Origin of the sequence: Streptomyces nitrosporeus (genome assembly GCF_008704555.1) — a bacterium.
GTDB classification, from domain to species: domain Bacteria; phylum Actinomycetota; class Actinomycetes; order Streptomycetales; family Streptomycetaceae; genus Streptomyces; species Streptomyces nitrosporeus.
Genome location: NZ_CP023702.1, coordinates 1829733 through 2059140 on the forward strand (window position 1 = coordinate 1829733; position 229408 = coordinate 2059140).

Annotated in this window: 213 protein-coding genes, 1 tRNA gene, 3 rRNA genes and 4 pseudogenes (2 of these 221 only partly in view); 106 read left to right on the forward strand and 115 right to left on the reverse strand. The window is 71.3% G+C overall.

Going from position 1 to position 229408, the window contains the following annotated elements; all coding sequences use genetic code 11:
• Positions 1 to 160 carry the start of an AI-2E family transporter gene (locus tag CP967_RS07750; RefSeq protein ID WP_150491751.1) on the reverse strand. 1010 nt of this gene lie to the left of the window's left edge, so only the first 160 of its 1170 coding nucleotides appear in the window; the start codon lies at positions 158 to 160; its stop codon lies off the left edge, out of view.
• Positions 161 to 323: 163 nt separating this feature from the next.
• Complete coding sequence (locus CP967_RS07755) at positions 324 to 518, reverse strand: DUF3046 domain-containing protein (RefSeq protein WP_150487249.1); 195 nt, start codon at positions 516 to 518, stop codon at positions 324 to 326.
• Between the two features lie 80 nt (positions 519 to 598).
• Here CP967_RS07755 and CP967_RS07760 point away from each other — a divergent pair, with 80 nt between their 5' ends.
• Positions 599 to 1513, forward strand: a complete 915-nt coding sequence (locus tag CP967_RS07760; RefSeq protein WP_150487250.1) for a hypothetical protein — start codon at positions 599 to 601, stop codon at positions 1511 to 1513.
• Positions 1514 to 1525: 12 nt separating this feature from the next.
• Here the strand turns inward: CP967_RS07760 and CP967_RS07765 are convergent, their stop codons facing one another.
• Genes CP967_RS07765 through CP967_RS07775 form a run of 3 tightly spaced genes read right to left on the reverse strand, consistent with a single transcriptional unit; the run spans position 1526 to position 3520 of the window.
• Positions 1526 to 1831 (reverse strand): AzlD domain-containing protein, encoded by a 306-nt coding sequence (locus CP967_RS07765; protein ID WP_150487251.1) that lies wholly within the window; start codon positions 1829 to 1831, stop codon positions 1526 to 1528.
• Entirely contained in the window at positions 1828 to 2646 is an 819-nt protein-coding gene (locus CP967_RS07770) for an AzlC family ABC transporter permease (RefSeq protein ID WP_150487252.1), read from the reverse strand. The genes CP967_RS07765 and CP967_RS07770 overlap by 4 nt, the downstream gene beginning before the upstream one ends.
• Before the next feature lie 10 nt (positions 2647 to 2656).
• Positions 2657 to 3520, reverse strand: coding sequence for an AraC family transcriptional regulator (locus CP967_RS07775; RefSeq protein WP_150491752.1), 864 nt, complete (start codon positions 3518 to 3520; stop codon positions 2657 to 2659).
• A gap of 91 nt (positions 3521 to 3611) precedes the next feature.
• On the opposite strand from CP967_RS07775, the gene CP967_RS07780 reads away from it, so the two are divergent.
• Both CP967_RS07780 and CP967_RS07785 read left to right on the forward strand, forming a co-directional pair.
• Positions 3612 to 8312 (forward strand): Lhr family ATP-dependent helicase, encoded by a 4701-nt coding sequence (locus CP967_RS07780; RefSeq protein WP_150487253.1) that lies wholly within the window; start codon positions 3612 to 3614, stop codon positions 8310 to 8312.
• A gap of 208 nt (positions 8313 to 8520) precedes the next feature.
• Positions 8521 to 9327, forward strand: a complete 807-nt coding sequence (locus CP967_RS07785; RefSeq protein ID WP_150487254.1) for an Fpg/Nei family DNA glycosylase — start codon at positions 8521 to 8523, stop codon at positions 9325 to 9327.
• Positions 9328 to 9488: 161 nt separating this feature from the next.
• On the opposite strand, the gene CP967_RS07790 is transcribed toward CP967_RS07785, so the two are convergent.
• The 11 genes from CP967_RS07790 to CP967_RS07840 all read right to left on the reverse strand — a co-directional run bounded on the left by CP967_RS07790 (position 9489) and on the right by CP967_RS07840 (position 24908).
• A complete protein-coding gene (locus CP967_RS07790) occupies positions 9489 to 9752 on the reverse strand; it encodes a hypothetical protein (RefSeq protein WP_150487255.1) in 264 nt (87 codons plus the stop codon).
• Positions 9753 to 10129: 377 nt separating this feature from the next.
• Complete coding sequence (locus CP967_RS07795) at positions 10130 to 10321, reverse strand: CsbD family protein (RefSeq protein WP_150487256.1); 192 nt, start codon at positions 10319 to 10321, stop codon at positions 10130 to 10132.
• A 39-nt stretch (positions 10322 to 10360) separates the two neighbouring features.
• Entirely contained in the window at positions 10361 to 10831 is a 471-nt protein-coding gene (locus tag CP967_RS07800; protein WP_150487257.1) for a Dps family protein, read from the reverse strand.
• A 227-nt stretch (positions 10832 to 11058) separates the two neighbouring features.
• Positions 11059 to 11436, reverse strand: a complete 378-nt coding sequence (locus CP967_RS07805; RefSeq protein ID WP_150487258.1) for a helix-turn-helix domain-containing protein — start codon at positions 11434 to 11436, stop codon at positions 11059 to 11061.
• Between the two features lie 109 nt (positions 11437 to 11545).
• Entirely contained in the window at positions 11546 to 12061 is a 516-nt protein-coding gene (locus tag CP967_RS07810; protein WP_150487259.1) for a CinA family protein, read from the reverse strand.
• The gene (gene pgsA / locus CP967_RS07815; protein WP_150487260.1) at positions 12058 to 12918 is read right to left on the reverse strand and encodes a CDP-diacylglycerol--glycerol-3-phosphate 3-phosphatidyltransferase; all 861 of its coding nucleotides are present in this window, start codon (positions 12916 to 12918) and stop codon (positions 12058 to 12060) included. The genes CP967_RS07810 and pgsA overlap by 4 nt, the downstream gene beginning before the upstream one ends.
• Entirely contained in the window at positions 12915 to 14393 is a 1479-nt protein-coding gene (rimO, locus tag CP967_RS07820) for a 30S ribosomal protein S12 methylthiotransferase RimO (RefSeq protein WP_150487261.1), read from the reverse strand. Before rimO ends, pgsA begins: the two co-directional genes overlap by 4 nt.
• Positions 14394 to 14538: 145 nt before the next feature.
• The gene (locus CP967_RS07825; protein WP_150487262.1) at positions 14539 to 15336 is read right to left on the reverse strand and encodes a helix-turn-helix domain-containing protein; all 798 of its coding nucleotides are present in this window, start codon (positions 15334 to 15336) and stop codon (positions 14539 to 14541) included.
• A 259-nt stretch (positions 15337 to 15595) separates the two neighbouring features.
• Positions 15596 to 18382, reverse strand: coding sequence for a DNA translocase FtsK (locus CP967_RS07830; RefSeq protein ID WP_150487263.1), 2787 nt, complete (start codon positions 18380 to 18382; stop codon positions 15596 to 15598).
• 174 nt (positions 18383 to 18556) lie between these two features.
• Positions 18557 to 19237: a response regulator gene (locus CP967_RS07835; RefSeq protein ID WP_150487264.1), complete on the reverse strand. Its 681-nt coding sequence runs from the start codon at positions 19235 to 19237 to the stop codon at positions 18557 to 18559.
• Between the two features lie 244 nt (positions 19238 to 19481).
• Positions 19482 to 24908 carry a HAMP domain-containing protein gene (locus CP967_RS07840; protein WP_150487265.1) on the reverse strand — a complete coding sequence of 1809 codons (5427 nt, stop codon included), beginning with the start codon at positions 24906 to 24908 and terminating at the stop codon, positions 19482 to 19484.
• 422 nt (positions 24909 to 25330) lie between these two features.
• Between CP967_RS07840 and CP967_RS07845 the strand changes: the two genes are divergently transcribed.
• Positions 25331 to 27958 (forward strand): SpoIIE family protein phosphatase, encoded by a 2628-nt coding sequence (locus CP967_RS07845; RefSeq protein ID WP_150487266.1) that lies wholly within the window; start codon positions 25331 to 25333, stop codon positions 27956 to 27958.
• A 93-nt stretch (positions 27959 to 28051) separates the two neighbouring features.
• Here CP967_RS07845 and CP967_RS07850 read toward each other — a convergent pair whose 3' ends face one another.
• The 8 genes from CP967_RS07850 to thyX form a co-directional block, all read right to left on the reverse strand.
• Entirely contained in the window at positions 28052 to 29443 is a 1392-nt protein-coding gene (locus CP967_RS07850) for an MFS transporter (RefSeq protein WP_150487267.1), read from the reverse strand.
• Positions 29444 to 29693: 250 nt separating this feature from the next.
• A tRNA-Thr gene (locus CP967_RS07855) sits at positions 29694 to 29766 on the reverse strand.
• Between the two features lie 298 nt (positions 29767 to 30064).
• Positions 30065 to 30181: ribosomal RNA gene (gene rrf / locus CP967_RS07860) — 5S ribosomal RNA — on the reverse strand.
• A 79-nt stretch (positions 30182 to 30260) separates the two neighbouring features.
• Positions 30261 to 33385: ribosomal RNA gene (locus tag CP967_RS07865) — 23S ribosomal RNA — on the reverse strand.
• Positions 33386 to 33694: 309 nt separating this feature from the next.
• Positions 33695 to 35220, reverse strand: a 16S ribosomal RNA gene (locus tag CP967_RS07870).
• Together the 16S, 23S and 5S rRNA genes with 1 tRNA gene alongside form the textbook arrangement of a ribosomal RNA operon.
• 634 nt (positions 35221 to 35854) lie before the next feature.
• Positions 35855 to 37540 carry a ribonuclease J gene (locus CP967_RS07880; RefSeq protein WP_150487268.1) on the reverse strand — a complete coding sequence of 562 codons (1686 nt, stop codon included), beginning with the start codon at positions 37538 to 37540 and terminating at the stop codon, positions 35855 to 35857.
• 130 nt (positions 37541 to 37670) lie between these two features.
• Positions 37671 to 38570, reverse strand: coding sequence for a 4-hydroxy-tetrahydrodipicolinate synthase (gene dapA / locus CP967_RS07885; RefSeq protein ID WP_150487269.1), 900 nt, complete (start codon positions 38568 to 38570; stop codon positions 37671 to 37673).
• A gap of 152 nt (positions 38571 to 38722) precedes the next feature.
• The gene (thyX, locus tag CP967_RS07890) at positions 38723 to 39460 is read right to left on the reverse strand and encodes an FAD-dependent thymidylate synthase (RefSeq protein ID WP_150487270.1); all 738 of its coding nucleotides are present in this window, start codon (positions 39458 to 39460) and stop codon (positions 38723 to 38725) included.
• Between the two features lie 203 nt (positions 39461 to 39663).
• Between thyX and CP967_RS07895 the strand changes: the two genes are divergently transcribed.
• Complete coding sequence (locus CP967_RS07895) at positions 39664 to 39903, forward strand: hypothetical protein (protein ID WP_150487271.1); 240 nt, start codon at positions 39664 to 39666, stop codon at positions 39901 to 39903.
• Positions 39904 to 39996: 93 nt separating this feature from the next.
• Entirely contained in the window at positions 39997 to 40548 is a 552-nt protein-coding gene (locus tag CP967_RS07900; protein WP_150487272.1) for a hypothetical protein, read from the forward strand.
• Between the two features lie 52 nt (positions 40549 to 40600).
• Here CP967_RS07900 and CP967_RS07905 read toward each other — a convergent pair whose 3' ends face one another.
• From CP967_RS07905 to eccD, 6 genes are all read right to left on the reverse strand, one after another.
• Entirely contained in the window at positions 40601 to 41053 is a 453-nt protein-coding gene (locus tag CP967_RS07905; protein ID WP_150487273.1) for a tetratricopeptide repeat protein, read from the reverse strand.
• 11 nt (positions 41054 to 41064) lie between these two features.
• A complete protein-coding gene (gene dapB, locus CP967_RS07910) occupies positions 41065 to 41817 on the reverse strand; it encodes a 4-hydroxy-tetrahydrodipicolinate reductase (RefSeq protein WP_150487274.1) in 753 nt (250 codons plus the stop codon).
• 40 nt (positions 41818 to 41857) lie between these two features.
• On the reverse strand, positions 41858 to 43237 hold the full coding sequence (locus tag CP967_RS07915) for a M16 family metallopeptidase (RefSeq protein WP_150487275.1): 1380 nt from the start codon (positions 43235 to 43237) through the stop codon (positions 41858 to 41860).
• Positions 43234 to 45447: a polyribonucleotide nucleotidyltransferase gene (locus tag CP967_RS07920; RefSeq protein ID WP_150491753.1), complete on the reverse strand. Its 2214-nt coding sequence runs from the start codon at positions 45445 to 45447 to the stop codon at positions 43234 to 43236. Before CP967_RS07920 ends, CP967_RS07915 begins: the two co-directional genes overlap by 4 nt.
• Positions 45448 to 45718: 271 nt before the next feature.
• Entirely contained in the window at positions 45719 to 46009 is a 291-nt protein-coding gene (gene rpsO / locus CP967_RS07925) for a 30S ribosomal protein S15 (RefSeq protein WP_014048684.1), read from the reverse strand.
• A 185-nt stretch (positions 46010 to 46194) separates the two neighbouring features.
• Entirely contained in the window at positions 46195 to 47703 is a 1509-nt protein-coding gene (eccD, locus tag CP967_RS07930) for a type VII secretion integral membrane protein EccD (RefSeq protein ID WP_150487276.1), read from the reverse strand.
• A 238-nt stretch (positions 47704 to 47941) separates the two neighbouring features.
• On the opposite strand from eccD, the gene eccCa reads away from it, so the two are divergent.
• Positions 47942 to 51910 (forward strand): type VII secretion protein EccCa, encoded by a 3969-nt coding sequence (eccCa, locus tag CP967_RS07940; RefSeq protein ID WP_150487277.1) that lies wholly within the window; start codon positions 47942 to 47944, stop codon positions 51908 to 51910.
• A 391-nt stretch (positions 51911 to 52301) separates the two neighbouring features.
• Here the strand turns inward: eccCa and CP967_RS07945 are convergent, their stop codons facing one another.
• The 7 genes from CP967_RS07945 to eccB all read right to left on the reverse strand — a co-directional run bounded on the left by CP967_RS07945 (position 52302) and on the right by eccB (position 59658).
• The gene (locus CP967_RS07945) at positions 52302 to 52580 is read right to left on the reverse strand and encodes a WXG100 family type VII secretion target (protein ID WP_373300321.1); all 279 of its coding nucleotides are present in this window, start codon (positions 52578 to 52580) and stop codon (positions 52302 to 52304) included.
• An 83-nt stretch (positions 52581 to 52663) separates the two neighbouring features.
• Positions 52664 to 53017, reverse strand: coding sequence for a WXG100 family type VII secretion target (locus tag CP967_RS07950; protein ID WP_150487279.1), 354 nt, complete (start codon positions 53015 to 53017; stop codon positions 52664 to 52666).
• An 86-nt stretch (positions 53018 to 53103) separates the two neighbouring features.
• Positions 53104 to 54354 (reverse strand): S8 family serine peptidase, encoded by a 1251-nt coding sequence (locus tag CP967_RS07955; protein WP_150487280.1) that lies wholly within the window; start codon positions 54352 to 54354, stop codon positions 53104 to 53106.
• Between the two features lie 27 nt (positions 54355 to 54381).
• On the reverse strand, positions 54382 to 56109 hold the full coding sequence (locus CP967_RS07960) for a hypothetical protein (protein WP_150487281.1): 1728 nt from the start codon (positions 56107 to 56109) through the stop codon (positions 54382 to 54384).
• On the reverse strand, positions 56109 to 56576 hold the full coding sequence (locus CP967_RS07965) for a hypothetical protein (RefSeq protein WP_190175001.1): 468 nt from the start codon (positions 56574 to 56576) through the stop codon (positions 56109 to 56111). The genes CP967_RS07960 and CP967_RS07965 overlap by 1 nt, the downstream gene beginning before the upstream one ends.
• A gap of 188 nt (positions 56577 to 56764) precedes the next feature.
• On the reverse strand, positions 56765 to 58039 hold the full coding sequence (mycP, locus tag CP967_RS07970; protein WP_150487282.1) for a type VII secretion-associated serine protease mycosin: 1275 nt from the start codon (positions 58037 to 58039) through the stop codon (positions 56765 to 56767).
• A gap of 86 nt (positions 58040 to 58125) precedes the next feature.
• Entirely contained in the window at positions 58126 to 59658 is a 1533-nt protein-coding gene (gene eccB, locus CP967_RS07975) for a type VII secretion protein EccB (protein ID WP_150487283.1), read from the reverse strand.
• 184 nt (positions 59659 to 59842) lie between these two features.
• Between eccB and eccE the strand changes: the two genes are divergently transcribed.
• From eccE to CP967_RS08020, 9 genes are all read left to right on the forward strand, one after another.
• Positions 59843 to 61183, forward strand: coding sequence for a type VII secretion protein EccE (gene eccE, locus CP967_RS07980; protein ID WP_150487284.1), 1341 nt, complete (start codon positions 59843 to 59845; stop codon positions 61181 to 61183).
• Positions 61180 to 61890 carry a hypothetical protein gene (locus tag CP967_RS07985; RefSeq protein ID WP_150487285.1) on the forward strand — a complete coding sequence of 237 codons (711 nt, stop codon included), beginning with the start codon at positions 61180 to 61182 and terminating at the stop codon, positions 61888 to 61890. The genes eccE and CP967_RS07985 overlap by 4 nt, the downstream gene beginning before the upstream one ends.
• An 82-nt stretch (positions 61891 to 61972) precedes the next feature.
• Positions 61973 to 62206: a DUF397 domain-containing protein gene (locus CP967_RS07990; RefSeq protein WP_028443550.1), complete on the forward strand. Its 234-nt coding sequence runs from the start codon at positions 61973 to 61975 to the stop codon at positions 62204 to 62206.
• Between the two features lie 336 nt (positions 62207 to 62542).
• Complete coding sequence (locus CP967_RS07995; protein WP_150487286.1) at positions 62543 to 65545, forward strand: SCO5717 family growth-regulating ATPase; 3003 nt, start codon at positions 62543 to 62545, stop codon at positions 65543 to 65545.
• A gap of 191 nt (positions 65546 to 65736) precedes the next feature.
• Positions 65737 to 67611: an ABC transporter substrate-binding protein gene (locus CP967_RS08000; RefSeq protein WP_150487287.1), complete on the forward strand. Its 1875-nt coding sequence runs from the start codon at positions 65737 to 65739 to the stop codon at positions 67609 to 67611.
• A gap of 3 nt (positions 67612 to 67614) precedes the next feature.
• Positions 67615 to 68706, forward strand: coding sequence for an ABC transporter permease (locus CP967_RS08005; protein ID WP_150487288.1), 1092 nt, complete (start codon positions 67615 to 67617; stop codon positions 68704 to 68706).
• Positions 68703 to 69623, forward strand: coding sequence for an ABC transporter permease (locus CP967_RS08010; protein ID WP_150487289.1), 921 nt, complete (start codon positions 68703 to 68705; stop codon positions 69621 to 69623). Before CP967_RS08005 ends, CP967_RS08010 begins: the two co-directional genes overlap by 4 nt.
• Positions 69620 to 70699: an ABC transporter ATP-binding protein gene (locus CP967_RS08015; RefSeq protein WP_150487290.1), complete on the forward strand. Its 1080-nt coding sequence runs from the start codon at positions 69620 to 69622 to the stop codon at positions 70697 to 70699. The genes CP967_RS08010 and CP967_RS08015 overlap by 4 nt, the downstream gene beginning before the upstream one ends.
• Complete coding sequence (locus CP967_RS08020; protein WP_150487291.1) at positions 70696 to 71745, forward strand: oligopeptide/dipeptide ABC transporter ATP-binding protein; 1050 nt, start codon at positions 70696 to 70698, stop codon at positions 71743 to 71745. Before CP967_RS08015 ends, CP967_RS08020 begins: the two co-directional genes overlap by 4 nt.
• Before the next feature lie 41 nt (positions 71746 to 71786).
• Here the strand turns inward: CP967_RS08020 and CP967_RS08025 are convergent, their stop codons facing one another.
• From CP967_RS08025 to rimP, 9 genes are all read right to left on the reverse strand, one after another.
• Complete coding sequence (locus CP967_RS08025) at positions 71787 to 72746, reverse strand: bifunctional riboflavin kinase/FAD synthetase (RefSeq protein ID WP_150487292.1); 960 nt, start codon at positions 72744 to 72746, stop codon at positions 71787 to 71789.
• A gap of 44 nt (positions 72747 to 72790) precedes the next feature.
• Positions 72791 to 76573 (reverse strand): trypsin-like peptidase domain-containing protein, encoded by a 3783-nt coding sequence (locus CP967_RS08030; RefSeq protein WP_150487293.1) that lies wholly within the window; start codon positions 76571 to 76573, stop codon positions 72791 to 72793.
• A gap of 206 nt (positions 76574 to 76779) precedes the next feature.
• Positions 76780 to 77679: a tRNA pseudouridine(55) synthase TruB gene (truB, locus tag CP967_RS08035; RefSeq protein WP_150487294.1), complete on the reverse strand. Its 900-nt coding sequence runs from the start codon at positions 77677 to 77679 to the stop codon at positions 76780 to 76782.
• A complete protein-coding gene (rbfA, locus tag CP967_RS08040; protein WP_150487295.1) occupies positions 77676 to 78137 on the reverse strand; it encodes a 30S ribosome-binding factor RbfA in 462 nt (153 codons plus the stop codon). The genes truB and rbfA overlap by 4 nt, the downstream gene beginning before the upstream one ends.
• Before the next feature lie 25 nt (positions 78138 to 78162).
• On the reverse strand, positions 78163 to 78459 hold the full coding sequence (locus CP967_RS08045; RefSeq protein WP_150487296.1) for a DUF503 domain-containing protein: 297 nt from the start codon (positions 78457 to 78459) through the stop codon (positions 78163 to 78165).
• Between the two features lie 205 nt (positions 78460 to 78664).
• The gene (gene infB, locus CP967_RS08050) at positions 78665 to 81736 is read right to left on the reverse strand and encodes a translation initiation factor IF-2 (protein ID WP_150487297.1); all 3072 of its coding nucleotides are present in this window, start codon (positions 81734 to 81736) and stop codon (positions 78665 to 78667) included.
• 140 nt (positions 81737 to 81876) lie between these two features.
• Positions 81877 to 82164, reverse strand: a complete 288-nt coding sequence (locus CP967_RS08055; protein WP_150487298.1) for a YlxR family protein — start codon at positions 82162 to 82164, stop codon at positions 81877 to 81879.
• A gap of 163 nt (positions 82165 to 82327) precedes the next feature.
• Positions 82328 to 83359: a transcription termination factor NusA gene (nusA, locus tag CP967_RS08060; protein WP_150487299.1), complete on the reverse strand. Its 1032-nt coding sequence runs from the start codon at positions 83357 to 83359 to the stop codon at positions 82328 to 82330.
• Positions 83360 to 83361: 2 nt separating this feature from the next.
• The gene (gene rimP / locus CP967_RS08065) at positions 83362 to 83859 is read right to left on the reverse strand and encodes a ribosome maturation factor RimP (RefSeq protein ID WP_150487300.1); all 498 of its coding nucleotides are present in this window, start codon (positions 83857 to 83859) and stop codon (positions 83362 to 83364) included.
• A gap of 171 nt (positions 83860 to 84030) precedes the next feature.
• On the opposite strand from rimP, the gene CP967_RS08070 reads away from it, so the two are divergent.
• Genes CP967_RS08070 through CP967_RS08080 form a run of 3 tightly spaced genes read left to right on the forward strand, consistent with a single transcriptional unit; the run spans position 84031 to position 86023 of the window.
• A complete protein-coding gene (locus tag CP967_RS08070) occupies positions 84031 to 84558 on the forward strand; it encodes a hypothetical protein (protein WP_150487301.1) in 528 nt (175 codons plus the stop codon).
• A complete protein-coding gene (locus CP967_RS08075; RefSeq protein ID WP_150487302.1) occupies positions 84555 to 85073 on the forward strand; it encodes a DUF4439 domain-containing protein in 519 nt (172 codons plus the stop codon). The genes CP967_RS08070 and CP967_RS08075 overlap by 4 nt, the downstream gene beginning before the upstream one ends.
• 29 nt (positions 85074 to 85102) lie before the next feature.
• Positions 85103 to 86023, forward strand: a complete 921-nt coding sequence (locus tag CP967_RS08080) for an aminoglycoside phosphotransferase family protein (RefSeq protein ID WP_150487303.1) — start codon at positions 85103 to 85105, stop codon at positions 86021 to 86023.
• A 201-nt stretch (positions 86024 to 86224) separates the two neighbouring features.
• Here the strand turns inward: CP967_RS08080 and CP967_RS08085 are convergent, their stop codons facing one another.
• The 12 genes from CP967_RS08085 to CP967_RS08140 all read right to left on the reverse strand — a co-directional run bounded on the left by CP967_RS08085 (position 86225) and on the right by CP967_RS08140 (position 104206).
• Positions 86225 to 87928 carry a proline--tRNA ligase gene (locus tag CP967_RS08085; RefSeq protein ID WP_150487304.1) on the reverse strand — a complete coding sequence of 568 codons (1704 nt, stop codon included), beginning with the start codon at positions 87926 to 87928 and terminating at the stop codon, positions 86225 to 86227.
• 72 nt (positions 87929 to 88000) lie between these two features.
• Positions 88001 to 88579 carry a GNAT family N-acetyltransferase gene (locus tag CP967_RS08090; RefSeq protein ID WP_150487305.1) on the reverse strand — a complete coding sequence of 193 codons (579 nt, stop codon included), beginning with the start codon at positions 88577 to 88579 and terminating at the stop codon, positions 88001 to 88003.
• Between the two features lie 29 nt (positions 88580 to 88608).
• Complete coding sequence (locus tag CP967_RS08095) at positions 88609 to 89454, reverse strand: GNAT family N-acetyltransferase (protein ID WP_150487306.1); 846 nt, start codon at positions 89452 to 89454, stop codon at positions 88609 to 88611.
• Positions 89455 to 89787: 333 nt separating this feature from the next.
• Positions 89788 to 90945, reverse strand: coding sequence for a flavodoxin-dependent (E)-4-hydroxy-3-methylbut-2-enyl-diphosphate synthase (ispG, locus tag CP967_RS08100; RefSeq protein WP_150487307.1), 1158 nt, complete (start codon positions 90943 to 90945; stop codon positions 89788 to 89790).
• Positions 90946 to 91124: 179 nt separating this feature from the next.
• The gene (locus CP967_RS08105; RefSeq protein ID WP_150487308.1) at positions 91125 to 92435 is read right to left on the reverse strand and encodes a M50 family metallopeptidase; all 1311 of its coding nucleotides are present in this window, start codon (positions 92433 to 92435) and stop codon (positions 91125 to 91127) included.
• Positions 92432 to 93685, reverse strand: a complete 1254-nt coding sequence (gene dxr / locus CP967_RS08110; RefSeq protein WP_150487309.1) for a 1-deoxy-D-xylulose-5-phosphate reductoisomerase — start codon at positions 93683 to 93685, stop codon at positions 92432 to 92434. The genes CP967_RS08105 and dxr overlap by 4 nt, the downstream gene beginning before the upstream one ends.
• Positions 93686 to 93746: 61 nt before the next feature.
• Positions 93747 to 94535: a hypothetical protein gene (locus CP967_RS08115; RefSeq protein ID WP_150487310.1), complete on the reverse strand. Its 789-nt coding sequence runs from the start codon at positions 94533 to 94535 to the stop codon at positions 93747 to 93749.
• A gap of 106 nt (positions 94536 to 94641) precedes the next feature.
• Positions 94642 to 95880 carry a 3-phosphoshikimate 1-carboxyvinyltransferase gene (aroA, locus tag CP967_RS08120; protein WP_150487311.1) on the reverse strand — a complete coding sequence of 413 codons (1239 nt, stop codon included), beginning with the start codon at positions 95878 to 95880 and terminating at the stop codon, positions 94642 to 94644.
• A gap of 247 nt (positions 95881 to 96127) precedes the next feature.
• The gene (locus CP967_RS08125; protein ID WP_150487312.1) at positions 96128 to 98074 is read right to left on the reverse strand and encodes an acyl-CoA dehydrogenase family protein; all 1947 of its coding nucleotides are present in this window, start codon (positions 98072 to 98074) and stop codon (positions 96128 to 96130) included.
• Between the two features lie 206 nt (positions 98075 to 98280).
• Positions 98281 to 99726: an aldehyde dehydrogenase family protein gene (locus tag CP967_RS08130; RefSeq protein WP_150487313.1), complete on the reverse strand. Its 1446-nt coding sequence runs from the start codon at positions 99724 to 99726 to the stop codon at positions 98281 to 98283.
• A 284-nt stretch (positions 99727 to 100010) separates the two neighbouring features.
• Complete coding sequence (locus CP967_RS08135) at positions 100011 to 101579, reverse strand: PucR family transcriptional regulator (RefSeq protein ID WP_150487314.1); 1569 nt, start codon at positions 101577 to 101579, stop codon at positions 100011 to 100013.
• A gap of 278 nt (positions 101580 to 101857) precedes the next feature.
• Positions 101858 to 104206 (reverse strand): ATP/GTP-binding protein, encoded by a 2349-nt coding sequence (locus CP967_RS08140; protein ID WP_150487315.1) that lies wholly within the window; start codon positions 104204 to 104206, stop codon positions 101858 to 101860.
• Between the two features lie 244 nt (positions 104207 to 104450).
• Between CP967_RS08140 and gabT the strand changes: the two genes are divergently transcribed.
• Together gabT and CP967_RS08150 are read left to right on the forward strand one after the other, a co-directional pair.
• A complete protein-coding gene (gabT, locus tag CP967_RS08145) occupies positions 104451 to 105791 on the forward strand; it encodes a 4-aminobutyrate--2-oxoglutarate transaminase (protein WP_150487316.1) in 1341 nt (446 codons plus the stop codon).
• A gap of 149 nt (positions 105792 to 105940) precedes the next feature.
• On the forward strand, positions 105941 to 106759 hold the full coding sequence (locus tag CP967_RS08150; protein WP_150487317.1) for a phosphatase PAP2 family protein: 819 nt from the start codon (positions 105941 to 105943) through the stop codon (positions 106757 to 106759).
• Here CP967_RS08150 and CP967_RS08155 read toward each other — a convergent pair.
• From CP967_RS08155 to CP967_RS08185, 7 genes are all read right to left on the reverse strand, one after another.
• Positions 106710 to 108536 carry a chitinase gene (locus CP967_RS08155; RefSeq protein ID WP_150487318.1) on the reverse strand — a complete coding sequence of 609 codons (1827 nt, stop codon included), beginning with the start codon at positions 108534 to 108536 and terminating at the stop codon, positions 106710 to 106712. The genes CP967_RS08150 and CP967_RS08155 overlap by 50 nt on opposite strands.
• A 115-nt stretch (positions 108537 to 108651) precedes the next feature.
• A complete protein-coding gene (locus tag CP967_RS08160) occupies positions 108652 to 110067 on the reverse strand; it encodes an NAD(P)/FAD-dependent oxidoreductase (RefSeq protein ID WP_150487319.1) in 1416 nt (471 codons plus the stop codon).
• A 47-nt stretch (positions 110068 to 110114) separates the two neighbouring features.
• Complete coding sequence (locus tag CP967_RS08165; protein WP_150487320.1) at positions 110115 to 110918, reverse strand: ABC transporter permease; 804 nt, start codon at positions 110916 to 110918, stop codon at positions 110115 to 110117.
• The gene (locus CP967_RS08170) at positions 110918 to 111856 is read right to left on the reverse strand and encodes an ABC transporter permease (protein WP_150487321.1); all 939 of its coding nucleotides are present in this window, start codon (positions 111854 to 111856) and stop codon (positions 110918 to 110920) included. The genes CP967_RS08165 and CP967_RS08170 overlap by 1 nt, the downstream gene beginning before the upstream one ends.
• Complete coding sequence (locus CP967_RS08175) at positions 111853 to 113004, reverse strand: ABC transporter ATP-binding protein (RefSeq protein ID WP_150487322.1); 1152 nt, start codon at positions 113002 to 113004, stop codon at positions 111853 to 111855. The genes CP967_RS08170 and CP967_RS08175 overlap by 4 nt, the downstream gene beginning before the upstream one ends.
• 155 nt (positions 113005 to 113159) lie before the next feature.
• The gene (locus tag CP967_RS08180; protein WP_150487323.1) at positions 113160 to 114410 is read right to left on the reverse strand and encodes a polyamine ABC transporter substrate-binding protein; all 1251 of its coding nucleotides are present in this window, start codon (positions 114408 to 114410) and stop codon (positions 113160 to 113162) included.
• 39 nt (positions 114411 to 114449) lie between these two features.
• Positions 114450 to 115964, reverse strand: coding sequence for a gamma-aminobutyraldehyde dehydrogenase (locus CP967_RS08185; protein ID WP_150487324.1), 1515 nt, complete (start codon positions 115962 to 115964; stop codon positions 114450 to 114452).
• A 210-nt stretch (positions 115965 to 116174) separates the two neighbouring features.
• On the opposite strand from CP967_RS08185, the gene CP967_RS08190 reads away from it, so the two are divergent.
• A complete protein-coding gene (locus tag CP967_RS08190) occupies positions 116175 to 116729 on the forward strand; it encodes an NADAR family protein (RefSeq protein ID WP_150487325.1) in 555 nt (184 codons plus the stop codon).
• A 73-nt stretch (positions 116730 to 116802) separates the two neighbouring features.
• On the opposite strand, the gene CP967_RS08195 is transcribed toward CP967_RS08190, so the two are convergent.
• Complete coding sequence (locus CP967_RS08195; protein WP_150487326.1) at positions 116803 to 117471, reverse strand: DUF4190 domain-containing protein; 669 nt, start codon at positions 117469 to 117471, stop codon at positions 116803 to 116805.
• A 221-nt stretch (positions 117472 to 117692) separates the two neighbouring features.
• Here CP967_RS08195 and CP967_RS08200 point away from each other — a divergent pair, with 221 nt between their 5' ends.
• From CP967_RS08200 to CP967_RS33895, 3 genes are read left to right on the forward strand one after another with little or no spacing between them, the layout of a single operon-like run.
• Positions 117693 to 118727: an adenosine deaminase gene (locus CP967_RS08200; protein WP_150487327.1), complete on the forward strand. Its 1035-nt coding sequence runs from the start codon at positions 117693 to 117695 to the stop codon at positions 118725 to 118727.
• Between the two features lie 23 nt (positions 118728 to 118750).
• On the forward strand, positions 118751 to 119566 hold the full coding sequence (locus CP967_RS08205) for a glycerophosphodiester phosphodiesterase (RefSeq protein WP_229888203.1): 816 nt from the start codon (positions 118751 to 118753) through the stop codon (positions 119564 to 119566).
• Positions 119566 to 119733 (forward strand): hypothetical protein, encoded by a 168-nt coding sequence (locus CP967_RS33895; protein WP_167535344.1) that lies wholly within the window; start codon positions 119566 to 119568, stop codon positions 119731 to 119733. Before CP967_RS08205 ends, CP967_RS33895 begins: the two co-directional genes overlap by 1 nt.
• 3 nt (positions 119734 to 119736) lie before the next feature.
• On the opposite strand, the gene CP967_RS08210 is transcribed toward CP967_RS33895, so the two are convergent.
• Both CP967_RS08210 and CP967_RS08215 read right to left on the reverse strand, forming a co-directional pair.
• A complete protein-coding gene (locus CP967_RS08210; RefSeq protein WP_190174986.1) occupies positions 119737 to 120288 on the reverse strand; it encodes a hypothetical protein in 552 nt (183 codons plus the stop codon).
• Between the two features lie 105 nt (positions 120289 to 120393).
• The gene (locus CP967_RS08215; RefSeq protein WP_150487328.1) at positions 120394 to 121833 is read right to left on the reverse strand and encodes a gamma-aminobutyraldehyde dehydrogenase; all 1440 of its coding nucleotides are present in this window, start codon (positions 121831 to 121833) and stop codon (positions 120394 to 120396) included.
• 177 nt (positions 121834 to 122010) lie between these two features.
• On the opposite strand from CP967_RS08215, the gene CP967_RS08220 reads away from it, so the two are divergent.
• The 6 genes from CP967_RS08220 to CP967_RS08245 all read left to right on the forward strand — a co-directional run bounded on the left by CP967_RS08220 (position 122011) and on the right by CP967_RS08245 (position 127590).
• Positions 122011 to 122496, forward strand: a complete 486-nt coding sequence (locus CP967_RS08220) for an Lrp/AsnC family transcriptional regulator (protein WP_190174985.1) — start codon at positions 122011 to 122013, stop codon at positions 122494 to 122496.
• Positions 122481 to 123860 carry an aspartate aminotransferase family protein gene (locus CP967_RS08225; protein ID WP_150487330.1) on the forward strand — a complete coding sequence of 460 codons (1380 nt, stop codon included), beginning with the start codon at positions 122481 to 122483 and terminating at the stop codon, positions 123858 to 123860. Before CP967_RS08220 ends, CP967_RS08225 begins: the two co-directional genes overlap by 16 nt.
• 211 nt (positions 123861 to 124071) lie before the next feature.
• Positions 124072 to 124809, forward strand: a complete 738-nt coding sequence (locus tag CP967_RS08230) for an ABC transporter ATP-binding protein (protein WP_150487331.1) — start codon at positions 124072 to 124074, stop codon at positions 124807 to 124809.
• The gene (locus CP967_RS08235) at positions 124791 to 125954 is read left to right on the forward strand and encodes a hypothetical protein (RefSeq protein ID WP_150487332.1); all 1164 of its coding nucleotides are present in this window, start codon (positions 124791 to 124793) and stop codon (positions 125952 to 125954) included. Before CP967_RS08230 ends, CP967_RS08235 begins: the two co-directional genes overlap by 19 nt.
• Positions 125955 to 126136: 182 nt before the next feature.
• On the forward strand, positions 126137 to 126994 hold the full coding sequence (locus CP967_RS08240; RefSeq protein ID WP_150487333.1) for a metalloregulator ArsR/SmtB family transcription factor: 858 nt from the start codon (positions 126137 to 126139) through the stop codon (positions 126992 to 126994).
• Positions 126991 to 127590, forward strand: a complete 600-nt coding sequence (locus CP967_RS08245; protein ID WP_150487334.1) for a dihydrofolate reductase family protein — start codon at positions 126991 to 126993, stop codon at positions 127588 to 127590. Before CP967_RS08240 ends, CP967_RS08245 begins: the two co-directional genes overlap by 4 nt.
• 23 nt (positions 127591 to 127613) lie before the next feature.
• Here the strand turns inward: CP967_RS08245 and CP967_RS08250 are convergent, their stop codons facing one another.
• From CP967_RS08250 to CP967_RS08270, 5 genes are all read right to left on the reverse strand, one after another.
• The gene (locus tag CP967_RS08250; RefSeq protein ID WP_150487335.1) at positions 127614 to 128645 is read right to left on the reverse strand and encodes an ABC transporter ATP-binding protein; all 1032 of its coding nucleotides are present in this window, start codon (positions 128643 to 128645) and stop codon (positions 127614 to 127616) included.
• Between the two features lie 3 nt (positions 128646 to 128648).
• Positions 128649 to 130262 (reverse strand): ABC transporter permease, encoded by a 1614-nt coding sequence (locus CP967_RS08255; RefSeq protein ID WP_150487336.1) that lies wholly within the window; start codon positions 130260 to 130262, stop codon positions 128649 to 128651.
• A 56-nt stretch (positions 130263 to 130318) separates the two neighbouring features.
• Positions 130319 to 131410, reverse strand: a complete 1092-nt coding sequence (locus tag CP967_RS08260; protein WP_150487337.1) for a thiamine ABC transporter substrate-binding protein — start codon at positions 131408 to 131410, stop codon at positions 130319 to 130321.
• Positions 131411 to 131674: 264 nt separating this feature from the next.
• Positions 131675 to 132781: a dual-specificity RNA methyltransferase RlmN gene (gene rlmN / locus CP967_RS08265; protein WP_150487338.1), complete on the reverse strand. Its 1107-nt coding sequence runs from the start codon at positions 132779 to 132781 to the stop codon at positions 131675 to 131677.
• Between the two features lie 171 nt (positions 132782 to 132952).
• On the reverse strand, positions 132953 to 133774 hold the full coding sequence (locus CP967_RS08270) for a class I SAM-dependent methyltransferase (RefSeq protein ID WP_150487339.1): 822 nt from the start codon (positions 133772 to 133774) through the stop codon (positions 132953 to 132955).
• Between the two features lie 56 nt (positions 133775 to 133830).
• Here CP967_RS08270 and CP967_RS08275 point away from each other — a divergent pair, with 56 nt between their 5' ends.
• The 16 genes from CP967_RS08275 (at position 133831) to CP967_RS08340 (ending at position 146863) form a co-directional block, all read left to right on the forward strand.
• On the forward strand, positions 133831 to 134547 hold the full coding sequence (locus CP967_RS08275) for a GntR family transcriptional regulator (RefSeq protein ID WP_150487340.1): 717 nt from the start codon (positions 133831 to 133833) through the stop codon (positions 134545 to 134547).
• A 656-nt stretch (positions 134548 to 135203) separates the two neighbouring features.
• The gene (locus CP967_RS08280; protein ID WP_244338958.1) at positions 135204 to 135512 is read left to right on the forward strand and encodes a hypothetical protein; all 309 of its coding nucleotides are present in this window, start codon (positions 135204 to 135206) and stop codon (positions 135510 to 135512) included.
• A gap of 17 nt (positions 135513 to 135529) precedes the next feature.
• Positions 135530 to 135796 carry a DUF6303 family protein gene (locus CP967_RS08285; protein ID WP_425281753.1) on the forward strand — a complete coding sequence of 89 codons (267 nt, stop codon included), beginning with the start codon at positions 135530 to 135532 and terminating at the stop codon, positions 135794 to 135796.
• The gene (locus CP967_RS08290) at positions 135793 to 136671 is read left to right on the forward strand and encodes a DUF2637 domain-containing protein (protein WP_150487342.1); all 879 of its coding nucleotides are present in this window, start codon (positions 135793 to 135795) and stop codon (positions 136669 to 136671) included. Before CP967_RS08285 ends, CP967_RS08290 begins: the two co-directional genes overlap by 4 nt.
• A gap of 29 nt (positions 136672 to 136700) precedes the next feature.
• The gene (locus tag CP967_RS08295) at positions 136701 to 136997 is read left to right on the forward strand and encodes an RRQRL motif-containing zinc-binding protein (protein ID WP_244339000.1); all 297 of its coding nucleotides are present in this window, start codon (positions 136701 to 136703) and stop codon (positions 136995 to 136997) included.
• A gap of 102 nt (positions 136998 to 137099) precedes the next feature.
• Positions 137100 to 137588 (forward strand): hypothetical protein, encoded by a 489-nt coding sequence (locus CP967_RS08300; protein ID WP_150487343.1) that lies wholly within the window; start codon positions 137100 to 137102, stop codon positions 137586 to 137588.
• A gap of 94 nt (positions 137589 to 137682) precedes the next feature.
• Positions 137683 to 138306, forward strand: coding sequence for a plasmid transfer protein TraA (gene traA / locus CP967_RS08305; RefSeq protein ID WP_150487344.1), 624 nt, complete (start codon positions 137683 to 137685; stop codon positions 138304 to 138306).
• A 14-nt stretch (positions 138307 to 138320) separates the two neighbouring features.
• On the forward strand, positions 138321 to 138488 hold the full coding sequence (locus tag CP967_RS33900) for a hypothetical protein (RefSeq protein WP_167535345.1): 168 nt from the start codon (positions 138321 to 138323) through the stop codon (positions 138486 to 138488).
• A gap of 93 nt (positions 138489 to 138581) precedes the next feature.
• Positions 138582 to 140612, forward strand: coding sequence for a plasmid transfer protein TraB (gene traB / locus CP967_RS08310; protein WP_150487345.1), 2031 nt, complete (start codon positions 138582 to 138584; stop codon positions 140610 to 140612).
• 136 nt (positions 140613 to 140748) lie between these two features.
• Positions 140749 to 140922, forward strand: coding sequence for a hypothetical protein (locus CP967_RS33905; protein ID WP_167535346.1), 174 nt, complete (start codon positions 140749 to 140751; stop codon positions 140920 to 140922).
• A gap of 210 nt (positions 140923 to 141132) precedes the next feature.
• Positions 141133 to 142233 carry an adenine nucleotide alpha hydrolase family protein gene (locus tag CP967_RS08315; protein WP_150487346.1) on the forward strand — a complete coding sequence of 367 codons (1101 nt, stop codon included), beginning with the start codon at positions 141133 to 141135 and terminating at the stop codon, positions 142231 to 142233.
• Positions 142230 to 143120 carry a bifunctional DNA primase/polymerase gene (locus CP967_RS08320; RefSeq protein WP_150487347.1) on the forward strand — a complete coding sequence of 297 codons (891 nt, stop codon included), beginning with the start codon at positions 142230 to 142232 and terminating at the stop codon, positions 143118 to 143120. Before CP967_RS08315 ends, CP967_RS08320 begins: the two co-directional genes overlap by 4 nt.
• Positions 143117 to 143467 carry a hypothetical protein gene (locus CP967_RS08325; RefSeq protein ID WP_150487348.1) on the forward strand — a complete coding sequence of 117 codons (351 nt, stop codon included), beginning with the start codon at positions 143117 to 143119 and terminating at the stop codon, positions 143465 to 143467. Before CP967_RS08320 ends, CP967_RS08325 begins: the two co-directional genes overlap by 4 nt.
• On the forward strand, positions 143464 to 145005 hold the full coding sequence (locus tag CP967_RS08330) for a YfjI family protein (protein WP_150487349.1): 1542 nt from the start codon (positions 143464 to 143466) through the stop codon (positions 145003 to 145005). The genes CP967_RS08325 and CP967_RS08330 overlap by 4 nt, the downstream gene beginning before the upstream one ends.
• A 310-nt stretch (positions 145006 to 145315) precedes the next feature.
• The gene (locus CP967_RS08335; protein WP_150487350.1) at positions 145316 to 145534 is read left to right on the forward strand and encodes a helix-turn-helix domain-containing protein; all 219 of its coding nucleotides are present in this window, start codon (positions 145316 to 145318) and stop codon (positions 145532 to 145534) included.
• A 69-nt stretch (positions 145535 to 145603) separates the two neighbouring features.
• Complete coding sequence (locus tag CP967_RS08340) at positions 145604 to 146863, forward strand: tyrosine-type recombinase/integrase (protein ID WP_150487351.1); 1260 nt, start codon at positions 145604 to 145606, stop codon at positions 146861 to 146863.
• 251 nt (positions 146864 to 147114) lie between these two features.
• Here CP967_RS08340 and CP967_RS08345 read toward each other — a convergent pair whose 3' ends face one another.
• From CP967_RS08345 to rpsB, 5 genes are all read right to left on the reverse strand, one after another.
• Entirely contained in the window at positions 147115 to 148194 is a 1080-nt protein-coding gene (locus CP967_RS08345; protein ID WP_150487352.1) for a phosphatidate cytidylyltransferase, read from the reverse strand.
• Complete coding sequence (gene frr / locus CP967_RS08350) at positions 148194 to 148751, reverse strand: ribosome recycling factor (RefSeq protein ID WP_150487353.1); 558 nt, start codon at positions 148749 to 148751, stop codon at positions 148194 to 148196. Before frr ends, CP967_RS08345 begins: the two co-directional genes overlap by 1 nt.
• 116 nt (positions 148752 to 148867) lie before the next feature.
• Positions 148868 to 149644: a UMP kinase gene (gene pyrH, locus CP967_RS08355; protein ID WP_150487354.1), complete on the reverse strand. Its 777-nt coding sequence runs from the start codon at positions 149642 to 149644 to the stop codon at positions 148868 to 148870.
• 158 nt (positions 149645 to 149802) lie between these two features.
• Positions 149803 to 150639 (reverse strand): translation elongation factor Ts, encoded by an 837-nt coding sequence (gene tsf / locus CP967_RS08360; protein WP_150487355.1) that lies wholly within the window; start codon positions 150637 to 150639, stop codon positions 149803 to 149805.
• A gap of 102 nt (positions 150640 to 150741) precedes the next feature.
• Positions 150742 to 151644, reverse strand: a complete 903-nt coding sequence (gene rpsB / locus CP967_RS08365; RefSeq protein WP_150487356.1) for a 30S ribosomal protein S2 — start codon at positions 151642 to 151644, stop codon at positions 150742 to 150744.
• Positions 151645 to 151921: 277 nt separating this feature from the next.
• Here rpsB and CP967_RS08370 point away from each other — a divergent pair.
• Positions 151922 to 152560 (forward strand): annotated as a pseudogene (locus tag CP967_RS08370) (murein hydrolase activator EnvC family protein); the annotation flags it as partial.
• A gap of 316 nt (positions 152561 to 152876) precedes the next feature.
• Here the strand turns inward: CP967_RS08370 and CP967_RS08375 are convergent.
• From CP967_RS08375 to CP967_RS08395, 5 genes and pseudogenes are all read right to left on the reverse strand, one after another.
• Positions 152877 to 153431 carry a TetR/AcrR family transcriptional regulator gene (locus CP967_RS08375; protein WP_150491757.1) on the reverse strand — a complete coding sequence of 185 codons (555 nt, stop codon included), beginning with the start codon at positions 153429 to 153431 and terminating at the stop codon, positions 152877 to 152879.
• A gap of 200 nt (positions 153432 to 153631) precedes the next feature.
• Positions 153632 to 154480: an RNA polymerase sigma factor WhiG gene (gene whiG / locus CP967_RS08380; protein WP_150487357.1), complete on the reverse strand. Its 849-nt coding sequence runs from the start codon at positions 154478 to 154480 to the stop codon at positions 153632 to 153634.
• 258 nt (positions 154481 to 154738) lie between these two features.
• Positions 154739 to 155911: a DNA-processing protein DprA gene (gene dprA / locus CP967_RS08385; RefSeq protein WP_150487358.1), complete on the reverse strand. Its 1173-nt coding sequence runs from the start codon at positions 155909 to 155911 to the stop codon at positions 154739 to 154741.
• Positions 155908 to 157353 (reverse strand): annotated as a pseudogene (locus tag CP967_RS08390) (YifB family Mg chelatase-like AAA ATPase); the annotation flags it as partial. The gene dprA and the pseudogene CP967_RS08390, both read right to left, overlap by 4 nt.
• 405 nt (positions 157354 to 157758) lie before the next feature.
• The gene (locus CP967_RS08395; protein WP_150487359.1) at positions 157759 to 158163 is read right to left on the reverse strand and encodes an XRE family transcriptional regulator; all 405 of its coding nucleotides are present in this window, start codon (positions 158161 to 158163) and stop codon (positions 157759 to 157761) included.
• Between the two features lie 325 nt (positions 158164 to 158488).
• Here CP967_RS08395 and CP967_RS08400 point away from each other — a divergent pair, with 325 nt between their 5' ends.
• From CP967_RS08400 to CP967_RS08480, 19 genes and pseudogenes are all read left to right on the forward strand, one after another.
• On the forward strand, positions 158489 to 158716 hold the full coding sequence (locus tag CP967_RS08400) for a helix-turn-helix domain-containing protein (RefSeq protein WP_150487360.1): 228 nt from the start codon (positions 158489 to 158491) through the stop codon (positions 158714 to 158716).
• 260 nt (positions 158717 to 158976) lie between these two features.
• A complete protein-coding gene (locus CP967_RS08405) occupies positions 158977 to 159330 on the forward strand; it encodes a hypothetical protein (RefSeq protein WP_150487361.1) in 354 nt (117 codons plus the stop codon).
• On the forward strand, positions 159327 to 159992 hold the full coding sequence (locus CP967_RS34280) for a hypothetical protein (protein WP_208838864.1): 666 nt from the start codon (positions 159327 to 159329) through the stop codon (positions 159990 to 159992). The genes CP967_RS08405 and CP967_RS34280 overlap by 4 nt, the downstream gene beginning before the upstream one ends.
• 69 nt (positions 159993 to 160061) lie before the next feature.
• The gene (locus CP967_RS08415) at positions 160062 to 160496 is read left to right on the forward strand and encodes a hypothetical protein (protein ID WP_150487362.1); all 435 of its coding nucleotides are present in this window, start codon (positions 160062 to 160064) and stop codon (positions 160494 to 160496) included.
• On the forward strand, positions 160493 to 161335 hold the full coding sequence (locus CP967_RS08420; protein ID WP_150487363.1) for a hypothetical protein: 843 nt from the start codon (positions 160493 to 160495) through the stop codon (positions 161333 to 161335). The genes CP967_RS08415 and CP967_RS08420 overlap by 4 nt, the downstream gene beginning before the upstream one ends.
• Positions 161335 to 162375, forward strand: a complete 1041-nt coding sequence (locus tag CP967_RS08425; RefSeq protein ID WP_150487364.1) for a recombination directionality factor — start codon at positions 161335 to 161337, stop codon at positions 162373 to 162375. Before CP967_RS08420 ends, CP967_RS08425 begins: the two co-directional genes overlap by 1 nt.
• Positions 162375 to 162575 carry a hypothetical protein gene (locus tag CP967_RS08430; protein WP_150487365.1) on the forward strand — a complete coding sequence of 67 codons (201 nt, stop codon included), beginning with the start codon at positions 162375 to 162377 and terminating at the stop codon, positions 162573 to 162575. The genes CP967_RS08425 and CP967_RS08430 overlap by 1 nt, the downstream gene beginning before the upstream one ends.
• The gene (locus tag CP967_RS08435) at positions 162572 to 163012 is read left to right on the forward strand and encodes a hypothetical protein (protein WP_150487366.1); all 441 of its coding nucleotides are present in this window, start codon (positions 162572 to 162574) and stop codon (positions 163010 to 163012) included. Before CP967_RS08430 ends, CP967_RS08435 begins: the two co-directional genes overlap by 4 nt.
• A gap of 71 nt (positions 163013 to 163083) precedes the next feature.
• Positions 163084 to 163305 (forward strand): annotated as a pseudogene (locus tag CP967_RS34540) (WhiB family transcriptional regulator); the annotation flags it as partial.
• A 447-nt stretch (positions 163306 to 163752) separates the two neighbouring features.
• Positions 163753 to 164625, forward strand: coding sequence for a hypothetical protein (locus tag CP967_RS08445; protein WP_150487367.1), 873 nt, complete (start codon positions 163753 to 163755; stop codon positions 164623 to 164625).
• Positions 164622 to 165272, forward strand: a complete 651-nt coding sequence (locus tag CP967_RS08450) for a zinc finger domain-containing protein (protein WP_150487368.1) — start codon at positions 164622 to 164624, stop codon at positions 165270 to 165272. The genes CP967_RS08445 and CP967_RS08450 overlap by 4 nt, the downstream gene beginning before the upstream one ends.
• The gene (locus tag CP967_RS08455) at positions 165269 to 165475 is read left to right on the forward strand and encodes a hypothetical protein (RefSeq protein ID WP_150487369.1); all 207 of its coding nucleotides are present in this window, start codon (positions 165269 to 165271) and stop codon (positions 165473 to 165475) included. The genes CP967_RS08450 and CP967_RS08455 overlap by 4 nt, the downstream gene beginning before the upstream one ends.
• Positions 165472 to 165654, forward strand: a complete 183-nt coding sequence (locus CP967_RS08460; protein ID WP_150487370.1) for a hypothetical protein — start codon at positions 165472 to 165474, stop codon at positions 165652 to 165654. Before CP967_RS08455 ends, CP967_RS08460 begins: the two co-directional genes overlap by 4 nt.
• The gene (locus tag CP967_RS35380) at positions 165606 to 165848 is read left to right on the forward strand and encodes a DUF6011 domain-containing protein (protein WP_373300320.1); all 243 of its coding nucleotides are present in this window, start codon (positions 165606 to 165608) and stop codon (positions 165846 to 165848) included. The genes CP967_RS08460 and CP967_RS35380 overlap by 49 nt, the downstream gene beginning before the upstream one ends.
• Positions 165848 to 166165: a MazG-like family protein gene (locus tag CP967_RS08465; RefSeq protein ID WP_150487371.1), complete on the forward strand. Its 318-nt coding sequence runs from the start codon at positions 165848 to 165850 to the stop codon at positions 166163 to 166165. The genes CP967_RS35380 and CP967_RS08465 overlap by 1 nt, the downstream gene beginning before the upstream one ends.
• Before the next feature lie 88 nt (positions 166166 to 166253).
• Positions 166254 to 167285 carry a hypothetical protein gene (locus CP967_RS08470; RefSeq protein WP_150487372.1) on the forward strand — a complete coding sequence of 344 codons (1032 nt, stop codon included), beginning with the start codon at positions 166254 to 166256 and terminating at the stop codon, positions 167283 to 167285.
• On the forward strand, positions 167282 to 167443 hold the full coding sequence (locus CP967_RS33915; protein ID WP_167535347.1) for a hypothetical protein: 162 nt from the start codon (positions 167282 to 167284) through the stop codon (positions 167441 to 167443). Before CP967_RS08470 ends, CP967_RS33915 begins: the two co-directional genes overlap by 4 nt.
• Before the next feature lie 79 nt (positions 167444 to 167522).
• Complete coding sequence (locus CP967_RS08475) at positions 167523 to 167705, forward strand: hypothetical protein (protein WP_150487373.1); 183 nt, start codon at positions 167523 to 167525, stop codon at positions 167703 to 167705.
• A gap of 70 nt (positions 167706 to 167775) precedes the next feature.
• The gene (locus tag CP967_RS08480; RefSeq protein WP_229888202.1) at positions 167776 to 168411 is read left to right on the forward strand and encodes a hypothetical protein; all 636 of its coding nucleotides are present in this window, start codon (positions 167776 to 167778) and stop codon (positions 168409 to 168411) included.
• A gap of 51 nt (positions 168412 to 168462) precedes the next feature.
• Here CP967_RS08480 and CP967_RS08485 read toward each other — a convergent pair whose 3' ends face one another.
• A complete protein-coding gene (locus tag CP967_RS08485; RefSeq protein ID WP_150487374.1) occupies positions 168463 to 168750 on the reverse strand; it encodes a sigma factor-like helix-turn-helix DNA-binding protein in 288 nt (95 codons plus the stop codon).
• 274 nt (positions 168751 to 169024) lie between these two features.
• On the opposite strand from CP967_RS08485, the gene CP967_RS08490 reads away from it, so the two are divergent.
• The 8 genes from CP967_RS08490 to CP967_RS08525 all read left to right on the forward strand — a co-directional run bounded on the left by CP967_RS08490 (position 169025) and on the right by CP967_RS08525 (position 172955).
• A complete protein-coding gene (locus CP967_RS08490; protein WP_150487375.1) occupies positions 169025 to 169324 on the forward strand; it encodes a hypothetical protein in 300 nt (99 codons plus the stop codon).
• The gene (locus CP967_RS08495) at positions 169324 to 170178 is read left to right on the forward strand and encodes a hypothetical protein (protein ID WP_150487376.1); all 855 of its coding nucleotides are present in this window, start codon (positions 169324 to 169326) and stop codon (positions 170176 to 170178) included. The genes CP967_RS08490 and CP967_RS08495 overlap by 1 nt, the downstream gene beginning before the upstream one ends.
• On the forward strand, positions 170175 to 170324 hold the full coding sequence (locus CP967_RS33920; RefSeq protein ID WP_167535348.1) for a hypothetical protein: 150 nt from the start codon (positions 170175 to 170177) through the stop codon (positions 170322 to 170324). The genes CP967_RS08495 and CP967_RS33920 overlap by 4 nt, the downstream gene beginning before the upstream one ends.
• A gap of 9 nt (positions 170325 to 170333) precedes the next feature.
• Complete coding sequence (locus CP967_RS08505; RefSeq protein WP_167535349.1) at positions 170334 to 170900, forward strand: hypothetical protein; 567 nt, start codon at positions 170334 to 170336, stop codon at positions 170898 to 170900.
• Positions 170897 to 171400 (forward strand): hypothetical protein, encoded by a 504-nt coding sequence (locus CP967_RS08510; protein ID WP_150487379.1) that lies wholly within the window; start codon positions 170897 to 170899, stop codon positions 171398 to 171400. Before CP967_RS08505 ends, CP967_RS08510 begins: the two co-directional genes overlap by 4 nt.
• Positions 171397 to 172254, forward strand: coding sequence for a hypothetical protein (locus CP967_RS08515; protein WP_150487380.1), 858 nt, complete (start codon positions 171397 to 171399; stop codon positions 172252 to 172254). Before CP967_RS08510 ends, CP967_RS08515 begins: the two co-directional genes overlap by 4 nt.
• Positions 172255 to 172334: 80 nt before the next feature.
• The gene (locus CP967_RS08520; RefSeq protein WP_150487381.1) at positions 172335 to 172547 is read left to right on the forward strand and encodes a hypothetical protein; all 213 of its coding nucleotides are present in this window, start codon (positions 172335 to 172337) and stop codon (positions 172545 to 172547) included.
• A gap of 189 nt (positions 172548 to 172736) precedes the next feature.
• Positions 172737 to 172955 carry a hypothetical protein gene (locus CP967_RS08525; RefSeq protein WP_150487382.1) on the forward strand — a complete coding sequence of 73 codons (219 nt, stop codon included), beginning with the start codon at positions 172737 to 172739 and terminating at the stop codon, positions 172953 to 172955.
• Positions 172956 to 173057: 102 nt separating this feature from the next.
• On the opposite strand, the gene CP967_RS08530 is transcribed toward CP967_RS08525, so the two are convergent.
• A complete protein-coding gene (locus CP967_RS08530; RefSeq protein WP_150487383.1) occupies positions 173058 to 173306 on the reverse strand; it encodes a hypothetical protein in 249 nt (82 codons plus the stop codon).
• Positions 173307 to 173346: 40 nt separating this feature from the next.
• On the opposite strand from CP967_RS08530, the gene CP967_RS08535 reads away from it, so the two are divergent.
• From CP967_RS08535 to CP967_RS08650, 25 genes are all read left to right on the forward strand, one after another.
• The gene (locus CP967_RS08535; RefSeq protein ID WP_150487384.1) at positions 173347 to 173568 is read left to right on the forward strand and encodes a MerR family transcriptional regulator; all 222 of its coding nucleotides are present in this window, start codon (positions 173347 to 173349) and stop codon (positions 173566 to 173568) included.
• Between the two features lie 154 nt (positions 173569 to 173722).
• The gene (locus CP967_RS08540; protein ID WP_150487385.1) at positions 173723 to 173944 is read left to right on the forward strand and encodes a hypothetical protein; all 222 of its coding nucleotides are present in this window, start codon (positions 173723 to 173725) and stop codon (positions 173942 to 173944) included.
• A gap of 19 nt (positions 173945 to 173963) precedes the next feature.
• Positions 173964 to 174248, forward strand: a complete 285-nt coding sequence (locus CP967_RS08545) for an HNH endonuclease (RefSeq protein ID WP_150487386.1) — start codon at positions 173964 to 173966, stop codon at positions 174246 to 174248.
• A gap of 4 nt (positions 174249 to 174252) precedes the next feature.
• Positions 174253 to 174693 carry an ATP-binding protein gene (locus tag CP967_RS08550; protein WP_150487387.1) on the forward strand — a complete coding sequence of 147 codons (441 nt, stop codon included), beginning with the start codon at positions 174253 to 174255 and terminating at the stop codon, positions 174691 to 174693.
• A gap of 200 nt (positions 174694 to 174893) precedes the next feature.
• Positions 174894 to 175151, forward strand: coding sequence for a hypothetical protein (locus CP967_RS08555; protein WP_150487388.1), 258 nt, complete (start codon positions 174894 to 174896; stop codon positions 175149 to 175151).
• Entirely contained in the window at positions 175111 to 176649 is a 1539-nt protein-coding gene (locus CP967_RS08560; RefSeq protein ID WP_150487389.1) for a terminase, read from the forward strand. Before CP967_RS08555 ends, CP967_RS08560 begins: the two co-directional genes overlap by 41 nt.
• On the forward strand, positions 176646 to 176801 hold the full coding sequence (locus CP967_RS33925; protein ID WP_167535350.1) for a hypothetical protein: 156 nt from the start codon (positions 176646 to 176648) through the stop codon (positions 176799 to 176801). The genes CP967_RS08560 and CP967_RS33925 overlap by 4 nt, the downstream gene beginning before the upstream one ends.
• Entirely contained in the window at positions 176798 to 178045 is a 1248-nt protein-coding gene (locus tag CP967_RS08565) for a phage portal protein (protein ID WP_150487390.1), read from the forward strand. Before CP967_RS33925 ends, CP967_RS08565 begins: the two co-directional genes overlap by 4 nt.
• The gene (locus tag CP967_RS08570) at positions 178026 to 178775 is read left to right on the forward strand and encodes an HK97 family phage prohead protease (RefSeq protein ID WP_150487391.1); all 750 of its coding nucleotides are present in this window, start codon (positions 178026 to 178028) and stop codon (positions 178773 to 178775) included. The genes CP967_RS08565 and CP967_RS08570 overlap by 20 nt, the downstream gene beginning before the upstream one ends.
• Positions 178776 to 178841: 66 nt before the next feature.
• Positions 178842 to 180104, forward strand: a complete 1263-nt coding sequence (locus CP967_RS08575) for a phage major capsid protein (RefSeq protein WP_150487392.1) — start codon at positions 178842 to 178844, stop codon at positions 180102 to 180104.
• A 20-nt stretch (positions 180105 to 180124) separates the two neighbouring features.
• The gene (locus CP967_RS08580) at positions 180125 to 180508 is read left to right on the forward strand and encodes a hypothetical protein (protein ID WP_150487393.1); all 384 of its coding nucleotides are present in this window, start codon (positions 180125 to 180127) and stop codon (positions 180506 to 180508) included.
• Complete coding sequence (locus CP967_RS08585) at positions 180508 to 180726, forward strand: hypothetical protein (RefSeq protein WP_150487394.1); 219 nt, start codon at positions 180508 to 180510, stop codon at positions 180724 to 180726. Before CP967_RS08580 ends, CP967_RS08585 begins: the two co-directional genes overlap by 1 nt.
• A 12-nt stretch (positions 180727 to 180738) precedes the next feature.
• Entirely contained in the window at positions 180739 to 181287 is a 549-nt protein-coding gene (locus tag CP967_RS08590; protein WP_150487395.1) for a head-tail connector protein, read from the forward strand.
• A complete protein-coding gene (locus CP967_RS08595) occupies positions 181287 to 181757 on the forward strand; it encodes a hypothetical protein (RefSeq protein ID WP_150487396.1) in 471 nt (156 codons plus the stop codon). The genes CP967_RS08590 and CP967_RS08595 overlap by 1 nt, the downstream gene beginning before the upstream one ends.
• 25 nt (positions 181758 to 181782) lie before the next feature.
• Positions 181783 to 182001 carry a hypothetical protein gene (locus tag CP967_RS08600; RefSeq protein WP_150487397.1) on the forward strand — a complete coding sequence of 73 codons (219 nt, stop codon included), beginning with the start codon at positions 181783 to 181785 and terminating at the stop codon, positions 181999 to 182001.
• Between the two features lies 1 nt (position 182002).
• Entirely contained in the window at positions 182003 to 182989 is a 987-nt protein-coding gene (locus CP967_RS08605; RefSeq protein WP_150487398.1) for a phage tail tube protein, read from the forward strand.
• A 9-nt stretch (positions 182990 to 182998) separates the two neighbouring features.
• On the forward strand, positions 182999 to 183511 hold the full coding sequence (locus CP967_RS08610) for a hypothetical protein (protein WP_150487399.1): 513 nt from the start codon (positions 182999 to 183001) through the stop codon (positions 183509 to 183511).
• A 13-nt stretch (positions 183512 to 183524) separates the two neighbouring features.
• Complete coding sequence (locus tag CP967_RS08615; protein WP_150487400.1) at positions 183525 to 184064, forward strand: hypothetical protein; 540 nt, start codon at positions 183525 to 183527, stop codon at positions 184062 to 184064.
• Between the two features lie 103 nt (positions 184065 to 184167).
• Entirely contained in the window at positions 184168 to 187956 is a 3789-nt protein-coding gene (locus CP967_RS08620) for a hypothetical protein (RefSeq protein ID WP_150487401.1), read from the forward strand.
• 3 nt (positions 187957 to 187959) lie between these two features.
• Positions 187960 to 190395 carry a LamG domain-containing protein gene (locus tag CP967_RS08625; protein WP_150487402.1) on the forward strand — a complete coding sequence of 812 codons (2436 nt, stop codon included), beginning with the start codon at positions 187960 to 187962 and terminating at the stop codon, positions 190393 to 190395.
• A gap of 11 nt (positions 190396 to 190406) precedes the next feature.
• Positions 190407 to 190889 (forward strand): hypothetical protein, encoded by a 483-nt coding sequence (locus CP967_RS08630; protein ID WP_150487403.1) that lies wholly within the window; start codon positions 190407 to 190409, stop codon positions 190887 to 190889.
• Complete coding sequence (locus CP967_RS08635; protein ID WP_150487404.1) at positions 190886 to 191380, forward strand: hypothetical protein; 495 nt, start codon at positions 190886 to 190888, stop codon at positions 191378 to 191380. The genes CP967_RS08630 and CP967_RS08635 overlap by 4 nt, the downstream gene beginning before the upstream one ends.
• Positions 191381 to 191443: 63 nt before the next feature.
• Positions 191444 to 192304 (forward strand): peptidoglycan recognition protein family protein, encoded by an 861-nt coding sequence (locus tag CP967_RS08640; protein WP_150487405.1) that lies wholly within the window; start codon positions 191444 to 191446, stop codon positions 192302 to 192304.
• A gap of 2 nt (positions 192305 to 192306) precedes the next feature.
• Positions 192307 to 192564, forward strand: a complete 258-nt coding sequence (locus CP967_RS08645; protein WP_150487406.1) for a hypothetical protein — start codon at positions 192307 to 192309, stop codon at positions 192562 to 192564.
• A gap of 26 nt (positions 192565 to 192590) precedes the next feature.
• Positions 192591 to 192932: a hypothetical protein gene (locus CP967_RS08650; protein WP_150487407.1), complete on the forward strand. Its 342-nt coding sequence runs from the start codon at positions 192591 to 192593 to the stop codon at positions 192930 to 192932.
• A 730-nt stretch (positions 192933 to 193662) separates the two neighbouring features.
• On the opposite strand, the gene CP967_RS08660 is transcribed toward CP967_RS08650, so the two are convergent.
• Positions 193663 to 194064 carry a hypothetical protein gene (locus CP967_RS08660; protein ID WP_150487409.1) on the reverse strand — a complete coding sequence of 134 codons (402 nt, stop codon included), beginning with the start codon at positions 194062 to 194064 and terminating at the stop codon, positions 193663 to 193665.
• A gap of 186 nt (positions 194065 to 194250) precedes the next feature.
• Positions 194251 to 194445, reverse strand: a complete 195-nt coding sequence (locus CP967_RS08665) for a hypothetical protein (protein ID WP_150487410.1) — start codon at positions 194443 to 194445, stop codon at positions 194251 to 194253.
• Positions 194446 to 194547: 102 nt separating this feature from the next.
• On the opposite strand from CP967_RS08665, the gene CP967_RS08670 reads away from it, so the two are divergent.
• The 3 genes from CP967_RS08670 to CP967_RS33930 all read left to right on the forward strand — a co-directional run bounded on the left by CP967_RS08670 (position 194548) and on the right by CP967_RS33930 (position 196597).
• Complete coding sequence (locus CP967_RS08670; RefSeq protein WP_150487411.1) at positions 194548 to 195777, forward strand: helix-turn-helix domain-containing protein; 1230 nt, start codon at positions 194548 to 194550, stop codon at positions 195775 to 195777.
• 108 nt (positions 195778 to 195885) lie between these two features.
• Positions 195886 to 196302, forward strand: a complete 417-nt coding sequence (locus CP967_RS08675; protein WP_150487412.1) for a hypothetical protein — start codon at positions 195886 to 195888, stop codon at positions 196300 to 196302.
• A 136-nt stretch (positions 196303 to 196438) separates the two neighbouring features.
• Positions 196439 to 196597: a hypothetical protein gene (locus tag CP967_RS33930; protein ID WP_167535351.1), complete on the forward strand. Its 159-nt coding sequence runs from the start codon at positions 196439 to 196441 to the stop codon at positions 196595 to 196597.
• A gap of 181 nt (positions 196598 to 196778) precedes the next feature.
• Here CP967_RS33930 and CP967_RS08680 read toward each other — a convergent pair whose 3' ends face one another.
• From CP967_RS08680 to CP967_RS08755, 16 genes and pseudogenes are all read right to left on the reverse strand, one after another.
• Complete coding sequence (locus tag CP967_RS08680) at positions 196779 to 197003, reverse strand: helix-turn-helix domain-containing protein (RefSeq protein WP_150487413.1); 225 nt, start codon at positions 197001 to 197003, stop codon at positions 196779 to 196781.
• A gap of 187 nt (positions 197004 to 197190) precedes the next feature.
• Entirely contained in the window at positions 197191 to 198642 is a 1452-nt protein-coding gene (locus tag CP967_RS08685; RefSeq protein ID WP_150487414.1) for a recombinase family protein, read from the reverse strand.
• Positions 198643 to 198683: 41 nt separating this feature from the next.
• Positions 198684 to 198935: pseudogene (locus CP967_RS08690) on the reverse strand (magnesium chelatase domain-containing protein); the annotation flags it as partial.
• Positions 198935 to 199294, reverse strand: coding sequence for a YraN family protein (locus CP967_RS08695; protein ID WP_150487415.1), 360 nt, complete (start codon positions 199292 to 199294; stop codon positions 198935 to 198937). The gene CP967_RS08695 and the pseudogene CP967_RS08690, both read right to left, overlap by 1 nt.
• A 372-nt stretch (positions 199295 to 199666) precedes the next feature.
• The gene (locus tag CP967_RS08700; protein WP_003965949.1) at positions 199667 to 199975 is read right to left on the reverse strand and encodes a DUF2469 domain-containing protein; all 309 of its coding nucleotides are present in this window, start codon (positions 199973 to 199975) and stop codon (positions 199667 to 199669) included.
• Positions 199976 to 200038: 63 nt separating this feature from the next.
• Positions 200039 to 200527, reverse strand: coding sequence for an NUDIX hydrolase (locus CP967_RS08705; RefSeq protein ID WP_150487416.1), 489 nt, complete (start codon positions 200525 to 200527; stop codon positions 200039 to 200041).
• Positions 200517 to 201281 (reverse strand): signal peptidase I, encoded by a 765-nt coding sequence (lepB, locus tag CP967_RS08710; protein ID WP_150487417.1) that lies wholly within the window; start codon positions 201279 to 201281, stop codon positions 200517 to 200519. Before lepB (CP967_RS08710) ends, CP967_RS08705 begins: the two co-directional genes overlap by 11 nt.
• A gap of 61 nt (positions 201282 to 201342) precedes the next feature.
• Positions 201343 to 202305: a signal peptidase I gene (gene lepB, locus CP967_RS08715; RefSeq protein WP_150491761.1), complete on the reverse strand. Its 963-nt coding sequence runs from the start codon at positions 202303 to 202305 to the stop codon at positions 201343 to 201345.
• Complete coding sequence (lepB, locus tag CP967_RS08720) at positions 202211 to 203263, reverse strand: signal peptidase I (RefSeq protein WP_150487418.1); 1053 nt, start codon at positions 203261 to 203263, stop codon at positions 202211 to 202213. Before lepB (CP967_RS08720) ends, lepB (CP967_RS08715) begins: the two co-directional genes overlap by 95 nt.
• On the reverse strand, positions 203256 to 204026 hold the full coding sequence (gene lepB, locus CP967_RS08725; protein ID WP_150487419.1) for a signal peptidase I: 771 nt from the start codon (positions 204024 to 204026) through the stop codon (positions 203256 to 203258). Before lepB (CP967_RS08725) ends, lepB (CP967_RS08720) begins: the two co-directional genes overlap by 8 nt.
• Positions 204027 to 204071: 45 nt before the next feature.
• Positions 204072 to 204422, reverse strand: a complete 351-nt coding sequence (gene rplS / locus CP967_RS08730; protein ID WP_150487420.1) for a 50S ribosomal protein L19 — start codon at positions 204420 to 204422, stop codon at positions 204072 to 204074.
• 120 nt (positions 204423 to 204542) lie between these two features.
• Positions 204543 to 205364: a tRNA (guanosine(37)-N1)-methyltransferase TrmD gene (gene trmD, locus CP967_RS08735; protein ID WP_150487421.1), complete on the reverse strand. Its 822-nt coding sequence runs from the start codon at positions 205362 to 205364 to the stop codon at positions 204543 to 204545.
• Positions 205364 to 205954 carry a ribosome maturation factor RimM gene (gene rimM, locus CP967_RS08740; protein WP_150487422.1) on the reverse strand — a complete coding sequence of 197 codons (591 nt, stop codon included), beginning with the start codon at positions 205952 to 205954 and terminating at the stop codon, positions 205364 to 205366. The genes trmD and rimM overlap by 1 nt, the downstream gene beginning before the upstream one ends.
• A 177-nt stretch (positions 205955 to 206131) precedes the next feature.
• Positions 206132 to 206371, reverse strand: coding sequence for an RNA-binding protein (locus tag CP967_RS08745; RefSeq protein WP_014153811.1), 240 nt, complete (start codon positions 206369 to 206371; stop codon positions 206132 to 206134).
• Positions 206372 to 206373: 2 nt separating this feature from the next.
• Positions 206374 to 206811, reverse strand: coding sequence for a 30S ribosomal protein S16 (gene rpsP, locus CP967_RS08750; protein ID WP_150487423.1), 438 nt, complete (start codon positions 206809 to 206811; stop codon positions 206374 to 206376).
• Positions 206812 to 206970: 159 nt separating this feature from the next.
• Complete coding sequence (locus CP967_RS08755) at positions 206971 to 207564, reverse strand: hypothetical protein (RefSeq protein ID WP_150487424.1); 594 nt, start codon at positions 207562 to 207564, stop codon at positions 206971 to 206973.
• A 521-nt stretch (positions 207565 to 208085) separates the two neighbouring features.
• On the opposite strand from CP967_RS08755, the gene CP967_RS08760 reads away from it, so the two are divergent.
• Entirely contained in the window at positions 208086 to 208946 is an 861-nt protein-coding gene (locus CP967_RS08760; protein WP_150487425.1) for a class I SAM-dependent methyltransferase, read from the forward strand.
• Between the two features lie 103 nt (positions 208947 to 209049).
• On the opposite strand, the gene ffh is transcribed toward CP967_RS08760, so the two are convergent.
• The 5 genes from ffh to nsdA all read right to left on the reverse strand — a co-directional run bounded on the left by ffh (position 209050) and on the right by nsdA (position 216919).
• Positions 209050 to 210597, reverse strand: coding sequence for a signal recognition particle protein (gene ffh / locus CP967_RS08765; protein WP_150487426.1), 1548 nt, complete (start codon positions 210595 to 210597; stop codon positions 209050 to 209052).
• Positions 210598 to 210762: 165 nt separating this feature from the next.
• Complete coding sequence (locus tag CP967_RS08770; protein WP_150487427.1) at positions 210763 to 213216, reverse strand: [protein-PII] uridylyltransferase; 2454 nt, start codon at positions 213214 to 213216, stop codon at positions 210763 to 210765.
• A 117-nt stretch (positions 213217 to 213333) separates the two neighbouring features.
• Positions 213334 to 213672 (reverse strand): P-II family nitrogen regulator, encoded by a 339-nt coding sequence (locus tag CP967_RS08775; RefSeq protein ID WP_150487428.1) that lies wholly within the window; start codon positions 213670 to 213672, stop codon positions 213334 to 213336.
• Positions 213669 to 215021: an ammonium transporter gene (locus CP967_RS08780; RefSeq protein ID WP_150487429.1), complete on the reverse strand. Its 1353-nt coding sequence runs from the start codon at positions 215019 to 215021 to the stop codon at positions 213669 to 213671. The genes CP967_RS08775 and CP967_RS08780 overlap by 4 nt, the downstream gene beginning before the upstream one ends.
• Before the next feature lie 422 nt (positions 215022 to 215443).
• Positions 215444 to 216919, reverse strand: a complete 1476-nt coding sequence (nsdA, locus tag CP967_RS08785; protein ID WP_150487430.1) for a transcriptional repressor NsdA — start codon at positions 216917 to 216919, stop codon at positions 215444 to 215446.
• 424 nt (positions 216920 to 217343) lie between these two features.
• On the opposite strand from nsdA, the gene CP967_RS08790 reads away from it, so the two are divergent.
• Positions 217344 to 217991: a bifunctional DNA primase/polymerase gene (locus CP967_RS08790; protein ID WP_150487431.1), complete on the forward strand. Its 648-nt coding sequence runs from the start codon at positions 217344 to 217346 to the stop codon at positions 217989 to 217991.
• Between the two features lie 71 nt (positions 217992 to 218062).
• Here the strand turns inward: CP967_RS08790 and ftsY are convergent, their stop codons facing one another.
• The 5 genes from ftsY to CP967_RS08820 all read right to left on the reverse strand — a co-directional run bounded on the left by ftsY (position 218063) and on the right by CP967_RS08820 (position 226878).
• Positions 218063 to 219268 carry a signal recognition particle-docking protein FtsY gene (ftsY, locus tag CP967_RS08795; RefSeq protein WP_150487432.1) on the reverse strand — a complete coding sequence of 402 codons (1206 nt, stop codon included), beginning with the start codon at positions 219266 to 219268 and terminating at the stop codon, positions 218063 to 218065.
• A gap of 1109 nt (positions 219269 to 220377) precedes the next feature.
• Entirely contained in the window at positions 220378 to 221796 is a 1419-nt protein-coding gene (locus CP967_RS08800; RefSeq protein WP_150487433.1) for a sugar porter family MFS transporter, read from the reverse strand.
• Positions 221797 to 222048: 252 nt separating this feature from the next.
• Positions 222049 to 225642 carry a chromosome segregation protein SMC gene (smc, locus tag CP967_RS08805; RefSeq protein ID WP_150487434.1) on the reverse strand — a complete coding sequence of 1198 codons (3594 nt, stop codon included), beginning with the start codon at positions 225640 to 225642 and terminating at the stop codon, positions 222049 to 222051.
• A gap of 310 nt (positions 225643 to 225952) precedes the next feature.
• Positions 225953 to 226159 (reverse strand): hypothetical protein, encoded by a 207-nt coding sequence (locus tag CP967_RS08810; protein ID WP_150487435.1) that lies wholly within the window; start codon positions 226157 to 226159, stop codon positions 225953 to 225955.
• 437 nt (positions 226160 to 226596) lie between these two features.
• Positions 226597 to 226878 carry an acylphosphatase gene (locus CP967_RS08820; protein ID WP_150487436.1) on the reverse strand — a complete coding sequence of 94 codons (282 nt, stop codon included), beginning with the start codon at positions 226876 to 226878 and terminating at the stop codon, positions 226597 to 226599.
• A 156-nt stretch (positions 226879 to 227034) separates the two neighbouring features.
• Between CP967_RS08820 and CP967_RS08825 the strand changes: the two genes are divergently transcribed.
• Entirely contained in the window at positions 227035 to 228009 is a 975-nt protein-coding gene (locus CP967_RS08825) for a CAP domain-containing protein (RefSeq protein ID WP_150487437.1), read from the forward strand.
• Positions 228010 to 228030: 21 nt separating this feature from the next.
• On the opposite strand, the gene mutM is transcribed toward CP967_RS08825, so the two are convergent.
• Positions 228031 to 228888: a bifunctional DNA-formamidopyrimidine glycosylase/DNA-(apurinic or apyrimidinic site) lyase gene (mutM, locus tag CP967_RS08830; protein WP_150487438.1), complete on the reverse strand. Its 858-nt coding sequence runs from the start codon at positions 228886 to 228888 to the stop codon at positions 228031 to 228033.
• 105 nt (positions 228889 to 228993) lie between these two features.
• A protein-coding gene (gene rnc, locus CP967_RS08835) for a ribonuclease III (protein ID WP_150487439.1) crosses the window boundary here: on the reverse strand, positions 228994 to 229408 show its 3' portion. Its footprint extends 407 nt past the window's final position; 415 of the gene's 822 nt are visible here — the last part of the coding sequence; its start codon lies off the right edge, out of view; it ends in the stop codon at positions 228994 to 228996.

Sequence of the window (229408 nt, forward strand, 5' to 3'; positions counted from 1 at the left end):
CCATCCTGCTGACCGCGGGTTCGATCGCGAGCGCCAGGAAGAAGGCGATGACGACGTTCGTCAGCAGCCCGATGAGCTGGTGGAAGGCCCAGTCCCCGAGCCGGAAGCACCCGTAGAGCGCCAGCGCCAGCACGAGCGCACGCGGCAGCCAGCCCGGCATGCGCGCGGGACCGGGCCCGGACGGGTCCGGTGGCGCGGCCGGCGGGACGGGCGGTGCGGCGGGCGGCTGGCTCTGGGCGGTCTCGTCTGTCGGTGCCACGGAACAAGTCTCGCCTACCGCCGCCCGGTCCGGCCGCCCGGTCCGCGGGGGACCCGCCCGGACGTCAGCGCATGTCCGCGGGGATGCCGACCGCCGAGCAGACGCCGCGCCAGACGTCCTTCGTCTCCCAGCCGGCGGCCAGTGCCTCGTGCACCGTGCGGCCGCCGAGTTCCGCCATCACATGGTCCCGTGCGAAGGAGTCGGCGTACGCCTCGCCGAAGTGGTCCGCCATCCGCTCCCAGAAAATCGTCAACCGCATGCCTCCAGTATCCCGCTCCTGAGAGTGCAGCCGTGCCGGTAGTCCGTACCGCCCGTGTCTTCCCCCTCTACGGTCGGTCCATGGCTGGAACCGGAGCATCCCCCCTCGCCCGCGCCGAACAGTTCATCTGGCTCACCGCACGCGTCCTGGAACAACGGCGGTTCGCCCACCTCTTCCTGGACGGGAGCGCGGACGCCGTCGAAACGGCCCTCGCCGCCTACCTGAACGAGGACGGAGGCTACGGGCACGCGCTCGAACCCGATCTCCGCGGCCCCGTGAGCCAGCCGCTGCACACCGCGCACGCGCTCAGCGTCCTCGACTCGATCGGCCGGTGCTCGGGACCGCGGGTGGAGCGGATCTGCCGGTATCTGACGGAGACGTCCACCAAGGAGGGCGCCCTGCCGGCCCTCCACCCCTCGCAGCGCGGCTACCCCGCCGCCCCCTTCATCCCCGTCGTGGACGACCCCCCGGCCGAACTGCTGGCCACCGGGCCGGTGGTCGGGCTGCTCCACCGCAACCAGGTGTGGCACGCCTGGCTGTTCCGTGCCACCGACTTCTGCTGGGCGGCCGTGGACGCGCTGAAGCAGTCCCATCCGTACGAGATCGAGGCGGCCGTGGCCTTCCTGGACGGCGTCCCGGACCGGTCCCGCGCCGAGGAGGCCGCCGAACGGCTCGGGCAACTGGTGCGTGATCAGCGCCTGGTGGTGCTCGACACGCGCCGGCGCGCGGACTACCCGGTGGCGCCCGGTTACGCGCCGGGGGAGCACCACTTCCCGTACGACTACGCCCGTACCCCCGGTTCCCTCGCGCGGCGCTGGTTCAGCGAGTCCGAGCTGGAGGCGTCCCTGGACCGGCTCGCGGCCGGGCAGCAGCAGGACGGCGGCTGGCCGGTCACCTGGCGGCAGTGGGCGCCGGGTACGGAGCTCGAGGGCAGGCCCCTCGTGACGCTCAGGGCCCTGCAGACGCTGCGGGCCCACGGCCGCGCCCTGCGCTGAGGGCCCGCGGCCCTACACCAGGGCGCGGACACCCGCGGTGACGGCCACGGCGGCGCCCACGACGACGAGGAACGGCGCCCGCAGCACCAGCGCGACGGCGGCTGCGGCGAGCCCCGCGGCCCTGGCGTCCACCATCAGCCGCTGTCCGTCGGCGAAGGTCTGCTGCGCGGTGAGGGCGGCGAGCAGCGCGACCGGCAGAAGGGCGGCCAGCCGCTGCACCAGCGGGCGTTCGAGCGCCCCGGCGGGGACCAGCAGTCCGGCGAGTTTGGCCAGGTAGCAGCCGGCCGCGGTGAGTCCGATGGCGATCCAGACGTTCATCGGTCCTCCCGGGTGTGCGGGGCGGGCGTCGTGTGCGGGGCGGGCTTCGTGTCCGTGGTCCCGCCGGTCCGGTCCGCGTCCCTCCTGGTGCCGCGTCCCCCGAGGAACAGTACGGCGGGTGCGGCCAGCGCGGACAGCAGGACGGGCGCGCCCGCCGGCAGAACCGGCAGCAGGCCCAGCACGAGGAGGACCGCGAGCCCCGCCGCCACACGTTCCGTGGTGCTTCTCAGCATCGGTGCCAGCAGCGCCAGGAAGACGGCCGGGCTCGCCGCGTCCAGCCCCCAGGCGCCCGTGTCGCCCAGCGCTTTCGCTCCGAGCGCGCCCGCCAGGGTGGTGAGGTTCCACAGGACGTACAGCGTGAGCCCGGTGACGGTGAAGCCGATGCGCGCCGACCTGCGGGTGGGCCGGGACAGCGTGACCGCCGTCGTCTCGTCGATGACCCAGTGGGCGGCCAGGGGCCGGAGCGGACGCGGCAGGGCGAGCAGCTGGGAGAGCCTCAGTCCGTAGAAGGCGTTGCGTACGCCGAGGAAGAAGGCGCCGGCCGCGGCGGTGAAGGGGTTGCCGCCCGCGGCGAGCGCGCCCACCAGGGCGAACTGCGAGGCGCCGGTGAAGACGAGGAGGCTCAGCGCACAGGTCTGGAGCAGGGTGAGCCCGGCTCCGGCCGAGGTGACGCCGAAGGCGAACCCGGAGAGGCCCACGGCCGTGCCCACGCCGAGCGCGTCCCGGACGGCCGCGGCGTCCGGTCCACCGTCCGGCGGGGTGCCGGGGGCTCCGGTGTCCTGAAGGTCCTGAAGCGGTGTTCTCTGTTCTGCCACGCCCGGAACGCTACGGCGCGTGGCCCCGGCCGGTCTTGTACGTTCCTGCGCGTTCGCGCCGGTAGGCGCCCGGGGGGACCCCCACGATCCGGGTGAAGTGGCGGTTGAGATGGGGCTGGTCGGTGAAGCCGACGGCGGTGGCGGCTTCGGCGGGTGCCGTCCCTTTGTCGAGGAGCCGCCGTGCGCGGCGGACCCGGGCGTCGGTGAGCCAGGTGTGCGGGGGCATCCCGTACTGCTTCTTGAAGGCCCGCAGCAGCGCGAAGGGGCTGGTGCCCAGTTCGGCGGCGAGCGCCTCCAGGGTGGGTGGCCGGTCCATCCGGTCCTCCAGCACCGCGCGGGCGCGGGCGGCGTCCCGGGATCCCGCCGCGAGCGGGGCCCTGGCGGGCAGGACGGTGCCGTGGGCCCGCAGCAGCCGGCCGAGCAGGACGCGCAGCACGCTGTCGGCGGCCAGCGCGTTGCCCTCCTCCGCGGCCCGGTGGACCTCGGTGATCAGCCGGGCGCCCCGGGGGTCCACGGCGCTGGTACGGGCGAAGCCGGGCGTTCCGCGCAGCCTCGTCAGATCGGCCGCCACGGTGCCGACCAGCCGGGCGGAGGGGTAGAGGGTGTCGTACACCCAGCCGTCGGGTATCCCCGCGCGGGCGGTGTGCGGGACCTCCGGGTTGATCATGATGACGCTGCCGGGCCCCGCGCACACGGTGCCCTCCGGCAGTCCGACGGCCTCGACCCCGCGGGTGACGGAGGCCAGGACGTACCCCTCGTGACTGTGCCGGGGGAAGGTGTGGCGGACGTAGCGGGCGCGCAGCAGGTCGAGGCCGGGCAGTCCGGCGTACTTCCAGTGCCGCGCCCACTCCTGCGCCTGTCCCGCTCCCGCCATGGCCGCATCCTCGCAGGTCCGGGCGGGTGGAGCCGGGGCTGTCCGCCATCCGGCACGGCCGTTGTCGGTGCCCGGGTGCACGATGGTGGGCATGGCAGGTTCCGCACTCGATTCGTTCTCGCCCGCGACACGCGGCTGGTTCACGGGCGCCTTCGACGCGCCGACCGCGGCACAGGAGGGAGCCTGGCGTGCGATCGGTGAGGGTTCGGACGTGCTCGTCGTCGCGCCGACCGGATCGGGCAAGACGCTGGCCGCCTTCCTCGCCTCACTGGACCGGCTGGCGGCCGCCCCGCCGCCCGCCGAGGCCGGGAAACGCTGCCGGGTGCTCTACATCTCGCCGCTGAAGGCGCTCGCGGTCGACGTGGAGCGCAACCTGCGGTCACCGCTGACCGGGATCCGTCAGGAGTCGGTCCGTCTGGGCCTGCCCGAACCCGAGGTGCGGGTGGGTATCCGTTCCGGCGACACACCGCCGGCCGAGCGGCGCTCGATGACGACGAAGCCGCCGGACATCCTGATCACCACCCCGGAGTCGCTGTTCCTGATGCTCACCTCGTCGGCCCGGGAGGCGCTCGCGGGTGTCGAGACGGTGATCCTGGACGAGGTGCACGCCGTCGCGGGCACGAAGCGCGGCGCCCACCTGGCGCTGTCGCTGGAGCGCCTGGACGAGCTGTTGCCCCGGCCGGCCCGCCGTATCGGGCTGTCGGCGACGGTACGGCCGGTCGGCGAAGTGGCCCGGTTCCTGTCCCCGCAGCGCAAGGTGGAGATCGTCCAGCCCCCGTCGGCCAAGGAGTTCGACCTCTCGGTCGTGGTGCCGGTGGAAGACCTCGGGGAGCTGGGCGGCTCGCCCGCGGCGGACACCGGGCAGGGGCAGGCGGAGAAGCCGTCGATCTGGCCGCACGTCGAGGAACGGATCGTCGATCTCGTCCAGGCGCACCGCTCCACCATCGTCTTCGCCAACTCCCGGCGGCTGGCGGAGCGGCTGTGCAACCGGCTCAACGAGATCGCCTACGAGCGGGCGACCGGCACGGCGTTCGACCCCGGCTCGCCTTCGGCGGCTCTGCCGGAGGTCCACTCCCCCGCCGAGGTCATGGCGCAGTCCGGGGCGGCCAGGGGCGCGCCCGCGCTGCTGGCCCGCGCTCACCACGGTTCGGTGTCCAAGGAGCAGCGTGCCCAGGTGGAGGAGGACCTCAAGGCGGGCCGGCTGCCCGCGGTGGTGGCCACGTCGAGCCTGGAGCTCGGTATCGACATGGGCGCGGTCGATCTGGTGATCCAGGTCGAGTCACCGCCTTCCGTGGCCTCCGGGCTCCAGCGGGTGGGGCGAGCGGGCCACCAGGTCGGTGCGGTCTCCACCGGGGTGGTGTTCCCGAAGTACCGCGGTGATCTGGTGCAGGCGGCCGTGGTCACCGAGCGGATGCGCGAGGGCGCCATCGAGTCCCTGCGTGTCCCGTCCAACCCGCTGGACGTGCTGGCCCAGCAGCTCGTGGCGATGACGGCCCTCGACAGCCGGCAGGCCGACGACCTGCTGGCCCTGGTGCGTCGGGCGGCGCCGTTCGCCTCGCTGCCCGAGTCGGCGTTCACGGCCGTGCTCGACATGCTCGCCGGGCGCTACCCCTCCGACGCCTTCGCCGAACTGCGCCCGCGGGTGGTCTGGGACCGTGTCGCCGGCACGGTCACCGGCCGGCCGGGCGCGCAGCGGCTCGCCGTCACCTCCGGCGGCACCATCCCCGACCGGGGGCTCTTCGGGGTGTTCCTGGCGGGCGCCGACCCGAAGAAGGGCGGCGGCCGGGTCGGGGAGCTGGACGAGGAGATGGTGTACGAGTCCCGGGTCGGTGACGTCTTCACGCTGGGCACCACGTCCTGGCGGATCGAGGACATCACCCGGGACCGGGTCCTGGTGTCACCGGCCCCGGGGGTCCCCGGCCGGCTGCCGTTCTGGAAGGGCGACCAGCTGGGCCGTCCGCTGGAGCTGGGCCGTGCGCTGGGCGCGTTCCTGCGGGAGATCGGCGGTCTGCCGCCCGAGGACGCCAGGCTCCGCCTGCTCTCCGCGGGGCTGGACGCCTGGGCCGCCGGCAACGTCCTGTCGTACCTGGACGAGCAGCGGCAGGCCTGCGGTCACATCCCCGACGACCGGACGGTGCTGGTCGAGCGTTTCCGGGACGAGCTGGGCGACTGGCGGGTGGTGGTGCATTCGCCGTTCGGCGCCCAGGTGCACGCCCCGTGGGCGCTCGCCCTGTCGGCGCGGCTCGGCGAGCGCTACGGCATGGACGCGCAGGTCATGCACGCGGACGACGGCATCGTGCTGCGGCTGCCGGACGCCGATCTGATGGGGCTCGACCTGCTGGACTTCGACGAGCCGTCCGCCGGCGGGCCGGCCGGCCCGGATCTCCCGGCGCCGGCACCCGTGTCCCCGGGAGCGGGACAGGGCGGGGAGCAGCCGCCCGTCGGCGCCGCTGACGTGCTCTTCGACAGGGGCGAGATCGGCCAGGTGGTCACCGAACAGGTAGGCGGTTCCGCCCTGTTCGCCTCCCGGTTCCGGGAGTGCGCGGCGCGTGCCCTGCTCCTGCCACGCCGGAGCCCGGGGAAGCGCACCCCGCTCTGGCAGCAGCGTCAGCGCGCGTCCCAGCTGCTCCAGGTGGCCTCCGAGTTCGGTTCGTTCCCGATCGTCCTGGAGGCGGTCCGGGAGTGCCTCCAGGACGTGTTCGACGTGCCGGGCCTCACGGAGCTGATGGGCGATCTGGAGGCGCGCCGCGTCCGGCTGGTCGAGGTGACCACTCCGGAGCCCTCGCCTTTCGCCCGTTCACTCCTCTTCGGCTATGTCGCGCAGTTCCTCTACGAGGGCGACTCGCCGCTCGCCGAACGGCGGGCCGCCGCGCTCTCGCTGGACTCCCGTCTCCTGGCCGAGCTGCTCGGCCAGGCGGAGCTGCGCGAACTGCTGGACGCCGATGTACTCGGCGAGCTGGAGCGGGAGCTCCAGTGGCTGACCGACGACAGGAAGGTCAAGGACGTCGAAGGCGTCGCCGATCTGCTGCGTGTTCTCGGGCCGCTCACCGACGCGGAGCTGGCCGGGCGCGGCGCGGATCCGCGGTGGGCACCGGAACTGGCGTCGGCCCGCCGTGCCATCGGGGTCCGTATCGGCGGAACGGCCCACTGGGCGGCGGTCGAGGACGCGGGCAGGCTGCGCGACGCCCTGGGCACCGCGTTGCCCGTCGGGGTGCCGGAGGCGTTCACGGAGCCGGTGAAGGACCCGCTCGGTGACCTCCTCGCCCGGTACGCCCGCACGCACGGCCCTTTCACGACCGGTCGCGCCGCGGCCCGTTTCGGGCTCGGTACCGCGGTCACGGAGGGGGCGCTCCAGCGGCTCACCGCCTCGGGCCGCGTGGTGCAGGGCGAGTTCCATCCGGCGGGCGCCGGGCAGGAGTGGTGCGACGCCACGGTGCTGCGGCGGTTGCGGCGGCGTTCGCTGGCCGCTCTGCGTCAGGAGCTCGAACCGGTCCCGCCCGCGGCACTGGCGGGCTTCCTCCCGCAGTGGCAGCACGTCGGCGACAGCGCACTGCGCGGGATCGACGGACTGGCCAGGGCCGTCGAGCAGTTGCAGGGCGCTCCCGTGCCCGCCTCCGCTCTGGAGAAACTGATCCTGCCGAGCCGTGTCAGGGACTACACCCCCGCACTGCTCGACGAACTCACGACGACCGGCGAAGTCGTGTGGGCGGGGGCGGGCGCCCTCCCGGGCAAGGACGGCTGGCTCTCCCTCCATCTCGCGGACAGCGCTCCCCTGCTGCTCCCGCCGCCCCGCCCGCTGGAGGAGACCGCGCTCCACGCGTCCGTCCTCGGGGTACTGTCCGGCGGGTACGGCCTGTTCTTCCGGCAGATCGCGGACCAGGTGCGTGCCACCACCCATCCGGACTGCACCGATCCGCAGCTCGCCGACGCGCTCTGGGACCTGGTCTGGTCGGGCCGCCTCACCAACGACACCCTGGCCCCGCTGCGTTCGCTGCTCGGCTCGGGCCGTACCGCCGGTTCCACCGCGCACCGGGCGAAGCGCGGTGTGCCGCGCGGCCGTTACGGATCGCTGACGGGAGCCGCCCGCCCGGCGTCCCGCACGGGACCGCCGACCGTATCGGGCCGGTGGTCCCTGCTGCCTGCCGCCGAACCCGAACCGACCCACCGTGCGCACGCCCTGGCACAGACGCTCCTGGACCGTCACGGGGTGGTGACCCGGGGCGCCGTGCAGGCCGAGGGTGTGGAGGGCGGGTTCTCCGCGGCGTACCGGGTCCTCTCCGCGTTCGAGGACAGCGGCCGGGCCCGCCGGGGTTATGTCGTCGAGGGGCTGGGGGCCGCCCAGTTCGCCATGGACGGTGCCGTGGACCGGCTCAGGGCGGTCTCCACGGCTCGTGAGCGGCAGGACCCCGGCGCGGAGCCCCGCGCCGTGGTCCTCGCGGCGGCGGACCCCGCCAACGCGTACGGCGCGGCCCTGCCCTGGCCGGAGTCCCCGGACGGGGCAGGCCACAAACCGGGGCGCAAGGCCGGTGCGCTGGTGGTGCTCGTCGAGGGCGAACTGACGCTGTACATGGAGCGCGGCGGCAAGTCTCTGCTGGCCTGGCCGTCCGATCCCGGCGATCCACGGCTCGTCGCGGCGGCGGAAGCCCTGGCCCGAGCGGCCCGCGCCGGGGCTCTGGGCACCGTCACCGTGGAGCGGACCAACGGCGTCCCGTCGCTCACCTCGCCGCTGGGCCGCGCCCTGGAAGCCGCCGGCTTCCTCGCCACCCCGAGAGGACTGCGCCTGCGCGCCTGAGCCCCAGGACGGCCGCCACCCGTGCCGCCCGGGCCCGCGCCACCACCCGCGCGGTGTCCGCCGACCGCGCGGTGTCCGCCGACCATGCGGTGCCCGCCGGCCGTCCGGTGTCCTCCGCCTGCCGCACCGCCCGGCCGTGCGTACCCGCCCCCCGGCGCACCGCTCTCCGGGGCGCCCGCGCACGGCCGGGTACGCGCATCATGGAGGCATGCCCGAAGGCGACACCGTCCTACGGACCGCGAAACGTCTCGACACCGCGCTGGCCGGACAGGTCCTGACCCGTTTCGACCTGCGTGTCCCCCGGTTCGCCACGGTGGACCTGACCGGCCGTACCGTCCTCGGCGTCGCCTCGCGCGGCAAACACCTCCTGACCCGTGTCGAGGGCGGCCTCACCCTGCACAGCCACCTGCGGATGGACGGTGCCTGGCACCTGTACGCCCCGGGCGAGCGCTGGCGCGGGGGCCCCTCCCACCAGATCCGTGCCGTCCTCGGGACGGCGGAGCGCACCGCCGTCGGCTACCGCCTTCCGGTACTGGAGGTGCTCCGCACCGAGGACGAAGAGCGGGTGACAGGCCGTCTGGGGCCCGATCTGCTGGGACCGGACTGGGATCCCGAAGTCGCCGAGCGCCACCTGCTGGCCGCCCCCGGGCGCCCGCTCGGCGCGGCGTTGCTGGACCAGCGCAATCTGGCGGGTATCGGCAACGTCTTCATGTGTGAGCTCTGCTTCCTGGCCCGTGTGACGCCCTGGCTTCCCGTGGGAGAACTGCCCCGCCCCGCACTGACCCGCCTTGTCGGCGCCGCCGCACAGCTCCTGGAAGCCAACCGCGACCGTCCGACGCGGATCACCACGGGGCCCACCGCCGCCTTCCCCCGAGGCCGGACCCGGGAGAAGCTGTACGTCTACGGCCGGGGCGGCCGCCCCTGCCTCCGGTGCGGCACGCCGGTCCGCAGGACCGAGCAGAACAACCGTCCCGTCTACTGGTGCCCCGGCTGCCAGACCGGTCCGGCCCCCTGAAGGGACTTCCCCACCGCCCTCGCCCGCTCTCTGCTGCCTCGTCCCGCCCCACCACGGCCCGTCCTGCCCCGCCCCGCCCCTGCCTCCGCCCCACTCCACCGCCGTGGCACGGCGCCCCCGCTCTCGCCGCGCCCTTGCGGCACGGTGCTCCCGCGGCACACTCACGGCCCTCCCGAGCTCTCCGCCGACGGGCCCCGGTCCCCGGGCGCCTTCCCCGCCCCGGGGCGCTCCCCGGCGGCACACTCCGCGCCCCCGGCCGGCCCCTCGGGGGGCGCGACATGGACCGGCAGCAGACTCAGTCCCCAGCCGCCCGCCGCCACCGCGCCCTCGACCAGGCCCGCATGCTCCGGTTCCAGGAGGAGCCGCAGTACCGCCCAGCACCACACACCGCCGAGGACGGACGCCGGCACCCATCGCCGCACCAAGGCTGCCTCCTCCGGCCGACGCGTGGACGGCCCGGTCTCGTGGCGGGGCGCATCGGCGCACAACCGGCGTGCACCCCGGCGTGCGAACGCACCGTCCCGGACGCCTCGAACCGGCTGGCCGATTCCGCACCCGTTCCGGTGCCCATCAAAACCGCGCCCGTACCGGGCGGTGGCGCCCCTGCGCAGAGTCTCCCCCGGCCCCGCCCCGCACGCACCCGTGCCGCTGCGGCAGCGTACGGCGCCCGAGCGCGGGAGCACTCCTCTTGGCACGCGTGTGCCCCCTGCCGAGCGGCAGGGGGCACAACAGCGTCGCGGGGGCCGACAGGCCCGGAACCACACCGGGCGGCGGAGTCCGCCGGAGCCGGAGCCGTCCGGGGTCAGTTGCCCTCGTCGCTCAGGGAGTCCTTCACGCCCTTGGCGCGGTCGCCGGTCTTGCCCAGCGCACCCTCCGCCTTGGCCTTGGCCTGGTCGGCCTTCCCTTCGCCTTCCTTGCGGCGGTCACCGGTCATCTTGCCGGTCATCTCCTTGGCCTTGCCCTTGAGCTTGTCCTTGGCCTTGTCGTCCGTCATGACTGCTCCCTTCTCCGAGGTCGGACACTTTGTGGACGTTCAGGCGCTCTCCGCCTGGAACATCCACGCGTGCTTCTCCAGGTCCGCCGTCAGCGTGATCAGGATGTCCTGGCTGACGGGGTCGGGCCGGTCGGTCTCCTCGATGCGCTGCCGCATCCGGTCGATCACGACCTTCAGAGCGTCGACCAGCACACGTACCGCGTCCACGTCCTTGATCCAGCCGTCCGGCACGAGATCGATGGCCGTGGTCTTCGCGAGGGTCTTGGACCGTCCGTCCGGGTTGACACCGACCGCGGAAGCCCGCTCCGCGACCGTGTCGGAGTGCTGCCGCGCCGTGTCCACCACGTCATCGAGCTGAAGGTGCACGGAGCGGAAACGCGGACCGACCACGTTCCAGTGAACCTGCTTGGCCACGAGGGAGAGGTCGATCAGGTCGACGAGCGCGCCCTGCAGCGCGTCACCCACGACCTTGCGGTCACTCTCGGACAGAGGGCTCTTCACGACAGACATCCACTTCTCCGTTCAGATAGCTGTGCGGCGTACCACCCGTCCACGATGGCATAAATGACTTAAAAGGGTCATTCGGGAGGTCTCTCCCGGGAGGTCACCCGGGGAACGCCAACCGGCCTCGATCCGCACCTGCCCCGCGAAACCCGTCGCACACACGGAAAACCGAAAGCCCCGGCCAACCCTCCAGAGGGTTGGCCGGGGCTTCTGGTTTCCGGAAACCGCGCAGGTCAGGCGGCGACGACCGCTTCCGCGGGTGCCTTGATGGTGACCCGTCCCGTCGGTACGCCTGCGACCGAGGAGACCGATACGGAATTGAGCATCGGACGTACCGGCACAGGCACCGGATCACTGGCGGCTGCCGACTCGGCCAGCTCAGCCAGGGAGAGTTCATCGCTCACTTCTCGCATGAGCTCGGACATCCGTACGTCAAGCGCGTCGCAAATGGCGGAGAGCAGCTCGGAGGATGCCTCCTTCTGCCCCCGCTCCACCTCGGAGAGATAGCCGAGCGAGACTCGGGCGGACGAGGAGACTTCGCGCAGAGTACGGCCTTGGCGCTGGCGCTGCCGACGCAGCACGTCACCCAGCAGGCGACGGAGCAGAATCATCGGTGGCTCCCTCCTCGGACCGCGTAGCCGCATCCTTCACGCCCCACCGTACCGCCTTGCGCCGCGGCCGTGCGGGGAGCGATGTCGTGTTCACTCAGGGCTGCAAACATCAATTCCCCCCGTTCTGTTCCGTATCCTGTGCCCTCGCATTTTCGGCGAGTTCGCCGGAGAGCAGCTCGAGCAGGCTCCGTACACTCTCTCTACGAATGTCCGCCCGGTCGCCGTTCAACCTCAGTTCGGCGACTTTCTGTCCGCCGTCGGGTCCGGCGACCGCCACGAAGACCGTTCCGACCGGCTTGCCGTCCTGGGAGGCCGGTCCGGCGACCCCGGTGGTGGACGCTCCCCAGTCCGCCCCCAGCACCCGCCGTACACCGGCCGCCATCCCCGCGGCGACATCGGCGTCCACGGCGCCGCGCTCGTCCAGCAACGCCCCGTCGACACCCAGCACGTCCCGCTTGAGGTCCGTGGCGTACGCCGTGACGGATCCCCGGAAGGAGTCCGAGGCGCCGGGCACCGCGGTGAGGCCGACTGCCACCAGGCCGCCGGTCAGGGACTCCGCGACCGCCAGCGTCTCACCGCGCTCCCGCAGCCGATCCAGCACCCGGGCCGCCGCCCCGGTGGTCACCGCTCGGCCTCGGTGGCACCGCGCGCCCCGGCGACGGGCTCGGCGACGTCCGCGAGCGGAGCGGAGTCCGCGGGGGCGCCGGCCGCCCTCCCGCCGGTGGCCCCCGCGGCCGCGGCCACCACGTCCGTGGCCTCCATGTCCGTGACCCCCGTGTCTGCGGTGCCCGGACCGGTGTCGGCCGCTGCGGCGACGGCCTCCAGTGCCGCCGCCCGCTCGGCCGCCAGTCCTCTGCGCCGCAGCACGACGGCCTGCCGGACGTAGTCCGCTCCCGTGACGACCGTCAGGACGACGGCGGCCATCATCACCCAGAAGCGGAAAGTCGCCAGCGGGCCCGTCAGTGCCAGGACGTACATGCCCGCGGCGGTGCCCTGGGCGAGGGTCTTCAGCTTCCCGCCGCGGCTGGCCGGGATCACCGCGTGCCGGATGACCCAGAACCGCATCAGCGTGATGCCGAGTTCCCGGGCGAGGATGACGCCGGTGATCCACCAGGGCAGGTCCCCGAGCGCCGAGAGGCAGATCAGCGCGGCACCCATGATCGCCTTGTCCGCGATGGGGTCGGCGATCTTCCCGAAGTCGGTGACCAGGTTGTACGTGCGCGCGAGGTGGCCGTCGAACACGTCGGTGATCATGGCGACGGCGAAGGCCGCCCAGGCGAAGGAGCGCCAGGCCGGATCCGCGCCGCCGTCGTGCAGGAGCAGCAGCACGAAGACCGGGACCAGCAGCAGCCGCACCATGGTGAGGATGTTGGCGATGTTCCACAGGCCGGCCTGGTTGACGGCCGCCGCGCCCAGCCTGCCGCCACGGGGTACCGGCGTCGCGCCGGAACCGCCTGCCGCGGACGCCGGGGCTCCCGTCATCTGGCTGCCTCCACGAGCTGGTGGTGTTCGGCCACGAGGTCCACTCCCTCGGAGCCCACTGCCTTCGCTTCGACCATACGGCCGGGCACCAGACCCTCGCGTGCGGTGAAGACGACCTGGCCGTCCGTTTCCGGCGCCTGGTGGGCGGCGCGGCCCACCGCGACCGGGCCGTCGTCCTCGGACTCCACGGACTCGACGAGGACCTGGAGGGTCTCCCCGACGCGCTCCTCCGCGCGCTGCGAGGTGAGTTCCTCGGCCAGCCGCGAGATGTGCGCGAGCCGCTCGGCGATCACGTCGGCGTCCAGCTTGTTCTCGTAGCCGACGGCTTCGGTGCCTTCCTCGTCGGAGTAGCCGAACACCCCGATGGCGTCCAGCCGGGCACCTGTGAGGAAGCGCTCCAGTTCGGCGAGGTCCTCCTCGGTCTCGCCCGGGAAGCCCACGATGAAGTTCGAGCGGGCGCCCGCCTGCGGGGCCTTGCCCCGGATGGTGTCCAGCAGCTCCAGGAAGCGGTCCGTGTCACCGAACCGCCGCATCGCCCGCAGCACGCCGGGGGCGGAGTGCTGGAAGGAGAGGTCGAAGTACGGCGCGACCTTCGGCGTGGAGGTGAGCACGTCGATGAGCCCGGGGCGCATCTCGGCGGGCTGGAGGTAGCTGACGCGGATCCGCTCGATCCCGTCGACCTCGGCGAGCTCGGGGAGCAGGGTCTCCAGCAGCCTGATGTCGCCGAGGTCCTTGCCGTAGGACGTGTTGTTCTCGGAGACCAGCATGACCTCCTTGACGCCCTGCTCGGCGAGCCAGCGCGTCTCCCCCAGGACGTCCGAGGGGCGCCGGGAGATGAAGGAGCCGCGGAAGGAGGGGATCGCGCAGAACGAGCAGCGGCGGTCGCAGCCGGAGGCGAGCTTCACCGAGGCGACCGGGCTGGTGCCCAGCCGGCGGCGCAGCGGTGCCCGCGGACCGGAGACCGGGGCGATGCCCTCGGGGAGGTCGGCCGGGGCGGGCGTGATCTCCTGCGCGTGTCCGGGCAGCGCGACGGCGGCGTCCTGCCGCTCGGCCGGGCTGATCGGCAGCAGCTTGCGGCGGTCCCGCGGGGTGTGGGAGGCGTGGATACCGCCGCCGAGGATCGTCTGCAGGCGGTCGGAGATGTCGGCGTAGTCGTCGAAGCCGAGGACCCCGTCCGCTTCGGGCAGCGCCTCGGCGAGGTCCTTGCCGTAGCGTTCGGCCATGCAGCCGACGGCGACCACGGCCTGGGTTCTGCCGTGCTCCTTGAGATCGTTGGCTTCGAGCAGGGCGTCGACCGAGTCCTTCTTGGCGGCTTCGACGAACCCACAGGTGTTGACGACGGCGACATCCGCGTCCGAGGCGTCCTCGACGAGATCCCAGCCGTCCGCTGCCAAGCGGCCTGCGAGCTCCTCCGAGTCCACCTCGTTACGGGCGCAGCCAAGAGTGACAAGGGCGACGGTACGGCGTTCGGGCATGGGCTCAAGACTACTTTGTCCCCGACCCCCTCCTGCCGTGCAGGGTTGGCTGCTACGCACAGTGACCGGCGAGGCGCGGTGGAAGCGGTGGAAACGCGTGAGCGCCCGGCACGGATGCCGGGCGCTCACGGGCGGGAGGGAAGGGTCAGCCGACCTCCGGGTCGCCCTTCGTGTACGAGAGCCGTTCGACCTGTCCCGGCTCGAACCGGTCCTCGATCTCCTTGCCGTTCACGAAGAGGTCGATCGACCCGGCGTCACCGAGGACGAGGTCGATCCGCTCCTTGTCCTGGAAGGTCTTGGAATCGCCCTGGGACAGCAGGCCGTCGAAGAGCAGCCGCCCGCTGTGGTCCTTGGCGGAGATCCAGCTCTTGCCGGTGGCGCTGATCTTCACCGTCACCTTGTCGCGGGGGGCCGCGGCGATGGCGCTCTCCGAGGGGGCCGGCTTGGGGTCGGCGGGCTTGCTGGGGGCCGGTTCGGCGGTGGGTTCGTCGGGGGTGGACCCCTCGGCGACCTGGGCCTTTCCGGTGCCGTCGTCGTCGCCGGAGAACGCGGTGAATCCGACGAAACCGGTCACGGCGACGATGGCGGCGACCATGGCCGCCGTCCAGTTGGGCCGTCGGGGTTCCGAGCGGATCCGCTCGGCCTCGAACAGCGGTGCCGCCGGGGTGGGGGCGGGACGGCCGCCGTGCTCGTCGTCGTACCGGTCGATCAGGGGGCCGGGGTCGAGCCGGACGGCGTGGGCGAGCATGCGGATGTGGCCGCGTGCGTACACGTCACCGCCGCAGCGCGAGAAGTCGTCGGCCTCGATCGCGTGCACGATGGGGATGCGCACCCGGGTGGAGCTGCTGACTTCCTCGACCGTCAGACCTGCGGCGATACGAGCCTGCTGGAGCACGCGACCGATCGAAGGCCGGTCGTCTTCGGGGGAGTTGCCGATGGACACGGGGGCGCCTTTCGAGCGTGAGCCACCTGCTGGAGGTTCAGTCTAGGGGGGGTACGAAAGGGTGGGGCAACCGGGAGGGACGACTTTGTACGCCATCGGACTCGCCGGCCGGCCCCTCGGACAGGGCACGGAGCACCACGGCGGGCACACGGTCCCGCCGGCTCTCCTTCCCTCCTTCTCCAACGTGACGTACGACCGGACGAAACGGTTGCCCGCGAGTTTTCCGCGGGGGGTCCCCCGCCGGGACGAGGGGCGGCGCTCAGGAAGGGGCCTCCCCCCGGATCACGGCCAGCACCCCGTCGAGCTCGTCGGCCTTGACCAGGACGTCACGCGCCTTGGAACCCTCGCTCGGGCCCACGATGTTGCGTGACTCCATCAGGTCCATCAGCCGCCCGGCCTTCGCGAAGCCCACCCGCAGTTTGCGCTGGAGCATCGAGGTGGACCCGAACTGGGTGGAGACGACGAGTTCGGCGGCCTGGCAGAGCAGGTCCAGGTCGTCCCCGATGTCCTCGTCGATCTCCTTCTTCTGCTTGGTCCCGACGACCACGTCGTCACGGAAGACCGGCGCCATCTGGTCCTTGCAGTGCTGGACGACGGCGGCGACCTCCTCCTCGGTGACGAAGGCTCCCTGCATACGGGTCGGCTTGTTCGCGCCCATCGGCAGGAAGAGCCCGTCGCCCTTCCCGATCAGCTTCTCGGCGCCGGGCTGGTCGAGGATGACACGGCTGTCGGCGAGCGAGGAGGTGGCGAAGGCCAGCCGTGAGGGCACATTGGCCTTGATCAGGCCGGTGACCACGTCCACGGAGGGGCGCTGGGTGGCGAGCACCAGGTGGATGCCGGCGGCACGGGCGAGCTGGGTGATGCGGACGATGGAGTCCTCGACGTCGCGCGGCGCGACCATCATCAGGTCCGCCAGCTCGTCGACGATGACCAGCAGATAGGGGTAGGGCGAGAGTTCCCGTTCGCTGCCCTCGGGCGCCTTGGCCTTGCCGCTGCGCACCGCGTGGTTGAAGTCGTCGATGTGCCGGTAGCCGTAGGCCGCGAGGTCGTCGTAGCGCAGGTCCATCTCCCGCACGACCCACTGGAGCGCCTCGGCGGCCTTCTTCGGGTTGGTGATGATCGGGGTGATCAGGTGCGGGATGCCCTCGTAGGCGGTGAGCTCGACCCGCTTGGGGTCGACGAGCACCATCCGCACGTCCTCGGGGGTGGCCCGCACCATGATGGAGGTGATCAGGCAGTTGATGCAGGAGGACTTGCCGGACCCGGTCGCGCCGGCGACCAGTACGTGCGGCATCTTCGCGAGGTTGGCCATCTCGTAGCCCCCCTCGACGTTCTTGCCGAGCGCGACCAGCATCGGGTGGTCGTCCTCGGCCGCGTCCGCCAGGCGCAGGACGTCACCGAGGTTGACCATCTCCCGGTCGGAGTTGGGGATCTCGATCCCCACCGCGGACTTCCCCGGGATCGGGGAGATGATCCGCACGTCCGGACTGGCGACGGCGTACGCGATGTTCTTGGTGAGGGCGGTGATCCGCTCGACCTTGACGGCGGGGCCGAGTTCCACCTCGTAACGGGTGACCGTCGGGCCGCGGGTGAAGCCGGTGACGGCCGCGTCGACCTTGAACTCCGTGAAGACGGTGGTGAGCGAGGCCACGACGGCGTCGTTGGCGGCGCTGCGCGACTTGCCGGGGCCGCCCCGCTCCAGGAGGTCGAGCGAGGGCAGCGCGTAGGTGATGTCTCCGGAGAGCTGGAGCTGTTCGGCGCGCGGCGGGAGCGAGCCGGACGGTTCGGGGGCCGGCTTGGTCAGGTCCGGTACGCCCCCGGTGCCGGACGGGCCGCCGTCGTGCCCAGCCCCCCGGCTCGCCGGGACGGGTCCCCCGGCCGCCCGCGCCCCGGGCACCGGGGTGCCGGTACGTTCGCGGTCCGGCGAAACCCCCTGGGTGAGGTCGGCGACGACCGGCGAGGGCGGCATCCCGTTGAGCACGGCACCGTCGAGGGCGGCCGCGGCCGCGGCCGCGACGTCCACCGCGTCCATGCCCCGCTGCGACGCGGGCTGCGCGGACGCGCCACGGGGGCGGCGGCGCTTGCCCGGCGCCTCGTCCTCGGCCCGGTCCGCGTCGAGGACCTCGGCCCGGGAACGCCGCGCCGGGGCACGCCGGGTGCTCTCCGGGAGCGCGTCGCGCCACTGTTCCTCGTACCGTTCGTCGTCGGTGTCCTGCCCGGGGCCCTCCGGCGTGGAGACGATCCCCAGCCGGACCCCGAGTTGCCGCAGGCGCTGCGGGATCGCGTTGACCGGGGTGGCGGTGACCACCAGCAGGCCGAAGACGGTCAGCAGCAGCAGGAGCGGGACGGCGAGGACCTCGCCCATCACGTGGATCAGGGGCTTGGAGGCGGCCCAGCCGATCAGGCCGCCCGCGTCCTGCATGGCGTCGGTGCCCTCGCCACGGCCCGGGGAGCCACAGGCGATGTGGACCTGTCCGAGCACGCCGACGACGAGCGCCGAAAGGCCGATGACGATACGGCCGTTGGCCTCCGGCTTCTCCGGATAGAGGATCAGCCGCACCGCGACGGCGCCCAGCAGTATCGGGACGAGGAGATCCAGCCGCCCGAACGCCCCGGTGACGAGCATCTCCACGAGGTCGCCGACGGGGCCCTGCAGGTGCGACCAGGTTCCCGCGGCCACGATCAGCGCGAGCCCCAGGAGCAGCAGGGCGATCCCGTCCTTGCGGTGTGCGGGGTCGAGCCCTTTCGCGCCGCGCCCTATGGAGCGGAACACCGCGCCCACACCGTGCGCGGTACCGAGCCAGACGGCACGGACGAGCCGGTAGACGCCCCCGGTCGGAGACGGGGCGGGTTTGGGCGCGGGCCTTTTGGCCGCCGCCTTCCTGGCAGGGGCCTTCCTGACGGGCGCGGTCCTGGGCGGCGCGCCCTTCTTCGCTGCGGACTTCTTCGCGGGCGCGGCTTTCTTCGCCGGACCCTGGCTACGGCCGGCTGCTTTCGCGGTGCCCGCCGCGCCCTGGGAACCCTTGCCGGACGTACGTGAGGCCATGTGACCGAGGTTACCGGTGTCGACCACTGTGGACGCGCGTGACTACGGCTTCACCCGTTCGTGTCGCCTTGTAAAGGCACGAAATTGACGCCCGTTCAGTGTGGCGTCCCCGGAACCACGGCCCGTGTCCGGCTTCCCGCCGGACCGGCGCCTTCCGCGCCGGCCCCGGCGGGTTCAGCCCTGCGGGGACAGTGCGTTCGCGGAGCCGCCGGTACCCGGTTCGAGCGCGTCAAGAGCGCGGCGCAGCCCGGTGAGTTTGCGTTCGAGGTGGGCGGCCGTCGCCACGGCCGCGGCGTCCGCCGCATCGTCGTCGAGCTGCTTGGAGAGCGCCTCCGCCTGCTCCTCGACCGCGGCGAGCCGCGCGGAGAGTTCGGCCAGCAGGCCGGTGGGCTCCTTGTCGTTCGCGCCCGCGCCCGCACCGCCTTCGAGCTGGAGCCGCAGCAGGGCCGCCTGTTCGCGCAGTTTGCAGTTCTTCATGTACAGCTCGACGAAGACCGAGACCTTGGCGCGCAGCACCCACGGGTCGAAGGGCTTCGAGATGTAGTCCACGGCCCCCGCGGCGTAACCGCGGAAGGTGTGGTGCGGACCGTGGTTGATCGCGGTCAGGAAGATGATCGGGATGTCCCGGGTCCGCTCCCGCCGCTTGATGTGCGCAGCCGTCTCGAACCCGTCCATACCAGGCATCTGGACGTCCAGCAGAATGACCGCGAAATCGTCCGTGAGCAGCGCTTTGAGCGCCTCCTCCCCTGACGATGCCCGCACCAGTGTCTGATCGAGCGCAGAGAGGATGGCCTCCAGCGCCAGCAGATTCTCCGGCCGGTCATCGACCAGGAGGATCTTGGCCTTCTGCATCATGGCCCGCCCTCCTCGCCCCGGAATCGCACCGGGTGCCGCCCCAGGGGACGACTCCCTTTCGCCGTCCGTCCTTGTGCCGGTCATGGTAGCCGCACGCCGCCCGTCACCACACCCTGTCACCACGATGTCACTGCGCACGTAACGAAAACGCGGGGCGAGACCTGAAGGTTCCCCGGATCCTCCGCACTCACACCCGTTCGCGCATATCCGTACGGCGGTTCCCGGTGGAAAACCGTCCGTTCGGTCACTCTCCGCGCATCCACCTCTGCATCACCGACAGCAGATGGTCGGAGTCGACGGGCTTGGAGACGTAGTCGGAGGCTCCGCAGTCGATCGCCTTCTCCCGGTCCCCCTTCATCGCCTTGGCCGTCAGGGCGACGATCGGCAGACCGGCGAACTGGGGCATCCTGCGGATGGCCGTGGTCGTGGCGTAACCGTCCATCTCCGGCATCATGATGTCCATCAGAACGATGGTCACATCGTCATGCTGTTCCAGGACTTCGATGCCCTCACGGCCGTTCTCCGCGTACAGCACCATCAGTCCGTGCTGTTCCAGGACGCTGGTCAGCGCGAAGACGTTGCGGATGTCGTCGTCGACGATCAGCACCTTCTCGCCGTGGAAGCGGAAGTCCGGGCGGGTCTCCTGATCGTCCCGCACCCACTCGTCCACAGCGGCGGAGTCCGCCGTCGCCGAGGCGCCGTTCGGCAGGGCGGGCCGCCGGGCCGCGGTGCCCAGCGCCTTGCGGCGGCGCCGGAACACCCCGGGGGATCCCGGCTGTTCGGCGGCCGCCGGCACGTCGGCGCCGGCCGGGGGCGCCGTCGGCCGGTGCGGTTCCTCGTGGGCCGCGCCCGGGACCGCCTCGACGGCCCCGGGCTCCAGCTGCCCGAAGCCCTGCGCCGCCGGCCCGCTCGCGTGCAGCGGCAGGTAGAGCGTGAAGGTCGATCCGCGGCCGGGCTCGCTCGCGGCATGGATCTCGCCGCCCAGCAGCCGGGCGATCTCCCGGCTGATGGAGAGGCCGAGTCCGGTGCCCCCGTACTTGCGGCTGGTCGTGCCGTCCGCCTGCTTGAACGCCTCGAAGATCACCAGCATCTTGCTCGACGCGATGCCGATCCCGGTGTCGGTGACGGAGAAGGCGACCAGGCCGGCGTCGGCGTCACGCAGCGATCCCGCCTCCAGCAGGTGCTCCCGGATGGCGTTCGGCACGTCCGCCCCGGCGGGCCGGATCACCAGCTCCACCGCACCGCTGTCGGTGAACTTCACCGCGTTCGACAGCAGGTTGCGCAGCACCTGGAGCAGCCGCTGCTCGTCCGTGTGCAGTGTGGCCGGCAGCTCCGGGGAGACGCGTACGGAGAAGTCGAGCCCCTTCTCCGCGGTGAGCGGCCGGAAGGTCGCCTCCACGTAGTCGACGAGCTGGACCAGGGCGATCCGCGTCGGGCTGACGTCCATCTTGCCCGCCTCGACCTTGGACAGGTCCAGGATGTCGTTGATCAGCTGGAGCAGGTCGGAACCGGCTCCGTGGATCGTCTCGGCGAACTCCACCTGCTTCGGCGAGAGGTTCCCCTCGGCGTTGTCGGCGAGCAGTTTGGCCAGGATGAGCAGCGAGTTGAGCGGTGTGCGCAGCTCGTGCGACATGTTGGCCAGGAACTCCGACTTGTAGCGCATCGAGACCGCCAGCTGCTCGGCGCGCTCCTCCAGGACCTGCCGGGCCTCCTCGATCTCGGTGTTCTTCACCTCGATGTCGCGGTTCTGCTGCGCCAGGAGCTCGGCCTTCTCCTCCAGTTCGGCGTTGGATGCCTGGAGCGCCTTCTGCCGGTTCTCCAGCTCCTGGGAGCGGTCCCGGAGCTGCTCGGTGAGCTCCTGGGACTGTTCGAGCAGTTTCTCGGTCTTCTGGTTGACGCTGATGGTGTTGACGCTGGTCGCGATCATCTCGGCGAGCTGGTTGAGGAAGTCCCGCTGGATGTGGGTGAACGGCTGGAAGGAGGCCAGCTCGATCACACCGAGGACCTTGCCCTCGAAGAGCACCGGCAGCACGATCACATGGGCGGGCGGCGCCTCCCCGAGCCCCGAGGAGATCTTCAGGTAACCGGGCGGCACATGGTCCACCTGGATGGTCCGCTTCTCCTCGGCGGCGGTCCCGATGAGCGTCTCTCCGGGCCGGAACGACGTCGGCATGGAGCCCGCCGAGTAGCCGTAACTGCCGCGCATCCGCAGCTCGTACGCGCTGTCGCCGTCGGCCGCGCCCACCTCGTCGCTGTCCCCGGTGGGCATGGCGAGGAAGAACGCCCCGTGCTGCGCGGAGACCACCGGGGTCAGCTCGCTCATGATCAGCGAGGCGACGTCGTCCAGGTCCCGGCGGCCCTGCATCAGGCCCGAGATCCTGGCGAGGTTGCCCTTGAGCCAGTCCTGTTCCTTGTTGGCCAGGGTGGTGTCCCGCAGGTTGGCGATCATCGTGTTGATGTTGTCCTGGAGGACCTGGATCTCACCGGCCGCGTCCACGTCGATCTTCAGGTTGAGATCGCCGCGGGTCACCGCGGTGGCGACGGCCGCGATGGCGCGTACCTGACGGGTGAGGTTCCCGGCCATCTCGTTCACCGACTCGGTGAGGTCGCGCCAGGTGCCGTCGACGTCCCGGACCCGGGCCTGCCCGCCCAGCTGGCCCTCGGTTCCCACCTCACGGGCGACCCGGGTGACCTGCTCGGCGAAGGCGGAGAGCTGGTCCACCATCGTGTTGATGGTGTTCTTCAGCTCCTGGATCTCCCCGCGCGCATCGATGTCGATCTTCCTGGTGAGGTCGCCCTTGGCGATGGCGGTGGTGACCGTGGCGATCTGGCGCACCTGACCGGTCAGGTTGGAGGCCATCGAGTTCACCGACTCGGTGAGGTCCTTCCACGTACCGGAGACCCCCGGCACCTGCGCCTGCCCGCCGAGCCGTCCGTCGGTGCCCACCTCACGGGCCACCCGGGTCACCTCGTCGGCGAACGAGGACAGCGTCGTCACCATCGTGTTGACGGTGTCGGCGAGTTCGGCGACCTCGCCGCGCGCCTCGACGGTGACCTTCTTCGTCAGGTCGCCGTTGGCGACCGCGGCGGAGACCCGCGAGATGTTCCGCACCTGGCTGGTCAGGTTGTTGGCCATCAGGTTGACGTTGTCGCTCAGGTCCTTCCAGATGCCGGTGACCCCGCGCACCCTGGCCTGTCCGCCGAGGATGCCCTCGGTACCCACCTCGCGGGCGACCCGGGTCACCTCGTCGGCGAAGTTGAGCAGCTGGTCCACCATCGTGTTGACGGTCGTCACCAGTTCGAGGATCTCGCCCTTGGCGTCGACGGTGATCTTCTTGGAGAGATCGCCCTTGGCGACCGCCGTGGTCACCTCCGCGATGTTCCGCACCTGGAGGGTGAGGTTGTTCGCCATGCCGTTGACGGACTGGGTGAGGTCCTTCCACGTACCGGAGACGCCCTGGACCTCGGCCTGCCCGCCGAGGCGGCCCTCCGTGCCCACCTCGCGGGCGACCCTGGTGACCTGGTCCGCGAAGGCGGAGAGCTGGTCGACCATGGTGTTGAGGGTGTTCTTCAGTTCGAGGATCTCACCGCGGGCGTCCACGTCGATCTTCTGCGACAGGTCTCCCCGGGCCACCGCCGTGGCGACCTGGGCGATGTTGCGGACCTGGTCGGTCAGGTTGCCCGCCATGCCGTTGACCGAGTCCGTCAGGTCACGCCACACACCGGCCACGCCGGGCACCTGGGCCTGGCCGCCGAGACGCCCGTAGGTCCCCACCTCGCGGGCCACCCGGGTCACCTGGTCCGCGAACGCGGACAGCTGGTCCACCATCGTGTTGATGGTGTTCTTCAGTTCGAGGATCTCGCCGCGGGCGTCCACGTCGATCTTCTGCGACAGGTCACCGCGGGCCACCGCCGTCGTCACCTGGGCGATCTGGCGCACCTGGGAGGTGAGGTTGGACGCCATCGAGTTGACGGAGTCGGTGAGTTCCTTCCACGTACCGGACACCCCGTCGACGCGCGCCTGGCCGCCGAGACGGCCCTCCGTGCCCACGTCACGCGCCATCCGCGTCACCTGGTCGGCGAAGTTGGACAGCTGCGCCACCATGGTGTTGACGGTGTTCTTCAGCTCCAGCATCTCGCCGGCCACATCGACCGTGACCTTCTGCGAGAGGTCGCCGTTGGCGACCGCGGTGGTCACCTGGGCGATGTCGCGGACCTGGCCGGTCAGGTTGCGGAAAGCGGTGTTCACCGAGTCGGTGAGGTCCTTCCAGGTGCCCGCGGCCCCCGGCACCTCGGCCTGGCCCCCGAGGCGGCCCTCGACACCGACCTCGCGGGCGACGCGCGTCACCTCGGACCCGAAGGACTGAAGCTGGTCCACCATCGTGTTGACGGTGTTCTTCAGCTCCAGCATCTCGCCGGCCACATCGACCGTGACCTTCTGCGTCATGTCACCGCTGGCCACGGCGGTGGTGACCTGGGCGATGTCCCGCACCTGTGTCGTGAGATTGCGGAAGACCGTGTTCACCGAGTCGGTGAGGTCCTTCCACGTGCCCGCGGCCCCCGGCACCTGGGCCTGGCCGCCCAGCAGCCCCTCGCCGCCGACCTCGCTGGCCACACGCGTCACCTCGTCGGCGAAGGTGCGGAGCGTCTCGGTCATCTGGTTGATCGTCTCGGCGAGCTGGGCGACCTCGCCCCGGGCGCTCACCGTGACCTTCTGCGTCAGGTCCCCGTTGGCGACGGCGGTCGTCACCTCGGCGATACCGCGCACCTGCGAGGTCAGGTTCCCCGCCATCGTGTTGACGGAGTCGGTGAGGTCCTTCCAGACCCCGGCCACCCCCGGCACGGTCGCCTGGCCGCCCAGTTCGCCCTCGGTGCCGACCTCGCGGGCCACCCGGGTCACCTCGGAGGAGAACGACGACAGCTGGTCGACCATCGTGTTGACGGTGTTCTTCAGCTGGAGCATCTCACCGGCCACATGGACGGTGACCTTCCGCGACAGGTCCCCCTTGGCGACGGCGGTCGTCACCAGCGCGATGTCACGCACCTGCGCGGTCAGCCGGTACGCCATGGTGTTCACGGAGTCCGTGAGGTCCTTCCAGGACCCGGACATGCCGCGTACCTGGGCCTGCCCGCCCAGCTTGCCCTCGGTGCCCACCTCGACGGCGACGCGCGTCACCTGCTCGGTGAACGCGGACAGCTGGTCGACCAGGTTGTTGACCGTACGGGCGACCTTGAGGAACTCCCCGCGCAGCGGCCGTACGGTCTCGTCGGCCGTGTGGGTCCGCAGTTCCATCCGCTGTTCGAGATCGCCGTCGGCGACCGCCGAGAGCACCCGCCCCACCTCGGACACCGGCCGGGCGAGGTCGTCGACGAGCTCGTTGGCCGCGTCGACCGCGGCGGCCCATGAGCCCTCGCAGGCACCGGTCTCCAGCCGCTCGGTGAGCTTGCCCTCACGGCCGACCACACGGCGCACCCGGGCCAGTTCACCCGTGAGGTGGAGATTGCGGTCGGCGACCTCGTTGAAGACCGCCGCGATCTCCGGCAGTACGCCGTCGCCGGAGACGGTCAGCCGCCTGCGGAAGTTGCCGTCGCGCATCGCGACGAGACCCGCCAGCAGTCTGTTCAGAGCCGCCGCGTCCACCTCGACGGTTCCATGGCGCTGTTTCTTCACGGGCTGTCCGCCTCTGGTACGCGTTCCTGAACCCCGCGCCGCCACGCCAGAATCCACCGTGTCCCTCCCGCAGGGTCGACCGTTCGCTCAAACCGTTGTCCTGGTCGGGCCGATGCCTCGGGCCCGAGTCGAGGGCCTCCGCGGGAATGCTGCCCACTTCCGCTTCGGCTCACCGTCACAGCACACCGTCGACGGGTGACTATGCGGACGTCAAATCGTTGAAACGTACCAGGCCGGAAGCAGACGGGGGGCGGCATCCCGCGGTTGCCCCTGTTCCCTCACCGGGAGTGCACGGTCGTACGCCCGGCGCACCGGGCCGGTACGCCCTCGCGTACCGGCCCGGCGGGCGAGCGTCTAGCCTGGCAGGCGTATCGAAGCGGCGAGAAACGGGCACAGGACTCGGGGAAGCGACGAGACACCAAATGGGGAGTGCTGTGATCACCGCGCGTGCGGCTGCCACCTTCGATCCGGTCGGACGCTCGGTGGCGACCGCCCGCGCCTTCGTCCGCGACACCTTGCAGGGCTGGGGGTACGACGAGGTCGTCGACGATGCCGTCGTGCTGACCAGTGAACTGGTCACCAACGCCGTCGTGCACGCCGGCACGGCGGCCGACGTGCTGTGCCTGCGCACCGAGGACGGGGTGCGCGTCGAGGTGTCCGACCACTATCCGGAGCGGGAGATCCCGCTCCAGTCCTCCGGCCTGGACTTCGGCAGCCCCGACCGGGAGGGCGGCAGGGGGCTCCTGCTCTGCGCCGCCCTCGCCTCCCGCTGGGGCGTCGAGTACACCCCGGAGCACAAGCACGTCTGGTTCCAGCTGGACCTCCCCGAACGCCCGGTGGGGATCCGCTCGGCCGGGCCGGTGCTGCCCACGGCGCTTCTCCCCGTGGCCGACGAGCGCGTACGCGTGGCGGTCGTCCAGACCGACAGCGCGGGGGCCGTCGCCGCCTGGAACGACGACGCCGTGTTCCTCTTCGGCCACACCGCGGAGCAGGTCACCGGTAAGCAGCTCACCGACCTCGTCGCCTGGCCGCACACCCCCGGCACCGACACCGGTATCGCCGACGCCCTGCGGCTCTCCCGCTGGGAGGGGAGTTACGGCATCCGCGGGGCCGACGGCCGGGTCATCCCGGTGTACGCCTCACACCTCAGGGTCCGGGACACCCAGGGCGAACCGTCGACCGTGTGCCTGCTGGTCCGCGACTACGAACGCGCGGTGCTGCAGAGCCCGGTGCGGGCCCCGGTCTCCGACGCGTCGGCCGACCGCCGGGCCGTGGACCCCTTCGAGGTCTTCATCGGTTCCCCCGCTCCCGACGATCTCGACGGCCTGCTCCAGCGCACGGTCGAGCGGGCGCGGGACATGCTGGACGGTGACGCGGCGTTCCTGCTGCTGGCCACCGACGACGAGACGGAGCTGGAGGTCCGGGCGACGACCGGTCTTCCCTCGGCCCGGCAGCGCTTCGCCCGGGTCCCGGTGGAGGCGGGCGCCGGCCGTTACCAGTCGGCGCGGATGCCCGCGGTCCACGAGGACCTGACGGTCGTCCCCGGGTCGGTACCGCTGCTCGTGGACACCGGTATGCGTTCGGTCGTGACGGTGCCGCTCAAGGTCGAGGGCCGGCTGACCGGTTCGCTGGGGGTCGCCGCGGAGTCCGCGGGCCGCTACACCAACGAGGAGGCGCTGCGCCTCCAGTTCGCCGCCGACCGCATCGCGCTGGCCGTGGAGTCGGCGAGGCTGGGTGAGCTGGAGCGGCTGCGCCGGGGGTCGCTGTCCTTCCTCGTGGAGGCGTCCGATCTGCTGGCCGGCACGCTGGACCGGGACCAGACGCTGGCGCTGATGGCCCAGATGACGGTGCCGACGCTGGCCACCTGGTGCGCCGTGTACACGATCGCGGATCCGTACGCGGAGCCGTTTCTCTCCTTTGTGCTGCACGAGGACGAGGAGCGCATCGACGGCTTGAAGGACCTGCTGTCCTCCATCGCTCCTCCGGACCCTGTCCCGACCCCGGGGGCCCGGGTGTGGCCCGCGCCGGCCAGGGCGGCCCAGGAGGCCGCTCTGCGGGTCTCCACCCGCACGCTGGCCCGGGACGCGCCGCTGAGCATGGGGGCGGCGGCACGGACGACGCTGGCGACGGCGTCGGCGGTGGGCGGCGAGACGGTGGTCCTGCCGCTGGTGGCGAGGAACCGGGTGATCGGCATGCTCACCCTGGGCAAGCCGGCCGACGACCATTTCCGCCAGGAGATCCTGGAACTGGCCGAGGACCTGTCGCGCCGTGCGGCGCTGGCACTGGACAACGCCCGGCTGTATTCGGAGCGCATGGCCATCAGCCAGTCCCTGCAGCGCAGTCTGCTGCCGCCCGGCACTCCTGATGTGCCCAACGTCGAGATCGACGTGATCTACCGTGCGGCCGGCGAGGGCAACGAGGTGGGCGGCGACTTCTACGACGTCTTCCCCATCAGCGACGGTTCCTACGGTTTCGCCATCGGCGACGTCTGCGGTACGGGCCCGGAGGCCGCCGCCGTCACGGGCCTGGCCCGGCATGCCCTGCGTCTGCTGGCCCGCGAGGGTCTCGGCGGTCCCGCGGTCCTGGAGCGGCTGAACGCGGCCATCCTCGACGAGGGGGCCCGGAGCCGCTTCCTCACCTTGCTGTACGGCGAGTTGTGGCCGCAGGAGGACGGCAGCGCACTGCTGAAGGTGGTGTGCGCGGGCCATCCTCTGCCGCTGCGGCTGCGTCAGGACGGCTCCGTGGAGGCGGCGGCCGAACCGCAGCCGCTGCTGGGGGTGATGGACGACCTGGAGCTGTACGAGCAGGAGGTCGTCCTGGAGCCCGGCGACGTGCTCCTGTGTGTGACCGACGGGGTGACCGAACGCCGGGAGGGCACCCGCATGCTGGGTGACGACGGTCTGGCGGAGGTGCTTTCCACGTGCACGGGCCTGACGGCCGGTGCGGTGGCGGGCCGCATCCTTCGGGCGGTGGAGCGCTTCGCCGCGGAGCCCGCCTCCGACGACATGGCGATCCTCGCGATGCGGGTGCCGGAGCCGCAGGACTTCTGAGTGTTCCCCGGATGTCTCCGCTACGGACGGAGGCACCCGGGTGGTGCGGGTGAGGGGCCGTACCGCCTGTTCCGGGCGGTGCGGCCCCTCCGGTCACCCCCGGTCCCCCGGGTCCGCCCGGTCGTCAGCCGCCCCGCCGTCCCGTGCGGCGAGGAGCAGGAGCACGGCCGCGGCCGCCACTGCGGCCGTCGCGTGGAGGAAGGCGGTACGGAACCCCCCGGCGTCTCCCGGGCCCATGGAGAGCCCTACCAGCACGGCGAGGCCGAGGGAGCCGCCCAGCTGGTCGACGGAGCGCTGGATGCCCGCAGCGGTCCCCGCGTCGTGGTCGGTGACCCCGGACAGTGCCGCGTTCTGGAGGGCGACCAGTCCGATGCCCATGCCTGCGGCGATTCCGGTCATGCCCGGCAGGACGTCGAGGGCGTAGGCGCCCTGGCCGGGCAGCCGGGCCAGCCAGGCGAGGCCTGCGGCGGTGCACGCCAGTCCGGTCAGTGCCGTGTACTTCGTACCGAACGCTTCGACGAGGCGGGCGACCCGGGAGACGGCGAGGAGGAGCACCGCGCAGAACGGCAGGAAGGCGAGCCCCGTCCGAAGCGGCCCCAGGCCCATCACGTCCTGCATGTACAGCGTGAGGAGGAAGAAGGCGGTGGACAGTGCCGCGCTCAGCAGGGCGGTCACGCCGTTGGCGACGGCCCTGACGCGGTGGGTGAGGAGGGAGAGCGGCATGAGGGGGTGCCGGGTGCGTGCTTCCACGACGACGAAGGCGGCGAGCAGCAGCACTCCTGCCGTGATCGTGTGGGGCGCCGCTTCCATCACTCCGTGGACGAGGCAGAGCGGGCCTGCGGTCAGCAGGGCCGCGCCGGGCAGGTCGAGACGCCCCGCGTGAGCGCGCGGGCCGTCGGCCGGCAGCAGCTTCGGTGCGAGCAGCAGCACCCCGGCGGCGAGCGGCACGTTGATGCCGAAGATCCAGCGCCAGTGCAGCAGTTCGGTGATGAATCCGGAGAGCAGCACACCGGCGACGAGCCCACCGGAGGAGATGACACCCCAGACGCCGAGCGCCTTGGCACGTTCGGCGGGCGCGGGGAAGAGCAACGCGATCAGTGACATGGCGGCGGGGGACGCGAGGGCCTCACCGGCCCCTTGGGCGAACCGGGCGAGGACCAGGACGGGGAGGGTGGGCGCCGCTCCTGCGGTGAGGGAGGCGAGTGCGAAGAGGCCGGCACCGAGCAGGAACATCCTGCGCCTGCCCAGGAGATCGGTGATCCTGCCGCCGAGCAGCAGAAGTCCGCCTCCGACCAGTGTGTAGCCGGTGACGACCCAGGAGAGGGAGGCGGCGGAGGCATGGAACCGCTCGCCGATGGACGGCAGCGCCACGTTCACGACGGTGACGTCGAGGGCGATGAGGAACTGGAGGAGGGAGAGCAGTGCGAGAGCCGGCGTACGGCGGTCGGCACGGGAAAAGGCTCGCGCCCCGGGAAGGGTGTTCACGAAGTGGGTACTCCAGAGAGCGGGACATCACGACCAGGAGGTCGTAAAGACGCTTCTGTGCCGACGGGCACGGCTAACAAGCCCCCGCGGGGTCTGGCCGGGCGGGGCGGGCCGTGGGACGGCACTCCGGAGCTACTTGGTGACTGCGACTGCCATGTGCTGATCGTAGCGGTGGCAGTCGGCCACCAGACGGGCTTTTCCTCATACGAAGAAAGGCCCACGCCATAGGCGTGGGCCTTTCTTTTGTACGAGCCCCAATGCGGAATCGAACCGCAGACCTTCTCCTTACCATGGAGACGCTCTACCGACTGAGCTATTGGGGCCTTGCTGCCTCTTGCGGCAACGAGGTAAAGCATACCCTGTCCGGAGGGCTGTGCATAACCATCTGCCGGAAGTCTTCCGCGGGAGTCCCTCCTGGGGAGCGACCCGGTGCCGACTGCTTCCTGGAGGCGTCTTCACGAGCTCCGCCCGCCGGTTGCGGCATGTTGTTTTGCCTGCTCCGGTCCGGCCGGCTCCGGGCGGGCCGCCATGGGGCAGGGCGGAGCGCGCTCGGCCGCGGTTTCCGGTGGTGAACGCAGAAAAGCCCCGCACCAAAAGGTGCGGGGCTTCCCCGGAATAATTGTTCGGCGGCGTCCTACTCTCCCACAGGGTCCCCCCTGCAGTACCATCGGCGCTGAAAGGCTTAGCTTCCGGGTTCGGAATGTAACCGGGCGTTTCCCTAACGCAATGACCACCGAAACACTATGAAATTAACCAACACCGGACAACAACACGGCCGTTCGTTATTTCAGAACCAACACAGTGGACGCGAGCAACTGAGGACAAGCCCTCGGCCTATTAGTACCAGTCAGCTCCACCCGTTACCGGGCTTCCACATCTGGCCTATCAACCCAGTCGTCTACTGGGAGCCTTAACCACTCAAGGTGGTGGGAACACTCATCTCGAAGCAGGCTTCCCGCTTAGATGCTTTCAGCGGTTATCCTTTCCGAACGTAGCCAACCAGCCATGCCCTTGGCAGGACAACTGGCACACCAGAGGTTCGTCCGTCCCGGTCCTCTCGTACTAGGGACAGCCCTTCTCAATATTCCTACGCGCACAGCGGATAGGGACCGAACTGTCTCACGACGTTCTAAACCCAGCTCGCGTACCGCTTTAATGGGCGAACAGCCCAACCCTTGGGACCGACTCCAGCCCCAGGATGCGACGAGCCGACATCGAGGTGCCAAACCATCCCGTCGATATGGACTCTTGGGGAAGATCAGCCTGTTATCCCCGGGGTACCTTTTATCCGTTGAGCGACAGCGCTTCCACAAGCCACTGCCGGATCACTAGTCCCGACTTTCGTCCCTGCTCGACCCGTCGGTCTCACAGTCAAGCTCCCTTGTGCACTTACACTCAACACCTGATTGCCAACCAGGCTGAGGGAACCTTTGGGCGCCTCCGTTACTCTTTAGGAGGCAACCGCCCCAGTTAAACTACCCATCAGACACTGTCCCTGATCCGGATCACGGACCCAGGTTAGACATCCAGCACGACCAGAGTGGTATTTCAACGACGACTCCACAACCACTGGCGTGGCCGCTTCAAAGTCTCCCACCTATCCTACACAAGCCGAACCGAACACCAATATCAAACTATAGTAAAGGTCCCGGGGTCTTTCCGTCCTGCTGCGCGAAACGAGCATCTTTACTCGTAGTGCAATTTCACCGGGCCTATGGTTGAGACAGTCGAGAAGTCGTTACGCCATTCGTGCAGGTCGGAACTTACCCGACAAGGAATTTCGCTACCTTAGGATGGTTATAGTTACCACCGCCGTTTACTGGCGCTTAAGTTCTCAGCTTCGCACACCCGAAAGTGCACTAACCGGTCCCCTTAACGTTCCAGCACCGGGCAGGCGTCAGTCCGTATACATCGCCTTACGGCTTCGCACGGACCTGTGTTTTTAGTAAACAGTCGCTTCTCGCTGGTCTCTGCGGCCACCCCCAGCTCAGGAAGCAAGTTCCCTCACCAGTGATGGCCCCCCTTCTCCCGAAGTTACGGGGGCATTTTGCCGAGTTCCTTAACCATAGTTCACCCGAACGCCTCGGTATTCTCTACCTGACTACCTGAGTCGGTTTAGGGTACGGGCCGCCATGAAACTCGCTAGAGGCTTTTCTCGACAGCATAGGATCATCCACTTCACCACAATCGGCTCGGCATCAGGTCTCAGCCTTAACGTGTGACGGATTTGCCTACCACACGGCCTACACCCTTACCCCGGGACAACCACCGCCCGGGCTGGACTACCTTCCTGCGTCACCCCATCGCTTACCTACTACAAGTCTGGTTCATCGGCTCCACCACTACCCTCAACTCCGAAGAGATCGGGCCGGCTTCACGGACTTAGCATCGCCTGATTCAGTACTGGGCGTTTCAAAGCGGGTACCGGAATATCAACCGGTTGTCCATCGACTACGCCTGTCGGCCTCGCCTTAGGTCCCGACTTACCCTGGGCAGATCAGCTTGACCCAGGAACCCTTAGTCAATCGGCGCACACGTTTCTCACGTGTGTATCGCTACTCATGCCTGCATTCTCACTCGTGAACCGTCCACAACTCGCTTCCGCGGCTGCTTCACCCGGCACACGACGCTCCCCTACCCATCCATACAGGCGTTGGCCCTATGTGTATGAATGACACGACTTCGGCGGTACGCTTGAGCCCCGCTACATTGTCGGCGCGGAATCACTTGACCAGTGAGCTATTACGCACTCTTTCAAGGGTGGCTGCTTCTAAGCCAACCTCCTGGTTGTCTCTGCGACTCCACATCCTTTCCCACTTAGCGTACGCTTAGGGGCCTTAGTCGATGCTCTGGGCTGTTTCCCTCTCGACCATGGAGCTTATCCCCCACAGTCTCACTGCCGCGCTCTCACTTACCGGCATTCGGAGTTTGGCTAAGGTCAGTAACCCGGTAGGGCCCATCGCCTATCCAGTGCTCTACCTCCGGCAAGAAACACACGACGCTGCACCTAAATGCATTTCGGGGAGAACCAGCTATCACGGAGTTTGATTGGCCTTTCACCCCTAACCACAGGTCATCCCCCAGGTTTTCAACCCTGGTGGGTTCGGTCCTCCACGAAGTCTTACCTCCGCTTCAACCTGCCCATGGCTAGATCACTCCGCTTCGGGTCTAGAGCGTGCAACTCAAACGCCCTGTTCGGACTCGCTTTCGCTACGGCTTCCCCACACGGGTTAACCTCGCTACACACCGCTAACTCGCAGGCTCATTCTTCAAAAGGCACGCAGTCACGACGCACCGAGCAAGCTCGATGCGCGACGCTCCCACGGCTTGTAGGCACACGGTTTCAGGTACTATTTCACTCCGCTCCCGCGGTACTTTTCACCATTCCCTCACGGTACTATCCGCTATCGGTCACCAGGGAATATTTAGGCTTAGCGGGTGGTCCCGCCAGATTCACACGGGATTTCTCGGGCCCCGTGCTACTTGGGTGGTTCTCAAACGAGCCGTCAATGTTTCAGCTACGGGGGTCTTACCCTCTACGCCGGACCTTTCGCATGTCCTTCGCCTACATCAACGGTTTCTGACTCGTCTCACAGCCGGCAGACTGTGAAAGAGAACTCCCACAACCCCGCATGCGCAACCCCTGCCGGGTATCACACGCATACGGTTTGGCCTCATCCGGTTTCGCTCGCCACTACTCCCGGAATCACGGTTGTTTTCTCTTCCTGAGGGTACTGAGATGTTTCACTTCCCCTCGTTCCCTCCACACTGCCTATGTGTTCAGCAGCGGGTGACAGCCCATGACGACTGCCGGGTTTCCCCATTCGGAAACCCCCGGATCAAAGCTCGGTTGACAGCTCCCCGGGGACTATCGTGGCCTCCCACGTCCTTCATCGGTTCCTGGTGCCAAGGCATCCACCGTGCGCCCTTAAAAACTTGGCCACAGATGCTCGCGTCCACTGTGCAGTTCTCAAACAACGACCAGCCACCCATCACCCCGTCCTCACGGACGAGTGCACTGGGGCCGGCAACCGAAGGCGACCATCACGGCCGTACCTTCAGACACCCAACAGCGCGCCCGACCCGACCAGCCCATTCCCCGTGTTCCACGCCGAAGCAGTACTAACAGAAACCAGACCAGCCGTGCCGAATAGTCAACGTTCCACCCATGAGCAACCACCGTCGAACATCTGCCGACGAAATGGCCCCTGACCAAACCGGAAAACCGGCCTGGTAAGAAGTGCTCCTTAGAAAGGAGGTGATCCAGCCGCACCTTCCGGTACGGCTACCTTGTTACGACTTCGTCCCAATCGCCAGTCCCACCTTCGACAGCTCCCTCCCACAAGGGGTTGGGCCACCGGCTTCGGGTGTTACCGACTTTCGTGACGTGACGGGCGGTGTGTACAAGGCCCGGGAACGTATTCACCGCAGCAATGCTGATCTGCGATTACTAGCAACTCCGACTTCATGGGGTCGAGTTGCAGACCCCAATCCGAACTGAGACCGGCTTTTTGAGATTCGCTCCGCCTCACGACTTCGCAGCTCATTGTACCGGCCATTGTAGCACGTGTGCAGCCCAAGACATAAGGGGCATGATGACTTGACGTCGTCCCCACCTTCCTCCGAGTTGACCCCGGCAGTCTCCTGTGAGTCCCCATCACCCCGAAGGGCATGCTGGCAACACAGAACAAGGGTTGCGCTCGTTGCGGGACTTAACCCAACATCTCACGACACGAGCTGACGACAGCCATGCACCACCTGTATACCGACCACAAGGGGGGCACCATCTCTGGCGCTTTCCGGTATATGTCAAGCCTTGGTAAGGTTCTTCGCGTTGCGTCGAATTAAGCCACATGCTCCGCTGCTTGTGCGGGCCCCCGTCAATTCCTTTGAGTTTTAGCCTTGCGGCCGTACTCCCCAGGCGGGGAACTTAATGCGTTAGCTGCGGCACCGACGACGTGGAATGTCGCCAACACCTAGTTCCCAACGTTTACGGCGTGGACTACCAGGGTATCTAATCCTGTTCGCTCCCCACGCTTTCGCTCCTCAGCGTCAGTAATGGCCCAGAGATCCGCCTTCGCCACCGGTGTTCCTCCTGATATCTGCGCATTTCACCGCTACACCAGGAATTCCGATCTCCCCTACCACACTCTAGCTAGCCCGTATCGAATGCAGACCCGGGGTTAAGCCCCGGGCTTTCACATCCGACGTGACAAGCCGCCTACGAGCTCTTTACGCCCAATAATTCCGGACAACGCTTGCGCCCTACGTATTACCGCGGCTGCTGGCACGTAGTTAGCCGGCGCTTCTTCTGCAGGTACCGTCACTTTCGCTTCTTCCCTGCTGAAAGAGGTTTACAACCCGAAGGCCGTCATCCCTCACGCGGCGTCGCTGCATCAGGCTTTCGCCCATTGTGCAATATTCCCCACTGCTGCCTCCCGTAGGAGTCTGGGCCGTGTCTCAGTCCCAGTGTGGCCGGTCGCCCTCTCAGGCCGGCTACCCGTCGTCGCCTTGGTAGGCCATCACCCCACCAACAAGCTGATAGGCCGCGGGCTCATCCTTCACCGCCGGAGCTTTCAACCCCGTCCCATGCGGGACAGAGTATTATCCGGTATTAGACCCCGTTTCCAGGGCTTGTCCCAGAGTGAAGGGCAGATTGCCCACGTGTTACTCACCCGTTCGCCACTAATCCACCCCGAAGGGCTTCATCGTTCGACTTGCATGTGTTAAGCACGCCGCCAGCGTTCGTCCTGAGCCAGGATCAAACTCTCCGTGAATGTTTTCCCGTGATCGGGATGAACACCACGAGAGCGGAACGACCAGGTCGGAATATGACCGGTCGTTCACAGCGTCCTCGCTGTGTGTGCCTGACCGCATCCGGAAAAGTTCCGGACCGGGCAGGTCTTTTCAAAGGAACCACCAACCTGCCGAAGCAGGCCGGGGTATCAACATATCTGGCGTTGACTTTTGGCACGCTGTTGAGTTCTCAAGGAACGGACGCTTCCTTCGGTCCCGTCTCACCGGGCCCTCCGGGCGCTTCCCTTCGTTCTTGCGTTTCCGACTCTATCAGACTCTTCCGTGTCCGATTCCCGGCCGAAGCGGGATTCCTGCACTCGCCTTCCCGGTCCCACGCTTTCGCGCTTTCCCTTTCCGGCGATTCCAACCTTACCAGATCCGTTTTCCGTTCCGTTTCCGGTCCGGAATTTGAATCCGATGGCCTGTGGATCGGCCTTTGCCTTTCGGCTGACCCGACTTTATCAGAGTTTCTGAGTCGGAATTCCCGTCCCGCTCGGGGTGTGTGCGCGCACGACAGCGTGCGGCGCTTCCCGTTCAGGCGGAGCCGCAAACGTACTGGAGCGGGGCGCCCCGATGCAAATCGAGGTGCCCCGCTCCAGGTCACGGGCTGACGGGTCAGACCTCGACGACCACCGGAAGGATCATCGGGCGCCGGCGGTAGGTGTCGGAGACCCACTTGCCCACCGTGCGGCGGACCAGCTGCTGGAGCTGGTGCGGCTCCATCACCCCGTCCTGCGCCGACTTGTTGAGAGCCTCCTCGACCTTGGGCACGACAGCGGTGAACGCGCCGTCGTCGATGCCCGAGCCGCGGGCCTGGATGTGCGGGCCGCCCACGATCTTGCCGGAGGAGCTGTCGACCACGATGAAGACCGAGATGATCCCCTCGTCGCCGAGGATGCGGCGGTCCTTGAGGGAGGTCTCCGTGACGTCGCCGACCGAGAGGCCGTCGACGTACACATAACCGGCCTGGACCTTGCCGACGATCTTCGCCTTGCCGTCGACGAGGTCGACGACCACGCCGTCCTCCGCGATGACGATGTGGTCCTTCGGCACTCCGGTCAGCGCGCCGAGCTCGGCGTTGGCCCGCAGGTGGCGCCATTCGCCGTGTACCGGCATCAGGTTCTTCGGCTTGCAGATGTTGTAGAAGTACAGCAGCTCGCCGGCCGAGGCGTGGCCCGAGACGTGGACCTTCGCGTTGCCCTTGTGGACGACGTTGGCGCCCCAGCGCGTCAGGCCGTTGATCACGCGGTAGACCGCGTTCTCGTTGCCCGGGATCAGGGACGACGCCAGGATCACCGTGTCACCCGGCACGATCCGGATCTGGTGGTCCCGGTTGGCCATCCGGGAGAGGGCCGCCATCGGCTCGCCCTGGGAACCCGTGCAGACCAGCACCACTTCGTCGTCCGGCAGGTCGTCCAGCGTCCTGACGTCCACGACGAGACCGGCGGGGACCTTCAGATAGCCCAGGTCACGGGCGATGCCCATGTTCCGGACCATGGAGCGCCCCACGAAGGCGACCCTGCGCCCGTACTCGTGGGCGGCGTCCAGGATCTGCTGGATGCGGTGGACGTGGCTGGCGAAGCTGGCCACGATGATGCGCTTCTGGGCGGTCGCGAAGACCGTGCGCAGCACGTTGGAGATGTCCCGCTCCGGCGGGACGAAGCCCGGGACCTCGGCGTTGGTCGAATCGGAGAGCAGCAGGTCGATGCCCTCCTCGCTCAGCCGCGCGAAGGCGTGCAGGTCGGTGAGGCGGCCGTCCAGCGGGAGCTGGTCCATCTTGAAGTCGCCGGTGGCCACCGCCAGGCCGGCCGGGGTGCGGATGGCGACCGCCAGCGCGTCCGGGATGGAGTGGTTGACCGCGATGAACTCGCAGTCGAAGAGGCCGATGCGCTCCCGCTGCCCCTCCACCACCTCCAGGGTGTAGGGACGGATCCGGTGCTCCTGGAGCTTCGCCTCGATGAGCGCGAGGGTGAGCTTGGAGCCGATGAGCGGGATGTCCGGCTTCAGCCGGAGCAGATAGGGGACACCACCGATGTGGTCCTCGTGGCCGTGCGTGAGGACGATGCCCTCGACGTCGTCCAGGCGGTCCCGGATGGTGGTGAAGTCGGGCAGGATCAGGTCGATACCGGGCTGCTCCTCCTCGGGGAAGAGCACGCCGCAGTCGACGATGAGCAGGCGGCCGCCGTACTCGAAGACCGTCATGTTGCGGCCGATCTCCCCCAGGCCGCCGAGCGGGGTGACCCGCAGACCGCCCTTCGGGAGCTTCGGCGGGGTACCGAGTTCAGGGTGCGGATGACTCAAAAGACTCTCCTTACCACACACGCCACGTACCGCGGAGGGCACGTGGCGCGCATGTCATTCGTGCACTTGCTGTTGTCTGATCAGGTTTTTCCGTCGCGATCTCTCGCGTATTCAGTTGTGAAGTCCGTGGTTACAGCTGTACCCCGCCGGCAGCCAGATCGATCTTGAGCTGGGCCGTCTCCTGCGCGGTGAGTTCGACCAGGGGCAGCCTGAGCGGGCCGGCGGGCAGACCCTGGAGGGTGAGCGCGGCCTTGGCTGTGATCACACCCTGGGTACGGAACATCCCGGTGAAGACGGGAAGCAGCTTCTGGTGGATCTCGGTGGCCTTCTGCACGTCGCCGCCGAGGTGCGCCTCGATGAGCGCGCGCAGGTCGGGGGTGACGACATGGCCGACGACCGAGACGAAGCCGATGGCGCCGACCGACAGGAGGGGGAGGTTGAGCATGTCGTCGCCGGAGTACCAGGCGAGACCGGACTGGGCGATGGCCCAGCTGGCGCGCCCCAGGTCTCCCTTGGCGTCCTTGTTGGCGACGATCCGGGGGTGCTCGGCGAGCCGTACGAGCGTCTCCGTGTCGATCGGCACACCGCTGCGCCCGGGGATGTCGTACAGCATCACCGGGAGTCCGGTGGAGTCCGCGATGGCGCTGAAGTGGCGCAGGAGCCCTTCCTGCGGCGGCTTGTTGTAGTAGGGGGTGACCGCCAGAAGGCCGTGGGCGCCGGAGCGCTCCGCGGTACGGGCCAGTTCGATGCTGTGCCGGGTGTCGTTGGTGCCGATGCCGGCGACGACGTGGGCCCGGTCTCCGACGGCTTCGAGTACCGCTCGTACGAGCCGGTCTTTCTCCGCGTCGCTGGTGGTCGGGGACTCGCCGGTGGTGCCGTTGACGACCAGGCCGTCGTTGCCTGCGTCCACCAGATGGGTGGCGAGCCGCTGGGCGCCGTCGAGGTCGAGTGCACCGTCCGCCGTGAAGGGCGTGACCATAGCGGTGAGGACCCGCCCGAAGGGGGTCTGCGGAGTGGAGATCGGAGCCATGGGTAACACGCTACTCGTTGCTCGGAGCGCCGCGCCCCCTCGGGGGACCGGAGAAGAGGAGCCCGGCACTGCCTGCTCGGGGGTTCAAGCAGTGCCGGGTCCGTTTGATCAGCCTAGATGAACTTCTCGAAACGTCGCAATACGGACACCACTTACGGGGCCACCCGTCCATTTTTGTTGAAGGCCGCATAAGTCAGCGGCATGAGCCGCGCCCAGTGCTGCTCCATCTGTTCGCCGACCATCTCGATCTCGCGCTGCGGGAAGGAGGGGACCCTGGCCAGTTCGTGCTGGGTCCGCAGGCCGAGGAAATGCATGAGCGAGCGGGCGTTGCAGGTGGCGTACATCGTGGAGAACAGCCCGACGGGCAGGACCGAGCGGGCGACCTCGCGGGCGACGCCCGCGGCCAGCATCTCCTGGTACGCCTCGTACGCCTGGCGGTAGGAGTCCTCCATCACACGGGTGGTGAGCGCGTGCTGTTCCGGGGTGCCCTCGACGAACTCGTACTTTCCGGGACGGCCCCGCTGGATGAGCTTGCGGGACTCGCCGGGCGTGTAGAAGACCGGTTCGAGCTCCCGGTAACGGCCTGATTCCTCGTTGTAGGACCAGCCGACCCGGTGCCGCATGAACTCGCGGAAGACGAAGATCGGGGCGCTGATGAAGAAGGTCATCGAGTTGTGCTCGAACGGGCTGCCGTGCCGGTCCCGCATCAGGTAGTTGATGAGCCCCTTGGACCGCTCGGGGTCCTTGGTGATCTCTTCCAGGGACTGTTCGCCCGCCGTGGAGACGCGCGCGGCGAAAAGCACGTCGGAGTCGGCGGCAGCCGATTTCACCAGGTCAACGGTGACATCGTCGCGGAAGTGGGCCTTCGTGGGCTCGGGGGTGTCGGTCACCGGCGGGGTCCTTCCAATGGCATCGCACGGGCGCGTCCACTCTACGGGCGCGGCGCGGGCGCCCGTGACCGCCCCGGTACCCGGACGGCCCCTGTCCGTTCGCGGGATTTCTTCGCCCGCCCGGCGATTCGGGGCACCGATCGGGGCTTTCGTACGTCTGACTCATCAGCAGCACTTTTTACGAAGCCAAGGAGAGTCGCCTCATGTTCCGCCGGCGTGAAGCCGTCCCGTTCTCGTTCGTCGCCGAGTCCGAGCGGTTCCGCAGCAATGTCACCCCGCCGCCCCGCGAGCGCGCCAGCGTCTCCCAGCTGGCCGGCCGGTCCCTCGTGGGTCTCACCCTCGTCGCCGGTCTCGCCGCGTCCCTGCTCTTCGGTCTGCCGGCTCTCGACGCCGATCGGACGCCTTCGCACAGCCAGACCTCCGAGGCGTCGCAACACCGCTGACCCGTACGGGCCCCCTGGAGTGGTCGGCCGGGGGGCTCATCGGTAGCCTCACCGGGCACAGCAATCGAGCGTGCTTGTGAGTGAGGATCAGTCGTGCCCCTGCCCTTCCTGACGGCCGACCGCGCATTCGACGCGAGCGCGGAGGATGTCGCGCTGCCGTTCGACGACCATGACAGCTGGCGGCGTCCCTACCGCCTCGGCCCCTGGCGGGTCGCCGCCGCGGCCACCCTGCTGCTGCTGGCGTCGTTCGTCCTGCTGGCCGCGATGATCATCTCGTTCGCCGGTTCCCTGTCCGGCGCCACCCTGTGCTTCGTCGTGGCCGCCGTGGCGATCGCCGCCGCGCTGCGACTGCTGCGGGCCGGCGCCTGGGTGAGCCGGCACGGGGTGCGCCGGGTCGGTTTCTTCCGTACGACCACGGTGCGCTGGAACAGCGTGGCCTCGCTGAGCACGGTCCAGCAGCCGGTGAAGTGGCTGGGTCTGCCCCGTACGGTCCAGGGCCAGGCCCTGATCGTCCGGCGCACGGGCGGCGGCCAGCCCACGCCCCTGCTCACCGATCACAACGCGGACTTCCTGGCCCGCACCGAGGCCTTCGACCGTGCCGCCGACACGCTCGAGGCCTGGGGCGCCGAGTACCGCGCCGGCTGACGCGGTCCGCTCGGCGGGCCCGCCTGCACACGGCAAGCCGGTACGGCGCCGCTCAGGCGCGTACCGGCTTGTCCGCGTGCAGGGCGATGGCTCGCTGCATCGCCTTGCGGGCGCGCGGGGTGTCCCGGGCGTCCTGGTAGGCGACGGCCAGCCGGAACCAGCAGCGCCAGTCGTCCGGGTGGTCCTCGGTCTCCTCGCGCCGCCGCTCGAACACGGCGTCGGCGGATGCCCGGTCGATGCGCCCGGAGGGGGTGCGTTCCAGTTCGTCGACGGGCAGACCGCCCTCCGCGTCCAGTGCGGCGGCGAGGGCGTTGGCCCTGCGGACGAACTGGGTGTTCTTCCAGAGGAACCAGACCCCGATCAGCGGCAGGATCAGCACCGCCACGCCGAAAGTGACGGTGAGCAGGGTGCCGTGCCGGATGAGCAGGACGCCGCGGCTGCCGGCCAGGACGAAGTAGAAGACCAGGACGGCGGCGGTGACGGCGTAGGTGATCTTTGCGCGCATGGGTGGACCAGTCAGTTCAGGTCGAGGAAGTGTTCCAGGCCGAAGGTGAGGCCGGGAGTGGTGACCACACGGCGGGTGCCGAGCAGGATGCCCGGCATGAAGCTGCTGTGGTGCAGGGAGTCGTGGCGGATGGTGAGGGTCTCGCCCTCGCCTCCGAGCAGGACCTCCTGGTGGGCGAGGAGCCCGCGCAGCCGGACCGAGTGGACCGGGACCCCGTCGACGTCGGCGCCGCGGGCGCCGTCCAGGGCCGTGGCGGTGGCGTCCGGCTGCGGGGGGCGTCCGGCCTCGTCGCGGGCCTCGGCGATGAGCTGGGCGGTCCGGTGCGCGGTGCCGGAGGGGGCGTCCGCCTTGTTCGGGTGGTGGAGCTCGATGACCTCCACGGACTCGAAGTAGCGGGCGGCCTGCTCCGCGAACTTCATGGTGAGGACCGCGCCGATGGAGAAGTTCGGCGCGATGAGCACCCCGGTCCCGGGCGAGCCGGCGAGCCAGGTGTTCAGCCGCGCGAGCCGTTCGTCGTTCCAGCCGGTGGTTCCGACGACCGCGTGGATGCCGTGCCGGACACAGAAGTCGAGGTTCTCCATCACCGATGCGGGAGTGGTCAGCTCGACGACCGCCTGGGCACCGGTGTCCACCAGGGTGTCCAGTGTGTCGCCACGGCCGAGTGCGGCCACCAGCTCCATGTCACCGGCTGCCTCGACGGCCCGTACGGCCTCGGAACCGATGCGCCCCTTGGCGCCGAGAACGGCCACGCGCAGCTTGCTCATGTGCTCTTTCCTTTGGGAGGTGGGGGGACCGTCCGGGGATTCAGGAGACCGCGAGGTGGAGGCGGTCGGCCTGCTTGTCCTTGAGCGGTCCGATGACCGAGAGGGAGGGCCGCTGCCCGAGCAGGTCCGCGGCCACGGCACGGACCTCGTCCGGGGTGACTGCGGCGATACTGGCCAGCATGTCGTCGACCGACATCTGCTCGCCCCAGCACAGTTCGCTCTTGCCGATGCGGTTCATCAGCGCGCCGGTGTCCTCGAGCCCGAGCACGGTGGAACCGGAGAGCTGGCCGACGGCTCGGCTGATCTCCTCGTCGTCCAGGCCGTCGCTCGCCACCCGGTCGAGTTCGTCGCGGCAGATCTTCAGGACGTCGTGCACCTGGCTGGGCCTGCAGCCCGCGTAGACACCGAAGAGGCCGCAGTCCGCGAAGCCCGAGGTGTACGAGTAGACGCTGTAGGCGAGGCCGCGCTTCTCCCGGACCTCCTGGAAGAGGCGGGAGCTCATGCCGCCGCCGAGGGCGGTGTTCAGGACGCCCAGCGCCCAGCGGCGCTCGTCGGTCCTGGCGAGGCCCGGCATGCCGAGGACTACGTGGGCCTGCTCGGTCCTGCGGTTGAGCAGGTCGACCTTGCCGGCCGTGCGCAGGGTGCGGGACCCCGCGCGCGGGGCGGTGGGGACGGCGTCGGTGCGGGACAGGGCGCCCGCGCGCTCGAACGCCCTGCGGACCTGGCGTACGACCGTGGCGTGGTCGACGTTGCCGGCGGCGGCGACGACGAGGTGCGTGGGGTCGTAGTGCTTCTTGTAGAAGCGGGCGATCTGGCCGCGGTTCAGCGCGTTGACCGTGTCGACGGTGCCGAGGACGGGGCGGCCGAGCGGGGTGTCGCCGAGCATCGTGTGCGCGAACAGGTCGTGCACGCAGTCGCCCGGGTCGTCCTCCGTCATGGCGATCTCCTCGAGGATCACACCGCGTTCGGCGTCGACGTCCTCGGAGGCGATCAGCGAGCCGGTCAGCATGTCGCAGACGACGTCGACGGCCAGCGGCAGGTCGGTGTCCAGGACCCGCGCGTAGTAGCAGGTGTACTCCTTCGCCGTGAAAGCGTTCATCTCGCCGCCGACCGCGTCGATCGCGGAGGAGATGTCGAGGGCGCTGCGCTTGCCGGTGCCCTTGAAGAGGAGGTGTTCGAGGTAGTGCGTCGCGCCGTTCAGGGAGGGCGTCTCGTCGCGCGAGCCGACGTTGGCCCAGATCCCGAAGGTGGCGGACCGGACGGAGGGCAGGGTCTCGGTGACGACCCGGAGCCCGCCGGGCAGGACCGTGCGGCGGACGGTGCCGACGCCGTTCGTGCCCGGGAGGAGTGTTTGGGTACGGGCGACGGCCCGCCCCTTCGAGGAGGGGCGGGCCGTCGTCACGGAACTACGGGACGTCACTTGGCGGCGTCGTCCTTCTTCTCGTCTTCTTCGCCCTCGATGACGGGGACGAGGGAGAGCTTGCCGCGGGAGTCGATCTCCGCGATCTCGACCTGGACCTTGGCGCCGACGCCGAGGACGTCCTCGACGTTCTCGACGCGCTTGCCGCCGGCCAGCTTGCGGATCTGCGAGATGTGCAGCAGGCCGTCCTTGCCCGGCATCAGGGAGACGAAGGCACCGAAGGTGGTGGTCTTGACGACCGTACCCAGGTAGCGCTCGCCGACCTCCGGCATGGTCGGGTTGGCGATGGCGTTGATCGTGGCGCGGGCGGCCTCGGCCTGCGAACCCTGCTGGGCACCGATGTAGATGGTGCCGTCGTCCTCGATCGTGATGTCGGCGCCGGTGTCCTCCTGGATCTGGTTGATCATCTTGCCCTTGGGGCCGATGACCTCACCGATCTTGTCCACCGGGATCTTGACGGTGATGATCCGCGGGGCGTTCGGGGACATCTCGTCCGGGACGTCGATGGCCTCGTTCATGACGTCCAGGATGTGCAGACGCGCGTCACGGGCCTGCTTCAGCGCGGCGGCCAGGACGGAGGCGGGGATGCCGTCCAGCTTGGTGTCGAGCTGGAGCGCGGTCACGAACTGCTTGGTGCCGGCGACCTTGAAGTCCATGTCGCCGAAGGCGTCCTCCGCACCGAGGATGTCGGTGAGGGCGACGTAGTGGGTCTTGCCGTCGATCTCCTGCGAGATCAGGCCCATGGCGATACCGGCGACGGCGGCCTTGAGCGGCACACCGGCGTTCAGCAGCGACATGGTGGAGGCGCAGACCGAGCCCATGGACGTCGAGCCGTTGGAGCCCAGCGCCTCGGAGACCTGGCGGATCGCGTAGGGGAACTCCTCGCGCGAGGGCAGCACCGGCACGATGGCGCGCTCGGCGAGCGCGCCGTGGCCGATCTCGCGGCGCTTGGGCGAGCCCACGCGGCCGGTCTCACCGACGGAGTACGGCGGGAAGTTGTAGTTGTGCATGTAGCGCTTGCGGGTCACCGGGGAGAGGGTGTCCAGCTGCTGCTCCATGCGGAGCATGTTGAGGGTGGTGACGCCCAGGATCTGGGTCTCGCCACGCTCGAACAGCGCCGAGCCGTGCACGCGCGGGATCGCCTCGACCTCGGCGGCGAGCGTACGGATGTCCGTGACGCCGCGGCCGTCGATGCGGACCTTGTCCTTGATGACGCGCTCGCGGACCAGCTTCTTGGTCAGCGCGCGGTAGGCACCGGAGATCTCCTTCTCGCGGCCCTCGAAGGCCGGGAGCAGCTTCTCGGCCGCGATCTCCTTGATGCGGTCCAGCTCCGTCTCGCGCTCCTGCTTGCCGGCGATGGTGAGCGCCTTGGCGAGCTCGGTGCTGACGGCCTTGGTGAGCGCCTCCAGGACGTCGTCCTGGTAGTCGAGGAAGACCGGGAACTCGCCGGTGGGCTTGGCGGCCTTGGCGGCGAGGTCGGACTGGGCCTTGCAGAGGACCTTGATGAAGGGCTTCGCGGCCTCGAGACCGGCGGCGACGACCTCCTCGGTCGGGGCCTCGGCGCCTTCCTTGACGAGCTGGATGGTCTTCTCGGTGGCCTCGGCCTCGACCATCATGATCGCGACGTCGCCGTCCTCCAGGACGCGGCCCGCGACGACCATGTCGAAGACGGCGTCCTCGAGCTCGGTGTGCGTCGGGAAGGCGACCCACTGGCCCTTGATCAGCGCGACACGGGTGCCGCCGATCGGGCCGGAGAAGGGCAGGCCGGCCAGCTGCGTGGAGCAGGAGGCGGCGTTGATCGCGATCACGTCGTAGAGGTGGTCGGGGTTGAGCGCCATGACCGTCTCGACGATCTGGATCTCGTTGCGCAGGCCCTTCGCGAAGGAGGGGCGCAGCGGGCGGTCGATCAGGCGGCAGGTGAGGATCGCGTCCTCGGAGGGCCGGCCCTCACGACGGAAGAAGGAGCCGGGGATCTTGCCGGCGGCGTACTGGCGCTCCTCGACGTCCACCGTGAGGGGGAAGAAGTCGAGCTGGTCCTTGGGCCGCTTGGAAGCGGTGGTGGCCGACAGCACCATGGTGTCGTCGTCCAGGTACGCCACGGCGGAGCCGGCGGCCTGCTTGGCGAGGCGGCCCGTCTCGAAGCGGATGGTGCGGGTGCCGAAGGTGCCGTTGTCGATGACGGCCTCGGCGTAGTGGGTCTCGTTCTCCACTAGTGATTTCTCCATACTCGTCGTCTTTCGTCCTGCCGCCCGTGTGGCGGAGGACGGTACGGAGAAGCGCGCCGTGTGTGCGGGCCGGTCTTCGATCGAAGCTCCCGGGCGTTGTCCCGGGGGCCACTACCGAGGACCGGCGGCTGCCGTGGGGCGCCTCTCCTCATTCAGTTGTCGTACGTCCAGGTTACTGAGCCCAGCACCGATGGCGCACGTACGGCAAAGGGAGCGGCCCCCTGGAACCGGGGAACCGCTCCCTTCCACAGCGTCCTTACTTGGCGCCGCCGGCCGCACCACGGCGGATGCCGAGGCGGTCGACGAGCGCACGGAAGCGCTGGATGTCCTTCTTGGCGAGGTACTGCAGAAGGCGGCGGCGCTGGCCGACCAGGATCAGCAGACCGCGACGGGAGTGGTGGTCGTGCTTGTGCGTCTTGAGGTGCTCCGTCAGGTCCGAGATCCGGCGGGAGAGCATCGCCACCTGGACCTCGGGGGAGCCGGTGTCGCCCTCCTTCTGGGCGAACTCGGCCATGATCTGCTTCTTCGTAGCGGCGTCGAGCGGCACGCGTACTCCTTTGGGTCTTCGATGCGCCCACGAGTGCCCCTGGTATTGATCGCAGGGGAGCTTCCGTGACTCGGGGGCGGAGGTCCGATGAGCGCAGCCCCCAGATGAACCGGGAACGCGTACACAAACGGCCACCACACAGAGTACCAGCCGTGCGGGGCCGTCCGGCCGCGCGGGCGGACCGGTCAGCTGGTGAGGGCCCGGATCGAGTGGTAGACGTCGAAAACGGCCAGGCAGAGCGGCAGCAGGGTGAGCAGGACGCACGCCTCGGCGATCTCCAGGAAGCGGCCCCAGAAAGGGGTGACCCCCTTGCGCGGCACGATCAGGCCGATGGCGGTGATCAGCGCGGCGACGCCGGCGACGGCCGCGGCGAGCCAGATCGTACGGATGTCGAGCCCGGTGGTGTCCCCCTTGAAAGCATCGCTCAGAAGTTCGAGGGGTGGATTGAGGGACAGCCCGAGACCCAGCAGCACCAGGGCGCCGAGGCCCGCGGCGAGGGCGCAGCCGACCTGGGCCGTGTAGCGGAACAGGTGGGCGCGCATCAGCATCGCGACGCCGGTGGCGAGGGCCAGCAGCTGGCCCCAGACGCTGTCCGAGAAACCGAGCACGGCGGCGGCCCCGACGGCGACGAGCGCACATCCGCCGACCAGGCCGAGGAGCAGTTCGTGGCCGCGGCGCGCCTGGGCGGCGATGCGGTCGGCGTCGACCGGGCCCTGGGGCGCCGGGTCGGACGTGCCGTAGTCGCCGACGGTGGTGCGGGGCGGCTCGAAGCCGATGGGGAGGCGGGCGAAGCGGGTGGAGAGGCCGGGCAGGAAGGCGAGGAGTCCCACGGACAGGGGGGCGCAGACGGCGGCGGTCTCGGCGGGCTCCATGCCGGTCATGATCGCGGCGAAGGTGACCAGTACGCCGATGGCGGCGGCGAACACGAAGGCGACGAAGGTCCCGTCGCCCTTCGGGGCGGCGATCATCAGGATCACCGCGGCGACCAGCACGGCCGCGCAGGCGAGCAGGAACTGGAGCCTGCCGATGCCCTGGCCCGCACTGAGCGGCAGCAGCCCGGCGCCGCCGACCGCCGCGTGGACGAGCGCGCCGGCACCCAGCGCGACGGAGGAGCCGCGGTCGGCGTACACCCGTGCGCGTACACAGGCGAGCGCGAGGAGGAGCAGGGCGGTGACGCCGGCCAGGACGCCCGGCAGGCCGTGCATGTCGTGCCGGATGTCGGAGGTCCACAGGACGAAGCCGAGCAGGACCAGCAGCACCGACCCCCCGAAGAGGCCGGCCGAGCGCATGAGGGCGTCGCCCCACAGGGTCCGGTCCCGGGAGACGGCGGTGGCGACGGCGTCCGAGACGTCGTCGAAGACCGCGGGGGGCAGGGATTCGGAGAAGGGCCGCAGGGACAGCAGTTCGCCGTCGAGGACGCGGAGGCCCGCCAGGGTGCGCCCGCCGTCGAGGACGGTGCCGTCGCGGCGCACCAGGTGGTAGCCGACCGGGGCGCCCTGGACGGGGCTCTGGCCGGACAGCCGGAGGATTTCCGGGTACAGGTCGGCGACGGGGATGTCCTCGGGCAGTGCCACGTCGACGCGGCTGTCGGGCGCGACGACCGTGACGCGGCAGAAACCCGTTCCGTTGCCGGCCGGAACTCCGGGACCCGGTCGGCCTGTTCCGGATGGCGCCGTCTGGGCCGTCGTAGTCACGTACTGCTCCCCCTCATGGATGTTCTGTTTCTCCTGGAACGCACCCCGAGACCCGTGGGCTCCACCATCGTCCCGAATCACCCGCTTTTTTGCGGCAGTTAGCGGATGCGTACACGCGTCGCGACACCCTACCGCCCCGGGTATCCCTCTACGCCAGTAGGATCCTCCCGCGGACGGGACCCGTCGCCACGGGGGCGCCGATAGGAACAGTTCCGTCCGGCAAGGGAATTGGTGAGCTGTGAGCCAGATCGTCGTCAAGCGCCCACCGAGGGCCCTCCCCTCCGAAGTCCCGAACGAGCAGGTGCAGTTGCAACCTCCCCCCGAGCTGCCCCGCGGGCAGCAGGAGGGGGTGATGATGCAGCTGCTGCCGATGCTCGGTATGGGCGGTTCCGTCGTCTTCTTCTTCATGACGCCGAACCCGATCATGCGGATCATGGGCATGATCATGATCGCGTCGACGATCGCGATGGCCATCGCGATGATCATCCGCTTCCGGCGCGGCACCCAGGGGCAGCTCGCGGACATGCGGCGGGACTACCTGAAGTACCTGACGCAGACCCGGCGTGCCGTACTGAGGACGGCGGGCAAGCAGCGTGACGCGCAGTTCTACCTCCACCCGTCCCCGGAGCAGCTGTGGGCGCTCGTCGCCGAGGGCAGCCGGGTCTGGGAGCGCCGGGTCGGCGACGCGGACTTCGCGCATGTGCGCATCGGTCTGGGCAGCCAGGAACTCGCCACCCCGCTGATCGCGCCCGACACCGCGCCGGTCGACGAGCTGGAGCCGCTGACCGCGGGGGCGATGCAGCAGTTCCTGACGACGCACAGCACGCTCGACGGGCTGCCGATGGCGGTCTCGCTACGGGCCTTCTACCACCTGACCGTCAGCGGTGAGGCCGAGTCGGTGCGCTCGACCGCCCGCGCGATGGTCGGTTCCCTCGCCTCGCTGCACTCCCCCGAGGACCTGGTCATCGCGGTGGCGACCGGCACGGACACCGCCCCGCACTGGGAGTGGACGAAGTGGCTCCCGCACGTCCAGGTGCCCGGGTCCGTGGACGGCGCGGGCAGCCGGCGCCTGATCACGACGAGCGTGGCGGAGCTGGAGGAACTGCTCGCGGGCCGTCTCGACGGCCGGCCCCGTTTCCAGCCCGGTGGCCAGCCGCTCCTGGACCAGCCGCATGTGGTCGTCGTGCTCGACGGCCGGTCCGTGCCGCCGACGTCCGCGCTGGCCGCGGCCGAGGGGCTCCAGGGCGTGAGCGTCATCGAGATCGTGCCCGGCCAGGTCACCGGGGCCCGCGGTGGCCTGTCCATCGTGGTGGACCCCCACTCGCTCCAGCTGGAGTCCGGGCACGGGCTGGTCTACGACGGCACACCCGATCTGCTGAGCCCCCAGGCCGCCGAGGCGCTGGCCCGGCAGCTGGCCCCGCTCCATGTCGCCACCGGCGGGGACGACGACGAACCGCTGCTGGCCAACCTGGAGTTCACCGATCTGCTGAACCTCGGTGACGCGGCCACCATCGACGTCAGCCGGACCTGGCGCCCCCGCTCGCAGGCCGAGCGGCTGCGGGTGCCGATCGGTGTCGGCGAGGACGGCGGTCCGGTGATGCTGGACCTGAAGGAGGCGGCGCAGGAGGGCATGGGGCCGCACGGCCTGTGTGTCGGCGCCACCGGTTCCGGCAAGTCCGAGCTGCTGCGCACGCTCGTGCTGGGTCTGGCCGTCACCCATACCTCGGAGACGCTGAACTTCGTCCTCGCGGACTTCAAGGGCGGTGCCACCTTCGCCGGGATGGCGCAGATGCCGCACGTCGCGGCGGTGATCACCAACCTGGCGGACGACCTGACGCTGGTGGACCGCATGGGCGACTCCATCAGCGGTGAGCTCAACCGCCGTCAGGAGATGCTGCGGGACGCGGGCAACTACGCCAACATCCACGACTACGAGAAGGCGCGTGCCGCCGGTGCGCCGCTCCAGCCCATCCCGTCGCTCGTCCTGGTCATCGACGAGTTCAGCGAGCTGCTGACGGCCAAACCCGACTTCATCGAGATGTTCGTGCAGATCGGCCGTATCGGCCGGTCGCTGGGCGTCCATCTGCTGCTGGCCTCGCAGCGCCTGGAGGAGGGCCGGCTGCGCGGTCTGGAGACCTATCTGTCGTACCGGATCGGTCTGCGTACCTTCTCCGCGGGCGAGTCCCGGGCCGCGATCGGTGTGCCCGACGCCTACCACCTGCCCAATGTGCCCGGTTCCGGCTATCTGAAGTACGGCACGGACGAGATGGTGCGGTTCAAGGCCGCGTACGTCTCCGGGGTGTACCGCTCGGGTGCCCAGCCGGCCGCCTCCTCCGGTCCGCTGCCGGTGGACCGCAGGCCGGTGGTGTTCACCGCGGCACCGGTTCCGGTGCGCTACGTGCAGCCGAGCCCGCAGGCCGGGGCCGCGGTGCCCGAGCCGCGTACGGCGGAGGACGACGCGCTGGCGGACACGGTACTCGACGTGATCGTGCGCCGGCTGGAGGGCCGCGGGGCCTCCGCCCACCAGGTGTGGCTGCCGCCGCTGGACAACCCGCCGTCGTTCGACGAACTGCTGCCGGGCCTCTCGGCGGTCGAGGGCCGGGGGCTGACCCAGCCGGGGTTCGAGGGCGCGGGCCGTCTGGTCGTACCGCTGGGTGTGGTCGACAAGCCGTACGAGCAGCGGCGCGACACGCTGTACCGGGACTTCTCCGGTGCGGCGGGCCACATGCAGATCACGGGTGGCCCGCAGTCGGGCAAGTCGACCCTGCTGCGTACCCTTGTCGCGGGTTTCGCGCTCACCCACACCCCGCAGGAGGTCCAGTTCTACGGGCTGGACTTCGGTGGCGGCGGTATGGCCTCGGTCTCCGGTCTGCCGCATGTCGGCGGCATCGCCTCCCGGCTCGACCCGGAGAAGGTGCGGCGTACGGTGTCCGAGGTGTACGGGATCATGGCGCGCCGTGAGGAGTACTTCCGCAGCGCGGGCATCGACTCCATCGCCACGTTCCGCAGACTCCGGGCACGTGGCGACATCTCGGTGGCGGACCAGCCGTGGGGCGATGTGTTCCTGCTGGTCGACGGCTGGGGCAACTTCCGGACGGACTACGACGCCCTGGAGCCGGCGGTCGTGGACATCGCGGCCCGCGGTCTCGGATACGGCATCCACCTGGTCGTCACGGCCTCGCGTTCCATGGAGGTCAGGGCGAACCTCAAGGACCACCTGATGAACCGGCTGGAGCTGCGGCTCGGCGACGTCATGGACTCCGAACTGGACCGCAAGGCCGCGGTCAACGTGCCGACCGGTGTGCCCGGCCGTGGCCTGACCCCGGAGAAGCTGCACTTCATGGCGGCGGTACCGAGGATCGACGGCATCAACTCCGACAGCGACCTCTCCGAGGCGACGGCCGCCATGAACCAGGAGGTCGCCCGGCACTGGACCGCCGCGCCCGCCCCGGCGGTCCGGCTGCTGCCCCGTGAACTCCCGGCGCGGGAGCTGCCCTCGGGCTACGCGCGGCCCGAGCGGGGCATCGCGTTCGGCATCGACGAGAACAACCTGGAGCCGGTCTTCCTCGACTTCGAGCGGGACCCGTTCTTCCTGGTGTTCGGTGAGAGCGAGTCCGGCAAGTCCAACCTGCTGCGACTGCTGATCAAGCAGCTGACGGAGCGTTATGACGGCAGTGCCGCCAAGTTCTTCGTCATCGACAACCGGCGCGGACTGCTGGACGTCACTCCGGCGTCGCATCTGGCGGAGTACGTGCCCATGTCCAACAACATGGAGCACCACACGGACGCGCTGTACGACCTGATGAAGCGCCGTACACCGTCGCCGGACGTCACGGCGCAGGAGCTGCGCGACCGCAGCTGGTGGAGCGGGCCGTCCGTGTTCGTGGTCGTCGACGACTACGACCTGGTCTCGACGTCCAGCGGGAACCCGCTGGCCAAGCTCACGGAGATGCTGCCGTTCGCCCGGGACGTCGGCGTCCGCTTCATCATCGCCCGCAGCTCGGCCGGGGCCGGCCGCGCCCTGTACGAGCCGTTCATGCAGCGGGTCATGGAGCTGGGCGCGCAGGGCCTCGTGCTCTCGGGCGACCCGATCGAGGGCGACCTCCTCGGCAACGTACGGCCGCGGCCGATGCCGCCGGGGCGCGGGGTCTTCGTCACACGGCGCCGGGGCAACCCGCTGGTGCAGTCGGGGCTCATGGAGGGGTGAGGCCGCCGGCGGCGGCCGGGGTACGGAGGCCGCCGGGGCACGGAGAGGGGCGCAGGACCGCGTGTGCGGGTCCTGCGCCCCTCTCCGTGCGGCGGTACGGGACCTCCGGGCGGACAGGGCATCTGGGCGGTCAGGGCTCCCCGGTACTGGCAGGGTCCACTACCCGTACGGCTCCGTACGGACCTTGGCATCGGCTCCGTACGGGCTTCGGCGGCCTCGGCCGGTGGACCCGGTACCCGGTACTCCTCTTCCGTACCATCCGGCTCCGCAGCCGGCTGCCCCCGGGGAACACGTCAGGGTGGGCACCTCCCGTGCGTGCCCACCCTGATGCGTGTCTGCGTACCTGTGTGCCTGTGTGACTCGCGCGCCCGCCTGCTGTGCCGGGATGTCCCTACTCGAAGTTGGCCCGCGCCCGCTTGTCGCCCGCCTGGTACGAGGTACCGGCTTCGCGCACCTTGCGGGAGATGTCGCTCAGGGCCGTGTGGATGGCCGTGGCGTCACGGTCCCAGCCTGCCTGGGAGGCGTCGTAGGCCGACTTGGCCTCGCCCACCCACAGCTCGGACACGCTGGCGACCATCCGCTTGATCGACGCGAGGTCCTCTTGGAGCTGCTTGCTCTGCCGGTCGATGGAACTCGCGGCCATTTCCAGGCTCGAGTAAGTGACAACCATCGTGCCGTCGTTCTGCGGCATACGGTCCTCCAGTTCAGTCTAGTTCGGTATGACAGTCCGTACCTGGTACAGGTGGTGCGGGCTCAGAGGTTGTTGATGGCCGACGTCCTGGCCTCGGAACCACCCGAGTGACCGGCGACGACGTCCACGCCCCGCAGGGCTGCCGCGACCTCGTCCTCGGTGTTGCCCTTGATGGTGCGGGCCGCCTTGATCGCTTCCATGAAGTTCACCAGCCGCGTGCCGATGTCACTCATCTTCAGGTTGATCTCGGCCTGCTTCACGTTGAAGGCGTTGGCACCGATACCCTGCCAGGCGCCCTCCACGCTGTCGATCGTCGCCTGCAGCGTCTTCAGCTGACCCCGCACGGACTCGAAACGCTGGCCGAGTTCGTTCTCCAGCTTGAGGAGTGCTTCATCTGAAAGCTTCTGGTCTGCCATGCTTCCGGCTTCCTTCCTGCTGCTTTGTTCCGTCCGGCCTTGAGCGCCGGCAGGTTGGTGTGGGGGGAACTACGGTCGGTCGGTGCTCAAGCCGTACGGCGCTTACGCGCGATCACGAACGCCGCCCCTGCGAGCACGACCACGACCGCCACTCCCCCGAGGATCAGGCCCAGTTGGCTGTCGTCCTCGGCCTTCTCGGTGCTGGAGCCTGCCATAGCCGCGTCGTCGGCCTGCTTCTTCTCGTCAGGCTGTGACGAAGCTGGTGCAGAAGCGGCGGGCGAGGCGGTGGAACCGGCCGTCTTCTCCTGGGTGAGCGGGCTGACGTCCGGGTCCCCGGGGTCGCCCTTGCCCTTGAGGATGTTGACGGCAGGGCGGATGATGCCGTGGCCCAGGTAGTTGCTGAGGGTGCCCTTCTCCCAGTCACCTCGGCCGGCCGTGTCGAAGAGGACGTTGAGGACCTGGTTGGCGGTCCATTCTGGGTGGGCGGACCAGATCAGGGCGGCTGCTGCTGACGTAATGGCGGTGGCAGCGCTCGTTCCACCGTTGCCTTGGCAGTACCGTTCGAACTTCTGATCACACCAGAACGGCACATCGTCACCGGGGGCAGCGATGTCCACGAAATTGCCATGCTGGGAAGTGTCGGACACCGTGCCTTGGCTATCGGTGGCCCCCACGCCAACGACCTCAGGATAAGCGGCAGGATAGATCGGCTTGTTGCCCTTTTGTGCTTCATTACCTACAGCAGCAAAGAACAGCTTCCCCTTGCTCTGGGCATACTTAACCGCTTCGATCTCTTGCTCCAGCTTGAATTCGTTTCCGAATGACATGCTGATGATCTGTGCGTCACTGTCGGCAGCAGCCCGGATCGCATCCACCGTGTCGTAAGCGTTCACACGATCTTCGGGCTTCCAATCACCGTCAGCGACTCGCATCGGAATGATCTTGGCTCCTGGTGCAAGACCTTTCAGTCCCCCACCCTGACCGGTGCCGGCAATCAACTCAGCCATGGTGGTGCCATGGCCGTTGTAGTCGTCGGTCTCATCCCCCTCAGCGCCCGTAGCATCGAGCCCCTCAAGGACCTGCCCTTTCAGCGACGGTGTCGAAGGATTGACACCGGTATCAATGACAGCAACCTTGATGCCTTCACCCGTAGCTTTCTTCCACATCTCCTCGGCGTGCATTGGCTCCAGGTACCACTGCTGCGACTGCACATCCGCAGCAGCCGCAGAGGGAGCGACGCCGACGAAGCCCACCCCCCAAGCCATGGTCACCGCCACAGCACCAATCAGCCGCCGAGAGATGCGACGCCGTTGGGTCTGGCTCATTCCTGCTGTCATCCTGACTTCCGTACCTTCTCTGTACGTCTACTCGACAACCGGAGGGGCGGTTCCACGCCGCCCGGCATCCCAGGTCTCTCTGTCTTCCACCAGATAGTCAGGACGCTGCGAACCTTCCTCTTGGTCCTCCCGGTCCGAATCACGTCGGCCTGCCGGTCCACGGACCAAGCCCGCGCCCCCAGCAGTGAAGCCTCTCGCCCCCGCTGCACCGCCACGAGGCGTACCCACCACTCCATTTGTGCTGGGCGTGCCTCGTCCTGTCGGGCGAGGCGCGCCGCTCACTCCGGTGGAGCCGATCACACCCCGTCCGGCGCCACCAGCCGGACGACCTGCCTGCGGCGCGCTCCCGGCACCGATGACCGTGCCACGCGGAACACCACGAGTTCCCCCGGGCCCACCCGAAGCCGAACGCTGCGGCGTCCCACCCACGATGCCGGTCGCCCGGCCAGTCGAGAAGCCGGAGGCGCCGGGCCTGCCGACGGGGCTGCCTGCCGTCTGGCCACCGCCCACCATGGGAGGCCGACCTACGGGCGGCTGGGACCCACCACCTTGTCCAGAGGCACCCGAAGCCGGACCCCCTGTCATGAGAGGCGGACGGCCGACCGGATTTCCGGTACGGCCGTTCGCCGGAGGGTTGGTCGTATTGGTGGGCCCACCCGTTCTCGGGCCACTGGTCGTGGGCTGCACAGTCTTGGGGGCGCTGGCGATCGGTCCCTGTGACCAACGGGAAGTCGTGGTCACTGGATTCACGAAGGTATTCGGCATGGGCGGGCCCGATGGTCCGGGAGGTGCGACAGGATTCGTGACCTGCTGTGGAGGAGGCGCGCTGGCAGGAACGACAGGGGCCGGCGGTGTGCCCACAGTATTGATCTCGGTCGAGACACCCTTGTCCAGAGAAGGTACCGGGCCGATTGTCCCGATCGAAGCAGGATCTTCCACGCCGACGGGGGTTGTGATGGCCGAGATGCCGTTGGTTGCCTGCTTGAGAGCGCCGCTCGGGCTACTGACGTCACCGGAGCCACCCCAGGAGCTGTCACCACCCGGTTCCGCAGCCCTACGGCCATGCCCTTGAGGCCGCGGCACCGCCACATCGAGCTTCTTGTCGAAGCGCGGCGGTTCCTGGCCCGCCAGTGCCTCCTCCGAGACCGCGTAGTACGACGCCAGACGGTTCGCCTGGTTGATGGCTTCCTGCCGGTCCTTCTCGACCTTCAGCGCAGCCTGGTACTCCGGGTTGCCCTCGACCCTCTTCGGAGCCTCGACCTCCTCGGGCTTCCTGCGGTTGAGGCGGGTGTCGCGGGGCGGGAGGGAATTGCGCACCGAAGCGAGCCCCGTGCCGGCGACGGTGATCTGGGTACCTGCCGCCTGGGCGAACTTGCCCAGGTTCTCGGTGTGGGTCACCAGGCTGTTGCCCCAGTCCCGGAAAGCGGTTCCGGACTCGCCCTCCCAGTCCACTGCCTTGATGGAGTCGCTGAGCTCCTTCGCCGCGTCATTGAGAGCGTCCCTGGCGTCCAGGAGCGCCTTGCCGGCGTTCTCCAGATCCGCGGGGTTGGAGTTCTCGATCAAGTCGATCATCGCGTTGAGCTCGTGGCCTTCGAAGGACGTACGGCCGGAGGAGCCGCCTCCGAACCCGAATGCCCCGAAGACGGTCTCGAAGGTCCGCTTGACGTCCGTGACGAGCAACTGACCGTTCACACGCTGCTCGTCCTGCTGCTCCTGCTCCTGCGGAGTCAGTTCCGTCTGCTTCTCGTCGCTCATCAGCTGTCCCCCAGGTCGTCGTAGGCGGAACCGGTCTTGCCGTCGGACCGCGGCTGCTCGGGCTTGCCCTCGACCTGGGTCTTCTCGCGCTCCGCGTCCATGCGCGCCTCGATCTCGTGGAACCGGCGCCTGGTGTCGTCGTCCACATTGTCGAAACCGACCGCGGCCGCGTGCACCCCGAGGCTCAGGTACTCGATCTGGTCGCTCAGCGACCTCGAGAGTGTGACGAGGGACTGGTGGACGCGGTTGTACTGGGCGAAGAGCCCGTCCGCCTCTGCGAAGCCGGCGTTCTGGCCGCTCAGGGAGGTACGCGACACCCTCTGCGCCTCGACCTTGTCTTCGCCCCCCGGCGACGACACGAAGTCCGCCAGGATCGCGTTCACACGCTTCTGGAACACCTCCAGTGCGTCCACACCGCGCCGGAGGTTCTTCGCACCCGCTCCGCCGCTTCCTGCATCGGCCACGATGCCACCTTCCCCGTTTTCCCCGTTTGCCCAGGCCGTTCGCCATCGCTAACCCAGTGGCGTGAACAGGCCTGACTCCAGCGTAATAACTCTAGCCAATACCACTGACAGGACCAACTGCCTTGTCAGTCAAGTGACTTCCCGGGACGCCATCGTGACGCGATCCGGACAGCCCGACGGACACCGCTTGTTCACCTGTGTGCCCCGTGGGTCCGTGCCGGCCTGTTCCGTCGTCGCTGCGCGTCACGGTACGCGACCGACGTGCCCGCGATGGCGGCGACCAGGACGCCCCCGCCCACCAGGACGTAGGTGGCCAGCCGGGCGTTTCGTTCGTCCGCGGTCTCGCCGAGGTGGAGGGCGGCCGGGACGGGCGCTTCGCCCTTGCTCACTCCCTCGTGGGCCACCGGCTGTTCGATCGGCTTCTCGTCCTCCGTCAGGGCCCGCACCGGGTCGACGACACCCCAGCCGACCAGGTGGTCGTGGCCCGCGATCGAGCGTTCCGCCGTCTGCTGGATCTGGGCGACGATCTGCTTCCGCGTCCAGCCCGGGTGTTTCGCCTTGATGAGGGCGGCGACGCCCGCGACATAAGGAGCCGAGAAGCTGGTGCCGTTGTCGGCGCAGTGCCCGCCGCCGGGGACCGTGGAGATCATGTCCACCCCGGGGGCGGCGACGCCCACGAAATCCCCGGACTGGGAGAAGGCCGCGCGCTCGTTGTTGCGGTCCGAGGAGGCCACCGCCAGGACCCCGTCGAACGAGGCCGGATAGGTCTCCTTGACGTTGCCGCCGAGCCCGTCGTTGCCGGCCGAGGCGACGACCACTATCTCCTTGGCCAGTGCGGCGTCCACGGCGGCCTTGAGGGCGGGGGCGGGCTTCACCGCGTCGGCGGTGTCCTGGGAGATGTTGATGATGTCGGCATCCGCCTGGTCGGCTGCGTAGCGGATGGCGTCGGCCAGGGTCTCCGCCGTTCCGTTGCCGTCGGCGTCGTTCTGCTGGATCGGGATGATCGTGGCGTCCGGGGCGAGACCGGTGAACCCGGTGCCCTCCCCCTCGCGTGCGGCGATGATCCCGGCGACCTTGGTGCCGTGGCCGACCACGTCGGTGGTGCCGTTCTCCTTGCCCCGCTCGACCTTGGTGCCGTTCTCGTCCTTGAGGTCCTTCGGCAGGAAGTTGCGACCGCTCCGGGCGTCCACGGCTTTGGTGAGCTGCGGGTTCTTGATGTCGACACCGGTGTCGATGACCGCCACCCGTACGCCCTTGCCGGTGGACTGCGCCCACAGTTCGTCCATCAGGACGCGTTGCAGCGACCACGGACGTCCGGCGTACTTCTTGGAGGGGAAGGTGCACTGGGTCGAGTCCTCGGCGGCGGCCGGCAGGACCGGCAGCGAGACGAAGAGGACGGCGGTGGCGGCCACGGCCGTCAGCACGCGCCGTCCGGTGGAAGACACGCGCCGCCCGGTGGAAGACATGTACCGCCCGGTGGAAGACGTGTGCCGCCCGGTGGGATGGCGGCGGCAGGGGAGAGGGGACCGCGTCGTCGTCATGTCGCCCCTCCTCACGAGCCCTGCGGCTGCCGTGCGGCACCGGTCGACAGGCGCGGCCCCGTCGGCAGGAAGGTGGACCAGGCCGCCGGGACGGGTGCGGGGGCGACGTCCTTGTACCCCAGCCTGTTCTGGGCCTGCTGGGCCTCCTGCCGGCGCTCTTCCCGCTCCTTCTTCGTTCCCGACTCCCCGATGCCCGCGTCGTCCGTCACGCTGTCGCCGTTGGACTGCATGGCATAGCGCAGACCGGTGTCGGTCACCAGGAACAGCGGACCGGAATCGGCGCTGGATCCCTTGAACTGGCGGAAGAGCTGGCCGGATCCGGGGGTGACGTAGGTGCTGCTGGAGCCGGTGGCGAGGGTCGCGGGGAAGCCGGTGCCCGCCCAGGTGCTCAGCGTGGTGGCGCCGTCCTTGTCGGATACGCCCCGCAGGACGTTGCAGACGGTGTTGCGGCTGCCCGGCGCGGTGCTCGCGGAGTTCACGGCCGTCGGTTCGGCCGTGGGCCAGTCCTTCTCCTGCCCGAAGGGCTTGCCGGGCTGGAACGCCGCGGCGCTGACGGGCTTCGCCCTGCCGTCCTGGCGGAGGTCGACCAGGGCCCGGCTGTTGAGCAGCAGCTTGGCGGTGAAGTCGGTCACCGGGGCGACCCTGCCCGGGAGGACGACGTACTGCTGGGTCGTGGTGCCGGAGGTCGCGGAGAGGATCATGCCCACCTTGTCGGCTTCGGGCTCCAGGTCGCCGGGGACTCCCGCGGGGGCGCCGGGCGTCCCTTCTATGGAGGGGAAGGCGACGGGGTCCCCCTTGTGCAGTGTGGTGAGCCAGTCGTCGGTGACGCGCTGGGGGGCGCGGTCCTGCTCGACCAGGGTGCGCAGCAGCACCTCGTCCTTCTGCAGGGGGTACGCCGTGCCCGTGGCGTCCACCAGGTAGCGGGTCCGGTCGGGGCCCGGCCCTTCGACGTACAGCAGTTCGCCGCCTTCGAGCTTGTTCCCGCCCTCGGTCTTGCCCTGCTCGCGCTTCGCGAAGACGAACGCCGCCTTCTGGATGGCCCGGCCGCCCTCCCCGGGCCGCTCGCAGACCGCCCACCGCTTGGCGGAACCGGCTTCCTTCGTGTCGGGGAGCCGGTCGGGGGCGTACGGGATACCGAGGGTGGCGCCGTGCGGGATCTTGCCGTTGTCGAGGACCGATTCGTCGACGTTGATGACCTTGCCCTTGTCGGGGGCGAGGAGGAGTTTGGCGCTGGCCATGTTCAGCACCGGGTGGAGCTGCGTCTTGCCGTCGGTCTTCAGCACCACGTAGCGGGTGGTGGATTTGCTGGCGATGATGACGTTCTCGTAGGGGGTGTCCCACTTCTGGGGCGCGACGGGCTTGAACATGCCCCAGGCTCCGAAGATCCCGAGGACGACCGCGCCGACGATCGCTCCGGGCACCACCGCGCGCAGCGGGCGGGGCGCGCCTTCCTCCGAACCGGACGGGTGGGGCTGCAGGAACTGTGCGATCAACCTCCGCTTCGCGAAGGTGTAGGCATTGAGTTCGTCCCGCCGTGATGCCATGTGCGCGCTGCCCCTTCTCCCCAGTGGGCGACCAGGTTCCCACACCCGCGATCGGCCGCTCCCGCCGACCGGGCCCCCCTACTATGCCTGTTGGCGTTCTGCTGTCACCGCTCCGGTAGGGTGATCGCCCGGTCAACGGCCGTGAAGAAAACGGAAAATACGCATACGAGGGGGCAACGCGGCGATGGGTGCAGCGACGCGGGAGCGTACGAGGCGGTCCGGCCACCGGCCGTCCGGCCCTTCCCGACGGCAACGCAGCAACGAGCCGGCCGGCTCGGCATCTCCTTCCGCGCCGGACGCCCCTGCCGCGACGACCCTGCGTTCGATCTCGCGGACCGGCCGGGTCGGGCCCGTGCTGCGGCAGATGGTGCTGGTCGAGGCGGCCCTGGCGGTCGCCGCGGTCGGTGCGGCGATCGGCGGCGTGTGGATGATCCCGGCCGTCGTGGTGGCCTGCCTGCTGGTCCTCCTCGCCGCGGTACGCCGCCGGGGCCGGGCCGTACAGGACTGGCTGTCGACGCTGCTGGCCCTGCGCCGGCGCAGGCGGACCGCGGCGGCGGCCCCTGCGGACACGGAGCCCCAACTGGCCCCGGTCGCCGAGGGCGTGCCGGGCTTCGCCCCCTGTATATACGTGGACCGGAACCGTCGCACGGTGGGCATGCTGGGGGACGGCACGTTCCTGACGGCGGTGGTGCGGGTCGAGGCGAGCGGTGAGTCGCTGCGCCAGGCGATGGGCGCGCGGCCCCTTCCGCTGTCCCTGCTGGGTGACGCCCTCACGGTGGACGACATCGTGCTGGAGTCGGCGCAGCTGGTGCAGCAGGTACGGCCCGCGCCGGCGCCGCACCTGCCGCAGCGTTCGGTGGCCCGGCTCTCCTACGCCCCGCTCCAGGAGCGGACGGGCGCTCCCGCGCTGCGGATGACGTGGGTGGCGGTGAAGCTGGATCCGGAGCTGTGCCGGGAGGCCGTCGAGGCGCGCGGCGGTGGGATCGGCGGTGCCCAGCGCTGTCTGGTGCGGGTCGCGGACCATGTGGCGAGCCGGATCACCGGGGCCGGTTTCCGGGCCACGGTGCTGGACCAGGAGGAGCTGAACTCCGCCGTGGCGACGTCGGCGTGTGCCAACCCCATGCTGTCGGCGCGCGCCGGACGGCCGGACGCCGCGCCGCAGCGGCGGACGGCGGAGACCCCGCGGGTGTGGCGCTGCGACGACCGCTGGCACACCACCTACGCGGTGGACCGGTGGCCCGAACTGGGCCGGGGGGCGACACCGCTCCCCCGGCTGGTCGCGCTGCTGACCTCGGTCCCGGCGTACGCGACGACGTTCAGTCTGACGGTGCGCCGCGGTACGCACCAGGGACGCATGTCCGTGTGCGGGCACGTACGCATCACCGGCGGATCCGACACCGAGCTCGTAGGCGTACGGAGGACTCTGGAGCAGGCCGCACGGCATGCCGGGGTGGGCCTCGCGCGGCTGGACCGCGAGCAGTTGCCCGGTGCCCTGGCGACGCTCCCGCTGGGAGGCGCGCAGTGACGAGGCGAACCGCTCCGCGGCGGGGGCTGCCCGGCCCCCGTCACGCCGGCCACACCCTGGCGGCGGATCATCTGGGCGCGCTGTCCCTGCCGGTGGGTGACGACGGGGTGATCATCGGCACCGATGCCGAGGGGCACCCGCAGATGATCGGGTTCCACCGTCCGGCGCCGTACGACGTCCTGTTGATCGGCGGGCTGTGGACCGCGCAGGTGCTGGCGTTGCGCGCGGCCGCCACGGGGGCCCGGGTCGCGGTCGAGACGGGGCGCACCCAGGCGTGGACCACGCTGGCGCAGGCGGCCGGCGCCGGTCTGGAGTGCGTCTCCCTCCACGACGTGGGCCGGGTCCCGCCGACGGGTGCGACCGTGAACAGCCCGGTGGTGGTCGTGCGGGACTGCGGGATGCGTCCGCCGCGCGGCCGGGTGGTGTCCTCGCCGTGGCAGTCGGTGCTGACGCTGCTGCCGTATCTGAGCCCGGTGGCACCCCGGTTGCTGCGGGCGGCCACGCTCGTGGGCGTTCAGCGGGTGTCGCCGGCCGAGGCGGAGCAGATCGGCCGGATCCTCAAACTCTCGCGGGCCGAGAGCGAGGCCCTGCCGACCCTGGCGGACGGTGTCACACTCTGGGTGGCGGGTCGCGAGCGCCACTGGGTGATGACCGGCGCGACGGACGTCGAGACCGGTCTGCTGGGCACTGCTCGCAGAATGGACTGAATCCTGTCAAGTCCGCGCCCGGGGCCCGCCGTTTTTGTAGATCATGGCGGGAACGACACAGTTCGACGGAAGGGGCGCCGGGATGGGCACCCAGCAGGAGAAGGACGAGCTCTACGCTCTCGACATCTCGGATGTGGAGTGGCTGAGCGCACCCGGGACCGAGGACGCGGAGGAGCGGGTGGAGATCGCGCACCTGCCGGGCGGCGCGGTCGCGATGCGTTCCTCTCTGGATCCCGAAACGGTACTGCGCTACACGGAGGCCGAGTGGCGTGCCTTCGTACTGGGCGCGCGGGACGGTGAGTTCGACCTCACGTAACCGGCGTACCGGTGAAGAGGGCGGTCGTCCGGACGGACGGCCGCCCTCTCGCCGTGCCGGGCCCGCCCCGGTGTGCCGCGCCCTGTCCGCTTCGTCTCGGCGTACCGCGTGAGTGCCCGTGCCCGGGTTTCCTGTGCGGGGTACGGCCGTCCGGTGCGATGCGGTACGGCCTGCCGCAGGGGGCCCGAAGGCGATTAGGCTGGGCTCGGGCACGGCAGGAGAACCTGCGGGCAGGCCAAGCGCGTCCCACGGGGAAGAGCCGGGCGGATCGGACAACGGGAACGGTCGCCGCTACCCACCACGGCACAAGGGTGCTCGACCACACCAGGAGGCAAAGTGAACGGCGATCGGGACGAGATCCGTGAAGGATGGACCACGCCCATCGACGAGTCGTCCGACGCGGATCCCGCCGAGATGACGGGCGAGTTCACCATCGACTACACCCCGCCCGCCTGGTACACGCAGAGCGTCTCGGGGGATTCGTCGGGCGGGACGGGCTCGCACCTCGCGCCGCCCCCTCCGCCGCACGGGGCTCCGCTGCCCATGCCCGGACCGCCGGCCGGCGGGTTCGAGCCCGGCTGGCAGACCGCCGCACCCGTGGCGTCCGAACCGGCCCAGGCCACCACCGGGCCCGCCTCGTCCGGGGATTCGTCGGCACCGCCTCCGCCCGTGTGCCCCGCCGTGCCGGCGGGCGCGCAGCAGCCGGCCGGCACCGGGGGCCCGGACTCCGGTGCGGGCGCGGACGGTCCGTTCGGTGGCGGGGACGTGGAGAGCGGCGCGACGATGCGCTTCTCGCCCGCCGCGCTGAAGCGTGAGATCGCGGAACGCGAAGCGGAGGCGGAAGCCGCGGCAGCCGCCGCTCCGGCCGCCGGCTCCGGTGACGTCGCCGGCCCCGGCGGTCCCGCCGGCTCCGGTCCCGGCGGCTCCGGTCCCGCGGACACCCCGGGCGGCCCGGCGGATGCGGCCGCCGCATCCGGCACGCCCGATGCGGCGGATGCGCACGACGCTGCCGGCACATCCGGTACGCCCGACGCGGCTGGTGCTTTCGAGGGGGACGCCACGGCGGACGAGGGCGCCGACGGCTCCGGGGGCCGCGACGGCTTTGCCGACGGCGGCACGGGAGAGACCTCCTCCGGCCGGGGCGCCGCCCCGGCCCCCACGGCGGATCCCGCGCACGCACCGGGCCCGGCGGTCCCCACGGCGGTCGCGGACCCCGCGCCCGCCGGCCCCGCCCCGGCCCCCCAGGACACCTCGCCGCCGGACTCGCCGGCCCCCTGGTCCCCGGCACCGCCCGCGCAGGGCGGCCTCCCTCCCCTTCCGCCCGCTTTCCAGCCGGCCGCGTCCCAGCCCGGCGCGCCGCAGGCCGCACCCCAGTGGCCCGCCTCCGGCGCGGCACCGGCGCCCGGGGAAGGGGGCTTCGGCGGTTACGGATTCCCGCAGGCCGCTGCGGCCGACCCCGACCAGCCGGTCCGGCCCGGCCAGCCGGCGCACCCCGACTCCCCTGCTCCGCAAGGCGGTTACGGCTTCCCGCAGCCCCCGGCACAGGGTGGTTACGGCTTTCCCCAGCCCCAGCCCCAGCCCCCGGCACAGGGCGGTTACGGTTACGGCTTCCCGCCCGGACCTCCGCAGCAGCCTCTGCCGCCCCAGGGCCACCAGAGCCCTCCGGCTCCCCAGATGCCTCAGGGCACCCAGCCCCAGCAGGCCCCGCAGCAGCCCCACTTCCCCTCCCAGGGCGCCCCGCTCCCCGCCCAGGTCCCGCACCAGCAGCCGGCGGCCCCGAACCTGCCCGCCCCGGTCGCCCACCAGCCGCACCAGCCGCACCAGCCGGACGCGTACCGGCCTCCGCAGCCCGGTCCCGGCCCCGGCCCGCAGGCCCCGCCGGTAGACCCGCGCACCGGTGCGGCCTGGCCCACGCCGGTGACGCACGATCAGCGTGAGCGTTCGGTACCGGGCGCCCCGCTCGGGTACACCGCCGCGGTCGAGCTGTCCTCGGACCGGCTGGTCCGCGGCAAGCAGAAGGCGAAGAGCAGCCGCAACCCCTCCGGTGCGTCCCGCTTCAAGCTGGGCGGCAAGAAGGAGGAGCTGGAGCGGCAGCGCAAGCTGGACCTGATCCGCACGCCGGTGCTCTCCTGCTACCGCATCGCGGTCATCAGCCTGAAGGGCGGCGTCGGCAAGACGACCACCACCACGGCGCTCGGCTCGACCCTGGCCACGGAGCGGCAGGACAAGATTCTGGCCATCGACGCCAACCCGGACGCCGGTACGCTCGGCCGCCGGGTGCGCCGGGAGACCGGGGCGACCATCCGCGACCTGGTCCAGGCGATCCCGTACCTCAACTCCTACATGGACATCCGCCGGTTCACCTCGCAGGCGCCGTCGGGACTGGAGATCATCGCCAACGACGTGGACCCGGCCGTCTCCACGACGTTCAACGACGAGGACTACCGCCGGGCGATCGAGGTGCTCGGCAAGCAGTACCCGGTCATCCTGACCGACTCGGGTACCGGTCTGCTGTACAGCGCGATGCGCGGGGTGCTGGATCTGGCCGATCAGCTGATCATCATCTCGACGCCGTCCGTCGACGGTGCCTCCAGCGCGTCCACCACACTGGACTGGCTGTCGGCGCACGGGTACGCGGAGCTGGTGCAGCGCTCCCTCACGGTCATCTCCGGGGTCCGCGAGACCGGAAAGATGATCAAGGTCGAGGACATCGTGCAGCACTTCGAGACCCGCTGCCGCGGCGTGGTGGTCGTGCCGTTCGACGAGCACCTGGCGGCGGGGGCCGAGGTCGATCTCGACATGATGCGGCCGAAGACCCGGGAGGCGTACTTCAACCTCTCGGCGCTGGTCGCCGAGGACTTCCAGCGGGCCCAGCAGCAGCAGGGGCTGTGGACCTCGGACGGCAGCACCCCGCCGCCGCAGTACGCCCCGCCGATGCCCGGACAGCAGATGCCGGGCCAGCCGGCGCCCGGACAGCCGATGCCCGGTCAGCAGCCCTACGCCCCCCAGCAGCCCGGGCAGTCCCAGCCCTACCCGGGACAGCCCCAGCCCTACCCGGGGCAGCAGCCCTACCCGCCCCAGCAGCCGTACGGCGGCCAGCAGCCTCCGCAGCCGTATCCGCCGTACGCCGGGCCGGGTGCGCAGCAGAACGGCTGGCACCAGGCGCCGCCCGCTCCGCCCGTCCCGCCCCAGCCGGGTGGCGCGGCGGGGCAGCAGCCGGGCGCCGGGCAGGCCGAGGGGCAGGCGCAGCAGCCCCAGGGCCCCGGGCTCCAGGGGCCGGTGCCCCCGGCCGGCTGGCAGCAGTATCCGCCTCAGCAGCCACCCGCACCTCAGCAGTAGAGGTGTAGACCAATGAGGGCCCGCGTCGTGGGAACGACGCGGGCCCTTTGGGTGTTTTCGCAGCCCACACGCCGTTTCCGTGGACCGTTGACGTGGCTCGACCCCCGCTGGTAGACCTTCGCTTCACCAGCTGGCGAACCAGAGATCTGCCCGCCTTCACCGTGCGAGTCATGACGCGAGGTCTACGTCCTATGGTCACAAGATTCCCACCGCGCTCTCCCCGCCCCCGCGGCCGCCTGCGCCTCCTGCTGGCCTCCGGCGCCGCCGCACTCGCCCTGGCAGCCGGATCGGTCGTCCCCGGAAACCCCGTCGGCCACGCCACGCAGGAGGCACGGGCGGACGGCGGCACGACGCTGACGGTCGCGGTCGCGCAGAGCGTCGACTCCCTGAGCCCGTTCCTCGCGCAGCGGCTGCTCTCCACGAGTATCCACCGGCTGATGTACGACTACCTGACCAACTACGACGCCAAGGACAGCCACACCATCCCCGGGCTCGCCACCGCGTGGGAGTCCTCGGCGGACAAGCTGACGTGGACGTACACCATCCGGTCCGATTCGAAGTGGTCGGACGGGCAGCGGGCCACCGCCGAGGACGCGGCCTGGACGTTCAACAAGATGATGACCGACGAGGCCGCCGCCACCTCGAACGGCTCCTTCGTCGGCAACTTCAAGAAGGTCACGGCGCCCAGCCCGGACAAGCTGGTGATAGAGCTGAAGCAGCCGCAGGCCACCATGACGGCGCTGGACGTGCCCATCGTCCCCAAGCACGTCTGGGAGAAGGTCTCCGACTTCTCGAAGTTCAACAACGACACCGCGTTCCCGATCGTCGGGAACGGACCGTTCATCCTGACGGACTACAAGGTCGACAGCTATGTGAAGCTGAAGGCCAACAAGGACTTCTGGCGGGGTGCGCCCAAGTTCGACGAGCTCGTCTTCCGGTACTACAAGGACCAGGACGCCGCCGTCGCCGCGCTCCGCAAGGGCGAGGTCTCCTTCGTCGCGGGCAGCCCGAGCCTGACGCCCGCCCAGGCCACGGCGCTGGAGAGCGCCGAGAACATCAAGGTGAACAACGCGCCCGGCCGCCGTTTCTACGCCCTGGCCACCAACCCCGGCGCGCGGACCAAGGACGGCGAGAAGTTCGGCGACGGGCACCCGGCCCTGCTGGACCAGAAGGTCCGCCAGGCGCTGTTCATGGCGGTCGACCGCACGGCCGTCATCGACAAGGTCTTCCGGGGGTACGCCGTGGAGGGCGAGGGCTACATCCCGCCCCGCTACGGTTCGTACTTCTGGAAACCGTCGGAGGGCCAGAAGCTCGCCCACGACCCGGCGAAGGCCGCCGCTCTCCTCGACGAGGCCGGGTACAGGAAGAACAGCGCGGGCAAGCGGACCGGCGAGGACGGCAAGCCGCTGGACTTCCGCATCCTGTGCCACGCCACCGACCCGAACGACAAGGCGATCGGCAAGTACCTCCAGGAGTGGTGGGGCGACCTCGGGATCGGCCTGGAGGTCGAGTGCCTCGACAACGTCTCCGACCCCTGGTACTCGGGTGAGTACGACCTCGCCTTCGACGGATGGTCCGTCAACCCGGACCCCGACTTCGTGCTGTCGATCCACACCTGCGCCGCGCTGCCGTCCAAGGCGAAGGAGTCGGCGGCGACCGACAACTTCATCTGCGACAAGCGGTACGACGAGCTGTACGCGAAGCAGCTCGCGGAGTACGACCCCGCCAAACGGGCTGACCTGGTCAAGCAGATGGAGTCACGGCTGTACGACCTGGGATACATGAATGTCATGGCGTACCCGAACGCGGTCGAGGCCTACCGCACCGACCAGATCCAGTCCATCACCACGATGCCGTCCGACGCCGGGAACATCTACGGCCAGGACGGTTACTGGAGCTGGTGGTCCGCGGTTCCGGCCGCCGGCGCGCCGGGCGGTCCGTCCGGCGACGGCACGGGCGGTTCGGCCGGGGTGCTGATCGGGGCCGGGATCGCCGTAGTCGTCCTCGCCGGTGGCGGACTGCTGTTCGCCATGCGTCGTCGTTCCACCGCGGAAGACCGTGAATAGTCCATGAGCTCAGACAGCACTCCCGCGCTCCTGACAGGCGCGCCGGGTGTGGACACCGCGCAGACCGGCGGTCCGGCTCCGGCCGGGCCGTCGGCCCGCGGTTCCCGCGCCCGCGGCACGACCGCCTACCTCCGTTACGCGGCGGGCAAGCTGGCCGGTGCGGCCGTCTCGCTGTTCGCCGTGCTCGTCACCAGCTTCTTCCTCTTCCGGCTGATCCCCGGCGACCCGGTCAAGCAGATGACCGGCGGCCGGCAGGTGTCGTCCGGGCAGATCGCCGCGATGCGCCGCGAGTTCGGCCTGGACCTGCCGCTGTGGCAGCAGTTCACGCAGTACTGCGGCAAGGCCCTGACCGGGGATTTCGGCACGTCGTACCAGTTCCGCGCCCCGGTCATGGACAAGATCACCGAGGCGCTCCCGGCCACTCTGCTGCTCACCGGCACCGCCTTCGTGATCTATACCGTGATCGGTGTCTGGCTGGGCTCCCGGTCCGCGTGGCGTAACGGTTCTGCCGGTGACCGCTTCCACACCGCCTTCGCCCTGACGCTGTATTCGGTGCCGTCGTTCTGGCTCGGCCTCCTCCTGATCATCACCCTGTCGGTGGGCGTGGGCCCGATCCCCGGCCTCTTCCCGACCGGCGGCATGGAGTCCGGTGGCCAGACCGGATTCGCCCACGTCGTGGACGTGGCCCACCACCTGGTGCTGCCCGTGGTCACCCTCGTCGCCGTCGAGTACGCCCGCACCCTGCTGGTGATGCGTTCCTCGCTGCTCGACGAGATGGGCAGCGACTACCTGACGACGGCGCGTGCCAAGGGGCTCCGCGACGACCTGGTCCGCCGCCGCCACGCCGTCCCGAACGCGATGCTGCCGACCGTCACCCTGCTCTTCGTGAACCTGGGCAACACGGTGGCGGGCGCGATCCTGGTGGAGACGGTGTTCTCCTGGCCGGGCCTCGGCGGCCTGTTCTACCAGGCGCTGAGCGTGCCCGACCTGCCGCTGGTGCAGGCGCTGTTCTTCGTCTTCGCCGCCTCGGTGATCCTGATGAACACGCTCGCCGATGTGATCTATCCGCTCCTCGATCCCCGGGTGGGCCGATGACGACCTCGACCGACGCGGTTCCCGCCGCGAGCCCCCGCGCCCTCGCCCGGGCGCGCAGACGGCAGGCGGCGGCACGTTTCTGGCGGCAGTACCGCAGCCACCGGGCCGGGGTCGCCGGCCTGGTCGTCCTCGCCCTGATCGCCCTGGCGGCGCTCTTCGCGCCGTGGCTGGTGGGGGCCGACTCGCAGAGCGTCACCTCGGCGCCGGGCGGCCCGCTGGAGGCACCGAGCGCGGACTTCCCGCTCGGCACCGACCAGTTCGGCCGCAGTCTGCTGGCCCTGCTGGTGTGGGGCACCCGGGTCTCCCTGACCGTCGGGCTGCTCGCGGCGTTCCTCTCGGTGGCCATCGGCACCCTGGTGGGCGTCACCGCCGGCCACTTCAAGGGCTGGTACGGCAACGTCGTCATGCGGATCACCGACTGGTTCCTGGTGATGCCGACCCTGGTCCTGGCGATCGCGCTGGCCACCGTGCTGTCCCGGTCCCTCTGGACGACGGTCCTGGCGATCGGCGTCACGACCTGGCCGACGACCGCGCGCCTGGTGCGGGCGCAGACCCTGTCCGTGGAGGCACGGCCCTACATCGAGCGCTCCCGGGCGCTCGGCGGCGGGCACGGCCACATCATGTCCCGTCATGTACTGCCCAATGTGATGCCGCTGGTGCTCGCCCAGACGACCCTGGTGATCTCCACCGCCATCCTCACCGAGGCGACCCTCGCCTTCCTCGGGCTCGGCGATCCGACGATCGTCTCCTGGGGCGGGCTGCTCCAGGACGCCCGTGAGGCCGGGGCCGTCAGCTCCGGCAACTGGTGGTACCTCGCTCCGCCCGGTCTCGCCATCGCGGTCGTCGCCCTCGCGTTCACGCTGTGCGGCCGTACTGTCGAGACCGTGCTCAACCCCAAGCTGGGGGTGTCCCGTTGACCGCTGTGAAACAGGAGAGCGCGCCGAGGCCGGAGACCGGCAGGCCGCTGCTGGAGGTACGCGACCTCAGGGTCACCTACGGCTCGGGGGCCTTCGCGGTGCCCGCCGTACGCGGGGTGGACCTGCGGGTCGACGCGGGCCGCAAGCTGGGGATCGCCGGGGAGTCCGGCTGCGGGAAGTCGACGCTGGCGCTGGCGCTGCTGCGGCTGCTGCCCTCGTCCGCGACCCTGACCGGCGAGATCCTGCTGGACGGTGAGGACGTCCTCACCATGAGGTGGGGGCGGCTGCGCGCGGTGCGCTGGGCGGGGGCGTCGATCGTCTTCCAGGGCGCGATGCACTCGCTGAACGCGGTGCACCGGATCGGTGACCAGATCGCCGAACCGATCCTGCTGCACGGCGGGTCCACCCCGGGAGCGGCCGGAAGACGCGCCGGCGAACTGCTGGAGCAGGTGGGGCTGCCCGCGGCGCGCGCCGGCTCCTATCCGCACGAGCTGTCGGGCGGGCAGCGCCAGCGCGTGATGATCGCCATGGCGCTGGCCTGCGACCCGCGTCTGATCATCGCGGACGAACCGACGACCGCCCTGGACGTGATGATCCAGGCCCAGATCCTGCGCCTGATCGAGCAGCTCGTCGCCGACCAGGACCTCGGCCTGATCATGATCAGCCATGACCTGGCGGTGCTCTCCGACACCTGTGACCGCCTCGCGGTGATGTACGCGGGCCGGGTCGTCGAGGAGGGCCCCGCGAAGCAGGTGTACGAGAACGCCCGCCACCCCTACGGCCAGGCGCTGTCGGCCGCCTTCCCCAGGATCGGCGACCTCTCCTCCCGGCACGCTCCGCGCGGCCTCCCGGGCGACCCGCCGGACCCGGCGGCGCTCCCGTCCGGCTGCACGTTCCATCCGCGCTGCCCAGTGGCGCTGGACTCCTGCGCCGGCCAGGAGCAGGAGCTGCGGGACGCCGGACCGGACCGCAGGGCCGCCTGCGTACGGGTGGAGCCCGGGCCCTCCGCGGCCCCGGGCCTTCTCCGGGCCCCGGATCTCAGGGGCGGCGCCGACACAGCGAGGAGTACGTCATGACCATCGCTCCCCCGTCCCCGTCCGCTCCCGGGGCCCGGGACGCCCCGGCGGCCCCGCTGCTCAGCGCGCAGGGGCTGGAGGTCGCGTTCCCCGGCCGCCGCGGCGCGGCCACCGCGCGGGCCGTCGACGGGGTGGACCTGGACATCATGCCGGGTGAGATCGTCGCCCTGGTCGGCGAGTCCGGCTGCGGCAAGACCACGCTGGCCCGTTCACTGCTGGGGCTGGTGGCGCCCACCGGCGGCCGGGTGGCCTTCGGCGGGGAGCCGCTGGACTACTCGGGCCGGGCGCTGAAGGCGTACCGCAAGCGGGTCCAGCTGGTGCTCCAGGACCCCAGCGGCTCGCTCAACCCGCGCCACACCGTGTACGACGCGGTCGCCGAGGGGCTGCGCATCCACGGGTACACCGGTGACGAGGGGGAGGCGGTGTCGGGTGCGCTGGCACGGGCCGGGCTGCGCCCGCCGGAACGATTCCTCCTGCGGTACCCGCACGAGCTGTCCGGCGGGCAGCGCCAGCGGGTCGTGATCGCCGGTGCCCTGGTCCTGGAGCCGGAACTGATCGTCGCCGACGAGCCGGTGGCCTCGCTGGACGCGTCGGTGCGGGGCGAGATCCTGGCCCTGCTGCTGCGGCTGCGCGAGGAGCTGGGGCTGTCGGCCCTGGTCGTCACGCACGACCTGGGGCTGGCGTGGAACATCGCGGACCGGGTGGCGGTGATGTATCTGGGGCGGATCGTGGAGACGGGCGACGTGGAGCAGATCCTGACGGCGCCCCGGCACCCCTACACCCGGGCGCTGCTGTCGGTGCTGCCGGAGGCGGAGGGCGAACCCGTGGTCCTGACGGGCGAGCCGCCGGACCCGTCGAAGGTGCCGTCCGGCTGCCGCTTCCACGTCCGCTGCCAGATCCTGGCCTCGGGTGAGGCCGGGCGGGCGGGGGTCGCGGACGACTGCCGGACGAAGGAGCTGCCGGTCCTGGAGGGCGGGAACCGGACCCAGGTCGCCTGCCACTGGGCGGCGGCCCTACCCCAGGCCGAGGTGCCGGCCGCTCCGTGACGGGAGCGGCCCGGGCCGGTGCTCCCGGTTCCGGGCCGTTCTCAGGCCCGGTCGTTCCCGTGTGCCCCGGTCAGCTCACGGCACCGCTCCACATCGGCCGCCATCGCCACGAGCAGGTCGTCGACGGAGTCGAACTTCAGCATGCCGCGGACGTAGGCGAGGAAGTCCACCGCCACGTACATCCCGTAGAGGTCGAGGCCGACGCGGTCGATGGCGTAGGCCTCGACCGTCCGCTCGGTGCCGTCGAACTGCGGGTTGGTACCGACCGAGATCGCGGCGGGCATGACCTCGCCGCCGGCCGTCAGCCAGCCCGCGTAGACGCCGTCGGCAGGGATCGCGGTGTGCGGGAGGGTCGCCACGTTCGCCGTCGGGAAGCCGAGTTCACGTCCGCGCTGCGCCCCCCGCACCACGGTGCCCTCGACGCGGTGCGGGCGGCCGAGGATCTCGGCGGCGCCCTCCACGTCGCCCTCGGCGACCAGCCGGCGGGTGAGGGTGGAGGAGAACGGTTCGCCGTCCCCGGCCCTGCCGCTGACCTGGAGGTCGATGACCTCGACCTCGTAGTCGTAGGTGGTGCCGGTCTCCGCGAGCAGCGTGACGTTCCCGGCCGCGCGGTGCCCGAACCGGAAGTTGGGGCCCTCGATGACGAGCCGGGCGTGCAGCTTGTCGACGAGCACCTTGACGATGAAGTCGTCGGGGGCCAGCCGGGAGAACCCGGTGGTGAAGGGCAGGATGAGCACCGCGTCGACGCCGAGCTCCGCCATCAGTTCGACACGGCGCTGGTGCGGGGCGAGCAGCGGCGGGTGGGTGCCCGGGCGGACGACCTCGCTGGGGTGCGGGTCGAAGGTGACGACGACGGCCGGGATGCCGAGCTCGCGTGCCCGCTCCACCGCCCGGCCGATGATCAGCTGATGACCGCGGTGGACACCGTCGTAGGAGCCGATGGTGACGACGCTGCGTCCCCAGTCATCGGGGATGTCCTCCAAGCCGCGCCAGCACTGCACTGTAGACCGCTCCTCGCCCGAACCCGTGTACGTGTGTATGACCGTTACGCAGGTCTAAGACTGCCATGCTCACGTCCCGCGGCCTGCATCGGCACCGTCATCACGGCCGGTGAGCCCTGCGCCGCCTCCATCGTCCGCCGGGCCCCGGGGCCCACCACGGCCGCCCATTCCTGAGGGGCGTCGGCGAGCCAGCCGGTCACCAGCCGGTGGAAGCCGGGGACCTCCCGGGCGAGTTCGACGAGCACCCGGTCGAAGCGGGCGGCGCCCTCCGTCGTCCGTACGAGCAGCATCCCGGTGCGGTGCACCAGGGCCCGGGTCCGGGCCTCGGGGCGGCGTCCGGAGCCGGCCGCCGCCGCCCTCAGCAACGCCTCCAACGCCTCCGGGTCGCCGCCGGTGTCCTGCTCGAAGTCCAGCAGGACCTCCAGCAGCTCGGCCCGCACCGGTCTCGACGCGGCGCTGCCCGGGGCCGCGAGCACACCCGCCAGCGCGGCCCGCACGGCCGGCGGGACGGGCCGCCCCCGCAGCAGGCCGTTCACCAGCGGCAGCAGCAGGGCCCGGGCGGCGGGGCTGTGCTCCAGCCGGAGCTCCACGTACACGGCGGCCCGCGCGGCCTCCCCGGGATGGCTGTCGATGTACTGCCGCACGAGCGCGGGGGCATGCAGGGCCAGGGCCGGGGCGTCCAGCCGGGCCAGGTCCCGCAGCACACCGGCGGCCGGGTCGCCGGGCAGGGAGAGCCGGGCGCCCAGGGCCGCGAGCACCGCTCCGGGGTACTCGGGGAACACCTCGGCCAGCAGGGACACCGGCAGCCCCGGGTCCCCCGCGGCGAAGGCCCGCAGCGCCTGCGGCAGACAGCTGCGCCGGGTCTGCGGATCCCGTACGAGGACGGTGAGCGCGGAGGCGTGCAGCTCGGGCCGCCCGGGGCGGGCCAGCAGGACGGACGCGGCCTCACGCAGCAGGGCGCGGTCCCCGTCCGGACCGACGGGCGACAGGAGCGGGGCGTGGACGGCCGCGGCGGCCCACCGCCCGGGGTTCTTCTCGTCGTGTGCCCAGCGGGACACGGCCCGGCAGAGCGCGGACGGCTCGTCCTCGGCGAGGGCGGCCAGCAGTTCGGCGGCGCGCGGGTGGTCGGTGTCCACGAGCGCCTCGGTCAGGTCGTCGACGGCCAGGTCGCGGCGGGCGTACAGCAGTGCCTGGGCGGCGGCGGCCACGGTGGGCCGCAGGGGTGTGTCCTCCCCGGTGTCCGGCGGGGCCCCGCCGGCCGCCAGCGGGGTCTCGTCGGTGAACCAGCGGCAGAGCAGGATCTGCACCGTGCGCGGGTGGGCCGCGAGGCGGCGGTCCACGGCGTCCAGGTAGCGCTCGCCCCCGGCCTCCCGTGCCGTGGCCCCCCGGCCGTGTCCGGCGGCCCGTGGGCCGTACGCCGTCCCCGGCACGGCCGTGCCGCCGGGCGGGGGCGCCTCTCCGGGCGGGGGCGCCTCTCCGGGCGGGGCGCCGTCCGCGGGGACGAGCCGCCGCAGCAGGTCGATCCGGGTGCTCTCCGGCAGCCTCAGCCGCCGCCAGAACCACGGCCCGAAGTCCTCGTAGGGGGAGGAGGGGCCCGGCCCTCCGGCGCAAAGCCCGCTCCCGCCCGGCCCTCCGGCGCAAAGCCCGCTCCCGGTCCGGCGGACGATCCGCCCGGTGAGCACCCGCAGCACCCCGGAGTAGGGCCGTGCGTCCGCCACCCTCAGCAGGCTCTCGCGGAGCAGCCGGGCCGCCCACCACGCCGCGTCGGCCCGCCGGGCGGCCACGGGGTCCTCGCCGTCCCCGTCGGCCCGGCCGCCGTCGCCGCGCGGGAGGCGGTCCATCGCCTCGATCAGGTCGGCCATGCGGTGGGCCAGCGCCCCGCTCCCCCGGCGGCGCTCCAGCACGAGCATGGCCTGGACCACCGGGCCGATACGGTGACGGGGCACGGGCAGGCTGCGCGGCCGCGGCTCCCCGGCCGGGCCGTCCCCGTCACCGTCCGGCGGCTCCTGCTCCCCGGGGAGCGGGTCCGGTGTGTGCCAGCGGTGGACCAGGGAGTGCAGCGCGGCGTCCAGGTCGAGGTGGGCGCCCTGCACCCAGTCCCCCAGCTCCTCGTGGGCGAAGCGGTACCCCGCGCCGGCGGGTGCCAGCAGCCCCTCCGTGAGGACCGCCGGCGCCCATCCGGTGCGCCAGGGGAACAGCTCCTCGAAGGCGGCCCGGTCCAGCTCGCCCTGTCCGGGGCCCAGACAGCGCCGGGCCGCCTCGTGGACCCGGCCCGCGACCCGCGCGGCGAGCCTGCGCACGGCGGTGCCCCGCGGCCCGGGGTCGGACTCGGCCCCGATGCGTACGGCGATCCGGACGCAGGCGAGGTCCAGGCGGGCCGCGAAGACCTCCTCCCTCCCGGGCCGCCCCGGCGCGTCGGGGGGCAGCGCCTCCCGCACCTCGGCGAGCAGGCGCAGGGTGAGCGGGTGCCGGCCGTGGCCGGGGGCGATCGCGTCCGGCGGGACGGCGTACCGCTCCATGGCCTGCCGGGCCTGGTCCGCGGTGAAGTCGCCCAGCCGGACCGCCGCGGGCAGACCGCGGGCGGGGTTCCCCGGGCGGTGCAGCACGCTCCCGGGGTACAGCGCGCCGGCCGTCTCCCAGTGCTCCGGACGGCAGGCCACCACCATCCGCGCCCCGTGCCCGCGCAGCCACTCCACGGTCTCCCGGGTCCATCCGGGGAGCCGGTGGGCGAGCAGTGGCGGCATCTCCCCGGGGCCGTCCACGACGACGAGCAGCGCCTCACCGGCCGCGGCGGCCAGGCGCGCCACTCGCTCGGGGGTGGCCTCCGCCATGTCCCCCCGGCCCCCGGCGGCGGTGACGATCCGTCCGGACCGGCCGAGGGCGCGGGCCAGGGCGTCGGCGACCGAGGTGTCGTCGGCCAGCAGGTCGGCACCGCGCAGCCAGAGCGTCAGGGCGGGTACCGGGCCGCGGGCCCTTCGGGCGGCCCATGCGGCCAGCTCGGTGGTCCGGCCGGTACCGGGCGCGCCCACGAGTCCGAGCACGATCCCCTCGCCACGCTCGAAGGCGGCGAACTCCGCTGCGACGTCCGGGCGTTCGACGGCTTCCGGAGCCTGCGGCGGACTGCTGTGGCCGGTGTGGCCGAGGGTCGTCGCGGTCAGCTGGAGGGCTCCCGCGAGATTCAGGTCGCCGCCGTAGGCGGGGACGGTGCTCGCGTTGCGCCGCAGCAGTGCGGCCAGCGGCCCGTCCTCCCGGGGCCCGGTGTGCCCCGCACCCAGCAGCACGGCCAGCCCGGCCGCCTCGTGCCCGGCCGTCAGCCGGGTGCTCAGGACGCCGAGGACGGCTCCCGTGCGGGGGTCGGTCACGGGGCCGCCGACGGCCGCCCCGCCCGATCGCAGCGCGTCCCGCCCGTCGGTGCCGAGTGCCAGCTCCAGGGCCTCCCCGAGCGGATGGCGGCGCCCGCCCTCCTCGTAGACGGCCGGGGTGGTGCCCAGCACCCGCGCCTGGCGCCGGCCGTGGGCGGCGATGCTCACGTAGGCGCCCGCCTCGATCCGCTCGCGTACGGCGACGGGGAGAGGTTCCACGCCCAGCACCCCGGGCCCGCCGGTGCGCAGCAGGGCGAGGCCCAGGCCGGGCAGCGCGGTGACGTCGTCCGGGTCCAGGGCGTGGGTCCTGCCGTCCGGGCCGTGCAGCACCAGCGGCACGGCCGGATCGACGGCCTGATGGCTGGTGACGACCGTGCCGCGGTCGTCCGCGACGAATCCGGTCCCCCGCGGCCGGCCCGCCTGATCGCAGATTCTCACCAGTTCCGCCCGGTCCCCGCTGCCCATGGTCCCGACGGTAGATCCCGGTCGGCGGGCACGGGAAACGCCGGAGGCGAAAGCGCCCCCCACGCCCCCCTCCGTCACTCCGAGCGCCCACCCATTGGGGTGAATCCCATGGCCCGGCTGGACAGAGATGAGCGAGGGAGGGGAATCGTGGAGCGGGCACCGGGGGAACCGCCCGCTCCACGACAGGCCCGATGGGCCGGTCCCGGTCAGGCGAAGACGGCGAGGCTCCTGGCCTTGCCCTTCTGCTCCTCGACGAGCACCAGGAACGCCCCGTCCGGCCCGAAGACCCCCACCGGCCCCGGCGGGTAGGCCGGCATGTCCAGCCGTACGCCGTTGAGCAGCAGCCTGGCCCGCTTCTCGTCCACGTCCCAGCGGGGGAACGCGGACGCGGCCGCCTCGGCGACCGGCATGACGGTCAGCTCCTCCTGGTGCTGGTCCAGGGTCCGGGCCGCGTCGATCCCGTACGGCCCCACCCGGGTGCGCCGCAGCGCGGTCAGGTGGCCGCCGACGCCGAGCCCGGCACCGAGGTCGCGGGCCAGGGCGCGGATGTACGTGCCCGAGGAGCAGACGACCGAGACGACCAGGTCGAGGACGGGGGTGCCGTCCTCCGCGACCGCCTCGCGCACGTCGTAGACGCGGAAGGAGGAGACGGTCACCGGACGGGCCGGGATCTCGAACTCCTCACCGCCGCGCACCCGCGCGTACGACCGTTTGCCGTCGATCTTGATGGCGCTGACCTTGGAGGGCACCTGCATGATCGCCCCGGTCAGCGCCGCGACCCCGGCGTCGATGCCCTCACGGGTCACCGCCGAGGCGTCGGCGGACGAGGTGATCTCGCCCTCCGCGTCGTCGGTGACGGTGTTCTGGCCGAGCCGGATCGTACCGAGGTACTCCTTCTCGGTCAGGGCGAGATGGCCGAGCAGCTTGGTGGCCCGCTCGACACCGAGCACCAGCACACCGGTCGCCATGGGGTCCAGCGTGCCTGCGTGGCCGACCCGGCGGGTGCGGGCGATCCCCCGCATCTTGGCCACCACGTCGTGCGAGGTGAAGCCGGACGGCTTGTCGACGATGACCAAGCCGTCCGGCGTCCTGTTCTGCTGTGTCATGCGGAAGGTGAGCCCTCGTCGTTCTCGTCGGACTCGTCCTCGGGCTTGCGGTACGGGTCGGCGCCGCCGGCGTACGTGGCGCCCGAGGACGCCTCGCGGACCTTGGCGTCGGAGGCCCTGGCCCGGTCGAGCAGGTCCTCGATCGCACGCGCGTTGTCCGGCAGGGCGTCCGCCACGAAGGCCAGGGTCGGGGTGAACTTCGTCCCCGCCGCCGCGCCGACCGCCGAGCGCAGGATGCCCTTGGCGCTCTCCAGGCCGGCTGCCGCGCTCGCCCGGTCCTCGTCGTCGCCGTAGACCGTGTAGAAGACCGTGGCCTCCCGGAGGTCTCCGGTGACCCGGGTGTCCGTGATGGTCACATGCGTGCCCAGACGCGGGTCCTTGATACCGCGCTGCAGTTTCTCGGCGACCACCACCTGGATGAGGTCCGCCAGCTTTTTTGCCCGCGCGTTGTCGGCCACTGGTCCTTCTCCTATCTGAACGTGCTCAATCGTCTTCGTCACTGTGCAGCCGCCGCCGTACGGACAGCAGCTCCACCTCCGGCCGGCCCGCGATCATGCGTTCGCACCGGTCGAGTACGTCTGTGAGGTGTCCGGTGTCCCCGGAGACCACGGCAAGGCCGATCTCGGCTCTGCGGTAGAGGTCCTGGCCACCCGTCTCCGCGACGCTCACCGCGAACGTGCGGCGGATATCGGCCACGATCGGGCGGACGACGGAGCGCTTCTCCTTCAGCGACCGTACGTCGCCGAGCAGGAGGTCGAAGGACAGAGTCCCCACATACATGTGTGTCCGGATGTCCCGCCGGTTCGGGTTCGGGAGGCCCGGGAGGAGGCCCCCGGACCGGTACTGCCGTGCCCCGCCGCCCACGCGGCGGGATCAGCAGAACCGTACACGCAACGGCCGGGGCCGATCGACGGAAATACCACCCGTCGACCGGCCCCGGCCGCGCAGGAGTGTCCGGGGGTCTCCCCCCGGACATCCTCGCGGATCAGCCTCGCGGCTTCTCGCGCATCTCGTACGTCGCGATGACGTCGTCGATCTTGATGTCGTTGAAGTTCCCGAGGTTGATACCGCCCTCGAAGCCTTCGCGGATCTCGGTGACGTCGTCCTTGAAGCGGCGCAGACCGGAGATGGTGAGGTTCTCCGCGATGACCTTGCCATCGCGCAGCAGGCGCGCCTTGGTGTTGCGCTTGACCTCTCCGGAGCGGACCAGCACACCGGCGATGTTGCCCAGCTTGGAGGAGCGGAAGATCTCGCGGATCTCCGCCGTACCGAGCTCGACCTCTTCGTACTCCGGCTTGAGCATGCCCTTGAGGGCCGCCTCGATCTCCTCGATCGCCTGGTAGATGACCGAGTAGTACCGGACGTCCACACCCTCGCGCTCGGCCATCTGCTGCGCGCGCCCCGCGGCACGCACGTTGAAGCCGATCACGATGGCGTCGGAGCCGGTCGCCAGGTCGATGTCCGACTCGGTGACCGCACCCACACCGCGGTGCAGGACCCGGATGTCGACCTCTTCACCGACGTCGAGCTGGAGCAGCGAGGACTCGAGGGCCTCCACCGAACCGGACGCGTCGCCCTTGATGATGAGGTTGAGTTCCTGGACCAGACCGGCCTTGAGCGCCTCGTCCAGGTTCTCCAGGGAGAACCGGACACCCTTGCGGGCGAAGTTGGCGTTGCGCTCGCGGGCGGCCCGCTTCTCGGCGATCTGACGGGCCGTACGGTCCTCGTCGACGACCAGGAAGTTGTCGCCGGCACCCGGGACGTTGGTGAGACCCAGGACCAGGACGGGGGTCGAGGGACCCGCTTCCTCGACGTTGTTGCCGTTGTCGTCGAGCATCGCGCGGACACGTCCGTACGCGTCGCCGACCACCATCGTGTCACCGATGCGCAGCGTGCCCCGCTGGACGAGGACGGTCGAGACCGCACCGCGGCCGCGGTCGAGGTGGGACTCGATCGCGATGCCCTGCGCGTCCTGGTCCGGGTTGGCCCGCAGGTCGAGCGAGGCGTCGGCGGTGAGGACGACGGCCTCCAGCAGCTGGTCGATGTTGAGACCCTGCTTGGCGGAGATGTCGACGAACATCGTGTCGCCGCCGTACTCCTCGGCCACCAGACCGAACTCGGTGAGCTGGCCGCGCACCTTGGTCGGGTCCGCGCCCTCGACGTCGATCTTGTTGACCGCGACCACGATCGGCACCTCGGCCGCCTTGGCGTGGTTCAGCGCCTCGATCGTCTGGGGCATCACACCGTCGTTCGCCGCCACCACGAGGATCGCGATGTCGGTGGACTTCGCACCACGGGCACGCATGGCGGTGAACGCCTCGTGACCCGGGGTGTCGATGAAGGTGATCTTCCGGTCCTCGCCGTTGACCTCGGAGGAGACCTGGTAGGCACCGATGTGCTGGGTGATGCCGCCGGCCTCGCCCGCCACCACGTTCGTCTTGCGGATGGCGTCCAGCAGACGGGTCTTGCCGTGGTCGACGTGACCCATGACGGTCACGACCGGCGGGCGCGGGATGAGGGCCTCGTCGCCGCCCTCGTCCTCGCCGAACTCGATGTCGAAGGACTCGAGGAGCTCGCGGTCCTCCTCCTCCGGGCTGACGATCTCGAGGACGTAGTTCATCTCGTCCGCGAGCAGCTTCAGCGTGTCGTCGGAGACGGACTGCGTCGCCGTGACCATCTCGCCGAGGTTCATCATCACCGCGACGAGCGACGCCGGGTTGGCGTTGATCTTCTCGGCGAAGTCGGTCAGCGAGGCACCGCGGGACAGGCGGACGGCCTGTCCGTTGCCGCGGGGCAGCATGACGCCGCCCACCGACGGGGCCTGCATGGCCTCGTACTCCTGGCGCCTCTGCCGCTTCGACTTGCGTCCACGGCGCGCGGGGCCGCCGGGACGGCCGAACGCGCCCTGTGTGCCGCCACGGGCACCGGGGCCGCCGGGACGTCCGCCGAAGCCGGGACGGCCGCCGAAGCCGCCGCCACCGCCGGGACGGCCCGCGCCGCCACCGCCGCCGGGACCACCGGGACGGCCGGCGAAGCCGCCGCCACCGCCGCCACCGAGGCGGCCGCCGAAGCCGCCGCCGCCGGGACGACCGCCGCCGGCACCGCCGGGACGACCGCCGCCCGCACCGGGGCCACGGCCGCCGGGGCCCGGACGCGGACCCGCGGCGGGACGCTGCGGCATCATGCCCGGGTTCGGACGGTTACCCGCGGGGCCGCCGCCGGGGCGGGGAGCCTGCGGACGGGGCATGCCGCCCGGGGTCGGACGGGCGCCGCCCTGGCCCTGAGGCCGCGGGGCTCCGCCCGGACCGCCCTGCGGACGCGGGGCGCCGGGGCGCTCCTGACCGCCGCCGGGGCGCGGGGCACCGCCGGGACGGGGCGCCTGGGGGCGCGCCATGCCGGTGGAACCGCCGGAGGTGAAGGGGTTGTTGCCCGGACGGGGACCCGCCGGACGCGCGCCGGGGCGCGGAGCGCCCTGGCCCTGGGGACGTGCCGGACGGTCGCCGCCACGCTGGCCGCCGTCACGCTGGCCGCCGGCCGGCGCGGGACGGGCCGGGCGGGGGCCCGGGGTCGCGCCGGTGGGACGCGGGGCGGAGCCGGCGGGACGCGGGGCGGCGGGCCGCTCCTGCGCGGGGGCCGGAGCCGGAGCCGGAGCCGAGAACTCGGCGGCGGGCACCGGGTTGACCGGGCGGGGTGCGGGCCGGGGGCCCGGACGGGGACCCGCGGGCGGTGCCGCGGGGGTGCTGCTCGCCGGGGCCTGCGGGGCCGGCTTGGGAGCCGGCGCGCCGGGCTTCGGGGCAGCGGGACGTGCCGCCGCGGCCGGGGAGGGCGCGGCGGGCTTCGCGGGGGCGGCCTTGCGGGGCGCCCCGGGCTTCGCAGCGGACTTGCCGGCGTTGCCGCCGGGCCCCTGCAGTGCGTCAGTCAACTTGCGTACAACCGGCGCCTCGATCGTCGAGGACGCCGAACGGACGAATTCACCGAGTTCTTGGAGCTTGGCCATGACGACCTTGCTCTCGACGCCGAACTCCTTGGCGAGTTCGTATACCCGGACCTTAGCCACTTCGCTCCTTTTAGGTCCGGGTTACCGCCGGACCGTCGCTACTTCATGGGCGTACTCATCGCGTACTCATCGAGTGCTCATCGCAATCTCGACCTACTTCCAACTCGCGAGGTACCTGACCGCACGGGGACCCGTGCCGTTCACTTTTCTTGCGGTGTCACCCGCTCGACGAACCGCCGCAGTGCCGCGGGGTCGAACGGCCCCTTGGCCTTGAAGGCCCGGGGGAACGCCCGGCGGCGGACCGCCAGGTCGAGACAGACAGAGGCGGGGTGCACATATGCACCCCGGCCGGGCAGCGTACCGCGTGGATCGGGAACAACCTCTCCCCCGTCCACCACGGTGCGCAGCAGCTCGCTCTTGGCCGCTCGCTCCCGGCATCCCACACAGGTTCGCTCGGGGCAAGCGCGGGCGTGCGTCCGGCCAGACACGTTTAAGTCTACCTCCCCGTACCGACCTCACCCCTTTGGGGCAAGAATCGAACGGATGTTGTCGTGATCTCAGCGACAGAGCGCCTCGTTCTATTCCTTCGTACCCTCCCCGGCCCGCCGTGCCAACCCGGTTTTCCGGGCCGGCGCCGGGCCGGGCAAGGCCCTAGGACCGGTCGCGGGCGCGCTCGGCGCGCTCGCGGTCGGCGGTCTCCCGCTCCGCGTCGGTCTCGGTGTCCGGCCGGATGTCGATGCGCCAGCCGGTGAGGCGGGCCGCGAGGCGGGCGTTCTGCCCCTCCTTGCCGATCGCCAGGGACAGCTGGTAGTCCGGCACGGTCACCCGTGCGGAACGCGCGCCGAGGTCCACGACCTCCACCTTGCTCACCCGCGCGGGTGACAGCGCGTTGGCGACCATCTCCGCCGGGTCGTCGGACCAGTCCACGATGTCGATCTTCTCGCCGTGCAGCTCGGCCATGACGTTGCGCACCCGGCTGCCCATGGGGCCGATGCAGGCGCCCTTGGGGTTCAGCCCGGTCCGGGTGGAGCGGACCGCGATCTTGGTGCGGTGGCCGGCCTCGCGGGCGATGGCCTCGATGACGACCGAGCCGTCGGCGATCTCCGGGACCTCCAGGGCGAAGAGCTTCTTCACCAGGTTCGGGTGGGTGCGCGAGAGGGTCACGGACGGACCCCGCACGCCCTTGGCCACGCGGACGACGTACGTCCGCAGGCGCAGGCCGTGGGTGTACTCCTCGCCCGGCACCTGCTCCTGCACCGGCAGGATCGCTTCCAGCTTCCCGATGTCGACCAGGACGTTCTTGGGGTCCTTGCCCTGCTGGACGACACCGGTGACGACATCGCCCTCGTGGCCGGCGTACTCGCCGAACGTCCGGTCGTCCTCGGCGTCGCGCAGCCGCTGCAGGATGACCTGCTTGGCGGTGGTCGCGGCGATGCGGCCGAAGCCGGACGGGGTGTCGTCGAACTCCTTGGGCTCCTGGCCCTCCTCGAGGTCGGCCGGGTCCTCCTTCGCCCACACCGTGACGTGCCCGTTGGCGTCCAGCTCGACGCGTGCGCGGCGGTGGCTGCCCTCGGTGCGGTGGTACGCGATGAGGAGGGCCGACTCGATCGCCCCGACGAGCACCTCGAAGGGGATCTCCTTGTCCTGCGCCAAGCCCTTCAGAAGCTTCACATCGATGTCCACGGCTACGCCTCCTCTTCCTTCTTGTCCTTGCGGTTGAATTCGATCTCCACGCGCGCCTTCGCGATCTCGCCGAAGGCGATCCGGCGGGCGGTGGGCTTGCGGCCCTTGACCCCCGGCACCTCCAGGTCGAGGCCCTCGTCGTCCACGCCGAGGATGCGGGCCACCAGCTCGCCGCCGTCGGCCAGGCCCAGCCTGGCCAGCCGGCCGGTGGCGCGTACGTAGTGGCGGTGCTCGGTCAACGGGCGGTCGGCGCCCGGAGAGCTGACCTCCAGGACGTACTCGTCCTCGCCCATCGCGTCGGTGTCGTCGAGGGTCTGGGAGATCACGCGGCTCAGCTCGGCACAGGTGTCGAGTTCCACGCCGTCCTCGGAGTCGACGACGATCCGCAGCACCCGGCGGCGGCCCGCCCGGGACACCTCGATCTCCTCGAGATCCAGCTCCTTGGCGCTGACGAGCGGTTCGAGCAGCCCGCGCAGCCTCTCGCTCTGGGTGGTGCTCATCCGGGTGACTCCTCGGCCGCGTGTGCTGTTGTGGGGATCCTCGCGTGTCAGGTCAAAGGGTATCCGGTCCGCAGGGGTGTTGCCGTCCGCCTCCCGCCCTCGCGCGGGTACGCTCGCCTGCGGTGATCACTTCAGGACAGAAGTTGTCGCAAAGCGGGCCGAAGGAGACAAGTGCGGCGCACGGGGACGACGCGCAGGAGTGCGCTCACAGCATCGGGGGCACTGGCCCTGGGCGCGGTACTGACCGGCTGCGGCGGCGGGGACCCCGACGGCGGCCGGACGGCCCCCGCCGGGGCGCGGGCCGCTTCCGCGCGCGCCGCGCTGCGCGCGTCGGCCGCGCGGAGCAGCCGGGCCCTCGCCGCGCGCTACGCACAGGTCGCGGCGGACCACCCCGCGACCGCGGCCGGTCTCGCCCCGCTCCAGGAGGCCGTACGCGCGCACGCGGCGGCGTTCTCCGCGGACGCGCCGCCTCGGCCGGAGCCCACCGCCCCCTCCCCCGTCCCGTCCGCCGCCCCGGCCGGCGACGCCGGAGCGGCGCTGCGTGAACTGGCGGCCGAGGAACGGCGGGTGGCCGGCGAACGCGCCGAGGCCCTGCTGACGGCCGAGCCCGAACTGGCCAGGCTGCTGGCCTCGGTGGCGGCCGCCGGAGCGGTCCACGCCTATCTGCTGACCGGACTGGCCGAGGAGGCCACGGCATGAACGGGACGACCGGGACGAGAGGGGGCTCCTCGCGGAAGGAGGACTCCGCCGCGCTGGAGGCCGCGCAGGCCGCCCTCGCCGCCGAGCACGCCTCGGTGTACGGGTACGGGGCGCTGGGCGGCCGGCTGGAGGGCCGCCGCCGTGCCGACGCGACCGCGGCCCACGACGCGCACCGGGCCCGGCGGGACGCGCTGGTGCGCACCGTCCGCGACCTGGGCGGTACCCCGGTGGCGGCGCACGCCGCGTACGCTCTGCCGCTCACGGTGGCCGATCCGTCGTCCGCGACGCGGCTCGCCGCCGTGATCGAGGACCGGGTGGCGGGCGCGTACTCCGACCTCGTACGCGCTGCCGAGGGGCCGCTGCGGCGGGAGGCCGCGGCCGCGCTGCGGGAGGCGGCGGTGCGCGCGGCGCGCTGGCGCGGCGCGGGCGTAGCCTTTCCGGGGCTCGCCGAGAAGGCGGCCGCCGGCCCGGCGGACACGACGGCCGAAGCCGGTGCCACGGGCGCTCCGCACTGATACACGCTCTGAAAGGGAACAAGGCACGTATGGGTTTCGAACCGCCCGAGCGGCTGGTGCGGGCGCTCGGCGAGACATACGGGGAGGCGGCGGGCGGCTGGCTGGGCCGGCTCCCCGCCCTGGCCGACGAGGCGCTCTCCGTCCCGGGACACGAGGTGCTTCCCGAGCGGGTGGTCGCTCCCGGCGGGCGCAGCAGTCTGGTGCTCCTGGTGCACCGGCCCGACGGCACGCCCGCGGCGCTGAAGATCGCTCCGCCCGCCGCCGGTCCGGCCCTGGAGCGGGCCGCGCTCGCCCACTGGAACGGCTGGGGCGCGGTGGAGCTGCTGCTCCCCGGCGACCGGGCGGCCCTTCCCGGGGACGCCCTGCTGCTGGAGCGGCTGGGGCACGAGGTCTCCCTGCGCTCGCTGCCGGAGGCCAAGGCGCTGCTGGAGGCCGCGGGCACGGTGCGCCGGCTGTGGGTCGGGCCGCCGCCGGGGCACCCCTTCGAGACCGTGGTGGAACGCACCGGGCGGCAGGCGGAGCCGATGCGGGCGGCCGCCGCGCGGGACGAAGCCCTGGCACCGCTCGTCACCGCGGCGCTGGCGGCACGCGAGGAACTCGTCGCGCAGGAGACCGAGAGCTTTCTGCTGCACGGCAACTTCCGGCAGAGCAAGGTGCTTTCGGGCGGGCGGGCGCCCTGGCTCGCGGTCGGCCCGGAGCCGCTGACCGGTGAGCGCGCCTACGACCTGGCGCGGCTGGTGCGCGACCGGGTCGAGGACCTGATCGCCTCGCCGGGCGGTGCGGTGACCGCGCGTCGGCGCATCCGCAAGCTGGCGGACTCGCTGGAGGTGGACCAGGCCCGGCTGCACGGCTGGACGCTGTTCCGGGCCGTGGAGTCGGGGACCCGTGCGCTCACCGCGGGGCGCCGCAGGGAAGGCGAACTGACGCTGGAGTTCGCCGGCTGGCTGTGAGGGCCACGGCGGCGCGGCGGGGGCGCGTCGCCGGGCACCGCGGGCCGGACGCCACGGACGGAGAGGGGCGCCGCGGGCCGGGCGCCACGGACGGAGAGGGGCGCCGCGGGCCGGGCGCCCCTCTCCGTCCGTGGCGCTGAGCCGGGAGGGCACGGGAAGGAGGCCCCGCGTGGGCCCCCTTCCCGTGTCCGGTGCCGGTGGTCAGGCCAGGTCCGCCGTGAGGCGGGCGACCGCCTCGTCGACGGTGATCTCCTCGCGCTCGCCGGTGCGGCGGTCCTTCAGCTCCACGACGCCCTCGGCGGAGCGGCGGCCGGCGACGAGGATCTTCGGGACGCCGATGAGCTCCGCGTCGGTGAACTTCACGCCGGGCGAGACGCCCGCGCGGTCGTCGACCATGACCCGGACGCCCGCGTCGCCCAGCTTCGCGGCGACGTCCAGGGCGAGTTCGGTCTGGAGCGCCTTGCCCGCGGCGACGACGTGCACGTCGGCCGGGGCGATCTCGCGGGGCCAGCACAGGCCCTTGTCGTCGGCGGTCTGCTCGGCGAGCGCGGCGACGGCGCGGGAGACGCCGATGCCGTAGGAGCCCATGGTGACGCGGACGGGCTTGCCCTGCTGGCCGAGGACGTCGAGGGAGAAGATGTCGGCGTACTTGCGGCCGAGCTGGAAGATGTGGCCGATCTCGATGGCGCGGTCCACCCGGAGGCCGGTGCCGCACTTCGGGCAGGGGTCGTCCGCCTCGACGACGACCACGTCGAGGTACTGGTCGACCTCGAAGTCGCGGCCGGCCACGACGTTCCTGGCGTGGACGCCCTCCTTGTTGGCACCGGTGATCCAGGAGGTGCCGGCGGCGACGCGGGGGTCGGCGATGTAGCGGACCTTCTCCAGGCCCTGCGGGCCGACGTAGCCGCGCACCAGGTCGGGGCGGCCCACGAAGTCCTCGGCGGTGACGAGTTCGACCTCGGCGGGCGCCAGGTGCTCGCCCAGCTTCCCGAGGTCGACCTCGCGGTCGCCGGGCACGCCCACCGCGACGATCTCGCCGTCGACCTTGACCAGGAGGTTCTTCAGGGTCGCGGAGGCCGGGACGCCGAGGAAGTCCGCGAGGGTCTCGATGGTCGGGGTGTCGGGGGTGTCCAGTTCCTCGACGGCGGGGACCGCGGAGGCGTCGGCGGCGGTGGCCACGAAGGTCACCGCTTCGGTGTTGGCCGCGTAGTCGCAGTTCGGGCAGTCCACGAAGGTGTCCTCGCCGGCCGGCGCGGGGGCCAGGAACTCCTCGGACGCCGAGCCGCCCATGGCTCCGGAGACCGCCGAGACGACGCGGTGGTCGAGGCCGAGGCGCTCGAAGATCCTGATGTAGGCGGCGCGGTGCAGCTGGTATGCCTCGGCCAGGCCCTCGTCGGTGGTGTCGAAGGAGTAGGAGTCCTTCATCTGGAACTCGCGGCCGCGCAGCACACCGGCGCGGGGGCGGGCCTCGTCGCGGTACTTGGTCTGGATCTGGTAGAGGATCACGGGCAGGTCCTTGTAGGACGAGCACATGTCCTTGACGACCTGGGTGAAGATCTCCTCGTGGGTCGGGCCGAGGAGGTAGTCGGCGCCCTTGCGGTCCTGGAGGCGGAACAGCAGGTCGCCGTACTCGTCGTACCGGCCGCTCGCCTCGTACGGCTCCTTGGGGAGCAGTGCGGGCAGCAGGACCTCCTGGCCGCCGATGGCGTCCATCTCCTCGCGGACGACGCGGGTGACGTTCTCCAGGACCTTCTTGCCGAGCGGGAGCCAGGTCCAGATGCCGGCGGCGGTGCGGCGTACGTATCCGGCCCGGACGAGGAGCTTGTGGTTGAGCGTCTCGGCGTCGGCCGGGTCGTCACGCAGTGTCTTGATCATCAATCGGGACATGCGCTGGACCTGGGCCATGATGAACTCCTGCTAGGAAGGGTGGTGGCCCCGAGGTTAGCCCTGCGGGCGGCGCGGGCGGAAATCGATTCGTCAGCCCCGGCGCAGCGGGAGCGGCGCGCCCATCACCGCGTACGGCTTCGGGGCGCCCGGGAAGTGCACCGGCCGTGCCAGGTCCTGGTAGCCCAGGGCGCGGTAGAGGCCGCGGGCGGGGCTGTCCGTGTCGATCGCGGAGAGGATCGAACGGGGCAGGGCGACGGTGTCCGTGAGGGCGGTGATCAGCGCGCGGCCGATGCCCCGCTGCTGGAACGCCGGGTGGACGTGGAGCTCCGTGATCACGAAGGACCCGTCGAGCCAGGACTCGGAGCCGGTGGCGCGCAGGTACGGTTCGACGACGGTGGACCACCAGTGGGTACGGCTGTTGGGCAGCCCGTAGACGAAGCCGACGAGCCGTCCGTCGGGGGTGGTGGCGCCGAGCGCCCGTGCTCCGGGGTCCTCCAGGTGCCGCAGGACGATGTGGCGGCGTACGTCGATCTCTTCCCGGGTGAGGCCGAAGGCGAGGGCCTGCACGGCCAGCGCCTCGTCGACGCGGTCGGCGAGGTCGACCGGTCCGACGGCGGCGGAAGGGGCGCCGGGGCCCCACGGGGAGGAGTCGGGGGTAGCTGCTGCCATGCGGGAACCCTACTGTCCGGGCCGTCCGGTCAGAACAGCACGCTCATGAACGCGCCGGTCTCCCGGAAACCGACACGGCTGTAGGACCGGCGCGCCGCGGTGTTGAAGTCGTTCACGTAGAGGCTGACGACGGGCGCCACGTCGGCCAGGGCGTGGCGCAGCACGGCGGCCATGCCGGTCTCGGAGAGTCCGCGCCCCCGGTGTTCGGGTGCGACCCAGACGCCCTGGATCTGGCAGGCCAGCGGGGTCGCGGCGCCGATCTCGGCCTTGAAGACGACCTTGCCGTCCTCTATGCGGGCGAAGGAGCGGCCGGTGGTGATCAGTTCGGCGACCCGGGCCTGGTAGAGGAGGCCGCCGTCACCGGCCAGCGGGGAGATGCCGACCTCCTCGGTGAACATGGAGACGCAGGCCGGCAGGAGGATCTCCATCTCCTCCTTGCGGACCCGGCGTACGAGGGGGTCGGCCTCGACGCCGGCGGAGGGGGAGTCGGCGACCATGAGCGGCTGGTGGGGGCGGACCTCGCGGGCGGGGCCCCAGCTGGGCTCCAGCAGCCGCCACAGCTGGCCGGTGGGGCCGGCCGGTCCGACGATCGACGAGCACCGGCGGCCGGCCCGGCGGGCCCGGTCGGCGAAGGCCCGCACGGCCTCGGGGGTGGCGCAGATGGGGACGAGGTTGGCGCCGGAGTAGCACAGCGAGCGGAGTCTGCCGTCGGTGTACCAGCCCCACATCTCGCCGCCCAGGCGCCAGGGGTCGAGTCCGGCGACCTGGACCCGTGAGGTGACGAAGGCGTTCTCGACGGGCGCGCTCTCCAGGATGGCGAGCGCCGCGGGGAGCTCGCCGGGGTCGAGGACCCGGGTAGTGGTCTGCGTCAACACTGGGGGCCTCACCGTACGGTCTGCTGGTTTCCGCACTGTAACCGACGCGTCTGTGGGGCGCTCCCGCGCGGGGGGCCTCGGATCGCCGCTCCCGCACGGGACGGCCGGGAGCACGGTGGCCGGCCGCGGGGGCGCGGGGCGCGTCACGGCGCCCGGACACGGCTGTGCCCCGCGGGCGGGGGATGGATCCCAGGAGCCTGCGGGGCACAGCCGTGTCCGGATGCCGTCGGACGGAGCCCGGGTCGGATGCCGTCGGGCGGGGGCCCGGAGCCGGGCGGGGCCGGTGCCGGGCCGTCCCGCGGGGCCCGGGAGAGCCCGGCGGGCAAAGCCGGGTCAGCCGGCGACGGCGATCTCGGGTTCGCCGGAGGGGACGCCGTCCTTCTCCATCTGCTCGGCGATCTTCATGGCTTCCTCGATGAGGGTCTCCACGATCTTCGACTCGGGGACGGTCTTGATGACCTCGCCCTTCACGAAGATCTGGCCCTTGCCGTTGCCGGAGGCCACCCCGAGGTCCGCCTCGCGGGCCTCGCCGGGGCCGTTCACGACGCAGCCCATCACGGCGACCCGGAGCGGGACCTCCATGCCCTCCAGACCGGCGCTCACCTGGTCGGCCAGCTTGTAGACGTCGACCTGGGCGCGGCCGCAGGACGGGCAGGAGACGATCTCCAGGCGGCGCTGCTTGAGGTTCAGCGACTCCAGGATCTGGAGGCCGACCTTGACCTCCTCGGCCGGCGGGGCCGACAGCGAGACCCGGATGGTGTCCCCGATGCCCTCGGAGAGCAGGGCGCCGAAGGCCACGGCCGACTTGATCGTGCCCTGGAAGGCGGGGCCCGCCTCCGTGACGCCGAGGTGCAGCGGGTAGTCGCACTGCGCCGCGAGCTGCCGGTAGGCGTTGACCATGACGACCGGGTCGTTGTGCTTCACCGAGATCTTGATGTCCCGGAAGCCGTGCTCCTCGAAGAGGGACGCCTCCCAGAGCGCCGACTCCACGAGCGCCTCGGGCGTCGCCTTGCCGTATTTCCGGAGCAGGCGGGCGTCCAGCGATCCGGCGTTCACCCCGATGCGGATCGGGGTGCCGGCGTCCCCGGCCGCCTTGGCGATCTCCTTGACCTTGTCGTCGAACTGCTTGATGTTGCCCGGGTTCACCCGGACCGCGGCGCACCCGGCGTCGATCGCCGCGAAGACGTACTTCGGCTGGAAGTGGATGTCCGCGATCACCGGGATCTGCGACTTCCTGGCGATGGTCGCGAGCGCGTCGGCGTCGTCCTGCGTCGGGCAGGCCACCCGCACGATCTGGCAGCCCGAGGCGGTGAGCTCGGCGATCTGCTGCAGGGTCGCGCCGACGTCCGACGTACGGGTCGTGGTCATCGACTGCACCGACACCGGTGCGTCCCCGCCGACCGCCACGGAACCGACCTGGATCTGACGGCTGACCCGTCGGTCGGCGAGCTTGGTCGGAACGGCCGGCATTCCGAGAGAAATCGCAGTCATGCGCTGAGCATCCCCAAGGTGTGGATCAGTTGGATCGAGGTCCCGAGACGGACGGACTCCGGGCTTCGAGGTTACGTCACCCTACGAAAACCGGGCGCACCCCATGGGCCGCTCCGCCGGATGGCGGCGGCCCGGCCACCACGCGTGTGACCGGGCGCCACCTGTGTGGCGTACGGGGCTCAGGTGATCTTCACGGGGTTCACGATGTCGGCGACCAGCACCAGCAGGGTGAAGCAGATGAAGATACCGGCGACGACGTAGGCGACCGGCATCAGCTTGGCCACGTCGAAGGGGCCGGGGTCGGGCCGTCTGAAGACCCGGGCCACGTTGCGCCGCAGTGCCTCCCAGAGCGCTCCGGCGATGTGCCCGCCGTCCAGCGGGAGCAGCGGGAGCATGTTGAACAGGAAGAGCGAGAGGTTGAAGCCGGCCAGCAGGAACAGCATCATCGCGATCTGGTTCTGTGCCGGGACGTCGAGGTTCATCACCTCGCCGCCGATCCTGGCCGCGCCGACCACGCCGACCGGTGAGTCGTCGGCTCGCTCGCCGTCCCCGAAGGCGGCGCTCCACAGGTCGGGGATCTTGGACGGCAGGGCGATGATCGAGTCGACACCGTCCTCGATCATGTCTCCCATGCGGACGACCGAGTCGCCGAAGGAGAGTGGGATGATCTCGGTCTTCGCGGCGAAGCCGAGGTAGCCGGCGACGACGTACTCGTCGGGGATCACCTCGCCGTCGGCGTCCTTCTTGGCCACGGCGTTCTTCTTGAGCACCGCGTCCAGGGTGACTTCCCGGCCGTCGCGCAGGACGGTGAGCGTCGCGGGGCCGGTGGTCTGCCGGATCCGGTCGGAGAGCGTGGCCCAGTCGTCGATCCTCCGGCCGTCGAAGGCGACGATCTCGTCCCCCTCCCGGAGGCCGGCGGCCTTGGCGGGCGAGACGGGGTCGGAGGACTCGCAGCTGTCGCGGTTCTCGCTCTGGGCGATCACGCACTGCTGGACGCCGGCGACCTCGGTGGTCTGGGTCTGGAAGCCGAAGCTCATGGCCACACCGAGGAAGATCGCCACGGCGAGGACCAGGTTCATGAACGGCCCGGCGAACATCACGATGACGCGCTTCCAGGGCTTGCGCGTGTAGAACAGGCGGGTCTCGTCGCCCGGCCGGAGCTCTTCGAACGCGGCGGATCTGGCGTCCTCGATCATGCCCCGCCAGGGGGAGGTGGAGCGTGCCTCCAGGCGGCCGTCGGGTCCGGGCGGGAACATGCCGATCATCCGGATGTAGCCGCCGGCCGGGATGGCCTTGATGCCGTACTCCGTGTCGCCCTTACGGCGTGACCAGATCGTCGGCCCGAAGCCGACCATGTACTGCGGCACCCGGATGCCGAACAGCTTGGCGGTCGACAGGTGCCCCAGCTCGTGCCAGGCGATCGAGAACAGCAGCCCGAAGGCGAAGATGACGATCCCCAGGACCGTCATCAGGATGGACGTCGTACTCATGCATGCGCCTCCGCTGTCGCTGCCGCCGAGAGCTCCCGGGCCCGGGTGCGTGCCCAGGTCTCCGCTTCCAGGACGTCCGCGACCGTCAGCGGAGTTCCCGTGGCGGGGGTGCCGTGTTCGGCCACCACCGCGGTGACCGTGTCCATGATGCCGTTGAAGGGCAGCCGTCCCGCGAGGAAGGCGTCCACGCACTCCTCGTTGGCGGCGTTGAAGACCGCCGGGGCGGTGCCGCCCAGGGCGCCGACGTGCCGTGCCAGGCCGACGGACGGGAACGCCTCGGTGTCCAGGGGGAAGAACTCCCAGGTGGAGGCGGTCCTCCAGTCGAAGGCGGGGGCGGCGTCCGGGACCCGTTCGGGCCAGCCCAGGCCGATGGCGATCGGGCCCCGCATGTCGGGCGGGGTCGCCTGGGCCAGGGTGGAGCCGTCGGTGAACTCCACCATCGAGTGAACGTAGGACTGGGGGTGGACGACGACCTCGATCCGGTCGAACGGGATGTCGTAGAGGAGGTGCGCCTCGATGACCTCCAGGCCCTTGTTGACCAGGGTCGCCGAGTTGACCGTGATGACGGGGCCCATGGCCCAGGTCGGGTGGGCGAGTGCCTGCTCCCGGGTGACGCCGGCCAGTTCGCTCCGGGTGCGCCCGCGGAAGGGGCCGCCGGACGCCGTGACGACCAGCTTGCGTACGTCGGCCCGCTCGCCGGCGGCCAGTGCCTGGAAGAGCGCGGCGTGCTCGGAGTCGACCGGGATGATCTGGCCGGGCGCGGCGAGGGCCTTGACCAGCGGCCCTCCCACGATCAGCGACTCCTTGTTGGCGAGGGCGAGCGTGCGGCCCGCCTTCAGCGCCGCGAGGGTGGGGGCGAGCCCGATCGAGCCGGTGATGCCGTTCAGCACGGTGTGGCAGTCGCTCGCGGCCAGCTCGGTGGCCGCGTCGGGGCCGGCCAGGATCTCGGGCAGCGGCTCGCCCGCGCCGTAGTTCTCGCGCAGCGCCTCGCGCAGGGCCGGCGCCTTGTCCCGGTCGGCGACCGCTACGGCACGCACCCGCAGCCGCCGCGCCTGCTCGGCGAGGAGCGCGACCCGGCCGCCCGCGGCGGACAGCGCGGTGACGCGGAAGCGGTCGGGGTTGCGCAGCACCAGGTCGACGGCCTGGGTGCCGATGGAGCCGGTGGAACCGAGGATCACCAGATCCCGGCGGCCTTGTGCCGCGTCGAAGACGATGTGGGGATCGGCGAGGGGTGCGGGACTGTCGCTCATGGGCCCCATTGTCGCCGCTCGTGCTGTGTGTCCTGACAGGGCGTCCCGCCCGGCGCGCGGCTCAGCCGGCGGCGGCGCGGAATTTCTTCCACTGGGCGTCCATGACCTCCTGCGGGACGCCGCCGAAGTCCTCGGTGCCCAGGCTCTCGGCGCGGAAGGCGAGCGTGGTGGAGCCGGAGCGCAGGACCGTGAGGTATTCGTACAGCTTCAGCTCGTCCTTCACGTCCCTGATGGTGAAGCGGTACGCCTCCGCCTCGTCCGCCTCGTCCGCGAAGGGGGGCAGGGCGGCCGGTTCGGTCTTCTCGTATCCGGCCCGGACGAGGGCCCGTTCCTCGGTGAAGCCTCCGGCGCACTCCGTGCCCGCCTTGCCGAGGGCCCGCATGACCTCGGCGGCCCCGTCACCGGGGTAGGAGCGCAGGGTCACGTCGACGGTGACGCCGCGCATGTCATCGAGGATGTCCGTCTTGCGCTGGACCTGGGCGGTGGGCTCGTGCCCGCTGACGTCACCGGCAAGGCTGACGAGGGGCTGGCAGACGGCCGGATCCGCGGTGTACATGTCGCTGTGCGGGCCGTCCAGGACGTACTCGGACACCGTGTGGACACCGGCCCTCTCCCCCTCGGTGAGGGCCGCCTCGGTGAGCTGCGCCTCGGTGAGGCCGCCGGAGGGCGCGGCGCCCGCGGAAGGCGCGGTGGCCGCGGGTGCGGGGCTCTTCGCGGCCCTGCCGTCACCGCCGCCGCTCCCGTCCTCCCCGCATCCGCCGGCTCCGGCGAGTACCGCCACCGCGCAGGCGGCGGCGAGGGCGCCGCGCCTCCCGGTACCGCCGTCACCTCGTGCGAACAGCTCGAACATCCCTGCCCCTGTCTCCCGTTCGTCGGCCGCGTCCGTTCCCGTGCGCGTACCGGAGCACGATTGTGCGGCATGCGGCGCCCGGCCGGTGGCCCGGCGGGGGCCGGACTCAGCCGGCGCCCTGTGCCGCGAACCGGGCGAACTCCTCGTGGAAGGCGGGGAACGTCTTGCGGACGCACCCGGGGTCGTCGTAGCTCATGCCGGGGGCGCGGAGTCCCGCGACGGCGAACGACATCACGATGCGGTGGTCGCCGTACGTGGTGATCCCGGTGGCCTTCGGGGTGCCGGGGTGGATCTCGATCCAGTCCGGGCCGGTGTGCACGGTGACGCCCATCCGCCGCAGGTTGAGGGCGCATGCCTCCAGCCGGTCGCACTCCTTGACCCGGGTGTTGCCGACGTCCTCGATGCGTACGGGTGAGGAGGCGTAGGGGGCGATCGCAGCGAGGGTCGGCATGGTGTCGGAGATGTCCCGCATGTTGACGGTGAGTCCCCGCAGGGTTCCGCCGGAGCGCACCGTGGTGCCCTCGGCCGTGGTCGTCACCTCGGCGCCCATGCGGCGCAGCACCTCGGTGAAGCGCAGGTCGCCCTGGAGTGCGCCGGTGCCGAGCCCGGGGACGGTGACCTCCCGGCCGGTGAGGGCCGCGGCGGCGAAGAAGTAGCTCGCGGTGGACGCGTCGGGCTCCACGGCGTAGGTGGTGGCGCGGTAACCGCCGGGGGCCACGGTGAAGGTGTCGCCCTCCCGGACCGCCTCGGCCCCGAAGCCGCGCATCATGGCGAGGGTGATCTCGACGTACGGCGCGGAGACCAGCTCCGTGACGTGGATGGTGAGCCCTTCGGCGGTGAGCGGGGCTAGCATCAGCAGCGCGGTGAGGTACTGCGAGGACTGGCCCGCGTCCAGGGTGAGTTCGCCGCCCTTGACCCCGGACGCCCGGACGGTGAGCGGGTGGTGGCCCTCCGCGCCCTCGTGCCGCAGGTCCACACCGAGGGTGCGCAGCGCTTCGGTGAGCGGGGCGAGGGGGCGCCGGCGCATCTGGGCGGAGGCGTCGAAGCGGTAGGTGCCGGTGGCCGCGGCGGCGGCGAGGGTGGGCAGGAAGCGTGCGGTGGTGGCGCCGTCCCGGCAGTAGACGTCGGCCTCGGCGACGGAGGGGCCGAGGGGGCGTCCTTCGATGTGCCAGCGGTCCGGTTCGCGCCTCACCCCGTATCCGAGGCGGGTGAGTCCCTCGGTGAACCCTTCCGTGTCGTCGGAACACAGGGGGCGCAGGAGGGTGGTGGTGCCGTCCGCGGCGGCGGCCAGGAAGAGGGCGCGGGCGGTGACGGACTTGGAGCCTGGGACATGGATGACGGTCACGGGGCGCCATCTTGCCGCGTGCCGGGCACGGCTGCGGGGCGCGTCCAGGCAGTGGACGGGCCCCGGCGGGGTGTCGGCGGACAGGCGGGGGGATGGCGGCGGACAGGCCGCGGGCGTCGGCGGACAGGGGGATGCCGGCGGACAGGCGGGGGCGCGCCCGGGTCGGGCGGGGCCGCCGGCCGGGCACCCCGTCCCGGGGGCCGGATGCCCGGCCGGGGGTGGGCCGGGTGCCCGGCCGGGAGCGCTGTCAGCCGAAGGGCCGGCGGACGTTCTCCCCGGTGGCCGGGCCCGGGGTGGCGTCCGCGATCCAGGGTCCTTCGCCGCTGGGGTCCACGACCCCTTCCTCCAGCCAGGTGTACGCGCCGCCGAGGACGCCGTCGACCACCCGCCGGTCGATGTCGTCGGTGTTGGTCCACAGCCGGCCGAAGATCTCCTCCACCCGGATGCGGGACTGCCGGCAGAAGACGTCGGCGAGCTGGTAGGCCTCGCGCCCGTGGTCGCCGTCGGCGCGCAGGTGCTCGGCCCGCACGCACGCGGCGCTCATCGCGAAGAGTTCCGCCCCGATGTCGACGATGCGCCCCAGGAAGCCCTGCTTGGTCTCCATCCGGCCCTGCCAGCGGGACATGCCGTAGAAGACCGACCGGGCCAGGCGGCGCGCGGCGCGTTCGACGTACCGCAGGTGGGCGGAGAGGTCGGGGTACCCGGGGATGCGGAACTCTCGGTACGAGCTGGGGAGTTGCCCCGGGCCGCTGACCAGTCCGGGGAGCCAGCGGGCGTAGAAGCCGGCGGCGTTCGCCCCCGCCCTCGCCTTGTCGGCCAGCGGTTTGCCGGGGTCGATGATGTCCCCGGCGACCTTGAGGTGGGCGTCCACGGCCTCCCGGGCGATCAGCAGGTGCATGATCTCCGTGGAGCCCTCGAAGATCCGGTTGATGCGCATGTCGCGGAGCATCTGCTCGGCGGGCACGGGCCGTTCGCCGCGGGCGGCGAGCGAGTCGGCGGTCTCGAAGCCGCGTCCGCCGCGGATCTGGACGAGTTCGTCGGAGATCAGCCAGCCCATCTCGGAGCCGTACAGCTTGGCGAGGGCCGCCTCGATGCGGATGTCGTTGCGGCTCTCGTCGGCCATCTGGGAGGAGAGGTCCACGATCGCCTCCAGGGCGAAGGTGGTGGCGGCGATGAAGGAGATCTTCGCGCCGACGGCCTCGTGCCGGGCGACGGGCCTGCCCCACTGCTCGCGGACCGCCGACCACTCGCGGGCGATCTTCAGCGACCACTTGCCGACGCCGACGCACATGGCGGGCAGCGAGAGACGGCCGGTGTTGAGGGTGGTGAGGGCGATCCTGAGCCCGGCGCCCTCGGGGCCGATCCGGTTGGCCGCGGGGACCCGCACCCGGTGGAAGCGGGTGACGCCGTTCTCGATGCCGCGCAGCCCCATGAAGGCGTTGCGGTGTTCCACGGTGATGCCCGGGGAGTCCGCCTCGACGACGAACGCGGTGATCCCGCCCCGGTGCCCCTCCGACTCGGGGACCCGGGCCATGACGACGAGCAGGTCGGCGACGACACCGTTGGTGGTCCAGAGCTTCACCCCGTCCAGGACGTAGTCGTCCCCCTCGGGAACGGCCGTGGCCGCGAGCCGGGCGGGGTCGGAGCCGACGTCGGGCTCGGTGAGGAGGAACGCCGAGATGTCCGTGGTGGCCAGGCGCGGGAGGAAGGTGTCCTTCTGCTCCTGGGTGCCGAACATCTTCAGCGGCTGGGGCACCCCGATCGACTGGTGCGCGGAGAGCAGCGCGCCGATCGCGGGGCTGGCCGAACCGGCGAGCGCCAGGGCCCTGTTGTAGTAGACCTGGGTGAGCCCGAGGCCGCCGTACCTCGTCCCGATCTTCATGCCGAGGGCGCCGAGCTCCTTGAGCCCGGCCACCACCTCGTCGGGGATCCTGGCCTCGCGTTCGATGAGGGCTCCGTCGACCCGGGTCTCGCAGAACGTGCGCAGCCGGCCGAGGAACGCCTCGCCGCGGCGCACGTCGTCGGCGCCGGGCACCGGGTGGGGGTGGATCAGATCGAGCCGGAAGCGGCCGAGGAAGAGTTCCTTGGCGAAGGACGGCTTGTGCCAGTCCTGTTCACGGGCGGCCTCGGCCACCTGCCGCGCTTCGCGCTCGGTGACCCGGGGGGCCTGGGGGGTGTCGGATGGGGCGGACATGAGGAGCTCACCTCGCCGCGAGTCGGGACGGTGGTCGGGCCGTACGCGTACCGATCGGCAGCCGTACCTGTACCGATCGGCACCACTCGTCCGTATCTACCCGATGTGCGCCACCGCCACCACCCGTGTGGCGGTCCCCCGCCGGGGCCGCCCGCGGCCGGGGCCCGCTGTGCGGCGGGCTCCGGCCGTCCGGGCGCCGGCGCTCCTCAGAGGGCCAGGCCGGTGAGGACGAGGACCCGTTCGTAGGTGTAGTCGTCCATGGCGTACCGCACGCCTTCACGGCCCACCCCGGACCGTTTGGTGCCGCCGTAGGGCATCTGGTCGGCGCGGTAGGACGGGACGTCGCCGATGACCACACCGCCGACCTCCAGGGCGCGGTGGGCGCGGAAGGCGGTCTGCAGGTCGTGGGTGAAGACACCTGCCTGGAGGCCGTACTCGGAGGCGTTGACGGCGGCGAACGCCTCGGCCTCGCCGTCGGTCCGCTGGACGGAGAGCACCGGGCCGAAGACCTCTTCGCAGGCGAGCTTCGTGGTGGCGGGCAGGCCGGTGAGGACCGTGGGGGCGTAGGTGGCCCCGTCGCGCGTGCCTCCGGTGAGCAGCGTGGCGCCCGCCGCGACGGCCTCCTCGACCCAGGATCCGACCCGGCGGGCGGCGTCCTCGCTGACTAGCGGGCCGACGTCGGTGGCCGGGTCGGAGGGGTCACCGGTGACCAGGGCCTCGACGGCGGCGACGATCTTCGGGACGAGCCGGTCGTACACCGCGGTGTCCGCGATGACCCGCTGCACCGAGATGCAGGACTGGCCGCCCTGGTAGTTGGAGAAGGTCGCGATGCGGGTGGCGGCCCAGTCCAGGTCCTGTTCGGAGGCGTAGTCGCCGAGGACGACGGCGGCGGCGTTGCCGCCGAGTTCCAGGGTGCAGTGCTTGCGCGGCACCGAATCCATGATCGAGTAGCCGACCGGGCCGGAGCCGGTGAAGGAGATGACGGGCAGCCGCTCGTCCTGGACCAGGGCGGGCATGCGGTCGTTGGGCACGGTCAGGACCGACCAGGAACCGGCCGGGAGGCCGGTCTCGGCCAGCAGCTCGCCCAGGACCAGCGACGAGAGGGGTGTGGCCGGGGCCGGCTTGAGGATGATCGGCGTGCCGACGGCGATGGCCGGGGCGACCTTGTGGGCGCTGAGGTTGAGCGGGAAGTTGAAGGGCGCGATGCCGAGGACAGGGCCGCGCGGGAAGCGCCGGGTCAGCGCGAGGCGGCCGGTGCCGCCGGCGTCGGTGTCCAGCCGCTGGGCGTCCCCGCCGTTGAAGCGGCGGGCCTCCTCGGCGGCGAACCGGAAGACGGACACGGCCCGCCCGACCTCGCCCCGGGCCCACTTGACGGGCTTGCCGTTCTCGGCGGAGATCAGCTGGGCGATCTCCTCGGTGCGCTCGGTGAGACGGCGTACGACGTGGTCCAGCGCGGCGGCGCGGACGTGGGCCGGAGTGGCGGCGAACTCCTCGCGCACGGCGTGCGCGGCGGCGACCGCCTCCTCCACCTGGGCGTCGGACGGTACGGAGGCCGTGCCGACGAGGCGGCCGTCGTAGGGGTTGGTGACGTCGAAGGCGTCCTCGCCGGTGGCCCGGCGGCCGGCCAGCCAGAAGGCGTGGGTGGAGGTCATGACGGATTCCGGCCCTTCGGGGTGGTGAACTGCACGATGGTGGACTTCGGAGGACTGTCCGTGGACGGACCTCGGCGGGGCTTCGGTGACGGACAGGGTTCGCGGGCACCGCGGAGCGCCCTCCGGCCCCCACGGTAGGGGGAGGGGGCGCCGTTGAGGTTTGTCCGGGAAGGAGTGGAGGGCGCGGCCGGTACGCCGGTTTGTCAGGGGGCGGCCGCGATCCCGGGCGGGTGCGTGGTGGCCGCCGTGGCCTTCAGGGCGGGTGCGCGGCGGCCTCCCCGGCCTCAAGCCGGGTGCGTGGTGGCCGCCGTGGCCTTCAGGGCGAGCCAGAGTTCCATCCGCACGTCCGGGTCGTCCAGGGAGCGGCCCAGGATCTCCTCCACCCGGCGCATCCGGTAGCGCAGGGTGTGCCGGTGGACCCCCAGGTCCGCTGCGGCGGCGTCCCACTGGCCGTGCCGGGAGAGCCAGGCGCGCAGGGACGCCACCAGGTCCCCGCGGCCCTTCGCGTCGTGCTCCAGCAGCGGGCGGAGCATCCCGTCCGCGAACGCGCGCACGGCGTCGTCGGCGAGGAGCGGCAGCACGGAGCCGCTGGCCAGTTCCTCGTGTTCGACCAGGGCGCTGCCCCGGCGGCGGGCCACCGACAGCGCCTGGCCGGCCTGCTTGTACGCGGCGGAGGCCGCTATCGGACCGGCCGGGGCGGACAGGCCCGCCGCCATGGCCACGTCGTCGTCGCCCCGCTCGCCCGTCGGCCGCCCCTCACACGCGCGGGCGTACGCCGCGCAGGCGGCCACCGCGGCGCCGCCGTCCGCCGCCAGCACCACCACCCGGTCGCCGTCGCCCTCCGGCACCGTCAGCAGTGTCTCGCCGGAGCGGGCCGCGGCGGCCTCCATGGCGTCGGTGAGCGGCTCGGGGTCGGGCGACTCCACGATGATCAGCCGGAAGGGGGCGTCCAGCAGGGCCCCGTAGAGATCGCCCGCGACAGCCCGCGCGTGGTCGGACTGCCCCGCGAGCAGCAGTTGCAGCACCGCGGCCCCCAGCCTCTGCTCGGCCTCCTGGAGCGCGCGGGAGCGGGCGGTGGTGAGCGTCAGCAGGGCGACGGCGGAGTGCACGGCGTACCGCTCGGCCGTGCCGAGGGCGAAGGCCGTACCGACGGCGAGCGCTCCCCGGGTGAGCCTGCCGGTGCCCAGGGACTGGAGTTCCACCCGCTCCTCCGGGCCGCCGACCACCGCGCTGGCCGGGGCGGCGCGGTCCCCGAGGCGGCGTACGTCGGCGGTGAGCCCGGCCGCCCGCCGGGCCGCCCACTCGGGGGCCGCGGCGACGACGGCGCCCGCCGTGTCGTACAGGGCGGCCCAGCCGTCGACGTGCGCGGCGAGGCGGGTGACGACTCCGGCCGGCCCCTCCCCGACGAGGGCGGCCCGGGTGAGCTCGCGCTGCGCCTCGAAACCCGCGGTGACGGCCCGGTACTGATCGGCCGCGATCGCCGCGGACACCGCCTTGCTGATGGCGATGAAGGGGGTGCGCCGGGGCACCTCCAGGAGCGGGAGGCCGGCTTCCTCGGCGGCCTCGACCAAGGCGTGGGGGACCTCGTCGTAGGTGACGCCGACGGCGAAGCCCAGTCCGGCGACCTGGGCCCCGGTCAGCCTGCGGACGTAGCGCCGCATCGTCCCGGGGTCCTCGGCGTCCAGGCTGGTCGCGGTGATCAGCAGGAGTTCGCCGCCCTCCATGTACGGGACGGGGTCGGCCAGCTCGCTGGCGTGTGCCCAGCGCACCGGGGTGGCCAGCCGGTCCGCCCCCGCGCGGACCTTGAGCCTGAGCGCCGGGTGCTGGACGAGTGAGGCGAGAGTGGGGGGCATGGGAGGACGTGACCTCTGGGAGTCGATTACGCCGTCCTGTACAGACGGCCGGTCCCGATTCTGCCAGGGCGGCGTACATCCCGTCAGGGTGCCCGCGTCGGCGCGGGCCTGTGGGGCGGGGGCTGGCCGGGGGCGGCGCGGTCCTGCGGAGCGGACGGAGGGCCGCGTCGGCGCGGTCCTGCGGGACGGGCGGCAGGCCGGCGGCGGCGGGCACGCCGCCGGCCGTGCCCCGGCCGGCGCCTCGGAACCGGCCTCCGCGCGGGCCGCCCGGCAGCCGCTCAGCCGCCGAGGTCCACCAGGAGCGGCGGCGCGTGCTCCCCGTCCACGCGCGTGAGCGACAGGACCGCGTGCCCGGCCGGCAGATGGTAGGCCAGCTCCGAGGCCGACCAGCGTTCCCGCTCGACGCGCCGCACGGTCACCGCGTCCCGGGTCACGGCCTTGCCGGTGACCAGCTTGCGCAGCGCGTGCAGGGCGCGGGTGAACGGCTGGTCGGCGAAGACCGCGTGCTGGGCGACCTCCCGGGTCTCCACCCACTCCTTGCCCCAGACGTCGGCGAAGCGCTTGCCGTCCCAGGTGCTGATCCCGCAGAAGGCCATGCAGCAGCCGACCCCGCCGAGCAGCGCGGTGTGCAGGTGCTCGGGGACGTCGTCGACGGTGCGCAGGGTGAGGACGGCGCCCGCGTTGAGGGACCGCAGCCTCCTGACGCCCCGGACGGTCCCGGCGGTGACGGCCGAGGTGGCGTCGTCCAGGACGAGGCAGACGAAGAGCGAACGGTCGGTGCGGGCGGCGGCGATCGCGGTGAACTGGGCGAGGACGAGCCGGGTGAGCAGCCGGGACGCCTCCGCGTGGGCCCGCTCCGGCAGGTCGATCCTGACCCGCAGGGGGAGGTGTTCCAGAGAGCGCAGGGAGAAGGGCCGGGCCTCGGGTCCGGTGGCGAAGAACGAGGCGAAGGCGGGCCGGTCCAGGAGCGCGATCCGGTCGGCGAGCACCGGCCCGGGGTCGCCCGGACCGCCGCCCTGCCGGGTACGGGCGTCGAGTTCGCGCAGCATCGCGGTCCGGCCGCCGGCGCTCAGCGCCTCCCGCAGGGCGCCGACGGCGGCCCGGTCGCCGTCGAGGAGTTCACGGAGCGCCGGTACGCCCGGGAAGTGCCCGTGGACGGCGCGGTAGGGGCCGAGGAGCTGGGCGAGCACGGTGGCCGCGCGCCGGCTGTCCAGGCCCTCCACATCGCCCACCAGCCCCTCCGCGAGCACGCCCGCCGCCTCGTCGGGGTCCGTCGTACCGCCGTAGAGGTCGAAGTCGTGGTCGGAGGCGGGGTCGCCGACGCGGACGACGACGTCGTAGGCCCCGTCGGGGCCGAGCGGCTCGCCCGCGTTGCCGACCGCCAGGACGGCGGCCTGGCCGGCGAGTGCCTGGAGGGCGAGGGACTCGACGACGGGCCGGACCAGCCGGTCGGTCTTCCCCGACCCCGGCGGCCCGACGGCCAGCAGGCAGGTGCCGAGCAGCGCGGGTTCCAGGGCGGCGCCGGAGCCGCGGCGGGCGTAGGGGTTGCGCGGGTCGTCGGCCCAGGCGCCGATGCGGACCTGCCCGGTGAGCAGGTCGTGGCGGGCGGCGCGCGCGGGCAGGTCGCGGGCGCCGGACGGATGCAGCGCGGCGGCGCCGCCCGCGCGCAGCACGGCCTCCTCCAGTGCGGCGAGCCGCTCGGGGTGGGCCCGGCCGGCGCTGAAGGCGCGGCGCAGGCGGGCCACGTCGACGTCGTTCATCCGGCCGGCGCGCACCGCGGCGGCCAGTGCCTCGGCGGCGTCCGTCCGCCCGGCTTCGCGCAGTTCGGGCCATGCGTCGGGCCCCGGAACCCCGGGGGCCCCGGTCTCACCGGGGGCGGGGGCCGCCGCCGCGCGGCGGGCCGCGAGCAGGGCGCGCCAGCGGCCGAGCCGGGCGAACGGCCAGAGCACCCCGAGGGTGATCAGGGCGTAGATCAGGTTGACGACGTTCTGGCTCTGGTAGATCTCGCCGCCGAAGACCGCGGCGATGACGACCAGCACCGGCCGGACCACCGGTACGGCGTCCTTCCAGACCAGGAGCTGGGCGAGCCCGGCCGCCGCGGCGGCGGCCAGGGCGAGGAAGGGCTGACCGCGGCCGGCGACGTGCCGCCGGAAGAGTTCGGCCCAGTTGCCCAGGCGCAGGCACCCGTAGACGAGGAGGCCGAAGAGCAGGGCCTCGTAGACCGTGAGCGCGTCCACCCCCTCGATCGTGCGGGGGCCGCCGGACGTGCCGATGTGCCACCACTCGCCCGGGGTGAACAGTTTCAGGGGCACCAGCCGGTAGGGCAGATAGCCGTTGCGCCACAGCGACCACAGGAGGAGCGCGCTGAGGACGGAGATCAGGGCGCCGACGACCAGGGCCCGGTCCGGCACCCCCTCGGGCTTCTCGGGCGGGCGCGGTGTGTGGCCGTAGCGCCAGACACCCGGCTCCCGGGCCGGCCGGGGGGTGCGCAGCCACTCCGTCAGCGGCGGCCGGCCGGCGGCGGGGGTGTGGGAGGGGGGCGGTGGCACGGCGGGGGGTGGGCCCGCCGGGCGGGGCACCCGGCCCGCGTCCGTGCCCAGCGCGTCGTACATGCCTTCGGTGTCCATGAACCGCTGCCCCCTGACCAGCCAGGTCCCGCCTTCTGCACGGCCAATCTAGTGCCTCGGCGGGCGGGGACGGGGAGTTCGGCCGGAGAGGTGCGGCCGCCGGCCCGGTGAGGCGGAGGGCCAGCATCTGTCCGCCGCGGACAAGGACACCCGTCCACCACTCCGGAGCGGAGCATGCCTTGTGGCCGCCCCCGCACCTAGCCTGCTGGGACAGAAGCGTCCGGAACACCCCCAGGAGTCCCGCATGTCCGACATTCCGCAGGAGCGTCGCCTCGTCACCGCCGTCCCCGGCCCCAGGTCGGTGGAGCTGCAGGCCCGCCGCACGGCCGCGGTCGCCGCGGGTGTGGGCTCCACGCTGCCCGTGTTCACCGCCCGGGCGGGCGGCGGGATCATCGAGGACGTGGACGGCAACCGGCTGATCGACTTCGGTTCCGGTATCGCGGTCACCTCGGTGGGCGCCTCCGCCGAAGCCGTCGTCCGCCGGGCGTCGGCGCAGCTCGCCGACTTCACGCACTCCTGCTTCATGGTCACGCCCTACGAGGGGTACGTGGAGGTCTGCGAGCGGCTCGCCGAGCTGACGCCGGGCGACCACGCCAAGAAGTCGGCGCTGTTCAACTCGGGTGCCGAGGCCGTCGAGAACGCGGTGAAGATCGCCCGCGCGTACACCGGGCGCACCGCGGTCGTCGTCTTCGACCACGGCTACCACGGCCGCACCAACCTCACGATGGCGCTGACCGCGAAGAACATGCCGTACAAGCAGGGCTTCGGCCCCTTCGCGCCCGAGGTGTACCGCGTCCCCGTGGCCTACGGCTACCGCTGGCCGACCGGTGCGGAGAACGCCGGGGCGGAGGCGTCCGCCCAGGCCATCGACCAGATCACCAAGCAGATCGGCGCCGGGAACGTCGCCGCGGTCATCATCGAGCCGGTGCTGGGCGAGGGCGGCTTCATCGAGCCGGCCAAGGGCTTCCTCCCGGCGATCGCCCGGTTCGCCCGGGAGAACGGCATCGTCTTCGTCGCGGACGAGATCCAGTCCGGCTTCTGCCGTACCGGCCAGTGGTTCGCCTGCGAGGACGAGGGCATCGTCCCCGACCTGATCACCACCGCGAAGGGCATCGCGGGCGGCCTGCCACTCTCCGCGGTGACCGGCCGCGCCGAGATCATGGACGCGGCGCACTCCGGCGGTCTCGGTGGTACGTACGGCGGCAATCCGGTGGCGTGCGCCGGCGCGCTCGGCGCGATCGAGACGATGCGCGAGCTGGACCTGAACGCGAGGGCCCGGCGTATCGAGGAGGTCATGAAGGGCCGCCTGGGCGAGATGCGGGCGAAGCTCCCGAACGGCGGTGTCATCGGTGACATCCGGGGCCGCGGCGCGATGATCGCGATCGAGCTGGTGAAGGCGGGCACCAAGGACCCGGACGCGGAGGCCGCGGCCTCCCTGGCCAAGGCCTGCCACGCCGAGGGTCTGCTGGTGCTGACCTGCGGCACCTACGGCAACGTCCTGCGCTTCCTGCCGCCGCTGGTCATCGGCGAGGACCTGCTGAACGAGGGCCTCGACATTCTCGAACAGGCTTTCGGCACTCTCTGACGTGTGCGGGCGCGCCGGACGCCGCGAGGCGTTCGGGGCGGCGCCGGCCCGTGCGCGGGTGAGGGCCTGTGAAGAAGGTGTGGGGGGCCGATGGCGGGATACCGTTGCCCCTGTCGGCCCGCCCTCCCCCTGACGTACGGTTTCCAGCGATGAGAGAAACACCCCGCCCGCGGGAGACCGCGGACGGCGCCGGGCCGGGGCTCCCCCCGCACCGTCCCGGCGGCGCCTCGGCGCACACCGCTGGAGCATCGCGCTCCGGAACTCCTCACCGACCGGACGGCCGCTCGCCCCACACCCCCCGGGGCGCGCGGCATACCGGTCCGACCGGCCGTCCCGGAACATCCCCCCCAGTTCCCGGACGGCCGGTCCTTCTCTGCGCGCGCGTCACCGCGGTCCTCACGCTCTTCGCGCTGATCACCTGGCAGGTCGTGTCCGGTGGTCCGCTGACCGGTCCGGACGAGCGGATCAGCGGCGCGCTGGCCGGCCGCGGGCCCGCGGGCCCGGCCGAGTTCTGCGCCGACCTCGGCAACATGCAGGTGGCGCTGCCCGTGCTGGCCTGCGCGGTGGCGTTCGCCTGGTGGCGCGGGTCCCGCCGGGCCGCGGCCGGCGCGGTGGCGGCCATGGCGGCCGTACCGGCCCTGGTCGTCCCCCTCAAGCTGCTGACGGACCGCCCGGGTCCGCTGACCGAGGAGACCGGCTACTACCCCTCGGGGCACGCGGTCACCGCCGCGGTGGCCTACGGGGCGGCGGCCCTGCTGCTCGCGCCGTACGTCCGCCGTGCGTGGATGACGCCCGCCGCGGCCGTCCTGGTGACGGTCGCGACGGGCATCGGTCTGGTGCTGCGGGGCTACCACTGGCCGCTGGACGTGCTGGCCGGCTGGTGCCTCGCGGGGGTGCTGCTGCTGGTCCTCGGGGAGGTCAGTTCCCGAAGTAGGAGTCGAAGTTCTTCGAGAACTCCCAGTTGTTGAAGCGGTCCCAGTTGATCGACCAGGTCATCAGCCCGCGCAGGGCCGGCCAGGTGCCGTGCGTCTGGTAGGAGCCGCAGTCGGTCTTCTTCGTCAGGCAGTTGAGGGCCTTGGTGACCTCGGCCGGAGAGGTGTGGCCGTTGCCCGCCTGGGTGGAGGCCGGGAGGCCGATGGCGACCTGCTCGGGCCGCAGCGCCGGGAAGACCTTGGTCCGGTCGCCCGCCACCGGGAAGCCGGTGAGCAGCATGTCGGTCATGGCGATGTGGAAGTCGGCGCCGCCCATCGAGTGGTACTGGTTGTCCAGGCCCATGATGGAGCCCGAGTTGTAGTCCTGGACGTGCAGCAGGGTGAGGTCGTCGCGCAGGGCGTGGATGACCGGCAGATAGGCGCCGGCGCGCGGGTCCTGTCCGCCCCAGGGGCCGGAGCCGTAGTACTGGTAGCCGAGCTGCACGAAGAAGGTCTCGGGGGCCATGGTGAGGACGAAGTCGTCACCGTACTTGGCCTTGAGGGTCTTCACCGCGGAGATCAGGTTGACGATCACCGGGGTCGTCGGGGAGCGGAAGTCGGTGTCACCGGTGTTCAGCGAGAGCGAGTGGCCCTCGAAGTCGATGTCCAGGCCGTCCAGGCCGTAGGTGTCGATGATCCGGGACACGGAGGAGACGAAGGTGTCGCGGGCGGCGGTCGAGTTGAGCTGGACCTGGCCGTTCTGGCCGCCGATGGAGATCAGGACCTTCTTGCCCGCGGCCTGCTTGACCTTGATCGCGGCCTTGAACTCCGCCTCGGTCTCCACGCCCGGGCACTCGGCCACCGGGCACAGCGAGAAGCGGATGTCACCGGAGGTGACGGAGGTGGGCTCGCCGAAGGCGAGGTTGATGACGTCCCACGAGTCGGGGACGTCGGCCATCCGCGTGTAGCCGGAGCCGTTGGCGAAGCTGGAGTGCAGATAGCCGACCAGGGCGTGGGCCGGGAGGTCCCCGCCGCCGCCGCCCCCGCCGCCCTGGGTGGTGGTGGCGCTCACGGCGGCCGACTTCGGGGACTCGCCGGCCTCGTTGACCGCGCTGACCTGGAAGCTGTACGCGGTCGAGGCGGCCAGCCCGGTGACGGTCGCCGAGGTGCCGGACACGGAGAGGACCTTCGCGCCGTCGCGGTAGACGTGGTAGCCGGTGGCCCCCGCGGAGGCGGTCCAGTTCAGCGGTACGGAGGACGAGGTGGGGGAGCCCGCGCGCAGACCGCCGGGGGCGGCGGGCACGGTGGCGGGGGCGCCGCCGGGGCCGACCAGGCTCAGGTCGTCGACGTGGTAGGCGGGCGTGCCGTACCAGCCGTGGGTGTAGACGGTCACCGAGGTGGTGGACGGGCCGGTCCGGAAGGAGGTGCCCAGCTTGGTGTACGAACCGGCGGACTGGGTCCAGGTGGAGACGTCGGTGGTGCCCGTGCCGGACGCGCCGAGGTAGACGTATCCGCCCTGCACGAAGGCTTCCAGGGTGTACGCGGAGTCGGGCTTGACCGTCACGGTCTGCGAGCACCGGGCGTTGTCGCTGCCGGCCGGGGTGGCCTTCAGCGCCTTGGCCCCGCCGTGCACGGGGCTGCTGACGACGGCCCCGCTGCCGCCCGAGCAGGTCCAGCCGTCCAGCCCGGCCTCGAAGCCCCCGTTGCGGGCCAGGTCGGTGTCGGCGGCCTGGGCCGCCGGCGCGGTGGCGACCAGTCCGGCGGCGGCCATCAGGGCCGCCGAACAGACGGCCAGAATTCCGGTGAATCGGGCGGGTGGTCCGGTGCGTTCCACAACAGCCTCCGTGCTGGGGGGAATTGAGTGCGGCCGCCGCACAACATGGTCCAGACCAATCAGGTTGTCAAGACCTCTGGCGGCGCCTCGGCCCTCCGGCCCGGGGCCGGGTGCGTCAGCTGTCGAACCCGAATCCCATCCGGTCCATGGTCCGCAGCCACAGGTCCCGGTGGCCCCCGTGGCGGTCCGCGCGGGCCAGCGACCGCTTGGTGAGGCCGATCCCGGCCCAGGCGAACGGCTCGGGCGGGAACGGCAGCGGCTTGGAACGGACCATGGTGAGGGCGGTCCGCCCGGTCGGCTCACCGGCCAGCAGGTCGAGCATCACCTCGGCCCCGAACCGGGTGGCCCCGACGCCCAGGCCGGTGTAGCCGGCCGCGTAGGAGACCCGCCCCCGCAGGGCCGTGCCGAAGAAGGCGGAGAAACGTGAACAGGTGTCGATCGCCCCGCCCCAGGCATGGCTGAAACGCAGTCCGGAAAGCTGCGGGAAATAGGTGAAGAACTGCCCGGCGAGCGTGAGGAAGGTCTCCGGACGCTGGTCGAGCGCGGAATTCAGCCGTCCTCCGAACGGATAGACCGCGTCATATCCGCCCCACAGGATCCGGTTGTCCGCGGAGAGCCGGAAATAGTGGAACCGATGGGCGCTCTCACCGATTCCCTGGCGGTTCCTCCAGCCGATCGAGGCGAGTTGTCCCGCGTTCAGCGGTTCGGTCATCAGCGCGTAGTCGTAGACCGGGACGGTGTAGGGCCGCAGCCGCCGCACGAGGGACGGGAAGACGTTCGTCCCCAGCGCCACCCGGCGGGCCAGCACCCGGCCGTAGGGGGTGCGGACGGCGACACCCGGACCCGACCGGGCGAGGCCGAGGGCGCGGGTGTTCTCGAAGACGCGGACCCCCAGTCCGAGGCAGGCCCGCTTCAGGCCCCAGGCCAGCTTCGCGGGGTGCAGCATGGCGACCCCGCGCCGGTCCCAGAGCCCGCCGAGGAAGGCCGGCGAGTCGATCTCGGCCCGCACCTGGTCGCGGTCGAGGAAGTCCGTCCGGCCGAGTCCCATCTCCTCGGTCCTGCGGTGCCAGGCGCGCAGACCGGCGAGTTCGTGGGGCCGGGTGGCCACGTCGATCTCCCCGGTGCGCTCGAAGTCGCAGCGGATGCCGTAGCGGACGAGCGTCTCCTCGATGGCGTCGAGGTTCCGCTCCCCCAGCTCCTCCAGCTCCGCGATCTCGTCCGGCCAGCGGTCCGCGCCGTTGGCCAGGCCATGGGTCAGGGAGGCCGCGCAGAAGCCCCCGTTGCGGCCGGAGGCCGCCCAGCCCACCTCGTGCCCCTCGACGAGGACGACTTCCCGGCCGGGGTCCCGTTCCTTGGCGAGCAGCGCGGTCCACAGTCCGCTGTAGCCGCCGCCGACGACCAGGAGGTCGCACCGCTCGTCGCCGGTGAGGGCGGGGAGGGGCTCCGGCCTCTCCGGATCGTCGAGCCAGTAGGACCGGGGACGCGCGTCGGAAAGGGATGACGCCGCTTGACGCATGGCTTCGCCAGCCATGGCTTCCAACTCCTTCGGGATTTCTTCCGCGGGGGCGCTCGCCCCCATTATTTCTCCGCGCGGGCCTTTCTCCGGCCGGACACGGTCCGGCCCAGGACGACGACGGCCACGGCGAGGACGAACATGGCTGTACCGATGACGTTGATCTGTACGGGAGTTCCGCGCTGGGCGGAGCCCCAGACGAACATCGGGAACGTCACCGTGGAGCCCGCGTTGAAATTGGTGATGATGAAGTCGTCGAAGGAGAGCGCGAAGGCGAGCAGCGCGCCCGCCGCGATCCCCGGTGCCGCGATCGGCAGCGTCACCCGCAGGAAGGTCTGCACGGGGCCCGCGTACAGATCGCGGGCGGCCTCCTCCAGGCGCGGGTCCATCGACATCACCCGCGCCTTGACCGCCGTCACCACGAAGCCGATGCAGAACATGATGTGCGCGATCAGTACGGTCCGGAAGCCGAGTTCGGCCCCCATGTTGAGGAAGAGCGTGAGCAGCGAGGCCGCCATGACGACCTCGGGCATGGCCATCGGCAGGAAGACCAGCGAGTTGACGGCGCCCCGGGCCCGGAACCGGTAGCGCACCAGCGCGAAGGCGATCATGGTGCCGAGCACGGTCGCCCCGACGGTGGCGAGGCCGGCGGTCCACAGCGAGACGGAGAGCGACGCGCAGAGGCCGGGGACGCCGCAGGGGTCCTTCCAGGCGTCCAGGGAGAAGGTCTGCCAGGCGTAGTTGAACCGCCCCTTCGGGTCGTTGAAGGAGAACACCATGACGACGAGGTTCGGCAGGATCATGTAGGCCAGGGTCAGCAGGCCGGCGATCACGACCAGATGGCGCCGAAGGCTTCGGAGCAGACGCATCAGACCAGGTCCTCCGTCCCGGAGCGGCGGATGTAGAGGGTGACCACGAGCAGGACGACCGCCATGAGGATGAAGGAGAGGGCGGCCGCCGTCGGGTAGTCCAGGACCCGCAGGAACTGCGACTGGATGACGCTGCCGACCATCTTGGTGTCCGTGGAGCCGAGGAGCTCGGCGTTGACGTAGTCGCCGCTGGCGGGGATGAACGTCAGCAGGGTGCCGGAGACGACCCCGGGCATGGACAGCGGGAAGGTGACCTTGCGGAAGGTGGTGGCGGGGGTGGCGTAGAGGTCGCCGGCCGCCTCGTGGAGCCGGTGGTCGATCCGGTCCAGCGAGGTGTAGAGCGGCAGGATCATGAACGGCAGGAAGTTGTACGTGAGTCCGCAGACCACGGCCATGGGGGTGGCGAGGACCCGGTCGCCCTCCGTCCAGCCGAGCCAGGCGGTGACGTCCAGGACGTGCAGGGAGTCCAGGAGGCCCACGGCCGTGCCGCCGTCGGCGAGGATCGTCTTCCAGGCGAGCGTACGGATCAGGAAGCTGGTGAAGAAGGGGGCGATGACCAGGACGAGCAGCAGGCTGCGCCACCGGCCGGCCTTGAAGGCGATCAGATAGGCGAGCGGGTAGCCGAGCAGCAGGCACAGGAGCGTGGCGGTGCCGGCGTACAGCAGGGACCGGACGAACTGCGGGTGGTAGCCGGCGAGGGCGTCGAGGTAGGTGCCGAAGTGCCAGGTGACCTCGAACCCCTCTTCCAGGGACCCGGTCTGTACCGAGGTCGATGCCTGGTAGACCATCGGCAGCGCGAAGAAGACGAGCAGCCACAGGATGCCGGGCAGCAGCAGCCAGTAGGGCACGAGCCGCCTGCGGACGGACGGTGTGCGGGGCGCCGGGCCGGGGGCCCCGTCTCCGGCGGGCGGCGCCGGTGGCGCGCCGGTGACGCTCACGCGGCGTCCTCCACGCTTCGTACCCCGGCGTCGATGTCCTGGGCGGCGTCGAGGGCGAAGGTGTGCGCGGGGTCCCAGTGCAGGACGACCTCGGTGCCCGGGGCGAGTCCGCGGCGGTCCCCGGCGTTCTGTTCGTAGACCTGGAGCGCCGTGCCGGCCGGTGACTCGACGACGTACTGGGTGCTGACGCCGATGAAGCTCGATCCGGTGATCCGCCCGGTGATCCGGTTGCGGGTGCCGGGCACCGTGCCGGCGTCCTCGGCGCGGGCGAGGGATATCTTCTCGGGCCGTACGCCGAGCAGGAGCCTGCCGCCCTCCTTCGCAGGGGCGGTGCTGCGGTCGCCGGGCAGCCGCAGGGTGCTCCCGGCGGCCGAGACCACGAGGGCGGCGCCGGCGGACACGATCTCGGCCTCGATGAGGTTGGAGGTGCCGAGGAAGTTGGCGACGAAGGTGGTGCGGGGGTTCTCGTACAGCTCGGCGGGGGCACCGAGCTGTTCGACCCGCCCGCCGTTCATCACCGCGACGGTGTCGGCCATCGTCATGGCCTCCTCCTGGTCGTGGGTGACGTGGATGAAGGTGATGCCGACCTCGGTCTGGATGCGTTTGAGTTCGAGCTGCATCCGGCGGCGGAGCTTGAGGTCGAGGGCGCCGAGCGGTTCGTCCAGCAGCAGCACCCGCGGGTGGTTGATGAGGGCGCGGGCCACGGCGACGCGCTGCTGCTGGCCGCCGGAGAGCTGGTGCGGGCGGCGGCGGGCGAGGTCGCCGAGCTGGACGAGTTCCAGCATCTGCTCCACCTGCTTCCCCACCTGCCTGATGCCGCGGCGGCGCAGGCCGAAGGCGATGTTCTCGGTGACGTCGAGGTGCGGGAAGAGCGCGTAGCTCTGGAAGACGGTGTTGACGGGCCGTTTGTGCGGGGGCAGGCCCGTGATGTCGCTGCCGCCGAGGAAGACCGCGCCGGTGGTGGCGTCCTCCAGGCCGGCGATCATCCGCAGGGTCGTGGTCTTGCCGCAGCCCGACGCGCCGAGCAGGGCGAAGAACGAGCCCTGGGGAACGGTCAGGTCGAGCGGGTGCACGGCGGTGAAGGAGCCGTACGCCTTGCTGATCCCGGTCAGGCGGACGTCGCCGCCCGCCGTCTGCTGCTGTGTCATGGGTCGCGGTCCCGGTGGTGTCGGAGGAGATCGGTCGGGGCGGGCCGGACGGGTGCCGGCGGGCCCGGGGAGCGGGCCGGACGGGCGCCGCCGGAGCCGGCCGGATGCCGGAACGGGCCCGGTGCCGGCGGGGTGCCCGGTCAGGCGGAGCCCGGTCAGGCGCCGATGAGGGTGGCGAACTTCTCCTCGTACGCCGTCTCTTCCCCGGCGTCGAGCGAACGGAAGGCGTGCGACTTCGCGGCCATCTCCCTGTCCGGGAGGATCAGGGGGTCGGAGGCCATCGACGGGTCGATCTTCGCGAGTTCGGCGGCGACCCCGTCGACCGGGCAGACGTAGTTGATGTAGGCGGCGAGCCGGGCGGCGACCGGGGGTTCGTAGTAGTAGTCGATCAGCTTCTCGGCGTTGGTCTTGTGCCGTGCGCCGGCCGGGACCAGCAGGTTGTCGCTGGAGGTGATGTAGCCGGCGGCCGGGATCGAGAACTCGATGTCCGGGTTGTCGGCCCGGAGCTGGATGATGTCGCCCGCCCAGGCGACGCAGGCCGCGATGTCGCCCTTGCTGAGGTCCGCGGTGTAGTCGTTGCCGGTGAAGCGGCGTATCTGCTTCCTGTCGACACCCTTCTGGAGCCGTCCGATCGCGGCGTCGTAGTCGGCGTCGGTGAAGGCGGCGGGGTCCTTGCCCAGGTCGAGGAGCGTCATGCCGACGGTGTCGCGCATCTCGGAGAGGAAGGAGACCCTGCCCTTGAGCTCCGGGTCGTCCAGCAGCTGGGTGACGGAGTCGACCTTGCGTCCGCCGGTCGCCTTCCGGTTGTACGCGATGACGGTGGGGATGCCGGTCCAGGCGTACGAGTAGGCGCGTCCCGGGTCCCAGTCGGGGCTGCGGAACTGCGGGGAGAGGTTGGCGAAGGCGTGCGGCAGGTTCGCCGGGTCGAGCTTCTGGGCCCAGCCGAGCCGGATGAGGCGTGCGGCGAGCCAGTCGGTGACGACGATCAGGTCGCGGCCGGTGTCCTGGCCGGCGGCGAGCTGCGGTTTGATCTTTCCGAAGAACTCGACGTTGTCGTTGATGTCCTCGGTGTACTCGACCGTGATCCCGGTACGCGCGGTGAACGCCTCCAGGGTCGGGCGGCCCCGGTCGTCCTCGCCGACGTCCATGTACTCGGTCCAGTTGGAGAAGGTGACCCTCTTCTCCTTCGCCGAGTGGTCGTCAGAGGCGGCCGCGCCCGCGTCGTCACGCTTCGCGGGCGGGATACCGCAGGCGCTCAGCACGCCGAGGCCGCCGAGCGTGAGCGCCCCCGCGCCCGAGGCCCGCAGCAGCGAGCGGCGGGTGAGGGCGCCCCGGCCGTGGGTCAGGCTGCGCCGTATCGCTGCCGCCTGTGCGGTGGAGAGGCGTGCGGCCTCGGACTCCTGCATACGCGTTGCCCTTCCGGGTGGGTCGTGGCCGGCGGCCTGCTACCGGTCCCCGAAGACGGTGCGGTGCCAGTCCTTCCGGGCCACCGCGGTGTTGTCGTACATGACGTGCTTGACCTGGGTGTACTCCTCGAAGGAGTACGCCGACATGTCCTTGCCGAAGCCGCTGGCCCGGTAACCGCCGTGCGGCATCTCGCTGACGATGGGGATGTGGTCGTTGACCCACACGCAGCCGGCGCGGAGTTCACGGGTGGCCCGGCCCGTCCGGTACACGTCCCTGCTCCAGGCGGAGGCCGCGAGTCCGTACGGGGTGCCGTTCGCGAGCCGGATGCCCTCGTCGTCGCTGTCGAAGGGGAGCACGGCCAGGACCGGGCCGAAGATCTCCGAGGTGACCACCTCGCTGTCCTGGGCGGCACCCGTGATCAGCGTGGGCCGGTAGTAGGCGCCGGAGGCCAGGGGGCCGCCGGGGGCTTCGCCGCCGGTGACGACGGTGGCGTACGCCCGGGCCCGCTCGACGAATCCGGCGACGCGGTCGCGCTGGGCGAAGCCGGTCAGCGGCCCGATGTCGGTCGCCGGGTCGAAGGGGTCCCCGAGCCGGACGCTCTCCATCAGCTCCGCCACGCCGCCGACGAACGCGTCGTACAGGGGGCGCTGGACGTAGGCGCGGGTGGCGGCCGTGCAGTCCTGGCCGGTGTTGATGAGCGCGGCGGCCACGGCCCCGTGGACCGCGGCGTCCAGGTCGGCGTCGTCGAAGACGAGGAAGGGCGCCTTGCCGCCCAGTTCCAGGTGGAGGCGCTTGACCGTGGAGGCCGCGAGCTCGGCGACACGTCTGCCGACGGCCGTGGAGCCGGTGAAGGAGGTCATCACCACGCCGGGGTGGGCGACGAGGTGTTCACCGGCGTCCGCCCCGGCACCCGAGACGATGTTGATCACCCCGTCCGGGATGCCGGCCGCGGTGGCCGCCTCGGCGAACATCAGGGAGGTCAGGGGGGTGGTCTCGGCGGGCTTCAGCACGACGGTGTTGCCCGCGGCGACGGCCGGGAGGATCTTCCAGGCGGCCATCTGGAGCGGGTAGTTCCACGGTGCGATCGAGCCGACGACCCCGATGGCCTCCCGGCGTACGCAGGAGGTGTGGTCGCCGCTGTACTCGGCGGCCGCCTTCCCTTCGAGCTGGCGGGCGGCCCCGGCGAAGAAGGAGGTGTTGTCGACGGTGCCGGGCACGTCGAACCCGGTGGTCAGCTTGAGCGGCTTGCCGCACTGGAGCGACTCGGTGTACGCGAGGCCGTCGGCCTGTTCGCCGAGGACGGCGGCGAAGCGGTGGAGGAGCGCGGAGCGTTCGCCGGGCGTGGCTCCGGACCAGCCGGGGAAGGCTCCCGCGGCGGCGGCGACCGCGGCGTCCACGTCCGCGGTGCCGGCCGGTTCGTAGCGGTACACGCTCTCGCCCGTCGCCGGGTTCACCACGTCCTGGAGCCTGCCGGACGTGCCCGGTCGCAGCCGTCCGCCGATGTACTGCGCCCCCGCCGTGAGGCGTTCCGGCACCTGGAAGCTGTGGCCCATGACGATCTCCTGTGCCGTTCCCGTCGGACGGGGCGGCGTAGCTTCTTCCCGAGTTGACTGCCGATCCTGACAGAGGAGGACTTCACCAACAAGTGATTCCGTTGTTTCCTTTTGGTTACGCGACGGAATCTGTCGACGCCGAACCGTCCGGGGCCGGCCCTGCGGAAACCCCGTACCGCCGGCCGGCCGCGGATGCCAGACTCGGCTGTCATGGAACAGCGTCACCAGGACGACCTCCTGGCCCGGGTGGCACGCGGCGAGCGGGTGAAGTACCTGCCGTTCTGGGGGCATCGCCCCCGTCCGGACGGCCGGCTCGGTCCGAGCTGCCTCAGCCAGTGGTGGCCCGCGCCGTTCACGGTCGAAGGGGTCGCCTACGCGTCGGCCGAGCACTGGATGATGGCGGGCAAGGCCCGGCTCTTCGGCGACCCGGAGGCGGAGGCCGAGGCGGTGGCCGCGCGCAGTCCCGCGGCGGCGAAGAAGGCGGGCCGGCTGGTCCGGGGCTTCGACGAGGAGGTCTGGGCCGGGGAGCGGTTCGGCCTCGTGGTGGCCGGCAGTGTGCACAAGTTCGGCCAGGACCCGGCGCTGAAGGCGTATCTGCTGGGCACCGGCCGGCGGGTGCTGGTCGAGGCGAGTCCGCTGGACCGGGTCTGGGGCATCGGGCTCGCCCCGGACGACCCGCGGGCCGTGCGCCCGGACGCCTGGCGGGGGCTGAACCTGCTGGGCTTCGCGCTGATGGAGGCGCGGGACCGGCTGCGGGGGGCATGACCGCGGGCCCGCCGGCCGGTGACCGGTCCGCGGGCCCGCCGGCCGTACCGCCTGTGCGGCCGGCGCGGTCCGGTCAGTGCCGGCCTTCGACGACCAGGGTGGTGGCGTACGGGTCCTCGTACCGGTAGCTGTCCTCCTCCAGGTCCGAGCCGTACTGGACGAACAGCCAGACGAAGAAGCTGATGATCGCGATGCCCGTCACGATGCCGATGGCGCCCATGATGATCCCGGCGAGCGCCTGCCCGGGGTTGGTGGCCTCTCCCCGCTGGGCCCGCTTGCGGCCGAGGATGCCGAAGATCAGGGCGAGGACGCCCAGGATCAGGCTGGGGATCCCGTAGAGGCAGAAGAGGCACAGGGCGAGGATGCCGAGCACCATCGCGGCGGTCCCCATGCCGTTCGCGGGCGCCGGGCCTCCCCAGACCTGGCCGGGGTAGCCCGGGTAACCGGCGTAGGGGGCGGCCGGCGCGGCGGGTGCCGGGTAGCCGTACTGCCCCTGCGGCTGCACCGGGGCGGCCGGCGGCGGGGGCACGGTGCCCTGCGGCGGGCCGAACCCTCCGGCGGCGCCGGGTATCGGTCCCGTACCGGCGTCCGCGCCCGGCATCGAGGCGACCGTCGGCCGGCTGTGCACATCCGGCGCCCCGGCCCGGCCGGTCTGCTTGCCCAGGTCCACCCTGTGCTCCGGCGGCGCCCACGGATCGTGCGGCACGGGTCCGCCCCCGGGCTGCTGCGTGTTCTCTGACATGGGCCTCCCCCATCGTGGTCCCGCCATGCTAACGGCCCCACTCCCCGCCGGGGGCGGGGCCGTTGGAGCTCCGGACAAAAGGGACACCATGGGCCGGGCGCCCTTTCCGCCCAGGGCTCCCGGGGCTCCGGGCCCGACGGCCGGGCGCCCCGGCCCCGCGCATACGATGACGGGTGCGGCCGACGGGGCCGGCCCAGAACCCTCAGACCCGGGAGAGTCCGATGAACGATCTGAACCCCTTCATCGCGGGGCTGCCGAAGGCCGAGCTCCACGTCCACCACGTCGGATCCGCCTCGCCCCGCATCGTGGCCGAACTGGCCGCGCGCCACCCGGACTCCAAGGTCCCCACCGCCCCCGAGGCGCTGGCCGACTTCTTCACCTTCACCGACTTCGGGCACTTCATCGACGTGTACCTCTCGGTGGTGGACCTGGTCCGCACCCCGGAGGACGTGCGCCTGCTGACGTTCGAGATCGCCCGGGACATGGCCCGGCAGAACATCCGGTACGCGGAGCTGACGGTCACCCCGTTCAGCTCGACCCGGCGCGGCATCCCCGAGCAGGGGTTCATGGAGGCGATCGAGGACGCCCGGAAGGCCGCGGAGGCCGAGCTGGGGGTCGTCCTGCGCTGGTGCTTCGACATCCCCGGCGAGGCGGGGCTGGAGGCGGCGGAGGAGACGACCCGCCTCGCGGTGGACCTGCGGCCCGAGGGGCTGGTCTCCTTCGGTCTGGGCGGGCCCGAGACCGGCGTGGAACGCCCGCAGTTCAAGCCGTACTTCGACCGTGCCATCGCGGAGGGGCTGCACTCCGTCCCGCACGCCGGGGAGACGACGGGCCCGCAGACCGTCTGGGACGCGCTGACCGCCCTGCGGGCCGAGCGCATCGGCCACGGCACCAGCTCCGCACAGGACCCCGCGCTGCTGGCCCACCTCGCCGAGCACCGCATCCCGCTGGAGGTCTGCCCCACGTCGAACATCGCGACCAGGGCGGTCGCGGACCTGGAGCTGCACCCGGTGAAGCAGATGGTGGAGGCGGGCGTCCTCGTCACCGTCAACAGTGACGACCCGCCCATGTTCGGCACCGACCTCAACAACGAGTACGCGGTGGCCGCCCGGCTGCTCGGGCTCGACGAGCGGGGCCTGGCGGGGCTCGCCAGGAACGCGGTGGAGGCGTCCTTCCTCGACGCGGCCGGCAAGCGGCTGCTGGCCGCCGAGATCGACACGTACACGACGAACTGGCTGTCCGCGACCGGCCGGTGAGTCTTCGAGGCCACAATGGCCTCATGGCCACCACCCTTCGCACCGTCACCGCCGTCGCCCACCGCGGTGATCCGTACCGCGCCCGTGAGAACACCCTTGCCTCGATCCGGTCGGCGGTCGCCCGCGGGGCGGACGCCGTCGAGATCGACGTCCGGGTGACCCGTGACGGGGTGCCGGTGCTGCTGCACGACTCCACGCTGGGGAGGCTGTGGGGGCACGACGTGCGGGTCGACCGGCTCACGCACCGGGAGCTCACCGAGCGGACCGGGGGCGGTGTCCCCACCCTGCGCGAGGCGCTGGCCGCGGCGGCCTCCCGCCCCTTCATGGTGGACCTGCCGGGCGCCACCGACGCCTCGGTACGGCGGATCGTCGGCGTGATCGGCGAGTGCGGGGCGGCCGAGCGCGTGTACTACTGCGCGGACACCTCCGCCATGCTGCGGGTGCGCGCCGCCGACCCGTCCGCCGAGATCGCGCTGACCTGGACGACCCTGGCGCCGCCGCGTCCGGTGCTGCTCGACGCCGTCCGGCCGCACTGGCTGAACTACCGCTTCGGGCTGATGAGCCGTGAACTGGCCGACCGGGTCCACGCGGACGGCCTGCTCGTCTCGGTCTGGACGGCGGACACCCGGCGCACGATGCGCCGGCTGACCGGATACGGCGTGGACTCGATCACCACCAACCGGATCGACACGCTCCGGGCGCATCTGGACGGCCGCCGGGCGCCCCTGGACGACCGCCGGGCCTCTCCGGACGGCCACCGGGCCGGGGGCGGCGAGGAGGTCCGGACGACGGTGCGCCCGGACGCCGGCGGCGTCGGCGCGGCGGGCCGGAAGCCCTGATGCGAAGACCGTGGACGCACCGGGCCACCCGCTCCGCACGGGCCGCCGGTCCCGGTGTCGCCCTGCTGGTCCACAGCGTCGACCCGACGGACGCCGAGGGCCGGGAGACGAACGCCACGGCGATGGACGTCGTGGTGGCGGCCTTCGGCGCACCGTCGGGGAGCTGACGCTCAGCCGGCCGCCGGGAGCACCGGTCCCGGACCGCCCGCCGGCGCCCCCGGCACCCCGGCCGCCGCCTCCAGGCGCCTGATCATGCGGTGGACGACGAGCAGCGGGATCACGCCGAACACCCCGAAGGACATGTCGATGACGGACCACCAGAAGGGGATGTCCCGGATCGGTCCGCAGATCAGGGCGAGCGGGACGATCCCGGCGCAGGCGATCATCCCGAACTCGACGACCCAGATGTTGCGGACCGGGTCGCGGTAGGGGCCGTAGAAGGCGACGGCGATGACGAGGTGGGCGAAGGCCAGCCAGTCGGTGCCGTACAGCACGAAGGGGTACCGCGCGTCGGCCTCGTCGAGACCGGTCCTGACCCGGGTGATCCACTCCCCCAGGGCGGGGAGGTGCTCGGGGACGGGGGATGCGGAGGACAGCAACAGGTCCTCGGCCCAGCGGAGTTCGTGCACCAGGGGGAAGGCGGTCAGGCCGCTCAGCACCAGGCAGACGATGAAGACGACCAACCACACGCGTATGCGCCGCAAGAGGGCTCGCTCGCTCATGCCCGCAGCGTACGCCCGCCATGAACGCGTTCAAAAAGTGGGGTGGGGGTACGCGGACGGCCCCGGGCCGGAGCCCGGGGCCGTCCGTCCGTGCCGTCGGCGGGGTCAGTCCTCCAGGGACGTCATGACGTGCTTGATCCGGGTGTAGTCCTCGAAGCCGTAGGCCGAGAGGTCCTTGCCGTAGCCGGACTTCTTGAATCCGCCGTGCGGCATCTCGGCGACGAGCGGGATGTGGGTGTTGATCCACACGCAGCCGAAGTCCAGGCTCCTGGACATCCGCATGGCGCGGGCGTGGTCCTTGGTCCACACCGAGGAGGCCAGGGCGTACTCCACGCCGTTGGCGTACTCCAGCGCCTGGGCCTCGTCCGTGAAGGGCTGGACGGTGATGACGGGGCCGAACACCTCGCGCTGGACGATCTCGTCGTCCTGCTTGAGCCCGGAGACGACCGTAGGGGCATAGAAGTAGCCCTTGTCGCCGACCCGGTGACCGCCGGCCTCGACCCTGGCGTGGGCGGGGAGGCGCTCGATGAACCCGCTGACCTGCGCCAGCTGGTTCGCGTTGTTCAGCGGGCCGTAGAGCACGTCCTCGTCGTCGGGCAGACCGGTCTTCGTGTCGGACGCGGCCTTGGCGAGCGCGGAGACGAACTCGTCGTGGACGGACTCGTGGACCAGCACACGGGTGGCCGCCGTGCAGTCCTGGCCCGCGTTGAAGTAGCCCGCCTCGGAGATGCCCGCGACGGCCTTGGCGATGTCGGCGTCCTCGAACACGACGACGGGGGCCTTGCCGCCGAGCTCCAGGTGCACCCGCTTGACGTCCTTGGCGGCCGACCCGGCGACCTGGACGCCGGCCCGCACCGAGCCGGTGATGGAGGCCATCGCCGGGACGGGGTGCTCCACCATCGCACGGCCCGTGTCGCGGTCGCCGCACAGGACGTTGAAGACGCCCTTGGGCAGGATCTGCCCGATGATCTCGGCGATCAGCACGGTCGAGGCGGGCGTGGTGTCGGACGGTTTGATGACGACGGTGTTGCCCGCGGCCAGTGCCGGGGCGAACTTCCACACGGCCATCATCATGGGGTAGTTCCACGGGGCGACCTGGGCGCAGACGCCCACCGGTTCACGGCGGACGATCGAGGTCAGGCCCTCCATGTACTCACCGGCCGAGCGGCCCTCCAGCATCCGCGCCGCGCCCGCGAAGAAGCGGATCTGGTCCACCATCGGCGGGATCTCCTCGGTGCGGGTGAGCCCGAGCGGCTTGCCGGTGTTCTCCGACTCCGCCGCGATGAGGTCCTCCGCCCGCTCCTCGAAGGCGTCCGCGATCTTCAGCAGCGCCCGCTGGCGCTCGGCGGGCGTGATGTCACGCCAGGCCGGGAACGCGGCGGCGGCGGCCTCCATGGCGGCATCGACGTCGGCCTGCCCGGAGAGCGGGGAGGTCGCGTAGACCTCTTCCGTCACCGGGTTGACCACGTCGATGGTCCGCCCGTCCGCGGCGTCCCGGAACTCTCCGTTGATGTAGTTGCGCAGACGGCGCACCTCGGTGGTCACGACCACCCCTCCTGTCGGCTGTCCGATGGGTGAGACACCCAGCCTAGACGGTGTGGTGACGCTTTCGACATACCCAACCGCCACCACCTACGGAATCAGTGCCATTCGAGGTTCTGAACAACGGATTTCATCGGTCTGCGCTTGCCAGACAGACGACTCCCGGTGCAGAGTGGGCACGTGGCCAGCCGTAACGCAGATTCCAGGACCGGGCCGTCGGCCTCCGTCGACGCCGTCTCCCTCGCGATCATCGAGCAGCTCCAGGAGGACGGACGGCGCCCGTACGCGGCGATAGGCAAGGCCGTGGGCCTGTCCGAGGCCGCCGTACGCCAGCGTGTGCAGAAACTGCTCGACCAGGGTGTGATGCAGATCGTCGCCGTCACCGACCCACTGACGGTCGGCCTGATGCGCCAGGCGATGGTCGGGATCCGCGTCGAGGGCGACCTCGACCCGGTGGCGGAGGCCCTGTCGGCCATGAGTGAGTGCGAGTACGTGGTGATGACCGCGGGCTCCTTCGATCTGATGGTGGAGATCGTCTGCGAGGACGACGACCACCTCCTGGAGACGATCAACAAGCGCATCCGGGCCATCGACGGGGTTCGCTCCACCGAGAGCTTCGTCTACCTCAAGCTCAAGAAGCAGACCTACATGTGGGGAACCCGATAGCCGTGAGCAAGGACCTCAGCCGGACCGCGTACGACCACCTGTGGATGCACTTCACCCGCATGTCGGACTACGCGAAAGCGCCCGTGCCCACCATCGTGCGGGGCGAGGGCACCTATATCTACGACGACCGGGGCAAGCGGTATCTCGACGGCCTGTCCGGCCTGTTCGTGGTCAACGCCGGCCACGGCCGCCGCGAGCTGGCCGAGACGGCGTACAAGCAGGCGCAGGAGCTGGCCTTCTTCCCGGTGTGGTCCTACGCCCACCCCAAGGCGGTCGAGCTGGCCGAACGGCTCGCCCACCACGCCCCCGGCGACCTCAACAAGGTCTTCTTCACCACGGGCGGCGGCGAGGCCGTGGAGACGGCCTGGAAGCTGGCCAAGCAGTACTTCAAGCTCAAGGGCAAGCCCACCAAGTACAAGGTCGTCTCGCGCGCGGTCGCCTACCACGGCACCCCGCAGGGCGCCCTGTCGATCACCGGACTGCCCGCGCTCAAGGCACCGTTCGAACCGCTGGTCCCGGGCGCGCGCAAGGCGGCGAACACCAACATCTACCGTGCGCCGCTCTTCGGCGACGACCCGGAGGCCTTCGGCCACTGGGCGGCCGACCAGATCGAGCAGCAGATCCTCTTCGAGGGCCCCGACACGGTCGCCGCGGTCTTCCTGGAACCGGTGCAGAACGCGGGCGGCTGCTTCCCGCCGCCGCCCGGCTACTTCCAGCGGGTGCGCGAGATCTGCGACCGGCACGACGTGCTGCTGGTGTCCGACGAGGTCATCTGCGCCTTCGGCCGGCTCGGCACGATGTTCGCCTGCGACAAGTTCGGCTACGTACCGGACATGATCACCTGCGCCAAGGGCATGACCTCGGGCTACTCCCCGATAGGAGCCTGCGTCATCTCCGACCGGATCGCCGAGCCGTTCTACGAGGGCGACAACACCTTCCTGCACGGGTACACCTTCGGCGGCCACCCCGTCTCGGCGGCGGTCGCCCTGGCCAACCTCGACATCTTCGAGCGGGAGGGGCTCAACCAGCACGTCCTGGACAACGAGAACGCCTTCTTCTCCACCCTGCGGAAGCTGCACGACCTGCCGATCGTCGGCGACGTCCGGGGCAACGGCTTCTTCTACGGCATCGAGCTGGTGAAGGACAAGGCCACCAAGGCGACGTTCGACGAGGAGGAGACCGAGCGCGTCCTGTACGGCTTCCTCTCCAAGGCGCTGTACGACAACGGGCTGTACTGCCGGGCCGACGACCGCGGCGACCCGGTCGTCCAGCTCGCCCCTCCGCTGGTCTCGGACCAGGCCGTGTTCGACGAGATCGAGGGCATCATGCGCGGTGTCCTGACGGAGGCCTGGACCAAGCTCTGAGCGGCGGCCCCGGCCGCCCCGTGCCCCCACCCGGCGGCCGGGGCCGCCGCCTCCGGCCCGGATGCACCCGTTCGAGTGAGAAGGGGGGCCTCCGGGCCGCGTGGCGTCCCGACACCCCGGTCCGGCTGCCTAGCGTGCCGAGTGACCGATCGGCCATGTCCGTTCCCCCGGACGGGGGACAGGATCCCTGATCCGAACCGAGGTGTACGCCATGGTGGCCCCGCCCGACAACGACGTGATCTGGGCACGTTCCCTGCACCATTCCTACAACGGATCGCCGGGGCTCCGCGGGGTCTCCCTCGGGGTGGGCGACGGCGAGATCCTCGCCGTGACGGGCCCGCGCGGCAGCGGGAAGTCGACACTGCTGCACTGCCTTTCCGGCCAGCTGACGGCCCAGGAGGGCGAGGTCTGGTTCAACAGCGTCCCCGTCCACACCATGGGCCCGCGGCTGCGTGAGCAGCTGCGCCGGGACCGGTTCGGCTGGATCGGCGCGGAGGCGGATCTCGTACCGGAGCTGACCGCCTGGGAGAACGCCGCCCTTCCGCTGCTGCTGCGCGGGGTCTCGAACCGGGCGGCGAGGAAGACCGCGACGGAGTGGCTGGAGCGCCTGGACATCGGCCCGCTGGCGAAGAAGCGGCCGCACGCACTGCTCCAGTCGCAGCGCCAGCGGATCTCCGTCGCCCGTGCGCTGGCCGCCGCCCCGACGGTGATCTTCGCCGACGAGCCGACGGCGACCCTGCACCGCGCGGAGCGCGCCCAGCTGCTGCGCACCCTCACCACCGCGGCGCGCTCGCACGGCATCACGATGGTGCTCGCCACCCATGACCTGGAGGTCGCCGCCCTCGCCGACCGCGCCCTCGGCCTGCTGGACGGCCGGCGCGTCAACGACGTCTCCCTGCCCGCCGCGTCCGATACGGAAGGCCGCTCGGCGTGCTCGCTCTCCGTCTGACCCGCGGTGCCCACCCCCTGGTCCTGATGCGGCGGCTGCTGCTCGCCGCGGCTTCGGCGGGGGTGGGCTTCCTCCTGCTGTGCACCCTGGGGTACGCCTCCGGACACCCCGCCCACTCCTCCAGCTCCGTGCTGCGGCTGCTGTGGTGCGCCGTTCCCCTGGCGGCGACGGTCCGGTTCGCGGTCGCGGTCGCCCTCACCGACCCGGGGACCCGGCCGCGGCCGGGGCTCTTCGCCGCGGGCCTCGGTCCGGCCCGGCTGGGCGTGCTGGCGGCCGTCTCCACCGCCGTCTCCACCACGCTGGGCTCACTGGTGGCCCTGCTGCTCTTCCTGCATCTGCGGGGTGACCTGACCGGGCTGCCCTTCGACGGCGGGGCGGCCGGGTTCCTGGGGGCCGGCACCCCGCTGCCGGTCGCGGCGGTCCTCATGCTGCTGTCCCTGGCCCCGCTGGCCTCGGCCGCGGCCGGCGGGCTGGCGCTGCGTTCACGGCCGTCCACCGCGCCCGGCGCCCCGGAGACGGCGGAGCTGCTCACGCCCGCCCCGGCCCCCACCGGCCTGCCGTGGGGCGTGGCCCTGACCGCGGCGGGCCTCGCGGTGGAGGCGTACGCGAGCCGGGGCTCGGCGGGTGACCCGCTGCCGCTGCCGGGGAAGCTGGAATCCACCCCGGCGAGCGTGCTGGTGGGCTGGACGCTCACCGCGATCGGGCTGGCGATGGCGGGGCCGGGCCTCGCCCATCTGTGCGGCCGGCTGCTGCAGGCGGTGCGCCCCGGGGCCGTACGGCTGCTGGCGGGGCGGGTCCTGATGGACGAGGCCGTCCGTATCGGCCGCCCCCTGGGCGTCGTCTGCGCGGTGCTCTCCGGGATGATCGCGGCGTCGGTGCTCTACACCGGCGAACCACGTGCGGTGGGCCCGCTGACCACGCTGGGCGCGGTGCTCGTCCTGGGGTGCACCACCGCCACGCTGCTGACCTCCGCGGTGGAGGCGAAACAGTCCCGGGTCCGGGTGGCCGAGACGGTGCTGCGCCTCGGCGCCCCGGTCTCGGTGCTGCGGAGGGCGACGGCGCTGCGCGTCCTGGTGCTGCTGGTCGTGTTCGCTCCGCTGACCTGGGTGATCGCCCGGCTGGCGGCGCTGCCGCTGACGGGCTGACGGTCCCTCGGGCTGACGGGCTGACGGGCTGACGGGCTGACGGGCTGACGGGCTGACAGTCCCTGCGGCGCCGCGTCTTTGCCGCTTTCCTTCCGTTTTCCCGCTGCTTCCTGCCGCGGGTCCCGGCCCGTCCATGAAATATTCCTTGACACGAATATTCACTGTCGGGAATGATCGCGTCCATGGACGCACTTCTCACCGCGCTGGCCGACCCGGCCCGCTGGCGGCTCGTGAGCCTGCTGGCCGAGCGGCCCCGCCCGGTCGGCGTCCTCGCGCAGCTCGCGGGGGCGCGGCAGCCCCAGACGACCAAACACCTCCAGACGCTCGAACGCGCCGGCGTCGTCACCTCCCTGCGCACCGGCCGGCGCCGCGTCTACACCCTCCGGCCCGCTTCCCTGCGGGACCTCGCCGCCGCGCTCAACCTGCTCGCCGACACCGCGACCCGGGCCGACGGCCCCCACGCGGCTTACGACCGCTACGGGGCGAGCGTCCACGCGGAGCGGGCCGCCGCGGAGGGGGCGGGGTGGGCCGACGGCCGTTCGTTCACGTTCCGCCGGCCGCTCGCGGGCGGTCCCGGGCTGGTCTGGCGGCACCTGACCGAGCCCACCCTGCTCTCCCGGTGGTGGACACCCGACGGCCTCCGCGTCTCCGAGCTCGTCTTCGAGGCGTGGCCCGGCGGGCGGATCGTCCACGAGTACCGCGATGCCGAGGACACCGACGGCTCCGACGTGGTCGCCGGACGCGCGGAGGGCACCGTCGAGGACGTACGGCCCGCCGAGCGCCTCGTCTACCGGACCTCGCCGGTGCTCCCCGACGGCAGTCCCGCCTTCACCGCCCACGTCAGCCTGGGCCTGCACCCCGCCGGCACCGACACGGATCTCGACGTCCACTGGCGGATAGCCGACAGCACCGTCGCCTCCGCCGACTTCATCGCGGGCATCGAGACCGGTTTCGGCCAGAGTCTCGACAAACTCGTGGCGGCCCTCACCGCGACCGCGCACGACACCGCCACCGCCACCGAAGCGAGGAGTGCGACATGACCGGTCCGGCCCGGCGCAGGGTCACCGCGAACCTGGCCCTCTCCCTCGACGGGCGCTACCACGGCCCCGGAGGGCCCGGCGATTTCAGCATGTTCGCGCCGTACGTGGTCTCCGAGGTCGCGCGGCGGCAGCTCACCCGCATCTGGGAGGGCGCTACGACGGCGCTGCTCGGCCGGGTCAACGCCGAGGGGTTCCTGGGGTACTGGCCCTCGGTCGCCGAGGACGAGACCGCCGATCCGCGTGATCGCGGATACGCGAAGTGGCTGGTGGACACGGAGAAGGTGGTCCTCTCGACCACCCTGACCGAGGCACCGTGGGACCGCACCCGTGTGGTGAACGCCCCGGCCGCCGGCCTCGTCACCGGTCTCAGGGCGGTGGGAGAGGGGGACATCCTCGTCAACAGCTCCCCGAGTGTCATCAAGCCGCTCCTCGCGGCGGACCTGGTCGACCGGCTGTACCTCATGGTCCTCCCCGAGATCGCGGGAGACGGGCAGCGGCTGTTCGACGACGGTCTGCCGGCCACGAAGTGGAGACTCACCCACCAGGAGACCGGTGTGCTGGGCGAGATAGCCCTGGTCTGCGACCGGGCCCGCTGACCCGCCGGGGGTACGGCCGGCTCTCAGGCCGTCTTCGCCGGCGGGAGGACCACGACGTCCGCCGCGTCGAAGGTGACGCCCACCGAGGCGCCCTCCCCGGGGGTGTCGCGCAGGGCGCACTCCGCCTCGATGACGGGCCCCCGGCCGGGGTGCAGGAGCACCGAGACGTGGTGACCGCGGAAGGTGCGTGCGCCGACCGTGCAGCGCAGACCGGCCTCCGGTCCGCCGATCCGTACGCCGGTGGGCCGGACGAGCAGTTCGTACCGGCCCCGGGGTGTCCCGTCCGGTACGGGCACCTCGCCCCAGGCGGTGTCCGCCGCCGCGCCGGTGACCGTCGCCTCGACCACGTTGTCGAAGCCGAGGAACCGGGCCACGAAGGCGGACGCCGGCCGCTGCCAGACCTCCAGCGGGGTGCCCGTCTGGGTGATCCGGCCGTCCCGCATCACCACCACCCGGTCGGCGAGCGCGAATGCCTCGCCCTGGTCGTGCGTGACGGCGAGGACGGTGGTGCCCAGCCTGCCGAACAGCTCGCGCAGTTCGACGACGAGCCGTTCGCGCAGGCTGCGGTCGAGTTGTCCGAGCGGTTCGTCCAGCATGAGCAGTCCAGGCCGGGGGGCCAGGGCGCGGGCAAGGGCCACTCTCTGCTGCTCGCCCCCGGACAGCGCGGAGACGGCGCGCCGGCCGGCGCCGGGCAGGCCGACCAGGTCGAGCAGTTCACCGGCCCGGCTCTCCCGTTCGCCGCGCGGGACGCCGTGCATCCGCAGTCCGAAGGCGACGTTCGTGGCGACGTCCTGGTGCGGGAAGAGCTGGTGGTCCTGGAACATCAGCCCCACGCCGCGCCGGTGCACGGGGACGGCCGCCTGGTCGGCGCCGTCGAGCAGGATCCGCCCGCCGTCCAGCGGCTGCAGCCCGGCGACGGCCCGCAGCAGGGTCGACTTGCCGCTTCCGCTCGGTCCGAGCACACAGACGGTCTCGTGGTCGGCGACCTCCAGGTCCACCGCGTCCAGCGCGGTCCGCCCCCCGAACCGGACGGTGGCCGCCTCCAGTGCCAGCATGTGTCAGAACTCCCCGGATCGGTCGGTGCGGATACGTTCGAGCAGGAGCAGCGACACGGCGCAGACCAGCATCAGGATCGTGCTGAGGGCCATCGCCTGCCCGTAGTTGAGCTCCCCGGACCGCCCCAGCAGCCGGGCCACCGCGACCGGCAGCGTCGGGTTGTCGGGCCGGGCGATGAAGACGGTCGCGCCGAACTCCCCGAGCGAGACGGCGAAGGCGAACCCGGCCGCGACCAGGAGCGCGCGGCGTACCAGCGGCAGGTCCACCTCGCGCCAGGCCCGTAGCGGTGAGGCCCCGAGCACGGCGGCGGCCTCCCGCAGCCGTTCGTCCACCGCCCGCAGGACCGGCAGCATGGTGCGGACGACGAAGGGGACGCCCACCAGGGCCTGGGCGAGCGGTACGAGGATCCAGGAGGTCCGCAGGTCCAGCGGGGGTTCGTCCAGCGTGATCAGGAAACCGAAGCCGACGGTGACCGCGGACACCCCGAGCGGCAGCATCAGCAGTGCGTCGAAGCCGCGTACCAGGCGCCCGGCCCGCCTGGTGAGCGCCGCGGCGGCGAGTCCGCCGATCACCAGGGCGATCCCGGTCGCGGCCAGCGCGTACCGCAGCGAGTTGCCGATCGCCTCCAGCGGGGGCACCAGGAAGGTGGAGCCGCCGGCGTCGGCGGACCGCAGGGCCCGGTAGTAGCCGAAGCCGTAGCCGCCGGAGGTGTCCAGCGAGCGCTCCACCAGGACGCCGAGCGGCAGCACGACCAGCAGGACGATGCTCAGCAGGACTCCGCCGAGCAGTGCCCGCTGCCCGGCGCCGCGCGGAGGGCGGGAGGTCAGCGCGGGGTCGGTCAGCTTGAGCGCCCGCTCCCTGTGGCGGACGGTACGGGCGTGGACGGCGAGGATCGCTCCGACCGCGGCGAACTGCACCAGGGTGAGGACGGCCGCCGTCGGCAGATCGAGCAGTTGCGCGGTCTGCCGGTAGATCTCCACCTCAAGGGTGGAGTAGGCGGGGCCGCCGAGGATCTGGACGACCCCGAAGGAGGTGAACGTGAAGAGGAAGACCATCACACCGGCCGCGGCCACCGCCGGGGCGAGCGCGGGCAGTGTCACCCGCCGCCAGGCGCCGAGGCGTCCGGCGCCGAGCACCCGGGCGGCCTCCTCCTGGCGTGGGTCGAGCTGCGACCAGAGCCCGCCGACGGTCCGTACGACCACCGCGTAGTTGAAGAACACATGGGCGAGCAGGATCGCCCACACGGTGGTGTCCAGGCGTACGCCCCACAGGTCGTCGAGCAGTCCGCCACGCCCCAGCAGGGCCAGGAAGGCCGTGCCGACCACCACGGTGGGCAGCACGAACGGCACGGTGACCACGGCCCGCAGCACCTGCTTCCCGGGGAAGTCGAGGCGGGCGAACACATAGGCGCCGGGCAGCGCGATCAGCAGGGTGAGCGCGGTGGACGCGAGAGCCTGCCAGGTGGTGAACCACAGGACGTCGAGCAGGTCCGGCCGGGTCAGTACGTCACCGATCCGGCCGAACTGCCAGACCCCGTCCGCCTTGAGACCGCGGCCGACGATCGCGGCGACGGGGTAGGCGAAGAACAGGGCGAAGAACGCGACCGGCAGAGCCATCAGGGCGAGCCGCGCCGCGGTGCCCCGCCGCCGGGGCGGGGCCGGGCGGGCGGCGGCTACTTGACGACGATCGAGGACCACGACCGGACCCACTGCTCACGGTTCTCGGCGATCCTCTCCGGTGCCACGGTGGCCGGTTCGTCGACGGTGGCACCGAACTCCGTGAACAGTTCCGGCAGTTCCGCGTCCTTCACGACCGGGTTCACGAACATGTTCAGCGGCATGTCCTCCTGGAACCGCTTGCCGATCAGGAAGTCGAGGAGCGCCTTGCCGCCCGCCTCATTCTTCGCGCCGTCGAGCAGCCCGGCGAACTCGATCTGCCGGAAGCAAGTGCCGGCCGCCACTCCGGTGGGCGCCTCGGTGGGCTGCGGCTCGGCGTAGAGCACCTCGACGGGCGGGCTGGAGGCGTAGGAGACGACGAGCGGCCGGTCGGCACCGGCCTTCCGGCCGCCCGCGGAGCCGGAGAACTCCTCGTTGTAGGCCTGCTCCCAGCCGTCGACGACCTTGACGCCGTTGTCCTTCAGCTTCTTCCAGTAGCTCTCGTAGCCCTTCTCCCCGTGGGAGGCGACGGTGCCGAGGAGGAAACCGAGACCGGGCGAGGAGGTCGCGGCGTTCTCGGTGACGAGCAGGTCCTTGTACTCCGGCTTCAGCAGGTCGTCGAAGGTCTGCGGGGGGTCCAGCTTCTTGTCGGCGAAGTACTGCTTGTCGTAGTTGACGCAGATGTCGCCGGTGTCGACGGGTGTCACCCGGTTCTTCTCCGCGTCCAGCCGGACGTCCGCGGCGACCCTGTCGATCCCCTCGGCCTCGTACGGGGTGAACAGGCCGTTGTCCAGGGCGCGGGAGAGCAGGGTGTTGTCGACGCCGAAGAAGACGTCGCCCCGCGGGGAGCCCTTGGTCAGGATCTCCTGGTTGAGCGCGCTGCCCGCGTCACCGCTCTTGAGCACCTTGACGGTGTAGCCGGTCTCCTCGGTGAACGCCTTCAGGGCGGCGTCCGAGGCGTTGAAGGAGTCATGGGTGACCAGGGTGACGGTCCTGGAGCCCTTCGAGGTCCCGGAGGCGCCGTCGTCCGAGCCGCCGCAGCCCGCCAGGACGGTGACCCCGAGTGCGGCGGCGAGCGCCGTCGCCGTGTACTTCGTGGTGGTGTTCATGTGATTCCTCCTGGAATGACCAGGAAGAGACGCGGCCCTGCCCGCTCGGCGAGCGGGCAGGGCGCAACAGCTTGAGTACTGTCCGAACTTCCTACCCGGAATGACCCGGGCGAGGTTCAGAGGGTCTGCGACGACCGGTCACCGGTGCCGCACTCTCAGCGCTGTGGCGCTCCCCTGTCGGAATATGAAGTTGATCGCACGGCCAGGCTACACGGGCGGGGCCGGACTCCCACGGCCGGCCGGGGCCCGCTCCGGCACGGGCCGTCAGCGCTCGGAGGCCGCCAGCTGTCCGCAGGCCCCGTCGATCTCCTGGCCGCGGGTGTCCCGGACGGTCACCGGCACACCGTGGGCGGCGATGGCCTCCACGAACGCCTTCTCGTCCTCGGGCCGCGAGGCGGTCCACTTGGAGCCCGGCGTCGGGTTCAGCGGGATCAGGTTGACGTGTACCCGCTTGCCCTTGAGCAGCCGGCCCAGCAGGTCACCGCGCCATGCCTGGTCGTTGATGTCGCGGATCAGCGCGTACTCGACGGAGATACGGCGTCCGGACTTCTCCGCGTACTCCCAGGCGGCGTCCAGCACCTCCCGCACCTTCCAGCGGGTGTTCACCGGCACGAGGGTGTCGCGCAGTTCGTCGTCCGGGGCGTGCAGGGACACGGCGAGACGGCACTTGAAGCCCTCGTCGGCGAAGCGCAGCATGGCCGGGACCAGTCCCACGGTGGAGACGGTGATGCCCCGCTGCGAGAGCCCGAGCCCATCCGGCTCCGGGTCGGTCAGCCGCCGGATCGCACCGACCACCCGCTTGTAGTTGGCCAGCGGTTCGCCCATGCCCATGAAGACGATGTTCGACAGCCGCGCCGGCCCGCCCGGGACCTCGCCGTCGCGCAGGGCCCGCATGCCGTCCACGATCTGGTGGACGATCTCGGCGGTGGACAGGTTGCGGTCGAGACCCGCCTGGCCGGTCGCGCAGAACGGACAGTTCATCCCGCACCCGGCCTGGGAGGAGATGCACATGGTGACCCGCTCGGGGTACCGCATGAGGACCGACTCGACGAGGGTCCCGTCGTGCAGCTTCCACAGGGTCTTGCGGGTGGTGTCGTCGTCACAGCTGATGTGGCGCACCACGGACATCAGGTCGGGGAACATCGCCTCGGCGAGCTTGTCCCGCGACCCGGCCGGGATGTTGGTCCACTCGGCCGGGGCGTGCGCGTACCGCGCGAAGTAGTGCTGCGAGAGCTGCTTGGCGCGGAACGGCTTCTCGCCGATGGCCGCGACCGCCTCCTTGCGCTCGTCGGGTGTGAGGTCGGCGAGGTGCCGCGGCGGCTGCTTGGCTCCGCGGGGCGCGACAAAGGTGAGTTCTCCGGGCTTAGGCATGGTTCTTCCAGTGTCGCAGACACGCCGAGGTACCCCGGGTCGTCGCCCAGCTCAGCGGTGATCCGGGCGGTCCGGCGCCGGTCATTGATGGTGGTTGTGGGTCGTCGTTGGCTACTCCTTGACGGCCCACAGACGGCCCGGCCCTATGGCCCCGTCCGCAGGTCAGGGCCGTCAGCCAGCGCTGCCGGTCGGGACAGTGCCGACGGCCAAAAGGTGCGAGCTGGCGGCGAGCAGTTCCGGGTACGGCTCTGCCATACGGGCCGCGTCCATGGCTGAGGCGATCAGCTCATCCGTGGGACCTTCGCCCGGCTGCTGCTCTGCCGCCTTCACCAGCGACCAGGCCGGGCCCTCGATGCCGAAGACCTGCACGGTCTCAAGCCCGGAGGCGACCAGTTCCGTCACCAGCTCTTCGGCCCGGTGGAAGTAGGACAGGGTAAACCCCCGCGCTCCGTCGTAGACCGCCGTCTCCAGAATCTTGGAGACAGAGTTGTGAATCCGCTCGGTGTGCAGGTGGGCGTACGTGACGTGCTCGAAAAGCGACGCATAGCGATTGATCGCGGCTGCGGCGACCAGCCCGCCAGGCTTGGCCACGCGGGATGCCTCCGCGAGGGCCCGCTGCCGGTCGGCGGGGTCCGGTAGGTGGTAGAGCGGCCCGAGGAGCTGCACGACGTCGAAGGTGTTGTCGGGCTCGGACAGGTCGCGCGCGTCCCCGACAGTCGCCGGGCACACTGCCGACGCGGCTTCAACGTGACGGGGCACGGGATCCACCAGGGCGACGTCGTAACCGTCCTTCACGAGCCATTCAGCGTGAATCCCGGTTCCCCCGCCCACGTCGAGCACACGTGCTGGCGCAGGGGGCAGAAAACGCCGGAGGAGTTCTTGGGTCCTGACCAGTTCCATCCGACCGTCTGCCGAGCTGCGCAGACGACTGTCCTCGTTGACCGTCTCGCCATAGAACCGCATCACGGAGGGAGCCAATTCGAGATTCGACATGGTCGCAGTATCGTGTGTACCGGTGGACCAGTCCAGTGCAGGAAATAGGGGAAGCCATGGCAGTCCTGAAGTACGAAGAGATCGCAGAGTTCCTGCGTGCCCGCATTGCCGCTGGTGAGATCGCACCCGGGGCCACGATCCCATCGGGCCGCGAACTGGCTGAGCAGTGGAACGTGTCACGGGCCACCGCCATCAAAGCCGTCGACGTACTGCGCAACGACGGCGTAGTCGTGGCCAAGCAAGGAACCGGGTTCGTCGTCACGGAGATGCCCGTGGCGCGCCCTGCTGGCGCTCGCCGCGCGGGTTCTGCTCGCATCCTGGGCGGGATGCCGTTCCAGCGCGTCGGGGAACCCGACTGGGCTGAACCCCCTATCCGCGTCGCTGCCGCCCTCGGCCTCTCCCCCGGAACAACGGCGCTTCGGCGCGTTCGGGTCCTACAACTCCCGGACGGAACACCGAACAGCTGCGTTGAGGCGTGGTTTCCCCCGGAGATCGCAGAGGTGTCGCCGCGCCTTGCCGACACCAACCCGATCGCTGAAGGGACGACACGCTATGTACGACGACAAACCGGGCGGGGTCCGTCAGAAGGCGTGGACATCACAACCGTGCGCCTTGCCTCAGAGACAGAGGCGGACCTCCTAAAGGTGCCGCAAGGCACCCCGGTCGCCGTACTACTGCACACCGCGTACGACGAGCAGGGGAAGCCGTTGGTGTGCGAGGAGGGAGTCACGCCGGCGTCTCTCTTCGAGCAGGTGGACACCTACGCGATGTAGCCAGCAAGAGACGCCAAAGAGAGCTGGACCAGTGGACCGGTCCAGTTTTTTTTATTTCCCAAACCCCCCCCTCACCTGCACCTTCATACGGAAAGAGGGCAACATGAGCAAACCCATCGCTTGACTGGACCGGTCCACCGGTCCAGTCTCTTGTTGTGGCCACCACCCGATCCGGAACTTTCGGAAAGAAGTGGTGACCAACGCAGAAGGGGCCTTCTTTGGGCTGCTTCAAACTGCGCCCGTCGGCTCTCCGCCGGACCGCATCGCTGAACAACTCCACAGTGTGATCCACCGCAGCACGACGGCCGTGACGACACCGGCCGGGGCGAGTGGAGACCAGTCGGCCGAGAAGGGGCTCCCGTCACACCGGGGCCTGACACCCCAGACGGGGGACACGCCACCGACTTGAAAGAACCGCACGGCACACCTTGAAGCTGCCTCCCCAGACGTCCGGGATTTCGGATCTCCCCGGATCGAGCGGCGCCGTGCGAATCGGAGAACCGAGCCCCGGCAGTCACGCCGTGAGGGCGCCCGATCGACTCGGGCCCGGGGCGCTGCCGCCAACCGAGGCGGCTGACACATAACGGCGCGCGGCCCCGGGTCTAGCCACCCGGGGCCGCTGTTGGGCCGTTCACCTGCGAAGGAGATAACGACCCATGAAGAACATCGTTGCTGGTCATGTGGCCGTTACGGCCACCGAGTTCATCGAGTTGGCTCTGGGTATCGATCTGGAGCTGTTCACCGGTCCGGCTGTCGAGTCTGCGATGGAGCGGGCGGCGCGGCTGGACGTGGCCCGGGAGGTCCTGGCGGAGCTGCGGGAGTCGGACCCGGAGGCCGCGGCTTACGCCGCCTCCCTGCTGCGCACCTTGCCGCTGAAGGCCCGGCCGGACGGCCGGCGCCCGCACCACATGGCCCACCGCCCGGCCGCGACGGGCGTCACCGCCGGTTCGGCGGTGGCCGCATGAGCAAGCACACTGCGCAGATGTCCATCCGAGATGGCCGGTGGTGCCTGTACGTCGCGCTGATGCGCGTTCGGGTGTCCCAGTGGCCGGAGCACGACTTCGGCCCGGCCGTCCAGGTGCCCACGGTGGCCGAGCGTTCACGGGCGCTCATCGCCCTCGGTTTCGTGTTCACCGAGGGCGCCGAGTGGGAGTGGACGGAGTACAGCGAGACGCCGGATGACGACACCTCCCCGGTGCGGCTGCTGGCCTCGGTTCAGGTGCGTTCACTGGACGGAGCCGTGTCGTGAACAGGTCCGCGAAGTTTCTGCTGGTGGCCGCGTTGGTCGCGGTGGTCGGTATGGCGTTTCGGGTGTCGTGGAACGCACTGCGGGACGTCGCCCGTGCGATCGGTGCCGATTCGACCGCGGCGACCCTCTACCCGTTCGTCATCGACGGTTTGATGGCCCTCGCGCTCATCGCCACCCTGGTCCTGGCCGGCAAGGACCGCCAGTTCGCCCTCAAGGTGCTGGGCGGGTACACGGCCGCGTCGCTGGTCCTGAACTATGTGCACGGCCTGGTCCCCGCACTGCACCAGCCGGGGGCGGGCATGGTCCGCCTCGCACACTGGGACAGCGCACACTACGCACTCGTCCTGATCGCGACGTCCCTGCCGGTCGGGGCGATCTTCTTCGGGTCCGATCTGGTCGCGAAGGTGCTGCACCACCGCCCCACCACCGAGACCGTGCGGGTGCTGGACGGGCAGGAACCCGCCCCCGACCCGCACACCCCCGCACACCCCGCGCAGGAACCGGCAGCCGAGCCCGCCGGGCTTCCCGCACCGGCTCCCGCTCTGGAGCCGTCCGCGCAGGCCACGGGAGGAACGGGCACCGTACGGGAGGCCGATCCGCACACCCCGCACGATGCCCGCACACCCGCCGCGGAGACGCCGGAGGAACTGCTGCACCGGGAGCAGTTCGAGGAGGCGGAGCTGGAGCGGATGCGGCAGGACGCACGCCGCGCGTATGCCGAATCCGCACAGGCGGGCCGTCCGCTCAGCGCCCGTGCGCTGGGCGAGGCGTTCGGCATGAGCGAGTCATGGGGACGCAAGCAGATCCTCGCCGTCCGCGACGACGAAGAGTCCTCCCGCCCGCACCTGCGGGCCGTCGAGACCGCGGCCGTGTGATGGCCTCCCTGCCTGTCTACCGGTGACGCCTGGCCCCCGACGGCTTGGCCACCCGCCGCCAGCTCCGCGCCCTCGGGCTGCGGCCCGGCGGCCAAGATGTCGCCGCGCAGCTTGAACGGCCGCGGCGTCGTCGGGGTCCGCTGGTCGCCTACCTCTACCGCATCGACCACGCCAGACCGGTCCGGCCGATGACCCCGGCCCGCCAGGCCGCGCTCGCCGCGGCGATGCGGGCCCGCCGCACCTGCCCCAACTGCCGGCAGGTCCGGGGGTACTGCATCCCGCGTTCCCTCGGCATGTGCGTGCCCTGCGCCGACTCCGGCGCCTGAACCAGCCCCTGACCACCACCGCCCCGGAGCACGGCGTGAGGCTGCCGGATCGACTCCGGCCCGGGGCACTTAACGAACTCCCCTATCAGGCAGGAGACAGCAATGGAGCAGCTCCCCACCTCCCGGGTGCAGGTTCCCCCGGGCTGGCCGACCGTCCCGGCCGCGCCCGTGTCCGGGACGGTCAGCCTCTACGGCGAGCAGTCCGGCACCGTCGTCTACGTCCCCGGGCCCGGCGGGCAGATGGTCCCGGTCCTGCGCGAGCACCTGCCCACCGCCCCCGCGGTTTACCAGCCGCGGGATCTGACCCCGGCCCCGCTCATCGACCCCCGCGCCCAGCGTCTCGCCGCGGGTGGGCTGCTGGCCGGCGGGATCGGGTTCGGGGGCGGGCAGCTCCTGGTCGGTGCCGGGCAGGTCGTGTCCGCGCTGACCGGGCTCGGCTCCGTCGTGATGTGGATCGCAGTTGCGGTCGTCGCTTCCCGGATCGCCCCGGCCGCGCTCGGCACCGCCCGTACCGGCACGGTCCACCACCACACCACCACGGTCACGCACTCCGCCCGCTGGTTCGGGCGCACCACGACGCACGTGAGCTGACGGTCCTCTGCCGCCCCCGGTACCGCTCTCGCGGGCCCGGAGGCGGCAGAGGACCGGACAGACCGGCCCGCAGTACCCCATCACGGAGGACCGCATGACCAGCAGTTCAGATCAGGTCCGCAACTTCGCGCAGCACCAGGCCGACCAGCCCTTCGGGCCGCCGCAGGGCGATGGGTTCTTCAACGTTCCCCCGCAGAACGGGCAGCAGGCCGGCGGGCGGCAGCGGGCGCAGCAGCCGAAGGAGGCGCCGACGTACAACTTCCACTTCGGGCCCAAGGACGACGGCGGGAAGCGGCAGGGCCGGGGCAGCGGGTCCCGGGTCGGTCAGGGCCAGCAGCAGGGGCAGGGCGGTGGCCGTCGCGGCAGCACTCATTCGCCGTTGGCGGATCCGGAGTTCTTCACCAACGACGACGTCCGCAACTACTGCGAGGCCGCGCGGGCCGCGTTCATCCAGCTGTCCTTCGACATCGCGATGGCCTCCGAGGTGCTGAACGCGGTGCTGAAGGAGGTGCCCGACGCGGACGGGAAGCCGTTCGGGTCGCGGATGCGGGCCCGGCGGGTGACCCGGCGCCTGTCGAAGGTCGCCGACGAGGCGAAGAACGCCGCGAAGAACGCCGCCGCCACCTACGCCGCGTTCCAGCGGGAGTACTCCCCCGAGATGCAGCACAATCCCCGCGCCCGCCAGCAGCCCGGCCGCCGCTTCGACTTCAACGCGTGAGCGGGGACCGCGCCATGGACGCTGCCATCGCTGCCGCCGCCGCTCTCGTCGCCACCCTGACCGCGGCTCTCACCGACCCGACCGTCACCACCGAGCAGGTGCAGGCCGTCGCTCAGCAGGCCCACGACCGCATCGAGGAAGCCGGGGGCGACTACGCCGGCGTCTTCCACCGCCTTTCCTGATCAGCGCCACCCGCCCCGATGGTCGCAGGGCCGGTTCGACTCCGGCCCGGGGCACTCGGCACCACCCGCAGCAGAGCTGAGAGGACACGCACCATGGCACGCAAGACCAGCAAGCACACCAGCACCGGTCCGGGCGCCGAGCAGCGTCACGAGGAGCAGTTGCAGGGCAGTGCCGGGCGCGGGGACCTGACCGGGTACGTGCTGCACCGGGCCAAGCCGCACCTTCCCCCGTGGCTGACCGCGGCCGGGATCGGTGTGGTGAGCCTGCCCGCGCACTGGCAGTGGGGCGGCTCGGCCGCGGCCGGCGTCGGTCTCACCCTGGCCTCCGTCGCCCTGTCCGGCGCGACCTGGTGGGCCGGGCGCACGACCAGCAGCCAGCGCCGTCTGCACTCCGCTGTCACCGTCGCCGCCGGATCCGCGTGGCTGACCGCCGCGGCGCTGGCCGGTCCCGCGTCGGGGCCGCTCGCGGACCTCTACCTGATGGGCGCCCCGACGCTGGCCCTGTCGTGGAACATCCGCATGGTGATGCGCCGCAACCCCGATGCCACCGGCACCGAGTCCGTGGACAAGGGGCTGCTGGAGAAGGTCGGCCTGGCCAAGACCCTGCTCAAGGGGGCGAAGGTGGAGCCGAACCGGGTGACCGTCGGCTACCAGCTGCCGCCCGGTGAACTCGTCAACGACGACGTCGCCAAGGCCCTGGTGCGGATCGCGGGGGCGCTGGACGTGGCGCCGAACGCGGTGCGGATGCGCCCGGATCCGGAGTCCGCCGGCCGCGGGGAAATCATCGTCGTCCCCCAGGACGTGCTGAAGGACGGCAGCACGTGGCCCGGCCCGTCCGCCCCGGGCGGGTCGATCGCCGAGCCGCTGAACGTCGGCTTCTACGAGCACGGCGACCCGCTGTTGATGTGGATGTCCGGTGACCCGGCCGTCTCCCGCAACGCGATGCACCTGCTCATCATGGGAATGACCGGCTCCGGGAAGTCGGTGTCCGCGCTGAACGCGCTCGCGGAGATCCTGACCCGCCGGGACGCCATCGTGTGGGGCTCCGACCCGGTCAAGGTCACCCAGACCTTCGGCCCGCTCATCGGCGCGATGGACTGGGCCGCCCTGGACATGGCCTCCACCGAAGCGATGGTCTCCGCCCTCGAAGCGGTCATCCCCGCCCGCACGGCATGGCTCGCCGCCCACGGCTACAACCAATGGGTCCCCGAAGCCGCCGAGCCCCGCGCCGACGGCAGCCCGGGCGTGCCCTACCTCGTCGCGTGGTTCGAGGAAGCCGCGAAGTCCCTGCGGGAAGGACTCGACTTCACCGGCATCGCGCAGGAAGCCCGCTCCGCCGGGGTGTCCCTGGTCGTCTCCATGCAGCGCGCCTCCGGCTACCAGATGCCCACCGACACCCGCGCCTCCCTCGGCTCGTCCTGGTGCCACGGCGTCCGCGACCACACCGACGCCGGATTCGCCCTCCCCGAGGAAGCCATCGACGCCGGCGCCCGCCCCGAAGCGTGGAAGGACAAGAAACCCGGCTACGCCTACCTCGCCGCGAACGGCATCGACCAGGACGAGTGGGCCACCCCCACCCGCTCCCACAACATCACCGCCGACGACCTCACCGCGATCGTCGCGGACTACGCGGCCGTGCGCCCCACCATCGACCCCGTCACCGCCAAGGCGGCTGCCGCGGCGGCCGGGAAGCTGTTCACCGACCGGGCCGCCCGCACCGGACACACCGCCCCCAACGCCTCCCTCCCGGCCCCTGCCGGCGGAAAGGACCTCACCCCCGTGCACGAGGACGACTTCGACGGGATCGACGCGGACGACTTCGACCCCGAGGAGGAGCTGCCCACCCCGGCCGGGACGCTCCAGCTCGCCAACCAGCCCGCGACCGAGCGGATCGCGGTCTCCCCCAGCGAGGCCCGGGAGGTGATGGTCCGGCTGCTGGAACAGTTCGAGCGGGACGGCATGGAAACCGTCGGCCCGAAGGAGTTCATGGCCTACTGCGACCAGTTCGGCCGCAAGCGCGGATGGGTCTCCGGAGAGATCGCCCGCATGGTCCTCGAAGGACGCCTCGCCGAGACCGCCGACACCGGCCGCTACCGGATCGTGCCCCAGCTCGCCACCGTCTGACACCCCCCTGACAGTCCTGACACCCCTGACGCCCTGACACCGCATTCCCCTAGGTAGACGGGGGTGTCAGACCCGTCTGACACCCCCGTCTGACGGCTCTGACACCCCGCACCTGACGCCCCTGACGGACACCCCCATGCCGCTTTTGGACTGGCGGGACGCCCGCCACTTCGACGCCCACCGGGATCTGCCGTGCGTGCTGTGCGGCAAACCCACCCCCATGCGCAGCCACGACCGCGAGCCGGTCCACAAGGTCTGCGCCGAGGACTGGTGCGACCACAATCCCCACTCCCACCGCTTCCACAACTGACCCGAGGAACCCCCGTGATCCGACTCCGTATCCAGGCCGCATTGGCCTACCGCACCCTGCTCGCCGTGCCCGCGCACGCCACGGTGGGCGCCGACCCGCCCCAGCTTGCCCTCGACATCGCCTGACAACACCGACGGCGGCCCCCATCCGACCAAGAACCGGGGCCGCCGTCGTCCAGCACAACTCAACAGTGGAACTGGAGTCCTGAATATGACGGCACGTACCAAGAAGAAGCAAGAGGTCCTGGAGATGTTCCCCGGAATGCCCGATCTCCTACCAAAGGCCCCGCCGAAGGCCGTGTCCGGCGAGCATGTGGCCCGCACCCTGGACGAGGCCATCGCCCGCTCCCACGAGATCCTCGACCAGGCCCTCGCCGAGCACACCATCGTGGTCACGATCAGCCTTTTCTCTGGCGGCAACGACTCCGTGATCGCCTCCCACCTCCTGCGCGGCCGGGTCAACGCCATCGCCCACGTCAACACCGGCACTGGCATCCCGGCAACCACCACCCACGTCCGGGACGTCACCGCTGCCTGGAACCTGCCCCTGCACGAGCTGCACCCCCGCGATTCCTACGAGGACCTTGTCCTCGGCCGCGTCATCGCCCGTACCGGCCCTAACGCGGGCAAACGCCAGGTCTGGAAAGGCTTCCCAGGCCCGGCCGGACACCGCGTGATGTACCGCCGCCTCAAAGACGAACCCCTGATGCGACTGCGGGCTCAGCTCCTCGACAGCCGCCCACGCTCCGCGAAGGTCGCCTACCTCGGCGGGATGCGCTGGGCTGAGACCCAGCGCCGGTTTCGTAACGCCGAAGCCATCGACGTACAAGGCCGACTGGTTTGGGTGTCCCCCCTCGTCCACTGGACCGACGCCCACATGCGTGAATATCGGGCCCGTCACCGCTGCCAGCAAGACCACGAGCATGCCAACCACCGCCTGTGCACCCCGGACGCCCTGCCGCTCAACGAGGTGACCGAACACCTCCACATGAGCGGCGAGTGCCTCTGCGGGGCCTACGCCAAGCCCGGCGAGCTCGATGAGATCGAGTTCTTCTACCCCGAGACGGCCGCCCGCCTCCGAGCCCTGGAAGAACAGGCCGAACAGGCCGGTCTCCTGGCGTGTCGGTGGGGACGCAAACCTCCCACCGGCACCGCATCGGAGAGCGGCCCGGCAGGACGGCTGTGCTCCTCCTGCCCCGGCACCAGCGCGTCCGGGGACGACAGCGACACCCTCCTCGATGCCTGGCGAGACGCCGGACTCATCACTACCCAGCAACATGCCAACTTCCTGCGTCCAGGAGACGCCGCATGACCACCCACCTCCTGACCGCCGCCCTGGACGCGGCCGGGCGCGGGTGGCACGTCTTCCCACTCCGACCCGCCGACAAGCGCCCCGCACTCCACGGCGAGACCGCCTGCTCCCGCACCGGGGACTGTGCCGGCGGGCACAGCAAGTGGGAGGACCGGGCCACCACCGACCCCGACCGCATCCACCGAGCCTGGACCACGGGCCGGTTCAACATCGGGATCGCTACGGGCCCGTCCAGGCTGGTCGTGGTGGACCTTGACGCGGTCAAGGCCAAAGACCCGAAAGGGACGCCTGACGGCGCCACTTCCCTGCAAGCGCTCTGCGAGCGCGCCGGGCAGGCCGTCCCGGCCACCTACCGGGTGCGGACCGCGAGCGGCGGACACCACCTCTACTTCACCGCCCCATCCGGCATCCGGCTCACCAACACCGCCGGGCTCCTCGGCCCGCACATCGACACCCGCGCGTGGGGCGGCTACGTCGTCGCCCCCGGCAGCACCGTCAACGGCCACACCTACAAGGTGCTGGACGACGCGCCTGTGACCCCGCTGCCCGGCTGGCTGCTGGACCTGCTCAAGCCCGCCGACCGGCCCACCGAGCCCGTGCGGCTGTCCGTTCCCCGGCGGGGCAACCGGGCCGCCGAGACCGCCCTGGAACGCGAAACCGCCCTCGTCGCGAGCACCCCCGAGGGCGGCCGGGAAGCACAGCTGTTCGTGAGTGCCCGGAAGGTGGCCCGGTTCGTCGGATGGGGCGACCTGACCCGGCACGAGGTCGAAGAAGCATTTCAGAGGGCGGGCGAGGCGGCCGGACTCCCGGCATCCCAGTGCCGCTCAACCCTGCGCAGCGTCATGAACTGGTCCCTCGCCAACTGCCGGCCGAGGGAGACGGCATGAGCACCCGGCCGATCCCCCCTCTGAAATGCCTTCCCGCCACCCCCACCGGCCCCCACCCCGCCGAACCCGCCCCGGCCACTCCCGGTGGTGGGGCGGCGAAGGGCGTCGCCGAAGGCGTCCCTTCATCGGTTCGTTCTGACCCGCAGACCGGAGACGGGCGGTTCCCCGTCGCCTGGCTCACCATCTCCGCGCCCCGCGGCGCCGTCCCCACCGCCACGAGCACCTGCGAGTGCGGACGCAACCTCTTCGCCGCCGGACACCGCAAAGCCCTCGCCCTGATCGACGATCACACCCGCCACCGTGACACCTGCCCGCTCCGCATCACCGAGGAAAGGAACGTCTCATGAGCCCGCACGACCCCGAGCTGTGGGCCGGGTTCGAGGAGATGACGGCTGAGGACATCGCCGGACCGGTCTGGGACGAGCCCGTGCTACTCAACCCGCGCGGGCAGCTCCCGGTGTTCCCCGTGGACGCGCTGCCCGAATGGCTCGCCGCCATGACGGCCGGTGTCGCCGAGGAGACCCAGACGCCCGTCGACCTAGCCGGGTGCCTCGCGCTAGCCGCCATCGGCACGGCCGCCGGCGGGCGTCTCACCGTGACCGTGCGCGGGCAGTGGAACGAGCCCGTCACCCTCTACACCGCCGTCGCCCTGCCGCCCGGCAACCGCAAGTCAGCGGTGTTCGGGCTCATGACCAAACCGCTCCTCACCGCCGAGAAGGCTCTGATCGAGCTCACGGCACCGCAGCGGGCCGAGGCCGCCGCCTCCGCACGGATCGCAAAAGCCGCGGCAGAGAAGGCTGAGAAGATGGCCGCCAACGCCGAGGCCGACAAGCTGGCCGACCTGACCGCCCAGGCCATCTCCCTGTCCGAGGCCGCCGAGCGGGCCGTCATCCCTGCCGAGCCTCAGCTCGTCGCCGACGATGTCACCGCCGAGAGCCTGACCACCCTGCTCTCCCAGCAGGACGGACGGATCTCTATCCTGTCCCCCGAAGGGGAGATCTTCGAGATCATCGCCGGACGCTACTCCGGCGTCCCGAACATGGGAATCTTCCTCAAGGGACACGCGGGAGACATGGCCCGCGTCAACCGCCAGGCCAGAGACGCCCAGTACATCGAGAACCCCGCCATCACCATGGGCCTCGCTGTGCAGCCCGAAGTCCTCGACGCCATCGGGCAGATCAAGGGCGCCGACGGCCGCGGGCTGCTCGCCCGGTTCCTCTATTCCAAGCCCAAGTCCCTCGTCGGCTACCGCAACCTCACCCCGGAGCTCCTGAACCCCGACGTCGCCGACACCTACGCGAAGAAGCTCGGTGGCCTGGCGCTGACGCTCGCGGGTTGGACCGAGGCGGCTGAACTCACCCTCACCCCCGAAGCTGACGCGGTACTGCTGGCCTACCAGCGCGTCTCCGAATCCCGCCTCCGCGAGGACGGGCCGCTCCGCCCGATCGTGAACTGGGCCAGCAAGCGCGACGGGGCCGTCGCCCGTATCGCTGGGCTCCTTCACCTCGCCGCCCATCCCGAGGACGCCTGGACCCTGCCTATCGCGGCCGCCACGATGGCCGACGCCACCCGCCTCGGGGACTACTTCACCGCCCACGCCCTCGACGTCTTCAACGCCATGAAGGCCGACCCCGCCCAGGGCCCCGCCCACACCCTCCTAACCCACCTGACCGAGACCCGCACCGCCACCTTCACCAAGCGCGACCTCTTCCGCGCGGTACCCCGCAGCGAGTTCCCCGCCATGGGCGACCTCGACCCCGCCCTGACCCTCCTGGAGGACCACGGCTGGGTCCGCCAGCAGCCCCCGCCGCCCCGCACCACCCGCGGCGGCCGACCGCCCTCCCCCCGCTACGAAACTCACCCCCGCATCACCCGCGCCGCCTGAAAACGCCCGAAACCTCGGACAGAACTGACAGAACCCCCCGACCAGCCGCCTGACCTGCAAAAACAAGCGTTTTCGGAGCTCTGACAAAACCTCCGGAAACTCTGACAGAACTCAAAAAACCCCGACCCTAGAACGGTCTGCCCGCGCTGACAGAACCTAGGTTTTCGAGGTTCTGTCAGAGTTTTTCGAGGTTTTGTCACGCGACCAAAAGCGGTCAACACCGCAGGTCAGAAGCTATACGGCGAGGTTCTGTCAGTTCTGTCAGCAATTTCCGGGGTTTCCGGACCCCGGGCCGAGCTGAAGGAGCCCGATGGCAACCGCCAAACCGTCCCAGCCCGTCACCGAACTCCCTGCCCGCTACCTCACCCCCAACGACCTCGCGGAGCTTCTTTCCATCCCGCTGGAGACGGTCTACGCCTGGCGAAAGAAGCGCACCGGCCCTCTCGGGTTCCGCATCGGCAAGCACCTCCGCTACGACCCCAGCGCTGTACACGACTGGATCAGCAACCTGACCGAACACGCTGCCTGATCACCCAGCTACCCCCAGGGGCGCGACCACGCCGGTCGCGCCCCTGCTCTGCACCTGAGGAGCACCACGTTGGCCGGCCACATCCAAGACCGCTGGTACAAGACTGAGAGCAGCCCCGACGGCAAGGTTCGCCGGGTCAGAACCGATCGCTACGGCACCGGCCTCCGCTACCGTGCCCGGTACATCGGACCGGACGGTGGTGAGCAGTCCAAGAGTTTCCCAGACAAGCAGAAACGCCTCGCCGAGAAGTGGCTCACCAACATCGCGTCCGACATGTCTCGCGGCCAGTACATCGACCCCCGCGCGGCCCGGATCACCTTCCAGACCTACGCCGAGAAATGGCTCACGGCTCACACCGCCGACCTGTCCAGCCAGATCGTGACGGAGCAACGGTTGCGGCTGCATGCATTCCCCGTTCTCGGCACTCGTCCGCTCGACTCGTTCCGTCCCGAGCACATCCGCGGGCTCGTCAGCGCTCTGGAAGCGAACCCCGCCGTGAGTGGTGCGTACGCACGCAACATCTACGGCGATGTACGAGCGGTGCTAAGCGCGGCCGTAGATGACAGTCTCTTGTCACGCAACCCGTGCTCCGTGAAGTCCGTCCGCCCGCCGGCAGTGGAGCGGCGCCGCGTTGTGCCGTGGCTCCCCACCCAGGTACGCGCCGTTCGCGCGGCGCTCCCCGAGCGGTACCAGACCATGGTCGACACCGGGGCGGGGTGCGGGCTCCGGCAGGGTGAGATCGTGGGGCTCGCCGAGGACGCGGTCGACTTCGAGGACGGCATCCTGCGGGTGGTCCGACAGGTGAAGCTCATCCGAGGGAAGGCGGTGTTCGCCCCGCCCAAGTGCGGCAAAGAGCGAGACGTACCGCTGCCGCCATCGGTGGCGGAAGCCCTCCGTGCCCACGCCGACGCCTTCAAGCCGGTAGAGATCACGTTGCCGTGGCGGAAGCCGGACGGCCCGAAGGTGTCAGCCCGCCTCCTGTTCACGAACACCGCGAGCGGGGTCGTGTGGCGCAGCAACTTCAACATCCAGGAATGGAAGCCCGCGCTGGCGGTCGCTGGCCTGATCCCGGGCGCCGACGACGGCAAGTTCGAGTCGGCGCGCGAGCACGGCATGCATGCCCTGAGGCATTTCTACGCCTCGGTGCTGTTGGACGCCGGAGAGAGCATCAAGGCCGTGAGCCAGTACCTGGGGCACACGGACCCCGCGCTGACGCTGCGGGTGTACGCCCACCTGATGCCGTCGAGTCAGGAACGCACGCGGAAGGCCGTCGACCGAGTGTTCCTGCCCGCGCCCGACGAGCCTGACGGCCCAGAGACGGCCCAGTAGTCGGGGGGCGGCCCCCTGTCAGAGGCAAACGTGCTGGTAGGGGGCCTGTTTCTACCCAGTCGCTGCCAGTTCTCCGGGCTTAGGCATGGTTCTTCCAGTGTCGCAGACACCGCGCGGTACTCGTCCCGGTGCGATCGGACCCCCGCGCAGCCCCCCGCCGAGGACGGCCCGGGGACGGCCCGAGGGCCCGTGGCTCCGGGCGGAGAACCACCTGGAGCCACGGGCCCTCGTACGGACGGCGGACCGGCCGGTCAGCCGGAGCCGACGAACACCACCAGCAGCAGCCAGACGACCGGTGCCGTCGGCAGGAGGGAGTCGAGCCGGTCCATGATGCCGCCGTGACCGGGCAGCAGCGTTCCCATGTCCTTGATCCCGAGATCCCGCTTGATCATGGATTCACCGAGGTCGCCGAGTGTCGCACTGGCCGCGACGGCGAGGCCCATCAGGAGGCCCTGCCACCAGGTCCCGTCCTCGATGAGGAACTGCATGCACAGCGCCCCCGCCACCATCGCGAAACCGACCGCGCCGAACAGCCCCTCCCGGGTCTTGCCGGGGCTGATACGGGGCGCCAGCTTGTGGGTGCCGAAGCGCCAGCCCACCGCGTAGGCGCCGGTGTCGCTGACCACGGTGAGCAGCAGGAAGGTGAGCACCCGCCAGGCACCGTCGTCGGCGGTGAGCATCATCGAGACGAACGTGGCGAGGAACGGCACGTAGAACACGGCGAAGACCCCGGCCGTGACGTCCCTGAGGTAGTTCTCCGGCGGCTCGGTCATCCGCCACACGAGCACCGCGAGCGCGGTGAGCGCCATCGCGATCCATCCGCCCTCCGCGTCCCACACGTAGCCGGCGACCACCATGGCGGCGCCGCCGACTGCGAGGGGGACGAGGGGGACGCTGACGCCCTTGCGTTCCTTCAGACGGGAGGTGAGCTCCCAGAGCCCGACCACCACGGCCAGTACCACCACGCCGACGAAGACGGCCTTCACGACGAAGAGCGAGCCGATGACCACGGCACCGAGCCCCACACCGACCCCTATGGCGGCGCGCAGGTCACGGCCCGCGCGCTTCTTCTGCGCCGGGGGCGGTGTCGGCGGGGCGGCCATGGGCTCCTGCGGCTTCTCGTCACGGAACAGGGGGCCGCTGACGTGCGCGGCCTCCCTGTTCCGGTCGTCGGCGTCTCTACCTGCGTCGGGAACGTCCGGCACGATGGGCATGGGCCGAGTCTGCTGGGCGCCGTACACATCGTGAGCGGGACCCGCCGGGGCGGCCCCGAACTCGGGCGCACCCCGGTAACCGGCTCCCTGCGGGGTGCCCCAGGTGGAGTCGTTCATCAGACTTCGAGCAGCTCGGCTTCCTTGTGCTTGAGCAGCTCGTCCACCTGGGCGACGTACTTCGCGGTGGTGTCGTCGAGCTCCTTCTCCGCGCGGCGGACCTCGTCCTCGCCGGACTCCTTGTCCTTGACCAGCTTGTCCAGCGACTCCTTGGCCTTGCGGCGCACGGAGCGGATCGAGATCTTGGAGTCCTCGGCCTTGGTCTTGGCGACCTTGATGAACTCCTTGCGGCGGTCCTGCGTGAGTTCGGGGAACGTCACGCGGATGATGTTGCCGTCGTTGCTCGGGTTGACGCCGAGGTCGGAGTCACGGATCGCCTGCTCGATGTTGCGCAGCGCGGTCTTGTCGAACGGGGTCACCACGGCCATCCGCGGCTCGGGTACCGAGAACGAGGCCAGCTGGTTGATCGGGGTCAGCGCGCCGTAGTAGTCGGCGACGATCTTGTTGAACATCGCCGGGTGCGCACGGCCGGTACGGATCGCGGCAAAGTCCTCTTTGGCGACGACGACGGCCTTCTCCATCTTCTCCTCGGCCTCGAGGAGGATTTCTTCGATCACCACGTGCTCCTGCGTGTCTTGAGCGGGTCCGGCACGGCCGGGCCCTGCGGGTCCTGCGTCGCGTCCTCACCTGCACGGTGTCCGACCGGCAGGCCGTTTGTCCATCCGGTGGGCCGTCAGGCCCGGGTGCCCTCGTCGCTCACCAGCGTGCCGATCTTCTCACCCTTGACCGCGCGGGCGATATTGCCCTCCGTGGTCAGCTCGAAGACGAGGATCGGCAGCTCGTTGTCGCGGCAGAGCGTGATGGCGGTGGCGTCGGCGACCTTGAGGTCGCGGGCGATCACCTCGCCGTACTCCAGCGCGTCGAACTTCACCGCGGCGGGATTGGTCCTCGGGTCGGAGTCGTAGACCCCGTCCACGCCGTTCTTGCCCATGAGCAGCGCCTCGGCGTCGATCTCCAGGGCCCGCTGGGCGGCCGTGGTGTCGGTGGAGAAGTACGGCATGCCCATACCCGCGCCGAAGATCACGACGCGTCCCTTCTCCAGGTGCCGCACGGCACGGAGCGGGATGTACGGCTCCGCGACCTGGCCCATGGTGATGGCGGTCTGGACGCGCGAGTCGATGCCTTCCTTCTCCAGGAAGTCCTGCAGCGCCAGGCAGTTCATGACGGTGCCGAGCATGCCCATGTAGTCGGACCGCGCCCGGTCCATTCCGCGCTGCTGGAGCTCGGCGCCACGGAAGAAGTTGCCGCCGCCGATGACGACCGCGATCTCGGCACCGTCGCGTACGACCGCCGCGATCTCGCGCGCGATGGTGTGCACGACGTCGGGGTCGACGCCCAGTCCCCCGCCACCTGCGAACGCCTCGCCGGACAGCTTCAGCATGAAGCGCCCTGACACCTTGCCGTCGTCGCGCTTGTGGTCACCCGTGGGGGCGTCCGCGCCCTTGTTCATGGAGATTCTCCTCGTGCACATACGAAGAAGGCCATTGCCGGTGGGGCTGTCGTCCCTGTGCGGCAATGGCCTCCTCGTCAGATCTGCGGTCGTCCGGCTTGGTGCGGCCGACGACTGCACCAGACCCTATCGGGGTCTGCCGTTGTTCGCGGACGGACTCAGATGCCGACCTTGATACGCGCGAAGCGCGTCAGGCTGACACCGGCCTCGTCCAGGACCTTCTGGACCGACTTCTTGTTGTCCTTGGCGAAGGCCTGCTCGAGGACGACGACCTCCTTGAAGAAGCCGTTGACGCGACCCTCGACGATCTTCGGGAGGGCGGCCTCGGGCTTGCCCTCCTCGCGGGAGGTGGCCTCGGCGACACGGCGCTCGTTCTCGACCGTCTCGGCCGGGACCTCGTCGCGGCTGAGGTACTTCGGCGCGAACGCGGCGATGTGCTGCGCGACGTCCTTGGCGACCTCGGCGTTCTCCTTGTCCAGCTGGACGAGGACGCCGACCTGCGGCGGGAGGTCGGGCATCGTGCGGTGCATGTACGCGGCCACGTAACCGCCGGTGAACTGCGCGAAGCGGTCCAGGACGATCTTCTCGCCGAGGTTGGCGTTGGCCTCGTCCACGTACGCCTGGACGGTCTTGCCGGGCTCGATCTCCGAAGCGAGGAGCGCCTCGATGTCGGCCGGGGAGGTCGCGGCGACGTGCGCGGCGAGCGTGTTGGCGACGGTCTGGAACTTCTCGCCCTTGGCGACGAAGTCCGTCTCGCACTTCAGCTCGAGCAGGACGCCGGAGGTCTTGTCGTCGGAGATCAGGGAGACGACGGCACCGTTCTCGGCAGAACGGCCCTCGCGCTTGGCGACGCCCTTCTGACCCTTGATACGGAGGGCCTCGACCGCGCCGTCGACGTTGCCGTCGGCCTCGTCGAGGGCCTTCTTGCAGTCCATCATGCCGGCGCCGGTGAGCTCGCGGAGCTTCTTGACGTCAGCGGCGGTGTAGTTCGCCATGAGTCTGTGTTTCTCTCTCGAAGTCTGAAAGATCTACGGGGGAACGGCGGGGGCGGTGCCTGCGCACCGGCCCCCGCCGTCTTCAACCGTGGCTGACGGGTGTCAGGCCTGCTCGGCGTCCGCGGCCGGGGCCTCGGCCTGCTCGTCGGCGATGGCGGCCGGCTTGGCGTCCGCGTCGGCGTCCTTCTCGGTCTCGACCGAGGACTGGACCTCGGCGTCGTCCTTCTTGTCACCCGCGAGCAGGTCGCGCTCCCACTCGGCGAGGGGCTCGCCGGCGGCCTTCTCGCCCGGCTTCGAGTCACCGGTGGCGGCACCGGAACGGGCGATGAGGCCCTCGGCGACGGCGTCGGCGATCACGCGGGTGAGCAGGGTGACGGAGCGGATCGCGTCGTCGTTGCCCGGGATCTTGTAGTCGACCTCGTCGGGGTCGCAGTTGGTGTCGAGGATCGCGACGACCGGGATGTGGAGCTTGCGCGCCTCACCGACGGCGATGTGCTCCTTCTTGGTGTCGACGATCCAGACGGCGCTGGGCACCTTCTGCATCTCGCGGATACCACCGAGGGTCTTCTCCAGCTTGGCCTTCTCGCGGGAGAGGACCAGGAGCTCCTTCTTGGTGAGGCCGGAGGCGGCCACGTCCTCGAAGTCGATGAGCTCGAGCTCCTTCAGACGCTGAAGGCGCTTGTAGACGGTGGAGAAGTTGGTGAGCATGCCGCCGAGCCAACGCTGGTTGACGTACGGCATGCCGACGCGCGTCGCCTGCTCGGCGATGGCCTCCTGGGCCTGCTTCTTGGTACCGACGAACATGATGGAACCGCCGTGGGCGACGGTCTCCTTGACGAACTCGTAGGCGCGGTCGATGTACGACAGCGACTGGAGCAGGTCGATGATGTAGATGCCGTTGCGCTCGGTGAAGATGAAGCGCTTCATCTTCGGGTTCCAGCGACGGGTCTGGTGACCGAAGTGGACGCCGCTCTCCAGCAGCTCCCGCATCGTGACGACGGCCATGGCCGTACTCCTTGAGGTACTCGGTTGTCGCGAGCGCAGGATTGCGCTCGCGCCTGACGCCCCGACGCGCCGTGCCACGAGGGACCGAGGAGCGCGGCCACCGTCCGCTGAGGGGGAGGTGGCGGGGCGTGCGAAGTCGATCCGGTGACCCGGATCGCCAGAAGAAGTGTACGGGACCCGCCGGGTGCCGGGTGACGGCGATGTCCACAAGGGGGCGGCTGTCCACAGATCCGGACCATGATCCCCGAAGAAGCGGCCGCCGGGGCATCGTCGGGTCATGCGCCGGACACCCGAAGTAACCGTACGCGGCCCCCGCCCCGGGCCGGGCCCCGCAGCGCCTGGGCGGCGGGGCGCGCACCCGCCCGTGGCCGTGGCGCGGTGGGCCGTGCTCGCCCTGCTGCTCGTCGCGCTCACCGCTCCCCCGGTCACGCTCGCGGTCGTACCGGGCCCGCTTGCCGGCTCCCCGGGTCCGCTTGCCGCCGCCGCGCCCGCGGGGTCTTTCGCGGGACCGGCGGACACGGTGGCGGTCCCCGCCGCGCAAGGGGCTCGGGAGGCGCCGTCCGCGGCACGGCGGACGGCCCGGACGGCGGCGGCCGGGCAGGGCGGGGAGCGGTCCTGGCCGCTCGCGGGCCGGCCCCGGGTCGTACGCGGCTGGGAGCCCCCCGCCGGTCCCTACGGGCCGGGGCACCGCGGCGTCGATCTCGCGGCACCGCCGGGCAGCCCGGTACGGGCGGCGGCGGCCGGCAGGGTCCTCTTCGCGGGGCGGGTGGCGGGGCGCGGTGTGCTGTCCGTGGAGGTCACCGGAACCGGCGACCCGCCCCTGCGGTTCACCTACGAACCGGTGCGGGCGGACGTGGCCGAGGGCGACAGGGTGGCCGCCGGGCAGGTGGTGGGCGCGACGGCTCCGGGACCGTCGCACTGCGGCCCGGGGTGCCTCCACTGGGGCCTGCTGCGTGGTGACGTCTATCTGGATCCGCTGTCGCTGCTGCCGCCCTCGCTGCTGCGGCGGGGACCTTCCCGGCTGCTTCCGGTGTCTAGGGTGCCCCTGCCCCGCGGCACCGCTTCCGGCGCGCATCCCGCCCTCGGCCCCGGGGCGGGCGGCGGGCAGCCCCCGGAGGACGGGCAGACACCGGACGGCAGCCGGGTCCCGGACGGCAGGCGGGTCCCGGAGGGCAGCCGGGTCCCGGAGGGCGGTCAGCCCCTGGCGGCCGGCCGGCCGGTGGCGGTCCCCGTCAGCCGGCCACGCCGCGCAGGACCATCGCCACTGCCGTGTCGGCGACCGCTTCCGGCTCGTCCACGCCCAGCTCGATCCGGCGCACCGCGGCGTCGACGGAGCCCTGGAGGAGCATGGCCGCCAGCCTCGGCTCCGCGTGTCCCAGATCGCCCAGAGCCTCGACGATCATGGCGATCAGCCCGCCGTGCGCGGCCCGGATCTTCTCCCGGGCGCCGGTGTCCAGCTCGCTCGCGGAGATCGCGACGACCGCACGGTGCCGCCGGTCCCCGACCAGGCCGAGCTGGCGGCGCACATAGGCCTCGATCTTCCCCTCGGGGGTGTCGGCGCGGGCCATCGCGTTCTCGACCTCCGCCGCCCAGACGGGGAAGTCGACGGCGCAGAGCTCCTCGACGACCGCGGCACGGGACCGGAAGTACTCGTACACGGAGGACCTGGCGAGTCCGGTCCGCTCGGCAAGGGCGGGGAAGGTCAGCGCCTCCGTACCCCCCTCGGACAGCAAGGAGCGTGCGGCGTCCAGGAGGGCGCCGCGCTGCATGGTCCGGTGCTCGGCCACGGAGGCCGCTCGAATCCTGGGCACGTGTCCACTCTACGGCGGCAGGTGTCCCGGGGAAGGCGGGCGTCCCTGATCGTGCGGCCGGAGCCGGTCGCGTGGCGTGCACCGGACCGGCCGCCGCCCCGCTCACACACCTGCCCTCCCCGGCCGTACCCCTCTTCGCCCCGGCTCGCACGGCCTCGGCCCGGCCCGGCCCGCTCTCAGCGTCCGGCGTCGGCCAGTTTCGCGCGGAGCTGCAGGACCGACTTGGTGTGGATCTGGCTGACCCTGCTCTCGGTGACCCCGAGGACGTTGCCGATCTCCGCGAGGGTGAGCCCTTCGTAGTAGTAGAGGGTGACCACGGTCTTCTCCCGTTCCGGGAGCGTGTTGATGGCGCGGGCGAGCAGGCGTCTGAGCTCCCGGTCCTCGGCCACCTCGACCGGGTCGTCGGCCGCGGTGTCCTCCAGGGTGTCCATCAGGCTGAGCCGGTCGCCGCCTTCTCCGCCGACATGGAGGAGCTCCTCCAGGGCCACCACGTTGGCGAGCGACAACTGACTGAAGACGGAGTGCAGTTCCTCCAGCGCGATCCCCATCTCGGCAGCCACTTCCGACTCGGTGGGGGTACGCCTCAGCTGCGCCTCCAGGGTGGCGTAGGCGCGCTCGACGTTCCGCGCCTTCTGCCGCACCGACCGCGGGATCCAGTCCAGTGCCCGGAGTTCGTCGATCATCGCCCCGCGGATCCGGGTGATCGCGTACGTCTCGAACTTGATGGCGCGTTCGATGTCGAACTTCTCGATGGCGTCGATCAGCCCGAACACCCCGGAGGAGACGAAGTCCGCCTGCTCCACGTTGGACGGCAGCCCGACACTGACCCGGCCGGCCACGTACTTCACCAGGGGCGAGTAGTGCAGGATCAGCTGCTCGCGCAGCCTCTCGTCGCCCGTGGTCTTGTACGAACGCCACAACTCGTCGAGCGGGGACGGGGCTGCCGGAGGGGCGACTGGGCGCACAGTGCCACGCGCAGCCGGTGGAACTGCCGCGCGGTCAGACCCGGAGGTGTGCTGGGGCATGTGGTGCCTTGAGCCGTTCTGCTGTGTGGTGCTGGGACGTGTCTCTGGGGCGGAATCCTTGCGAGCGTAGCGTGACTGCGGCGTTGCGTTGTGCACAGGGCCGGGGCGTCCCGGGAGGTGAATCCCCCTCATATGCCGCGCCGGTGGACAGGCCGGGGACGTCCGCCGTGCCGTGTGCGACGGCCCCGGAGGCCCGGGGCGCACCGGCGAGGACGTGCCGGGAGCGCGGATATCACCCTTTCACCCGAATGCTTCAGGTCAAGCACCGCCTCGCCGCGTATCCCCGTTGCGGGTGGGCGGTGGCGTCAACCGCCATCCTTCGCCCTGCCGTTCGACGAACCCCAGTGAGTGCAATTCGTACAGTCGGCCGAGTGCTTCATCTGTCGACGTCCCGGCGACCCGTGCCACTTCACGCGCGTCCACGGCCTCCCTCCGGGGCAGGGCGTCGAGAATCCGCGCGCAGACGGCGTCGAGCATGTCCCGGGGCAGTACGGGCCCTCTGCGGACCGGCGCGAGCTCACCGATCTCCCCCACCAGTTCGATGATCTCCGATGCGTCGGTGACCAGTACCCCTTCGCCGCGCAGGAGTTCGTGCACCCCGGCGGAGAGCCCGCTCGTCGCCGGTCCCGGCACCCCCATCGTGAACCGGCCCAGACGCTGGGCGTTCCTCGCCGTGACCAGCGAGCCGCTGCGGTACTCGGCCTCCACCACGACGGTGCCCCGGGTGAGCGCGGCGATCACCCGGTTCCTCAGGACGAACCTGCTCCGCGTCGGATGGCTCGCCGGCGGCAGCTCCCCGACGAGCAGTCCCTGTTCCCCGATCCGGGCGAGGAGTTCCGCGTGCCCGCGGGGGTAGGCGACGTCCACCCCGCAGGCCAGGACGGCCACGGTCGCCCCGCCCGCGGCGAGCGCGCCGCGGTGGGCCGCCCCGTCCACGCCGAAGGCCGCCCCCGAGACCACCACCCAGCCACGCTCCGCCAGCCCCGCCGCGAGGGACGCGGCCATGTGCGCCCCGTACGGCGTGCAGGCGCGGGCGCCGACCGTGGCGACCGAGCGCAGGGCCCAGAGGCGGAGGTCGGGGGCGCCTTTCACCCAGAGCCCCACGGGCCGGGCGTCGCCCAGGTCGTCCAGCTGGCTGGGCCACTCCGGGTCACCGGGGCAGACGAACCGCCCGCCCACCCTGTCCACCGCCTCCAGGTCCCGGGCGGGTTCGGCCGCCGCGGCGCGGAGGCGGTAGCCCGCCAGCCGTGTCGCGCTCATGCCCTCCAGCTTCCGTGCGGGCCCGCCGGGCTCCCGCAGGCACCGCATCAGTCCGGCCGCCCCGATCTCGCGGATCCAGCGCCCGCCCCGCTCGTCCCCGGGTTCCAAGACCCTGGTCAGGGCGGCCCTCGCCAGGCGTTCCGCGTCGTCGGCGGGCCGCGGGGTGTTCACCGCGCCCCCGCTTCCAGAGGCACCCCGCGGTCAATGCCCGTACGCAGTTCGAGGGCGACCGCGATGTCGGAGGCGTCCGGGCGGTCGGCCGCCCTCAGGTCGGCCACCGTCCATGCCACGCGCAGCACCCGGTCCAGCCCCCGCGCGGTGAGCAGTCCGCGTTCCATGTCCCGCTCGGCGGCCATCAGCGCCCCGGGGGCCGCGGTCAGCCTGGTCCGCAGCTCGTGTCCGGGGACCTCGCTGTTGGTGGTCCAGGGCGTACCGGCCAGCCGCTCGGCGGTCCGCGCCCTGGCTCCGCGCACCCGGGCGGCGACCTCGGCCGAGGTCTCCCCCCGGCCGCCCGCCCCCATCAGGTCCGCCCTCCCCACGGGTTCGACCTCGACCCTCAGATCCACCCGGTCCAGCAGCGGACCGGAGAGCCGGGCCTGGTAGCGGCGGACGGCGGAGGGCGGGCAGTCGCAGCCCGCGCCGGTCAGCGTGTGCCTGCCGCACGGACAGGGGTTGGCGGCCAGCACCATCAGGAAACGGGCGGGCAGCCGCACCACCCCCGCCGCGCGCGCCACCACCACGTGGCCGGACTCCAGCGGCTGGCGCAGGGCGTCCAGCGCCCTCCCGGAGAATTCCGGGGCCTCGTCGAGGAAGAGGATCCCCCGGTGCGCCAGGGACACCGCCCCGGGGCGCGGCAGTCCGTTGCCGCCGCCGATCAGGGACTGCATCGTCGCCGAATGGTGCGGTGCGCAGTACGGGGCTCCGGTGACCAGCGGCTCGCCCGGCGGGAGGATGCCCGCCACCGAGTGGACCGCCGTCACCTCCAGGGACTCCTGCCGGGTCAGTGGCGGCAGGATCCCGGTGAGCCGTTCGGCGAGCATGGTCTTGCCCGCTCCGGGCGGACCGGAGAGCAGGAGGTGGTGGCCGCCCGCGGCGGCGACCTCCAGCGCGGTGCGCGCCCTGCGCTGGCCCGCCACATCCGCGAGGTCGGACAGCGGGCCGCCGGCCGTCTGCACCAGCCCGCTGCCCACGCCCGCGCCCGGCAGCACGAGCCCGGCCCGCATGGGGTCGGGGCGGTCCCGGTCCTCGGCCGGCTCGTCCGGCACGGGCTCGTCCGCGAGCACCGCGATGAGCTGGCGCAGGCTCCGCACCCCGAGAACCGAGACGCCCGGTACCAGCGCGGCCTCCCCCGCGGTCTGTTCCGGGACCACCACATGGCGGTACCCCGCCTCCGCCGCGGCGAGGACCGCGGGCAGCACTCCGCGCACCGGGCGCACCCGCCCGTCCAGTCCCAGCTCGCCGATCATCACCACGTCGGCGACGGACGCCGGGTCGATCCGCTCCGCGGCGCCGAGCACCGCACACGCGACGGCCAGATCGAAGCCACGAAAAAGGCACCCTTGCGGGTGCCTGTCTCGCGCCTGCGCGGTCAGTCCTGGGGGTGGCCAGGTGGCGTGTCGCCGGTGTCAGGGCAGATCCATCGTCCGGAGCGGGTGGCGTGGGCCAAGTGGTTGTTCCATTCCCGCCTGAGCTGGTCGCTCATCTCACCAGGGCGTACGCAGATCACCGTCTCGCCGCCGACTTCCACCTCGACCATGGATCGTCCCGCAGGAACGAGGTCGCTGAACTCGATCCGTGCAGACGCCGGTACCGATGTTGTTGTCTCAGCCATCTGACCCCCATTGGCGCGGCCTGCCGTCATTCGATCGCGTGTTCGATCGACTCCGGAAACAGGCAGGTTACCGGACCCTCACGCCCCCCAGGCGAGCAGACATCGTTACACCTCGACTGCCCGTTTGACTACGGGATGCACGCCTTGATCACAGTGCGTACAACTGAGGCCATGGCATATGCCAGCGCTAGCGCGGCGGGGCAAGAGAGTCGAGCAGGCGCATCAGCTGCTCTCGCTGCTCAGGCGTCATCCTGTCGGCCCGCTCGACGAGGGCGCGGGCGTCACCGGATGCCGACCACACCACGTCGATCCCGAAAAACTGGGCGCCAGCCGCATCTTGAACGCGTCCGAGCGGGACATCAAGACCGGCCGCCATGCCGCGCAGCGCGGGCAAGTCGGGCGCCTGGACTGGCATGTCAGTGGCGAGACGGTGAAGCCAGGAGCTCTTCACCGTCTGCACCCCGGTTTCGGGGTCGACGCATCGGGCCGCGAGCTTTTCGTAACTGAGGTCGAGCGCCGCCTTGCGGTCTCTCACGAGGTCCGCGAGCTGAGCGCGAGCGCCGGGCTGGGGCGCGCGATCTTCAACAGCCATGAGGCTCATCCTGCCACTCCGTGTCATGTCATGGGCCGTGGGGTGTCCATGTGACCAGCGATACGTGAGGCACATCCCCCCTGCTAGCGAGCAGTGTGTCATCCCGCGCGCTGGACGGATTGTCCACGCAATGGCACGGAGTGCGCCAGTAGGCACGGCCGGAATGGCGCAAAGGAAGTACCGCCAGCCAAGACGCTGGACGTTCCGTCCAAGCTGTGCAATGCTCTGCTCATCCAAGCAATGCAATGACCTACTGCACGAGGTGGATGTGGCTACTCACGCCCCCCTGTACAAACTGATCGATCCCGAACTACTCCGAACGCTGATGAAGCGCACCGGAACCGGGGCCTCGGTCAGCGTGCGAGAACTCGCCACGCTGACCACCGTCCCGCGCAGCACGATCGGCGCCCTACTCACCGGGGTGCAGCAGTCAGTGCCGGAGGCGTCCGCCCACGCCATCGCCGAGGCGATCGGCGTGGACGTACTCATCCTCTTCACCCCGGTCGGCAGGAGCGTCACCCTCGCCGCCGTACCCGACGCGGACATCGCGTGAGTGTCCAGCCGTTCGACCGGGCCGCCGCCGAGCGGCGCCTGGGGCCGGCCGGTGTGGACGCTGTCCGCCGCGCGGTGGCCGCTGCGCCGCCGCTGCGTCCCGAGCAGCGCGAGCAGCTTCGGGCTCTCTTCGCCTCGGCTCGTGCGGCTGACCGCAGTCGGCCGGCAGAGGCCGCCTGACCCCTACGCACGAGGGACGCCTAGCCCTTGCCCGGCCAGACGTCCCGACGGCACCTCAACCACTCAGAAATCGAGGACACCGTGAACACATCATCCCAGACCCAGCCCCAGACCTTGCGGTCGCAGAGCTCCCCGATCGGGCTGCTCACGCAGCTGCTCGCCACCCACCCGGAACTCCCGGCGGTGACGTACCACATCGACAGCATCGTGCCGGGCGAGGTGCACATCAGCGTGCACGGCGGACAGTTCGGGCACTTCGAGGAGTGGCGGGTGCGGCTGGGGCTGGAGGCCCCGGCGGAGGCGCGCACCTTCGGGGCGTCCACGTGGGTGGAGACGAAGGGCGTTGTGCAGGACGTGCCGGTGCATTTGCTCGGGCACGGTACGGCGGCTGAGGTCGCCGGGTACGTGGCGGAGCGCGCGGCGGTGGCGGCATGAGCGCCCCGATGACCCCGGACCGGCAGCAGGAGATCGCCGAGACCGCAGTGCCCGAGCTGCTGGCCGAGGTGGAGCGGCTGCGGGCGGAGGTGTCCGATCTGGCCTCTGCCGTGACGGGGGCGTGTCTGGCCCGGTACGAGGAGGAGCAGGACGCGGACCGGCTGCGGGTGGCCCTGGCGTCGGCCCAGCGGGGGCGGCGCGAGCTGCGGGGCCGGGTCGCCGAGCTGGAGGCGCAGTCCGAGAAGGTGCTGGCGTTCTGCGCCCAGCGCGCCGAGTACATCACCAGCATCCTGAACTGCCACCCGAACAACAAGCGCGACTACAACCGGTGGCAGGGCCACGCGGAGGCGCGACGTCAGCTGTCGCAGTCGCTGGGTCTGCCGGTGTCGTGGCCCGCTGAGACGGACTCGCACGACGCGCCCGAGGCGGCGCCTGAGGCTCCCGCCGTGACGGCCGACCGGTGGAACAGCCAGTACCCGGTGGGCACCCCGGTCACCGCGTACCCGGGATGCCGCCCGGAGGACGACCCGAAGGCCGAGCGGCTCGTCACCCGCACCCGCAGCACGGCGTCCGTCCTCGGGGGTCATACGGCCGTCGTGTGGGTCGACGGACACAGCTCCTGCATCAGCCTCACCCACGTCGACCCGGGCGGCACCTCGTGATCTGGCTGCTGGTCCTCTCCCTCTCTGTCCTCTCCTTCTGGCTCCTTGAGCTCGCCCTTGGAGGCACCGATGTCCGCTGACCCCCTGCCCGACGAGGAGCCGCTCGACCCGGCCGACCAGGCCGCCGCCGAGGACGGATTCGGATCGCTCACCCGATTCCTCGCCCGCCACCCCGCCCCCCCAGCAGGACAGGAGCACCGCCTGATGGCCACCGGACCCGAGCACTACCGCGAGGCTGAGCGCCGTCTCACCATGGCCTGGGAGGAAAACTCCCCTCAGGACCGGTCCACGCAGCTGGTCGCCGAGGCGCAGGTACACGCCACCCTCGCCCTCGCTGCCGCGACCGCGCTGAACGACGCCGAGGACGGCATGCCCGTCGCCGAGTTCCAGGCATGGCGGCACGCAGCAGGCACCAAGCGGGACCGGGCCGCCGCCCGGAAGTTGGCCGCGATGCAGGACACCGAGCAGACCCTCCGCGAGATCCGTGCGGGAGGCACCCAGTGACTAACCCGCGCCTCGCGCAGGACACCCCGCAGGGCCGGTACTACACCGACCCTGCGGGGGGCCCCGCCCTCGTCTCCGTCACCAACGTCCTCGACACCGCCGTCGCCAAGAAGGCCCTCATCCCCTGGGCCGTGAAGCTCACCACCGAGCACATCCTCGACAACCTCGCCGAGGTCAACGCGCGCTTCGACGACGACCGGACCACCCTCACCAAGGAGATCAAGGCCGTCCACCGCGAGGTGAAGGAGCGGGCTGGCGATCTCGGCGACCGCATCCACACCGCCGCCGAACAGCACGTGCTCGGCGCCCCCGTGGCCGACGATCCCGAGGTCGCCCCGTACCTGGCACAGCTCGTTCTCTGGCTGACCATGTGGAACGTCGACCTCGATGAGCACATCGAGGCCACCGAGTGCACCGTGTTCCACCGGCGCCTCGGCTACGCCGGCACTGCGGACCTCCTGATCTGGCTGCCCACCGGCCCGGGCGGGGTCATGGAGCTGTGGCTCATCGACTACAAGACGTCCGCCACCCGCTCGGCAAAGAGCGTCTACCCGGAGAACACCCTCCAGCTCGCCGCCCTCCGATACGCGGAGACCGTCCTCCTCCCCGACGACACCGACGCCCCCATGCCGCCCATCGCGCGGACCGGTGTCCTCAACCTCCGTGCCAAGTCGCACGCCCTCGTCGAAATGCCTGCCGGCCGGGACGCGCACGCCGCGTTCCGTGGCCTGCTCCAAGGCGCCCGCTGGCTGCACGACGCACCGTCCACGTACCCCGCTCTCCTCGCCCCGGGCCAGACCGCCCCGACGCGCAGGCGCACCACCCGAAAGGCAGCCTGATGGGTAGCCGTATCCGCACCGCACAGAAGCAGGCCCGCGAGCTGGGCCGACTCCGCACCGGGTACAGCATCCCGAGCGACGACCCGAAGAAGCGCGCCCGCCCCGTGCGCTCCACCACGTGGGTCCTCAGCAGCCACGCCGAGCACTACGTGGTCGCCGCCGCCGAGGCGTGGGGCGGGGAGGTCGAACGGTGGCAGCCGCAGGGCAACGGCGCCCCCCAGTTCCGCGTCATCACCAAGGCCGAGCAGCTCGATGCGATTCTCCCGCCGGGGGACCCGCTGTCGCAGGCCAACGAGATGTGGAACAAGGGCGGCTGCGCCCGCCGCTGCGATGGCGAGATCGAGCAGATCAGCCGTCACCCCTGCCTCTGCCTGGCCGAGCACGGCCCGGAGTGGCACCTCCTGCGCCAGGACCTGAGCACCAAGGACAAGGTGTGCGCACCGACCTCACGCCTGAGCGTGGTGCTCCCGGACATGCCGGACGTCGGTGTCTGGCGAGTCGAGACGCACTCGTTCTATGCCGCGAACGAGCTGGCCGGCACCGTCGACATGGTGCTGTCCGGCACCGGCGGCAAGGGGCTCGTACCGGTGACTCTGCGGATCGAACCCCGCACGCGGGTCGCCGGGGGGAAGACGAAGCACTTCCCGGTGGTCGTCGTCGAGATCCGCGGGGTCACGACACGGCAGGCACTGACCGGCCCGCTGCCGACCGCGGTGGCGCTGGACCCGACCGGGGCCCGCGGGGCCGCTGCGATCGAGGCACCGCGCCCGGACTACCTCGCGCAGGCTGAAGGCGCGCTGACCGTCGACGACGTGCAGGACGTGTACCGGACGGCGAACACAGCCGGACACCTCAATGACGCGCTGGTGGCCGCGTTGAAGAAGCGGGCCGAGGAGCTGAAGGCCGAGGCCGCTGCCACGCGGGTCCCGGACCCGGAGCCTGACGAGGACGGCGCCTACCCGGCCGAGGTCATCGACGACACCGAGCAGACCAGCGCATGGCCCGCCGTCGCCCAGGCCGGATCAGGGGGCACGGCGTGATGCGTATCCGTCTCCCGCGTCCGCGCCGCCGGCGTCCGGCCCCGGACCCCGCCGTGTGGTCGCTGTCCGCGATCGTGCCCGGCACCCGGTGGCTGCCCTGCCACACCACCGTCTGCGCCCACACCACCACCCGCCACACCCCGCACGGCACCGGCTACCGGTGCACCGCCTGCGGCACCACGAAGGGAGACCAGCCGTGAAAGTCCGTGCCGACATCGCCGACATGCTCCGTGCCGGGATCCCCCACACCACGATCGCCCGCCAGCTCAACATCAGCGACAAGACCGTCAGCGCCACCCGGGTCGCGCTCGGTCTGCCCGCTCCGCAGCTCGGCGGCCGACGGTCCCCGCTGGTGCCTCTCGCCGAGGCGTTTGCCGCCCGCACCGCACCGGTGCCCGGTGGCCACCTCCGCTGGACCGGCTACCACACCGAGGGCCGGCCGATCCTCCGCCGCCAGGGAAAGCCGCTGACCGCACAGCGGATCGCGTGGTCCCTGCACCACACCCGGCCGCCAGTCGGTCCGGTCCGCGCCGGGTGCGGCTACCGAGGGTGTGTCGCCCCCGCCCACATGGAGGACCGGGAGATGCGTGACCAGCTCAAATCCCAGATGACCAGCATCTTCGGAGGTGCAGCGTGAGTGTCAGCCTTGTTCACCTGCTCCACACCCCGGGCGCCCCGGACACCCTGGAGCGCGCCGACCAGTGGCGGATGCTGTCCATGTGCCGGGAGGACCCCGACCTGTTTTTCCCCGTCGGCACGACGGGCCCCGCGCTCGCCCAGGCGGAGGAAGCCAAGGCCGTGTGCCGCCGGTGCCCGGTGATGGAGCAGTGCCTCCAGTGGGTGCTCGCCGAGGGCCCGCAGGCCGGGATCTGGGCCGCCACCGACGAGGCGGAGCGGACCAAGCTCCGGCGGCGAACCCGCCGTACCGCCCAGGCCCGGCACGCACCGCAGACCGCTCAGACCCGGGTCCGGCAGCTCCTCGACACCCACACCGTGGACCTCGGTGACGGGCACCGCGGGTGGCGGGGCGGCCCCGTCCGGATCGACGGCGTGGTGCACAGCGGGAAGCAAGTCGCGTGGGTGGCTGCCCACGGTGTCCGGCCTGCCGCGCCGCTCCTCGGTACGTGCCATCGGGCGGGGTGCGTCGTCGCGGCGCATCAGCGGCTGCGTACCGATCCGGCGTCCTGCGGGACACGGCCCGGCTACCAGGGTCACCTGGCCCGGGGTGAGGACCCGTGCACCCCCTGCCGCCAGGCCAATACGGACGCCGACCGCCGCCTGCGGAACACCGGCACCGCGGCCTGACCGGCCCGGCCCGGGGCTGCCGCGCCCCGGGCCACCACCCGCACCACCGCAACCCGTACGGAAGAAGGACCGATGGGCTACGAGCTCCGCCGGCAGATGCGCGAAGCACTGGGACCCGACATCACCGGGCTCCAGCGCGCGGTCGCCCTGGAGATCGCCGACGACGCGAACGAGACAACCCGCGAGAGCTGGGCCACCCTCGAAGCGCTCGCGCGGTGGACCGCGGCGAAGGACGCGAGCGTTGTACGGAACGCGCTGAAGCGGCTGTCCGCAGCGGGCTGGGAGTTCCGTGTCCCGATCGGCAAGGGCAAGGACGGGCGGGTCCTGTACGCGGTGCCGGGGACGCGGATGACGTTCCTCGTTCCGCCCCTCAAAGGGGTAGCCGTGGCTACCCCTAAGGGAGAGCAGGGGCTACCCCATGAGGGAGCAGGGGCTCCCCCTTACACCCCCCAAGGGGGAGCAGGGGCTCACTCAGAAGGTGCCGTGGCTCCTTCAGAAGGTGCCGTGGCTCCCCCCTTCTCCTCACCCCCTCACTCTCCTCACGTAGATAAAGACTCCTCACCCACGCCGCCGCCCGCCGAGCAGCACCTCGAAGCCTTCGGCGCGTTCTGGCTGACCTACCCCAAAAAGAAAGCCCGCGAGGAAGCGAAGAAGGCGTGGATCGCCGCCCTCGCCCGCGGTGCCAACCCCAAGCGCATCGTCGAAGCCGCCCAGGAATACGCCCGCGAGCGCGCCCAGCAGGACCCCACCTACACGAAGTACCCGGCCACCTGGCTCAACAAGGGCTGCTACGACGACGAGCCCGACCCGGCCCCCGGCCTGCCCCAGCTTCGAGCCGTCGGCGGCCCCGCCGCCCCGCTCAGCCCGCAGGCCACCCGCCGCCAGGCCAGCCGCGACTTCCTCGACCAACTCTCCGACCAACTCCGCGCAGGAGGCCAGCAGTGACCCCCGACCAGATCCCCCAGCTCCTCAAGCAGGTGTCGTACGCCGACCCCCGCGTCCTCCCCGAGGACCCCAAGGAGGTCGCCGGCCTCGCCGCCCTCTGGGCCACCGTCCTCGCTGACGTCCCCGTCGAGTTCGCCATGCAGGCCGTCGGCATCCACTACGCCCGCAGCCCGTATCCGATCAAGCCGTCCGACATCAGCACCCGGTGGCAGGCCGTGGTCCGTGACCGGATGCAGCGCGACGTCGACCCCGCCCCGCCCGTCGACCCCGACAACGAGTCGGCGTACCGGCACGCCCTCGCCGCCCACCGGCGGGCCGTCGCTACGGGGCAGGAACCCCCCGTCGAGCACCACGCGCTCACCGCCGGGCCCGCGGCCGCCGAAGCCGACCGCCGCCGCGCCGTGATTGGGAAGTACATCCCGATCGCCGTCGATGACGCCCTCGCCGCCTACCGGCCCCAGCGCGCCGCCCGCCTCGCGGTCCTCCGCGAAGGCCGCCCTGACGCCCTCGCAGTGCCCTGCCCCGTCGAAACCTGCCGGGCCGCAGTCGGTACCGCATGCACCCGCCCCGGCAAGGGCCAGACCCGGCACCGCCTTGCCGGCCCGCACCCGTCCCGGGTCGACTACGCCGCCGAGCGTGCCGCGTGAGCGCGCAGACGTGGCGCCCGGACGGCCCCGGTAGCTTCCTCTCCCCCGAGGGCGTCACCGCCGTACACGACCGCACCGGCCGACTCTGGACCCGCCGCACCACCCGATGGACCACGACCGGCACCCACTGGATCCGGTGGCGGACCCTCGTCGCCGACCACGGACCCCTCACCGACGCCACGAAGAGGAAGGCGAGCGCATGACACCAATCCCGCCAGCCGCCCGCACCGTGATGCTCGCCGGACTCGACGAATACCGACTCGTCACCCCCCTCGACGAGCAAACCCCCGCCGGCGCCCTCGACTGCATCGAACGGTGGCTCCTCGACGACGGATGGGCCATACGACCAGACCTCAGCGACGACAGGGGCACCGCCCGGTGACCGTGTCCTGCCGGGTATGCGGCCGGCGCCTCCGCTCCACCCGCTGGGCAGCCCGCGGCATCGGCCCCCACTGCGCACGCGCCGCCGGTGCCCGGCCCGCACCCCACATCCCCACACCACACCCCGACCACCACATCCCCGGGCAGGACGAACTGCCCCTCGTCCACCACCAACCGACCCTCTGGAGCCTCTGATGACCACCCCCGACCACTGGACCACCATCCGCGGCCTCGTCGCCTGGCTCGACCAGCAGAACGGCCGCTCCCAGCAGGAGATCACCCTGCGCCTCCTGAAGCTGACGGAGGAGGCCGGGGAGGTGGCGCAGGCGTGGATCGGTACGACCGGCCAGAACCCGCGGAAGGGCATCACGCACACCACCACGGACGTCGCCGACGAGCTGGTCGACGTCATCGTCACCGCGTCGGTGGCCCTCGCCTCCCTCGTCACCGACCCGGGCGCCCACCTCGACACGGCAGTGGCCCGGATCGCCGCCCGGCCCCGCACCCCGTGACTACGCAGTGTGCCCGCCGGGTCGTGACCGGCGGGCGCCCCACCACCGTACCCACCCGGCCCCGGCCGGCCACCCCCAGGAGCAGCACATGACACCCACACCCGCTGACCGCCCCACCCTGCGAGTTCTGTCCCTCGGCGCCGGAATCCAGTCCACCGCCCTCCTGCTCCTCGCCGCCGAAGGCCGCCTGCCCGGCCTGGACGGCGCGATCTTCTCCGACACCGGATGGGAACCCGCCGCCGTCTACCACCACCTCGACCGCCTGGAGACGGAGGTCGCCAAGCCCGCCAATATCCCGATCTACCGCGTCTCCGCCGGCCGCATCCAGGACGACGTCCTCAACCCCGACAAGCAGCGCAGCCTCCCCGCTCACACGCAGGACCCCGAGACCGGCGACCGCGGCATGCTGAACCGCCGCTGCACCCAGACGTACAAGCTCACCCCGATCATGCGGAAGACCCGCCTGCTTCTCGGAGCATCCACATCCGACCCGGCGCCATGCCGATACTGCGCCGGCACCGGCACCCGCATCGCCCCGTGGCGGGCCAAGCTCAACGACCACACCCCCGGCCAGTGCTCCGTCTGCGACGGAACAGGCACCCTCACCCGGGTCGGACAGCCCCCGCGCGGCACATGGGCGGAGCAATGGGTCGGGTTCTCCACCGACGAGATCGGCCGCGTCTCCACCCGCGCCGACACCCAGTACGCCAAATCCCGGCACCCCCTGCTGGAACTGGGCATGTCCCGCACCCAGTGCGAGGCGTACCTCAAGAGCCGCGGGTGGGGCGAGACGGCGAAGAGCGCGTGCATCGGCTGCCCGTTCCACGGCAACGCCGAGTGGCGGCGGATGCGTGACACCGACCCCGAATCCTGGGCCGACGCCGTCCGCTTCGACAAGGCGTACCGTACCGGGCCAGGCCTGCGACACCAGCGCTTCCTCCACATCAGCCGGCGACCCCTCGACGAAGCACCGATCGACCGCGTCCGCCCCTCCGAGTGGAAGCAGGACGACTTCTTCGACGCCATGTACGACGCCGAGCTGGCCGAAAATGGCGACCCAGACGGCTGCTCCCCCTACGCATGCCGCTCCGGCCAGGCCACCACGGAGGTGGCCGCATGACCCCCCAGGACCGGCCTCCGCGCCTCCCACCGGACGCTCTGACCGACCTCGATGACCTGGTGCCGCGGCGTTTTCCGCCGGACGTGCTGACCGACCTGGACGACCTGATTCCGCGCCGACTGCCGCCGAACGTTCTCACGGATCTCGACGACCTGTGACCACGCAGTGCGCCCGCCGGGTCGTGACCGGCGGGCGCCCCACCACCGTACCCACCCGAGCGCCCGAGGAGCCCACACGATGACCACGCCCGACACGCCCCGCATTCCGCTCGACGCGCTCACCAGCGACGCCCTCGACGCCCTGTACGACCGCGCCGAGAAAGCCGAGCAGCACCGCGACTACTGGCATGCCGAGCTGATGTGTGCCGACGCCCGCATCCGCGAGCTGGAAGCCAAGGTGGCCGCCCGCGACTGCGCCTGACCCTCATGGCCGCCCGGACCACCACCCGGGCGGCCCCCGCACCCCGCCCCACCGCACACCAGGAGCACCCGTGGACCTCTGCACCCACTGCCACGCACCCGACCCCACCGGCAGCATGCTGTGCGTCACCTGCACCCAGAACACCCGCCAGCACCTGTACGACCTCCCCGCCCTGTACGCCGCGCTGGAGACACACCTGGCCCCGTCCATGGCCGCCGGACACGGACGCCGCAGCACCGGCGGACCCGCCCCGCTCCCCGTACGCGAAGACATCCTCGACCTGAGATCTGCCGGCGGGATCCTCGGCGTGCTGGAGGACTGGCACCGGGCCGTACGCCGCGACCGCCGCATGCACCCGCCCCAGACCCCCGGCGGCATCCCCCAGCGCCTCCAGCGGGCCGTCAGCGCCCTCACCGCCCACATGCCGTGGATCGTGTCCACCTGGCCCCAGGCAGGCACCTTCGCCGCCGAGATACGCGACCTCCACCGCGACGTCTCCAGCATCGTCACCCCGCCCGACACCGACCGCGGCCGGCACATCGGCCACTGCCCCGCCGCGTACGAAGACGGCGTGATCTGTGGAGCCGTGCTCCGGCTCCTCCCCGGGGAGACCGTCGCGCGATGCGACTGGTGCGAGACGACCTGGCCGCCCACGACGTGGATGCAACTCAAGGCGTGGCAGGACGAAGACGCCGCGGCTGCCTGAGAACGACGAAGCCCCCGACCACGCCGGTCGGGGGCTCGCGCGAGTCCGGGGCTACTCGGCGGCCGGCCGCTTCTGTGTTCGCGGATTCGTCACCCCGTCCGCGATCTGCCGGACCCGGCCGAAGCTGATGCCGAGCAGTTCCCCGATCGCCCGAAGCGTCATCCCTTCATCCCGCAGTTCACGGACCGCCTGTTGCCGGAGTTCCCGCGCGCGGGACTGACTGCTCGGCAGCTCGTCGAGGAGCTCCGTCAGGCGCTTCGCGCGCTCGGCCGCATCCCCCTGCTCACCGAGTGCCTCGATGGCGTTCAGCACCCGCTGCACCTCCTCGTCCTTGGACATGTCCGCTCCTCGTCTGGGGCGGCGCGCCTACTGCTTGTGTAGAGACCCTACCCTTGTGTAGAGTCTCTGCACAACGAAGGGCGTGCCCCTTCTCCGCTTGATACACAACGGCCCGGCCAGCGCTCACAACGCCGACCGGGCCCGCCATCCCACCTGACATCACCAGGAGGACAGCCGTCATGGATCGTATCCACACCCCCACCACCCTGACCACGGACAGCGACACGGACATGGATGAGGCCCTCCGCCGCGTCCGGGCCGGCGGCGGTGCCCGATGAGCGACGCAGCCTTCGCACTCGGTATCTGGGCCCTCCTCACCGAGCCATCGCACGCGAACCGGATCCTCACTCTGGTCGCCACGTGCCTGCGCTGCCAGAACCCCCACGCCCCGCTCACCCTCGACACGCTGAACGCAACGCTCAAGGGATCCGTTCGAGCCTGCACCGACAGCCTCCCCGACATCGTCGCCATCGAGGCCACCGAGATCGCCGCCCGGGCCCTCCCCACCATCCACCGCGGCGAGACCCCCGACGCCTACGCGATGCGCGTCCTCTACGCCGCACGGGGGATCTGATGCGCATCCTCAAGGGCGTCTCGCCCCTCACCATCCCCGCCGTGCTTCTCTCCGCCGCCAGCCTCGCCTGGACTACCTGGTCCCTCGTCGACCTCCTCGGCACCGGGGAGATCGGCCTTACTGTTGCCGCCGGTGCCGACATCGTCTGGGCATCCGTCATCGCCGCCGAAGCCCGTGGCCTCCGAGTCGCCGGCCGCCGCTGGGCCGTCCCTGCCGTCGGCTGGGCCGCGCTCCTTGCCGTCGCCGGGCTCCTCGTCTGGCACGGCATCCGCGCCGACAGCATCCCCATGGCCGTCGCCGGGCCGCTCCTCCCTCTCGGCGCGAAGGTGGTGTGGCTCCTCGCGCTCACCGACATGCGCGACCCGGCCGCCCTCACCGACGACGAGCAAGCCGTCCTCGCCCGGATGGAACGCGGGCTCGCCTTCGAAGAGGCTCGGCATCGAGTCGAGATGCGGCGCCGCGAGATGGACGCGGAACTTCAGCTCGCCGAGGTCTCCACGGACTTCGAGATCGAGCTGACCCGGCTGGACAAGGGGCGTGAACTCGCCCGCCGCCGACCGCTGGAGATCGCCCCGATCGCGAACACTGAGCACCCGGCCGAACAACCCGCGATCACCCCGAGCGCGCCCCTGCTCGCGCCGACCGCTCCGCCAACGCCCACCAGCGCGAACATGGCGAGCGAACAGCCGAGCATCGCCGATCTCGCCCGCGAACACGTCGCGACCACCACGACGAACACCGACGCCGTGAACGCGATCCTCACCGCCCGCCCGAACGCCGATCGGCAGTCCGTCGCCGCCGCTGTTCGCCGTGCTCGCCGCAACGCCGACGGCATGAAGGGCGGCTACGGATGACTGCCCTCCGCTGGCTCTTCCCGCTCGCCACCCTCGGCGCCGGGGCCATCCTCGCCGCGCTCGCCGCCCACGAGACGCCCCGCATCCTCAGCACCCTCGCCCTCGTGCTCACCCTCGCCGCCCTCGCCGCGGCCATCCCTCACTGAGGACACCCCATGCCCGACCCCATCACCCCAACCCGGATCATCCCGGCCGGCGCACCCCTCCCGGGCCCCGCCCCGGCCGCACCTCCCCCTCCACCGCCGCCCCCGCCCGTACTCCCGCCCTTCGCGGTCCCTGGCGGGGAGTGGTGGCGGCGCCCGGCCCCGGGCCCGCTCGCCACCACCCAGCCGGTCGACGTGCACGTCCAGATCACGCTGACGCCCGACCCCGTGCCGGAGCTGACGTGGCGTGAGCGGCTGACCGCCCTCACCCTCCACTGGCTCCGCCCGCTGGGCACCTGGCGCGGCATCACCGCCCTCGTCCTGGCCGTCGCCCCGATCCCCGGCGTGGGGGAGAGCGCTGCCACGGTCTGGCACTACGTCGTCTCGGAGGCCCGGGGCATGAGCATCGGCGCCGGATACGCGGTCGGCCTGACGCCCGTGGCCTTCGCCGGGTGGGCACTGACCCGGGTCGGCCCGACCGGCCCCCGGCTCTGGCTTCTGGCCGTGGCCTCGATCGGCGCCCTCGGCGCCGTATCCGCGTACGACGTCGTCCAGCTGCTCACAGGAGTGACCCGATGAGCGCAGTCCTCACGATGAGCGGCGCCGCTCTGTCCGTCGGCGTCCTCGCGGTGAATGTGCGGTCCTGGTGGAAGGGCAGCCGGGAGATCAAAACCCTGGTCCCCTTCGGCGGAGGTCTGATCCATGGCGGATCCTGGACGCTCTGCGTCGGAGGGCTCCTCGGATGGGTCCAGGTCCGCACGGTGGACGCGGGCAGCTCGGTCGGCGACTGGGGCGTCACCAAGGTCACCGGCACCGGCGGCGGCGCCCTCACGGCCGGGAGCATGGGCACCCTGACGCCGGCCGGTGCGACCGTCGTCGTCATCGCCCTGATCATCGGCGCCATCACGTTCAAGGCGGCGGGCAAGGCCGACAAGAAGAAGATCATCGGCGGCCTCTTCGTCGGCCACACCCTGACCGCGACCGCAGGCTTCGCGCAGCTGATGCAGTGGCTGCCCGACACCTACAACGCGGTCGGCGCAGGGCTGCAGGACGTACTGAACGGGGTGCTGCCGCTGTGACCGTCATCGACCTGTTCAAGAAGAAGGCGGGGCCGGCCGACGAGGCGGAGCGCCAGGAGCCGGGGGAGGAGACGGAGCGTCAGGCCGCCGCCCGGGAACTCCGGGAAGCTGTGGCCGCGCTCACCGGCCGCCTGGGGCGGGGGAGTCTCTGGATCTGCCAGGGGTGCACCCAGGGCCTCGCCGCCTGGTGTCGCCGAGGCCGCCGAGACGACCTCGACGGGCCCGCCGCCGAGTACGGCGTCTGGGGCAGGGGCCTGGTTCTGGCCGGCCTCGCGGTCGGCGGGTGGCTCGCCGTCAGCTCCGAGCCGGTGATCCTCGCCCCCGCCGCAGGGATCTGGGTGCTCGCCGCGCTGCACGCGAAGGAACCCCCGGAGCCGGAGGATGAGGCCCCGGCCGAGGACGCCGCCGAGGCCGAGGGGGGGGCCCCGGCAGAGCCCCCCGTCGTGGCTCTCGTCCGGGCCCAGATCGGGGACGAGAAGGGCGTGCATCTGAGCGTCCTCTACCCCGCGATGCGGGCCTCTCTCCCGGGTGCCGAGAAGGCCCCCGACGAGGCCCTCCGGCAGCTGCTTCGGGACCACCGGATCCCCACCCGCCGGAGTGTGCGCGTAGGGGGTGTCGCGGGGCGGTCCGGGGTGCACCGCGACGACCTCCCTCCCCTCCCCTCCCCGGGGGGCTCCGAAAGCGGAGACTCCGCGCTCTCCGCCCGTGGAGACGCAGGTCAGGGCCAGGGTGCGGAGAGCGGTGGAGAGGCCCGGAGAGGGGCTGGAGACGGACCGGAGAGCGGTGGAGACATCACCGCACGGCTCGTCCAGGACCCCGAGAACCCCGTCCGCTGGACGGTGGCCGCGTCCTGACGGCTGCCCGATCCGCCCACCCCGCGTGGGCGGTGAGGGGATCCGGACAGCCCGGCATCCACCACACCCAGGAGAGACCGATGGCCAGCGCCCGCCACTTCCGCAAGGCCCAGCCCACCGAACAGACCCGCGCCGAGATCGAGGCCGACATCACCAACAGCCGCCGCGCCCAGCGTGACCTCCAGGCCGCCGGATCACACGGCATGGCGGAGCGCCTGCGCCAGGACACCGACGAGTGCCTCGACGAGCTCGCCGACCTCGACGCCGGCCGCTGGAAGCCCAAGCACGCCTGACCCGCCCCGGGGCGGCCGACTCACTGCCAGGCGACCGGCCGCCCCAGGCCCATCCCACTCACGAGACAGGACCCGCATCATGGCACTCCCCAAGTCGATCAGCATCAGCGACCTCGCCAAGAAGAACGCCGAGAGCCAGCAGCGACGCGACGCCGAAAAGGCCGCCAAGACCAGTGGTGGGAACAGGTGATGACCACCATCGACTACCGCATGGATGAAGCCCAGCAGGCCGAAACAGACGGCCGCCTCCGCGACGCCGCACACCTCTACCAGCAGCTCGGTAAGGACATCCAAGCCCAGTACGGGCGGTTCGATCCGCGCGCCCTCACCGCGTTCGAAGGCGTGGCCCGCGTAATCGGAAAGGCGCGCGAGGACAACTGGCCTCTCTCTGTCACACCCCCGCAGTAGCCTGACCCCACCAGCACACCCACCGGATCGCGAGCTGGCTGCCGCGCTACCCGGACCGAGGCCCCGGCCGTCACCACGACGACCGGGGCCCGCTGCTGCCTGTCAGTCGTTCTGGAGCATCGTGAACGCCAGAACGAAGCTGAGAAGCGCGTTCACCAGGGTCAGCCAGGCGACCCATCGCATCCTGTTATCCACGCCGAGGGCCAGCTTTCGGATCTGCTCGACATCACCCCAAGTGGGTGCCTGGTCGGCTTCACTGGCCTGCTTCCGCAGGGAGAGGAGAGCTAGGACGCCGCCGACCGCGGTGGCTGCTGCGGCGGCTATGGCTGCGACGAAAAGAGCGATCTTCATGGGTGCAACCTAGGTCCAAAGTCGGTGCCAGACTGGGCTTATGGAGTACCAGCTGCCGCCCGCCGGCACCCTCACCACCCGCCTCGCCGCCCTCTCCGCCGGCGTCGCCCCCGCCACCATCCGCGACTGGGTACGCCGGGGCCTCCTCACCCGCTGCGGCGGCAGCCCGAAGCGCCCGATCTACCGTCTGGCCGACGTTGAATCAGCTCGATACGCGGCCAAGCCGACACGCGCCGGACAGCGCGGAGTCAAGGCAGCTTGACCTGCGGCGATCGATGCGCCACGATTTGGGCACCACACGCATGCCCAGACGCCCCCGCAGCGGCCCCCCGGCCCCGGGGGCTTCGTCGTTTCCCGGACACCGCACCCACCCCTGCCCGATGATGGCCCCTCACGCCACCACCTCTGGGGGACCCATGCGCACCCGCACCACCGCCGCCGCACTCATCACGGCCAGCCTGCTCGCACTCACCGCGTGCAGCAACGAGTACACCGCCGACGACTGCGCAGCCGCCATCACCGACACGTCAACCAAGACCAACCGGCCCATCGAGTGCCAGGACATCTCCGACGAGGACTACGAGACGCTCATCCTCGGCCACATCCTGAAGAACGACGGGATCCTTCCGACCGAGTAACCCCACGCAGGAGGTGCCCGTGGTCAGCAACCCCCGCAACGGGCGCCGCTACAGGGCGCTGTGCGACTGGCTGCGGGCCCAGCGTCTCCCGTGCTGGCTCTGCGGCCACAACATCGCCTACGAGATCCGAGGCCCCGAGGCAGGCAAGCACCCGATGGCGTTCACCCTCGACCACGAGACGCCCCTGTCGCGCGGCGGGGACCTCCTCGACCCGGGCAACGCGCGCGCCGCGCACCGCCGCTGCAACAGCGCCCGGGGCAACCGCACGAGCCTGCCGCAGTCCCGAGCTTCGCGAAGGTGGTGAGCCCGTGCTCATCGTCGTCACCGGCCCGCCAGGCGCGGGGAAGAGCAGCTACATCCGGGCCCACGCCAAGGCTTCCGACATCGTCATCGACCTCGACCTCATGGCCCTCGCCATGGCCGGCCCCGGCGCCGACCACCACGACCACCACCCCGTGCTACTCCGCGTAGTCCACCGGGCCCGGCAAGCAGCCATCCACGAGGCCGAACGCCACCTCGACCAGGTCGACGTCTACCTCATCCACACCATGCCCCAGGCCAAGGCCCGCGCGCACTACAAGCGCCTCGGCGCGAAGGTGGTCACCGTCGACCCCGGCGAGCACATCGTTCGCCAGAGGGTCCGCGACATGCGCCAGCCCGCCATGGAGGCCGTCGTCACCCGCTGGTACCGCGACCGCCGCAAAGGCGGATCACGCCCCGTCACCAGGCAGGCATCACGCACCTGGTGACCACCGCTCGCGCCCAGCCGACAGCCGCCGGCGGGGAGGAGTGGGACAGAACTTCAGCAGAAGAAGGGGCGACCCAAACGCCCTTGTCGCCCTGTTTTTTGCGCGGCCATTTTCAAAGACGATCTTGACCCGAATTCAAGATCCAACCCAATTAGTGGCGTCACTCTCTGTGACGTGACAGAGGGTGACAGGGGTGGCTCATGATCGCCGACGAGATCGCCGCCGAGCTTGACAAGCTCCGCGTGACCAGCCTCGCTCCCGGCCGAGTTGCTGTCGCGCTCAAGCTCGCGCGGGCGCTGGACGAGATCGCTGACGGTGACGCTCCGACGTCACAGGCCGTCATCGCTGACAAGCTCGACACGATCATGGCCAAGCTGCGCGCGCTCGCGCCGCCTGCGACGGAGGGGGACGTCCTCGATGACCTCGCTGATCGACGGGCCCAGCGCCGTGGCGCCTGAGCAGCCCTCCGAACTGCGCGGCGCACAGCGCCCGAGGGTCTTCACCGCACCGCCGTACACGTCCTCAGCGGGCCAGGAGGCCGTGGAGCTGGCCGCCTACGCGGGCCTGATGCTCGATGAGTGGCAGCAGTTCGCCATGCACGTCGGCCTCGGGGAGCGCCCGGACGGCTCCTGGTCCTCCTTCGAGGTCGCGGTGAACGTCGCCCGGCAGAACGGCAAGGGCGGGATCATCGAGGCCAGAGAGTTGGCAGGCCTGTTCCTGCTGGGCGAGAAGTTGATCCTCCACTCGGCGCACGAGTTCAAGACCTCGAAAGAGGCGTTCCGGCGCATCGTTGCGCTGGTCACGAACTGTGACAGCCTGCGGAAACGCGTGAAGGCAGTCCGGCAGACGACCGGCGAGGAAGCGATCGAGCTGCTGACCGGACAGCGGCTGCGTTTCCTGGCACGCTCCGGAGGCTCCGGCCGCGGCTTCACCGGCGACTGCAACATGTTCGACGAGGACATGATCCTCGGCGACGACGCGATGGGCGCGCTGATGCCGACCATGGCGGCCGTGGAGAACCCGCAAGTCTGGTACCTGGGCAGTGCGGGGATCGGCTCGCCGTCGCAGCAGCTGGCCCGCCTGCGCCGCCGGGCGCTCGCCGCTGTGGAGCGGGGCGAGCCGGACCCGTCGCTCGCGTACATGGAGTGGTCGATCGACCCGCACGTGCGGGAGTGCCCGCCGGGCTGTACGGACCATGACGACCCGCTGTCACCGCTGTCGGTGGCGAAGGCCAATCCCGCGTTGGGCTACCGGCTGACGCTGGCGCACACGGAGCGGGAGCGGCTGACGATGAGTGACGAGATCTTCGCGCGTGAGCGGCTCGGTGTTGGCGACTACCCCAGCGATGGGGAGGACACGTGGCGGGTCATCGACGAGGACGTGTGGCGGGCCCTGGCGGACGGTACGTCGTCCATGTCGGACCCGGTGGCGTTCGCCCTCGACACGACGCCGGAGCGGTCGCACACGGCGATCTGTGCGGCCGGGGCGAGCGGCGACGCGAAGCACGTGGAGGTCATCGAGCACCGGCCCGGCACCGGGTGGGCGCCGGAGCGGCTGGCCGAGCTGGTCGTGAAGTGGTCACCGTGCGCGGTCGTCATCGACGAGGGCGGCCCGGCCGGGTCGCTGGTCCCCGCCGTGCGCAAGGTGCTGCGGGACGCCGGGCTCACTGAGGACGAGGTCGACGCGCTGCTGCTCGTACCGAAGACCAGGCAGGTTGCCGCGGCGGCCGGCCAGTTCTTCGACGGGGTGGCCGAAGGCGGGATCGTGCACCTGGACCAGGCGCCGTTGGCGACGGCACTGGCGGGCGCGGATAAGCGGCCGATCGGTGACGGTTGGGGCTGGGCCCGGCGCGGGGTGTCCGTGGACATCAGCCCGCTGGTGGGCGTCACGCTCGCCGCGTGGGGCCACGCAGAACGCGCCGACGTCGAGCCGGAGGGGGCACCGAACCTGTGGTGACCGGGCTGCTCAACGTGCTGGAAGTGCTGTTCGTGCTGGCCGTGGTCGGCGGGCTGGCGATGTGGTCGGTGCCGGCCGGGTTGATCCTGGCCGGTGTGCTGGGTGTGGTGGCGGTGGAGCGTGAGCAGGCGCGGCGGAGGGAGGCGGGATGAGCCTCTTCGGATTGTTCGAGCGCAGGGCCACGGTGGAGTCCCCCACGACGCCGCTGACGTCCTCGTCGCTGGCCGAGCTGCTGGGCGGCGGCGGGCCGCTGAAAGCCGGTGTGACGGTCACGGAGACCGGCTCCCTGCGGATGCCCGCGGTGTGGCGGGCGGTGTCCGTCGTGGCGAACGTCAGCGCGTCGCTGCCGCTGCACACGTACACGGTCGGCACGAAGGATAAGGTGTCCGTCGACCTGCTGGAGAACCCGCACCCGGAGCTGACCCGCTTCGAGCTGTGGCGGCTGGTGTACGTACACCGGCTGCTGTGGGGCAACGCCTACCTACAGAAGATCACCAACGGGGCCGGGGCCGTGGTGCAACTGTGGCCGATCCGCCCGGACCGTGTGCAGGTCGACCGTGAGCGGCCGTCCGAGGACAACCCCTCGGGCAAGGTGTTTTGGATCCAGGCGGAGGACGGCGCGCGGGTGCGGCGTACGCCGAAGGAGATCCTGCACCTGCCGGCGCTGGGGTACGACGGGGTCACCGGGTGCTCGCCGATCCGGGCGGCGGCCGAGGGGATCGGGCTGGGCATCGCGGCGGAGAGGTCCGCGGCGAAGCTGTACGGCTCGGGCAACATGATCTCGGGCGTCTTGCAGACCGAGCAGCGGCTGAACGCCGAGCAGGCGGCGGCGCTGAAGGCGAACTGGCGGGCGAAGATGGGCGGCTCGCAGGCCGCGCACGATGTGGCGGTTCTGGACTCTGGGGCGTCGTTCCAGCCGGTGGCGATGCCGTACAAGGACAGCCAGTTCCTCGAATCGAGGATGTTCCAGGTGACCGAGGTGGCGCGCATGTTCGGCGTTCCGCCGTTCCTGCTGATGGCCACCGAGAAGAGCACGTCATGGGGCACGGGGCTGGAGCAGCAGGCGCAGGGGTTCGTGACGTGGGACCTCGCGCCGACGTGGCTGACGCCGACCGAGCAGCGGGTCACGAAGGAACTCCTGCCCAAGACGGTGTACGCGAAATACCAGGTCGGCGGGCTGCTCCGCGGCGATAGCGCGGCGCGCGCCCTTTTCTACCGGGCGATGCGGGACGTCGGCGCCTTCAACGCGGACGACGTTCGGGCGCTGGAGGAGTTGCCGCCGATCCCCGGCGGGGCCGGCCAGATGTACTTGCAGCCGATGGCGATGGCGCCGCTCGGGAGCGATCCGACCACGAGCGAGACGAAGGAGGGCAGCGATGCCGAAGACGACGACTGAGCGCCGCGATCTGTCCCTCGCCACGGCAGGGCTCCAGGTCCGGGCGGCCGACGGCGGGGGCCCGGGGTTCACCGGGCACGCGGCGGTGTTCAACTCCCGTACTGCGATCGGTAACCCGTTGACCTGGGGGTTCTACGAGGAGATCGCGGCCGGGGCGTTCACGAAGACGATCAGCGAGGGTGATGCCCGGATGCTGGTGGACCACGACACCCGCATGGTGGTGTCGCGGGTGTCGGCCGGGTCGCTGCGGCTCTCGCAGGACCAGGTGGGGTTGGCGGTCGACGCGGACCTCTACACGGAGCTGTCGTACGTGAGCGACCTCGTGGTGAACCTTCGGAACAAGAACATCACCGGGATGTCCTTCGGGTTCCGGGTCGTGAAGGACGACTGGGAGCCGGTGGAGATCGAGACGGTCGACGGCGACAAGGCCGAGGCCGAGCTGCGGATCATCCGCGAGGTGCAGCTTTTCGAGGTGTCCGCCGTGACCTTCCCCGCGTACGAGGACACGGACGCCGGGCTCCGCTCTGTCGGTGTGGCCTTGGCCGCGCGTGGCGACGACGCCGCGTTCGACCGCCGGGCTGCGTACCGGCCCGAGCTTCTGACTTTCCGCCACGAGCCGGGCCCCGCGCCCACTCGGGGTGGTGACGCAACCCAGCCGGGAGAGACCACTGGGGGCCGTCAGGCGATGCGCATGGAGGCGCTCGCCGCCCGCTACCTGCTTGCCAGGTAGCTGCTCTCACAACCCGTTCCCAGCCCCTCGCCAATGGCGGTGGGGCTACTCGTGCTGGGAGGCACAATGCCCAACCTTCAGACCCTGCTCGACAAGCGGGCGACCGCCTGGGCGCAGGCGCAGGAGTTCCAGTCCCGCGGCGACGACAAGCCGCTGACGGCCGAGGACCGGTCCGCGTGGGACGCGGCCCTCGCCGACGTCGAGCAGCTGTCCAAGGACATCGAGACCGAGGAGCGTCACCAGCGCCTCGCGTCCGTCGACTACTCGCAGATCGTCACCCCCGGGGCGGACACCGAGGACGCCGAGGAGGCACGGGCCCGCCACGGCGGTGAGGCCGGTGTCGAGGCGTACACCGCGGCGTACCGGTCGTGGATGCGCGACGGCACCAGCGAGCTGACCGCCGAGGAGCGCACGGTCCTGCGGACCGGCTGGGTCGACGGCAAGGAGCTGCGCGCCCAGGGCGTCGCCACCGGCGCGGCCGGCGGGTACCTGGTGCCACCGGAGTTCCGGGCCAAGATGGTCGAGGCCATGAAGTTCTACGGCGCGATGCGCGACGTGGCCGAGGTCATCACCACGTCGACCGGTGCGACGCTGCCGTGGCCGACGAACGACGACACGGCGAACGTCGGCGCGATCCTCGCCGAGAACAGCCAGGTCACCGAGCAGGACGTGACGATCGGTCAGGCCGACATCGGGGCGTTCATGTACACCTCGAAGCTGGTGCGCGTCAGCCTTCAGCTGCTCCAGGACAGCGCGTTCGACATCGAGACCTGGCTGCCCCGGAAGCTCGGCGAGCGCATCGGCCGTATCCAGAACACCCACTTCACTACCGGCACCGGCACGGCCCAGCCGGAGGGCGTCCAGACCAACGCGGTCATCGGGAAGACCGGCGGCACCGGGCAGACCACGTCGGTCACGTATGACGACCTGATCGACCTGATCCACAGCATCGACCCGGCGTACCGGTCCTCCGGCCGGCAGCGGTTCATGCTGAACGACGCCACCCTCGCGTCGGTCCGGAAGCTCAAGGACACGCAGGGCCGCCCGCTGTGGGAGCCGTCGATCCAGGTCGGCGTCCCGGACGGGATCCTCGGCCACGGCTACGTCGTGAACCAGGACATGCCCGTCATGGCGGCGAACGCCAAGAGCATCCTGTTCGGCGACTTCTTCGCGGGCTACCTGATCCGTGACGTCAAGGACGTGCAGATGCTGCGTCTCGCCGAGCGGTACGCGGACTACCTCCAGGTCGGATTCCTCGGGTTCGCCCGGGCGGACGGGACCCCGCAGGACACCGCCGCGTACAAGGCGTACCGCAACTCCGCCACCTGATCGAGGAGAGGACCAACACCATGGCGACCACGCCGAAGAAGGAGGGCACCGACTCCTCGGTGCTCCAGGACAAGCCGGACCCGGCCGCGGCGAAGGCGGGTGACCATGACCGCATCGTCATGGCGTCGCGCCGCGCGGACGGCAGCATGGACCAGGTTGCCCCGGAGTTCATCGGGGACAAGGACGTGGCCATCGCCGCCGCGAAGGAGCAGCTGGCCCAGCAGGCCGCGTCCGCGGTGGACGTCGCGGCCCGCGGGGTGTCCAGCACTCCGGAGGGTGAGGGCTCGTCGGAGCCCGACCCGGACGTCGCGGCGCTGAAGGACGCCCAGGACAAGGCCATTTCGGCGGCCGAGTCCCAGGCCGAGCGGGAGGTCCGCGACCTCCACCAGGGTCTGGGTGACTGATGGCCCGCATCCGACTGCTGACGAGCGTGTCGGGGCCGGGCTTCGTCTGGGTGCCGGGTGAGGTCGTGGACCTGCCCGGCGCCGAGGCGGCGGCGTGGGCCGACGGGGACCGCGCCGTGATGGTCCGCGATGAGCAGCCCGATACCCCGGAAGCCGCCGCGGCCCGGTCGGAGCGGACCCGGAAGCGGCCCGCCCGGCGTGAGACCCGCACCACGTAGAAGGGGACGGCCGTGGCACTCCTCACGCTCGACGAGGCGAAGAAGCAGACCGACGTACGGGGCGACAGCCACGATGCGGAGATCCAGCTGTACATCGACGCGCTGACCGCAGTCATCGAGGGCTACGTAGGCGTGGTGGAGCCCCGGGAGGTCACCGACACTGTGACCGGCCAGGGCCCCGCTGTGGCCCTGCTTCACCCCCCGGTGCTGTCCCTGACGTCTCTCACTCCGACCGAGCCCGGCGGGGCGGCCGTGGACGTGGCCAGGCTGCACGTGGACGGCCCGTCCGGGGTCCTGGCCTACACGGACCGCTCCCGGTTCTGCGGGGGCCCGTGGACGGCCGTCTACCAGGCCGGGCGCCCCGTGGTTCCGCCCACGATCCGGCTCGCGGCGCTGCTGCTGTTCCAGCATCTGTGGCGCACCCGCAACGGACCGGCCCGCGGTGGCGGTGGCTCGGACGACTACAACGTGACCGAGCCCATCCCCGGGTTCGGGTACGCGGTGCCGAACCGGGTGCTGGAGCTGCTGGAGCCGTACAAGCTCGGGCCGGGGATCGGCTGATGGCGACGTCAGCGGTCCCCGCCGCGATTGCCGCGCTGCTTGGTCTGTTCGTGCCGGCCCCGGAGCTGGACGAGGTGCGGGTCATCGACGGGCCGCCGCCGTCCTCGAACTTCGCCGAGGTGGACCGGCTGTATGTCGGCTGGTCCCCCGGGGCCGAGCAGGCGGTGGACATTCAGCAGGAGTTCGCTTCCGCCGGGGCCCGGACCCGGGATGAGAATGCGGCGATCTCCTGCTACATCGAGACTCGTGAGGGCGGCGGCGACATGGCGTGGTGCCGGGCCCGGGTCTTCGAGCTGCTGGCCGTCGTGGAAACCCTGCTCCGGGCCACCGACGGGAACCCGGCCGCGCCGACGCTGGGCGGGGCGGTCCTGTGGTCGGAGCTGACGGCCGGGTCTCTCATCCAGGAACAGAGCCCAGACGGCGCGTATGCCGGGCTCGGCTTCACCGTGGCGTACCGCGCCCGCATCTGATCATCACCAACGAGGAGGAACCCCCATGGCGCGAGTGCGCTACGTCGGGCCGGAGCCGGTCACTGTGCCGGAGCTCGGTGACCGCCGGATCGAGCCGGATGAGCTGGTCGAGGTGCCGGATGCCCGGTACGAGGGCTACGTGTGCCAGCCCGGTACGTGGGAGGCGGTCGAGGATCCGCGGCTGGTCGAGGCCACGGCGAAGAAGACGACCGCGGTGAAGTCCGCGGCGACGAGGGAGGTCTGACATGGCGATCGGGTCCGGGCTCGGCGCCCAGGTCGGCATCGCGGCCGAGACGTCCTACGGCGTGTACGCGGCGCCGACAAAGTTCATCGAGTTCACCAAGGAATCCCTCCAGCTCAAGAAGACCACGGCTCAAAGCGCCGGCATCGCGGCGGGCCGTCTGGTCCCGCTGTCGTCGCGGCGTGTGGTGACGCAGCGGCAGGCGTCCGGGTCGCTGGAGATGGAGGTCACCAACAAGGGCATGGGCGTGCTGCTTCAGACGCTCATGGGTACGACGGTAACCCCGGTGCAGCAGGCGGCGACGTCGGCGTATCTCCAGACGCACATCCTCGCGGACACCGCGGGGAAGAGTCTGGTGATCCAGAAGGGTGTGCCGCTCACGACCGGCGCCGTTACGGACAAGACGTTCCTCGGGTGCAAGGTCATCTCGGCCGAGTTCTCGTGCGAGGTCGGCGGGATGCTGCTGGCCACGTTCGAGATCGACAGCAAGGACTGCGACGAGACGCAGACGCTGGCCGTCGCCACGTATCCGGCCATGTCGCCGTTCCACTTCGGGCAGATGGCGGTGAAGACCGGCGCGTACGGCACGGAGACAGCACTGGACGGGATCCGGAAGGTGTCCCTGAAGATCGAGCGTCCGCAGGCCGTGGAGCGGTTCTACGCCGGGCAGTCCGGGCTGAAGAAGGAGCCGATCTCGAACGACCAGGTGAAGATCACCGGGTCGCTGGAGACCGACTACGTCGCCACGACGCTGGACGACCTGCACACCTCGGACGCCGCGACGTCCCTGGTCTGGGACTTCACCGGTCCGATCATCGAGGGCGCTCATGCCGAGCGCATCACCTTCAAGGTCCCGGCCATCCGTCTGGACGACGCGCCGCCGGTCGTCGAGGGCTTCGACGTCATCAAGCCCACCTACAGCTTTACGGGGCTGTACGACGGTACGAACCCCACGGCCATCGAGTACATGTCCACGGACGTCACCCTGTAGGAGGCCCGTGTGCCGTCCTCTGTGCAGATCCTCGGGACCGGCCAGCTGCTGGAGCTGCAACGGCGCCTTCGGGCGGCCGGCGGCGAGAACATCCGCTCGTCCATGCAGCGGCGTGTCCGGCGTGCGGCCGAGCCGCTGCGGGATGACCTCCAGTCCTCGATTCGGGGCCTGTCGATTCGGTCGGCCGGCCGCGGGTCGGGGAAGCGCGGTGGCCCGTCGCCGACGCGCCGTCCGCTGCGGGCGTCGATCGCTCAGGCGATCCGGATCAGCGTCCGGACCGGCGGCAATCCGGGGGCCCGGGTCTGGGTCGACAAGGGCCGCCTGCCCCCGGACATCCCGATGGGTGTGCTGACCCGCCTGAATGAGGGCCGCCTGCGCCATCCCGTCTTCGGCAACCGCAGCCGCTGGACGCAGCAGACGGCCACCCCGCTGTGGTGGGACGGGCCGGTCCGCCGCCACACCCCCCGCATGCAAGCCGAGGTCGCGCGCGTCCTGGACGACGTGCGCCGCCGACTCGAATAAATAGGAGCACCCCTTGATCATCTCGTATACGCCCGCTGGCGGGGACCCCGAGCGGTACGACGCCCGGACGCTCCGGACGTCGGAGGCGTCGATCGTCGCCCGGACCATCGACAAGACGTGGCCGCAGGTCCGGGAGGGTCTGGCCGAAGACGACCTCGACGCCATGCGGGCGGTGGTGTGGGTCCTGCGGAAGCGACAGGACCCGACGCTGCGGTACGGGGACTTCGACCCTGGCGTCGACGAGCTGACCACCCTCTACGACAAGGATGAAATTGAGGACTGGGTCGACGCCGGCTTCGCGCTGGGGCTCGCCGATCCGGACGTCACCGTAGACCAGGTGGTGGTGGCCCTGAGTGGGGCGCCGAAGAGCGCGGCGGACCCCGATCACGCGCGGGCCTACATCGAGAAGTGCCGGGCCGAGGCCGAGGCGGGAAAAGCCCCCGCGGGCGAGGCCGTGCCGGAGATGGCGGACGCACCCGAGCAGACGAGCTCCTCGCCCTCGACATCCCGGATCTCCGGGCCCAGTACCTCGGACTCTTCGCCCACCTCCTGACCATGCCGCCGACGGTCGTCGATCGGCAGCTGGTCGACGACTTCTACTCGCTCGTCGTCTGGATGGACGCCCACCAGCAGGCCCTGCAATCCGGAGGTGAGTGATGGCTGAGCGGTTGACGTTCGTCCTTGATGGGCGCGACGGGCTGACTCCGGTCCTGCGCCGCGCCGGTGAGAGCGCCGAGGACTTCCGGCGCCGCCTCCAGCGCGCGGCCCGAGGCGCGGACGACGACATCCGCACGTTCACCCGCGGCGCGGACGGCCGCCTCCGCGAACTGAACGGGCGCTTCATCAGCGCCGCAGCTGCCGCGCAGGTCGCCCGCGGTGCGGTGGGCAGCGTCCGGCAGAGCACCGCGGACTGGTCTACGGTCGCGGACCGGGCGTCCACGGCCGGCGGCCGGCTCGTCGCGTCGCTGATCTCGCTCGCACCGGCCGCAATCCCGGTGGCCGCGTCCCTTGCACCGCTCGCGGCCGGCGCCGGGGCGGTCGCGGTGGCGATGGGTGCGGTCGCTGCTGCGGTGGTCCCGCAGATCCTCGCGCTGACGGAGGCTGCCGAGGCGGAGAAGAAGTACACCGACGCGGTCGCCAAGTCGGGGAAGACCTCGCAGGAGGCTGTCACCGCGCAGGTGGAGTACGCGCGGGTGATGGCTGACCTGCCTCCGGCGGCTCGGGAGGCGGCGGCCAGCCTGTCGGTCCTGAAGGACGAGTACAAGGCGTGGTCGGCCAGCCTGTCCGGGGACACTCTGGCCCCGGTCGTCAAGGGGCTGTCCCTGCTCAGCGCGGCTCTGCCCGCGACGACGGGGCTGGTGCGGGGGACATCCCGCGAGTTGGACCGGATGCTCACCATCCTGGCCGGCGGTATGGCGTCTCCCGGGCTCGACGGGCTGAACCGCCGGTTCACCGATTTCGCGACGGGCACCTTGGCCCGGGTCAACACCGCGCTCGTCAACCTGATCCGGACCTCCGATGGTGCGCGGGTGGGCGGCGGGCTGTCCGAGTTCATGGCCTACGCCCGCGCTCAGGGGCCCGTCGTCGCGGACACCCTGGGCAACATCGGGGACGCCCTGAAGAACGTCCTCGTCGGCGCGTCCGGCATCGGGGTGTCGATGCTCGACATCATCCGCGGCCTGTCGGGCATCGCGGCGGCGATCCCTCCCGAGGCCGTCAGTACTGTCCTGCAGCTGGTCGTGGCCCTCAAGCTGGCCCGGATCGCCGCGGCTGGCATGGGCGTTGGGCAGGCCGCACTGGCCGCGTTCACCGCCGAGCTTGTGGCGGTGCGCGCGGCGGCGGCTGCGGCCCCGACTCGGCTGGGTGCGGTGACGGCCGGTATCGGCGCGATGTCCCGGACCGCGAGGTTGGCAGTGGCGGGTGTGGGTCTCGGCCTGCTGGTGTTCACGCTGGAGCAGCTGTCGTCCCGGGGGAAGAATACGGCCCCCGACATCGACAAGCTCTCTGCGTCCATGGGGCGGTTCGCCGACTCCGGGAAGGTCGCAGGCGAGGCGGCCAGGGTCTTCGGTAAGGACCTGAGCAGCCTTTTGGCCTCCCTTCACATCCTCGGCGCCACCACCACCGACGACTTCTTCAAGAAGTTCAAGGACAGTCCTGTCTCGCTGAAGGACGCGAAGAAGGAAGTCGAGGCGCTCGACCAGTCCCTGGCGGGGCTGGTGGGGTCCGGGAAGGCCGACTTGGCGGCGGCTGCCCTGTCCCGGATCCGGGGGCAGATGGGTGAGGCCGGGTACGCGGCGTCTGGTCTGGAGTCCAGGCTCACCGAGTACAAGGAGGCGCTGGAGGGCGCTGCGTTCGAGCAGCAGCTGGCCGCGCAGAGCATGGGCTTGTTCGGTGCGCAGGCGCAGCAGGTGCAGGCGAAGCTGGACGCGCAGAAGGCCAGCGCGGACGGGCTGCGCCAGAGCATCCAGGCTCTGAACGACCAGCACCGTGTTGGCCTGGGCGGGATGATCGGGTTCGAGGCGGCGGTCGATGCTGCGACGGCCGCGATCAAGGGCAACCGTGACGCCCTGTCCATGTCCGGTGGGCAGCTCAACCTCAACAGCGAGAAGGCCCGTACGGCGGCGACCGCGCTGAACGACCTCGCGGCGAAAACCGACGAGGCGGCGGCGCAGGCCCGGCAGTCGGGTGCGTCGTGGTCGACGGTCACCGGGATCTACGCCCGGGGCCGCAGCACCTTGATTCGTACGGCTGACGCCATGGGCCTGAACAGGGCCGAGGCGAAGGCGCTGGCGGATCAGATCCTGCGGACGCCGGACAAGACGGCGAAGCTCAAGGGCAACCTGGAGGATCTCCAGGCGAAGCTGGGGTCCGCGAAGGCCCAGCTGAAGTCGGTCCCGGACTCGCGGCGGGCCAAGGTGCTGGCCGACATCTCCGACCTGAAGAACAAGATCGCGAATGCCGAGCGGGCCTTGGCGAACCTGCGGGACAAGTCGGTCACGATCACCACCCGGTATGTCACGGTCGGCGACTCCAGTGCGGCCCGGAAGGCGGGGTCCTACGGGTCGACGCTGAAGTACGCGTCTGGCGGTCTGGTCGGCTACCCCGGCGGCGGCATGGTGACCGGCCCCGGCACCGGAACGTCGGACAGCATCCTGGCCCAGGTCAGCAACGGCGAGTTCGTCGTGCGGGCCAAGAGCGTCGCGAAGTACGGCGCCCGGTTCCTCGCCGCGATCAACGAGGGCCGCCTCGGCATGGCGAGCACCATGTCGGGTGCGGGCGGCAGCCTGGCCGGTGCTGGTGTGGAGGCGGGTCGTGGCCTGTCCGCTGGGCTGCGTGGTGCAACGGCTGGGGTCGATGCGTCGGCTCGGGTGATGGCGGCGGCGGTGACGGCCGGTGTCCGGGCGGAGCTGGAGATCGCGTCGCCGTCGAAGAAGATGCAGGCCCTGATGAAGGACGTCGGGAAGGGGCTGATCCTCGGTCTGACCGGGTCGAAGGAGAAGATCAAGGCCACCGCGCGGGACCTGGTCGCCGACATCTGGAAGGCGTGGGAGGGCGTCAAGACCAGCAAGGACAGCAAGCTGGTCGCGCTGGTCACGAAGGACACGAAGAAGCTCCAGGCGCTGGCCACCGCGCGGGACAAGATCGCGGCTCGGATCGACGCGGCGAACAAGTACCGGGCGGAGCTGACGTCCAACGCGAAGTCCGCAGCCGGGCTCAGCAACCTGGGTCTGGCAGATGAAGAAGTGACCGCGGGCAGCATTCAGGCCGGGTTGCAGCAGAAGCTCAACAAGATCAACCAGTTCGCCCGGTACATCAAGACGTTGGCCAAGCGGGGTCTCAGCAAGTCCTTGCTCCAGCAGGTGCTGAACATGGGGCCGGACCAGGGGTACGCCTACGCGTCCGCTCTGGCCGGGATGGGGACCTCCGCCCTCAAGGCCATCAACACCACGCAGGGCCACCTCGACAAGGCGGCAAATACGCTGGGTGGCCTGGGTGCGGATGTGATGTACGACAGCGGGAAGAACGCCGGGAAGGGGTACTTGAAGGGGCTGGACTCCCAGCAGGACGCCATCGAGAAGCAGATGGTGAAGATCGCCAAGGCGATGGACAAGGCGATCCGCAAGGCCCTCGGAATCAAGAGCCCGTCCACCGTGGCAGCGGTGTCCGGTGGCTACTTCACCGAGGGCATCGCCAAGGGCGCTGTCGACCAGCTGCCGGTTCTGGACCGGGCGATGGGCGCGGTCGCCGGGCGGATGTCCGGCATGCGGCCGGTCATCGGCCGGCCTGCGGTCGCCGGGGCCGGGGTGGGCGGGGTCGTCTACAACATCAACGTCGTCGTGCATGAGGCGATGGACCCGGTGGCGGTGGGCCGGGAGATGCAGCGGGTCCTGGTGCGGTACGGCCGTGCGCAGGGTGCGACGGTCAGCCTGAACGTGGGGAGGTAGCCGGTGGCAATCCTGGTGGAAATGGGGTGGGGTGGGCTGGTCCAGTACCCGTGGACGATCACGTGGACGGACATCACCCCCCGCGTCGACATGGTGCAGGGGGTGACCATCACCCGGGGTGCGTCGGACGAGCTGTCCGAGACACAGCCCGGGACGGCCACCCTCACCCTGGACAACCAGGACGGGGCGCTCACCCCGGGTAACCCGGACTCGCCGTTCTTCCCGTTCGTGCGGCGCAACGCACCGATCCGGGTCTCCGCCGTGCACTACCCGACCCGGACCGGGAGCGGCCCGTACCCGCTGTCGATGCTGGGCGACGATTTCGACGCGCCCGCCCTGAGCAGCCTGTGGGCCAACGCGTACGGCGGCGCGGGCGCGGCGGGTGGCCGGGCCCGGATCCCGGTCACCCCCGGGGCCGGAGCCGGTCTACAGTCGGTCCGGGAGTGGACCCTCCCCGGCTCCGCTGTCGGCGTGCGCCTGGCCACCCTGCCCGCGGTCAACGGGTCGTCGTCGGTGCGGGTCAACCTGCTGCTGGACAGCCAGACCGCGGGGACCCGACTGGGTTTTCAGTACAACGCGGTCGCCGGAACTCTCCGGTGTATCAGCGAGGTGGGCTTCTCTGACGCCGCGTCGGTGGACCTGCCGTACTCAGGCATCGATCATCTGTGGGTCCGGATCCGGGAGACCTCGGGGGTCGTGTACTGGGAGACGTCCGGGGACGGGTGGGACTGGACGGTTCGCCGCACCATGGCCACCCCGACGTGGGCTGTGTCCAACGTCCTGATGCTGTCGTTCACGGCCGCCCGTACGGGTGGTACCGGGGACTACGTGGAGTGGGACTACCTCGGCGCGGTGATCCGGCCCCGCTTCTACGGCACGGTCAACGAGTGGCCGGTGGCCTGGGAGGGCTTGGCCAGTTCGGTGGCCATCTCGGCGACCGACCTGTTCAAGCGCCTCAACCGCCTGCCGCCGCTGCGGTCGTGCCTCACCGAGGAGATCGTGGCGACGGGGCCGCTCGCCTACTATCCGCTCACCGAGCCCACCGGCAGCACGTCAGCCGGTGACCTGTCCGGCACCACGGCCGGGCCGCTGTCCGTCGTGCAGTTGAGCAGCGGTGGCACTCTCGATCTCGGGGCCGCCCCGGGGCCGGCCGCCGCTTCCGAGGTGCTGCCGCTGTTCACTCCCGTGTCCGCGACGGTCGGGAAGTACCTGGCCTCGGACCTGGGCCAGCAGTTTCAGTCCGCGTCGGGCGCCGGGTGGAACATGATGGAGTGCTGGTTCCAGACCACCACCCCTGGCCGGGTGATCTTCGGGCTGTCGTCCGCCACCACCATCTACCAGCTGGTGTGGTCGCTGAGCGCCACCGGGGCCTTGCAGGTGGAGTCGTCGTACGACGGGTTCCTCAGCAGCCCCATCGTCTACTCCACCGGCAACCTGGCCGACGGGCAGTGGCACCACCTGGCGTACGACGAGGTGCTGCGTCAGGTGTGGATCGACGGGGCCCCGCTCTCTGGCGACCACCCGTGGATCGTGGTGGAGCTGCGGAAGCTGACGGTCGGAGCCTACGCATCTGGCCGCCTCTGGGCCGGGAGCATCGGGCATCTGGCCCTGTATACGGTGCAGCCCAGCGCCCCGATCGGGGCGGTCCTCGCCACCCACTACGAGGCCGGGATGACCGCGTACTCCGGGGAGACAGCGGATCTGCGGGTGGCGCGTCTCGCTCGGTACGCGGGCGTCACCTCCGTGACCGTCCTCGGCGCCCTGCATGATCCGGTGGCCGGGCAGGGTGAGGCCGGCGGGACGGTGGTGTCCCGGCTCCGGGAGGTCGAAGCCACCGAGAGTGGCAGGCTCTACGCCGAGCGGGACTACTTCGGCCTGGCGTACCAGAGCCGGGATCTGCGCTACAACCCCGACAGCGGGGACGAGGCGTTCGCGATCTCGTATGCCGACCTGGAGCCGGGGGTGCAGCTGGCCGACGACGACCAGAAACTCACGAACTCCGTAGAGGCGTCCCGGCCCGGCGGGGCGACACAGCGGGTCGTGGCCCGCAGCAGCATCCTCGCGTACGGGCTGTACGAGAAGCAGCTCACCCTCTTGAAGACGTCGGACAACAGCGTGGTGGACGCTGCGTCCTGGATTGTGTCCAGGTACGCGGACCCGGAGCCGGAGCTGCGAGAGGTACCGATCGAGGCGCACACGATGCCGGAGTACCTCGACATCCTCGACGCCGACATCAGCTCGTACTTCACCGTGTACGACCTGCCAGAGCAGGCCACCGCCGCAGACCTCCGGGTCACGGTCGAGGGCTACACCGAGACCCTCCGCGAGCGCAGCCACGTCATCCAGTTCCGCACCAGTGCATCATCCACCGACTCCGTCTGGGTCATCGGTGACCCCGTCTACGGAATCCTCGGCGGCACCTCCCGACTCGCCTACTGAAAGGGCACCTCATGGCGTCATCTGCCTTGCCTGCCGACGCGATCGTCCAGGCCGAAACGTACTACCTGCCCCCGCCGCCCCGGCGCGGTCAGCCCGCACAGGACTGGTCGCAGGTTCCCGGGGCCGAGCTGATCTACCGGTGGGCGGAGTACCGCCTGTCACGCCGGGTGCCCGTGCCCACCGAGACGGTTCCCGACCACCCCGGGCTGTACGCGCGGATCGACGACGGGCGCTGGCTCGCCGAGTGCGACGCCTGCCGGGCCGCATGGATCGTGTCCGTCCGCGACCCCCGGTTCGGGTGCGTGGAGTGCAAGCGGGACTGGGTGCCACTGATCGTGCCCGAGGACATCGGGGCCGCCGAGCAGGCGGCCCTCGCTCTCGGGGTGTCCCGGTTCTGGTGGCATCCGGACGACCCCCGCAACCCGAACCGTCCGGAGCCGGAGCCGGACCCGGAAGTGCCGGCCGACCCTGACCCGGAGGTGCCGCAGCCGTGACGACCACCCCCCGCACCTGGGCGTCCGGGGAAACCCCGACCGGTGCCACGTTCAACGCTGAAATCCGCGACCAGTGGAACAGCGTGCTGGACGCGTGGACGGCATACACCCCGGCATGGACCGGCGCCACGTCGAACCCCGTCTACGGCAACGCGGTCGTGACGGGCCGGTACATGAAGGTCGGCCGGACCTGCCACGTCCGAATCGACATCAGCATGGGCTCCACCACCACCTACGGATCCGGCGGGTGGGCGCTCAGCCTGCCGTTCACGTCCGCGGCCACAGGTTCGCAGGTGGGTGACGCCCACGTGCTGATGTCCGCGCGGATCGCCGGCCACATCAACGTGGGCGGCGGTGCGACCGTCGGGCAGATCTTCTTCCCGACGTCGGGGAGCCCTCACACCCTGTCGTGGGCGTCGGCCACGGTGCCGGTGACCTGGGCGGCCGGGGCCCGCCTCACGATCGCGCTGACGTACGAGACCGCCACCTGACCCACCCGCACACCGCCCGCTCCGCGCCGCCCGGCCGGGGCTTCTGCATGTCTGGAGGACCGTATGGCCTGGTATCCGAGGGCCAAAAAGTACGAGCTGCAACCGGAGTCGGACAGCCAGCCCGCGATCAGGCCGACGCAGTTCATCGTCCACTCGATCATCGCCCCGTGGACCGCGAAGCGGGTCTACGAGTACTGGCGGGACAGCACGAATCTGGAGTCCCACTTCGCCCTCGGGTACGAGGGCGATCTCGGGCAGTTCATCGGGACGGAGACCCGGGCCGACGCGAACGCGGGGGCAAACCGGCGGCCGGACGGCTCGGGTGCGGTGAGTATCGAGACCGCATCGAACCTCCAGGGCTCGGACCCGTGGACGGATGCCCAGGTGGAGGAGCTGATCCGGCTCGGGGTGTGGCTGCACCAGATGCACGGCATCCCGCTGCGGATCTGCCGCACGCACAGCGACCCGGGGATGGGCTGGCACTCGATGTTCCCCCAGTGGTCGACGTCGGGCACCGCGTGCCCGGGCAAGGCCCGCATCAAGCAGTTCCGCGAGGTGGTGTTTCCGGGGATCGTCGCCCGCGCCACCGGCAAGACCCCCGCGCCCACCACCCCACCGAAGGAGACCACCGCCGTGCCGCTGAGCACCGACGACGTCAAGAAGATCTGGACCACCGACGGCATCCTGCCGTCGCCGTCCACGGCCGCGAAGGGCAACACCCACTGGACCGCGGACAGCTACGTTCGCGACATCCACGCCCGAGTCCGAGCTCTGCAGGGCTCGCTGGACGCCACCACCGCGACGGTGCGGACACTGGCCGAGGCGCTCGCCACCCGCAACACCGCGGTCGACGTGGACGCGCTGATCGCCCGAATCGAGACCCGCCTGGAAGACGTCCGCGTGCGCCTGGAAATGGAGAACTGACCGTGACCGATCCCCTGCTCCCGTCCACCGAGACCGTCATCAAGGGCGCCCGCACCTACGCCCGCGACCTGGCCGAGCGCGTCATCGCGACGTTCCTGCAGGCGTTCGTCGGCGGGCTGGTGCTGACCACGCCGTTCGACATCGGCATGTGGCAGGCCGCCGCCGTCGGTGGGGTCGGTGCCGCGCTGTCCCTGGTGAAGGGTCTCGTCGCCCGGTGGCGGGCCGTCACCCACTCCGCGTCCCTGGCCCGGGGCGTCTGAACCACCTCGTACCAGGAGGAACGCACGTGGACGCTGCGACGCTCGCCGCCGTCGGGACCATCGTCGTCGGGCTCGCAGCGGCCGCGGCTGCTCTGATCGGACAACGCACCAACGCGAGGGCTACCCACCAGGGTGCGGTCATGACCGGGTACGGCGGCCTGGTCGACAACCTCCAGGAGGAGCGCGACGCCCTCCGCCGCGAGCGGGACGAGCTGCGCGCCGAACTCACCGCCGCTTACGCCGAGCTGGCCAACGAGCGTGCTGAGAGGGCCGACCGGGCCGCACTCCAGGCGCAGATCGCCCGGCTGGAGACCGAAATCGCCGACCGCGACCGACAGATCGCTGACCTACGGAGGACCACCCCGTGACCCGCCACCGCCCCGAAGGGATTCTGGCCCGCCGCTGGCGGTCGCTTGCCGTCGCCGCCGTCCTCGCTGTGCTGTCCGGTGCGATCGTCCTGGTCTGGCTGCGCATTGACGCCGAAGCGCAGCGCACCGCGAACGTCGCAGCCGAGGCGGACCGGCGCGGCGATGCAGTGTCAACGCTGGCGACGGACGTGCGGACGCTCCGCGCGCAGATTACGGCGGAGGGCGGGACGCCGGCGGCCCCGGACCCGGCGGCCGCGGTGGATGACCTCCGGGACCGGGCGGCGGTGCCGGTGCCGGTTCCGGGGCCGGCTGGCCCGTCCGGCCCGGCGGGGCCGCGCGGGGAGCAGGGGGTACCGGGGCGGTCGGTGCCCCCGGTACCCGGTACGGACGGGGTGGACGGGGCCGCGGGGGTGGCGGGTCCTGCTGGCCCACCTGGTCCAGCTGGCCCGGCTGGTCCTCCGGGCCCGGAGGGTGTGGCTGGGCCGGCGGGGCCGCCCGGTGCGGATGGCCGGGACGGTGCGGCCGGCCCGGCCTGCCCTGACGGGTACAGCCTTCAGCCGCCGCCCGGGGATCCGGACGCGCTGGTGTGCCGGCGGACGGGCGCCCCGGAGGAGCCACCGCCGACGACTGCCCCGCAGGTGGCTGCGCTGCTGGAGCGCCGCCGCCCGTGAACGTGTACGCCCCCTGCCTGGCCATGCGCCGGGCAGGGGGCTCTTTGTCGTACCTGGGCTCAGGTGCCGGGTGCCCGGTCCGCAAGGACTTCGCGGCCTCGGTCGGCGATGCTCTTCACCGTGGGTGCGGACAGCCCGATCTTCTTGGAGAGGATGGCGTTTCCGCCGCGCCCCATGGCGTTGATGGCCGTGGCGAAGGCGACCTGTCGGGCGACGGTGGCCGCCTTGTAGGCGGCTTCGGCCTGGAGGTAGGCGGCGTGGGCCTTTTCGGCCTGCTCCTCGGCCTGTGCGCCGGTGTCGTGCCGGTTGATGATCTCCCAGTAGGTGGTGGAGTCGATGTCGTCCACGCTGTTGGTGACGCCAGCTTCGGCAAGGTCGTCGAGGATCGCGTCCAGGTCGAAGGAGTCGATGTTGCCGTCGAGGGTGAGGTGGACCTGGTCGGCGATGTCGGTGCGGTTCATGGGTTCCCCCGGTGTTTGCGGGAGGCCGTTCCTCCCGACACCCAGAACATTAGGGGGTACCTAACAAAAAAGCAAGGGGGTACCTAATTTTCCCAGTCAGGCGTCAGCCTCGGGGTGCCGGGCCGTCACTTTGCGGGTGCCCGTAAAGCGACAGCCGTTTTCACCTTCGCGACACCGCGAAGGCGATCACTCTTCCGGGTGCCGGACGGCCCGCTTCGGCGCCGCCTCGACTTCGTACCGGGACGTCCCGGTCGCTTCCGCGTGGGCGGTGATCGCCGCCTGCACCGCGGCCGCGGTGGGCACGGTCAGCCGGTGCTCCTGCACCTCCACCCATGCCGCGCGTTCCAGCTCGATCAGTTCGTCAGAGAGTTCGATTGCCACCGCGGGATCCTACGCCCGGTCCCAGAAATTCACGCCCGCGACCCTCCAGCCAGCCACCTCTCCTCGTACGCTGGCAGCCCGACGTCGCGCACTGGGGGCAGCATGAGCACACACCACCACGTTGGCGAGCGCATCCGGGAGCTCCGCAAAGTGCGGCAGCTCAGCGTGCGGCAGCTCGCCGAGCGGGTCACCATCTCGGTCAGCCTGCTGGAGAAGGTCGAGTCCGGCCGACGCACCCCGTCACCGGGGCTCGTCGCCCAGCTCGCCCGCGCGCTGGCTGTCGGCCCGGACCGACTGACCGGCCAGCCCTACATCAACGGGGGCGAAACCGAGGATCAAATCCAATCCGTCATCCCGGAGCTCCGCCGGATCCTCCTCACCTACGACAACCCCGACACCCTGGACGTCGCACCACGACCGCTCGCTGTTCTGGCTGCCGAAATGGACCACGTCGCGCAGATGCGGCAGGACGGGCAGTACGCCCCGATGGGGCCGCTCCTCCCGGGGCTGCTGGCCGAGCTCACACACGTGGCCCTGGCGTCCCGGGGCGAAGAGCAGCAGCGGGCGTTCTGGTGGCTGGCCCGCGGCTACCGGGCCACGAACTCGCTCGCGCACAAGTTGGGCTACCACGACCTGAGCCTCACCGCGGTGGAGCGGGTGCACTGGGCGGCGGACCGGTCCGGTGACCCGCTCATGCAGGTCACCGCCGCGTACCTCAAGAGCGGCGCCATGATCCGCATGGGTGCGTACGCTTCCGCCCGCCGTCTCCTCGAGGGCCTGGAGCAGGAGATCGAGCGCCTGGCGCCCGAGGCGTCGCTGACGGAGGCACAGATCGCGGTACAGGGCGCCGTTTTGCTGAAGCTGGCGATCCTCGAAGCGCGCGACGGGCAGCCGGGCCGGGCGGCGCAGCGGCTGGCCGAGGCCCGCGCGGCGGCCGGCCTCCTGCCCGGTGACAGCACCCACTACGAGATGTCCTTCGGCCCGACGAACGTACGGATCCACGAAGCAGCATCCATGATCGACTCCGGGGACACCGAGCGGGCCCTGGCCCGGCTGCGGGAGTGGGGGGCCGAGCAGGACCGTACGGAGTGGGAGCTCCCGACCGGCATTGCGAAGGAACGGGCGTCGCACCACCACATCGACATCGCGGCCGCCCGTCTGGCAGAGGGCGACCGACAGGGGGCGTACGCGGATCTGGCGGTGGCGCGGGGAATCAGCCCGGCGCACACCCGGTATCACCCGACGGTGCGGCACACGGCGGCCGCGCTGGTGCGGATGGACCGGCACCAGGATGACCGGCTGGCTGCATTCGCGCGCCGGGCTGGCGTCTGATGGTCTGTCAAGCGGTTCGGTGAAAATCCATCCGCACACATTGTGCGCGGGCCGCACCTTGCTGTGAGCGATGATCCCCTCACTCATCCGCGAGTGAGGGGATCACTCATGCATGCCACGATCACCGCCGAGACCTGGCTGGCCGAGGCGGACCCGGACGGAGGGCACGCTGCGCGTTGGCTGCGGGCCGCCCGCTTAGTTGTTCTTCCTCTCGGTCGGCGTTGGTGCGCCGTGATGGCGCCGGCACATGACGGCCTGGCCGCGGCCGCCGGCGTTCAGGGCCCCACCATCCACGACCCGGTCGGGCGCAGCGTGTTCTTCCTCGTGCCCGTCGCCACCCCATGGGCCGACGACCTCGGCACCCGTCTGCTGGGCGAGGGGCACTGGCTGACAGTGCCGAGTCCTTCCGTCCTCGAGCCACCGGGTTCGTACTGGATTTCCCCTCCGGACGGCTCTGGCCTGTTGGTCGACCCCGTGCGACTGCATGCCGCGCTCGCGGCCCGGCACAGTGGAGGGCGGTCCTGATGGCCACCACTATCTCCCGGCCGGAGGCCGCGTACCGGCGGTATGTTCGGCACCCCGAGACGTGCGGCACCTGCCTGGCCGGTAGACCGTGCGTCACGGCCATACGACTGGGCCGCGCCTGGCGGGAGTCCCGCCGGTGAGCGCCGGTGAAGCGCGGGCCATAGCTCTGGCCGCCGCGTACCGGGGATATATCGCGCACCTTGACGGGTGCGCGGCCTGCCGCACCACCGCGTGCACGGAGGGTGCAGACCTACGGGCCGCCTACATCGAGGCCGAGGAGGATTTCGGCGAGTGACCGGAAAGAAGCGTCCCCGCTCGCGCCCGCGCCCCGCGCCTTCGGATCCCGTGCTCGCGAATCTGATCTGGCTGCAGCAGACCCGCGAAGCCCGCCTCGCTGAGGCCCGCGCCCTCGACCGGGCTCGGGCCCGGCGCTGACTCCCTGCCCGCGGCCGCCGCCGATCCGGCCGCGGGCAGGGCTACTCCCCGACCAAGTCCGAGAGGGGCACGCCGATCGCGTCGGCGATCCGGATCAGGGAGTCCAGCCGCGGGCTGGCGTGGCCCTGCTCGATGCGGTTGTACGAGTCGAGCCCAATCCCGGAGCGAAGGGCCGCCTTCTCCTGCGTGAGGTTCGCGTACAGCCGTGCGGCACGGATGCGGTCGCCGATGGCACGGCGGCGGGCGAGGACCCGCTCGTTGGGCATCGGCTGGTGGTACACCTGCCCACGGTCGCGGGCACCATGATCATTTGTCTTTAGGGTTGACCATAAAACTAACGATCATGCAGGATGCGAGAGCCGGAATACTCCGCTCCCCTTAACGGCCCTCCGCTGTACGCTCCCCAGGCTGCACGGAAGGCACAGCGCCCCCGCCATCACGGCGGGGGCGCACCTACTTCCACTCAATCCGGATCGACTCCGGATCCCAGTACCCACCACCCGGCTGCCGACCCACCCGAGCCGGCAAAATCGTCACCGTCATGAGATATGCCACAGCCGCACGCCGTCGGGACAGATCCATCTCGTTCCACACCGCATCCGGGTCGTCAGCATCTACGAGCGCTGCCACCGGATTCACCGTGACCGCCCGCGACATCGTCGCCTCAGCCGCGGCGAGACGGGCGCGGGCAGTTTCGGACGCCACCCGGTACGAGCGCATGTCCATGGCTCCTGAGCCGAGCGCAGATGCCAGCTCGTCCAGCGTGGCCCGGGCCTCCCGCATATCCCGTTGCGCTCCACGGACATCGACAGGGTTCTCGCGCTGCGCAAGAAGGTCCGCAGCGTCCGGCTGAGCCAGCCGGTCCAGAAGCGCCAGTTGCACCGCATCGTCAACCAGGTCTCGGCGGCGGGACAGATGCTTCTTGTCCCGGCAGGTATACGCCCCCCAGTACCGCGTGTCCGACCCGGGGTTCCGGGAGTTCGACGTGGCGGCCCGCATCGTCGTGCCGTCCGCACAGAGCCCGCAAAGGTACACCCCAGACCCCAGGTACTTACGTTCGTTGCCCGGGGCAAGTCGCCGGGCCGGGTCGGTAAGGACCGCGCACACGGACCGCCAGGTTCCCTCGTCCAGCGGCGCAGGCCACTGTCCTGCCCCTACCTCCTCGCCACGGTGCTGAACGATGCCGGCATTTCGGGGGCGCAGGAGCATGCTGCGGACCTCAGGTCCCTTCCAAGTGCTGCCGGTGCTGGTCTTGATCCCCCGGGCTTCCCAGCCTGCTGCGAGGGACCGCAGTGACGCGCCCGCGAGGATGGACTGGGCGGCTTCCCGGATGCAGTCGAACTCGAACTCGATGGGGGACATGCCGTCCTTCTCCCACCCGAAGGGGCGACGTCCCCCGAAGTGCTGCCCCTTGGCGGCCATCTCGTCACGCTTCCTGCGCTGCCGCTCCACCATGCGCTCAACCTCGTACCGGGCCTGCACGCCGAGCTGCCGGGCGATCATCCGGCCGGTGGCGGTGGTGAGGTCCAGGTGACCGGCCTTCACCGTCCGCGTCTCGACCCGGCGGGGTTCACACACGTCGATGTACTCCTCCAGCTCGGCCGGGGAGCGGTGGAGCCGGTCTGTATGCCAGGCCAGGACGGTGCCTGCACGCCCGTCTCGCAGGTCGTCGAGCATCCGCCGGTAGTCGGGGCGTGGCTTGCCGGAGTAGGCGCTCAGGTCGTTGTCCTCATAAACCTCGACCACCTGAAGGCCGAGTTGCTCGGCCAGCTCCTCGCAGTCCTCGCGCTGGCGGGTGACACCGAGGCCGGCGCCTTCGCGGTCGCGGCTGATGCGGCAGTAGATGACGGCGCGCTGACGTCCGCCTGCGGCTGTGTCGATGGCGGCTCGGAGAGTGGGGCTCATGCCCACAGCCTGGCACTTTAGGTGTGGGTTTTTCCAGTGTTCGCTAGGTCGAAGCCCGAACCGCCCTTGGGCACCGAGGCGGGCGACAGGCCCACCGTGAGCTTCTTCTGCGGCCACTCGGCCCCGGAGTTGACGACCGCGGCCCGCACCCGGTCCCGGCTCTCGACCAGGCTCTTGTCCGGCAGCCCGACCAGGGTGAAGGCCGCCACCCCGGGCTCCAGGTCGGCCTGGACCTCCACCACCACTCCCTCGACGCCGACCAGCGCCACCGAGCACGCCCGTGCGAACGCCATCAGGCCATCCCCCGCACGTGCTCGGTGACCGGGGCCCCGCGGCCGGGCAGGACCACTCCGACCAGATCGATCCTGACCCCGCCCGGCGGCGGTCCGCCGTGCCGGTCGAGCCAGATCCCGGCGAGCCTGCGCAGCCGCTCCGCCTTGGCCGGCGTGACGGCCTGCATCGGATGCTCGAAGGCACCCGCCCTGCGGGTCTTCACCTCGCAGACGACCAGCGCGTCGCCGTCCCGGGCGACGATGTCGATCTCTCCCGCGCGACAGCGCCAGTTGCGCTCCAGCACGTCCATCCCGGCCTCGGTCAGCAGCCGCGCCGCCAGATCCTCGCCGTACCGCCCGAGTGCCCCCCGTGCGTTCATGTCGGCACCACCTCCGGGAGCGACTCTGCCCCGGACCGCCCGCACTGTTGGATCTTGGTGGATAACCCGGCCGTTGTGGATATCCCGGCCACCCGCAGGAGTGGGATCCCGGCCCGTACGACAGCACGTACGACGGCCCGCCCTGCCCGCCCGACAGTCCCCCGGCCCCGCACGGCGACCCGCCCGGCCCTGCGTGACAACCGGCCTGACCCACACGCCGCACGCCCGCCCGGCCCACACGCCGCACAACCGGCCCGCACGACCACCCGGCCCGGCCCCGCCCGGACCCGCACGACAGTCCTCCAGCCCGGCCCACGCCCGGGCGGCGGCCCCCGCCCGCCGGACATCCGCCCCCGGCGCCGAGGCCCCGGCTCAGCCGCCCGGCAGCTCCAGGTCGCTCTTGTTGAGCTCCTCGATGTTCACGTCCTTGAACGTGAGCACCCGGACCTGCTTGACGAACCTGGCGGGCCGGTACATGTCCCAGACCCACGCGTCCGCCATGGACACCTCGAAAAAGACCTCACCCTGCACCGAGTGCACCTGCATCTCGTAGTCGTTGGTGAGGTAGAAGCGCCGCTCGGTCTCGATCACGTATTTGAACAGACCGACGACATCGCGGTACTCCCGGTAGAGCTTCAGCTCCATCTCGGTCTCGTACTTCTCGAGGTCCTCGGCGCTCATGGCATGTTCCCCTTCAGCCGTGCGTTCCCCTATTGTGCGCCAGCCGCCCGCGCCCCCGGGCGATCAGACGAATTCGGGGGCGAGAACCAGCGGATCACCCGGAGGCCCCTCGTCGAGCAGCGTGCGCAGCAGCCCGGCGAGTCTGGTCGGGTACACCGTCTCACGCGTCGCCAGCAGTTCGTCGGAGGTCCACCACCTCAGACCGGAGACACTGCGCCGCTCCAGTTCGGTGAACCCTCCCGGATCGGTCTCCGTACGCTCCGTACGCGCCAGGTAGTACCACTCGTCCTGCTGCCACCGCCGCCCGTCGAACGGGAAGGAGCAGAGACGGGTCCACAGCAGCGGGCCCAGCTCGATCTCCGTGATACCGGTCTCCTCGGCGAGCTCGCGCCGCGCCGCCTCCTGGCGCGTCTCCCCGCCCTCCAGGCCGCCGCCCGGGGTGAACCACCAGGTGGAGGAGGGGTCGTCCGGCTCGAACCCGTGCATCAGCAGGATCCTGTCGTCCGGGTCCAGCAGTACCACCCGGGCGACCCTGCGCGTCTCACCGGGCACCGGCGGCAACCTCCCGGAGCCTGCGCCGGCGGGCGGCGCGGGCCGCGACCGGGCCGTGGACGGCCCCGCCCAGGATCAGTACGGCGCCCAGCACGGCCGCGAGGACCTGGAGGGGCAGGGGGCCCGTTTCGGACACCCCGCCGGGCAGTGCCGCGAAGCCGGCGGGCCGCTCGATCATGCCGTGCATGGGCCACGCCACGGCATCGACCCGGGCCTGTACGGCGCTGCGCGGCACCGAGCCCTGGCCGGCGTCGTCGAGGTGGACCCGGGAGTCCTGGGAACCGTGGCGCTCGTCGCCCAGGAGGAAGAGCCCGTCCTTCGGCACCTTCGCGGAGAAGTCCTGTCCGGAGGCGCGGTCCCGGGACTCCGGAGAACCGCCGGCCGGCCGCAGATACGGTTCTTCGACCGGCTTGCCGTTGACGGTCAGCAGACCGTCCTCGTCGCAGCAGGCGACGGTGTCCCCTCCCACGCCGACGACCCGCTTCACCATGGGGACCGCCCCCCACACCGAGTCGGTGAAGACGACGACGTCGCCCCGTCTGACGTCGTCACCGTCTATTCGCTCGGCGAGCACCCGGTCGCCCGGGTCGACCGTCGGCTCCATCGAGGAGGTGGGCACCGTGTACGGCTTGTAGACCACCGCCGCCCAGGCGAAGCCGCCGAGGAAGAGCACGCAGCCGACGGCCACGGCCACATTCGACAACACACTGCCGAGCCGGCCACGGCCCTCGCCCGCACGTCCCGTTCCGCTCATCCGGGTGCTTCCCCCATCGGAGATCGACGACCGCTGATCCCGGTGGACCCGCGTGGGCACCCTACCCGTCGGTACGGTCGCGGGTCAGCCTCCGGCGGCGCCAGAACACGAGGGGCAGCGCTCCGGCCACGCCCAGTGCGCCGGGCACCGCGGCGCCCGCCATCGCGTTCAGCCCGGGCTGGTCGAAGGTGCTCGGGATCGGCAGCGTCGCCCAGCGGTTGACCGGCCAGGCGATCACGACGGCCCGGCCGACGACCTCGTCCACGGACACCGTGCCCTGGCCCGGGAGCTCCTGGTGGTACCGGGAGTCCAGCGAGTTCTGGCGGTGGTCGCCCATCACCCAGATCCTGCCCTCGGGCACGTGGATCGGCCCGAAGGGCTCGTCGTCGCAGGCGCTGTTGCCCTCGAAGATGAAGGACTTGTCGTCCAGTGCCTTGCCGTTGACCGTGACCGGACCGTTCTTCTTGCACTCCACGGTGTCACCGCCGATCGCGATGACCCGCTTGATCAGGTCCTTCTCCTCGGCGGAGGGCATCAGTCCGATGAAGCTCAGGAACTTCTGCACCGCGTTGGGTTCCGGCGTCGCGGTGTCCTCCAGCCAGCCGCCCGGGTCGTGGAAGACCACGACCTCGCCGCGCTCCGGCTCGGACCCGAACCACGGTGTCAGCTTGTCGACCAGCACCCGGTCGCCCCGCTGCAGCGTGTTCTGCATGGAGTCGGAGGGGATGGAGAACGCCTGCACCAGGAAGGTCTTGATCAGCAGCGCGAGGATGAGCGCGATACCGATGAGGAGCGGCAGTTCCTTCCAGAAGGAACGCGGCTTCTTCGGTGCGGCGTCCCTGCCGTCCGTCCCGCCTCCGTCAGGGGAGTCCCCGCCCGGACCGGACGGCCCCGAGGGGCCCGGAGGGCCGAAGCCCGCGGAGGCGCCGTCACCCGGCGCCCGTCCCGTCGGGCCCGTCGGACTCCCGCCGTTCGAAGGCCGGTCCTCGGGCCCGTCGTGTCCGGATCGTGCGCCGACCGCCAAATCCCCCACATCCACTCCTCACTCCGTGCCACCGCCCACGCCCGATCCGGCGCAGGCCCACCACTCCCATAACGAGCGGGAGTTCCGCAGGGGTCGGGAGCAGGACCATTCCGTTGGGATCCTGGTGGTCCACACTATTCGACGGGCCGCTCGCCCCGGACGTCCCGGCACGCCCCTCGGGCACCGACGCGTAGGTGGCCGGCTCCTCCAGCCTGCGCCAGTGGCCGAGGGGCCAGGCGATGACGACAGCCCGTCCGACGACCTGTTCCTCGGAGACCGTGCCCTGATGGGGCTGGTCGAGATGGAAGCGCGAGTCGGCCGAGTTGGACCGGTGGTCGCCCATGACGAAGAGGCGGCCCGGCGGAACCTTTACCTCGAATTGGACGGTGGAGGGATCACTGTCCGGATGCAGGTAGGGCTCGTCCAGCGCCTCGCCGTTGACGGTGACCCGGCCGTCGCTCCCGCAGCACCTGACCGTGTCACCGCCCACCCCCACCACCCGCTTGATCAGGTCCTGCTCGTCCGCGGAGGGCAGCAGGCCGATGAAGGTCAGCAGTTCCTTGGCCTGTTTGACCCCGGCGGGCGGGTCCCCGGCGGGGGCCTCGCCCGGCGGCAGCCAGCCCCCGGGGTCCTGGAAGACCACCACGTCGCCGCGCTCGGGCCCGGCCCCGAACCAGGGCGTCAGTTTGTCCACCAGTACCCGGTCGCCGATCTTGATGGTCTGCTCCATCGACCCGGACGGGATCACGAACGCCTGGACGAGGAAGGTCTTGAGCACCAGCGCGATCACCAGCGCCATCAGGGCGAGGAGGGGGATCTCCTTGACCGCCGACCGGCGTCGGCGGCGCTCCGCCTTCCGTGCCAGCCTGCGGCGCTCGGCCCTGGTGGGCAGCGGGCTGGAGGGGCCGGGACCGTCGCCTGAGGGCTCCGGGACGCCTCCGCGGCTCCGCCTACCCATGGTCCGGGCCCGCCGGCCGGATGCCGTCGAAGGCACCGGTCTCCTCCAGGGAGCCGATCCGGCCCAGGGGCCAGCCCAGCCAGTCGACCCGCCCGACCACCCGGTCGACGGGCACCATGCCGCCCCCGGGCTGCCCGAGATGGTCCCTGGAGTCCCGGGAGTGGGACCGGTGGTCGCCCATCATCCACAGCGTGCCGTCGGGCACCACGATGTCGAAGGGCACCTGGGAGGGGCTGTCGCCGGAATACAGGTAGTCCTCGTCGACCGGCTCGCCGTTCACCTCGAGCCGGCCGCCCTTGTCGCAGCAGACCACACGGTCGCCCCCCACGCCCACCACCCGCTTCACGAAGTCGGTCCCCCCGGGTTCGGCCAGTCCCAGGGAGGACGCCGCTCCCCGCAGCAGCGCGGCCACGGTGTTCCCGTCGGAGGACTCCTGGACGAAGGAGCCGGTGCCGTCGAAGACCACCACGTCACCGCGGGCCGGCTCGGAGCCGAAACGGTACGCCAGTTTGTTGACGAGTACACGGTCCCCGATCCGCAGCGTGGGTTCCATCGACCCGCTCGGGATGAGGAAGGGCTGCATCACGAATGTGCTGAACAGCAGCAGGGCGGCCGTGCAGAGGGCGCCGAGGAAGACGGCCCGCCCCCAGGACATCCCCCCGGTCCCCCGGGCCGTGACATGCGTGGAGCGCGACCCCTCCTCCGTCCCGTCTGCCGGGCCGGAGGAACGATCGCGCTCCATGTGCTGTGCTTCGGTGTCCATCGGGGCCGAATCCTATCCGGCCCTCCTGTGGGCGCCGGAGCGGAATCAGCGGTCGCGCTTCTCCTTGATCTTCGCGGCCTTGCCGCGCAGCTCACGGAGGAAGTACAGCTTGGCGCGACGGACGTCACCGCGGGTGACGAGCTCGATCTTCTCGAAGATCGGGCTGTGCACCGGGAAGGTGCGCTCGACGCCGACGCTGAAGGAGACCTTGCGGACCGTGAAGGTCTCGCTGACGCCCGCGCCCTGGCGGCGGATGACGACGCCCTTGAACTGCTGGATACGGGAGCGGCTGCCCTCGATCACGCGCACGTGGACGTTGACGGTGTCACCCGGGCGGAAGGCCGGGAGGTCGGTGCGGAGCGAGGCGGCGTTGACGCCATCGAGCAGGGAAGCCATGTTGTCTGCTTTCTTCGCCGATGCCACAGGTCATCGACGGGAGAGAGGAAAGTGTGGATGCCGCGTCGGGCGGGCGTCGTTCCCCCTGTGGCAGGGGCGCACGCCGGACGCACAGCGGGCCTATTCTTCCACGGCCTCGGGTCTGCGCCAAAATCGCCCGCCGGGCTCCGGTGACCAGCCGAGGATGGAGAGGATCTCCCGGTCCTTCTTGTCGAAGCCGGACGCCTCGCAACGCTCGATCAGATCGGGCCTGTTGAGGGCGGTGCGCCGGAACGCCTCGTCCCGGCGCCACCGCGCGATCCTGCCGTGGTGGCCGCTGAGCAGCACGTCCGGGATCCCGCGTCCGCGCCACTCGGGCGGCTTGGTGTAGACGGGGCCTTCGAGCAGGTCGGCCATGGCTCCGGGGGCGAAGGAGTCGTCCCGGTGCGATTCGGCGTTGCCCAGCACACCCGGCAGCAGCCGGGCCACCGCCTCCGTGACGACCAGGACCGCCGCTTCCCCGCCGGCCAGGACGTAGTCCCCGATGGAGACCTCCACGACCGGCATCCGGGTCGCGTACTCGTCGATCACCCGGCGGTCGATGCCCTCGTACCGGGCCGGGGTGAAGACCAGCCAGGGGCGCCCGGAGAGCTCCACGGCCATCTCCTGCGTGAAGGGCCTGCCGCTGGGCGTCGGGACCACCAGGACCGGTGAGTGCGCCCCGGCCTCGTAACCGCCCGCCAGGGCGTCGTCCAGCGCCTCCCCCCAGGGACCGGTCTTCATGACCATCCCCGGCCCCCCGCCGTAGGGGGTGTCGTCCACCGTGTTGTGCCGGTCGTACGTCCAGTCCCGCAGGTCGTGCACATGGACGTCGAGGCGGCCCGCCGCCCGCGCCTTGCCGACGAGCGAGACGTTGAGCGGTTCGAGGTACTCCGGGAAGATCGTGACGACGTCGAGCCGCATCAGGCGCCGTCCTTCCGCTGCCCGTCCGCCGGACCGTCGCCCTGCTCCCCGGCGTCCCGCGCGGAGGCGACGACGGCCTCGCGGTCGTCGATGAGCCCCGGGGGCGGGTCGATGACGGCCCGCTGCTCCTCCAGGTCGATCCCGGTGACGATCTCCTCCACGAACGGGATCATCACCTCGCTTCCGTCGGGGCGTTCCACGATGAAGAGGTCCTGGGACGGCAGATGGCTGATCTCGGTGATCCGGCCGATCACGGTGCCGTCGGCGAGGACCACGTCCAGGTCGATCAGCTGGTGGTCGTAGAACTCGTCCTCCTCCTCCGGCAGCTGCGCCGGGTCCACCTCGGCGATCAGCAGGGTGTTGCGGAGCGCCTCGGCCGCCGTGCGGTCCTGGACGTTCTCGAAGCGGAGGAGGAGCCGGCCGCTGTGGACCCTGCCCGTCTCGATCGTCAGGGGCCCCCGCTCGGCCGGGTCGGTGGCCAGGACGGCCCCGGGCCCGAGCCGGAGTTCGGGCTCGTCGGTGCGCACCTCGACGGTGACCTCGCCCTTGATGCCGTGGGCGCGACCGATCCGCGCCACTACCAACTGCACGTGTTTCTCCTGGTCATGGTGTACGGACGACAAACGGTGACGTGTACGGCGACAGACGATGACGGGTACGGACGACAACGGTGGCGGTGTACAGGCGACAACGGTGACGGTGTACGGACGACAAAGGCCGGGGACGGCTCGAAAGCCCTCCCCGGCCCCGGCCGGTGTTCAACTCTTTCAGCGAACCTGGTCCACGTCGACGAGGTCGACGCGGATACCGCGGCCGCCGATGGCACCCACGACGGTACGCAGGGCGCGTGCGGTGCGGCCGTTGCGGCCGATCACCTTGCCGAGGTCGTCCGGGTGGACCCGGACCTCCAGCACGCGTCCGCGGCGCAGGTCGCGCGAGGCGACCTGCACATCGTCGGGGTTGTCGACGATGCCTTTCACGAGGTGCTCAAGAGCCTCCTCGAGCATGCTCAGGCCTCGGTCGACTCGGTGGACGCGGCGTCGGCCGCCTCGTCCGCCTTCTTGTCCGACTTCTTGGCCTTCTGAGTGATGGCCTCACCCTTGGCCTCGTCACCGTCGGCGCTCAGCGACTCGAAGAGAGCGCGCTTGTCGGCCTTGGGCTCCGGCTGCAGCAGCGGCGCGGGGGCCGGGAGGCCCTTGTGCGCCTGCCAGTCACCGGTGAGCTTCAGGATGGCGAGGACCGGCTCGGTCGGCTGGGCGCCGACGGACAGCCAGTACTGCGCACGCTCCGAGTTGACCTCGATGCGCGAGGGGTTCTGCACCGGGTGGTACAGACCGATCTCCTCGATGGCCCGGCCGTCACGGCGGGTACGGGAGTCGGCGACGACGATGCGGTAGTGAGGCGAACGGATCTTGCCCAGACGCTTCAGCTTGATCTTGACTGCCACGGGAGTGGTGTCTCCTGGTCTCTGACGTGGTTGGGCACAACGAAGATGCCACGTGGGGTTTGCGGTACTCAAAGTGCCCGACGGACGCGTCAGCCGGAGGAGAGAGGGGTCCTGTGCGGCTGTCGAGTACAGCTAGCCATTGTGCCACACCACGGCGGGTCACCTGACCGCGGCCACCGCTTCCGGGATACGGAAGGGCTTGCCGCACCCGCCGCAGACGATCGGCGCCTGGGCGAGGACCGACGGGACGACGCGGACGTTGCGCCCGCAGTCGCAGACGGCCTTGACCCGCACCCCTCCGCCGGAGGAGCCGTGCCGGGCGGCCGGGCCGCGGAAGGAGCGCTTGGTGTCCGCCGCGGTGGCCACCGTGTGGGCCTTCAGCGCCCGCTGGAGGCGTTCCGTCGTCGGGCGGTATCTGCGTTTGGCCTCGGGATTCAGCGTCACCAGCGAGAAACCGCTGCTGGGGTGGGGCTCCTCGGCATGGTCGAGGCCCAGCTCCTCGGCGATCGCGAGGAAGCGGCGGTTGTGGTAACGGCCGGCGCGGGAGGTGTCCCGGACACCTCTCGCGGCGGCGATGCCGTGGACTGCCTCGTGGAGCAGTCGTTCGAAGGAGAGTTCCGCGCCGCAGGCGGACGAGGACTCTCCGATCAGGGACTCTGGCGCGGCAAGATCAGGCAGCTCGGGGTGGTACCGCTGAATGTCGGCCCACGCCTGCGCCAGCTCTGCGGCAAGTACAGGTGGTGTCGTGCTCACGTCGTGACAACGAGCGTGAGTGCTCCGGTGTTCCTATTCCAGGGCATCCCAAATAATTTGCACGTACCAGTCAGTTGTCACTGATGCGTCCGGAGGACGGCAGGTGCGCAGATCTGCGGAGAAGCCTCACAGCTCGCACCAAGGCGGTACGTAGCCCGACGTACGCGTCGCGTGTAGACGCGCTCCCACCGGCGACATTACCCGCGGCGGATCACCGGCCCGGGGCGGGGACGGGCCGGGCGGCCGGCGCCCGACGTGCTGCGCCGCGCCCGCCGGGTCAGACTGGGGGGGAAGTGCGAGCGGCGGCGCGTGCCCGCGCCCGTGTCCGGCGGCGGTGCGGGCCGGGGCGCACGACCGGAGCACGCGAGCCGACGGCATCAGGTCGTGTCGGGCCTCTGGACGCGGCCGCGTATGCGGAGTTCCCTGACATACGGAACCGGGCGGAGGGGTTCCGGCACCTGTACACGGGGGGACCGTCCACTCGGGCACGACCGACTCCTCGGCGGATTGGGGCGCATTCCATGACACCAACGCTCGTCCGGCACCACGGGTACGCGGATTCGTCCGCCCCGGTGGACGCCGCTGCCCGTGCCCGCGACTGGGCCGAGATCCAGGAACGCATGCTGGCACCCCTGTACGAATCGGTGTTCGACCGGCTTGAGGTCGGGCCCGGGACGCGGATGCTCTCCCTCGGCTGCGGTTCGGGGCTCGCCCTGCTGGCCGCCGCGGGGCGCGGGGCCCGTGTCACCGGCGTCGAGAGCGACCGCGAGCGCCTGGCCCTGGCCCGGGAACGCCTCGGTCCGGGTCCGTCCGCCGAGGCCGGCGCCCGTACGGCGGCGCGGTACGCGCGGCTCGTGGAGCGTGTGCCGGCGGCCGCGGCGGGTGAGCCGCCGTACGACCTGCTCACCGCCTTCGACCCGATCGGGAGCGTGGCGGGGGACTTCGAGGGACTCGCCCCCGCGCTCGCGGCCGCGATGCCGCTGGCCGGGCGCGGGGCCACGGTGGTGCTGACCGGCTGGGGGCCGCCTGAGCGGTGCGCGACCGCCCCGGTCCTGCGGGTGGCGGCGCGGCTGGCCGGGCCGGCACGGGCCCCGCGGCCGGACGGCTGGCGGCCGGCGCTGCGGGACGATCTGGAGGAGGTCGCCGCGCGGGCCGGACTGAAGCCGGACGGCTCGGGCCGGGTGTCCTGTCCGTTCGGGTACGCGGATGTGGAGAGCGCGGTGCGCGGTCTGCTGTCCACCGGGCTGTTCGACGCGGCGATACGGGCTACGGACCGCTCCCAGGCCGAGAAGGAGGTCGCGGAGGCCGTGCACCCGCATGTGCGGCCCGACGGCACGGTCTGGATGCCGAACGTCTTCCGCTACCTGGTGTGCGTGACCTGAGGCCACGGGGAGCACGGTACGGAGAAGGGGCACCCCGGGCGGGGTGCCCCTTCTCCGTACCGCCGGGCGGACCGGCCGCCGGGCCGGGTCAGCCGGGGCCGGATCAGCCCATGAACTTCTTGAACTCGTCCGGCAGTTCGAAGTTCTTGTCGTCCTGGGCCGGGAGGCCGAAGGCGCCGCCCTGGGCCGCCTGCTCGCGGCGGGCGGCCGCGGCCTGCTCCTCGGCCTTGCGCTTCATCGGGTTGCCCGACTTGCGCTTGCCCTTGGCCTGCTTGACCTGCTTCTTCTGCCGGCCGGCGCCGCCGCCCGTACCCGGCAGCCCCGGCATGCCCGGCATCCCGCCGCCCTGGGCCATCTTCGACATCATCTTGCGGGCCTCGAAGAACCGCTCCACGAGGTTCTTCACGGCGGAGACCTCGACACCGGAGCCCTTGGCGATACGAGCGCGGCGGGAGCCGTTGATGATCGTCGGTTCGGCGCGTTCCTTCGGGGTCATCGACTTGATGATCGCGGCGGTGCGGTCCACGTCGCGCTCGTCGATGTTGTTGATCTGGTCCTTGATCTGCCCCATCCCGGGGAGCATCCCGAGCAGCTTGGAGATGGAGCCCATCTTCCGGACCTGCTCCATCTGCGCCAGGAAGTCGTCGAGCGTGAAGTCCTTGCCCTTGCTGGACGCCAGCTTGGAGGCCATCTTGGCGGCCTCTTCCTGGCTGAAGGTCTTCTCCGCCTGCTCGATCAGGGTGAGCAGGTCACCCATGTCGAGGATGCGGGAGGCCATCCGGTCCGGGTGGAAGGCGTCGAAGTCCTCCAGCTTCTCGCCGTTCGACGCGAACATGATCTGCTTGCCCGTGACATGGGCGATCGACAGGGCGGCACCACCGCGGGCGTCACCGTCCAGCTTGGAGAGCACCACGCCGTCGAAGCCGACGCCGTCGCGGAACGCCTCGGCGGTGTTGACCGCGTCCTGGCCGATCATCGCGTCGACGACGAAGAGGATCTCGTCGGGGCTGACGGCGTCGCGGATGTCCGCGGCCTGCCGCATCAGCTCCTGGTCGATGCCGAGGCGGCCCGCGGTGTCGACGATGACGATGTCGTGGACCTTGGCCCTGGCGAACTCGATGGAGTCCTGGGCGACCTTGACCGGGTCGCCGACGCCGTTGCCCGGCTCCGGCGCGTACACCGCGACACCGGCGCGCTCGGCGACGACGCTCAGCTGGTTGACGGCGTTGGGGCGCTGGAGGTCGCAGGCGACCAGCAGCGGGGAGTGGCCCTGGCCCTTGAGCCAGAGGCCGAGCTTTCCGGCGAGGGTGGTCTTACCGGCACCCTGGAGACCGGCGAGCATGATCACGGTGGGCGGGTTCTTGGCGAACCGGAGCCGCCGGGTCTCGCCGCCGAGGATGGAGACGAGCTCCTCGTTGACGATCTTGACGACCTGCTGGGCGGGGTTGAGCGCCTGGGAGACCTCGGACCCGCGGGCCCGCTCCTTGACCTTGGCGATGAACGCCCGGACGACGGGGAGGGCGACATCGGCCTCGAGCAGGGCGATACGGATCTCGCGAGCCGTGGCGTCGATGTCCGCCTCGGACAAGCGGCCCTTGCCCCTGAGGTTCTTGAAAGTCGCGCTAAGGCGGTCGGAGAGAGTATCGAACACGGCGCTCGTCGGTCCTCAGGGTCGGGGGCGGGGCTGGTCAGTCGCCCTCCAGGGTATCCGGACCCCGGAGGAGGCAAAGCCCTCGCCCGTTTCTCGTGACGAACGGGCGGGCCGCAGAAGGGCGGACGGGCGGCCGCGGGACGGCGGACGGGCGGGCCGCGGGGCTCAGCCCAGCGCCTTCTCCACCTCCCGGGCCACCTCCGCGGCACGCTCCCCGGGCAGCGGCCCGCCGTCCCCGTCCGTGACGTAGAAGGCGTCCACCGCGTTCGCCCCCAGCGTCGAGACATGGGCGCTGCGTACCCGTACGGCGCTCCGCTCCAGGGCGTGGCCGATCCGGTGCAGCAGCCCGGGGGCGTCCTGGGCGCGCACCTCGATGACCGTGGCCAGGCGGGAGGCCGCCGGGGCGACGGTGACCCGGGGCGGCGGCGCCTTGACCCCGCGCCGCCGGGGGTAGGCGGCCTCGCGTTCGGCGAGGCGGGCCCGGATGTCCAGGGAGCCGTCCAGGGCGCGTACGAGGTCGGTGCGGAGCCGGGCGGCCTGCGGGAGGGAGCCGTACTCGGCGGCGACCCGCCAGCTCAGGACCAGCAGGTCCGCCGGTCCGCCGAGCCCGGTGGGCAGTTCGACCGCCCGCAGGTCGGCCGCGCGGACGGTGAGCCGATGCAGGGCGAGGACCCCGGCCGCCGCCGGGAGGACGCCGGGCCGGTCGGGCAGCGCGATGAGGAGTTCGACGCCGACGGGTTCGGGGTCGCCGTCCGCGAGGGCGGGTTCGGGCCCGGTGCGCAGGGCCAGGGCCGGCTCCCCGGTGCGCAGGGCCTCGACGGCGAGCCGTTCCTGTTCCGCGCCGGGCGTGAGCGGCTCGGGCTCGGCCGGCTCCTCGCCCGCCAGCAGGGCAGCGACGCGTTTGACCAGGTCCGTGACGAGACCGGCACGCCAGGAGCTCCAGGCGGCCGGGCCGGTGGCCAGGGCGTCGGCCTCGGTGAGGGCGTGCAGCAGCTCCAGGGTGGAGGTGCTGCCCACGGCGTCGGCGACGGCGCGCACGGTCGCCGGGTCGTCGAGGTCGCGCCGGGTGGCGGTCTCGACGAGCAGCAGGTGGTGGCGTACGAGGGTCGCGACGACGCCGGTGTCCTGTGCGTCGAAGCCGATCCGGGTGGCCATGTCGCGGGCGATGACCTCGCCGGCCGCGGAGTGGTCGCCGGGCCATCCCTTGCCGATGTCGTGGAGCAGTGCCGCGACCAGGAGCAGGTCGGGGCGGTGGACCCGGCGGGTGAGGGAGGCCGCGCGGACCGCGGTCTCGACGAGGTGCCGGTCCACCGTCCAGGTGTGGACGGGGTTGCGCTGCGGCCGGCAGCGGACGCGTTCCCAGTCGGGCAGCAGCCGGGTGATGATGCCCTCCGCCTCCAGCGCCTCCCAGACGGTGACGGTCGCCTCGCCGGCGCCGAGCAGGGTGACCAGTTCCTCGCGGGCCTCGGCGGGCCAGGGCACCGGCAGCGGCCGGGCCGCGGTGCGCAGGTGGCGTACGAGGTGCCGGGAGAGGGGCAGCCCGGACTCGGCGGCGGCGGCCGCGGCCCGGAGGGGGAGGACGGGGTCCTTCTCGGGGCGGGCCGTGCGGGCGAGGACGACCTCTCCGTCGGCCTCGACGACCCCTTCGGCGAGCGGGGTGCGTTCCGGGACGGCCTTCGCGCCGCCGCCGAGGAGGGAGCGCAGCCGGGGGCGGGCGGAGCGGGCGCGCAGGACGCGTTCCACCTCGCGCCAGGTGACGTCGGTGGCGTAGGAGACGGTGCGGGCGGCCTCGTAGACCTGCCGCAGCAGCGCGTCCGCGTCCAGGAGCCCGAGGGCCCCGGCGACCTGGTCCTGTTCCTGGAGGGCGAGGCGGTCGGTGGCGCGGCCGGTGGTGAGGTGGAGGGCGTCCCGGACGTCGAGGAGGGTGCGGCGGGCCTCGGCGAGCCCTTCGCGGGGGGCGTCGGCGACCCAGGAGGCGGCTACGGCGCGCAGGGCGGTGGCGTCGCGGAGGCCGCCGCGCGCCTCCTTGAGGTCGGGTTCCAGGAGGAACTGGAGCTCGCCCATGCGTTCGGCACGTTCCCGGCCGAGTCCGGCGAGTTCGGGGAGGCGTCGGTGGGCCTGGTTGCGCCAGTCGGCGAGGACCGTGGTGCGCAGTGCGGCGACGAGCCCGAGGTCACCGGCGACGGGCCGGGCGTCGAGCAGGCCGAGCTGGACCTTGAGGTCCTCCCCCGCGGTCTTCCGGGCCTCCGCGGGGGTGCGTACGGAGTGGTCGAGGGCCAGTCCGAGGTCCCAGACCGGGTACCAGATCCGGTCGGCGAGGGCGGCGACGGCCGCGGCGCCGGCGCTGCCGTCGTGCAGGAGCAGCAGGTCGAGGTCGCTGCGCGGGGAGAGTTCGCCGCGGCCGTACCCGCCGACGGCGACCAGGGCGGCGCCCCGGACGCCGGTTCCGGCCGCGGCCGTGGTGAACAGCGCGGTCAGCCAGTCGTCCGTGAGCCGGGCCAGGGCAAAACGGCGCGGCGGCCCGGACCGCGCCTCCTGCTGGAGGAGGCGCAGCCGGGCCGCCGCGTAGCCGCTGGGTCCCGGGTCATCTGTCGCGGTGGTCACTTCGGTGCTCGTCACCCGGCTGCCTTCCGTCTGATCGTGCCGATCGTGCGGTGTTCCGCCGGCCGGGGTCCCGCCGGCCGGGAGGTGCCGCCCGCCCCGGGCCCGGTTCCGGGAGGGGCGGGCCCGCGTCTCTCAGAGCGCGTCGGGGCCGCGTTCGCCGGTCCGTACGCGGACCGCGGTCTCGACCGGGACGCTCCAGACCTTCCCGTCGCCGATCTTGCCCGTCCGCGCGGCCTTGACGACCACGTCGACGAGCTGTTCGGCGTCCTCGTCCTCGACAAGGACCTCGATGCGGATCTTCGGGACGAGGTCGACGGTGTACTCGGCACCCCGGTAGACCTCGGTGTGGCCGCGCTGCCGCCCGTAACCGCTGGCCTCGGTGACCGTGAGGCCCTGGACGCCGAATGCCTGGAGGGCCTCCTTGATCTCGTCCAGCCGGTGAGGCTTCACGACCGCGGTGATGAGCTTCATGCGTCCACCTTCTTGTTCGTCGGTACGGCGGTGCTGCCGGGGGCCGGGGCTGCGGTACGGGGGGCGGTGCCGCCGCCCGCGCCGCTGAAGTCGTACGCCGTCTCGGCGTGCTCGACCTGGTCGATGCCGGCGATCTCGTCGTCCTCGGTGACCCTCATCCCGATCGTCCTGTCGAGGGCGAACGCGAGGACCGCGGAGACGGCCAGAGAGTACGCGAGGACCGCGAGGACACCGACGGCCTGCTTGCCGAGCTGGCCGGGGCCGCCGCCGTAGAAGAGGCCCGCGGCGTCGGACTGCACGCCGCCGGTGGCGAAGAAGCCGACCAGGAGGGAGCCGAGGATTCCGCCGACGAGGTGGACGCCGACGACGTCCAGGGAGTCGTCGTAGCCGAACTTGTACTTCAGGCCGACGGCCATGGCGCACAGGACACCGGAGATGACGCCGATCGCGATGGCGCCGAGCGGGCTGACCGAGCCGCCCGCGGGGGTGATGGCGACGAGGCCGGCGACGGCGCCGGAGGCGGCGCCGAGGGTGGTGAAGGAGCCGTGGCGGATCTTCTCGTAGGCGAGCCAGCCGAGGACCGCGGCACCCGTGGCGACCTGGGTGTTGACGAACATGACCGCGCCGACGCCGTCGTCGTTGCCGAGCCAGGACCCCGCGTTGAAGCCGAACCAGCCGAACCACAGGAGGGCGGCGCCGAGCATGACGAGCGGCAGGCTGTGCGGCCGCATCGGGTCCTTCTTGAAGCCGACCCGCTTGCCGATGACGAGGATCACGCCGAGGGCCGCCGCACCGGCGTTGATGTGGACCGCCGTACCGCCGGCGAAGTCGATGACGCCCATCTCGAAGAGCCAGCCGCCGGAGCCCCAGACCCAGTGCGCGACCGGGAAGTAGACGACGGTGACCCACAGGGCGATGAACAGCGCCCAGGAGGTGAACTTGACGCGGTCGGCGAGGGCGCCGCTGATGAGGGCGGGGGTGAGGATCGCGAACATCAGCTGGAAGACGGCGAAGACGTAGACCGGGATGGTGTAGCCGTCCCAGAGTTCGGTGACGCCGATCCCGCTGAGTCCGGCGAAGTCCGCGCTCCAGCCGACGACCGAGCCCATGTCCGTGCCGAAGGCGAGGCTGAATCCGTACAGGACCCACAGGACCGTGACGATCCCGAGGCTGATGAAGCTCATCATCAGCATGTTCAGAGTGCTCTTGACGCGGACCATGCCTCCGTAGAAGAAGGCCAGACCCGGGGTCATGAGCATCACCAGCGCGGAGCAGATGAGCATGAACCCTGTGTTGGCGGCAGACAGCTCCGGGGCGTCTGCGGCAAGCGTCGTGATGCCTGGGGGCATCGGCGTCTCCTCGTCGTCGGTGCGGCCACGTGCGGGGGTGCGGGACCACGGTGAAAAGGTGCGGGCCGGTCGGGGCTGGGCGGAGGTGCCTGCCGGGCTTCCGGCCGCACAGTCCCTCATGCGCCACGACATTCGCGCAGCGCCGTTTCCGCCAGGGCCGCACGGTGTTTCGCCGCAGTGACGAAGAGTCCCGGCGTGTTACGTCCGAATGAACCGGGAGCGGCGGTGCCGGAGGGGTGCCTACCATGCTGCCTGCGCCGCGTACGACGCCCCGGGCACGGCTCCGGGCGCTCCTGCGGCCACCCGGCGGCATACCCCGGGTACGACGTGAACCGGCCACGGCAGCCGTCCGCTGACCTGGCGATGGGGGAGCCGAGTCGGGTGTACGGGAGGGCTGTCGTGGCCGGTGGCGGGAGGGCCGGTCAGACCGCTTCGGCGGTCTCCGGGAGCTGGGCGGCGAGCATCTCGGTGAGCTCGGCGACCGCGGGGACGTCGCCGAAGTCTCTGGCGGCGGTGTCGACGGTCTTGCGCAGCCGGGTGTTGACGCGTTCGGACCTGACGCTCTTCGCGATGCGCAGGGCGCGGGCGGCCGGGACGATGCACTCCTCGGGCGCGCGCTGGAGGAGGTGCACGGTGGCCATGCCGATGAGGTTGAGGGCGTAGGACCGCTGGTGTTCGTCGTCCTCGCCGAAGAGTTCGACCGCGCGGGCCATCACGGGTTCGGCGAGGGAGGCGTAGGTGGGACTGCGTCCCGCGACATAGGCGAGGTCGCGGTAGGAGTGGGCGTTCTCGCCGTGGAGTTCGGCCTCGGAGAAGAACCGGATCCAGTCGGGCTCGGGGGCGTCGTCGAGCGCCGAGTCGGCGAAGGTGTCCTCGGCCATCCGGACGGCGCGCTTGCACTTGCTGGGCTGGCCCATGTTGGCGTAGGCGCGGGCCTCCATCGCATACAGCATGGCCTGGGTGCGGGTGGTCGCGCAGTCGCGGCTGCCGTACTGGGCGAGGTGGATGAGTTCGAGGGCGTCGTCGGGCCGCCCGAGGTGGATCATCTGGCGGCTCATGCTGGACAGGATGTACGAGCCCAGGGGCTTGTCGCCGGCTTCCTTGGAAGCGTGCAGGGCGAGGACGAAGTACTTCTGGGCGGTGGGCTGGAGGCCCACGTCGTAACTCATCCAGCCCGCCAGCTCGGCCAGTTCGGCGGCGCAGCGGAAGAGCCGCTTGGCGGTCGCCTCGGGGTGCGGTTCCTGGAGCAGGTCGGTGACCTCGTGGAGCTGGCCCACGACGGCCTTGCGGCGCAGCCCGCCGCCGCACTGCGCGTCCCACTGGCGGAACATCGCGGTGGTGGATTCCAGCAGGTCGAGCTCGGGGCGGGAGAGCTTGGAGGGACGGGACGACCCGGTGTCGGGCCCCGGATCCGGCAGCCCGGAGGGGGTGGCGGGCACCAGCCAGCGCTGCATGGGTTCGATGAGGCCGGGTCCGGCGGCCAGGTTCAGTGAGCTGCCGAGGAAACCGCGCCGGGCCAGCATCAGGTCGCTGCGGGAGAACTCGCTGAGCAGCGCGACGGTCTGCGGTCCCGCCCAGGGCAGGTCCACCCCGGCCACCGAGGGCGCCTGGTGGGCGGTGCGCAGACCGAGTCCCTCCACGGGCACGACGGCGCCGAAGCGTTCGGAGAAGAGCTCGGAGAGGATGCGCGGGATGGGCTCCCGGGGCTGTTCCCCGTCGAGCCAGCGCCGCACACGGGAGGTGTCCGTGCTGATGTGGTGGGCACCCATCTGGCGGGCCCGGCGGTTGACCTGACGGGCCAGCTCGCCCTTGGACCAGCCGCTGCGCACGAACCACGAGCCGAGCTTCTCGTTGGGGCGCTTGCCGGCACTCGTCTCGCCTGCGCCACTGCCACTCACTGGAACGCCCCCATCCCGCCGGAATCTCTCGCGCGAACCTCTATCAGAATGCCGTGCGATGGCGCTCTCCGTACGGCGGTTCCCCGCCATCGGACAGGGGACCGGACTGCCCGGGGCATACCCGCCGCCGCACATGCAATTGCAGGCTCGGCACCGACAGTAACGCTCCGATCACCCTTTCGGCGAGGGCGGTTACGGAAACGCCACCATTCGCCACCCCTTCGGATGAACGCGCCGGAGCCGGTACGCGATTCACTTGACAGACAGCGATCAACAGCAGGCGGACCGAGGCGTTCAGGGGCGCGCGGCCCGGCCCCCGCACCCCGGCGCCGCTCCGCGCCCTGCGGACCGCCGGCGACGGCCGCCGGGCACCGGGCCCGCCGCCGGTCGTAACCGCCGGCGAGCCGGACCCGTTGGAGGGGGCATGGGCTTCACGATCGGCGGCATCCGGGAGATGCGCCCCGGAGCGCGCCGCCGCGGCCGGGCGGCCGGGGCGACCGCGGTGGCGGAGTACACGGGGCTGTGGGGCTGGGCGGTCGTCCCGGGCGCGCGGCTCTCGGCGGGCGTCTGTTCCTGCGGCGCCCCGGACTGCGCCGCCCCCGGCGCGCATCCGCTGGACGGCGCGGACGAGATCCCGGCCGGCTCGACCCTCCGGGAGGCCGCGGACGCCTGGTCCCAACACCCGGGTGCCTCGCTGCTGCTGCCGGTGGGCCGCGCGTTCGACGTCCTCGACGTGCCGGAGGTGCCGGGCCGGCGGGCGCTGGTCCGGATGGAGCGGATGGGGCTGCCGGCCGGCCCGGTGGCGGTCGCCCCGGACGGCCGTGTGCAGTTCTTCGTCGCCCCGGGGGCCGCGGCCGAGCTGCCGGGCCTGCTGTACCGGATGGGCTGGGACGACGCGGGCCTGGACCTGCGGGCACCGGGGCCCGGGGCCTTCCTGACGGCCCCGCCCTCGGAGCTCGGCCCGCTGGGCCCGGTCCGCTGGCTGCGCGCGCCGGCTCCGGACACGGCGGCCGCTCCCCCGCAGGCACGGCTGCTGCTGGGCACCCTCGCGTACATATGCCACCGCTGGTGACGGCCGAAGGGCGGTGGTCCCCGAGGGGGTCCACCGCCCTTCGGCGCGGGTGCGCGGGTGCGGGTGCGGGGTCAGTCGCCGATCAGCGCGTCGACGAAGGCGCCCGGCTCGAACGGGGCCAGGTCGTCCGGCCCCTCGCCGAGGCCGATGAGCTTGACCGGTACGCCCAGCTCGCGCTGGACGGCGATGACGATGCCGCCCTTGGCGGTGCCGTCCAGCTTGGTCAGGACGATGCCGGTGATGTCGACGACCTCGGCGAAGACGCGGGCCTGCACCAGGCCGTTCTGGCCGGTGGTGGCGTCGAGGACGAGGAGGATCTCGTCGAGCGGCCCGTGCTTCTCGACGACCCGCTTGACCTTGCCGAGCTCGTCCATGAGGCCGGTCTTGGTGTGGAGCCGGCCGGCGGTGTCGATGAGCACCACGTCGGCACCCTCGGCGATGCCCTCCTTGACCGCGTCGAAGGCGATGGAGGCGGGATCTCCGCCCTCGGGACCGCGGACGGTGCGGGCGCCGACGCGCTCGCCCCAGGTCTGGAGCTGGTCGGCGGCGGCGGCGCGGAAGGTGTCCGCCGCGCCGAGCACGACGCTGCGGCCGTCGGCGACCAGCACCCGGGCCAGCTTGCCGGTGGTGGTCGTCTTCCCGGTGCCGTTGACCCCGACGACCATCACGACGCCGGGCGTCTCGGCGCCGCCCTCCGTCCTGACCTCCCGGTCGAAGTCGGGGCCGAGCAGGGTGACGAGCTCCTCGCGCAGCAGCGCGCGCAGCTCCTCGGGGGTACGGGTGCCGAGGACGCGGACGCGTTCACGCAGCCGCTCCACCAGTTCCTGGGTGGGGGCCACGCCGACGTCGGCCGTCAGGAGCGTGTCCTCGATCTCCTCCCAGGTGTCCTCGTCGAGGTTGTCACGGGACAGGAGCGCGAGCAGCCCCTTGCCCAGGGAGTTCTGCGAGCGGGCGAGCCGGGCGCGCAGGCGTACCAGGCGTCCGGCGGTGGGCTCGGGGACCTCGAGCGCGGGGGTCTCCGGTTCGAGGACGACCGGCTCCTCCTCCACGGGGGTCCCCGCGCCGGGGGGACCGGCCTCCTCGACGGTGCGCCGCGCTTCGTCGCGCGGCGTCTCCGCTTCCTCGCCGGCACGCGGTTCGGCGGGCGGAGTGAGGGTCGGCGTGCTCGGCGGGGGCGGGGGCGGCAGCCGCTTCTTCTTGCGGCTGCCGACCACGAGCCCGCTGATCAGGCCGGCCGCGACCAGGGCGATGACTACAACAAGGATGACGATGTCCATAACCCGTCCAGTATCGGCCACGGCGGCGGCCCGGGAACGGTTCCGGTAGGGCGCGCGGCGCCGACGCCCGAAAGTTATGCACCTTTTGGGGGTAGATGGGCACCCTGAAGGTACGCTGCCACGCGCGGAGAACCGCGGCCCGGAACCCGCCCCCGACACCGGGCGTACCCGCCGGCTCCGCAGCCTCTTCCCCTGGGTGACGGCCGACACGACGGCGCCGCTGGTGGCGGTGGGAGCCGGTCCCGCCGTCTGGGCTTTCGGCAGGTGCCGACCCTCCGTGGCCCCGGTGCTTCCGTCCGGGCCGGCGGGGGCGGTCGCCGGGAGGAACGGCGGCGCCCCGGGCACGGCGCTCTCCCGGGCGGCCTCCGGCCGGCGCGGCACCCTCCTGCCCGGAGCCCTGCTTGCGGGTGGCCCGCCGGGGCCGGGAGACGGTCGGCGCCGTCACCGGCGCCTGCGCGATGCCGGCGGTGCCGGAGCTGCCGCTCGGCGCGCGGACGTCCTCACGACGGTCGCCCTGGCGGTGTCCGTCGCCACCGGTTCCCCCGCCTCGCCGCCGGTTCCCCCCGCCCCCGGGGACCGGGTTCCGCGCCTCGGGGACCGGGTTCCGCGCCCCGCAGGTCCGCTGCGCGGTCCCGGTGTACCTCTTCGGCGGGGCCGGTGTCCTCCTCCTGGTACATCTGGCCGGATCCACACGGTGGGAGGCGGCGCCGGACCGGCCGGGGAGCTCGGTGGCGACGGTGGTCACCGGGGTCGGGACGCCGGCCGTGGGAGACGTCAGCCGGGTCCCCTCGGCGCGCGGCGCCTACCGGTACACGGCCGGTTTCCCCCGCCCGCCGTGACGGCCCGGACCTCGGCGGCGGCCACGGGTCCGCTGTTCGCCCCCGCCCGCCGGCCGGGCGGACCGTTCACGGGCTCCCGGGCCGGACGCCACGGCCGGGCCGTCTCGGCGCCCGTCGCGGCCGGGCCGCACGCGCCGCTGCCGCGCCCGGCCGCTCAGCCGCCCGGCGAGCGGCCGGGTTCCGGCCGTGTCCGCCGCGCAGAGCGACGCCCCGGCCGGCATCGGGCCGGACCGGGGCAGCGCCGGTGTACGAGGAGCGGGGCAGCGGGGATCAGCCCATCTCCTCCAGCGCCTTGCCCTTGGTCTCCTTCACGAACTTGAGCACGAAGGGGATCGAGAGCACGGCGAAGCAGGTGTAGATGATGTACGTGGCGGAGAGGTTCCAGTCGGCCAGGCTCGGGAAGCTGGCCGTGATGGCCCAGTTGGCGATCCACTGCGCGGACGCGGCGACGCCGAGGGCGGCGGCCCGGATGCGGTTGGGGAACATCTCGCCGAGGAAGACCCAGACGACGACGCCCCAGGACAGGGCGAAGAAGAGCACGAAGACGTGGGCGGCGATCAGCGCCACGGTTCCCTGGGCCGTCGGCAGCTTCCCGTCGACCAGGTCGGCGGAGAACGCCCAGGCCTCGAAGGCGAGGGCCACGGCCATACCCGTCGATCCGATCAGGGCGAGCGGCCTGCGGCCGATCCGGTCCACCATGACCATCGCGATCACGGTACCGATGATGTTGATGATCGACGTGGTGAACGAGTAGAAGAACGAGTCGGTCGGGTCGATGCCCACGGACTGCCAGAGGGTGGCCGAGTAGTAGAACGCCACGTTGATGCCGACCAGCTGCTGGAAGACCGACAGGCCGATACCGATCCAGACGATCGGCAGGAAGCCGAAGCGGCTGCCCAGCAGGTCGCTGAACTTCGACTTGTGCTCACGGCGCATGGCCGTCTCGATCTCGTCCACCCGGGCGTCGAGGTCGACGCCCTTGCCCTCGACCTCTTCGAGGATCCTGCGCGCCTTCTCCTTCTTGCCCACGGAGATCAGGAAGCGCGGCGACTCGGGGATCGCGAAGGACAGCAGGCCGTACAGCAGGGCGGGGACGACCATCACGCCGAGCATCCACTGCCAGGCCTCGAGACCGGCGATCTTCCCCCGCTGGTCGCCGTCGGCGATCTGCAGGATGCCGTAGTTGACCAGCTGCGAGATGGCGATGCCGACCACGATGGCCGCCTGCTGGAAGGAGCCGAGCCGGCCGCGGTAGGCGGGGGGCGAGACCTCGGCGATGTAGGCCGGGCCGATGACCGAGGCCATGCCGATCGCGAAGCCGCCGATGATCCGCCACATGGCGAGGTCCCAGAGGGCGAACGGCAGGGCGGAGCCCACGGCGCTGATGGTGAAGAGGGCGGCGGCGATCTGCATGCACCGGATACGGCCGATCCGGTCGGCGATGCGCCCCGCCGTGGCCACGCCGATCGCACAGCCGATCAGGGCGATGGCGATGACCTGGGCCAGTGTCCCGGAACCGATGTCGTACCGGTCCCGGATGGCCTCGACCGCCCCGTTGATCACGGAGCTGTCGTAGCCGAAGAGGAAGCCGCCCATCGCCGCCGCCGCGGTGATGAAGATGACGTGGCCGAGGTGGTCGGGGTGGGCCGTCCGGGCCCCGGACGCCGGTCCGCGCGGTGTGCTGCTCACATGAACTCCTGTTGCCTGGCCGCCATCAGGCGTGGGGGGTGATCCCTCCAGTGGTGCCACAACTCTTCACTTGTCACCACTTGAAGACAAGAACGACCGAACAGAGATTATGCATTCAAGTTATGAAGCCAAGAGTCGGGGCCGGATCGTTGACAGACAGACGGGTACCCGGCATTTCCTGGAGGAAGCGTTGAAGATCCGAAGATCGTGTGAGGGGGCGGATGAGAGGGCGTCCCGACCGCGCCCGGTCCCTCAGCGCAGGCGCTGGCTGATCACCTTGGAGACCCCGTCGCCCTGCATGGACACGCCGTAGAGCGCGTCGGCGACCTCCATCGTCCGCTTCTGGTGCGTGATGACGATCAGCTGGGAGCTCTCCTGGAGCTCCTCCATGATCCGGATCAGCCGCTGGAGGTTGGTGTCGTCGAGCGCCGCCTCGACCTCGTCCATGACGTAGAACGGGCTCGGCCTGGCCTTGAAGATGGAGACCAGCAGGGCAACGGCCGTAAGGGACCGCTCGCCTCCCGACAGCAGGGAGAGCCGCTTGACCTTCTTGCCGGGCGGCCTGGCCTCGACGTCCAGCCCGGTGGTGAGCATGTTGTCCGGGTCGGTGAGGACGAGGCGGCCCTCACCGCCGGGGAAGAGGCGTGAGAAGACGCCCTCGAACTCCCGGGCGGTGTCCCGGAACGCCTCGGTGAAGACCTGTTCGACCCGTTCGTCGACCTCCTTGATCACCTGCATCAGGTCGGCCCGGGTCTTCTTCAGGTCTTCGAGCTGCTCGGAGAGGAACTTGTGCCGTTCCTCCAGGGCGGAGAACTCCTCCAGGGCGAGCGGATTCACCTTCCCGAGTTGCTGGTACGCCCGTTCGGCCGACCTCAGCCGCTTCTCCTGTTCCGCCCTCACGAACGGCTTCGGCCGGTTGCGCGGGTGCTCCGGGTCCTCGGGCAGCGTCTCGCCCTCCGCCGCGGGCGGCGGGGGCACCGGCTGGTCCGGGCCGTATTCGGCGGCCAGCCCGGCCGGCTCCACGCCGAAGTCCTCCAGCGCCTTCGCCTCCAGCTGCTCCACCCGCAGCCGTTTCTCGGCTCCGAGGACCTCACCGCGGTGCACCGAGTCCGTGAGCCGGTCGAGTTCGCTCTTCAGGTCCCGGCCGCGGCCGCGTTCGGCCGTCAGGTCCCGTTCGCGTCCGGCCTTCGCCGCCTCGGCCGCCGTCCGCTCCTCGCCGGCGCGTACGACGGACACCTCGACGTGGGCCAGCAGCTGGCGGGCCCCGGCCGCCACGGCGGCCGCCACCTCGGCCTCGTGGCGCAGCCGTGCCCGGCGCCGCTCGGTCCTGGCCCGCGCCTCACGCTCGGCACGGGCCCCCCGTTCGAGGGCGTCGGCCCGTCCCGCCAGCCCTCTGACCCGCTCCTCGTGGGTACGGACCTGGAGGCGGGCCTCCATCTCGGTCTGGCGCGCGTTGGCCCCGTCGGCGGAGAGCCGGTCCCGGACGGAGGTGTCGGGCTCCTCCTCCACGGGGGTCTCCTGGGCCGCGAGCAGTCGTCCGGCGAACTCCTCGGCCTCCTCGACGGCGCGTTCCAGCGCCTCCTGGGCACGTGCGGCGGACGCCGTCGTACGCTCGGCCTCCCCGGCGGCTCCCCGGGCCTGGCCGGCGAGCCGGCCGAGCTGCTGGGCCACGGAGGTCCTCTCCCGCTCGGCGGCCCCGCGCCGCTCCCCCAGCTCCTGCGCGAGGGCCGCGCCCGCCGCACGCCGTTCGGCGGCGTGCCGCTGCTCCGCGGCCAGCTGCTCGCACCGTACGGCCAGCTCGGCCAGTTCCGCGGCGGCCTCGTCGACCGATGCCCGCACCTCCAGCAGGCTGGGGGCCCCGGCCGAGCCGCCGTGTGCGTAGTGGGCCGCGAGTACGTCTCCCCCGGCGGTCACGGCGGTCAGACCGGGGTGCGCGGCGACCAGTTCCTCGGCGTCCTCCAGCGTGGGGACGACGACCATGCCCCGGACCAGCCGCCGCACGGATCCCATCAGTCCGGCGGGCCCGCGCACCAGTGCGGCCACCTCGGGGGCCTCCTGCCCCCGGACGGACACGGGTGCGGCACCCCGCGCGGGCGCCTGCCCGCCGTCCTCGCCCGCCTCTAGGCCCTCGCCGCCCGGCAGGAGGGTCGCGCGCCCCGCGTCCTGTTTCCGCAGCAGCCGGAGCGCCTCCGCCGCGGCGGCCGGGTCCCGCACCGCGACCGCGTCGGCCGCCGCCCCCAGCGCCGCCGCCACCGCGACCTCGTGTCCCGGTGCCACGGTGAGCAGTCCGGCGGCAGGACCGAGCACTCCCGCCAACCGGTCCCGCGCACCGAGCAGCGCCCCGGTACCGTCCTTGCGGCGCAGCCCGAGTGAGAGTGCCTCGTGGCGGGCGGCGAGTGCGGCGCGCCGCCGTTCCGCCTCGGTGAGCGCCTCCTGGGCCTCTGTGAACGCCGCCTCGGACACCGCGAGCTGCCGTTTGGCCGCCTCGTGCCGGCCGGCCAGCTCGGCGTCCTCGGCTTCGAGCCCGTCGACCTCCGCCTTCAACCGCTCGTACTCCTCCTGCGCCGCGGCCGCCCGTTGCCGGGCCTCGTCGCGGGAGGCGGCCAGCCGGTCGATCTCGGCCTGGGCCGAACCCGCCCTGCTCCGGGCCGCGTTGGCCTGCCCGGCCAGCCGGGCCAGCCCCTCGCGCCGGTCGGCGATGGCGCGGGCGGCGTCCCTGAGCCTCCGTTCCTCGGCGGCCAGCTCGCGTTCCAGGGCGGCGCGGTGCTCGGTGGTGTCCTCCAGGGCGTGCGCCGCGGCTTCCAGCGCGGCTTCCAGCTCCGCCTCCTGCTCGCGGATCCGGGCGGCCTCCCGCTCCATGTCCTCCGGGTCCCGTCCGCGGCGCTCCTCCTCGGGGGCGGCGGTGGCGCTCTTCACCCGGGCGTCGGCGAGCGAGACGGTGCCGCGGACGCGTTCGGCGAGCTGCGACAGTTCGTGCCAGGTCTGCTGGGCCCGCTGGAGCCGTGGTGCCAGCCGCCGCACCTCGTCCTCCAGCTCCGCCTCCCGGGCGAGCGCCGCCTTCAGGTCGGCCTCCGCCTTCTCCCGGCGCTGTCTGAGGGCCGCCTCGTCGGCGATCTCGTCGCGCAGTGCCTCCCGGAGGCGCACCAGGTCGTCGGCGAGGAGCCGCAGCCGGGCGTCGCGCAGATCGGCCTGGATGACGGCCGCCCGGCGGGCGACGGCGGCCTGCCTGCCCAGGGGCTTGAGCTGGCGCCGCAGTTCGTCGGTCAGGTCCTGGACACGGGCGAGGTTGGCGCCCATCGCCTCCAGCTTCCGCAGCGCCTTCTCCTTGCGCTTGCGGTGCTTGAGCACGCCGGCCGCCTCCTCGATGAACGCCCGGCGGCCCGTGGGATCGGCGTGGAGGACGGAGTCGAGCCGGCCCTGGCCGACGATGACGTGCATCTCCCGTCCGATCCCGGAGTCGGAGAGCAGTTCCTGGATGTCCAGGAGCCGGCAGGTGTCGCCGTTGATCTGGTATTCGCTGCCGCCGTTGCGGAACATGATCCGGGTGATGGTGACTTCGGCGTACTCGATGGGCAGGGCGCCGTCGGAGTTGTCGATGGTCAGCGACACCTCCGCGCGGCCGAGCGGTGGCCTTCCCGTCGTCCCGGCGAAGATCACGTCTTCCATCTTGCCGCCGCGCAGCGATTTCGCCCCCTGTTCCCCCATGACCCAGGAGAGGGCGTCCACCACATTCGATTTCCCGGACCCGTTGGGCCCTACGACGCAGGTGATCCCCGGTTCGAACCGGAGTGTCGTGGCGGAGGCGAACGACTTGAACCCACGCAGGGTCAGGGCCTTGAGGTGCACGCCGCCGGACTCTACCTTTCACTCGCGGTTTCACCGCTGAAGGCGCAGGGCACATCAGACGGTAAGCGAACCGCGGCACGGCGGGAGCGGGCCGGGGGGAAGGCGGGCGAAGAAAAAAGGGACGCCGAAGCGTCCCTTGTCACTGGTGCGCAGGCCTGCGCGCGGACCGCGGGTGACCGGATCACGGGGGCTCCCCGGTCAACGGTTTCCCGAAGACCGGGACGACGATCCGAGCGAAGGCGGATCCGCGGATCCCTGGTGCCGGCGGACGGCCGATGCCTCGGTCCCGGCCGGCCCCGGACGGGACGGGTCAGGTCAGCGCGGGCTCTGCCTGGGGGATGTCGATGCTGTCGAGCAGCGAGTCCTGGTGCTGAGCGGCGGCGTTCAGCGCGTCGTTCTCGTCCTGGATCCGTACGAGCTCGGATTCCAGGTCCTGGACGCGCTGCTGGAGCCGTCGCATCTCGGCGAGGAGTCGCGGGTCGGAACCGCCGACGTAACCGAGAAGCGCCTTTGCCATGATGGATGGTCCTCCACAATGAGTGACCGACCGATGCGGTGCGGGTCGTCGAGGGAATCGCACCCGCGGTGCTCGGAAGTGCTCTGTTTTCACTGCGGTTCTGCTGCCAACCAGCACTGCCGAACAGCTCAGGTGCGCGGGGTTTTCAGAGTCTCACCAAAAAGTTTGACGGTCAACACGATCACACCCCGTGGAGCCGGGCGTCCCGGGGGCACGCCGTCCGGCGGACGCCGGACGGGGCTCTCCTGCGGGGCCCGGAGGGTGCGGAGATCTTCGTCGATGCCGCAGCCTCGCACGAGTTCCCCTTCTTGGCAAGAAGCGGGTCGCACCGTCTGCTTCCGCAGGTCATTTCGGGTGTCGCCCTCCCGGGCCGCCCCCGGTGACGGTCCGGGGCGATACGGATACGCGAGGATTTCCCGGGCATCGCAAAGGCCGGGTCAGCGGATCGCGAATCCCTCGTAACCGCCGCGCGGCGTGTCCCAGATCTCAGTCACGCCGTCCACGCGGCCGGGCGTGTCGTCGGAGCCGAGCCAGTCCAGCAGACGGTGGCAATTCTCACGCGGCCCCTCGGCCACCACCTGCACCCGGCCGTCGTCGAGATTGAGGGCGAAGCCGGTGAGGCCGCCGATCTCCAAAGCGTTTGCCCTGGTGAACCAGCGAAAGCCTACTTGCTGTACTCGGCCGCGTACCCAGACCACGAGACGTGCGTCTTCGTTCATATCCGAACGCTAACCGCCTGATTATTTCAGGGTCACGGCACCCCCACCCCGCATGGCGTACAGTCCGGGACGCACAGCCCTCACTCGAACGGGTGAGTACGACAGCAAACACGGTGACGTCTCCCAGACGCCCGGAGCACGAGGAAGGCACAGCGCATGGGACGCCATCGACGCGAGGGCGCCGCTCCCGCCGCTGAGCGGAACGCGGCCGGTGCGGCAGACGGTTCCCAGGGGACCCGCGGGAAGAAGCGGACCGGGTTCCCGCTGCGTGCCGGGCTCCTCGGGGTCTCCGCGGCCGTGGCCGTCGGAGCGGTCGCCGTGGCGGCGGGGGTGCTGCCCGGTGGCGACACCCGCAGCGCCGGCGGTGACACGGTCGCCGACTCCTACCGCGACGGTGGCGCCCCGGACCTGCTGGGCCAGGGCGGGGCCTCCGAGACCCCCGCGGACCGCGCCTCCGCGTCGGTCGGGGCCGACCGGGGCAGTGGCCGGGAGACAGCACCCGCCCGCTCCCCCTCGACGGACGCGAAGCCGTCCGGCCCCGCCTCGGAGCGGAGCGCGAAGCCGTCCGCCACACCGTCGCAGGGGACCGCGAAGCCGTCCGCCACGCCGTCGCAGGAGCAGCGGCGGACGTCCGCGCCCGCCACCACGAAGGCGGCGCCCGGGAAGAAGGAGACCGCGAAGGCTCCGGCCGCGAAGGTCCCGAACGCCCCGAAGACGTCCTCCCCCGCCTCCAGCGCACCCGCTTCCTCCGGCGCGGCCACGGCCCGGGCCGCCGTACTCTCCCTCGTCAACCAGGAACGCGCGAAGGCCGGCTGCACCCCGGTCACCGCGGACACCTCGCTGAACACCCTGGCCCAGGACTTCAGCGAGGACATGGCCGCCCGGGACTTCTTCGGTCACACCGACCCCGACGGCGCGACCCCGTGGGACCGTGCCGCAGCCGCCGGTGTGCCGGGGCTCGGCGGCGAGAACATCGCCCGGGGCCAGGCCGACGCGCAGGCCGTGATGGACGCCTGGATGGCCAGCGAGGGCCACCGCGCGAACATACTCAACTGCGCCTACACGACGCTCGGCGTCGGCGTGCACTTCGGCTCCGGCGGCCCCTGGTGGACGCAGGACTTCGGCGTCTGAGCCGACCCCGCCCGCGCCGGCTCAGACCGTGCGGGGCGGGCGCTGGCAGCGCGGGCAGAAGTAACTGGAGCGGTTCATCCACGGGCGGCGCCGCATCGGTGTCCCGCAGCGGTGGCAGGGCTCGTCCTCGCGCCCGTACGCGTCCAGCGACCGGTCGAAGTAGCCGGACTCCCCGTTCACGTTGACGTACAGGCTGTCGAAACTGGTGCCGCCCTGGGCGAGCGCCTCGCTCATCACGTCCCGGACGTGGCCGAGCAGTTCGGTGGTCCGGGGCCGGGTGAGGGACGCCGTGGGCCGCTCGTAGTGCAGCCGGCTGCGCCAGAGCGCCTCGTCCGCGTAGATGTTGCCGACCCCGCTGATCAGGGACTGGTCGAGCAGGGCGCGCTTGAGCGTCGTACGCCGCAGGCGCAGCGCCGTGTGGAACGCCGCGTCGTCGAAGGCGGGGTCGAGCGGGTCGCGGGCGATGTGCGCGATGACGTCGGGCAGCCCGTCCGGCGCGGTTTCGTGGAGCGACAGCCCGCCGAAGGTCCGCTGGTCCACGAAGCGCAGTTCGGTGCCGAGCCCGTCGGCGAAGCGGACCCTGATCCGCAGGTGCTTCTCGTCGGGCGCGCCGGACGGCCGGACCAGCAGCTGACCGCTCATCCCGAGATGGCCCAGCAGCGAGGAGGACCCCTCGTCCAGCGGGATCCACAGGTACTTGCCGCGCCGCATCGCCGTGCCGAAGCCCGTGCCCCTCAGCCGGGCCGCGAAGTCCTCGCCGCCCGCGAGGTGGCGCCGGACCGCGCGCGGGTGCAGGACCTCGACGTCCTCGGCGGTGCGTCCGGAGACCCAGCGCGCGAGACCTCTCCGTACGACTTCGACCTCGGGCAGTTCGGGCACGGTGGCGCTCCTTCGGAGGGCGGGACGGGCGGATCGGGGACACGGGGCGGGCGGGGACGGCGAAAGCCCCCCGGTGCACCAGGGCACCGGGGGGCTTTCGAGGGGTCAGGCCGGAGCGGCGTCCGTGTGCGGCGGGTCGGCAGGGGTGTCGGCGGCCCCTCCGTCGGCTGCGGCCTTCGCCGCCGCCTCCCGCGCTTCCGCGGCGGCGCTGATCTCGCGCCAGGCGGACTCCGCCGCCTGCTGCTCCGCTTCCTTCTTGCTACGGCCGGTGCCGGTGCCGTACGAGACACCACCGACGCGAGCAGCAGCAGTGAAGGTCTTCTCGTGGTCCGGGCCGGTCTCCGTGACGAGGTACTCGGGCACGCCGAGGCTCTCGCTCGCGGTGAGCTCCTGGAGACTGGTCTTCCAGTCCAGGCCGGCACCGAGGTTGGAGGACCTGTCGATCAGCGGGTCGAAAAGCCGGTGCACCAGCTCCGAGGCCGCGTCCAGGCCCTGGTCGAGATAGACGGCGCCGATCACC

Coding starts and splice junctions, on each gene's coding strand:
- CP967_RS08495 (WP_150487376.1), top strand. CDS start 169,324: ATGCGCATCCTCAAGGGCGTCTCGCCCCTCACCATCCCCGCCGTGCTT.
- CP967_RS33905 (WP_167535346.1), top strand. CDS start 140,749: ATGCCGCTTTTGGACTGGCGGGACGCCCGCCACTTCGACGCCCACCGG.
- CP967_RS08470 (WP_150487372.1), top strand. CDS start 166,254: ATGACACCCACACCCGCTGACCGCCCCACCCTGCGAGTTCTGTCCCTC.
- CP967_RS08680 (WP_150487413.1), bottom strand. CDS start 197,003: ATGCCCAACGAGCGGGTCCTCGCCCGCCGCCGTGCCATCGGCGACCGC.
- CP967_RS08530 (WP_150487383.1), bottom strand. CDS start 173,306: ATGAAGATCGCTCTTTTCGTCGCAGCCATAGCCGCCGCAGCAGCCACC.
- CP967_RS07765 (WP_150487251.1), bottom strand. CDS start 1,831: ATGAACGTCTGGATCGCCATCGGACTCACCGCGGCCGGCTGCTACCTG.
- lepB (WP_150487417.1), bottom strand. CDS start 201,281: ATGAGCGGAACGGGACGTGCGGGCGAGGGCCGTGGCCGGCTCGGCAGT.
- CP967_RS08245 (WP_150487334.1), top strand. CDS start 126,991: ATGACCGGTCCGGCCCGGCGCAGGGTCACCGCGAACCTGGCCCTCTCC.
- CP967_RS08030 (WP_150487293.1), bottom strand. CDS start 76,573: ATGGGCAGCGGGGACCGGGCGGAACTGGTGAGAATCTGCGATCAGGCG.
- CP967_RS08210 (WP_190174986.1), bottom strand. CDS start 120,288: ATGAGCGAGCGAGCCCTCTTGCGGCGCATACGCGTGTGGTTGGTCGTC.
- CP967_RS08475 (WP_150487373.1), top strand. CDS start 167,523: ATGACCACGCCCGACACGCCCCGCATTCCGCTCGACGCGCTCACCAGC.
- CP967_RS07835 (WP_150487264.1), bottom strand. CDS start 19,237: ATGATGCAGAAGGCCAAGATCCTCCTGGTCGATGACCGGCCGGAGAAT.
- truB (WP_150487294.1), bottom strand. CDS start 77,679: ATGACACAGCAGAACAGGACGCCGGACGGCTTGGTCATCGTCGACAAG.
- CP967_RS08285 (WP_425281753.1), top strand. CDS start 135,530: ATGTCCATCCGAGATGGCCGGTGGTGCCTGTACGTCGCGCTGATGCGC.
- CP967_RS08745 (WP_014153811.1), bottom strand. CDS start 206,371: ATGCTCGAGGAGGCTCTTGAGCACCTCGTGAAAGGCATCGTCGACAAC.
- CP967_RS08510 (WP_150487379.1), top strand. CDS start 170,897: ATGAGCGCAGTCCTCACGATGAGCGGCGCCGCTCTGTCCGTCGGCGTC.
- CP967_RS08125 (WP_150487312.1), bottom strand. CDS start 98,074: ATGTCCGCCCCATCCGACACCCCCCAGGCCCCCCGGGTCACCGAGCGC.
- CP967_RS08130 (WP_150487313.1), bottom strand. CDS start 99,726: ATGACCTCCACCCACGCCTTCTGGCTGGCCGGCCGCCGGGCCACCGGC.
- CP967_RS08280 (WP_244338958.1), top strand. CDS start 135,204: ATGAAGAACATCGTTGCTGGTCATGTGGCCGTTACGGCCACCGAGTTC.
- CP967_RS08775 (WP_150487428.1), bottom strand. CDS start 213,672: ATGAAGCTCATCACCGCGGTCGTGAAGCCTCACCGGCTGGACGAGATC.
- CP967_RS08575 (WP_150487392.1), top strand. CDS start 178,842: ATGCCCAACCTTCAGACCCTGCTCGACAAGCGGGCGACCGCCTGGGCG.
- ispG (WP_150487307.1), bottom strand. CDS start 90,945: ATGACTGCGATTTCTCTCGGAATGCCGGCCGTTCCGACCAAGCTCGCC.
- CP967_RS08780 (WP_150487429.1), bottom strand. CDS start 215,021: ATGCCCCCAGGCATCACGACGCTTGCCGCAGACGCCCCGGAGCTGTCT.
- CP967_RS08270 (WP_150487339.1), bottom strand. CDS start 133,774: ATGTCGAATCTCGAATTGGCTCCCTCCGTGATGCGGTTCTATGGCGAG.
- CP967_RS08135 (WP_150487314.1), bottom strand. CDS start 101,579: ATGCCCCCCACTCTCGCCTCACTCGTCCAGCACCCGGCGCTCAGGCTC.
- CP967_RS07960 (WP_150487281.1), bottom strand. CDS start 56,109: ATGAGCGACGAGAAGCAGACGGAACTGACTCCGCAGGAGCAGGAGCAG.
- CP967_RS08140 (WP_150487315.1), bottom strand. CDS start 104,206: ATGGACACCGAAGGCATGTACGACGCGCTGGGCACGGACGCGGGCCGG.
- CP967_RS08105 (WP_150487308.1), bottom strand. CDS start 92,435: ATGAGTACGACGTCCATCCTGATGACGGTCCTGGGGATCGTCATCTTC.
- eccB (WP_150487283.1), bottom strand. CDS start 59,658: ATGGCATCACGGCGGGACGAACTCAATGCCTACACCTTCGCGAAGCGG.
- CP967_RS07800 (WP_150487257.1), bottom strand. CDS start 10,831: ATGTCTGTCGTGAAGAGCCCTCTGTCCGAGAGTGACCGCAAGGTCGTG.
- CP967_RS08430 (WP_150487365.1), top strand. CDS start 162,375: ATGCGTATCCGTCTCCCGCGTCCGCGCCGCCGGCGTCCGGCCCCGGAC.
- CP967_RS08670 (WP_150487411.1), top strand. CDS start 194,548: ATGAGCACACACCACCACGTTGGCGAGCGCATCCGGGAGCTCCGCAAA.
- CP967_RS08395 (WP_150487359.1), bottom strand. CDS start 158,163: ATGGCTGTTGAAGATCGCGCGCCCCAGCCCGGCGCTCGCGCTCAGCTC.
- CP967_RS08075 (WP_150487302.1), top strand. CDS start 84,555: ATGAACGGGACGACCGGGACGAGAGGGGGCTCCTCGCGGAAGGAGGAC.
- CP967_RS08605 (WP_150487398.1), top strand. CDS start 182,003: ATGGCGATCGGGTCCGGGCTCGGCGCCCAGGTCGGCATCGCGGCCGAG.
- CP967_RS08045 (WP_150487296.1), bottom strand. CDS start 78,459: ATGTATGTGGGGACTCTGTCCTTCGACCTCCTGCTCGGCGACGTACGG.
- CP967_RS08570 (WP_150487391.1), top strand. CDS start 178,026: ATGCCGAAGACGACGACTGAGCGCCGCGATCTGTCCCTCGCCACGGCA.
- CP967_RS08555 (WP_150487388.1), top strand. CDS start 174,894: ATGATCGCCGACGAGATCGCCGCCGAGCTTGACAAGCTCCGCGTGACC.
- CP967_RS08595 (WP_150487396.1), top strand. CDS start 181,287: ATGGCGACGTCAGCGGTCCCCGCCGCGATTGCCGCGCTGCTTGGTCTG.
- CP967_RS08020 (WP_150487291.1), top strand. CDS start 70,696: ATGACCATCGCTCCCCCGTCCCCGTCCGCTCCCGGGGCCCGGGACGCC.
- gabT (WP_150487316.1), top strand. CDS start 104,451: ATGTCCGACATTCCGCAGGAGCGTCGCCTCGTCACCGCCGTCCCCGGC.
- rplS (WP_150487420.1), bottom strand. CDS start 204,422: ATGGCTTCCCTGCTCGATGGCGTCAACGCCGCCTCGCTCCGCACCGAC.
- dapB (WP_150487274.1), bottom strand. CDS start 41,817: ATGAGCAAGCTGCGCGTGGCCGTTCTCGGCGCCAAGGGGCGCATCGGT.
- CP967_RS08260 (WP_150487337.1), bottom strand. CDS start 131,410: ATGAACACCACCACGAAGTACACGGCGACGGCGCTCGCCGCCGCACTC.
- CP967_RS08445 (WP_150487367.1), top strand. CDS start 163,753: ATGGGCTACGAGCTCCGCCGGCAGATGCGCGAAGCACTGGGACCCGAC.
- CP967_RS08190 (WP_150487325.1), top strand. CDS start 116,175: ATGGAACAGCGTCACCAGGACGACCTCCTGGCCCGGGTGGCACGCGGC.
- CP967_RS07780 (WP_150487253.1), top strand. CDS start 3,612: ATGGCAGGTTCCGCACTCGATTCGTTCTCGCCCGCGACACGCGGCTGG.
- CP967_RS08695 (WP_150487415.1), bottom strand. CDS start 199,294: ATGAACGCACGGGGGGCACTCGGGCGGTACGGCGAGGATCTGGCGGCG.
- CP967_RS08700 (WP_003965949.1), bottom strand. CDS start 199,975: ATGAGCGCCGAGGACCTCGAGAAGTACGAGACCGAGATGGAGCTGAAG.
- CP967_RS35380 (WP_373300320.1), top strand. CDS start 165,606: ATGGGCCATACGACCAGACCTCAGCGACGACAGGGGCACCGCCCGGTG.
- CP967_RS08005 (WP_150487288.1), top strand. CDS start 67,615: ATGAGCTCAGACAGCACTCCCGCGCTCCTGACAGGCGCGCCGGGTGTG.
- CP967_RS08240 (WP_150487333.1), top strand. CDS start 126,137: ATGGACGCACTTCTCACCGCGCTGGCCGACCCGGCCCGCTGGCGGCTC.
- CP967_RS08630 (WP_150487403.1), top strand. CDS start 190,407: ATGGCGTCATCTGCCTTGCCTGCCGACGCGATCGTCCAGGCCGAAACG.
- CP967_RS08345 (WP_150487352.1), bottom strand. CDS start 148,194: ATGAACGACTCCACCTGGGGCACCCCGCAGGGAGCCGGTTACCGGGGT.
- CP967_RS08080 (WP_150487303.1), top strand. CDS start 85,103: ATGGGTTTCGAACCGCCCGAGCGGCTGGTGCGGGCGCTCGGCGAGACA.
- CP967_RS08275 (WP_150487340.1), top strand. CDS start 133,831: ATGGCAGTCCTGAAGTACGAAGAGATCGCAGAGTTCCTGCGTGCCCGC.
- CP967_RS08175 (WP_150487322.1), bottom strand. CDS start 113,004: ATGACACAGCAGCAGACGGCGGGCGGCGACGTCCGCCTGACCGGGATC.
- dxr (WP_150487309.1), bottom strand. CDS start 93,685: ATGAGCGACAGTCCCGCACCCCTCGCCGATCCCCACATCGTCTTCGAC.
- CP967_RS08560 (WP_150487389.1), top strand. CDS start 175,111: ATGACCTCGCTGATCGACGGGCCCAGCGCCGTGGCGCCTGAGCAGCCC.
- CP967_RS08810 (WP_150487435.1), bottom strand. CDS start 226,159: ATGGCAAAGGCGCTTCTCGGTTACGTCGGCGGTTCCGACCCGCGACTC.
- CP967_RS08675 (WP_150487412.1), top strand. CDS start 195,886: ATGCATGCCACGATCACCGCCGAGACCTGGCTGGCCGAGGCGGACCCG.
- CP967_RS33900 (WP_167535345.1), top strand. CDS start 138,321: ATGGACGCTGCCATCGCTGCCGCCGCCGCTCTCGTCGCCACCCTGACC.
- CP967_RS08505 (WP_167535349.1), top strand. CDS start 170,334: ATGCCCGACCCCATCACCCCAACCCGGATCATCCCGGCCGGCGCACCC.
- CP967_RS08090 (WP_150487305.1), bottom strand. CDS start 88,579: ATGGCAGCAGCTACCCCCGACTCCTCCCCGTGGGGCCCCGGCGCCCCT.
- trmD (WP_150487421.1), bottom strand. CDS start 205,364: ATGCGGCTCGACGTCGTCACGATCTTCCCGGAGTACCTCGAACCGCTC.
- CP967_RS07830 (WP_150487263.1), bottom strand. CDS start 18,382: ATGGCCTCACGTACGTCCGGCAAGGGTTCCCAGGGCGCGGCGGGCACC.
- CP967_RS07945 (WP_373300321.1), bottom strand. CDS start 52,580: ATGGTTGTCACTTACTCGAGCCTGGAAATGGCCGCGAGTTCCATCGAC.
- ftsY (WP_150487432.1), bottom strand. CDS start 219,268: ATGGACATCGTCATCCTTGTTGTAGTCATCGCCCTGGTCGCGGCCGGC.
- CP967_RS08485 (WP_150487374.1), bottom strand. CDS start 168,750: ATGTCCAAGGACGAGGAGGTGCAGCGGGTGCTGAACGCCATCGAGGCA.
- CP967_RS07845 (WP_150487266.1), top strand. CDS start 25,331: ATGGGGAGTGCTGTGATCACCGCGCGTGCGGCTGCCACCTTCGATCCG.
- rimO (WP_150487261.1), bottom strand. CDS start 14,393: ATGCCCGAACGCCGTACCGTCGCCCTTGTCACTCTTGGCTGCGCCCGT.
- pgsA (WP_150487260.1), bottom strand. CDS start 12,918: ATGACGGGAGCCCCGGCGTCCGCGGCAGGCGGTTCCGGCGCGACGCCG.
- CP967_RS07760 (WP_150487250.1), top strand. CDS start 599: ATGGCTGGAACCGGAGCATCCCCCCTCGCCCGCGCCGAACAGTTCATC.
- CP967_RS08320 (WP_150487347.1), top strand. CDS start 142,230: ATGACCACCCACCTCCTGACCGCCGCCCTGGACGCGGCCGGGCGCGGG.
- rimP (WP_150487300.1), bottom strand. CDS start 83,859: ATGAGCACCACCCAGAGCGAGAGGCTGCGCGGGCTGCTCGAACCGCTC.
- rlmN (WP_150487338.1), bottom strand. CDS start 132,781: ATGCCTAAGCCCGGAGAACTCACCTTTGTCGCGCCCCGCGGAGCCAAG.
- traB (WP_150487345.1), top strand. CDS start 138,582: ATGGCACGCAAGACCAGCAAGCACACCAGCACCGGTCCGGGCGCCGAG.
- CP967_RS08825 (WP_150487437.1), top strand. CDS start 227,035: ATGGGACGCCATCGACGCGAGGGCGCCGCTCCCGCCGCTGAGCGGAAC.
- CP967_RS08535 (WP_150487384.1), top strand. CDS start 173,347: ATGGAGTACCAGCTGCCGCCCGCCGGCACCCTCACCACCCGCCTCGCC.
- CP967_RS08580 (WP_150487393.1), top strand. CDS start 180,125: ATGGCGACCACGCCGAAGAAGGAGGGCACCGACTCCTCGGTGCTCCAG.
- CP967_RS08000 (WP_150487287.1), top strand. CDS start 65,737: ATGGTCACAAGATTCCCACCGCGCTCTCCCCGCCCCCGCGGCCGCCTG.
- CP967_RS08790 (WP_150487431.1), top strand. CDS start 217,344: ATGGGCTTCACGATCGGCGGCATCCGGGAGATGCGCCCCGGAGCGCGC.
- rpsB (WP_150487356.1), bottom strand. CDS start 151,644: ATGGCCGTCGTCACGATGCGGGAGCTGCTGGAGAGCGGCGTCCACTTC.
- CP967_RS08600 (WP_150487397.1), top strand. CDS start 181,783: ATGGCGCGAGTGCGCTACGTCGGGCCGGAGCCGGTCACTGTGCCGGAG.
- CP967_RS08820 (WP_150487436.1), bottom strand. CDS start 226,878: ATGAACGAAGACGCACGTCTCGTGGTCTGGGTACGCGGCCGAGTACAG.
- lepB (WP_150487418.1), bottom strand. CDS start 203,263: ATGGGTAGGCGGAGCCGCGGAGGCGTCCCGGAGCCCTCAGGCGACGGT.
- CP967_RS08640 (WP_150487405.1), top strand. CDS start 191,444: ATGGCCTGGTATCCGAGGGCCAAAAAGTACGAGCTGCAACCGGAGTCG.
- CP967_RS08300 (WP_150487343.1), top strand. CDS start 137,100: ATGGAGCAGCTCCCCACCTCCCGGGTGCAGGTTCCCCCGGGCTGGCCG.
- CP967_RS08325 (WP_150487348.1), top strand. CDS start 143,117: ATGAGCACCCGGCCGATCCCCCCTCTGAAATGCCTTCCCGCCACCCCC.
- CP967_RS08520 (WP_150487381.1), top strand. CDS start 172,335: ATGGCCAGCGCCCGCCACTTCCGCAAGGCCCAGCCCACCGAACAGACC.
- CP967_RS08525 (WP_150487382.1), top strand. CDS start 172,737: ATGACCACCATCGACTACCGCATGGATGAAGCCCAGCAGGCCGAAACA.
- eccE (WP_150487284.1), top strand. CDS start 59,843: ATGGGTGCAGCGACGCGGGAGCGTACGAGGCGGTCCGGCCACCGGCCG.
- CP967_RS08200 (WP_150487327.1), top strand. CDS start 117,693: ATGAACGATCTGAACCCCTTCATCGCGGGGCTGCCGAAGGCCGAGCTC.
- tsf (WP_150487355.1), bottom strand. CDS start 150,639: ATGGCGAACTACACCGCCGCTGACGTCAAGAAGCTCCGCGAGCTCACC.
- CP967_RS08185 (WP_150487324.1), bottom strand. CDS start 115,964: ATGGGCCACAGCTTCCAGGTGCCGGAACGCCTCACGGCGGGGGCGCAG.
- CP967_RS07785 (WP_150487254.1), top strand. CDS start 8,521: ATGCCCGAAGGCGACACCGTCCTACGGACCGCGAAACGTCTCGACACC.
- CP967_RS08250 (WP_150487335.1), bottom strand. CDS start 128,645: ATGCTGGCACTGGAGGCGGCCACCGTCCGGTTCGGGGGGCGGACCGCG.
- CP967_RS08255 (WP_150487336.1), bottom strand. CDS start 130,262: ATGGCTCTGCCGGTCGCGTTCTTCGCCCTGTTCTTCGCCTACCCCGTC.
- CP967_RS07950 (WP_150487279.1), bottom strand. CDS start 53,017: ATGGCAGACCAGAAGCTTTCAGATGAAGCACTCCTCAAGCTGGAGAAC.
- whiG (WP_150487357.1), bottom strand. CDS start 154,480: ATGCCCCAGCACACCTCCGGGTCTGACCGCGCGGCAGTTCCACCGGCT.
- CP967_RS07775 (WP_150491752.1), bottom strand. CDS start 3,520: ATGGCGGGAGCGGGACAGGCGCAGGAGTGGGCGCGGCACTGGAAGTAC.
- CP967_RS08620 (WP_150487401.1), top strand. CDS start 184,168: ATGGCTGAGCGGTTGACGTTCGTCCTTGATGGGCGCGACGGGCTGACT.
- CP967_RS08195 (WP_150487326.1), bottom strand. CDS start 117,471: ATGTCAGAGAACACGCAGCAGCCCGGGGGCGGACCCGTGCCGCACGAT.
- traA (WP_150487344.1), top strand. CDS start 137,683: ATGACCAGCAGTTCAGATCAGGTCCGCAACTTCGCGCAGCACCAGGCC.
- CP967_RS07755 (WP_150487249.1), bottom strand. CDS start 518: ATGCGGTTGACGATTTTCTGGGAGCGGATGGCGGACCACTTCGGCGAG.
- CP967_RS08565 (WP_150487390.1), top strand. CDS start 176,798: ATGAGCCTCTTCGGATTGTTCGAGCGCAGGGCCACGGTGGAGTCCCCC.
- dapA (WP_150487269.1), bottom strand. CDS start 38,570: ATGGCTCCGATCTCCACTCCGCAGACCCCCTTCGGGCGGGTCCTCACC.
- CP967_RS08315 (WP_150487346.1), top strand. CDS start 141,133: ATGACGGCACGTACCAAGAAGAAGCAAGAGGTCCTGGAGATGTTCCCC.
- CP967_RS08685 (WP_150487414.1), bottom strand. CDS start 198,642: ATGAGCCCCACTCTCCGAGCCGCCATCGACACAGCCGCAGGCGGACGT.
- CP967_RS08330 (WP_150487349.1), top strand. CDS start 143,464: ATGAGCCCGCACGACCCCGAGCTGTGGGCCGGGTTCGAGGAGATGACG.
- CP967_RS08180 (WP_150487323.1), bottom strand. CDS start 114,410: ATGCAGGAGTCCGAGGCCGCACGCCTCTCCACCGCACAGGCGGCAGCG.
- CP967_RS07905 (WP_150487273.1), bottom strand. CDS start 41,053: ATGCGCGCAAAGATCACCTACGCCGTCACCGCCGCCGTCCTGGTCTTC.
- CP967_RS08415 (WP_150487362.1), top strand. CDS start 160,062: ATGTCCGCTGACCCCCTGCCCGACGAGGAGCCGCTCGACCCGGCCGAC.
- CP967_RS08010 (WP_150487289.1), top strand. CDS start 68,703: ATGACGACCTCGACCGACGCGGTTCCCGCCGCGAGCCCCCGCGCCCTC.
- pyrH (WP_150487354.1), bottom strand. CDS start 149,644: ATGAACAAGGGCGCGGACGCCCCCACGGGTGACCACAAGCGCGACGAC.
- CP967_RS08660 (WP_150487409.1), bottom strand. CDS start 194,064: ATGAACCGCACCGACATCGCCGACCAGGTCCACCTCACCCTCGACGGC.
- CP967_RS08760 (WP_150487425.1), top strand. CDS start 208,086: ATGACACCAACGCTCGTCCGGCACCACGGGTACGCGGATTCGTCCGCC.
- CP967_RS33895 (WP_167535344.1), top strand. CDS start 119,566: ATGCGAAGACCGTGGACGCACCGGGCCACCCGCTCCGCACGGGCCGCC.
- CP967_RS08150 (WP_150487317.1), top strand. CDS start 105,941: ATGAGAGAAACACCCCGCCCGCGGGAGACCGCGGACGGCGCCGGGCCG.
- CP967_RS07895 (WP_150487271.1), top strand. CDS start 39,664: ATGTTCCGCCGGCGTGAAGCCGTCCCGTTCTCGTTCGTCGCCGAGTCC.
- lepB (WP_150487419.1), bottom strand. CDS start 204,026: ATGGACACCGAAGCACAGCACATGGAGCGCGATCGTTCCTCCGGCCCG.
- CP967_RS08585 (WP_150487394.1), top strand. CDS start 180,508: ATGGCCCGCATCCGACTGCTGACGAGCGTGTCGGGGCCGGGCTTCGTC.
- mycP (WP_150487282.1), bottom strand. CDS start 58,039: ATGTCTTCCACCGGGCGGCGCGTGTCTTCCACCGGACGGCGCGTGCTG.
- CP967_RS08085 (WP_150487304.1), bottom strand. CDS start 87,928: ATGGCCCAGGTCCAGCGCATGTCCCGATTGATGATCAAGACACTGCGT.
- CP967_RS07805 (WP_150487258.1), bottom strand. CDS start 11,436: ATGATTCTGCTCCGTCGCCTGCTGGGTGACGTGCTGCGTCGGCAGCGC.
- CP967_RS34280 (WP_208838864.1), top strand. CDS start 159,327: ATGAGCGCCCCGATGACCCCGGACCGGCAGCAGGAGATCGCCGAGACC.
- CP967_RS08425 (WP_150487364.1), top strand. CDS start 161,335: ATGGGTAGCCGTATCCGCACCGCACAGAAGCAGGCCCGCGAGCTGGGC.
- CP967_RS08160 (WP_150487319.1), bottom strand. CDS start 110,067: ATGGCTGGCGAAGCCATGCGTCAAGCGGCGTCATCCCTTTCCGACGCG.
- CP967_RS08335 (WP_150487350.1), top strand. CDS start 145,316: ATGGCAACCGCCAAACCGTCCCAGCCCGTCACCGAACTCCCTGCCCGC.
- CP967_RS07990 (WP_028443550.1), top strand. CDS start 61,973: ATGGGCACCCAGCAGGAGAAGGACGAGCTCTACGCTCTCGACATCTCG.
- CP967_RS08205 (WP_229888203.1), top strand. CDS start 118,751: ATGGCCACCACCCTTCGCACCGTCACCGCCGTCGCCCACCGCGGTGAT.
- CP967_RS33920 (WP_167535348.1), top strand. CDS start 170,175: ATGACTGCCCTCCGCTGGCTCTTCCCGCTCGCCACCCTCGGCGCCGGG.
- CP967_RS08115 (WP_150487310.1), bottom strand. CDS start 94,535: ATGTTCGAGCTGTTCGCACGAGGTGACGGCGGTACCGGGAGGCGCGGC.
- CP967_RS08460 (WP_150487370.1), top strand. CDS start 165,472: ATGACACCAATCCCGCCAGCCGCCCGCACCGTGATGCTCGCCGGACTC.
- CP967_RS07795 (WP_150487256.1), bottom strand. CDS start 10,321: ATGACGGACGACAAGGCCAAGGACAAGCTCAAGGGCAAGGCCAAGGAG.
- CP967_RS33915 (WP_167535347.1), top strand. CDS start 167,282: ATGACCCCCCAGGACCGGCCTCCGCGCCTCCCACCGGACGCTCTGACC.
- CP967_RS08230 (WP_150487331.1), top strand. CDS start 124,072: ATGGTGGCCCCGCCCGACAACGACGTGATCTGGGCACGTTCCCTGCAC.
- CP967_RS08540 (WP_150487385.1), top strand. CDS start 173,723: ATGCGCACCCGCACCACCGCCGCCGCACTCATCACGGCCAGCCTGCTC.
- CP967_RS07955 (WP_150487280.1), bottom strand. CDS start 54,354: ATGACAGCAGGAATGAGCCAGACCCAACGGCGTCGCATCTCTCGGCGG.
- CP967_RS08400 (WP_150487360.1), top strand. CDS start 158,489: ATGAAGCGCACCGGAACCGGGGCCTCGGTCAGCGTGCGAGAACTCGCC.
- CP967_RS08490 (WP_150487375.1), top strand. CDS start 169,025: ATGAGCGACGCAGCCTTCGCACTCGGTATCTGGGCCCTCCTCACCGAG.
- CP967_RS08465 (WP_150487371.1), top strand. CDS start 165,848: ATGACCACCCCCGACCACTGGACCACCATCCGCGGCCTCGTCGCCTGG.
- CP967_RS08165 (WP_150487320.1), bottom strand. CDS start 110,918: ATGCGTCTGCTCCGAAGCCTTCGGCGCCATCTGGTCGTGATCGCCGGC.